General features: G+C 62.7%; 208 protein-coding genes, 4 tRNA genes and 8 pseudogenes (2 of these 220 cut by a window edge). 72 read left to right on the top strand and 148 right to left on the bottom strand.

The features are described 5' to 3' along the window. Positions 1-900, bottom strand: the 5' portion of a protein-coding gene (ilvD, locus tag V1277_RS30445) for a dihydroxy-acid dehydratase (RefSeq protein WP_334419424.1). It extends 825 nt beyond the left edge of the window; 900 of the gene's 1725 nt are visible here — the first part of the coding sequence; the start codon lies at positions 898-900; the stop codon falls past the left edge of the window. A gap of 820 nt (positions 901-1720) precedes the next feature. On the opposite strand from ilvD, the gene V1277_RS30440 reads away from it, so the two are divergent. Beyond that, positions 1721-2218, top strand: coding sequence for a calcium-binding protein (locus tag V1277_RS30440; protein ID WP_334419423.1), 498 nt, complete (start codon positions 1721-1723; stop codon positions 2216-2218). Positions 2219-2300: 82 nt separating this feature from the next. Further along, entirely contained in the window at positions 2301-2678 is a 378-nt protein-coding gene (locus tag V1277_RS30435) for a hypothetical protein (protein WP_334419422.1), read from the top strand. A 242-nt stretch (positions 2679-2920) separates the two neighbouring features. Here V1277_RS30435 and V1277_RS30430 read toward each other — a convergent pair whose 3' ends face one another. The 12 genes from V1277_RS30430 to eno form a co-directional block, all read right to left on the bottom strand. Further along, the gene (locus V1277_RS30430) at positions 2921-3085 is read right to left on the bottom strand and encodes a hypothetical protein (RefSeq protein WP_334419421.1); all 165 of its coding nucleotides are present in this window, start codon (positions 3083-3085) and stop codon (positions 2921-2923) included. Positions 3086-3174: 89 nt separating this feature from the next. Further along, positions 3175-4143, bottom strand: a complete 969-nt coding sequence (locus V1277_RS30425) for a tripartite tricarboxylate transporter substrate binding protein BugD (RefSeq protein WP_334419420.1) — start codon at positions 4141-4143, stop codon at positions 3175-3177. 110 nt (positions 4144-4253) lie between these two features. Beyond that, on the bottom strand, positions 4254-5495 hold the full coding sequence (locus V1277_RS30420) for a threonine synthase (protein ID WP_334420496.1): 1242 nt from the start codon (positions 5493-5495) through the stop codon (positions 4254-4256). A gap of 124 nt (positions 5496-5619) precedes the next feature. Continuing rightward, on the bottom strand, positions 5620-7038 hold the full coding sequence (gene lpdA, locus V1277_RS30415; protein ID WP_334419419.1) for a dihydrolipoyl dehydrogenase: 1419 nt from the start codon (positions 7036-7038) through the stop codon (positions 5620-5622). 140 nt (positions 7039-7178) lie between these two features. Then, the gene (locus V1277_RS30410; protein ID WP_334419418.1) at positions 7179-8531 is read right to left on the bottom strand and encodes a pyruvate dehydrogenase complex dihydrolipoamide acetyltransferase; all 1353 of its coding nucleotides are present in this window, start codon (positions 8529-8531) and stop codon (positions 7179-7181) included. A gap of 2 nt (positions 8532-8533) precedes the next feature. Then, positions 8534-8839 (bottom strand): DUF5076 domain-containing protein, encoded by a 306-nt coding sequence (locus V1277_RS30405; RefSeq protein WP_028345892.1) that lies wholly within the window; start codon positions 8837-8839, stop codon positions 8534-8536. A 4-nt stretch (positions 8840-8843) separates the two neighbouring features. After that, positions 8844-10244, bottom strand: a complete 1401-nt coding sequence (locus tag V1277_RS30400) for a pyruvate dehydrogenase complex E1 component subunit beta (protein ID WP_334419417.1) — start codon at positions 10242-10244, stop codon at positions 8844-8846. A gap of 103 nt (positions 10245-10347) precedes the next feature. Then, positions 10348-11370, bottom strand: coding sequence for a pyruvate dehydrogenase (acetyl-transferring) E1 component subunit alpha (gene pdhA, locus V1277_RS30395; protein WP_334419416.1), 1023 nt, complete (start codon positions 11368-11370; stop codon positions 10348-10350). 215 nt (positions 11371-11585) lie between these two features. Continuing rightward, entirely contained in the window at positions 11586-11903 is a 318-nt protein-coding gene (locus V1277_RS30390; protein ID WP_334375189.1) for an FtsB family cell division protein, read from the bottom strand. Positions 11904-12092: 189 nt separating this feature from the next. Continuing rightward, positions 12093-12647 (bottom strand): NADPH-dependent FMN reductase, encoded by a 555-nt coding sequence (locus V1277_RS30385; protein ID WP_334375188.1) that lies wholly within the window; start codon positions 12645-12647, stop codon positions 12093-12095. 151 nt (positions 12648-12798) lie between these two features. Continuing rightward, the gene (locus tag V1277_RS30380) at positions 12799-13935 is read right to left on the bottom strand and encodes a zinc-binding dehydrogenase (RefSeq protein WP_334419415.1); all 1137 of its coding nucleotides are present in this window, start codon (positions 13933-13935) and stop codon (positions 12799-12801) included. Between the two features lie 46 nt (positions 13936-13981). After that, positions 13982-15265, bottom strand: a complete 1284-nt coding sequence (eno, locus tag V1277_RS30375; RefSeq protein ID WP_334419414.1) for a phosphopyruvate hydratase — start codon at positions 15263-15265, stop codon at positions 13982-13984. Between the two features lie 178 nt (positions 15266-15443). Here eno and V1277_RS30370 point away from each other — a divergent pair, with 178 nt between their 5' ends. The 5 genes from V1277_RS30370 to V1277_RS30350 all read left to right on the top strand — a co-directional run bounded on the left by V1277_RS30370 (position 15444) and on the right by V1277_RS30350 (position 19659). Next, positions 15444-16430, top strand: a complete 987-nt coding sequence (locus V1277_RS30370) for a Vgb family protein (RefSeq protein ID WP_334375185.1) — start codon at positions 15444-15446, stop codon at positions 16428-16430. Continuing rightward, on the top strand, positions 16427-16801 hold the full coding sequence (locus V1277_RS30365; protein ID WP_334419413.1) for a c-type cytochrome: 375 nt from the start codon (positions 16427-16429) through the stop codon (positions 16799-16801). The genes V1277_RS30370 and V1277_RS30365 overlap by 4 nt, the downstream gene beginning before the upstream one ends. Before the next feature lie 55 nt (positions 16802-16856). Further along, positions 16857-17333 carry a preQ(1) synthase gene (queF, locus tag V1277_RS30360; protein ID WP_334419412.1) on the top strand — a complete coding sequence of 159 codons (477 nt, stop codon included), beginning with the start codon at positions 16857-16859 and terminating at the stop codon, positions 17331-17333. Between the two features lie 159 nt (positions 17334-17492). Next, a complete protein-coding gene (locus V1277_RS30355; RefSeq protein WP_334419411.1) occupies positions 17493-19079 on the top strand; it encodes a tetratricopeptide repeat protein in 1587 nt (528 codons plus the stop codon). Between the two features lie 67 nt (positions 19080-19146). Next, entirely contained in the window at positions 19147-19659 is a 513-nt protein-coding gene (locus V1277_RS30350) for a hypothetical protein (protein WP_334419410.1), read from the top strand. A 50-nt stretch (positions 19660-19709) separates the two neighbouring features. On the opposite strand, the gene V1277_RS30345 is transcribed toward V1277_RS30350, so the two are convergent. From V1277_RS30345 to secG, 9 genes are all read right to left on the bottom strand, one after another. Then, positions 19710-20660: an ABC transporter substrate-binding protein gene (locus tag V1277_RS30345; RefSeq protein ID WP_334420494.1), complete on the bottom strand. Its 951-nt coding sequence runs from the start codon at positions 20658-20660 to the stop codon at positions 19710-19712. Positions 20661-20805: 145 nt separating this feature from the next. Continuing rightward, complete coding sequence (locus tag V1277_RS30340) at positions 20806-22566, bottom strand: adenylate/guanylate cyclase domain-containing protein (RefSeq protein ID WP_334419409.1); 1761 nt, start codon at positions 22564-22566, stop codon at positions 20806-20808. Between the two features lie 328 nt (positions 22567-22894). Beyond that, positions 22895-24127, bottom strand: a complete 1233-nt coding sequence (locus tag V1277_RS30335) for an HlyD family secretion protein (protein ID WP_334375179.1) — start codon at positions 24125-24127, stop codon at positions 22895-22897. Next, positions 24120-24587, bottom strand: a complete 468-nt coding sequence (locus V1277_RS30330) for a hypothetical protein (RefSeq protein ID WP_334375178.1) — start codon at positions 24585-24587, stop codon at positions 24120-24122. The genes V1277_RS30335 and V1277_RS30330 overlap by 8 nt, the downstream gene beginning before the upstream one ends. A gap of 178 nt (positions 24588-24765) precedes the next feature. Beyond that, positions 24766-25956 (bottom strand): MFS transporter, encoded by a 1191-nt coding sequence (locus V1277_RS30325; RefSeq protein WP_334419408.1) that lies wholly within the window; start codon positions 25954-25956, stop codon positions 24766-24768. A 13-nt stretch (positions 25957-25969) separates the two neighbouring features. Further along, positions 25970-26821: a 3-deoxy-8-phosphooctulonate synthase gene (gene kdsA, locus V1277_RS30320; protein ID WP_334419407.1), complete on the bottom strand. Its 852-nt coding sequence runs from the start codon at positions 26819-26821 to the stop codon at positions 25970-25972. An 89-nt stretch (positions 26822-26910) separates the two neighbouring features. Next, positions 26911-27237, bottom strand: coding sequence for an NIPSNAP family protein (locus tag V1277_RS30315; RefSeq protein WP_057834587.1), 327 nt, complete (start codon positions 27235-27237; stop codon positions 26911-26913). A 257-nt stretch (positions 27238-27494) separates the two neighbouring features. Then, complete coding sequence (locus V1277_RS30310; protein ID WP_334375175.1) at positions 27495-29126, bottom strand: CTP synthase; 1632 nt, start codon at positions 29124-29126, stop codon at positions 27495-27497. A gap of 167 nt (positions 29127-29293) precedes the next feature. Further along, positions 29294-29671: a preprotein translocase subunit SecG gene (secG, locus tag V1277_RS30305; protein ID WP_334375174.1), complete on the bottom strand. Its 378-nt coding sequence runs from the start codon at positions 29669-29671 to the stop codon at positions 29294-29296. Positions 29672-29897: 226 nt separating this feature from the next. On the opposite strand from secG, the gene V1277_RS30300 reads away from it, so the two are divergent. From V1277_RS30300 to V1277_RS30290, 3 genes are read left to right on the top strand one after another with little or no spacing between them, the layout of a single operon-like run. After that, positions 29898-30464, top strand: a complete 567-nt coding sequence (locus V1277_RS30300; protein WP_334419406.1) for a helix-turn-helix domain-containing protein — start codon at positions 29898-29900, stop codon at positions 30462-30464. Positions 30465-30469: 5 nt separating this feature from the next. After that, positions 30470-30823: a hypothetical protein gene (locus V1277_RS30295; RefSeq protein WP_334375172.1), complete on the top strand. Its 354-nt coding sequence runs from the start codon at positions 30470-30472 to the stop codon at positions 30821-30823. Positions 30824-30844: 21 nt separating this feature from the next. Further along, positions 30845-31378: a GNAT family N-acetyltransferase gene (locus V1277_RS30290; protein WP_334420493.1), complete on the top strand. Its 534-nt coding sequence runs from the start codon at positions 30845-30847 to the stop codon at positions 31376-31378. 1 nt (position 31379) lies between these two features. Here the strand turns inward: V1277_RS30290 and tpiA are convergent, their stop codons facing one another. Then, a complete protein-coding gene (gene tpiA / locus V1277_RS30285; protein ID WP_334419405.1) occupies positions 31380-32132 on the bottom strand; it encodes a triose-phosphate isomerase in 753 nt (250 codons plus the stop codon). Positions 32133-32384: 252 nt separating this feature from the next. Between tpiA and V1277_RS30280 the strand changes: the two genes are divergently transcribed. From V1277_RS30280 to moaC, 4 genes are all read left to right on the top strand, one after another. Then, positions 32385-34286, top strand: a complete 1902-nt coding sequence (locus V1277_RS30280) for a peptidylprolyl isomerase (RefSeq protein WP_334419404.1) — start codon at positions 32385-32387, stop codon at positions 34284-34286. 85 nt (positions 34287-34371) lie between these two features. Continuing rightward, positions 34372-35385: an anthranilate phosphoribosyltransferase gene (gene trpD, locus V1277_RS30275; RefSeq protein ID WP_334419403.1), complete on the top strand. Its 1014-nt coding sequence runs from the start codon at positions 34372-34374 to the stop codon at positions 35383-35385. A gap of 17 nt (positions 35386-35402) precedes the next feature. After that, entirely contained in the window at positions 35403-36224 is an 822-nt protein-coding gene (gene trpC / locus V1277_RS30270; protein ID WP_334419402.1) for an indole-3-glycerol phosphate synthase TrpC, read from the top strand. Between the two features lie 3 nt (positions 36225-36227). Next, positions 36228-36731: a cyclic pyranopterin monophosphate synthase MoaC gene (gene moaC, locus V1277_RS30265; RefSeq protein WP_334419401.1), complete on the top strand. Its 504-nt coding sequence runs from the start codon at positions 36228-36230 to the stop codon at positions 36729-36731. A gap of 94 nt (positions 36732-36825) precedes the next feature. On the opposite strand, the gene V1277_RS30260 is transcribed toward moaC, so the two are convergent. Then, positions 36826-37419 (bottom strand): CGNR zinc finger domain-containing protein, encoded by a 594-nt coding sequence (locus tag V1277_RS30260; protein WP_334419400.1) that lies wholly within the window; start codon positions 37417-37419, stop codon positions 36826-36828. A gap of 134 nt (positions 37420-37553) precedes the next feature. On the opposite strand from V1277_RS30260, the gene V1277_RS30255 reads away from it, so the two are divergent. From V1277_RS30255 to V1277_RS30245, 3 genes are all read left to right on the top strand, one after another. Further along, positions 37554-38978: an amidase gene (locus V1277_RS30255; protein ID WP_334419399.1), complete on the top strand. Its 1425-nt coding sequence runs from the start codon at positions 37554-37556 to the stop codon at positions 38976-38978. Next, entirely contained in the window at positions 38975-40258 is a 1284-nt protein-coding gene (locus V1277_RS30250; protein WP_334419398.1) for an MFS transporter, read from the top strand. The genes V1277_RS30255 and V1277_RS30250 overlap by 4 nt, the downstream gene beginning before the upstream one ends. Before the next feature lie 118 nt (positions 40259-40376). Continuing rightward, complete coding sequence (locus tag V1277_RS30245; protein ID WP_334419397.1) at positions 40377-43106, top strand: bifunctional diguanylate cyclase/phosphodiesterase; 2730 nt, start codon at positions 40377-40379, stop codon at positions 43104-43106. Positions 43107-44173: 1067 nt separating this feature from the next. On the opposite strand, the gene drt3b is transcribed toward V1277_RS30245, so the two are convergent. From drt3b to V1277_RS30230, 3 genes are all read right to left on the bottom strand, one after another. Continuing rightward, complete coding sequence (drt3b, locus tag V1277_RS30240) at positions 44174-46132, bottom strand: antiviral reverse transcriptase Drt3b (RefSeq protein ID WP_334419396.1); 1959 nt, start codon at positions 46130-46132, stop codon at positions 44174-44176. Next, positions 46122-47354, bottom strand: coding sequence for an antiviral reverse transcriptase Drt3a (drt3a, locus tag V1277_RS30235; RefSeq protein ID WP_334419395.1), 1233 nt, complete (start codon positions 47352-47354; stop codon positions 46122-46124). The genes drt3b and drt3a overlap by 11 nt, the downstream gene beginning before the upstream one ends. Positions 47355-47497: 143 nt before the next feature. After that, on the bottom strand, positions 47498-48631 hold the full coding sequence (locus V1277_RS30230; RefSeq protein WP_334419394.1) for a hypothetical protein: 1134 nt from the start codon (positions 48629-48631) through the stop codon (positions 47498-47500). Positions 48632-48807: 176 nt separating this feature from the next. On the opposite strand from V1277_RS30230, the gene V1277_RS30225 reads away from it, so the two are divergent. Next, the gene (locus tag V1277_RS30225; RefSeq protein WP_334419393.1) at positions 48808-49497 is read left to right on the top strand and encodes a DUF4336 domain-containing protein; all 690 of its coding nucleotides are present in this window, start codon (positions 48808-48810) and stop codon (positions 49495-49497) included. Between the two features lie 167 nt (positions 49498-49664). On the opposite strand, the gene V1277_RS30220 is transcribed toward V1277_RS30225, so the two are convergent. Further along, positions 49665-50999, bottom strand: a complete 1335-nt coding sequence (locus tag V1277_RS30220; RefSeq protein ID WP_334419392.1) for a S41 family peptidase — start codon at positions 50997-50999, stop codon at positions 49665-49667. Positions 51000-51198: 199 nt separating this feature from the next. Beyond that, a complete protein-coding gene (locus V1277_RS30215) occupies positions 51199-51501 on the bottom strand; it encodes a hypothetical protein (protein WP_334375155.1) in 303 nt (100 codons plus the stop codon). 128 nt (positions 51502-51629) lie between these two features. Between V1277_RS30215 and V1277_RS30210 the strand changes: the two genes are divergently transcribed. The 5 genes from V1277_RS30210 (at position 51630) to V1277_RS30190 (ending at position 55355) form a co-directional block, all read left to right on the top strand. Next, complete coding sequence (locus tag V1277_RS30210) at positions 51630-52256, top strand: HAD family hydrolase (RefSeq protein WP_334419391.1); 627 nt, start codon at positions 51630-51632, stop codon at positions 52254-52256. 13 nt (positions 52257-52269) lie between these two features. Then, complete coding sequence (locus V1277_RS30205) at positions 52270-53481, top strand: molybdopterin molybdotransferase MoeA (protein WP_334419390.1); 1212 nt, start codon at positions 52270-52272, stop codon at positions 53479-53481. A gap of 207 nt (positions 53482-53688) precedes the next feature. Continuing rightward, positions 53689-54390 (top strand): transcriptional repressor LexA, encoded by a 702-nt coding sequence (lexA, locus tag V1277_RS30200; RefSeq protein WP_057843135.1) that lies wholly within the window; start codon positions 53689-53691, stop codon positions 54388-54390. Positions 54391-54618: 228 nt separating this feature from the next. Then, on the top strand, positions 54619-55041 hold the full coding sequence (locus V1277_RS30195) for a hypothetical protein (protein ID WP_065747201.1): 423 nt from the start codon (positions 54619-54621) through the stop codon (positions 55039-55041). Positions 55042-55127: 86 nt separating this feature from the next. After that, positions 55128-55355 (top strand): hypothetical protein, encoded by a 228-nt coding sequence (locus V1277_RS30190; protein WP_334377149.1) that lies wholly within the window; start codon positions 55128-55130, stop codon positions 55353-55355. A gap of 7 nt (positions 55356-55362) precedes the next feature. On the opposite strand, the gene V1277_RS30185 is transcribed toward V1277_RS30190, so the two are convergent. Then, complete coding sequence (locus tag V1277_RS30185; protein ID WP_334419389.1) at positions 55363-57657, bottom strand: ComEC/Rec2 family competence protein; 2295 nt, start codon at positions 57655-57657, stop codon at positions 55363-55365. Positions 57658-58300: 643 nt separating this feature from the next. On the opposite strand from V1277_RS30185, the gene V1277_RS30180 reads away from it, so the two are divergent. Then, entirely contained in the window at positions 58301-58483 is a 183-nt protein-coding gene (locus V1277_RS30180; RefSeq protein ID WP_065729174.1) for a hypothetical protein, read from the top strand. A gap of 115 nt (positions 58484-58598) precedes the next feature. Continuing rightward, complete coding sequence (gene glnA, locus V1277_RS30175) at positions 58599-60029, top strand: type I glutamate--ammonia ligase (RefSeq protein ID WP_334419388.1); 1431 nt, start codon at positions 58599-58601, stop codon at positions 60027-60029. A 41-nt stretch (positions 60030-60070) separates the two neighbouring features. Here glnA (V1277_RS30175) and V1277_RS30170 read toward each other — a convergent pair whose 3' ends face one another. Then, entirely contained in the window at positions 60071-60463 is a 393-nt protein-coding gene (locus V1277_RS30170) for a YybH family protein (protein ID WP_334419387.1), read from the bottom strand. Positions 60464-60624: 161 nt separating this feature from the next. Next, entirely contained in the window at positions 60625-62307 is a 1683-nt protein-coding gene (locus V1277_RS30165; protein ID WP_334419386.1) for a glutamine--tRNA ligase/YqeY domain fusion protein, read from the bottom strand. Positions 62308-62447: 140 nt separating this feature from the next. Between V1277_RS30165 and gltX the strand changes: the two genes are divergently transcribed. Beyond that, the gene (gene gltX, locus V1277_RS30160; protein WP_334419385.1) at positions 62448-63872 is read left to right on the top strand and encodes a glutamate--tRNA ligase; all 1425 of its coding nucleotides are present in this window, start codon (positions 62448-62450) and stop codon (positions 63870-63872) included. 162 nt (positions 63873-64034) lie between these two features. Continuing rightward, positions 64035-65339: a citrate synthase gene (gltA, locus tag V1277_RS30155; protein WP_334375132.1), complete on the top strand. Its 1305-nt coding sequence runs from the start codon at positions 64035-64037 to the stop codon at positions 65337-65339. 156 nt (positions 65340-65495) lie between these two features. Here the strand turns inward: gltA and lpxB are convergent, their stop codons facing one another. From lpxB to V1277_RS30070, 17 genes and pseudogenes are all read right to left on the bottom strand, one after another. Next, positions 65496-66686, bottom strand: a complete 1191-nt coding sequence (gene lpxB, locus V1277_RS30150) for a lipid-A-disaccharide synthase (protein ID WP_334419384.1) — start codon at positions 66684-66686, stop codon at positions 65496-65498. After that, positions 66683-67540, bottom strand: coding sequence for an LpxI family protein (locus V1277_RS30145; protein ID WP_334419383.1), 858 nt, complete (start codon positions 67538-67540; stop codon positions 66683-66685). The genes lpxB and V1277_RS30145 overlap by 4 nt, the downstream gene beginning before the upstream one ends. 20 nt (positions 67541-67560) lie before the next feature. Beyond that, on the bottom strand, positions 67561-68364 hold the full coding sequence (lpxA, locus tag V1277_RS30140) for an acyl-ACP--UDP-N-acetylglucosamine O-acyltransferase (protein ID WP_334419382.1): 804 nt from the start codon (positions 68362-68364) through the stop codon (positions 67561-67563). Between the two features lie 172 nt (positions 68365-68536). Continuing rightward, a complete protein-coding gene (locus V1277_RS30135) occupies positions 68537-68890 on the bottom strand; it encodes a hypothetical protein (protein WP_334419381.1) in 354 nt (117 codons plus the stop codon). A 254-nt stretch (positions 68891-69144) separates the two neighbouring features. Next, the gene (locus V1277_RS30130; RefSeq protein ID WP_334375126.1) at positions 69145-69780 is read right to left on the bottom strand and encodes a histidine phosphatase family protein; all 636 of its coding nucleotides are present in this window, start codon (positions 69778-69780) and stop codon (positions 69145-69147) included. Positions 69781-69926: 146 nt separating this feature from the next. Next, positions 69927-70386 (bottom strand): annotated as a pseudogene (fabZ, locus tag V1277_RS30125) (3-hydroxyacyl-ACP dehydratase FabZ). After that, positions 70386-71453 carry a UDP-3-O-(3-hydroxymyristoyl)glucosamine N-acyltransferase gene (gene lpxD, locus V1277_RS30120; RefSeq protein WP_334419380.1) on the bottom strand — a complete coding sequence of 356 codons (1068 nt, stop codon included), beginning with the start codon at positions 71451-71453 and terminating at the stop codon, positions 70386-70388. Before lpxD ends, fabZ begins: the two are co-directional and overlap by 1 nt. A 127-nt stretch (positions 71454-71580) precedes the next feature. Further along, positions 71581-74130 carry an outer membrane protein assembly factor BamA gene (bamA, locus tag V1277_RS30115; protein WP_334419379.1) on the bottom strand — a complete coding sequence of 850 codons (2550 nt, stop codon included), beginning with the start codon at positions 74128-74130 and terminating at the stop codon, positions 71581-71583. Between the two features lie 173 nt (positions 74131-74303). Beyond that, the gene (gene rseP, locus V1277_RS30110) at positions 74304-75479 is read right to left on the bottom strand and encodes an RIP metalloprotease RseP (RefSeq protein WP_334419378.1); all 1176 of its coding nucleotides are present in this window, start codon (positions 75477-75479) and stop codon (positions 74304-74306) included. A 43-nt stretch (positions 75480-75522) separates the two neighbouring features. Next, positions 75523-76746, bottom strand: coding sequence for a 1-deoxy-D-xylulose-5-phosphate reductoisomerase (gene dxr, locus V1277_RS30105; RefSeq protein ID WP_065747375.1), 1224 nt, complete (start codon positions 76744-76746; stop codon positions 75523-75525). 4 nt (positions 76747-76750) lie between these two features. Then, positions 76751-77539, bottom strand: coding sequence for a phosphatidate cytidylyltransferase (locus tag V1277_RS30100; protein WP_442894609.1), 789 nt, complete (start codon positions 77537-77539; stop codon positions 76751-76753). Between the two features lie 56 nt (positions 77540-77595). Further along, positions 77596-78351: an isoprenyl transferase gene (locus tag V1277_RS30095; RefSeq protein ID WP_334419376.1), complete on the bottom strand. Its 756-nt coding sequence runs from the start codon at positions 78349-78351 to the stop codon at positions 77596-77598. 42 nt (positions 78352-78393) lie between these two features. Continuing rightward, positions 78394-78957 carry a ribosome recycling factor gene (gene frr / locus V1277_RS30090; protein ID WP_057843034.1) on the bottom strand — a complete coding sequence of 188 codons (564 nt, stop codon included), beginning with the start codon at positions 78955-78957 and terminating at the stop codon, positions 78394-78396. 70 nt (positions 78958-79027) lie between these two features. Then, entirely contained in the window at positions 79028-79744 is a 717-nt protein-coding gene (gene pyrH, locus V1277_RS30085) for a UMP kinase (protein WP_334375120.1), read from the bottom strand. A gap of 70 nt (positions 79745-79814) precedes the next feature. Next, complete coding sequence (gene tsf / locus V1277_RS30080; RefSeq protein ID WP_213250329.1) at positions 79815-80741, bottom strand: translation elongation factor Ts; 927 nt, start codon at positions 80739-80741, stop codon at positions 79815-79817. A gap of 133 nt (positions 80742-80874) precedes the next feature. After that, positions 80875-81873, bottom strand: coding sequence for a 30S ribosomal protein S2 (locus tag V1277_RS30075; RefSeq protein WP_057843031.1), 999 nt, complete (start codon positions 81871-81873; stop codon positions 80875-80877). A gap of 223 nt (positions 81874-82096) precedes the next feature. Next, entirely contained in the window at positions 82097-84502 is a 2406-nt protein-coding gene (locus V1277_RS30070; protein WP_334419375.1) for a caspase family protein, read from the bottom strand. A gap of 264 nt (positions 84503-84766) precedes the next feature. On the opposite strand from V1277_RS30070, the gene V1277_RS30065 reads away from it, so the two are divergent. After that, on the top strand, positions 84767-85234 hold the full coding sequence (locus tag V1277_RS30065; RefSeq protein ID WP_334419374.1) for an aminoacyl-tRNA deacylase: 468 nt from the start codon (positions 84767-84769) through the stop codon (positions 85232-85234). 176 nt (positions 85235-85410) lie between these two features. Here the strand turns inward: V1277_RS30065 and V1277_RS30060 are convergent, their stop codons facing one another. From V1277_RS30060 to dnaE, 6 genes and pseudogenes are all read right to left on the bottom strand, one after another. Continuing rightward, positions 85411-85830 carry a CBS domain-containing protein gene (locus V1277_RS30060; RefSeq protein WP_334375116.1) on the bottom strand — a complete coding sequence of 140 codons (420 nt, stop codon included), beginning with the start codon at positions 85828-85830 and terminating at the stop codon, positions 85411-85413. 194 nt (positions 85831-86024) lie between these two features. After that, positions 86025-87543, bottom strand: a pseudogene (gene adh, locus V1277_RS30055) (aldehyde dehydrogenase). A gap of 138 nt (positions 87544-87681) precedes the next feature. Then, on the bottom strand, positions 87682-88647 hold the full coding sequence (locus V1277_RS30050) for a helix-turn-helix domain-containing protein (RefSeq protein ID WP_442894538.1): 966 nt from the start codon (positions 88645-88647) through the stop codon (positions 87682-87684). Between the two features lie 299 nt (positions 88648-88946). After that, complete coding sequence (locus V1277_RS30045; RefSeq protein ID WP_334419372.1) at positions 88947-89909, bottom strand: FHA domain-containing protein; 963 nt, start codon at positions 89907-89909, stop codon at positions 88947-88949. Continuing rightward, positions 89906-91228 carry a S1C family serine protease gene (locus V1277_RS30040; RefSeq protein ID WP_442894537.1) on the bottom strand — a complete coding sequence of 441 codons (1323 nt, stop codon included), beginning with the start codon at positions 91226-91228 and terminating at the stop codon, positions 89906-89908. The genes V1277_RS30045 and V1277_RS30040 overlap by 4 nt, the downstream gene beginning before the upstream one ends. Before the next feature lie 207 nt (positions 91229-91435). Beyond that, positions 91436-94945 (bottom strand): DNA polymerase III subunit alpha, encoded by a 3510-nt coding sequence (gene dnaE / locus V1277_RS30035; protein WP_334419371.1) that lies wholly within the window; start codon positions 94943-94945, stop codon positions 91436-91438. 596 nt (positions 94946-95541) lie between these two features. Between dnaE and V1277_RS30030 the strand changes: the two genes are divergently transcribed. Continuing rightward, on the top strand, positions 95542-95979 hold the full coding sequence (locus tag V1277_RS30030) for a hypothetical protein (RefSeq protein WP_334419370.1): 438 nt from the start codon (positions 95542-95544) through the stop codon (positions 95977-95979). Here V1277_RS30030 and V1277_RS30025 read toward each other — a convergent pair. Both V1277_RS30025 and V1277_RS30020 read right to left on the bottom strand, forming a co-directional pair. After that, positions 95976-96296: pseudogene (locus V1277_RS30025) on the bottom strand (hypothetical protein); the annotation flags it as partial. The gene V1277_RS30030 and the pseudogene V1277_RS30025 sit on opposite strands and share 4 nt — an antisense overlap. A 527-nt stretch (positions 96297-96823) precedes the next feature. After that, complete coding sequence (locus tag V1277_RS30020) at positions 96824-97570, bottom strand: outer membrane protein (protein ID WP_334419369.1); 747 nt, start codon at positions 97568-97570, stop codon at positions 96824-96826. A gap of 298 nt (positions 97571-97868) precedes the next feature. Between V1277_RS30020 and V1277_RS30015 the strand changes: the two genes are divergently transcribed. Both V1277_RS30015 and V1277_RS30010 read left to right on the top strand, forming a co-directional pair. Continuing rightward, positions 97869-98162 (top strand): DUF3551 domain-containing protein, encoded by a 294-nt coding sequence (locus tag V1277_RS30015; RefSeq protein WP_065729148.1) that lies wholly within the window; start codon positions 97869-97871, stop codon positions 98160-98162. 153 nt (positions 98163-98315) lie between these two features. After that, on the top strand, positions 98316-98579 hold the full coding sequence (locus V1277_RS30010) for a DUF3551 domain-containing protein (RefSeq protein WP_334419368.1): 264 nt from the start codon (positions 98316-98318) through the stop codon (positions 98577-98579). Positions 98580-98585: 6 nt separating this feature from the next. Here V1277_RS30010 and V1277_RS30005 read toward each other — a convergent pair whose 3' ends face one another. The 8 genes from V1277_RS30005 to V1277_RS29970 all read right to left on the bottom strand — a co-directional run bounded on the left by V1277_RS30005 (position 98586) and on the right by V1277_RS29970 (position 107448). Further along, positions 98586-99284, bottom strand: a complete 699-nt coding sequence (locus tag V1277_RS30005; RefSeq protein ID WP_334377147.1) for an ABC transporter ATP-binding protein — start codon at positions 99282-99284, stop codon at positions 98586-98588. A gap of 7 nt (positions 99285-99291) precedes the next feature. After that, entirely contained in the window at positions 99292-100572 is a 1281-nt protein-coding gene (locus V1277_RS30000) for a lipoprotein-releasing ABC transporter permease subunit (RefSeq protein WP_334362958.1), read from the bottom strand. Positions 100573-100641: 69 nt separating this feature from the next. Next, positions 100642-101961 carry a proline--tRNA ligase gene (gene proS, locus V1277_RS29995; protein ID WP_334419367.1) on the bottom strand — a complete coding sequence of 440 codons (1320 nt, stop codon included), beginning with the start codon at positions 101959-101961 and terminating at the stop codon, positions 100642-100644. A 249-nt stretch (positions 101962-102210) separates the two neighbouring features. Continuing rightward, positions 102211-102735: a copper chaperone PCu(A)C gene (locus tag V1277_RS29990; protein ID WP_334419366.1), complete on the bottom strand. Its 525-nt coding sequence runs from the start codon at positions 102733-102735 to the stop codon at positions 102211-102213. Positions 102736-102847: 112 nt separating this feature from the next. Continuing rightward, positions 102848-103354, bottom strand: coding sequence for a TlpA family protein disulfide reductase (locus V1277_RS29985; protein WP_334419365.1), 507 nt, complete (start codon positions 103352-103354; stop codon positions 102848-102850). Next, on the bottom strand, positions 103351-104565 hold the full coding sequence (locus V1277_RS29980; RefSeq protein WP_334419364.1) for a sialidase family protein: 1215 nt from the start codon (positions 104563-104565) through the stop codon (positions 103351-103353). The genes V1277_RS29985 and V1277_RS29980 overlap by 4 nt, the downstream gene beginning before the upstream one ends. 29 nt (positions 104566-104594) lie before the next feature. After that, on the bottom strand, positions 104595-106979 hold the full coding sequence (locus tag V1277_RS29975; protein WP_334419363.1) for a TonB-dependent receptor family protein: 2385 nt from the start codon (positions 106977-106979) through the stop codon (positions 104595-104597). 94 nt (positions 106980-107073) lie between these two features. Continuing rightward, the gene (locus V1277_RS29970) at positions 107074-107448 is read right to left on the bottom strand and encodes a DUF2946 family protein (RefSeq protein ID WP_334419362.1); all 375 of its coding nucleotides are present in this window, start codon (positions 107446-107448) and stop codon (positions 107074-107076) included. A 463-nt stretch (positions 107449-107911) separates the two neighbouring features. Here V1277_RS29970 and V1277_RS29965 point away from each other — a divergent pair, with 463 nt between their 5' ends. The 4 genes from V1277_RS29965 (at position 107912) to V1277_RS29950 (ending at position 112043) form a co-directional block, all read left to right on the top strand. After that, positions 107912-108313 carry a globin gene (locus V1277_RS29965; protein ID WP_334419361.1) on the top strand — a complete coding sequence of 134 codons (402 nt, stop codon included), beginning with the start codon at positions 107912-107914 and terminating at the stop codon, positions 108311-108313. Positions 108314-108466: 153 nt separating this feature from the next. Then, positions 108467-109486, top strand: a complete 1020-nt coding sequence (locus V1277_RS29960) for a sugar ABC transporter substrate-binding protein (RefSeq protein ID WP_334419360.1) — start codon at positions 108467-108469, stop codon at positions 109484-109486. Between the two features lie 6 nt (positions 109487-109492). After that, a complete protein-coding gene (locus V1277_RS29955) occupies positions 109493-110995 on the top strand; it encodes a sugar ABC transporter ATP-binding protein (protein WP_334419359.1) in 1503 nt (500 codons plus the stop codon). 76 nt (positions 110996-111071) lie between these two features. After that, complete coding sequence (locus V1277_RS29950; protein ID WP_442894608.1) at positions 111072-112043, top strand: ABC transporter permease; 972 nt, start codon at positions 111072-111074, stop codon at positions 112041-112043. 35 nt (positions 112044-112078) lie between these two features. Here the strand turns inward: V1277_RS29950 and V1277_RS29945 are convergent, their stop codons facing one another. The 4 genes from V1277_RS29945 to V1277_RS29930 form a co-directional block, all read right to left on the bottom strand. Continuing rightward, positions 112079-112474 (bottom strand): (R)-mandelonitrile lyase, encoded by a 396-nt coding sequence (locus V1277_RS29945; protein WP_334419357.1) that lies wholly within the window; start codon positions 112472-112474, stop codon positions 112079-112081. A 245-nt stretch (positions 112475-112719) separates the two neighbouring features. After that, positions 112720-113340, bottom strand: coding sequence for an Isoquinoline 1-oxidoreductase subunit (locus V1277_RS29940; protein ID WP_442894607.1), 621 nt, complete (start codon positions 113338-113340; stop codon positions 112720-112722). After that, a complete protein-coding gene (locus V1277_RS29935) occupies positions 113340-115523 on the bottom strand; it encodes a xanthine dehydrogenase family protein molybdopterin-binding subunit (protein WP_334419355.1) in 2184 nt (727 codons plus the stop codon). The genes V1277_RS29940 and V1277_RS29935 overlap by 1 nt, the downstream gene beginning before the upstream one ends. Positions 115524-115526: 3 nt before the next feature. After that, positions 115527-115988: a (2Fe-2S)-binding protein gene (locus V1277_RS29930; RefSeq protein WP_275186306.1), complete on the bottom strand. Its 462-nt coding sequence runs from the start codon at positions 115986-115988 to the stop codon at positions 115527-115529. Positions 115989-116248: 260 nt separating this feature from the next. Here V1277_RS29930 and V1277_RS29925 point away from each other — a divergent pair, with 260 nt between their 5' ends. Beyond that, positions 116249-117145 carry a LysR family transcriptional regulator gene (locus V1277_RS29925; protein ID WP_334419354.1) on the top strand — a complete coding sequence of 299 codons (897 nt, stop codon included), beginning with the start codon at positions 116249-116251 and terminating at the stop codon, positions 117143-117145. A gap of 1 nt (position 117146) precedes the next feature. Here V1277_RS29925 and V1277_RS29920 read toward each other — a convergent pair whose 3' ends face one another. The 26 genes and pseudogenes from V1277_RS29920 to V1277_RS29795 form a co-directional block, all read right to left on the bottom strand. Further along, on the bottom strand, positions 117147-117938 hold the full coding sequence (locus V1277_RS29920; protein WP_334419353.1) for a carboxymuconolactone decarboxylase family protein: 792 nt from the start codon (positions 117936-117938) through the stop codon (positions 117147-117149). A 402-nt stretch (positions 117939-118340) separates the two neighbouring features. Next, positions 118341-118823, bottom strand: coding sequence for a hypothetical protein (locus tag V1277_RS29915; RefSeq protein ID WP_334410607.1), 483 nt, complete (start codon positions 118821-118823; stop codon positions 118341-118343). Positions 118824-119090: 267 nt separating this feature from the next. Then, positions 119091-120397, bottom strand: a pseudogene (gene mtnK / locus V1277_RS29910) (S-methyl-5-thioribose kinase). A 141-nt stretch (positions 120398-120538) separates the two neighbouring features. After that, a complete protein-coding gene (locus tag V1277_RS29905) occupies positions 120539-121144 on the bottom strand; it encodes a class I SAM-dependent methyltransferase (RefSeq protein WP_334419352.1) in 606 nt (201 codons plus the stop codon). Positions 121145-121167: 23 nt separating this feature from the next. Then, positions 121168-121869, bottom strand: coding sequence for a hypothetical protein (locus V1277_RS29900; protein WP_334419351.1), 702 nt, complete (start codon positions 121867-121869; stop codon positions 121168-121170). Between the two features lie 92 nt (positions 121870-121961). After that, positions 121962-122237, bottom strand: a complete 276-nt coding sequence (locus V1277_RS29895; protein WP_334419350.1) for a DUF1467 family protein — start codon at positions 122235-122237, stop codon at positions 121962-121964. Between the two features lie 6 nt (positions 122238-122243). Further along, positions 122244-122648 (bottom strand): methylmalonyl-CoA epimerase, encoded by a 405-nt coding sequence (gene mce / locus V1277_RS29890; protein WP_334362976.1) that lies wholly within the window; start codon positions 122646-122648, stop codon positions 122244-122246. Positions 122649-122715: 67 nt separating this feature from the next. Further along, positions 122716-124386 (bottom strand): ribonuclease J, encoded by a 1671-nt coding sequence (locus V1277_RS29885; RefSeq protein ID WP_334419349.1) that lies wholly within the window; start codon positions 124384-124386, stop codon positions 122716-122718. Next, positions 124386-125198 (bottom strand): biotin--[acetyl-CoA-carboxylase] ligase, encoded by an 813-nt coding sequence (locus tag V1277_RS29880; protein ID WP_334419348.1) that lies wholly within the window; start codon positions 125196-125198, stop codon positions 124386-124388. Before V1277_RS29880 ends, V1277_RS29885 begins: the two co-directional genes overlap by 1 nt. A 61-nt stretch (positions 125199-125259) precedes the next feature. Then, positions 125260-126699, bottom strand: coding sequence for an NADH-quinone oxidoreductase subunit NuoN (nuoN, locus tag V1277_RS29875; protein WP_334419347.1), 1440 nt, complete (start codon positions 126697-126699; stop codon positions 125260-125262). A gap of 66 nt (positions 126700-126765) precedes the next feature. Next, a complete protein-coding gene (locus V1277_RS29870; RefSeq protein WP_334419346.1) occupies positions 126766-128277 on the bottom strand; it encodes an NADH-quinone oxidoreductase subunit M in 1512 nt (503 codons plus the stop codon). After that, positions 128277-130349, bottom strand: coding sequence for an NADH-quinone oxidoreductase subunit L (gene nuoL / locus V1277_RS29865; protein WP_334419345.1), 2073 nt, complete (start codon positions 130347-130349; stop codon positions 128277-128279). The genes V1277_RS29870 and nuoL overlap by 1 nt, the downstream gene beginning before the upstream one ends. A gap of 7 nt (positions 130350-130356) precedes the next feature. Next, positions 130357-130665, bottom strand: coding sequence for an NADH-quinone oxidoreductase subunit NuoK (gene nuoK, locus V1277_RS29860; RefSeq protein WP_028345789.1), 309 nt, complete (start codon positions 130663-130665; stop codon positions 130357-130359). After that, the gene (locus V1277_RS29855) at positions 130662-131300 is read right to left on the bottom strand and encodes an NADH-quinone oxidoreductase subunit J (protein ID WP_334375069.1); all 639 of its coding nucleotides are present in this window, start codon (positions 131298-131300) and stop codon (positions 130662-130664) included. The genes nuoK and V1277_RS29855 overlap by 4 nt, the downstream gene beginning before the upstream one ends. A 125-nt stretch (positions 131301-131425) precedes the next feature. Further along, complete coding sequence (gene nuoI, locus V1277_RS29850; protein WP_028345787.1) at positions 131426-131920, bottom strand: NADH-quinone oxidoreductase subunit NuoI; 495 nt, start codon at positions 131918-131920, stop codon at positions 131426-131428. Between the two features lie 7 nt (positions 131921-131927). Then, complete coding sequence (nuoH, locus tag V1277_RS29845) at positions 131928-132998, bottom strand: NADH-quinone oxidoreductase subunit NuoH (protein ID WP_334375068.1); 1071 nt, start codon at positions 132996-132998, stop codon at positions 131928-131930. A 10-nt stretch (positions 132999-133008) separates the two neighbouring features. After that, positions 133009-135087, bottom strand: a complete 2079-nt coding sequence (gene nuoG, locus V1277_RS29840; RefSeq protein ID WP_334419344.1) for an NADH-quinone oxidoreductase subunit NuoG — start codon at positions 135085-135087, stop codon at positions 133009-133011. Positions 135088-135094: 7 nt separating this feature from the next. Beyond that, positions 135095-135583 (bottom strand): hypothetical protein, encoded by a 489-nt coding sequence (locus tag V1277_RS29835; RefSeq protein WP_334419343.1) that lies wholly within the window; start codon positions 135581-135583, stop codon positions 135095-135097. 5 nt (positions 135584-135588) lie between these two features. After that, positions 135589-136914, bottom strand: a complete 1326-nt coding sequence (nuoF, locus tag V1277_RS29830) for an NADH-quinone oxidoreductase subunit NuoF (RefSeq protein WP_334419342.1) — start codon at positions 136912-136914, stop codon at positions 135589-135591. A 118-nt stretch (positions 136915-137032) separates the two neighbouring features. After that, the gene (nuoE, locus tag V1277_RS29825) at positions 137033-137644 is read right to left on the bottom strand and encodes an NADH-quinone oxidoreductase subunit NuoE (protein ID WP_334419341.1); all 612 of its coding nucleotides are present in this window, start codon (positions 137642-137644) and stop codon (positions 137033-137035) included. An 11-nt stretch (positions 137645-137655) separates the two neighbouring features. Beyond that, positions 137656-138615: an FkbM family methyltransferase gene (locus tag V1277_RS29820; RefSeq protein ID WP_334419340.1), complete on the bottom strand. Its 960-nt coding sequence runs from the start codon at positions 138613-138615 to the stop codon at positions 137656-137658. Beyond that, on the bottom strand, positions 138615-139808 hold the full coding sequence (locus V1277_RS29815) for an NADH-quinone oxidoreductase subunit D (protein WP_334375061.1): 1194 nt from the start codon (positions 139806-139808) through the stop codon (positions 138615-138617). Before V1277_RS29815 ends, V1277_RS29820 begins: the two co-directional genes overlap by 1 nt. 2 nt (positions 139809-139810) lie before the next feature. Further along, positions 139811-140422: an NADH-quinone oxidoreductase subunit C gene (locus tag V1277_RS29810; protein ID WP_334375060.1), complete on the bottom strand. Its 612-nt coding sequence runs from the start codon at positions 140420-140422 to the stop codon at positions 139811-139813. A gap of 11 nt (positions 140423-140433) precedes the next feature. Then, complete coding sequence (locus tag V1277_RS29805; RefSeq protein ID WP_028345778.1) at positions 140434-141024, bottom strand: NuoB/complex I 20 kDa subunit family protein; 591 nt, start codon at positions 141022-141024, stop codon at positions 140434-140436. Next, on the bottom strand, positions 141015-141380 hold the full coding sequence (locus V1277_RS29800) for an NADH-quinone oxidoreductase subunit A (protein ID WP_028345777.1): 366 nt from the start codon (positions 141378-141380) through the stop codon (positions 141015-141017). The genes V1277_RS29805 and V1277_RS29800 overlap by 10 nt, the downstream gene beginning before the upstream one ends. Positions 141381-141579: 199 nt before the next feature. Next, positions 141580-142095, bottom strand: coding sequence for a MarR family winged helix-turn-helix transcriptional regulator (locus tag V1277_RS29795; RefSeq protein ID WP_334419339.1), 516 nt, complete (start codon positions 142093-142095; stop codon positions 141580-141582). 185 nt (positions 142096-142280) lie between these two features. Between V1277_RS29795 and V1277_RS29790 the strand changes: the two genes are divergently transcribed. Together V1277_RS29790 and V1277_RS29785 are read left to right on the top strand one after the other, a co-directional pair. Next, positions 142281-143471, top strand: coding sequence for an aromatic ring-hydroxylating dioxygenase subunit alpha (locus V1277_RS29790; protein ID WP_334419338.1), 1191 nt, complete (start codon positions 142281-142283; stop codon positions 143469-143471). Positions 143472-143684: 213 nt separating this feature from the next. Next, complete coding sequence (locus V1277_RS29785; protein WP_028345774.1) at positions 143685-143879, top strand: hypothetical protein; 195 nt, start codon at positions 143685-143687, stop codon at positions 143877-143879. Positions 143880-143973: 94 nt separating this feature from the next. On the opposite strand, the gene V1277_RS29780 is transcribed toward V1277_RS29785, so the two are convergent. After that, positions 143974-144050, bottom strand: a tRNA-Asp gene (locus tag V1277_RS29780). A 311-nt stretch (positions 144051-144361) separates the two neighbouring features. Here V1277_RS29780 and V1277_RS29775 point away from each other — a divergent pair. Together V1277_RS29775 and pepT are read left to right on the top strand one after the other, a co-directional pair. Beyond that, positions 144362-144673 (top strand): annotated as a pseudogene (locus tag V1277_RS29775) (HU family DNA-binding protein); the annotation flags it as partial. Positions 144674-144778: 105 nt separating this feature from the next. Next, the gene (gene pepT, locus V1277_RS29770) at positions 144779-146038 is read left to right on the top strand and encodes a peptidase T (protein ID WP_334419336.1); all 1260 of its coding nucleotides are present in this window, start codon (positions 144779-144781) and stop codon (positions 146036-146038) included. 136 nt (positions 146039-146174) lie between these two features. Here the strand turns inward: pepT and V1277_RS29765 are convergent, their stop codons facing one another. Beyond that, positions 146175-147035, bottom strand: coding sequence for a class I SAM-dependent methyltransferase (locus V1277_RS29765; RefSeq protein WP_334419335.1), 861 nt, complete (start codon positions 147033-147035; stop codon positions 146175-146177). Between the two features lie 876 nt (positions 147036-147911). Here V1277_RS29765 and V1277_RS29760 point away from each other — a divergent pair. Then, positions 147912-148565 (top strand): hypothetical protein, encoded by a 654-nt coding sequence (locus V1277_RS29760; protein WP_334419334.1) that lies wholly within the window; start codon positions 147912-147914, stop codon positions 148563-148565. Positions 148566-148701: 136 nt separating this feature from the next. Here V1277_RS29760 and V1277_RS29755 read toward each other — a convergent pair. The 7 genes and pseudogenes from V1277_RS29755 to V1277_RS29725 form a co-directional block, all read right to left on the bottom strand. Next, positions 148702-148778, bottom strand: a tRNA-Val gene (locus tag V1277_RS29755). A 60-nt stretch (positions 148779-148838) separates the two neighbouring features. Beyond that, positions 148839-149240: a GFA family protein gene (locus V1277_RS29750; RefSeq protein ID WP_334419333.1), complete on the bottom strand. Its 402-nt coding sequence runs from the start codon at positions 149238-149240 to the stop codon at positions 148839-148841. A gap of 127 nt (positions 149241-149367) precedes the next feature. Continuing rightward, on the bottom strand, positions 149368-151794 hold the full coding sequence (gene lon / locus V1277_RS29745) for an endopeptidase La (RefSeq protein WP_334419332.1): 2427 nt from the start codon (positions 151792-151794) through the stop codon (positions 149368-149370). A 324-nt stretch (positions 151795-152118) separates the two neighbouring features. Continuing rightward, positions 152119-153394: pseudogene (gene clpX / locus V1277_RS29740) on the bottom strand (ATP-dependent Clp protease ATP-binding subunit ClpX). A 427-nt stretch (positions 153395-153821) separates the two neighbouring features. Further along, complete coding sequence (locus V1277_RS29735; RefSeq protein ID WP_334375054.1) at positions 153822-154457, bottom strand: ATP-dependent Clp protease proteolytic subunit; 636 nt, start codon at positions 154455-154457, stop codon at positions 153822-153824. A 267-nt stretch (positions 154458-154724) separates the two neighbouring features. Next, positions 154725-156089 carry a trigger factor gene (gene tig / locus V1277_RS29730; RefSeq protein WP_334375053.1) on the bottom strand — a complete coding sequence of 455 codons (1365 nt, stop codon included), beginning with the start codon at positions 156087-156089 and terminating at the stop codon, positions 154725-154727. Between the two features lie 170 nt (positions 156090-156259). Continuing rightward, positions 156260-156344 (bottom strand) — tRNA-Leu (locus V1277_RS29725). Positions 156345-156481: 137 nt separating this feature from the next. On the opposite strand from V1277_RS29725, the gene V1277_RS29720 reads away from it, so the two are divergent. The 4 genes from V1277_RS29720 to V1277_RS29705 all read left to right on the top strand — a co-directional run bounded on the left by V1277_RS29720 (position 156482) and on the right by V1277_RS29705 (position 160397). Next, the gene (locus tag V1277_RS29720) at positions 156482-157810 is read left to right on the top strand and encodes a multicopper oxidase family protein (RefSeq protein ID WP_334419331.1); all 1329 of its coding nucleotides are present in this window, start codon (positions 156482-156484) and stop codon (positions 157808-157810) included. A gap of 10 nt (positions 157811-157820) precedes the next feature. Next, a complete protein-coding gene (locus V1277_RS29715) occupies positions 157821-158108 on the top strand; it encodes a hypothetical protein (RefSeq protein ID WP_334419330.1) in 288 nt (95 codons plus the stop codon). A 32-nt stretch (positions 158109-158140) separates the two neighbouring features. After that, a complete protein-coding gene (locus V1277_RS29710) occupies positions 158141-159412 on the top strand; it encodes an IS701 family transposase (RefSeq protein ID WP_334415441.1) in 1272 nt (423 codons plus the stop codon). A gap of 163 nt (positions 159413-159575) precedes the next feature. Beyond that, positions 159576-160397, top strand: a complete 822-nt coding sequence (locus tag V1277_RS29705; protein WP_334419329.1) for an enolase C-terminal domain-like protein — start codon at positions 159576-159578, stop codon at positions 160395-160397. Here V1277_RS29705 and V1277_RS29700 read toward each other — a convergent pair. Genes V1277_RS29700 through V1277_RS29690 form a run of 3 tightly spaced genes read right to left on the bottom strand, consistent with a single transcriptional unit; the run spans position 160394 to position 162588 of the window. Continuing rightward, positions 160394-160747 carry an addiction module antidote protein gene (locus tag V1277_RS29700; protein ID WP_334419328.1) on the bottom strand — a complete coding sequence of 118 codons (354 nt, stop codon included), beginning with the start codon at positions 160745-160747 and terminating at the stop codon, positions 160394-160396. The two genes, V1277_RS29705 and V1277_RS29700, sit on opposite strands and share 4 nt — an antisense overlap. 1 nt (position 160748) lies before the next feature. Beyond that, the gene (locus V1277_RS29695; RefSeq protein ID WP_334419327.1) at positions 160749-161045 is read right to left on the bottom strand and encodes a type II toxin-antitoxin system RelE/ParE family toxin; all 297 of its coding nucleotides are present in this window, start codon (positions 161043-161045) and stop codon (positions 160749-160751) included. Between the two features lie 43 nt (positions 161046-161088). Further along, positions 161089-162588 carry an NAD(P)H-hydrate dehydratase gene (locus tag V1277_RS29690; RefSeq protein WP_334419326.1) on the bottom strand — a complete coding sequence of 500 codons (1500 nt, stop codon included), beginning with the start codon at positions 162586-162588 and terminating at the stop codon, positions 161089-161091. A 413-nt stretch (positions 162589-163001) separates the two neighbouring features. On the opposite strand from V1277_RS29690, the gene V1277_RS29685 reads away from it, so the two are divergent. From V1277_RS29685 to V1277_RS29675, 3 genes are all read left to right on the top strand, one after another. After that, the gene (locus V1277_RS29685; RefSeq protein WP_027537227.1) at positions 163002-163340 is read left to right on the top strand and encodes a P-II family nitrogen regulator; all 339 of its coding nucleotides are present in this window, start codon (positions 163002-163004) and stop codon (positions 163338-163340) included. 137 nt (positions 163341-163477) lie between these two features. After that, a complete protein-coding gene (gene glnA / locus V1277_RS29680; protein WP_028345760.1) occupies positions 163478-164887 on the top strand; it encodes a type I glutamate--ammonia ligase in 1410 nt (469 codons plus the stop codon). Positions 164888-165130: 243 nt separating this feature from the next. Next, the gene (locus V1277_RS29675; protein WP_334419325.1) at positions 165131-165670 is read left to right on the top strand and encodes a DUF992 domain-containing protein; all 540 of its coding nucleotides are present in this window, start codon (positions 165131-165133) and stop codon (positions 165668-165670) included. A gap of 220 nt (positions 165671-165890) precedes the next feature. Here V1277_RS29675 and V1277_RS29670 read toward each other — a convergent pair whose 3' ends face one another. Further along, the gene (locus V1277_RS29670; RefSeq protein WP_334419324.1) at positions 165891-166628 is read right to left on the bottom strand and encodes a hypothetical protein; all 738 of its coding nucleotides are present in this window, start codon (positions 166626-166628) and stop codon (positions 165891-165893) included. Positions 166629-167525: 897 nt separating this feature from the next. Between V1277_RS29670 and V1277_RS29665 the strand changes: the two genes are divergently transcribed. Further along, positions 167526-168512 (top strand): integrase core domain-containing protein, encoded by a 987-nt coding sequence (locus V1277_RS29665; protein ID WP_334416542.1) that lies wholly within the window; start codon positions 167526-167528, stop codon positions 168510-168512. A gap of 34 nt (positions 168513-168546) precedes the next feature. On the opposite strand, the gene V1277_RS29660 is transcribed toward V1277_RS29665, so the two are convergent. The 4 genes from V1277_RS29660 to V1277_RS29645 form a co-directional block, all read right to left on the bottom strand. Further along, on the bottom strand, positions 168547-170112 hold the full coding sequence (locus tag V1277_RS29660) for a hybrid sensor histidine kinase/response regulator (protein ID WP_334420490.1): 1566 nt from the start codon (positions 170110-170112) through the stop codon (positions 168547-168549). A gap of 10 nt (positions 170113-170122) precedes the next feature. After that, positions 170123-170458: a hypothetical protein gene (locus V1277_RS29655; RefSeq protein WP_334419323.1), complete on the bottom strand. Its 336-nt coding sequence runs from the start codon at positions 170456-170458 to the stop codon at positions 170123-170125. Between the two features lie 126 nt (positions 170459-170584). Continuing rightward, complete coding sequence (locus V1277_RS29650; RefSeq protein WP_334375045.1) at positions 170585-171355, bottom strand: gamma-glutamyl-gamma-aminobutyrate hydrolase family protein; 771 nt, start codon at positions 171353-171355, stop codon at positions 170585-170587. 123 nt (positions 171356-171478) lie between these two features. Next, on the bottom strand, positions 171479-172174 hold the full coding sequence (locus V1277_RS29645) for a hypothetical protein (RefSeq protein WP_334419322.1): 696 nt from the start codon (positions 172172-172174) through the stop codon (positions 171479-171481). A gap of 146 nt (positions 172175-172320) precedes the next feature. Between V1277_RS29645 and V1277_RS29640 the strand changes: the two genes are divergently transcribed. Beyond that, entirely contained in the window at positions 172321-173448 is a 1128-nt protein-coding gene (locus V1277_RS29640; RefSeq protein WP_334419321.1) for an AI-2E family transporter, read from the top strand. Positions 173449-173453: 5 nt separating this feature from the next. On the opposite strand, the gene V1277_RS29635 is transcribed toward V1277_RS29640, so the two are convergent. Next, positions 173454-173756 (bottom strand): antibiotic biosynthesis monooxygenase family protein, encoded by a 303-nt coding sequence (locus V1277_RS29635; RefSeq protein WP_057839131.1) that lies wholly within the window; start codon positions 173754-173756, stop codon positions 173454-173456. A gap of 214 nt (positions 173757-173970) precedes the next feature. On the opposite strand from V1277_RS29635, the gene V1277_RS29630 reads away from it, so the two are divergent. Then, positions 173971-176124 carry a carboxypeptidase regulatory-like domain-containing protein gene (locus tag V1277_RS29630; RefSeq protein WP_334419320.1) on the top strand — a complete coding sequence of 718 codons (2154 nt, stop codon included), beginning with the start codon at positions 173971-173973 and terminating at the stop codon, positions 176122-176124. A gap of 10 nt (positions 176125-176134) precedes the next feature. Here V1277_RS29630 and V1277_RS29625 read toward each other — a convergent pair whose 3' ends face one another. From V1277_RS29625 to V1277_RS29595, 7 genes are all read right to left on the bottom strand, one after another. Beyond that, on the bottom strand, positions 176135-176371 hold the full coding sequence (locus tag V1277_RS29625) for a hypothetical protein (protein ID WP_334420489.1): 237 nt from the start codon (positions 176369-176371) through the stop codon (positions 176135-176137). A 138-nt stretch (positions 176372-176509) separates the two neighbouring features. Then, positions 176510-177481 (bottom strand): Bug family tripartite tricarboxylate transporter substrate binding protein, encoded by a 972-nt coding sequence (locus V1277_RS29620; protein WP_334419319.1) that lies wholly within the window; start codon positions 177479-177481, stop codon positions 176510-176512. Between the two features lie 52 nt (positions 177482-177533). Beyond that, positions 177534-178664 (bottom strand): iron-containing alcohol dehydrogenase, encoded by a 1131-nt coding sequence (locus V1277_RS29615; RefSeq protein ID WP_334419318.1) that lies wholly within the window; start codon positions 178662-178664, stop codon positions 177534-177536. 13 nt (positions 178665-178677) lie between these two features. Beyond that, on the bottom strand, positions 178678-179718 hold the full coding sequence (pdxA, locus tag V1277_RS29610; protein WP_334419317.1) for a 4-hydroxythreonine-4-phosphate dehydrogenase PdxA: 1041 nt from the start codon (positions 179716-179718) through the stop codon (positions 178678-178680). After that, the gene (locus V1277_RS29605; RefSeq protein ID WP_334419316.1) at positions 179715-180827 is read right to left on the bottom strand and encodes a four-carbon acid sugar kinase family protein; all 1113 of its coding nucleotides are present in this window, start codon (positions 180825-180827) and stop codon (positions 179715-179717) included. The genes pdxA and V1277_RS29605 overlap by 4 nt, the downstream gene beginning before the upstream one ends. 2 nt (positions 180828-180829) lie before the next feature. Further along, positions 180830-182293 carry an FAD-binding oxidoreductase gene (locus tag V1277_RS29600; RefSeq protein WP_334419315.1) on the bottom strand — a complete coding sequence of 488 codons (1464 nt, stop codon included), beginning with the start codon at positions 182291-182293 and terminating at the stop codon, positions 180830-180832. 25 nt (positions 182294-182318) lie between these two features. Continuing rightward, positions 182319-183242, bottom strand: a complete 924-nt coding sequence (locus V1277_RS29595) for a dihydrodipicolinate synthase family protein (RefSeq protein WP_334419314.1) — start codon at positions 183240-183242, stop codon at positions 182319-182321. 133 nt (positions 183243-183375) lie between these two features. On the opposite strand from V1277_RS29595, the gene V1277_RS29590 reads away from it, so the two are divergent. Then, positions 183376-184194 carry an IclR family transcriptional regulator gene (locus tag V1277_RS29590; RefSeq protein ID WP_334419313.1) on the top strand — a complete coding sequence of 273 codons (819 nt, stop codon included), beginning with the start codon at positions 183376-183378 and terminating at the stop codon, positions 184192-184194. Positions 184195-184228: 34 nt separating this feature from the next. Here the strand turns inward: V1277_RS29590 and V1277_RS29585 are convergent, their stop codons facing one another. The 4 genes from V1277_RS29585 to V1277_RS29570 all read right to left on the bottom strand — a co-directional run bounded on the left by V1277_RS29585 (position 184229) and on the right by V1277_RS29570 (position 187205). Next, positions 184229-185443 (bottom strand): GGDEF domain-containing protein, encoded by a 1215-nt coding sequence (locus V1277_RS29585; protein ID WP_334419312.1) that lies wholly within the window; start codon positions 185441-185443, stop codon positions 184229-184231. Positions 185444-185679: 236 nt separating this feature from the next. Then, the gene (rpsI, locus tag V1277_RS29580) at positions 185680-186156 is read right to left on the bottom strand and encodes a 30S ribosomal protein S9 (protein ID WP_108513524.1); all 477 of its coding nucleotides are present in this window, start codon (positions 186154-186156) and stop codon (positions 185680-185682) included. 1 nt (position 186157) lies between these two features. Next, positions 186158-186622, bottom strand: a complete 465-nt coding sequence (rplM, locus tag V1277_RS29575; RefSeq protein ID WP_057839142.1) for a 50S ribosomal protein L13 — start codon at positions 186620-186622, stop codon at positions 186158-186160. A 154-nt stretch (positions 186623-186776) separates the two neighbouring features. Then, the gene (locus V1277_RS29570; RefSeq protein WP_213250498.1) at positions 186777-187205 is read right to left on the bottom strand and encodes a PaaI family thioesterase; all 429 of its coding nucleotides are present in this window, start codon (positions 187203-187205) and stop codon (positions 186777-186779) included. 86 nt (positions 187206-187291) lie between these two features. Between V1277_RS29570 and V1277_RS29565 the strand changes: the two genes are divergently transcribed. From V1277_RS29565 to nadC, 8 genes are all read left to right on the top strand, one after another. After that, positions 187292-188116, top strand: a complete 825-nt coding sequence (locus tag V1277_RS29565) for an enoyl-CoA hydratase (RefSeq protein ID WP_334419311.1) — start codon at positions 187292-187294, stop codon at positions 188114-188116. A gap of 108 nt (positions 188117-188224) precedes the next feature. Further along, a complete protein-coding gene (locus V1277_RS29560) occupies positions 188225-188809 on the top strand; it encodes a CoA-binding protein (protein ID WP_334419310.1) in 585 nt (194 codons plus the stop codon). A gap of 153 nt (positions 188810-188962) precedes the next feature. Further along, positions 188963-190243, top strand: coding sequence for an O-acetylhomoserine aminocarboxypropyltransferase (locus tag V1277_RS29555; RefSeq protein ID WP_334419309.1), 1281 nt, complete (start codon positions 188963-188965; stop codon positions 190241-190243). 281 nt (positions 190244-190524) lie between these two features. Then, positions 190525-190950, top strand: coding sequence for a hypothetical protein (locus V1277_RS29550; RefSeq protein ID WP_334419308.1), 426 nt, complete (start codon positions 190525-190527; stop codon positions 190948-190950). Positions 190951-190981: 31 nt separating this feature from the next. Continuing rightward, entirely contained in the window at positions 190982-191938 is a 957-nt protein-coding gene (locus V1277_RS29545; RefSeq protein ID WP_334419307.1) for an NUDIX hydrolase, read from the top strand. Between the two features lie 54 nt (positions 191939-191992). Then, positions 191993-192979 carry a quinolinate synthase NadA gene (nadA, locus tag V1277_RS29540; RefSeq protein ID WP_334419306.1) on the top strand — a complete coding sequence of 329 codons (987 nt, stop codon included), beginning with the start codon at positions 191993-191995 and terminating at the stop codon, positions 192977-192979. Then, positions 192976-194529 (top strand): L-aspartate oxidase, encoded by a 1554-nt coding sequence (locus V1277_RS29535; RefSeq protein ID WP_334419305.1) that lies wholly within the window; start codon positions 192976-192978, stop codon positions 194527-194529. Before nadA ends, V1277_RS29535 begins: the two co-directional genes overlap by 4 nt. Continuing rightward, on the top strand, positions 194526-195395 hold the full coding sequence (gene nadC / locus V1277_RS29530; RefSeq protein WP_334419304.1) for a carboxylating nicotinate-nucleotide diphosphorylase: 870 nt from the start codon (positions 194526-194528) through the stop codon (positions 195393-195395). Before V1277_RS29535 ends, nadC begins: the two co-directional genes overlap by 4 nt. A gap of 10 nt (positions 195396-195405) precedes the next feature. Here the strand turns inward: nadC and V1277_RS29525 are convergent. Both V1277_RS29525 and V1277_RS29520 read right to left on the bottom strand, forming a co-directional pair. After that, a pseudogene (locus tag V1277_RS29525) lies at positions 195406-196218 on the bottom strand (FTR1 family iron permease); the annotation flags it as partial. 150 nt (positions 196219-196368) lie between these two features. After that, positions 196369-197460 (bottom strand): COX15/CtaA family protein, encoded by a 1092-nt coding sequence (locus V1277_RS29520; protein WP_334419303.1) that lies wholly within the window; start codon positions 197458-197460, stop codon positions 196369-196371. A gap of 118 nt (positions 197461-197578) precedes the next feature. Between V1277_RS29520 and V1277_RS29515 the strand changes: the two genes are divergently transcribed. Next, entirely contained in the window at positions 197579-197791 is a 213-nt protein-coding gene (locus V1277_RS29515; RefSeq protein WP_334375021.1) for a DUF2842 domain-containing protein, read from the top strand. Between the two features lie 86 nt (positions 197792-197877). Here V1277_RS29515 and V1277_RS29510 read toward each other — a convergent pair whose 3' ends face one another. Then, a complete protein-coding gene (locus V1277_RS29510; protein ID WP_334419302.1) occupies positions 197878-198930 on the bottom strand; it encodes a polysaccharide deacetylase family protein in 1053 nt (350 codons plus the stop codon). Positions 198931-199060: 130 nt separating this feature from the next. Between V1277_RS29510 and V1277_RS29505 the strand changes: the two genes are divergently transcribed. Continuing rightward, entirely contained in the window at positions 199061-200251 is a 1191-nt protein-coding gene (locus V1277_RS29505) for a GNAT family N-acetyltransferase (protein ID WP_334419301.1), read from the top strand. A gap of 108 nt (positions 200252-200359) precedes the next feature. On the opposite strand, the gene V1277_RS29500 is transcribed toward V1277_RS29505, so the two are convergent. Beyond that, positions 200360-202642, bottom strand: coding sequence for a GumC family protein (locus V1277_RS29500; protein ID WP_334419300.1), 2283 nt, complete (start codon positions 202640-202642; stop codon positions 200360-200362). 283 nt (positions 202643-202925) lie between these two features. On the opposite strand from V1277_RS29500, the gene V1277_RS29495 reads away from it, so the two are divergent. The 3 genes from V1277_RS29495 to V1277_RS29485 all read left to right on the top strand — a co-directional run bounded on the left by V1277_RS29495 (position 202926) and on the right by V1277_RS29485 (position 207182). Further along, complete coding sequence (locus V1277_RS29495; protein WP_334419299.1) at positions 202926-204059, top strand: glycosyltransferase family 4 protein; 1134 nt, start codon at positions 202926-202928, stop codon at positions 204057-204059. Positions 204060-204174: 115 nt separating this feature from the next. Next, the gene (locus V1277_RS29490) at positions 204175-205713 is read left to right on the top strand and encodes an undecaprenyl-phosphate glucose phosphotransferase (RefSeq protein WP_334419298.1); all 1539 of its coding nucleotides are present in this window, start codon (positions 204175-204177) and stop codon (positions 205711-205713) included. 173 nt (positions 205714-205886) lie between these two features. After that, positions 205887-207182: an O-antigen ligase family protein gene (locus tag V1277_RS29485; RefSeq protein ID WP_334419297.1), complete on the top strand. Its 1296-nt coding sequence runs from the start codon at positions 205887-205889 to the stop codon at positions 207180-207182. Between the two features lie 56 nt (positions 207183-207238). Here V1277_RS29485 and V1277_RS29480 read toward each other — a convergent pair whose 3' ends face one another. The 3 genes from V1277_RS29480 to V1277_RS29470 form a co-directional block, all read right to left on the bottom strand. Next, entirely contained in the window at positions 207239-208414 is a 1176-nt protein-coding gene (locus tag V1277_RS29480) for a saccharopine dehydrogenase family protein (RefSeq protein WP_334419296.1), read from the bottom strand. Between the two features lie 197 nt (positions 208415-208611). Further along, a complete protein-coding gene (locus tag V1277_RS29475) occupies positions 208612-209397 on the bottom strand; it encodes a DUF169 domain-containing protein (protein ID WP_334419295.1) in 786 nt (261 codons plus the stop codon). Positions 209398-209469: 72 nt separating this feature from the next. Then, positions 209470-210270: a YdcF family protein gene (locus V1277_RS29470; RefSeq protein ID WP_334419294.1), complete on the bottom strand. Its 801-nt coding sequence runs from the start codon at positions 210268-210270 to the stop codon at positions 209470-209472. Positions 210271-210336: 66 nt separating this feature from the next. Between V1277_RS29470 and V1277_RS29465 the strand changes: the two genes are divergently transcribed. Beyond that, complete coding sequence (locus V1277_RS29465; RefSeq protein WP_334419293.1) at positions 210337-211278, top strand: acetamidase/formamidase family protein; 942 nt, start codon at positions 210337-210339, stop codon at positions 211276-211278. A gap of 19 nt (positions 211279-211297) precedes the next feature. Here V1277_RS29465 and V1277_RS29460 read toward each other — a convergent pair whose 3' ends face one another. Beyond that, positions 211298-211675: a GrlR family regulatory protein gene (locus V1277_RS29460; RefSeq protein WP_334375010.1), complete on the bottom strand. Its 378-nt coding sequence runs from the start codon at positions 211673-211675 to the stop codon at positions 211298-211300. A gap of 261 nt (positions 211676-211936) precedes the next feature. Between V1277_RS29460 and V1277_RS29455 the strand changes: the two genes are divergently transcribed. Then, a complete protein-coding gene (locus tag V1277_RS29455) occupies positions 211937-212137 on the top strand; it encodes a hypothetical protein (protein WP_057845825.1) in 201 nt (66 codons plus the stop codon). Between the two features lie 43 nt (positions 212138-212180). After that, positions 212181-212651 carry a GcrA family cell cycle regulator gene (locus tag V1277_RS29450; RefSeq protein ID WP_334375009.1) on the top strand — a complete coding sequence of 157 codons (471 nt, stop codon included), beginning with the start codon at positions 212181-212183 and terminating at the stop codon, positions 212649-212651. Between the two features lie 74 nt (positions 212652-212725). Here V1277_RS29450 and V1277_RS29445 read toward each other — a convergent pair whose 3' ends face one another. The 4 genes from V1277_RS29445 to V1277_RS29430 form a co-directional block, all read right to left on the bottom strand. Beyond that, the gene (locus V1277_RS29445) at positions 212726-213694 is read right to left on the bottom strand and encodes an SDR family oxidoreductase (protein ID WP_334419292.1); all 969 of its coding nucleotides are present in this window, start codon (positions 213692-213694) and stop codon (positions 212726-212728) included. Positions 213695-213846: 152 nt separating this feature from the next. Continuing rightward, the gene (locus tag V1277_RS29440) at positions 213847-214752 is read right to left on the bottom strand and encodes a dihydrodipicolinate synthase family protein (protein ID WP_334419291.1); all 906 of its coding nucleotides are present in this window, start codon (positions 214750-214752) and stop codon (positions 213847-213849) included. Between the two features lie 316 nt (positions 214753-215068). Next, positions 215069-215737, bottom strand: coding sequence for a hypothetical protein (locus V1277_RS29435; RefSeq protein WP_334419290.1), 669 nt, complete (start codon positions 215735-215737; stop codon positions 215069-215071). A 16-nt stretch (positions 215738-215753) separates the two neighbouring features. After that, complete coding sequence (locus tag V1277_RS29430) at positions 215754-216335, bottom strand: hypothetical protein (RefSeq protein WP_334419289.1); 582 nt, start codon at positions 216333-216335, stop codon at positions 215754-215756. 245 nt (positions 216336-216580) lie between these two features. Between V1277_RS29430 and V1277_RS29425 the strand changes: the two genes are divergently transcribed. Then, on the top strand, positions 216581-216709 hold the full coding sequence (locus tag V1277_RS29425) for a hypothetical protein (RefSeq protein ID WP_334419288.1): 129 nt from the start codon (positions 216581-216583) through the stop codon (positions 216707-216709). A 58-nt stretch (positions 216710-216767) separates the two neighbouring features. Beyond that, positions 216768-216845 (top strand) — tRNA-Pro (locus tag V1277_RS29420). 29 nt (positions 216846-216874) lie between these two features. On the opposite strand, the gene V1277_RS29415 is transcribed toward V1277_RS29420, so the two are convergent. The 6 genes and pseudogenes from V1277_RS29415 to V1277_RS29390 all read right to left on the bottom strand — a co-directional run bounded on the left by V1277_RS29415 (position 216875) and on the right by V1277_RS29390 (position 221453). Next, positions 216875-217426, bottom strand: coding sequence for a MerR family transcriptional regulator (locus V1277_RS29415; protein ID WP_334419287.1), 552 nt, complete (start codon positions 217424-217426; stop codon positions 216875-216877). A 105-nt stretch (positions 217427-217531) separates the two neighbouring features. Beyond that, positions 217532-217861 (bottom strand): integration host factor subunit alpha, encoded by a 330-nt coding sequence (locus tag V1277_RS29410; RefSeq protein WP_065732788.1) that lies wholly within the window; start codon positions 217859-217861, stop codon positions 217532-217534. A 133-nt stretch (positions 217862-217994) separates the two neighbouring features. Then, entirely contained in the window at positions 217995-218972 is a 978-nt protein-coding gene (locus tag V1277_RS29405) for a beta-ketoacyl-ACP synthase III (protein ID WP_334419286.1), read from the bottom strand. Continuing rightward, the gene (plsX, locus tag V1277_RS29400) at positions 218969-220015 is read right to left on the bottom strand and encodes a phosphate acyltransferase PlsX (protein WP_334419285.1); all 1047 of its coding nucleotides are present in this window, start codon (positions 220013-220015) and stop codon (positions 218969-218971) included. Before plsX ends, V1277_RS29405 begins: the two co-directional genes overlap by 4 nt. Positions 220016-220318: 303 nt before the next feature. Continuing rightward, positions 220319-220905 (bottom strand): annotated as a pseudogene (locus V1277_RS29395) (YceD family protein). Continuing rightward, on the bottom strand, positions 220902-221453 hold the full coding sequence (locus tag V1277_RS29390; protein WP_334419284.1) for a ubiquinol-cytochrome C chaperone family protein: 552 nt from the start codon (positions 221451-221453) through the stop codon (positions 220902-220904). Before V1277_RS29390 ends, V1277_RS29395 begins: the two are co-directional and overlap by 4 nt. Positions 221454-221569: 116 nt before the next feature. On the opposite strand from V1277_RS29390, the gene V1277_RS29385 reads away from it, so the two are divergent. Both V1277_RS29385 and V1277_RS29380 read left to right on the top strand, forming a co-directional pair. Beyond that, the gene (locus V1277_RS29385; protein ID WP_442894536.1) at positions 221570-222046 is read left to right on the top strand and encodes an outer membrane protein assembly factor BamE; all 477 of its coding nucleotides are present in this window, start codon (positions 221570-221572) and stop codon (positions 222044-222046) included. A 213-nt stretch (positions 222047-222259) separates the two neighbouring features. Next, on the top strand, positions 222260-223264 hold the full coding sequence (locus V1277_RS29380) for a Bug family tripartite tricarboxylate transporter substrate binding protein (protein ID WP_334419282.1): 1005 nt from the start codon (positions 222260-222262) through the stop codon (positions 223262-223264). A gap of 105 nt (positions 223265-223369) precedes the next feature. On the opposite strand, the gene V1277_RS29375 is transcribed toward V1277_RS29380, so the two are convergent. The 6 genes from V1277_RS29375 to V1277_RS29350 form a co-directional block, all read right to left on the bottom strand. Next, positions 223370-225490: a sodium-translocating pyrophosphatase gene (locus V1277_RS29375; protein ID WP_334419281.1), complete on the bottom strand. Its 2121-nt coding sequence runs from the start codon at positions 225488-225490 to the stop codon at positions 223370-223372. A 326-nt stretch (positions 225491-225816) separates the two neighbouring features. Continuing rightward, positions 225817-226026, bottom strand: coding sequence for a cold-shock protein (locus tag V1277_RS29370; RefSeq protein WP_028345703.1), 210 nt, complete (start codon positions 226024-226026; stop codon positions 225817-225819). Between the two features lie 206 nt (positions 226027-226232). Beyond that, positions 226233-227225 (bottom strand): thiamine-phosphate kinase, encoded by a 993-nt coding sequence (thiL, locus tag V1277_RS29365; RefSeq protein WP_334419280.1) that lies wholly within the window; start codon positions 227223-227225, stop codon positions 226233-226235. Next, entirely contained in the window at positions 227218-227709 is a 492-nt protein-coding gene (nusB, locus tag V1277_RS29360) for a transcription antitermination factor NusB (RefSeq protein ID WP_334420488.1), read from the bottom strand. The genes thiL and nusB overlap by 8 nt, the downstream gene beginning before the upstream one ends. A 2-nt stretch (positions 227710-227711) precedes the next feature. Next, on the bottom strand, positions 227712-228203 hold the full coding sequence (ribH, locus tag V1277_RS29355) for a 6,7-dimethyl-8-ribityllumazine synthase (protein ID WP_213255539.1): 492 nt from the start codon (positions 228201-228203) through the stop codon (positions 227712-227714). A gap of 166 nt (positions 228204-228369) precedes the next feature. Next, positions 228370-228382 carry the 3' portion of a riboflavin synthase gene (locus tag V1277_RS29350; RefSeq protein ID WP_334419279.1) on the bottom strand. 596 nt of this gene lie beyond the right edge of the window, so the window shows 13 of its 609 coding nt (coding positions 597-609); its start codon lies off the right edge, out of view; the stop codon is at positions 228370-228372.

Genomic DNA, 228382 nt, shown 5'->3' with positions numbered 1-228382 from the left:
GACGTCGAATAAGTCAAATTTTATCCCGCATTCATGCGCGATCGCCGGCAGGTGCAGCGCGGCATTGGTCGACCCGCCGGAGGCCGCAACGACGGCGGCGGCGTTTTCCAGCGAGCGGCGGGTGACGATGTCGCGCGGGCGGATGTTGGCTGCGATCAGCTCCAGAATCTTCTCGCCGGCGGCGGCGCAAAACGCGTCGCGAATCTCGTAAGGCGCCGGCGCGCCGGCCGAATAGGGCAACGCCAAGCCAATCGCCTCTGACACGGTCGCCATGGTGTTGGCGGTGAATTGTGCGCCGCACGCCCCGGCCGAGGGGCAAGCTACCCGCTCGATTTCGTCGAGATCGGCATCCGACATTTGACCGACCGAATGCTTCCCGACGGCCTCGAACATGTCCTGCACCGTGACCTGCTGGCCGCGGAAATTGCCCGGCAGAATCGAGCCGCCATAGATGAAGATCGAGGGCACGTTGAGCCTGACCATCGCCATCATCATGCCCGGCAGCGACTTGTCGCAGCCGGCGAGCCCGACCAACGCGTCATAGGCATGGCCGCGGACGGTCAGTTCGACCGAGTCGGCGATGCACTCTCTGGATGGCAGCGACGAGCGCATGCCGTCGTGGCCCATGGCGATACCATCGGTCACGGTGATGGTGCAGAATTCGCGCGGGGTGCCGCCGGCAGCCGCAACGCCCTTCTTGACCGCCTGCGCCTGGCGCATCAGCGAGATATTGCAGGGTGCGGCTTCATTCCAGCAGGACGCGACGCCGACGAAAGGCTGGTGGATCTGCTGGGTGGTCAGCCCCATCGCGTAGAGGTAGGACCGATGAGGGGCACGCTCCGGCCCCTCCGTCACGTGACGGCTCGGCAACCTCTTCTTGATGTCGGTCTTGGCGTCCATCAGCGGAACCTGTTCTCCCAGCCATCTCCCCGTCGGTCTCGGGAGCAATTTCCCGTCGCCTTTGCCCGCTGTGGCCAATCAGCTATGAAAGAAATGGTTTCATGGAGGGGTGTGGCCAAAAAGCGGCGCAAGCAAGAGGCAGGCGGGTGGTTAACCAAATGTTCCCCTGCTGTTGCAGTCACGCAACAATCGTGGCCCGGCGGCAACCATTATTTGAGCTTATCAAATCGCGCACCCGTCGAGGAACCTCGTTCCAGGAGACCACGCTCTAAACCGATCACAACCTGAGGGCGACGGCGAAATGCCGCGCGACCAGCCTCGCCGCGAATCGGACAGCGCAACCCGAATGACATCCACGGGGCTCATCTTCGATTGCCGCCATTGCGCACATCGAAAATTACATTCCGTGCCATGCTTGGCGTTCGAAAGGGATCGCGTCATTTTTGTGCGGCCGGCACCCTTTTCGCCAGTTTTCGTCACGCAATGATGCGGCCCGCGACATGCGCATCGTCGGCGCTTGTCGTTCATATGCGAGAGAGAACAACGCGGTACGCAACTTGTCGCAGATGTTTTGATCGCCGGCTGGAATTGAGGCGTGTGCCAAAGGATCGGCGCACGAGCGCCTTTCGCGTCACCATATTGCCCCTGCGCAGCGCAAATCCGCCGCGCACACGTCCAGCCACGGGCCCGTTTTGCTGTTTCTTCTTCGATGCGGGTGAAGGATCCTGCCTCACGTCCTTCCCGCGCGCATCACGCGAGGCTTTCCCAAAGTCCGTGGTCGTTTCTAGTCCGTGAGGCCTCTGAGTAAGAGGTTCGACTAATGGCACGCTTCAATCTGAACAGGTTCTTCGACGACGGCCGTCTCGATGATTTTTTAGCCCGGTTTACGGGCGGCAGCGCCGACCATGATCATCTGAACGGCACGACGGGCAACAACGTCTTGTACTCCGGTGCCAAGGCGGACTCGGTCGCCGGCATGGCCGGTAACGACACGCTCAACGCCGGCTCCGGCGACGACAAGGTGTGGGGTGGCTCGGGCAACGACAATCTCTCGGGCGGCTCCGGCGGCGATCTCCTGGTCGGCGGCTTCGGCGCTGACCGCATGGATGGCGGCTCCGGCAACGACGTGCTGCTCAGTCGGTCGGACGCCGGCGAGATGGTCGCGGCCCAGGACGGCACGACCCAGATCTTCGCTGAGGAAACCGCAGCGTTCAAGGCGGTCAACGACACCCTCACCGGTGGCAGGGGCGGCGACACCTTCCGCTTCGAAGGCATGGTGAACGCGCAAGGACGAGATCGTCGCCAAGCATGTCAATGATGACGGCACCATCGACTGGGTCGGCGTCACCGGCGAGAACGGCGCCACGCATGATCACTGGGTCGACGGCTTCGGCAATGACGTGATCCGCGACTTCAACCGCGCCCAGGGCGACAAGATCGAAATCTCGGCGCACACCGCCGAGGTCAAGTCGATCGAGCACAAGGACAGCAACGGCGACGGCAGGAACGACTACAGCGTGATCACCGTCATCAGCCAGCAAGGCAATGCCGGCGCGCATGACGAGGATCTGCTCGGCACCATTACCGTCTACGGCAACCTCGTGAAGCAAAGCGATATCGCCGTTACCCAAACCGTGTATGGCGCTTACGAGAAGGCCGGCGAGCTCGGCGGCGCGCACTTCGATCTGGAAGACGACGGCGTGCTGGCCGGTGGCGGCACCGACGGCGGCCACCACAATGAAATGACGGCGATGGCAAACGTGGCTACCTACGCCTAAGCAGCGATCAAGGACAAGGACCACCGCCTCCTCCCGGCCCTTGTTCTGCAGCGTCCGGCGCCGATTAAATCGGAGCCGGGCGCTGGACTGCGTCGGCGTCACTCGCGACGAAGGAAGCAACAGGTCATAGTCCCAGCCGGTAGGTAGCCAGTTCGAAATAGAGCATCCGATCCATGAACGGCTTAGTCGCTGCAGTCAGAATAGATCGGACAAATCAGCACACTTACCAACGCATTTTCGCACTATTTCTTTCCGGGCGCGACCGGCGGAAGGTCAGCATCGCTGGTCACCTCTTTAGTCCCGCCCAATTCACCGCCGGTGAGAATGAATGCCGCAGCAGCCAAAGCGATGACTCCGCCGAGAATGAGTCCGATTGTGCCCTTGGTTCGGTTGTCTTTGTCAGCCATCGTGCGCTCCGTATAAGAGCGTTAACGTCCGCACTACCCGTAGGTTCCTGCCCTCGATCTTGCACATTCGCCCGCGTGCGCATCCGGAGCTAATCCACCTTGACGTTGGCAGCCTTGATCATCGGCCACCATTTTGCGATTTCGGCCTTTTGCCAGGCGCCGAGCGCTTCGGGCGTGAGCTTGTCCTTGGGCGGCATCTGTAAGCCGAGATTTTCAAGCTGCTTGCGCACCGCCGGATCGTTCAGCGCCTCCACCGCCGCCGCATTCAGCTTTGCGATCACGTCCTTCGGCGTGCCCTTTGGAACCCAGAGGCCGGACCACAGCGTCATGTGAAATCCAGGCAGCCCCGCCTCATCCACGGTCGGGATGTCGGACGCGGATTCCACGCGCTTGCTGTCCGTGATGGCATAGGCGCGGATATTGCCCGCGCGTACCTGCCCGATAGAGTTCGAGGTCTGGTCGACGATCATATCGATCTGGCCGGCAACGAGATCGTTCATCGCGGGGCCGGTGCCGCGATAGGGCACATATTGCAGCTTGATGCCGGTGACGTTCTCGAAATAGACCCCGGCGATATGGCTGCCGGAGCCGGCGCCTGCCGTGCCCGCGGTCGCCGGCGTCGGCTGCGTCTTCAGCCACGCCACAAATTCCTTCAGTGAGGTTGCGGGCACCGCCTTCTTGCTGACGATGATCATCGGATTGCTCGGCAGCAGCGCGACCGGCTCAAGGTCGGTTGTGAGGTCGTAGCCGAGCTTGTAGATCGCGCCATTGGCGACGTGGGTGCCGAGATGGCCGAAGCTGATCGTGTAGCCGTCAGGCGGCGAACGCACCGCCCGGCCGACGCCGACCGTACCGGCCGCTCCCGTCACGTTCTCGACCAGCACCTGCTCGCCGAGCGTAACCTTCATGCGCTCGGCGAGAATCCGCGCCATCGCATCCGACGGACCGCCGGCGGAGAACGGCACGATGATGGTGAGGGGACGCGAGGGAAAGCTCTGCGCTGCGGCGAGACTGACGAGAGCGAGCGTTGCAAGTACCGCAAGAACCAACCTTCGCATAACTACCTCCCTATTGCCCACTCCGTCATTGCGAGGAGCGAAGCGACGAAGCAATCCATACTTCCGTCGGAGCGAGATGGATTGCTTCGCTGCGCTCGCAATGACGGCCGCTACAGCTTGGCGTAGTCGATCGGCTGGTGGCGATCGAGCGTGCGCGTGACCGGCGGCAGCGGATATTTAAGCCCTGTCGCGCAATTGAACAGCATGACGCGATCGTTCTTCGTCACGCGGCCGTCGGCAAGGCTTTGCTGATAGGCAGCATACGTCGCCGCCCCTTCCGGACACAACAGCAGGCCCTCCTCACGCGCCACTTCGTTCAGCGCAGCAGAAATCTTCTCGTCCGGGACCGCGATCGCAAATCCCTTGCTCTCGCGGACCGCGCGCAGGATCAGAAAATCTCCGACCGCCTGCGGCACGCGGATGCCGGAGGCAATGGTATGGGCATCCTCCCAGCGCGGGGCATGCTCGGTACCGTTCTCGAAGGCGCGCACCATCGGCGCGCAGCCGGACGCCTGTACCGCCACCATCCGTGGCCGCTTCGCGCCGATGAAGCCGATGGCTTCCAGTTCGGCGAACGCCTTCCACATCCCGATCAGGCCGGTGCCGCCACCGGTCGGGTAGAAGATCACGTCGGGCATCTCCCAGCCGAGCTGTTCGGCGAGCTCAAGGCCCATCGTCTTCTTGCCTTCGATCCGGTAAGGCTCCTTCAGCGTCGAGGTATCGAACCAGCCGGCTTTTGCCTTCCCCTCGCCGACGATCTTGCCGCAATCGTCGATCAGACCGTTGACGCGATAGACGGTGGCGCCCTGCAGCTCGATTTCGCTGACGTTCACCTCCGGCGTGTCGGCCGGGCAGAAGATCGTGGTCTTGATGCCGCAGGAGGTAGCGTAGGCGGCCAGCGCCGCGCCCGCATTGCCGTTGGTCGGCATCGCCATGTGCTTGATACCGAGCGCCTTGCCCATCGACACCGCCATGACCAGGCCTCTAGCCTTGAACGAGCCGGTCGGCAAACGGCCCTCGTCCTTCACGATGATCTCGCCGCCGCCGATTTTTTTCGCAAGCTTCGGCAGCCGGATCAGCGGCGTCGTCACTTCGCCGAGGCTGACGATGTCCGTGACCTTACGCACCGGCAGCAGCTCGCGATAGCGCCACATGTCGGCTGGGCGCTGCGCGAGGGCTTCCTTGGTCAGCGCCTTCTTCACGCCAGCGAGGTCGTAGCGCACCAGTAGCGGCTTGCCGGCCTTGGAGAGGTTGTGGATCTGGTCGGCCTCGTACCGATCGCCTTCCATCGCGCATTCGAGATGGGTCACAAACGTCGGGCGTTCAATGGTCAGATTGTCGTTGTCTTTCACAACTGTTCTTTCTGGTTTGCTTGTCATTGCCGGGCTCGACCCGGCAATCCATCTTCTTCGCAAGACTCTTGTGAAGCGCGATGGATGCGCGGGTCAAGCCCGCGCATGACGGTTAGGGACTAGGCTAGATATTCAGTACGCGGCCGTAGGCATCCAGCACGGCTTCCTTCATCATCTCCGATAACGTCGGATGCGGGAATATGGTGTGCATCAATTCCTCTTCCGTGGTCTCCAGATTCATGGCGACCACGTAACCCTGGATCAACTCGGTCACCTCCGCGCCGATCATGTGGGCGCCGAGCAATTGCCCCGTCTTCTTGTCGAAGATCACCTTGACGAGGCCCTGGTCCTCGCCGAGCGCGATCGCCTTGCCATTGCCGACGAAGGGGAAGCGGCCGACGCGGATCTCGCGGCCGTTTTCTTTGGCCTTGGCCTCGGTCAAACCGACGGAGGCAATCTGCGGGTGGCAATAGGTGCAGCCGGGAATGAGGTTCTTGTCCATCGCGTGCGGATGCAGGCCCTTGATGGCCTCGATGCAGACCACGCCTTCGTGCTCGGCCTTGTGGGCGAGCATCGGGGGACCTGCGACGTCGCCTATGGCGTAGATGCCGGGGACGTTGGTCTTGCCGTAGCCGTCGATCACGACGACACCGCGGTCGGTCTTGACGCCGAGTTTTTCGAGGCCGAGACCTTCGACATTGCCGACCACGCCGACCGCCGAGATCACCCGCTCGAACTCGACCGTCTGCGGCTTCTTGCCGTCGTCGATGGTGCCGACCACGCTGTCGGCCTTCTTCTCGAGCTTCGTCACCTTGGTGTTTGAGAGAATCTTGATGCCCTGCTTCTCGAACCGCTTGCGCGCGAGACCGGCGATCTCCGCGTCCTCGACCGGGAGGATCTGCGGCAGCACCTCTACCACGGTGACGTCGGCGCCCATGGTGTGGAAGAAGGAAGCGAACTCGATGCCGATCGCGCCGGAGCCGACCACCAACAGCGATTTCGGCATGCGCTCCGGCACCATCGCCTCGAAATAGGTCCAGACCAGTTTCTTGTCGGGCTCGAGCCCCGGCAGCACGCGCGGCCGCGCGCCGGTCGCGAGGATAATGTGCTTGGCCTGATAGGCGCCCTCGCCGAGCGCGCCCTTCGGCGCTTCGACGGCGGATTTCTTCACTGTGACCTTCCCGGGCGCGTCGATCGACGCTTCGCCCCAGATCACCGTCACCTTGTTCTTCTTCATCAGGAAGCCGACGCCGTCATTCAGCCGCTTCGAAACGCCGCGCGAGCGTTGCACGACGGCTTTCGGATCGAACGATATTTTCTCCGCGGAGAGGCCGTAATCCTTGGCGTGCTGCATGTAGTGAAAGATCTCGGCCGAGCGCAGCAGCGCCTTGGTCGGGATGCAGCCCCAGTTCAGGCAGATGCCGCCGAGATAGGATTTTTCGATGATGGCGGTCTTGAATCCGAGCTGGGCCGAGCGGATCGCGGTGACGTAGCCGCCGGGGCCGGAGCCGATGATGATGACGTCGAAGGATGTGTCGGCCATGGCTATGTGCTCGTTATCGTCGTGCGACCATCACAGTTCTCAGTCATTGCGAGGAGCCCTTGCGACGAAGCAATCCACCTTGTCGCCGATGAGATGGATTGCTTCGCTGCGCTCGCAATGACGATGCGGCTACCCTCGCCTCACACCATCATCATGACGGGGTTCTCGATCAACTGCTTGAAGGCGCCGATCAGCTCGGCGCCGAGCGCGCCGTCGATCGCCCGGTGATCGCAGGACAGCGTCACGCTCATCATCTGCGCGATCTCGATCTTGCCGGCACGCACCACGGGACGCTCCTCGCTGGTGCCTACCGCAAGGATCGTCGCGTGCGGCGGATTGATCACGGCAGTGAAGTGGTTGATGCCGTACATCCCGAGGTTGGATACCGCCGTAGTGCCGCCCTGGTATTCTTCCGGCTTCAGCTTGCGCGCCCGCGCGCGCGCGGCAAAGTCTTTCATTTCGGACGAAATCGTGGAGAGTGTCTTGGTCTCGGCTTTGCGGATGATCGGCGTGATCAGGCCGCCGGGCATCGCGACCGCGACGCCGATGTCGGAATGCTTGTGCTTGACCATGCCGCCTTCGGTCCAGCTCACGTTGCAGTTCGGAATCTTCTGCAGCGCGACCGCCATCGCCTTGATGACGAAGTCGTTGACCGAGAGCTTGTAGAGCGGCTTCTTCTCCTTGTCCTTGGGGGCTGCGGCGTTGATTTCCTCGCGCGCGACCAGCAGCTTGCCGATGTCGCAGTCCATCGTCAGGTAGAACACCGGCACGGTCTGCACCGAGGCGGTGAGCCGTTGCGCGATGGTGCGGCGCATGCCGTCATGCGGCACGATCTCGTAGGAGCCTTCCTCGAACAGCGCCAAAATCTGCTTGTCGGACATCGACGGCGCAATGCTCGGACCCGCCACAGGCGCGGCGGCCGGGGCTTTCAGGCCCTTGCCGGATTTCGCATCCTCGACGTCGCGCGCAACAACACGGCCATGCGGGCCCGAGCCGTTGATGCGCGAAAGATCAATGCCCGCATCCTTGGCGAGACGGCGCGCGAGCGGCGACGAGAAGATGCGGGCCTGGCCGTTGCCCTTGGCAGCCGCCGCCTGGGGGGCAGGCGCGGGAGCCGCTGCGGGCGCAGGTGTTGGCGCCGGTGCCGCGGCAGCAGGCTTCGGCGCTTCCTTGGGCGCTTCTTTGGGTGCCTCCTTGGGCGCTTCAGCAGCCTTCGGCGCAGGCGCGGCGCCAGCCGCCTTCACGTCCTCGTCATCGCCGGCCAGCACCGCGATCACATCGTTGACGGGGACGTCCTGCGTACCCTCCGGCACCAGAATCTTGGCAATCGTACCCTCGTCGACCGCCTCGACTTCCATCGTCGCCTTGTCGGTCTCGATCTCGGCGATCACGTCGCCGGACTTGACCTTGTCGCCCTCTTTCTTGAGCCACTTGGCAAGGTTGCCCTTTTCCATCGTGGGCGACAGCGCGGGCATCAAAATGTTGATCGGCATCGTCAGTGACCCTGTTGCGACCGGGGCGTGGTGGAGCCCATGTCGGTCGGCCGGTTGATTTCGGCTTCGAACATCTCGACGATGCGCGCGAGCGCCTCGTCCTCGGTGTAGCCACTCTCGCGCGCATAGGCGCGGGCGGCGTGGCGGGCGATATCGACCAGCAAGAGGCCCCACATGTCAGGCTCCTCGAAGGCGCGCTGGAACGCGATCGAGAGCCCACCATCGACGACGAAGGCGCGCAGGACTTCAACGGCGTCCTCGCGGCCGATCACGTCCGGCGGCAGCGGTTGTTCGTTAGGACCGGCCATGGGCTTACCGATAAGAAACGGCTTTGGCGGCCGCGACCACCTCGGCCACGGAAGGCAATGCGAGCTTTTCGAGGTTCGCGGCATAAGGCATCGGCACGTCCTTGCCGGATACGCGCGCGACCGGCGCATCAAGATAATCGAAGGCGTGCTCCATGATGCGGGCTGCAATCTCTGCGCCGACGCCGGACTGCTGCCAGCCCTCTTCCACCGTCACCGCACGGCCGGTCTTCTTTACCGAGTTGACGATCGTCTCGGTGTCCATCGGGCGCAGCGTGCGCAGGTCGATCACCTCGGCCTCGATGCCTTCCTTCGCGAGCTCGTCGGCCGCCTTCAGCGCGTAGGTCATGCCATTCGACCACGAGATCAGCGTTACGTCTTTGCCCGAGCGAACAATACGCGCCTTGCCGATCGGGATCACGTAGTCGTCGAGCTTTGGCACCTCGCCGGTGTGGCCGTACAAGACTTCGTTTTCGAGGAAGATGACGGGGTTGGCATCGCGGATCGCGGCCTTGAGCAGCCCCTTGTAGTCGGCCGCCGAGAACGGCGCGATCACCTTTAGCCCGGGAATTTGCGAGTACCAAGCCGAGTAATCCTGGCTGTGCTGGGCGGCGACGCGGGCGGCGGCGCCGTTCGGGCCGCGGAAGACGATCGAGCAGCCCATCTGGCCGCCCGACATGTACAGCGTCTTGGCCGCGGAGTTGATGATCTGGTCGATCGCCTGCATGGCGAAATTGAACGTCATGAATTCGACGACCGGCTTCAGCCCCGACATCGCAGCCCCAACGCCGACGCCGGCAAAGCCATGCTCGGTGATCGGGGTATCGATCACGCGCCGCGCGCCGAATTCCTGCAAGAGCCCCTGGGTCACCTTGTAGGCGCCCTGATATTCCGCGACCTCTTCGCCCATGATGAAGACGTCGGGGTCGCGCCGCATCTCTTCCGCCATCGCATCGCGCAGCGCCTCGCGAATGGTCTGGGTGATCATCTCGGTGCCGGCGGGGACTTCCGGATCGGGCTCGGCGACCGCGGCCGGCGGCGCGGCAGGTGCCTTCTCGGCCTTGGGCTGCGGCGCCTCCGCTTTGGCTTCGGCGGGGGGCGCGGATTCCGCTGCCTTCGCCGCTTGCGCCGGCGCGCTCGCCTTGCCGAGGTCGGCCGCGCTCTCGCCGTCGGCCAGAATGGTCGCGATCGGCGTGTTGACGGCGACGTCGGCGGTGCCTTCCGGGATCAATATCTTGCCGAGCGTGCCCTCATCGGTCGCCTCGACTTCCATCGTCGCCTTGTCGGTCTCGATCTCGGCGATGACATCGCCCGACTTGATCGTCTCGCCTTCCTTCTTCAGCCACTTCGCAAGATTGCCCTTCTCCATGGTGGGCGACAGCGCAGGCATCAGCACTTGAATGGGCATATCGGCTCCCGAAAATAACTCATCAGTTGGTTCTGCGCTCGTTTGATCTGCAGGTCGCGAGAGCAGCAAACCAGGTCCCACGTTTTACGAACTATGCGTTGAATTACCTGTAGACGTCGGTCCAGAGCTCGGACGGATCGGGCTCGGGATCGCGCTGGGCGAAATCGGCGGATGCGTTGACGATCTCGCGGACCTCGGCGTCGATCGCCTTCAGCTCCTGCTCGCTGACCTTGGCGGCCAGCAGGCGATTGCGCACCTGCTCGATCGGGTCCTGGTCGGTGCGGATCTTCTCGACCTCTTCGCGGGTCCGGTATTTGGCCGGGTCGGACATCGAGTGGCCGCGGTAACGATAGGTCTGCATTTCCAGGATAAACGGCCCCTTGCCGGCGCGGCACCAGGCCACCGCCTCGTCCCCGGCGGCCTTCACCGCGCGCACATCCATGCCGTCGATCTGTTGGCCCGGAATGTTGAAGGAGGCGCCGCGCTTGGAAAAATCGGTCAGGGCCGAGGAGCGCGTCACCGATGTGCCCATGGCGTAGCGGTTGTTCTCGATCACATAGATCACCGGGAGCTTCCACAGCTCCGCCATATTAAAACTCTCGTAGACCTGGCCCTGATTGGACGCGCCGTCGCCGAAATAGGCGACGCTGACGAAATCATTGCCGCGATAGCGATTGGCGAAAGCAAGGCCGGTCCCGAGCGAAACCTGGGCGCCGACGATGCCGTGGCCGCCGTAGAAATTCTTCTCCATGCTGAACATGTGCATGGAGCCGCCTTTGCCCTTGGAGTAGCCGCCGCGGCGGCCGGTGAGTTCGGCCATGACGCCGTTGGCGTCCATCCCGCAGGCCAGCATGTGGCCGTGGTCACGGTATCCGGTTATGACCTGATCGCCCTTCTTCAGGGCCATCTGCATTCCGACCACCACAGCTTCCTGGCCGATATAGAGATGGCAGAAGCCGCCGATCGCACCCATGCCGTAGAGCTGGCCGGCCTTTTCTTCGAAGCGGCGGATCAGGAGCATGTCCCGCAGCGCCGCCAGCTCCTGCGCTTTGGTGAATTCCGGTGGAGACCCGTTTGCCTTCTCCTGCCCTGATTCTTTCGCGACGCTTTTCTTGGGTGCAGCCATGGCAATTCCGGGTGAAAGAGAGACGGATCAGCCCTCTCTATCCCAACTCAAACCGCCGTGAAAGGATTGCGTGCGCTGGAGAAAATATTGCTATACCGCAGTGCAATGTGGGCTGCGACATTTTCGAAATTGATTTCGCGATTTTTTGAAATTTGCGGACCGGTCACGCCAGCATCGCCCCCATGACGGCCGGGTTCGTGACGCCGGTTTGAAAATCAGTTCGACTTGATGGTCCGGACCAGATCGCGCGGATTGGCGTAGTCGAGCTGGAAGCGCGCGCGCTCATCCAGCATGTCGGGATCGACCCGGTCGGACCGCAGCAGCGATACCCGCTGCTCGCCCTCTGCCCGCTCCCGCTTCAGCCGCGCCAATTCCGAAGTCAGGGCAATGATTTCCTGATCAAGCTCCTGGCGCGCATTCAAACCGTATTTGCCGGTGTAAGCGTTGACGCCGAAATAGCCGACCATCATCGCCGCCACCGTATAGAGGGCGAGCCCGGTCAGGATGGATTTCAATCGGGTGCGGGAGACCATGCCGTCAAGATGCGACGGCTGGGTTAATGGAATCCTAAGAACGCGGCCTGACTGGCCCTCCCGTCATTGCGAGCGAAGCGAAGCAATCCATCTCTCCGCCCGTGAGGACAGCTGGATTGCTTCGTCGCTTGCGCTCCTCGCAATGACGGGGCGAGAGCACGCTCCTCGCGACGACGGGGGACAAACCGTTTACCCGTTCTGCTTCTCGATGAAGGCCGCAAACGCGTTGATGTATTGCTGCAGCACCTTCTGCACCGCTTCCTTCACGAGCTCGCCCTTCTCGTTAAAGGCGTCGCCGATGCCGTTGAGGTAGATTTCGGGCTGGCCGAGGATCGGACCGGAAATACCGGGCAGGATGTTCTGCAAATGCTTGGCGGCGTTGACGCCGCCGAGCGCGCCGGGCGAGTTGCTGACGATGCCGGTCGGCTTGCCGAGGAACGAGCTCTTGCCATAGGGGCGCGACCCGACGTCGATCGCGTTCTTCAGGACGCCTGGGATCGAGCGGTTATATTCGGGCGTCACGAACAGCACGCCGTTCGATTTCTGCAGCTTTTCGCGAAACGCCAGCCAGTCAGCCGGCGGTGCTGCTTCCAAATCCTGGTTGAAGAAGGAAATTTCATGCAGCGTAGTCACGTCGAGCTTGAGCGAAGCCGGCGCCAGTTTGGCGAGCGCATTGGCGACCTTGAGCGAAAAGCTCTCCTTGCGAAGAGAGCCGACGATCGTGACGATGGTATGGGTGGCCATTGGATTTCCCTTTTGAAGCAAAAGCGCCAGCGCTCCCTTACGCCAGATCAGCAGAAAGATGCAAGTGCATTAACTTATCTTTACGGCTGCCTCGGCATGCAAAAACAGGCCGCCTGAAAGGCAGCCTGTTCGCGGCGATAGAAGCGCGCGCTCACCCCTTGTTCGGATTGATCAGGAATTTCTCGCCGGTGGAGCGCTTGTTGTAGACGGCGATGTTGGAAAGCTGCAGCGTCTCCTGCAGCGACACTACCTGCGTGTAGTGGCTGGCAAAGGTGGTCTTGAGCTCGGACGCGACACGCTGGCGCAGCCGGCCGATTTCGGCGGGGCCGATCTTTTGCAGGAACGGCGTCAAGAGCCAGCCGCCGACGCCCCAGGTCAGGCCGAAGGTACGGCTGAGCTCGGTCGGACGATTGTCGAGGCTGCCGTAGATATAGACCTGCTTGTACACGTTCGAGCCGTAGCGGCTGTATTCCTTGGCGGTCTTGTTGGCCGCGATTTCCATGCAGGTAAGGATCTGGCTCGCCAGCTTGCCGCCGCCGATGGCGTCGAACGCAATGGTGGCGCCGGTTTCCACCAGGGCATTGGTCAGATCGTCCATGAACGTGTCTGCGGTGGAATCGACGACATATTTGGCGCCGATCTTGTGCAGGATGTCGGCCTGCTCCTTGCTGCGGACGATATTGACGAGGCCGATGCCGTCCTTGATGCAGATCTTGTTGAGCATCTGCCCGAGATTGGAGGCGGCCGCGGTGTGCACCAGCGCCTTGTGGTTCTCGCGCCGCATCGTTTCGGTCATCCCGAGCGCGGTCAAGGGATTGACGAACCATGATGCGCCGTCGGCCGGCGTGGTGCCTGACGGCAGCTCCATGACGTCCCTGACCTTGATGGTGCGATACTGCGTGTACATCGCGCCGCCGATCATCGAGACCGCCTTGCCCATCAGCGCTTTCGCGGCGTCCGAAGATCCGGTCCTGATCACCACGCCGGCACCTTCATTGCCGACGGGGAGCGACTGGTCGAGCCGCGCCGCCATCATCCGCATCGCCGATTCCGGCATCTTCGCGGTGATGACAGGCGCGTCCGCGCTACCGGATTCCTTGGCGGTCGACATGTCGGCCGGACCGATCAAGAGCCCGAGATCGGAGGGATTGATCGGGGTCGCCTCGACACGGACCACGACTTCGTCGTCGGCCGGCTCGGGCGTCGGGACATCGACCAGCGACAATTCGAGTTCGCCGCTCTTCTTGAGCAGCGAACGAAGTTGAAGCCCGCTCTTGCCGTCACTCATCGCCATCCTCCCCCTGGTGTCCGTCCTATCTGGTTGCGCCGATGCGTTACGCCAAGGCCTTCAGCGCCGATTTGCCGGCATATTTCGCCTGATTGCCGAGTTGCTGCTCGATGCGCAGGAGCTGGTTGTACTTGGCGGTGCGGTCGGAGCGGGCCAATGATCCGGTTTTGATCTGGCCGCAATTGGTGGCGACCGCGAGATCGGCGATGGTGGAATCTTCGGTCTCGCCGGAACGGTGCGACATCACGGACGTGTAGCCGTATTTGTGCGCCAGCTCGACGGCGGCAAGCGTCTCGGTAAGCGTGCCGATCTGATTGACCTTGATCAGGATCGAATTGGCGCGGCCGTTCTTGATGCCGTCGGCAAGGCGGGTGACGTTGGTGACGAACAGGTCGTCGCCGACGAGCTGGCACTTCTTGCCGATCAGGTCGGTCAATTCCTTCCAGCCGTCCATGTCATCCTCTGACATGCCGTCCTCGATCGTGACGATCGGATAACGCGAGACGAGATCGGCGAGATATTTTGCCTGCTCGGAACGCGAGCGGGTCTTGTTCTCGCCGCCGTAGACGTAATTGCCGTCCTTGAAGAACTCGGTGGCCGCGCAGTCGAGGCCGAGCATCACGTCGCTGCCCGCCTTGTAGCCGGCCTTGCCGATCGCGCTCACCACGAAATCGAGGGCTGCGTCCGCCGACGGCAGGTTCGGCGCAAAACCGCCCTCGTCGCCGACATTGGTGTTGTGGCCGGCCTTCTTCAGTTCGCTGCGCAGGGTGTGGAAGATTTCCGAGCCGCAGCGCAGCGCCTCGGCGAAGCTCGCGGCGCCCACGGGAAGGATCATGAATTCCTGGAAGTCGATCGGGTTGTCGGCATGCACGCCGCCGTTGATGATGTTCATCATCGGCACCGGCAGCGTCCGCGCCGAGGTGCCGCCGACGTAACGATAGAGCGGCATGTCGAAGGATTCGGCCGCCGCCTTGGCGCAGGCCAGCGAAACGCCGAGGATGGCGTTGGCGCCGAGCCGGCTCTTGTTCGGCGTGCCGTCGAGATCGATCATGATCTGGTCGATGTGGACCTGGTCCTCGACGGCCTGATCGCTGAGTGCCTCGAAGATCTCGCCGTTGACGGCTTCCACCGCCTTCTGCACGCCCTTGCCGAGATAGCGCTGCTTGTCGCCGTCCCGCAGTTCGACCGCCTCATGGGCGCCGGTGGACGCGCCGGAGGGAACAGCCGCGCGGCCGATCGAGCCGTCTTCCAGCACCACATCGACTTCAACGGTGGGATTGCCACGGCTATCGAGAATTTCACGGCCAATGATGTCGACGATGGCGGTCATGTCTTAAACTTTCCTGGAAATGGGTGGTCCGGTTTCGGGGGCGGTCTTACACGGGGAGCAAGCAAATGTGAACGCTTGAGGAATGGCCTTTTCCGGACGGCACCGCCTGGTCAGGATAAACTGCTCCAGGGTTGATATCGGCGTCCAAACCTTCACGTTCACAAGCCGGGGTAACGCAATGAACCGCCGCCAGTTTCTTAAAAACACCACTGCTGGAATTTTCGCCGCCCCCACCCTACTGCGCGCGGCCGCCGCGCAGGAAGGCCCGTTCCGGGTCAAATATTATCCGATCGATGGCGGCGTCGGCCTGCACGATGTCACGCCCGCGCGCGATGGCGCGATCTGGTTCACCGGTCAGCGCAATGGAACGCTGGGGCGATTAGACCCACGGGACGGCGCATTCAAGTTGATCAATCTCGGCAAGGGCGCATCGCCGCACGGCGTCGTGATCGGCCCCGACGGCGCGCCGTGGGTGACCGAGGGCGGACAGAACGCGATTGCGCGCGTCGACCCCGGCGACCACAAGGTGACGCTGTTCCGCCTGCCCGAAAAGGAGGCCTACGCCAACCTCAACACCGGCGTGTTCGACAAGAGTGGCATCTACTGGTTCACCGGCCAGTCCGGCATCTATGGCCGGCTCGATCCGAAATCGGGCGAAATGACCGTGTTCAAGGCGCCGCGCGGCGTCGGTCCTTACGGGATCACGGTCACCCCGAAGGGCGAGATCTGGTACGCCTCGCTCGCCGGCAATCACATTGCAAAGATCGATCTGGCGAGCGGCCAGGCGACCATCGTCGAACCGTCAACGCCAAAGCAGGGCGCGCGGCGGGTGTGGTCGGACTCCAAGAGCCGGATCTGGGTCAGCGAATGGAACAGCGGCCAAGTGTCGGTGCACGATCCGGCCGACGGCTCCTGGAAGGCCTGGAAGCTGCCCGGAAGCAATCCGCGGGCGTATGCCGTCTATGTCGACGACAAGGACAAGGTCTGGCTCACCGATTTCGGCGCCAACGCCATCGTGCGCTTCGATCCCGTAACGGAAAAATTCAACGCGTTCCCGAGCGACAAATCGGGCGCGAACGTGCGCCAGCTCGACGGCCGGCCCGGCGAGACCTGGGGCGCTGAATCCGGCAACGGCCGGCTGGTCGTGATACAGACGGCCGCGTGAGGCTCTTTGTCGTCCTGTCGCTGTTATCCCTTCTTCTGCCCGCTCCCGCCAATGCGGCGGAAGACGGCGCGCGGGCATTCACGCCCTGCCGCGCCTGCCATAGCCTCGATCCCGCGGAGCGCGGCCTGCCCGGCCCCAACCTGTCAGGCGTGATCGGACGCGGCGTGGCGGGTAACGCTGATTTCGATTACTCCCCTGTGCTGCGCAAAGCGCGCGACGACGGGCTGCGCTGGGACCCACAACGCCTCGAGACCTTCCTTGCTGATCCGGCGGGTATGTTTCCAGGATTATGGATGTCGATGCGCGGAATCGAGGACGCCGCGGAACGACAGGCGCTGGTGCGGTTTCTTGGCGACCCAGCCTCACGCTAGCGGTTGACGATTACCCCCGCAGCGTTCATGTCAGCCATCGCAAAGGACGATCACGATGGCCAAGAAATCAGTACAGAAATCATTGCCCAAATCATTGCAGCTCGGCCGCGCCGTGGAATGGCCTGATAGCCCTGAAAAGGCGCAACTCGACCCCGTGCCCAATCCGCAAGCCGGCACCAATTATCTGGTTCGCTTCACCGCACCGGAATTCACCTCGATTTGCCCCGTGACCGGCCAGCCGGATTTCGCGCATCTCGTGATCGACTATGTGCCGGGGCAATGGCTACTGGAATCCAAATCGCTAAAGCTCTATGTCGCGAGCTTTCGCAATCACGGCGCCTTCCATGAGGATTGCACGGTCATGATCGGCAAGCGGATCGCCGCCGAGATCAAGCCGAAATGGCTTCGCATCGGCGGCTACTGGTATCCGCGCGGCGGCATCCCGATCGACGTGTTCTGGCAGACCGGCAAGCTGCCCAAGGACGTGTGGGTGCCCGATCAGGGCGTCGCGCCCTATCGCGGGCGCGGCTAGGCGTTCAGAAGGTGGAACGCAGCGGACCTCCGAGAACGTTTGAGCTCGAGGGCCGAAAGGTCAGTTGCGCTGCCACGATCCACATATCCATTCAAGCACAGGCGCGAAAGTGTATAGTGCATCCATTCTTTTTCCAGATGCGTCAAAGGGAGGAAGGCCATGCGGAAGTCTCTCCTCGGGGTTGCCGTCGCAGCTCTTAGCCTATCGGCATCCCAGCCGCTGCTTGCGCAAGACGATGTGGATCAGCAGCTCGGTCAAGTGCATTTTGAAACCTCTTGCAACGAGGTGGCGCAGCGTCGCTTCGATCGTGCGATGCGCTATCAGCACTCCTATTGGTACGCCAACGCCAAAGAGATCTTTGAGGAGGTCATCAAGGCTGACCCCACATGTGCCATGGGATATTGGGGCATTGCGCTCACGCTGATGGACAACCCGCATGCCGCAATCCCGCGGCCGAATCTCGCGCCCGGCCTTGCCGCTATCACGAAGGCCAAGGAAATCGGGGCCAAGACCGAGCGCGAACGCGACTACATTGATGCCCTTATGGTGATGTACGCGGACTACGACAAAATTCCCCACGTCCAGCGCATGCGCGCCTTGCGGGATGCGCAAGCTAAAGTCGCAGCGAAATATCCTGATGACGACGAGGCTCAGATCGCCTACGCCATCACGCTCAACACGTCGGCGGACCTGAACGACAAGACATACGCCCAGCAGGCCAAGGGCGCCGCAATTCTTGAGCCAATGTCCGTGCGGCTGCCGCAGCATCCGGGCGTAACGCACTACCTGATCCATCTCTACGACTATCCGGCGACCGCACAAAAAGGTCTCGACGCCGCCAACCGGTACGCCAAGATCGCGCCGGCAGCGCCGCACGCCCAGCACATGCCGTCGCACATCTACACCCGCGTCGGATACTGGAAGGAATCGATCGCCTCCAACGTCGCCTCCGTAAAGGCAGCCAAGGCCGAGAAGTCGGTGGGCAATTATCTGCACGCGCAGGACTATATGGTTTACGCCCACCTTCAACTTGCCCAAGATCAGCAGGCGCGCGCCGTCATGAACGACATGGCAAGAGAGACCGACTTCAAGGCCACAGTCGCGGCGGCCGACTACGCGCTGGCGGCGTCGCCAGCTCGTTATGCGATCGAGCGCGGCGACTGGGACGCCGCCTCGCAACTGTCTGTCAGGCCGAGCGGCTTGAACTTCGCGATGGCCATCTCGCACTTCGCCCGCGCGCTCGGCGCCGCGCGCTCTGGCAAGCCGGAGGCCGCGAGGGCCGACGTCCAAAAGCTCGCAGAATTGCGCGACAAGTTGCGCGAAGCCAAGGATAATTATTGGTCGGGGATCGTCGATATCCAGCATCAGGTGGCCGTTGCCTGGGTACTTCACTCCGAGGGCAAATACGACGAAGCGCTCAAGGCCATGAGCGCTGCAGCGGAGGCCGAGGACAAGACCGAAAAGCATGTGATCACGCCAGGCCCGCTGGCGCCGGCGCGCGAGCTTTACGGCTTCATGCTGCTCGATCGCGGCATGGCCAAGGAGGCGCTTGCGGCCTTCGAGGCCACCAAGGCCAAGGAGCCGAACCGTCTCCAAGGCTACGCAGGCGCCGCCAAGGCAGCCGACCGGCTCGATGACAAGGTTGTGGCGCGAGACAACTATCAGCAACTCGTGGCGCTGACGGCGAATGCCGACACGGAACGGCCAGACGTCGTGGCGGCGAAGAAGTATCTCGCCAGCAACTAGTCCAACCAGCGGTGGTGCCATGAAGGCGGTAGGTCGTGTCGCCATTGTAGCAGCGTCGCTGGGAACTGTGCTGGCCGCGATGCTGGCATGGTCTGGTCTGCCACAGAACGCGGCCGCGACTGCGACCGCGCCGGTATGGACCGAGATGGCTTGGCCCTTCCCCAGCGATCCCTTTGGGAAGGGAAAGGCCTTCCGCTGTAAGGCGGCGGATTGCGGCGCCGAGGTGAACATTTATCTGCGTGCCAAGATCGGCTTTTGCAATTGCACGACTGGGATAGCCGATGACGACGATGTGGACCGCATGGGAGATCTTGTTCTCGTCGGCGAGGTCTCGCCGCTCGGCACCAGCCGTCCAATCAGAATTGCGTGGATGGAAGGTCGCAGCCGCGCTTACACGCTCAACGCTCGCAACCCGTCTGGCAAGACGGCGATCTCGGTCGTTTTCAGGGAACGCTGCGACATGATCGCTGCGACCGCTGTGCTCGGCCACAACGAGCCGGCAGCTGTCGAACCCAGCGTGATCGAGTTTCTCAATGGCAGCACTGTGATGCGCTGGGCCGAGATCACGCTTGGCCTCTAATCCGACTGCGAGAACTCGTCGGCAGTTCGCAAAGCGGCCGAATAGATCTCTTACTCAATTACTTCATCAGCGCCGCTGACGAGTGAAGGCGAAAATTCTCGTCCAAGTAACTTGGCGGCCTTAACGTTGATGATGAACTCCACCTTGGTGACAAGCTGGACCGGAAGATCGGAGGGCTTCTCGCCTTTGAGGATGCGCCCGACATACATGCCCGCGCGTCGATGCGATTGCGCAAAGTCTCCCCCATAGCTCATCAAGCCGCCTGCGGCAGGGAAGTCTCGGGATTGGGTAATTGCGGGCACGCGATATTTCATCGCGAGCTCGGCCAGCTCTCTACTGCGAAATGCGAAATAAGGGTCCGAGGTAAAGACGAGCCCACCCGCTTCCTGAGCTGTGGTGGAGAAAATAGGCTCGAACTCCCTTTCATTACTTGCGTTCAACACCTGTAGATGCACTCCCAGGGTTTCGGCAGCCGAGCGTAGCTTCTGCAATTGTGAATTGGCGGTTGGACTTGTGGGGTTGGCGACCACCGCCAATTTTGCTGCGGTCGGCAGTAATTCATGCATCAACTCAAGCCGCTTCGGCGACACGTCGACGCTCAGGCTCGAAACCCCCGTGATATTGACGCCCGGCCGCCGCAAGCTGTCCACGACACCTAACTGAACAGGGTCGCCCCCCATCTCAAAGACGATTGCATTATTCGCGCCGACGGCTTTCACGGCGAGCGCAACCTGCGCGCCGCCGGGCGCGACGACGACGTCGACATTGCGGGCGACCAAGTTGGCAGCCAAGGCAGGCAATTGCGTGTATTGCCCTCCGGCCCACTGATAGAGAATGGTAACATTACGGCCTTCGACAAAGCCGGCTTCGCCAAGTCCTTGGTGAAAAGCTTTGAGTCGACTGGCAAACAGCTCCGGAGATTCCGCGCAAAGATAGCCGATGACCGGCATCGCCCGTTTTTGCGCGTGTAGCGAGGTTGTCCACGTGGCGGCGCCCGCCATCAACGAGAGAAAGTCTCGCCGACTGACGCATCTGCGCCACGCTGTTGCATTGAAGTTGGCACTCTTCATACCATTCACCCAATGGGCGGTCCGTCGGCCGTTGATCCCAGCATATCCCGCGACGCTGACTTAGTCGCGAACGGATTCAGCCAGGCGGCCGCAGCTTGCCGTCGGCTATGGGTGTATCGAAGGAAATTCCGAATACCGGAATAGCCTCGTCAAATCCCTTGATTTGGCGGTCCCCAAGTTCGACCAGGAATCGCTTGCCCCTAACACGTTCGGCGAGTTCGGAGTCTATCAGGATTTCCCGATCTGCGGCAGATGCGCATAGGCGGGCCGCTAGATTTACCACACTGCCGATGGCGGTGTAATCGAACCGGTTCGCGTATCCGATCCGTCCAACCGTTGCTGCCCCACTGGCAAGACCAATCCCGAACCCAACCTGGTAGCCTCGCGATCGCCAGCCGGCGATGAGTCGTTGCACGGTCTTCTGCATCTCAACGGCCAGATCGACAGCCCTTAGTGCCGGTTCTTCAACGGGCACGGGAGCGTTCACGAGAACCATAAGGCCGTCTCCCGAGAAACTGATGAGTGTCGCCTCAAATTGCGTAATGGCTCTGCCAAGCGCCTCATAGTACTCCGACAGCACGTTCATGACTTCCTCGGGTGCAAGTGCTGCGGAAAATGCGGTGAAGCCTCGCAAGTCGCAAAATATAACGACGACCTCTGCGCGGCGCCCGTCCAATACACTGTCGTCGCCCGCTCGATCGACGAGGTCGGCCACCTGCGGTGCGAGAAATCGCTTGAGCTTCGCTATGCGTTCCTGGTGCTCCTGCCCCAGCGCCAACTCGGCAGCCATCTTGTTAAAGCTGTTTGCCAGACGCTGAAACTCGTCGCCGGTCTCGATGGAAATGCGGTGGTCGAAAGACCCAACCCCGATCTTCTCAGTCCCTTCCTCGAGAACCCTTATTGGTTCGGTCATCCGGTGCGCCAGTGCATAGGCAAGCAACGCGGCCAGCATTGTGCCCCCCGCGAGGAGCGCCACGGTTCGCCACAAGACGGCATAGATCGGTGCGTAGGCTTCAGCTAGCGGCTGTTCGACGACGACAGTCCAATCGGGACCCGCAACGGGAGCCGCGACGGCGGCAACCTCATGGCCGTGGACATCTCGGCTTGTCGCGAAGCCGGTCCCCACGGGCCCGATTGCGTCGCGTATGGTGCGAAACGGCTTGGAGGTTGCTTCTTCTGCCCCACGGAGGACGAGGCTGATGTCGGGATGAGCAATGAGCCGACCCGGTCGGTCCAAAACGAACGCGAAGCCGGTCTTTCCCACCTTTATCGCTGAAATCACATCCCAGATCAGCTTGAGATTGACTTCTGCGATAACTACTCCGACCGATGGTCGATTACCAGCAACCGCGACCGTCAGGTGTGGTTCGGAGCCTCGATGGTATCTTACGTCGCTAAACCAGACTTGTCCCGAGCGGGCGCCAATTACCGCGGGATCAGCGGATCGGTCTGTGCGGCTTTCAATTCGATTGAGCCCGATCCGTGAAACATAGAGGCGCTCCAGGCCCCTGTTGTCGATGAGCGCGAGACTGACGATCGCAGGCGCCTGCCGAAACAAGCGTAGCGCCTCGGTCCGCCGTCGCTCGTCGGGCTCGTCGCTCCAGGGAACCTGAACCAACCAGCCGAGCTGGTTTGTGATACCGTAGATGAAATCATGGATTTCGGCTGCGGCAGACGTTGCTTGAACGCCAAGCAACTGATCAAGCCTTGCTCGCTGGTCGCGATAGCCGAACCAGGCTTCGACAACACCGTTAATCGCGAGCGGAATCGCGACGGCCATAAACAGCACGAGCAAGTACTTCTGGAAAAGGCCGCGAAAACGTTCTCGGACAATCATCGCTGGTACCAGTATAAAACAAAGTCAACAACTGCACTTGCTTCGGCGGTCCACCGGCAATCTTTATCACAGACTCCCAAGCATACAGCCGCTCCAAAAGATATGGCCGCGGGCGAGTCCCGTTTTTCTTACATTTTAGGGCTTTCAGATTGTAACGCTAAACGGACAACCAGCTGCGTATGTTTCACTTGCGTCTAGCTAGTCGGTGGTGCCGCGACCGAAGCCGGACAGAAGTCGAGCATTGTACGGGGTGACGATGGTTCGCGCTGCACGCGGCTGAGCAGGGCAGCATCCTCCCGGCAATCGACCAAAAGGTCGGCCGCCTCTCTCAGTGGCCGCTCAGCACCAGCGTCTTGACCGGCAACATCAGCGCCTGAATGCGCAGCAGCATGGCGTGCACGAGACCGGTGGCATCGACGACGTGCAGCGCAAAGCTCTTGAAGCCGCCGACTTGGCCCGAGGCGATCCGCTCGTGGTTGCTGGTATAGGCATTGGCAACGCAACTGCTGCCCGGCGTCACGCCCTCCAGCCCGCCCTGGAAGATCGGCTCCATGTAGACGAGGATCGTGCCCGGGCGCACGACCTGCTGCGCTTCGACCAATTGCTCGCCGCCCCTGAACTGCCCTGCCGCGATGTAGTCCTGGACGTTGGTCACGACCATCGGAATGATCGCCCACGGCTTGGAAATGCAGGTGGCCTCAGCCACCATTCCGACCTTCATGACCTGCGCTTCGATTTGTCCGAACCCTGCCAGAAGCGCGCGTCGTCCCGCGCCCTCCGGAATCAGGACGCCGGCCGACCGTATCATCGGATTGACGATATCGCCCGGCCTGAGCGCGAACTGCTCGACCCGCCCATCGACACCGGCGCGAATAACGGTCCTGTCGAGATCGACCTGCGCTTCGGCTAGAGCGGCCTCCGCGCTTGCCTTCTCCGCCGGGAGAAGCGCGCTCAACCGCGTCATCGCGGATTGTTTGGAAGCGGTCGCGGCGTCGAGCGTGCCCTGCCGGCCCGCGGCGGCCACCTCGAGCTTTTCGATGTCGCGTTGCGGCACGATGCCGGGGTTGCGCTTCTGCAGCTCGCGTTTGGTGTCGAGTTCGTCTGTTGCCTGCTGCAGCGCGCCCTTTGCTTCCTGAAGCTGGCCTTCCGCCTTGAGAATATCGGCCTGCGCCGACAGCATCGCCGCATCCACTTCGGCAATCTTGCGCCGCGCGGTCTGCAGGGACGCTTCCTGCTTGGCGCTGTCGAGCCTGAACAGCACATCGCCCTTCTTGACGGGCGCGCTGACGTCGACCTTCACCTCGGCCACCCGGCCGGTGACTTCGGGAACGATCGGAACGGTCCGGTAGAACAACGTCGCCGAACTGGTCGACGGATGATAGTAGAAGATCATCGTAATCAACGCGACCGTGAGCATCAGACAGGAGATGATGCCCCATCGCAGTTCGAACCACACCGAATAGAGCGTGATCTCGTGACCGAGGCGTTTGCCCTGCCGGTAACGCCGATAGAGATAATCGGGTAAGATGGTCAGCAGCGAGCAGAGGAGCAGCTCAAGCATGGCTGTGCACCTCGCTCTTGGCGCCAGCGGCCTTCTCGATACGGGCCTTGGCGTCATCGGACGCGGCAGCGTGCGTCGCGTCTCCAATAGGCGGCTCGGTCGGGTTCTGTTCGGGCGGAACGCCAGCCATCTTCTCGACCGACCCCGCAATCCTGCGCAGCGGCGTGCTGAAATCCGGCAGGTCGATCATCGCAAGGATCAAGCCCGCCACCCAGAACAGGTGCATGTGCGTGAAAAGCGCCAGCAAACCCAGGACCGCCACGATCTCGAACTGGAGCTTCTGCGACTTGTGCGCCATTCGCTCCGGCAGCGTGTGCAGGCGCAGATAGATGTTACCGACTGCCAGCACGGCGGCAATGAGGATGATGCCGACCACAACCATCAGCACATCGGTATCGCCCGGTGCAGTGATGAAGGACGGCAGATGATGCGGCGCGTTAGGGTGAAGCGGCTCGCTCACACCAGTCCTCCCTCACAACGGGCCAACGCACGGCGTCGGCCGACCACCTCAATCTTGGCACAATGTGGGAACTTGGCAAGCGCCGAACGTGGCCGCGGCGGCGAGTTGATCCCACCTCCATCCTTGAACCGGACGGCCGCTGCGGCCGACCACCGCACACGTCACGCCCTGCGGTGGGCTACACCGCCGCGTCGGCGGGTCGCGTCTGACGCAACAGCTTCGCGCAAATGAAGCCCAGCGCGATCATCACCGCCGCCGCCGTGAGCAAGGTCGGGACCTTGCCGGCATGCTGGATGCCGAAACCGTAGGCGATCGGGCCGACGGTCTGCCCCATGAAGAAAAAGAACGCGTGCAACGACAGCGCGGTCGCGCGCGCCTCTGCCGACAATTCGCTGGCGAATACCTGCAGACTGCCGTGGATCATGTAGAATCCCCAGCCCATGAAGATCAGGCTGAGCGTTTGCAACTTCCATTCCGGCCCCATCGCGACCGCGATGAGCTGGACACCGACCAGCGTCGCTCCTCCGATCATCATCCCATTCACACCAATCTTCGGCAGAAGCCGCGACACGGTCATGGTGTAGAACAGGCCGCCGACCGCAAAGCCCGCGATGACGACACCCGCGATCGACAGCGAGGTTTGTCCGAGCTCGAACAGAAAGGCGGCAATGAACGGAAACAGACCGAGCACGCAGCAGCCTTCGATAAAGACGGCCGAGTAGCAGATGCGCGCGTTCGGGTTGGTGAAAATCGTGCGATAGCCCTGTTTGAGGGCTGACAGGCTGGTCCGAGGCGGATGTGTCAGCGCCGCGCCGCGAAATCCGATCGCAACCACGATCGAGGCCAGCACGACGATCCCACCGAGCACAGCCAGCACGCCGCGCCAGCCGAGGAAATCGCCGATCAGGCCGGACACCGTGGCGCCCAGAAGATTGCCGGTCATGGCGCCAGCCAGCGTACGCCCGATCGCGACCTGACGCTTCTCGGCACCAACGAGATCGCTGGTTAGCCCCAGCGCGATCGGAAACACGCCGCCCGAACCGATGCCGGCCAGAATTCGGCTCGCAAACAACAGCGGGAACGAGGTCGCCATCGCGCCGAGAATGTTGGCGAAGCCGAGCAACGCCAGGCAGACGATCATCAGTCGCGCCTTGCCGAAAATGTCGGCGAAGGCGCCGAGCACCGGCTGGATGATGGCAAAGGTGAAGGCGAAGGCGGCGGCGAAACTCGCGGCTGTGGCGATGCTGACCGAAAAATCCTCGGCCACATGCGGCAACACCGGATCGAGCGCGCGGGCAGACAGGGCTGCCGAAAAGGTCGCGAGCGCAATGATGTTGAGCGCCGGCGGCATGCCGCTGGCGGCGCTCATGGCGCGGCCTGCCTCACTGGCGAGTTCCGCGCTTGGACAGCGCGTCGAACTCCATCAGCGTTTTCACCAGCGCCTCGAACTCGCGCAGCGGCACCATGTTGGGGCCATCCGAGGGCGCGCGATCGGGATCGGGATGGGTCTCGATGAACACGCCGGCGACACCAACCGCGACCGCCGCGCGCGCCAGCACCGGCACGAATTCGCGCTGGCCGCCGGATGAGGTGCCCTTCCCTCCGGGCTGCTGCACCGAATGGGTGGCGTCGAAGATCACCGGCGCGCCTGTTTGCGCCATGATCGGCAGCGCGCGCATGTCGGACACCAGCGTGTTGTAGCCGAACGACGCGCCGCGTTCGGTGACCAGCACATTGGGATTGCCGCCGCCGGTGATCTTGGCAACGACGTTGGTCATTTCCCAAGGCGCGAGGAACTGGCCCTTCTTGACGTTGACGGCCTTGCCGGTCGCCGCGGCAGCAAGCAGGAGATCGGTCTGCCGGCACAGGAACGCGGGGATCTGCAATATGTCGACCGCCTGCGCGGCTTCGGCGCATTGTGCGGGTTCATGCACGTCGGTGATCACGGGAAGACCGAGCGAGGAACGTATCTCGGCGAAGACCGGCAACGCCTGCGTCAGACCGACGCCACGTCCGGCGGAGCCGGAGGTCCGGTTCGCCTTGTCGAAGGAGGACTTGTAGACAAGACCGATTCCGAGGCGGCCGGCGATCTCTTTCAGCGCACCGGCCACTTCAAGCGCGTGGGCGCGGCTCTCCAGTGCGCAAGGTCCGGCAATGATCGAGATCGGCAGGTCGTTGCCGAATTTGACATTGCCGACCGAGACTACCGGGGCTGCTTTGAGATTCGCGTTCAAGGGATTTTCCTTCTGCTGGCGCGGGACCATGCCGGTCCGCGCTTTCAGGATCAACCCCGTTTAATCCCTGAATATCAGGATTGCGGCAGCTATTTTACCGCGGAGAACGCCGTCGGCACCAGGAGCTGGCTGACGATGTTGTCGATGATCTGCCCGTCCTCCTCGCTCTTGGCGCGGCCGGCGATCCAGTCGGGATCGGACTGGAACGCGGTCCATTTCTTCTCGCGGTCGGCAAGCGAGTCCCAGGCGACGAAATAGGTCAGTTCCTGGTTGGAGGTGCCGATCAGCGTCGTATAGAAGCCGGCCTGCTTGATGCCGTGCTTGTCCCACAGTTTCAGCGTCAGCGTATCGAACCGCTTCATCAGCGCCGGCAGGCGGCCCGGCAGGCAGCGATAGACGCGCATTTCCATGATCATCGGCTTGGCTCCCAAGGGTTGTTGTTTTTACGGGAGCGGTTTGTCGCAACAATTGACGCGTTCGTCAAAGGCCACTCCACTTCACCCGCCCCTTGAGGGGGCGGGTCGGCTCACATGGAGCGCAGCGTAATGTGAGACGGGGCGGGGTGACGGTCTCTCCACGTCCGACAGCGTCCATGTTGATAGACCGTCACCCCGCCCCGTCACGCATCTTGCGATGCGTGCCGACCCGCCCCCTCAAGGGGCGGGTGAAGGGACTACACCAACCGGCTCTGCACCACCGCCGCCTGAATGAACGACGCAAACAGGGGATGCGGCTCAAACGGCCGTGACTTCAGTTCGGGATGGAATTGCACGCCGATGAACCAAGGATGGTCCTCGTATTCGACGATTTCAGGCAGCACTCCGTCGGGCGATAGTCCCGAGAAACGCAGGCCGTGCTGTTCGAGGCGGTCTTTGTACGCCGTGTTGACCTCGTAGCGGTGGCGGTGGCGCTCGGAAATCTCGGTGGCGCCGCCATAGACGGCCGAGACGCGGCTGCCGCGCTTGAGCGTCGCGGGGTAAGCGCCCAGCCGCATGGTGCCGCCGAGATCGCCCGACTGCGAGCGCTTCTCCAACTCGTTGCCACGCAGCCATTCCGTCATCAGGCCGACCAGCGGCTCTTTGGTTGGGCCGAACTCGGTGGAGTTGGCTTCCTCGATGCCTACGAGATTGCGGGCGGCTTCGATCACGGCCATCTGCATGCCGAAGCAGATGCCGAAATACGGCACGTCGCGCTCGCGCGCGAACTGTGCGGCGCGGATCTTGCCCTCGGCGCCGCGCTGGCCGAAGCCGCCGGGCACCAAAATGCCGTTGACATGTTCGAGGAACGGCGTTGGGTCTTCGTTCTCGAACACCTCGCTCTCGATCCAGTCGAGATTGACCTTCACCTTGTTGGCGATGCCGCCATGGGAGAGCGCCTCGGTCAGCGATTTGTAGGCGTCCTTCATGCCGGTGTACTTGCCAACGATGGCAATGGTCACCGCGCCTTCCGGGTTACGCACGCGCTCGTTGATGACGTTCCAGCTTTGCAGCGCCGGCGGAATCTTTGGCGCGATGCCGAACGCGGCCAGCACCTCGTCGTCGAGGCCGGCGGCGTGATAGGCCTCAGGGACGGCATAGATGTTGTCGACGTCCCTCGCCTCGATGACGGCGCTTTCGCGCACGTTGCAGAACAGGCCGAGCTTGCGCCGCTCTTCCTTCGGGATTTCGCGGTCGGTACGGCACAACAGGATATCCGGCTGGATGCCGATCGAACGCAGCTCCTTCACCGAGTGCTGGGTCGGTTTTGTCTTCAACTCGCCGGCGCTCGGAATGTAGGGCAGCAGCGTCAAATGAATGTAGACGGCGTGATCGCGCGGCAACTCGTTCTTGAGCTGACGGATCGCCTCGAAGAACGGCAAGCCCTCGATGTCGCCGACGGTGCCGCCGATCTCGACCAGCACGAAGTCGTACTCATCATTACCGGAGAGAACGAATTCCTTGATCGCGTTGGTGACGTGCGGGACGACCTGGATGGTGGCGCCGAGATAGTCGCCGCGGCGTTCCTTGGTGATGATGTCCTGGTAGATGCGCCCGGTGGTGATGTTGTCGGCCTTGGTGGCCGGACGCCCGGTGAAGCGCTCGTAATGGCCGAGATCGAGATCGGTCTCGGCGCCGTCATCGGTCACGAACACTTCGCCGTGCTGATACGGCGACATCGTTCCGGGATCGAGATTGAGATAGGGGTCGAGTTTGCGGAGACGGACCTTGTACCCGCGAGCCTGCAGCAGGGCACCGAGTGCCGCCGAAGCCAGACCCTTTCCGAGCGAAGAAACCACGCCGCCGGTGATGAATATGTACCGCGCCATGGGATTCTACCTTTAAGGCCACTGCCCCGATTCTCCAAAACGAATCGCATGCGCGGGCAAACATTTTGCCGGGCTGTGGGTGACGTGAATTTTAAAGCGATTTCAGAGCATTAATGGGGAGATCTGATGCAGGACGGTAGAGGGCCGCCCTGCATAGCCACCCTGCTTTATTGCGAACGCGGCGCCTGCGGGCCGGACTGGCCCTGCTGCTCATCCACCTTCTTAAGCGTATCGAGCACGCCGCCGGAGGTCGGCGGAGCGACCGGCGTTGCGCCACCCGGCTGGGACTGCGTCGTCGGTGTGCCGAGGATCGAAGCAGGCTTGCGGTCGACGCCGGCGAGCCAGGCCAGCGCCATGCTGGTCACGAAGAAAAGCCCCGCCAGAATGGCGGTCGTCCGCGTCAGGAGATTGGCGGTACCGCGGCTCGACATGAAGCCGGCGCCGCCGCCCATGCCGAGCCCGCCGCCTTCGGATTTCTGCAGCAGCACGGCGCCGATCAGCACGGCGACGATCATGAGGTGAACGACGATAATGACGGTCTGCATCTCAAACCTTCCGTCACAAGCGAAGAGCGCCGGGCTTCGGCTGCACCAAGAGCTTGCGGGTTTTCCTGAAGTTGCGCGGTGTTACACGATCGGACGGGGCATTGTCACCCCCAACCGCCGCCGTGGAGATAATTGCCGCAGGCGCCACGGCAAGGCCGCCCGCGCCTCCCGCCCGATGCTTGCATCCGGTACTTGAGATCGCGGCAATTTCTCTTATAATAGACGAATGGATACTTTAGTAGACGATCTCAGCGCCCGGCTCGCCCACCGCCTGCGACTCGAACGCGATAGCCGTGGCTGGTCGCTGGCGGATCTCGCCGAACGCTCCGGGGTCTCAAAAGCCACCATCAGCAAGATCGAACGCGCCGAGGTCAGCCCGACCGCGGTGGTGCTGGTTCGGCTCGCCAGCGCCTTCGACCTCACCCTCGCCGGCCTGATGCTGCGGGCCGAAGGCCAGGGCGGGCGTCTTTCGCGCGCCGCCGAGCAGCCGGTGTGGCGCGATCCCGAGACTGGCTATTTGCGCCGGCAGGTGTTCAACCGGCCCGATCATCCCATTGAGATTATCAAGGTCGAGATGCCGGCGAAGCAGCGCGTGACGCTGCCCGCCTCATCCTACGCCCACATCCGCCAGGTCCTCTGGGTGTTGTCGGGCTCCCTCGTGCTCATCGATGGCGGCGAACGCCACGAACTTGGACCCGGCGACTGCCTCGGATTCGGTCCGCCGGCGGAAGCGACGTTCGCCAACGAGACCACCGCGCCCTGCACTTACGTCGTTGCCCTTGCCCGGAGCTGACGCCGATGCTGGAGATCGCTTGCAACAACGCCGCGACCCAGCCTGCAAGCACCAACGACCCGATTCCGGCCGGCCACAATGGCGGGCCGCCGCTCGAGGATGAGCACCGGCCTGAATGGGGCGACGGCGGCATCGGCAATTACTTTTACTGGAAGGCGGCGCATCGCGCGGCCTGGCACAACCCCTCGCCCGGCATTGTCGCGTTCCGCATCCGGAAAGCCGAGCGGCTGGGCCTCACCTACGAAGAATACACGCTGGAAATTCTCGAACGCGGGCGACATCTGCAGGTCGAGGATGTCGAGCGGATTGCAGAGATCAAGCGGGCGCGCTCGCGGCGCGCCGCCAATCCTCGAAGCTGAACCTTGCGGAAATTCATCCTGATGTCGGACATCCTGATCAAAGCCTTGAACCCGTCGCCCGAAATTTGCGCGATGCTCGGTGATTTGCTGATCGAAACCGTGGCGAACGGCGGCTCGGTCAGTTTCATGCATCCGCTGTCACAGAAGGCGGCCGAGGCGTTCTGGTCCAACTCGCTCATCGCTGCTGGTCGCGGCGAGCGGATCATTCTTGGCGCTTTTGACGGGGACGGGCTGATCGGGACGGTCACGCTGTTGCTCGACCTTCCGCCGAACCAGCCGCATCGCGCCGAGATCGCGAAGATGATGACGCGCGTCAGTCACCGCCATCGCGGCGTCGCCACAGCGCTGCTGCGCGAGGCCGAGCGATTGGCGATCGCGCGCGGGCGCTGGTTGTTGGTGCTCGACACCGCCGAGGACGAAGGCGCGGCAGGACTCTACGAGCGGATGGGATTCAAGCTAACCGGCGTGATTCCGGACTACGCGTTTAAGCCCCATGGCGGGCTGACGGGCACGCTGATCTACTGGAAGCGGTTGCAGGAAGGCGTACCTGCCTAAGTTAGCAGGCCTCCGCAATCGCCAGAAAGTCCACAGCTTTCAGGCTGGCGCCGCCGACCAGTGCGCCATTGACATCGGCAACCGCCATCAGTTCGGCCGCGTTCGAGGGCTTGACCGATCCGCCATAGAGAATCCGGATCTTGCTGCCTTCCGCCTTAAATCGGCTGGTAAGAACATCGCGGATAAAGCGATGAACTTGTTCGACATCTTTTGGTGTCGGCGTCAGACCGGTGCCGATCGCCCAGACCGGCTCATAGGCCACCACCAGATTGGCTGATGTCGCGCCGTCCGGCAACGAACCGGCGAGTTGCCCGCCGCAGACATCCAGCGTCTGGCCGGCATCGCGTTGCTTCTGGGTCTCGCCGATGCAAACGATCGCCACCAGGCCCGCGCGCCAAGCCGCTTCCGCCTTCTGCCGGACCAATGCGTCGGTCTCGGCATGGTCGGCGCGCCGCTCCGAATGCCCAACGATGATGGCACTGGCGCCGGCATCCGCCAGCATTTCCGCCGAGAGATCGCCGGTATGGGCGCCCGAGGCCTTGGTATGGCAATCCTGCGCCCCGACGGTGAGTTTTGAACCGAGCGCCCTGTCGGCAAAGCCGCCGATCAGGGTGGCCGGAGGGCAGACCAGCAGATCGGCCTTGCCGGCCAACGCACCGGCACCGGCGATCATGGCTTCGAATTCACCTAAGGAAGATTTCAGGCCGTTCATTTTCCAGTTGCCGGCGATCAGCGGCCGGATGGCATCGGTCATGTCGATTGTCCCGCAAATATCAGCGTTCCAGATGCGCTAGCAGAGCCACGCCGCCAGTTCCAGATACCGGTCGGGCGATCCCCGCGGCCATTAACCGCTTCAAATAGCCCGCATGGGCGAGGTTGCGAGGGGGGCGCGGCCACTTTATGATGCGTTTTCAACTCGGTGACGCCTTGTTGCGGAATTCGGTCCCGGATCGAATTCCCTTGGGCACGACCCGGTTCCCCTCTCCTTTAAAAACAAGTTGGACCCATGCTTCGAGGAATTCGGAAAGCCTCATCAAACTGGCTCGGCAAGGTTGTCATGGCCGTCGTGATGGGCGTTTTGATTGTCAGTTTCGCAGTTTGGGGTATTGCCGACATCTTCAAGGGATTTGGCCAGTCGTCGCTCGCCACGATTGGCAAGACCGAGATTTCGACGGAGCAATTCCGCCAGATCTACACGGAAAAGCTGCAGCAGCTCGGCCGCAGTTTCGGCCGTCCGCTGACCCCTGAACAGGCCCGCACCTTCGGGCTCGATCGGCAGGTGCTGCAACAGACCATCGCCGAAGCTGCGCTGGATGAGGAAGCCCGGCGCATGGGGCTTGCCCAGTCGCAGGACGAAGCCATGCGGCAGATCTACAGCGATCCGAATTTTGCGGGATTGGGCGGCAAATTCGATCCCGCTCGCTTCCAGGCCACGATCAGGCAGTTCGGCTATACTGAGCAACGTTATCTGGCGGAACGCCGGCGGGTCGGGCTGCGGCGCCAGATCGTCGGCGCCGTCTCGGCCGGGGCTGAGCCGCCGAAGGTCCTGATCGAGGCGCTCGCCCGCTTCCAGAACGAGCAGCGCTCGATGGAATTCGTCAGGCTCGACGCGGCGCAGGCCGGCACGATCGATCCGCCCTCGCCCGAGGCGCTGGCCGCCTATTTCGAGGATCACAAAACCCAGTTCCGCGCGCCCGAGTATCGCAAACTGTCCTTTGTCGTGATCAGCCCCGAAGAGATCGGCAAGTGGACCGAGGTCTCCGACGAGGATGCGAAGAAGGCCTTCGAGCAGCGCCGCGACCAGCTCGGAACGCCGGAAAAGCGCGAAGTGTCGCAGATGTTTTTTCCCAACGAAGGCGAAGCGCAGGCCGCGCGCAGCCGCATCACGTCGGGAACGTCGTTCGACGACGTCGCCAAGGAGCGCAACCTCAATCTGGCCGACGTCGATCTCGGCCTGATCGCGAAGAACGCGATCATCGACCCGGCGATTGCGGATGCGGCGTTCTCGCTGCAGTCAGGCGAAGTCAGCCAGCCGGTGCAGGGCCGCTTCGGCGTGGCGCTGGTCAAGGTCGGCAAGATCGAGCCAGGTGTGACGCCGACCTATGAAAGCGTCGCAGCGCAGGTGAAGAAGGAAATCGCGACCGAACGCGCGCGCGCCAAGGTCAACGAAATCCAGAACAAGATGGAAGATGAGCGCAGCGGCGGCGCCAATGTGGTCGAGGCTTCGCAGAAGCTCGGCCTCACCGCTGTCACGATCGAGGCCGTCGATCGCTCCGGCCGCACGCCCGACGGCCAGCCGGTGGCGAATATTCCGCGCGGCCTCGACGTGGTTTCGCAGGCCTTCAACAGCGATATCGGCGTCGACAACGAACCGATCCAGTTTGCCGGCGGCTATGTCTGGTACGACGTGCTTGGCATTACGCCCTCGCGCGACCGCCCGCTCGACGAGGTGCGCAGCCAGGTCGAGGCAAAATGGCGCGAAGACCAGATTTCGAGCAGGTTGCGCGCGAAGGCAACCGAGATGGTGCAGAAGGTCGAGCAAGGCGGCACGCTCGCCGCCGAAGCGGCCGCAGTCGGAGCGAAGGTCGAGACCGCGACCGGTTTCCGCCGCGACGCCTCGCTTTCAGGCGTGCCCTCCGCCGCCATCACGGCCGCATTCCGGACGCCCAAGGACGGCGTCGCGCAGACGCCGGGCACCGGTGGCAGCGAGTGGATCGTGTTGCGCGTCACCGACGTGACGGTGCCGCCGGTCGACATGGCCTCCGATGAGCTGAAGAAGTTGAAGGAGACGTTGCAGCGTGGCCTGACCGACGAACAGATCGCGCAATACGTGACCAAGATCGAATCCCAGATTGGCACCTCCATCAACGCGGCCGCCTTCGCGCAGGTGACGGGCGCGAACAATTGAGCATAATAACTCACCTCATCCTGAGGAGCGGCCACTTGGCCGCGTCTCGAAGGATGAGAGCCGGGCCGATTTTGAAAGCCAAGCGATGGACGACCTCAAATCTATCATCGGAAAAGTAGCCACCGGCGCGACGCTGTCGCGTGACGAGGCAGCCTCCGCCTTCGATGCCATGATGTCCGGCGAGGCCACGCCCTCGCAGATGGGCGGGCTGTTGATGGCGCTCAGGGTTCGCGGCGAGACCGTCGACGAGATCACCGGCGCGGTGGCGGCGATGCGCAGCAAGATGCTGCGGGTCAAGGCGCCTGCGGACGCGGTCGACGTCGTCGGCACCGGCGGCGACGGCTCCGGTTCGGTCAACGTCTCGACCTGCGCGGCCTTCATCGTCGCAGGCGCCGGCGTGCCCGTCGCCAAGCATGGCAACCGCGCGCTGTCGTCGCGTTCGGGGGCTGCCGACGTGCTGGCCTCCCTCGGCGTCAAGATCGACCTCACGCCCGACCAGGTCGGCCGCTGTGTGCAGGAGGCCGGCATCGGCTTCATGTTCGCGCCTGCGCATCACCCCGCGATGAAGAATGTCGGCCCGACCCGCGTCGAGCTCGCCACCCGCACGATCTTCAATCTGCTCGGGCCGCTCTCCAATCCGGCCGGCGTCAAGCGCCAGATGGTCGGCGTGTTCTCCAGGCATTGGGTGCAGCCGCTGGCGCAAGTCTTGAAAAACCTCGGCTCTGAATCCGTCTGGGTCGTCCACGGCTCCGACGGGCTCGACGAGATCACCCTCACGGGTGCGAGCTTTGTCGCCAGCCTCGACAACGGCAAGATCACCACCTTCGAGGTGACGCCGGAGGAGGCGGGCCTCACCTGCTGCAATGTCGACGCGCTTAGGGGTGGTGATGCGGACGCCAATGCGCTGGCGCTGCAAGGCGTGCTCAACGGCAAGCCCAGCCCCTATCGCGACGTCGCGCTCCTCAACGCTGCGGCGGCGCTGATCGTGGCCGGCCGTGCCAGGGACTTGAAGGAAGGCGTCGCGATCGGCGCGAAATCGCTCGATAGCGGCGCGGCGGCGGCACGGTTGAAGCACCTGATCGCGGTCTCACGCGGCTGATCCGAGGGGCGCAAGAAATGTCCGATATCCTGAGCAAGATCGAGACTTACAAGCGCGAAGAGATCGCTGCGGCCAAGCGCGCGCATCCGCTTGCCGAGGTCGAGGCTCGCGCCAAAGCGGCCCCGCCACCGCGCGGCTTCGTCCGCGCTGTCAGGGAAAAACTCGCCCGTGGCGACTACGCGCTGATCGCCGAGGTGAAGAAAGCCTCGCCGTCCAAGGGGCTGATCCGCGCCGATTTCGATCCGCCGGCGCTGGCCAAGGCTTACGAGGCCGGCGGCGCAGCGTGCCTGTCGGTACTGACGGACGAGCCCTCGTTCCAGGGCCATCTCGATTTCATGGTGGCGGCGCGCGCGGCAACCAATCTGCCGGTGCTGCGCAAGGACTTCCTGTTCGACACCTATCAGGTGGTGGAAGCCCGCGCCCATGGCGCGGATTGCATCCTGATCATCATGGCTGCGCTCGACGATGCCGCCGCGAGGGATATCGAGGACGCGGCGATTGCACTCGGCATCGATGTGCTGATCGAAATCCACGACCGCGCTGAGCTCGACCGCGCGCTCAAACTTCGTTCGCCGATGATCGGCGTCAACAACCGTAACTTACGGACCTTCGAGACCACGCTTGCGACCAGCGAGGCGCTGGCGCCGCTGATCCCGCGTGATCGCCTGATGGTCGGCGAAAGCGGCATCTTTACGCCTGATGATCTCGCCCGCCTCGAACGCGTCGGCATGTCGACCTTCCTGGTCGGCGAAAGCCTGATGCGGCAGGCCGATGTGACCGCGGCAACGCGCGCATTGCTGGCGCGTTCCGATACGGCCCGCCCCACCGGGACCGGCTAGCAGATGGCGCGGAAGGCTTCCAAAGGCGGCGCCGCCCTCACCCATATCGATGCCGCCGGCGAAGCGCGGATGGTTGACGTCTCTGCGAAGGCAGCGACCGAGCGCACCGCCATCGCCGAGGGGCGTGTCGTCATGGCCAAGGCGACGCTCGATCTGATCGTCTCCGGCAATGCCAAGAAGGGCGACGTGCTGAGCACGGCCCGCATCGCCGGCATCATGGCGGCAAAGCGCACGTCGGAATTGATCCCGCTGTGCCATCCGCTGGCGCTGTCCAAGGTGACGCTCGACATCACGCCTGACAAAAAACTTCCGGGGTGCATCGTCCGCGCCACCGTCAAGGTCACCGGCCCGACGGGCGTCGAGATGGAAGCGCTGACGGCGGTGTCGGTCGCGTGCCTGACGATCTACGACATGATCAAGGCGGTCGAGCGCGGCGTTCGCATCGAAGCCATCCATCTCGTCGAGAAGAGCGGCGGCAAGTCCGGCCATTATCGCGCGGAGCGCTGAACCGGCGACGACCCCGCAATTGTCACTACCTGTGACCATTGCGGTACAGAATGCGCTTCGTGCAGTTTTTGCGAAGCCATCCGCGCAAGACGACCTATTCAGCGTTGCGCTGGCGCTCGCGATAATTCCTCGTCTTCATGCGATTCCCGCACAATGACGACATGCACCATCGCCGGGTGGCAGGCTTCGAACGATCGAAGAACACGCGGCGGCATTCGTCGGAAGCGCACATTTTCAGCCGATCAAGCGTTCCATTTCTGGAGCCGTCGTAGAGCTCCGCAACGACCGATGAGAGGCCTGCCAGCGCATCGTCACGCGCGGCCCTGAGCACCATGCCGCCGTCATCCCTTGCCGTCGCGAGCAGCGGAAACAGTTTGAGCGCTTTGTTCAGCGCGCGGACCGAGTCCCTGTTTTTGCTTCGCTCAGACGGATCACGCTGCAGATAGTCGCGGATCAAGCTCCTGAGTTCAAGCGCGGTTGCGAGCATCGCCGGCGAAACCCTCGCATCGACGAGCAACAGCCCACGTTGCCGCATCCACACTGCGAATTCCCTAGCGTTTGCCAGTTCATCACCTTGCGGATGCTGCACGCCATGATGCGTGAAATGCCTGACGTCGAGCGTATTGGCGAAATCGTAGAGATTGGCCAACTCGTCGGGAACCTTGAACTGTCTGGACAATTTCGACACTGCAACACCAGTAAAGCATATTTACCGGTTGACATCAAGAGACACCGGTATAACGTTTATAGCGGTGTTGGATGTTGGCTGGCGATCAGTCCCTCGCCAGAGATTCCAGGCGCCGCATCGTTGACGGAGGCAGGATGGATATTGGCACCGACGATCTGCACTACCTTGAACTCACGGAGCTTGCGGCATGCATCAGGGCACGCAAAATTTCTCCGGTGGAAGCAACGCGCGCGCAACTCGCTCGCATCGCCGCTTTAGATGGCGAACTCGGCAGCTACGTCCGTGTGATGGCCGATGCTGCGATGGCGCAAGCCGAAGCTGCGCACGCCGAAATCGCAGCGGGCCGGTATCGCGGACCGCTGCACGGTGTTCCGATTGCGGTGAAGGATCTATTCTGGACAAGGAATGTTCCAACCGCTGCCGGCACCCTCGTCCACGGCGATTTCCTGCCGGATGAAGACGCAACTGTGGTGCACCGCCTGAATGAGGCCGGCGCCGTCGTGCTGGGGAAGCACCAACTAACGGAAGGGGCTTATTCCGATCACCATCCATCTGTAACGCCGCCGAAGAATCCGTGGAATCCAGACTATTGGCCGGGCATTTCTTCAAGTGGCTCGGCAGCCGCAACTGCGGCGGGGCTCTGCTATGGCTCGATCGCGTCCGATACCGGCGGTTCGATTCGCTGGCCATGCGCCGCCAACGGTCTCACCGGCTTGAAGCCAAGCTGGGGACGCGTCAGCCGCCACGGCGTGTTCGAATTGGCAGCGACATTGGACCATGTCGGGATCATTGCCCGGAGCGCGACGGATGCCGGCGCAATGCTTGGCATCATCGCCGGACGCGATCATGCCGATCCGACAGCCGTCCTCGACCCTGTGCCCAATTATCTGGCTGCAGCGGAACAGGACGTAAGAGACCTTCGCATTGGCTTCGACGCGAAGTGGAGCAGCGACGGCGTAGACGTTACGACCCAACAGGTGCTGGGCGAGGCGATCAAGACGTTACGTGCGCTTGGCGCTGACATTGTCGACGTGCGGTTTCCCGACGTGAAGCAGGCCGTCGCCGACTGGGTTCCGAATTGCGCGGTGGAGGCAGCGGTCGCACACGATGCAACCTACCCCGCGCGCAAAGATGAATATGGTCCGATCCTCGCCGCCGTCATCGAGGCGGGCCGCGCGCTATCCGCGTCCGACTACCAGAGAATCCTGCTGCGACGGCTGGAATTGCGCGGCCGGATCGCATCGCTGTTCGAGACGATCGATCTGCTGCTCATTCCGGTTCACCCATTCCCACCCTTGACGCTCGCCATGATACGGACGCTCGGCGAGCGGCCGGACCTGATCGCCAGATTGCAGGAATACACCTGCCCGTTCAACATGACCGGTCATCCCACGATCACGCTGCCCGGCGGTTTTTCCGCAACCGGAATGCCGATCGCGTTTCAGCTTGTGGCCGCCGATCTGGATGAAACCACGCTGGTACGCGCCGGCGCAGCATTCCAGAGGGCCACATCCTGGCATCGCCGCCATCCGTCGCTGAGCCCATGGAGGCAACATTGAGTGTCCAGTCAGCGTTGCCCAATTCCCGCATCTTCTACGGCTGGTTTGTGGTGGCTGCCGCTTTTGCCGTGACCTTTGTCGGCTTCGGCTGCGCCTATACATTCAGCGCGTTTCTCGACTCGTTGCAGCGTGATTTCGGCGCCTCGCGCGGTTCGGTGTCGCTGGTATTTTCGTTGGCCGGCTTTCTCTATTTCGGCCTCGGCATCGTCAGCGGTCCCCTCGCCGACCGCTATGGCTCGCGCCGTCTCGCGCTGGCGGGCATGCTGCTGATCGGCCTCGGGCTAGCCGCGGCAAGTGCCGCGCGCAATCTGGTCGAGGTGTACGCAGCCTACGGCCTTGGCGTCGGACTTGGCGTCGGCTGCGCCTATGTCCCGGCGGTCGGCGCGGTGCAGCGCTGGTTCGTGCGGCGGCGGGGCTTTGCCTCTGGTCTCGCCGTGAGCGGGATCGGGATTGGCACGCTGGTGATGCCGGCGCAGGCAACGTTCCTGATCGAGATGCTCGGATGGCGCGGCGCCTATCTTGCGCTCGGCGCATTCGCCGCGATTGTCGGCGGGGGGATGGCGCTCCTCCTCGAGAACGATCCGCGCGACCGGGGCCTCAATCCCGATGGCGATCCACTCCAGCAGGGAGCCATGTTGACTCGGGCCGAAGGTGCGTCGGTGCGCGAGGCGATCCGGTCGCGACGCTTCATCTCGCTATACGCCGCCTGCCTGATCTGCTCGTTCGGCCTGTTCGTGCCGTTCGTGCATCTCGTTCCCTATGCCGGGGACCACGGCGTCCCGGCCACATCCGCCGTGCTGCTGCTCGGCATCATCGGCATCGGCAGCACGGCCGGCCGATTTTTCCTCGGTGGTGTCGCCGACCATATCGGCCGCCAATCCGCCCTGCTCCTGCTCTTCGCGGGCATGGCGATCGCGTTGGCGATCTGGACGATCTCAACGACATTCTGGCCGCTTGCCATTTTTGCATTCGTCTACGGCATGATTTACGGCGCCTGGGTCGCCGTGCTTCCGGCCGTAGTGATGGATTATTTCGGCGGCCGCAACGTCAGCGGCATCATCGGCATTCTCTACACCAGCGTCGCCTTCGGTACCCTGATCGGTCCCAGCGCTGCCGGCTTCGCGTTCGATCTCACCCACGACTATACGCTGCCGATTCTGGCCGGCGTTGCCGCCAACATCCTTGCAGCGATTATCGTCGTGACGACCCGGACGCCCGGGGATGGCCGGAACCCGACCCTCCCCTGTGGTTGTCACAGCCCACACTCGCCACCGAGGTAACCATTCGTTAACCAGACTTCCTAACGTCAACTCCATCTCGGCGCGGTATCGAATCTATGGGCCGGGTTTGGGAGAACGCCGCTTCCGGCAGTTCATTTCCCGGCCGCGATCGCGTTCCATGGTTTCAACCGGCACCAATTCGTTGAGGATCGCGTTCGCCTTTCGCGGCGGCCCGATCCGCTGGTTGATCCTGGGCGGCACGCTTTTGATCGCCACCATCGCGATCGGCGCGACCATGATGGCCGGCAATTTCCGCGAGCGCGCGCTGCGCAATAGCGAACGCGAGCTGGAAAACACCGTGCTGCTGCTCGCCCGCCATTTCGACCAGCAGCTCGAAGATTTTCAGGTCGTTCAGAAGGACCTGATCGCGTTCATGCGTTCCAGCGGGATCGCCACGCTCGAAAACTACAAGCGCCGGATGTCCGGCCATGACATCCATCTCATCCTGAAATCCAAGATCGACGCGCTGTCCTATGTCGGCGGCATCAACATCTTCGACGCCGAAGGCAATCTGATCAATGCGTCGGCCGCCTGGCCGCCGCCGCCGGTCAACTCGGCGGACCGCGCTTTCTTCAGAACATTCAGGTCCGGCCCGCAATCGCCGGAGATGCTGGTCGAGCCGGTCTACAGCCGCATCACCGGCGCCTGGACCACCGTGATCGCGCGCAAAATCACCGGGCCGAACGGCGAATTGCTCGGCGTCATCGGCCGGGGCATCGAACCCGTCCATTTCGAAAAGTTCTTTGCAACCGTAGCGCTCGGCCCCGGCGCCTCCATCGCCATGCACCACAGCGACGGCACGCTGCTGGCCCGCTATCCGCATGTGGCGGAGCTGGTCGGCAAGAACTTCAGGACCGGTCCGGTCGCCCAGCGGCAAGTCTTCGAACTGACCCGCAGCACCTCGCGCCTCACCAGCCCGATCGACGGCGAGGACCGGCTGATCTCGTCGCGCGCGCTGACGAATTTCCCGATCGTGATCATCGCATCGATGACGACATCGGCCGCGTTGGCCGACTGGCGCGAGCAGATCGGAATCCTGATCGCCGTCACCGGGTTTTCCGTGCTGGCGATCGCCGCCCTGCTGCTTCTCGTCGTCCGCAAGCTTTCCTATCAGCACCGCGCATCGAAGCAGCGGCTGACGCTGGAAAAGCAGCGTCTCGACACCGCCGTCAACAACATGACGCAGGGCCTGTTGCTGTTCGATGCCAAGCAGCAGCTCATCATCTGCAACAGGCGATACCTCGAAATGTACGGCTTGTCGGCCGAGGTCGTGAAGCCGGGTTGCAGCTTCCGCGAGGTGATCGCCCATCGCAAGGAGACCGGCTCGTTCGTCGGCGACATCGATCATTACGTCGAGATGGTGCTGCGCGACATCGCGCACCGCAACGCCATGGTGATATCGACCCCTGACGGACGCTCGATCCAGGTCGTCAACGAGCCGGTCGCCGACGGCGGATGGCTGGCAACGCACGAAGACATCACCGAGCGGCGGCGCGCCGAGGAGCGCATCACCCACCTCGCCCTTTACGACGCGCTGACCGACCTGCCGAACCGCACCCTGTTCCACGAACGGCTCAAGCGCGAATTGTCCCACGTGGCGCCGGGCGAGCAACTGGCGGTGCTCTATATCGACATCGACGAATTCAAGAGCGTCAACGATTCGCTCGGCCACATGATCGGCGACGAGCTCCTGAAATCGGTCGCGGCCAGCGTCGCCGCTTGCTCGCAGAGATCCGATTTCGTCGCCCGGCTCGGCGGCGACGAGTTCGCCATCGTGCAGACCGGGATCGATGATATCGACGACGTGATGAAACTCGTCAGCCGCATCTTCGAGGCGATCCGCTCGCCCTACCAATGCCTGGCCCACCAGGTCACCACCGACGCCAGCATCGGCATTGCGCTGGCGCCGCAAGACGGGTCCGATATCGACCAGATCCTGAAGAACGCGGATCTGGCGATGTACGCCGCCAAGGCCGCCGGCCGCCGCACCTATCGCTTCTTCGAACCGGACATGGAAGCCGAGGTCCGCGCCCGCCGCAGCCTGGAAATGGACCTGCGCCAGGCGCTCGTCGACGGCGGCTTCGAAGTCTACTACCAGCCATGTCTGAGCCTGCAGACCAACGCGATCACCGGCTGCGAGGCGCTGGTGCGCTGGCGCCATCCGCAGCGCGGCATGATTTCGCCCGCCGAGTTCGTGCCGCTCGCAGAGGACACCGGCCTGATCAACCAACTCGGCGAATGGGTGCTGACCGCGGCCTGCAAGGAGGCCGCGACCTGGCCCAGCAATGTCAGGCTCGCGGTCAACGTCTCGCCGATTCAATTCAGGAGCGGCACGCTGGCGCTGAAGGTGATGGCGGCGCTCGCCGCATCGGGCCTCGCGGCGAGCCGGCTGGAGCTCGAGATCACCGAAGCCGTGCTGATCAGAGATGACGAGGCCGCGCTCGCCATCCTGCACGACCTCCGCTCCATCGGGGTTCGCATCGCGCTGGACGATTTCGGCACCGGCTATTCCTCGCTGAGCTATCTGCAGCGTTTCCCGTTCGACAAGATCAAGATCGACCGCTGCTTCATCACCGATATCGCCGAGCCGGAAGGCTCGTCCTGCATCGTGGAGGCGGTGGTGAACATCGCCGCCGAACGCCACATGACGACGACGGCCGAAGGCGTCGAGACCGAAGAGCAGCGCGACTTGCTGCGCGAACTCGGCTGTTCGGAAATGCAGGGTTACCTGTTCAGCGCGCCGAAGCCGGCGGCGGAGATCAGGCCGCTGTTGTCGGAGCGCAGGCAAGGCCCCGACGCGGCGCCGAGCCGGCCACCTAAGCGCAAGCCGGTTGCGCGGACGGCGTAGTACGACACTGCTTACCACCGTCATTGCGAGCGGAGCGAAGCAATCCATCGTTCCGCACGCGGGGTGACAATGGATTGCTTCGCTCCGCTCGCAATGACGCTGAGATACACGTTCGCATTCTCGCAACATGATTTGCCCGAGCTGTACTGTATCGCTTCGCCCTAGAACTGAGAGGGCGCAGGGAATGCCGGGTGCTTGCTGCACCCGCGGTCTCGTGTGCAAATGCACTTAAGAAATGCGCACACGAGCATACAGGTACAGCCGGAGCAGCCCGGCATTCCCTGCGCGATGGGTTTACGGCTTATGCCGTGCTCTCCCTGGAGACGAATTCCTCTTGCCTCCATCACCGACAGATTAGCGATTCATCGAACCCGGTCGGGTTTCGAAGAACCTCCGCCGGCTTGACACCAGCCACGGGTGCCAGGACCACACGGTTTTGCCGTACGCAGCTTCCTCTGCCAGAGACTTCAACCAGCCAAGTGCTTGCCGGCCAAAATTCTGGCGGAGGCGTTTAAGCGCCGTACGTCCTGCGCGCTGTGTTCACTCACGGATAACCGCCCTGCGACCACATCCACGCGCCCGACGCTGCCGCGTCCACCGCAACCCGTCCCAACGTTCGTGACGATGGCCAACGCCCCTCTTCTCGGAACGGGATGGCGGGATTTGTAAGCGTGATTTGGGGTTCGCGCGAAGCGGTTTATTTTTTCGCGTGGGACTGGACGGGGCAAATCAGCTTGAAGTTGTTACGGAAAATCGCGTGAACGCGCATACCTAACTAGGCGACCAGTGCGCTCTTCTTCTACGGAAGTACCAGCCGACAATGAATGCACTGTTACCGCCGCCCTTCTACTTCATCGAATTCCGTTCACTGGCGCATCGATTTGGTGCTGCCATATGGAAGGTGAGAGAGCCATTCTCACGCATCAAGTGTGTGTGGGCCAAGCCCACCCGTAAGAAGCTATGCCGCCGGTTAATTACGTTGGACGTCGTCGCCTCGTCGTAGTTACCCAGGTCACCCCAAGTAAATAGCTATCTCGAACGGCCCTCCCAAGATTGAATTACCACACCTAGTAAACGGGCCGCAATTCCTTCTTACGCAGATGGTTGAGCAGATCAATCTGCTTCCAATTCACGAACCAGGGATTTTGCTCAATCTCGGCGATGACAACAAAAGAAAAGTAGGTGCCGACGGAAATGCCAAGCCCCTTATACAACGCTGTCAGAACAGCCTTCCGGAACTCCCTCGTCAAGTAAGGGCACGCTATCAGGTCGAGCATAAAATGTGCATCCTGCGAATTCTTAGCCGGTAGCGCATTTGGAAGGAATTCAACGATCAACTTCTCCTCAATCTCATCGCGGATCGCCGTATCGCTATCGCCGTTGTAAAAAAGCAGTGTAACAATCGAAAAGTAGTCAACGCTCTCATCCTCAAGGATACGTCTGCAAATATCGAATATGTTCATGCGATAAGTTTGAGGAAGCTCACTAGATGCCAACAGAACGTTGAGGCTCTCAATGGGCACATACTCGCTCATTGCTAAATTTTGCAGCGCTGGATTATGAAAAAGCGATTGCACTAGCCTTCGCACAATCTCATGCACCGCTCCCGAGAACTCGAACAGATGCTCCCTAAAGAATCGTATGGAGACGATCGTCGCCCGAGCGACCTGGTACGAAGAAGAGACGGTCGCATGAACAGTAAAAAAGTAATACAAAGAACTTAGTAGGGAATTGAACGACGAGAGATAAGCGCTCTTGCTGAAGTGCTTGGATCGCTTAGCGAGCTTAAACCCTCCGATCAAGCTTTCGATTGTTGTGCAAATCGACCCAATTACATAGGGTGAAATGTCTTCATATCCCGCACCAGCGTTGGTACAAGCGACCTTCATATCATTGACCAACGTTCGCGTTAGTGCATCGGGGTTTCGTATCGCGCCCGCAACGCACGACCGAGTTTCAGCGTCAACCAAGCTTACCTGATCGCGAAAGCGATTTAGTCCGACAGTGGCATCTGCAATGATCTGAGACTTTCTTGTTTGCAGAGGCCGATGGATCGTCAACGTCTTGGCGTCGTTTAGATAGAGGTTAAACAGTTGGAGGGATTCTGAAAGTCCTCGCTGCAACGCATCTAAAACGTCCAAATCATTAGCGAAGATGGCATAGTCATCGATGTATCGACGCACCTCGAAATCTTGCCCCTGTACCAAATCGTACTTTTCTGCGCGTCGCAGGAGACTGACGTCTACCGATTGAAGAATAATTTCAGCAAATAGCCGAGATATCTCAGCACCTACGGGAATTCCATTCGTTTCGTTGTAATTGGAAAATTGCATCAATGAGTCGAACTCATTGGCAAACGAGACAGCAGAGGTATTTTCCTTTCCATGCTGCACGTCCTTGATAGCCCAAGCCATCGTGTGACTATAGATGGACGAAAAACATTTCGATATGTCCGTGAGACGCATCACAGAATAGGTTTTTTCTAATTGTACAAATTCGTCAGAACTAAAAAACTTATAAAATCGGTCGTACCTTGCGTATGCGAAGTAGGACCCAGGGTTCCTCACCGACTGATCATGGAGCAGTAGATCAATTGCAGCGCCCTTGTACTTCTTTTTGTCGGAGGCCTTGGTCGAGTAAAAAAAAGCACTGCCTATTTTAGTGGGGCGACGTATTGAGACATCATCATGCCGGCAAAAATATGGGATCAGATGTCCGTAATTCTGATAGAACAAGCAGGCACGGAACTGTGCCGCGGGGTGAGCCAAGCTGATTTGGCGACTGGAAGTATTCGTGAGCCTAATACGATATCGATAGGGAACCGTATATCGTTCGCTGCTATTAGCGACTATCGAGTCTACAATTCTCTTCAAACCAGATGTCTTGGGAGTTCGACGGAGGTTTGCATGAAACCCGTCATTGGAAAATATTATAGGAACGTCGTCCGGAGAGGTATCGGTCAGCAACGCTCTCCAACTGTTGCTTCGATCGATATTCCCTCGCCTTAAAGTCCATCTATGTTGCATCGCGCCAACACAACGTAAGTCGCGACAATTCATTCGGACGGAAATTGTAAAATACACGGCTAGCAAAGCTCTTAGAAAAACTGAACCGCAAGAAAGACCTGCGCTGGCGGTACGGCATCTTGTACGAAAGCCGGCGCGCTAGCGAGCTGTGCTCCCCGACAAAAATTGATCGTAGGAACGAATCCAATTCGACCAACCCGGTGTTGGAATTAGCCCGCCGATAGTTGCAATACAGTCCAACATTGCGAAGGCGTCCACTAGGTAAGTCTCGCAAGTTATAGTTACCTGTAAGCAACTGCAGCCGTCGCTCTAAAAGTCCAGCGTCACCATCCACAATAAAGCTGGCGACGGCTCGACACACACGCGACTTTAATCGACGGATTTTCTTAGGCGCAATGGTTACGTCGACATCTCGCGAGTACCGTTGATCTACCCGCTTCGTTTCGTGAATTGAGAAATTGTAACCGAGGTAATCAAAATCTCCGACGATCCCTGAGCCATCTGATCGGGACTGTACTGGGATGTCGATGCACTTCGTCTTGTTGCGATTGAAACGGAGGCCAGGAGGAAGCGCCTTTCTTAGCAGGAGCTCGAATTCCGCTCTGCTTTCCCGTGCGGCCGTGACTATGACAATGTCATCAACATAGCGAGCATAGTAGTAGACCTCGGGCAACCGCGAGACGAACCGATCAAATCGCTTTAAGGCATATTCCGACAGTGTAGCACTGAGCTGAATGCCTCGTGGAAGTCCCACGATGTTCCGATTCACCAATTCATAGAGAAAATTTTCTAGGACCAGAACTGCATTTCGCGGAATACGCGGCTCATTCGAAAGTTGACCAAATAGCTCCAAGACATCGATGCTCTCGAAGAATTGCTTTATATCAAATTTGTACAGCCGGTGTGGCACGCCTTCGCTAAGGACCGTATTGAGGCGACGAATGACAGCGTCTCTGTCCGATGGTTGAATCCCAATCGCCTGTCTGATCACCCTGTTCAAGCAACGAAGCGCCACCAAGTGGGGATTGGAGCGGACGCATAGCGCGAGATTTCCGCGAATCTCTATTTGCCGCAGATCAAGATCGGCAAATCCATTCCGAACAACTTTCAAAGCCTCGTCGGCAAGGTGCTCACGATTGATCGCCGCCTGACCGCTCGTGTCTTGCAAGTCCTGAGTCTTGATCGTATCCAGCAATAATGTTCTATCAATTTCTAATAGCAATTCTACGCTCCACAATGACGATGGCGCAAATCTAGATTGCAGGTGCACGAGATTTTTTGCAAGCTGTGGATGTATCGGCCTTTCAGAAATTTGCACAAGTTCGGCCGACAGGCAGGCGCGGTGGTACCCCCGCCCTACGACGTCTACAGCCGCGCCTTCAGCGACAGCGGCACCCGGAAAGTCCTGAAGCCTTCGATGTCGGGAAACCCCTCTGCTGCTTCGCGCGAGGCCAGCGTCAGGACCGCGGCCGGGACTTCGCCGCTGATCAGCCGGTCGATCGCCCCTCGTTGTCCTTCGCTGAACTGAACTTCTGCGGCTCCCGCCGCCATGAACGCGGCGCTGACGCGTCCGCTCGATGCGGACTGTTTCTCCTCGATCGCAATGCTCTTGTTGTTCAGGTCGGACAACGAATTGATCTCCGGACGTGCCAGCACAAGCGCGACCAGATCCGGGTCGTCTGGCGCTACGTATGCCGCTTTGTCGGTATCGCTCACGTCGGCTGGCGCTGCTTCCGGATTGTCGGATTTGTTGGCCGCTTCCCTCCCTGTCCCGATCGCCGTGACGAGATCGGCCAATCCCGTCGCTTCCACAAGCTGCTGCTGTATGGTTCGAGAGGCCGGAGCGGGAGCAACGCCGACCGAGGGAGGCAACGCAGTCGCCTCGGGTGTGGCAGGCGTCGCGGCGATCTCAAGCGTGGCCGGCGGCGGCAGGGTGACCTCGGATTTGACCTCCGACTTCTCCTCCGGCTTGGGAGCCTCCACCTCAGGCTTGGGAGTCTCCGCAGGCTGCGACGCAGCGACGGCGGCTGCCTTACCGGGCTCGGGGCTATCAGGGATTTCCAATTGGCGCTCCGGCGGCTGCCCACCCGCGACGGTCTTTTCGCGAGCCACTGACGCCGTGGCCGCCGGAATGTTCTTCCTGGCTGCTGCGAGAGCGGGAGCGGCGGCCTTTTTGGCGTTCGACGGCCTCGTGCTGGACGCCGCCTTGCTGCCGCGCGGCGCGGTGCGGGAAACGGGTGCGCCCTGCCTCGTCACGCGAGCGGGACTGGCGTGTCTTGCGGCTTCGGCCTCAGCCGGCACCACAACATCAGTCTCGCGAACCGCGCGGTGCCGGGCAGATAATGCCTGATCAGACCAGGCCATGTAGGACTGGCACGCGCGATTGCACGGCAGCCCGTCGATATAAACGACGCCAGGTGAATCCAGCGGATTGGCCTGCAGGGCTCCGCTCGAACAAACCGACAGGATCAGGGCCGGCAAAATCCATCTTCTCGACATGACTGCTCCATTCGAACGCGCATGGTCTTCAACGCGAACTACGAGCGAGTGGAGATGAGAGTTTCAAAAAAGTGGTGTCGTTTGCGGATCGCCACCCGCGCCTTGACGATGCCTTTTCGTCGCCTGGCTAAAACGGGGATCTTGATCCGGGTCGCTATAATTGAGTTAGATCGGTTATGTTGAAGGAATTCGGTCAGAAGATCTGGACTGCGGACGGACCGGACGTTGCAGTAGCTGGATTTCATTACCCCACTCGGATGGCCGCAATCGGTCTATCAGACGGCGGCCTATTCATCTGGTCACCGATACATCTCACGGATGGCCTGCGCGCAGAAGTGGATGCTATCGGTCGAGTACGGCACATCGTTGCGCCAAATTCACTTCATCACTTGTTTCTTCAAGAGTGGAAGCACGCCTACCCCAGCGCCAAGGTCTACGCCCCGCCCGGATTGCGAAGGAAACGCGAGGACATAATATTTGACGCTGATCTCGGAAGCGTGCCCAGCGCGGATTGGATCGGGGAGATCGATCAGGTTCTGATGCACGGCAACCTGATCACTACGGAGGCCGTATTCTTTCATTTCAAGAGCGGCACCGTGCTCTTTACCGATCTGATCCAGCAGATCCCTGCCGACCGGCTCTCCGGCTGGCGAGCTATCGTAGCGAAACTGGACCTGATGACGGGGCCTGAGCCGTCTGTGCCGCGCAAGTTTCGCTTCGCGTTTGCCAACCGCCGCGTCGCGCGAGACTCCCTGCAACACATTCTCGCATGGCCCGCCGAGAAGGTGCTGATGGCCCACGGAACACCAATAGAGCAGGATGCCCGAGCATACCTGCGCCGTGCTTTTGGCTGGTTGATCGCGTGATTCAGCAGCACAAGTGGCGGGAACAACCGAAGTCCCGGATGTCGCGGAGCAATCCATCGCACCGAGCGAAGAAAGGAATGGATTGCTTCGTCGCTTCGCTCCTCGCAATGACGTAGCGGGCATCTTGCCCCAACTTCACGCTTCAATCCGCTCGGCGCAGCCTTCGCTTAATTCGGCACCGCCCGTTTCGCGGCCGTGACTGCATTTGCATTCACGGTGCCGCCGCGCAGCAGGTTGAACGCGGCGTTGAGCGCCTTGTCGTCCTTTTCGTTCGGCGGGACGTAGGCTTGCGAGCCGGTCTGCTCGGCGCCGTCGGCGGCGAGGTGGCCGCGCATCGAGGCTTCGCCTTTCAGCTCGGCGCGGCCCTTGAGTTCATCGGGCACATCCTGCAGCACCTCGACGTCGGGCGCGATGCCCTGGGCCTGGATCGAGCGGCCCGATGGCGTGAAGTAGCGCGCCGTGGTCAGCGCCAGCGCGCCGTTGCCCTGCCCGAGCGGAATGATGGTCTGCACCGAGCCCTTGCCGAAAGTGCGCGTGCCGATCAGCGTGGCGCGCTTGTGGTCGCGCAGCGCGCCGGCCACGATTTCGGACGCCGAAGCCGAGCCGCCGTTGATCAGCACGACCAGCGGCTTGCCCTTGGTGATGTCGCCGCCGCGCGCGGTGAAGCGCTGGGTTTCCTCCGAAGTGCGGCCACGCGTCGAGACCACCTCGCCCCGGTTCATGAAGGTGCTCGACACCGACACCGCCTGGTCGAGCAACCCGCCGGGATTGTTGCGGAGATCGATCACGTAGCCCGCGAGTTTTTCCGGCGGAATTTCCTTCGAGATGCTGGCGATCGCCTTCTTCAAGCCGTCGGTGGTCTGCTCGTTGAAGCGGGTGATCCTGATGTAACCGATGTCGCCGCCGTCGGCCTTGAAGCGGACCGGCCGCACCCGGATGATCTCGCGCACGATGGCGACGTCGATCGGCGCGGCGGCCCCCTTGCGCACGACCTTGAGGCGGATCTTGCTGTTGGCGGGGCCCTTCATCCGGCCTACCGCCTGTTCGAGGGTCATGCCCTGGATGACCTCGTCGTCGATCTGGGTGATCACGTCGCCTGACAGCATGCCGGCCCTGGCCGCGGGCGTATCGTCGATCGGCGTCACCACCTTGACGAGGCCATCTTCCATCGTCACCTCGATGCCGAGCCCACCGAACTCGCCATGGGTGGTCTCCTGCATGTCGCTCCAGCCCTTCTCATTCATGTACCGCGAATGAGGATCGAGCGCTGAAATCATGCCGTTGATGGCGCCTTCCATCAGCTTGGAATCGTCGGGCTTCTCGACATAGCTGGTCTTGATCCGCTCGAACACATTGCCGAACAGATTGAGCTGGGTGTAGGTGTCGGAACGGGCCGCGGCCTTTGCCGCCGCCACCAGATGCGCCCCTTGAGGTCCGATCACGAGAGCGGTCAGACACGCACCCGTCACCGTGCCGAGAAGAAAGGCAAAATTCCTGCGCATCGTGGGGCGTCCCTCTATCTCTACGGACGCCCACACCATCCCTGTGAATCGGCGCCCCTGTCCCAGCCCCGCCAACTCACAATGGCTTTTTGGTCGGATCAAGGCACGCCGACCCGGGGCAATACGGTCGCTTTCAGAGTGTGAATGAAATCATCACGTTAGATGGCGAGTTCATCGTGCCCGGGCTAGCCGGCATCTTCTACTTTGCGGCGCCTTCGGCGGATTTGGCCTTTGACTTCGCTGCCGGCGCCTTGGCCGCCGCTTTCGGCGGTGTGCTGTCGCCGCGCATCGTCCCCCAGGGGTCCGAATTCTTCTGCTGCTCGGGGATGTTGCCGAGCGATCTCCGGTAGGCCCGCTCGGCGTCCTTCTCGGCCGCGATTTGCGAGGGCGTCTTGGGCTTGTCCTCCTCGCCATATCTGGCGGGACCTTGCTGGGCGGCGGCGGATCCGGCCAAAAAAGCGATCACGGCGACAGCGCCCAGGATTCTGCCAACAACTTGCATGCGACTACTCCCTGAAATTGGTCCCAAGCCTTAGCACAGCCGGCGTACGGGCTTAAGCGCCGGATTGGGCTGCGACGCAAATCACCGTGGCCGTTGCCGAGGCCGGTCCGGTTTTGTAAACGACTGCCATGAATTCGCCGCCAGTGCCCCATTCCGTCGATGCCTTGCTGTTCGACCTCGGCCGTGTCGTGCTCGACATCAGTTTCGAAGAGGTAATGACGTGCTGGGCAGGGCATGCGGGCTGCCCGCCTGCCGATCTCGCCGGACGCTTTGTGATGGACGACAGTTTCAAGCACCACGAGACCGGCCGGATCGACGATGCGGCGTTCTTTGCGGGCCTGCGCCAGTCGCTCGGCATCGGCATCACCGACGCGCAGTTCCTGGAAGGCTGGAACGCGATCTTCACCGGCGAGATGCCCGGAATTTCGCCGCTCCTGGCGCGTGCAGCAAAACGCCTGCCGCTCTATGCTTTTTCCAACACCAATCCGGCCCATGTCACGCATTTTTCGCAGGCCTATGCGGATGTGCTCGGCCATTTCCGCGAGATATTCCTGTCCTCCAGCATCGGTTTGCGCAAACCCGACGCCGAAGCCTATGATCATGTGGTAAAAGCGATCGGCGTGCCGGCGTCGCGGATCCTGTTCTTCGACGACTCGGCTGCCAATATCGAAGGTGCGCGGGCGCGCGGCCTTTCTGCCATCCACGTGACATCGACGGATGACGTGGCGAGGGCACTGACCGCACTTGGAATTTGAAGGAGGTCTGCCCGTGGCGTTGATGCCGGTTGCCGATGCGCTTGCCGCGATTCTTGCCGGTGCAGAGGCGCTGCCCGAAGAAATGGCGGCGCTCGATGACGCGTATCACCGCATTCTCGCACGCGACGTCGCCGCGCGGCGGACACAGCCGCCGCAGGCGATGTCGGCGATGGACGGCTATGCGGTGCGCGCGGCTGACGCCGCCGATGTCAGCGCACGGCTGAAGGTGATCGGCGAGGTCGCCGCCGGCCGTCCGTTCGAGCGGAAGGTCGGCCCGGGCGAGGCGGTGCGGATCTTTACCGGCGGCGTGATCCCCGATGGCGCCGACGCCGTCATCATCCAGGAAGACACTGGCGTCGAAGGCGATCATATCACCATCACGGAAGCTGCCGTTCCGGGGCGGCATATCCGCGCCGCGGGCGTTGATTTCCGCGAAGGCGACGTCCTCCTCAAACGCGGGCGCCGCCTCACCGACCGCGACCTCTCACTCGCCGCCGGCATGAACTACCCGGAGCTTGCAGTGCACCGTCGCCCGAAAGTTGCGATGCTGGCGACCGGCGACGAACTGGTGATGCCGGGCGCAAGCCCCAGCCCCGGCCAGATCGTCTATTCCAACGGCTACAGCTTGCGGGCGCTGGCGCGAGCCGAAGGGGCAGAAATCATTGACCTCGGAATCGCCGCCGACACCGTCGCCGCGACCACGGAAGGCATCCGCCGTGCCCGCAAGGCCGATGCCGACATCCTGATCACCATGGGCGGCGCTTCGGTCGGCGACCACGACCTCGTCAAGCGGTCGCTGGAGGCCGAGGCCGTCGCCATCGCGTTCTGGCGGATCGCGATGCGGCCGGGCAAGCCGATGATGCATGGCAGGCTGGAGGCGATGCGGGTGATCGGCCTGCCCGGCAATCCCGTTTCCTCCTATGTCTGCGGCTTCCTGTTCCTGGTGCCGCTGATTCGCGCTCTATCGGGCCGCGATACCATCCATCACCCGCGCGAAAGCGCCCTGCTCGGCCGCGATCTCGCCGCCAACGACCAGCGCGAAGACTATCTTCGCGCCTACCTCGAAACGCGCGACGACGGCACGCTGGTCGCCGTGCCGGTGAACCATCAGGACTCGTCGCTATCAGGGAATCTCGCTGCGGCACGGGCACTTGTGATACGTCCGCCGTTCGCGCCGGCTGCCGCAAAGGGCTCGCCTTGCGAGCTGCTCCGGCTGCCGGAATGACGCCTGAACCGCGCTCCGACAGCACTTTGGGCCGGAACCGCAATGCGTTCACCTGAAATTAAGTGGTTGCGGAACACATATCGAACATATAGTGTCCGTTCATGATTTGTTTCGACTGCTAGTGTCTTTGATTGAGAGTTTGGGGACTCCACGATCTGGGCTCTGAAGATTCGGAACGAGACGACGCCAACCGGGGGATTGCTCGCGATGCTTACGCGCAAACAGTACGAACTTCTGCGTTTCATCAATGAACGGCTGAAAGAGGCCGGCGTGCCGCCCTCCTTCGACGAGATGAAGGACGCGCTCGATCTGCGCTCGAAATCCGGAATCCACCGCCTCATCACGGCATTGGAGGAGCGCGGCTTCATCCGTCGCCTGCCCAACCGCGCCCGCGCCATCGAAGTCATCAAGCTGCCTGAGCTCGCAGCCGCCGCCAACAGCCGCCGCGGCTTCACGCCGAGCGTTATCGAGGGCACGCTCGGCAAGCGCACGGTGAGCGCGCCGGCCGCCGAGGACGACGGCAATCGCCCGGTCGCCGTGCCTGTCATGGGCCGGATTGCCGCCGGTACGCCGATCGAGGCGCTGCAGACCCGCAGCCACACCATCAGCGTACCGCCTGACATGCTCGGCTCCGGTGAACATTACGCGCTCGAAGTGCGCGGCGATTCCATGGTGGACGCCGGCATTCTCGACGGCGACATGGCGCTGATCCAACGCAACGAAACCGCCGACACCGGCGACATCGTCGTGGCGCTGATCGACGAGGAGGAAGCGACGCTGAAGCGCTTCCGCCGCCGCGGCGCCTCGATTGCGCTCGAGCCTGCCAACACCGCTTATGAAGTCCGCATCCTGCCGCCGAACCGGGTCCGGATTCAGGGCAAGCTGATCGGGCTGTACCGCAAATACTGACCCATTATGCCGTCCGGGCCGTGACGGAAAAGAGCCCCGGCCCGTGGCCGGGGTTTTTTGTTGCACGTGTGGAACTAAGGCACGTTAGCGCGTTTGTGAATGTGGCGCAGTGCGCCAGTCGCAGAATTGCCCAGAACAGAGAAAAGGCTCTGCGCCATGTCCACTCTGATAGAGGCCTGTGCCTCCTTCTAGACACGGGTCAGCTATCTCAAACGAGGGAGCCATCCGATGTGTGACTATAGCCTGCATGCTGTGGCTACGCGGCCTGCCGAGGTCGGCGAGACGCTGATCACGACGACATTCCGCGGTACATCGACCCGCGGCTTTGCGTCGGAACGCGAGCCTGCAGTGGCGGTCTGCATGCTTCCCGGCACCGAACTGGCGTTCGCTGAGGACGTCAAATACGACAACCGGTGGATCTGGACTCGAACCACCGACTGGCGGGTCGGCAAGTTCAATCAAATCGACCCCCATATATCCGACCGTCACCATGACGCGATCGAATTTCCCGACGGAAGCCATGTGCTGGTGACGCAGCTTTGCGAAGGCCAGCGCGCGACCGTGCTGCAATTGCCGGTGGTCCAGACCGGTGGCGAACGCGCGCCGAAGGTGACGGAAGCGCCTCCGGCCGAATCGATCGTGACCGGATAAACGCCCACGCGAATACGATCCGCCGGTCCAGGCCGGCGGATCGTGGTGGTACATTTTTCAGAACTCGGCACCGCAGGGGGCAGTCGGTGGTCAACAAGGTTACGTGGCAAAAAGCCGGGCGCGTCACTGAGCCCGGGCGGTACATGTTCAGGTACGGCTGGCTCACCATCACGGCCGAAGATCTCGCAATCTGGCGGCAATTCCCCGACGCATCGTTCACCCTGGTCGCTCTGCCGTCGGCGCCCGACGCGCCCGAGGAATTCCATCTCGGCGCGTTCGAAATACCAGCCAAGCCCACGGTCGACGAGCACTGAAGACCGTCTACTCCTCCGCCTGAAGGTCTGCCTCGGCCGGCGTGGCATCGACGCTGCGCGGTGGCACGACGCGCGGCGCAAGCACCGTGGTGTCGGCCTCGCTCTCGTCGGCTATGGCCGGCGACCACGGGCGGTCGATGCCCCTCGGCTTGACCGCCTCGACGGCAAATCCCTCCCGGCTGCGCCGCAACGTCATCGCGCCCTGCCGCCGCAGTCGTTCGGCGCCGATGACGGAAGCACCGCATGCCGGCGGGGCCTGCCGCAGCGTCACAATGATTGCTGCGCGCTCGCAATCGTCCGAAAACGCCTCGGGTCTGAGCGCCTGCGCGATCAGGGCGCCGCCGGCGGATTGCACCACGCAGCCAAGATCGTCGCATGAGACACCTGACGTGAGCGAGGCGTCGGCCGCGGTTCGCGCGTCCGCATCCGCCGCCAGCCACTCCTTCAAAAGAAAGACGTCCCGAGACCCCTTGGCCGCGTGCATCAAATGTAGCCGGCCATCCTGGCCGCGCACCCCGACATGGCGTCCGTCGGCGGAAATCAGGATATCCGGCTGCGGCACCCTCGCAGCCCACAGCGCCGCTGATAGTACCAGCGCCGCACCCGACCAGCGCAGCGGCGTGCGCAACAGGCCGAGCAGGATGATGCCGAGGCTCGCCGCAATCAGCGGGCCGATGCCGAAGGCCGGCACCCGGCCGACCGCGCCGGGTAACGCCGCGACCCATTGCGTCACCGCAATCATCCAGTCGATGCCGAGGCCCATGATCGCCCAGAACAGTCGATCGAAGCCGAACGGCATCGCGACGAGGCCGAGCAGGCCTGCCGGCATCACCAGCGCGGAGACCACCGGCATCGCCGCGAGGTTGGCGAGCACGCCGTAAGGCGTGACCCGGTGAAAGTGAAAGGCCGCGTAAGGCATGGTCGCAAGCCCCGCTACCAACGAGGCCAGCAACAGCATGGTGACTTCGCGGCCGCCCCACAGCGCCACGCGCGCCGTTGCGGTATGATCCGCCGTCGCCAACAGGCGCGGCATGCCGATCTGCACCAGCGCCACCAGCCCGAGCGTCGCCGCAAACGACATCTGAAAACTCGGATGTACCAGCGCTTCCGGCGCGACCGTGAGCACGATCAGGGCCGCGACCGCGAGCGTGCGAAACGTAATCGCGCGGCGATCGACCATGACGGCGATCAGCACCACGGCCGTCATGAAGAACGATCTTTGCGTCGCGACCTCGGCGCCCGACAGCAGCAAATAGAACGCAGCGGCAACGAGGGCTGCCGCCGCCGACCACTTCTTGATGGGCTGGCCGACCGTGAGCACAGGAAACAACGCCAATAGCGCCCGCACCGCAAAGAACACGACGCCGGCGACGACGGCCATGTGGTAGCCGGAGATCGACAGCACATGGCCGAGACCGGAGATGAACATCGCGTCGTTCACCGGCGGCGAGATCGCATCGCGCCGCCCGGTCAACAGCGCGGTCGCAATCGCGCGCCTGTCGCCTTCCAGCGTGGTCCTGATCCGCGCGTCAATCGTATCGCGCAGGCCTTGCATCACGGCCGAATAGCGCAGGCGGAGCCCGCCCGCGGCGGGCGGCTCGGCGGTCTTGATCGCGCCCATCACGAAGCCGGAGGCGCCGATGCCGGCGAAGAACATGTCGCGGCTGAAATCGTAGCTGCCCGGCCGCACCGGCGAAAGCGGCGGCAACAGCCGCGCCTTCAGCTCGACGAAGCTGCCGACCGGCGGAGCCGTGCCCTTCCTTACCGAGAGCCGTACCCGCTCCAGCTTCGTCGTTCCGCGCGCGCTTTCCATGGTGACGACGCGAAGGACAAAACGGTCGGTGCGCTCGCGAATGTCGCGCGTCTCGACAAAACCCGTCAGCGACACGGAAAACATCGGTCGCGCCAGCACGCCATGCGCAATCCGCGCGGTCTTCCAGGTCGCGACCGCAAAGCCCGCGGCGACGGCCGCGATCATCACCGCGGCGGGAAAGAATTTCTGCCGCCGCAACAGCACCGCCACCGCGCACAGCGCAACTGCCACTATGGCAGCCACCGACAGCACCGGCTCATGATCGGCAGCGAAGTAAAAGGCAATGCCGGTGCCGAATGCCACGGGTACCCACGGCAGCAGGCGCCCGGCGCCGGCTTCCGCGTGCGCCCATGCGCGCAGGGTCTCGATCAGCGGCGGCCAGAACGCGGGGCGCGCCGGCAAGAGTCCGCCGACCGGCGCCGCAGCACGCGGCGGCCAGGTGCCCACATAGCCCCGTTTTCGGCCCGACGTGTCGCCCTGCTCCGCCACCGAGCCTACACCTTACGATCTCGTGGAGACCGCAAGACTACCGGACGCTGTATTGTGGCCGCTAGCGGAACGGATGCAGAAACTTGAGGAAATGCACGCCGGCCGGCGTTACAATCATTTCATGAGACTTGCGGCCTGCCTTCTATTTGCTTTGGCGACGTCAGCATCCGCTGTCGCAGCGGCTGAACAATGCCGCTTCATCGAAGCAAGACCAGAGCGCGAAGCGTGCTATCAGCGCCAGGACGTTGCGCGGGCCGCCCGGCAAAAGGCTAACGAGGACCGGCAGGCACAGCAAAAGCTGTATGAGCCGATGGCCCAGGAGGATGCCCAACTCGCCAAATCCCTGCGCAGCATTTGCCGGGGCTGCTAGGCCGATCCCGAAGCACGCTTAACAACGCCCGTCGCGGCCGACCGCTACTCAAAGCGTAACCGTCCGGCCTGCGTTGTGTTGCCGCTGCTCTTCCCCGGAGCCACTATCCAATTCCGCCGACAACTCACCGGCAGGAACGCGCTCTTGAAAGCGCTCTTGCAAGTGCGCCGCAGCAGGATGCACACTGTGTGCGCGGGATCAGGTGTCAACGTCTACGGTTCTCAGCTCGACTGGAATTCACGGTCGCGCTCAGAATGAGAGGAGCATGACGCCATGCGAGAAACCGAAATCCACGACTATGCGCGGCAGTTACTGGAAGCACATGGCGCGAAGGCCATTGCGGAAGCTGCCCAGAATGCCATCGAACTCGAGGCAAAAGGCGAGGTCGAACTGGCCAGAACCTGGCGGCATATCGAAGACGCGATGAAGATGATGCGCGGTCCCCACCAAAGCTGAGGCTGCCGGCGCGGCAACGCAGAACGTGGGCCAGGAGCCGCCGCAAGTCGCTTCGCCACGGCTGAATGGCATCGCAACGTCCAAGATGCGGCTCTCCATTACAGGAGTTGAAGCCATGTTCCCGAAGTGTGCGACAGCCGAAGATCTCGTGAAGGCGATCAAGGACGAGAAGGTGCAGATGATCGATCTGCGCTTCACCGACTTGCCCGGGGTGTGGCAGCATTTTTCCGTCCCGCCGGGTGCAGCGAGTATCGATGCTCTGAGCGAAGGCATTGGGTTCGACGGATCGTCCATCCGCGGCTTCCAGGAAATTCAGGAAAGCGACATGCTGGTCGTGCCGGACCCGGCCACGGCCTTTCTCGACCCGTATTCGCCGGTATCGACCCTGGTCCTGATCTGCAACATCAGGGACCCCGTGACGGGTCAACCCTATAGTCGTGACGCCCGTTACATCGCCCAGAAGGCCGAAACCAACCTGAAAGGTACCGGCCACGCCGATACGAGTTATTTCGGCCCGGAGGCGGAGTTCTTTGTGTTCGACGAGGTGCGCTACGGACAAGGCATCAATCATGCCTTCCACGAAATCGATTCCAGTGAAGGGAGCTGGAATACCGGCGCGGAGGAAGAGCCGAATCTGGGCCACAAGCCGCGCCCCAAGGAAGGATATTTTCCCGTTCCCCCGACCGACAGCATGCAGGCTCTCCGCACCGAAATGGTGCTGACGATGGAACAGCTAGGCATCCAGATCGAAGCCCATCACCATGAAGTCGCGACCGGCGGCCAGAACGAGATCGACATGCGCTTCACTACGCTGACCCGCATGGCGGACAATCTGATGATCTACAAATACGTGGTGAAGAACACCGCCCGCGAGCACGGCAAGACCGCAACGTTCATGCCGAAGCCGCTGTTCGAGGACAACGCCTCGGGAATGCACGTTCACCAGTCCCTGTGGAAGGGCGAGACCAATCTGTTCTACGACAAAAGCGACTATGCCGAGTTGAGTCAGCTCGGCCGCTTCTACATCGGCGGCCTGTTGACCCACGCCTGGGCGTTGTGTGCGCTTTGCGCCCCCACCACGAACTCCTATCGGCGTCTGGTGCCCGGCTATGAGGCTCCGATCAATCTGGTCTATTCCCAGCGCAATCGCTCAGCCTGCTGCCGGATTCCGATGTATTCGCCGAACCCGCGGGCAAAGCGGGTTGAATTTCGCTCGCCGGATCCCTCCTGCAATCCCTATCTGGCCTTTGCCGCGATGCTGATGGCCGGTCTCGACGGCATCACCAGCCGGATCGATCCAGGCAGCCCGATCGACAAGAACCTTTATGACCTGCCGCCCGCCGAGGCGAAGAACGTGAGGTCGACACCGGGGTCGCTGGATCAGGCGCTTGACGCGCTCGAGCGCGATCACGCCTTCCTGCTCCGTAACGACGTGTTCACCGGCGACGTGATCGAGACCTGGCTCGATTACAAGCGGAAGAAAGAGGTCGATCCAATCCGGCTGCGCCCTCATCCATATGAGTTCCATTTGTATTACGACATCTAGAACGGGATGACGCAGGGACCGTGTCCTGACGCGCAACCGGCCTACTGCTCGATCAGCGGCGTCTTCGACGAGACGTGATGGCTGACGATCTTCCAGTCGCCGTCTTCGCGGACGATCACCCAGGTGATTTTCACCACCAGCGGCTCGGCACCCATCTCGACGGTAAAGGTCGCGGTGCCTGCGACGTTGATCAGGTCGATAGCCGCTTGCGCCGTCCTGACATCGGTGAATTCAACTGACGGCGACTGCCATCTCGGCAGCCCTTCGAAATAGGCCTTAACGCCGTCATTGCCGCGGTAGAACTTCGGGTTCGAGCCGAAGAAGAACGCGTTCTTCGAATAGAGCGAGGCGAGTGCCGCGGCGTCCAGTCTTTTGAACGCCGCCGCCCACCTTCCCATGATGCCGGAGACGATGTCGTCGGTCGCGCTTTGCATCGATGGTCCAATCTGAAATCTTGTAGGGTGGGCAAAGCGACTTGTGCGCCGTAGCTCGAAGAGCGAAGGCGGAAGCGTGCCCACCGAAATATTCTCAGCGACGATGGTGGGCACGGCGCAAGTGCGCCTTTGCCCACCCTACACATTTGTGCAACGCAGCCTCACCCCTTCCCGCCGACTTCCTTGGCAAAGGTGTCGCGCAGGCCGATGGTGCGGTTGAATACCGGCTTGCCCGGCGCGGAATCCTTGTCGCGCACGAAATAGCCCTGCCGCTCGAACTGCATCACCTCGCCCGAATTGTCTGAGGCGACCGATGGCTCGATCCGTGCGTCGGGCAACACTTCCAGCGATTCCAGATTGAGGTCGGCGGCGAAATTCGCGGCACTCGGGCTCGGGTTCGAGAAGAGCTGATTGTAGACGCGGATTTCCGCCGGCACCGAATCCTTGGCCGACAGCCAGTGCATCGTGGCCTTGACCTTGCGGCCGTCAGGGGCGTTGCCGCCCTTGGTGGCGGGATCGTAGGTGCAGCGGAGCTCGACCACTTCGCCCGCGTCATTCTTGATGACGTCGGTGCATTTCACGAAATAGGCGTAGCGCAGCCGCACCTCGTTGCCCGGCGACAGGCGGAAGAATTTTTTGGGCGGGTTCTCCATGAAATCGTCGCGCTCGATATAGAGCTCGCGGCCGAACGAGATTTTGCGCGTGCCCGCGGCCGGATCGTCGGGATGGTTGATGGCCTCGAGCTCCTCGACCTGGCCTTCCGGATAATTCTCGATCACGACTTTCAGCGGCCGCAGCACCGCCATGCGCCGCTGCGCCACCTTGTTGAGATGCTCGCGGATGCAGAATTCCAGCATGCCGACATCGACCACGCTGTTGGCTTTCGCCACCCCGATGCGCTTGACGAATTCCCGCACCGCAGCCGGCGGCACGCCGCGCCGCTTCAAGCCGGCGATCGTCGGCATCCGCGGGTCGTCCCAGCCCGACACATGACCGTCGCGCACGAGCTGCGTCAGCACGCGCTTCGACAGCAGCGTATAGGTCAGGTTGAGACGAGCGAATTCGTACTGCCGCGGCTTTGACGGCACCGGCAGCTTGTCCAGCAGCCATTCATAGAGCGGCCGATGGTCCTCGAATTCCAGCGTGCAGATCGAATGCGTGATGCCTTCGATGGCGTCCGACTGGCCGTGGGCGTAGTCGTAGCTCGGGTAGATCGACCATTTGGTGCCGGTACGCGGATGCTCGGCATGCAGGATGCGGTACAGCACGGGATCGCGCAGGTTGATGTTGCCGGCGGCCATGTCGATCTTGGCCCGCAGCACGCGGCTGCCGTTCGGAAACTCGCCGGCCTTCATGAGCCGGAAGAGGTCGAGGTTTTCCTCGACCGTGCGGTCACGAAACGGCGAGTTCTTGCCGGGTTCCGTGAGCGTGCCACGGTTGATGCGGATTTCTTCCTGCGACTGGTCGTCGACATAGGCATAGCCCGCCTTGATCAGGCCCTCCGCCCAGTCATACAGGCGATCGAAATAGTCGGAGGCGTAATAGAGATCGGTTCCCCAGTCGTAGCCGAGCCAATGCACGTCGGCCTGGATGGAATCGATGTATTCCTGCTCTTCCTTGGTCGGGTTGGTGTCGTCGAAGCGCAGATGACACTTGCCTCCGAATTCCTGCGCGATGCCGAAATTGAGGGCAATCGACTTGGCATGGCCTATATGCAGATAGCCGTTCGGCTCCGGCGGAAATCGGGTCACGATCCGGCTGTGCTTGTCGGAAGAGAGATCGGCCTGGACGATGTCGCGGATGAAATCGCGCCCCGCCTCTGCCGTTACCGGTTCTGTGGTCATCCTGAGTTCCTGTTAGGGATTGGCGAACCTTCTGCCAAATTCGCCCCTGTGAGCCAAGCCCACTTTGCCACCGGCCCGGGCTTTAGTTATGCACCGTTCCTGCTATACACCACCGCCGTTCACCGCTCACGCGCTTGGTAATGACTGATTCCGTCGTCACACGCTTCGCCCCCTCGCCCACCGGCTTCCTCCATATCGGAGGCGCCCGGACCGCGCTGTTCAACTGGCTTTACGCCAAGAAGCGCGGCGGCAAGATGCTGCTGCGGATCGAGGACACCGACCGCGAGCGCTCCACCGAAGCCGCCATTGCCGCCATCCTCGATGGGTTGAAGTGGCTCGAGCTCGATTGGGACGACGACGTCATCTACCAGTTCAGCCGCGCCGCGAGGCATCGCGAAGTGGCCGAGCAACTGCTCGCCAGCGGCAAGGCGTACCGTTGCTACGCCACCGCGGAGGAGCTGACCGCGATGCGCGAGAAGGCGCGCGCGGAGGGCCGCACCCGCCTCTATGACGGGATGTGGCGGGATCGTGATCCGGGAGAAGCGCCCGCCGGCATGAAGCCAACCATTCGCCTGAAGGCCCCGCAGACCGGCGAGACCGTGATCGAGGACCAGGTGCAGGGCCGCGTGGTCTGGCAGAACGAAAACCTCGACGACCTCGTGCTGCTGCGTGGCGACGGCAATCCGACCTACATGCTGGCTGTCGTGGTCGACGACCATGACATGGGCGTGACCCATGTCATCCGCGGCGACGACCATCTGATCAACGCCGCACGCCAGAAGCAGATCTACGACGCGCTCGGATGGGACATCCCGAACATGTCCCATATCCCGCTGATCCATGGCCCCGACGGCTCAAAACTCTCCAAGCGCCATGGCGCGCTCGGTGTCGACGCCTACCGCGCCATGGGATATCTGCCGGCGGCGCTGCGCAATTATCTGGTCCGGCTCGGCTGGAGCCATGGCGACCAGGAGATTTTCTCGACGCAGGAAATGATCGACGCGTTCGACCTGCCCGCGATCGGGCGGTCTGCTGCACGCTTCGATTTCGCCAAGCTGGAAAACCTCAACGGCCACTACATCCGCCACGCCGACGACGGCGCGCTGGTGTCCCAGTTCGAGAGCGTTCTGGACTATGTCCCCGATGGCGCCGAACTGAAAGCGAAGCTCAACGACACCACCCGCGCGCAATTGCTGCGGGCGATGCCGAGCCTGAAAGAACGCGCCAAGACCTTGATCGAGCTGATCTCGGGCGCCTACTTCATCTTTGCCGACCGTCCGCTCCAGATCGAGCCGAAGGCGTCAGCTCTGCTGACGCCGGAAACCCGAGCCCTGATCGGCCAACTCAGCACCGCGCTGGAAACCGTAACCGACTGGCGCGCCGAGACCACCGAATCCGCCATGCGGAATTTCGCGGAGCAGAACAACCTCAAGCTCGGCGCCGTCGCCCAGCCGCTCCGGGTGGCGCTGACCGGACGGACGACTTCGCCGGGTATTTTCGACGTTTTGGCAGTCCTGGGGCGGGAGGAATGTCTGGGTCGGCTAGCTGATCAGGCGGCCGGCTGAAGCCCCTACCTTATGCGGGTTTCCGGCCATCTTGCAGTGCACAGGGCAATAAGCTAACCCATTTGCCGCCGCCTCCAGACAAGCCGGCCTCCTTGCTTGTGCCCCGGAAATGGCACCAGGGTCAGGCGCGGTTTTCGCAACGATTTCATCGGGGACTTCACGATGGACGCAAAATCCAGCAACAAGACTGCAACCCTCACGGTAGGCAACAAGACCTACGATTTCCCGATCCTCAGCGGCACGGTGGGGCCAGATGTCATCGACATCGCCAAGCTCTACGCCCAGGCCGGGATGTTCACCTACGACCCCGGCTTCACCTCCACCGGAAGCTGCCAGTCCAAGATCACCTATATCGACGGCGACGCCGGCGTGCTGGAATACCGCGGCTACCCGATCGAGCAACTCGCCGAACAGGGTGACTTCCTCGAGACCTGCTACCTCCTGCTCTACGGGGAACTTCCGACCAAGGCTCAGAAGCAGGATTTCGACCACCGCGTGATCCATCACACCATGGTTCACGAGCAGATGGCCCGCTTCTTCCAGGGTTTTCGCCGCGACGCTCATCCGATGGCGATCATGGTCGCCGCCGTCGGCGCGCTGGCCGCGTTCTATCACGATAGCACCGACATCAACGATCCGCGGCAGCGCATGATCGCCTCGATGCGGATGATCGCGAAGGTGCCGACGCTGGCCGCGATGGCCTACAAATACACCGTCGGCCAGCCCTTCATGTATCCGAAGAACTCGCTCTCCTTTGCCGAGAACTTCCTGCACATGTGCTTCGCGGTGCCCTGCGAGGAATACAAGATCAATCCGGTGCTGGCTGACGCGCTCGACAAGATCTTCATCCTGCACGCCGACCACGAGCAGAACGCCTCGACCTCGACGGTGCGTATCGCCGGCTCCTCCGGCGCCAACCCGTTCGCCTGTATCGCCGCCGGCATCGCCTGCCTGTGGGGCCCGGCGCATGGCGGCGCCAACGAAGCGGCGCTGGCGATGCTCGCGGAGATTGGTTCCGTCGACAAGATTCCGGAATTCATCGCGAAGGTGAAGGACAAGAACAGCGAAGTCCGCCTGATGGGCTTTGGCCACCGCGTCTACAAGAACTACGATCCGCGCGCCAAGATCATGCAGAAGATGTGTCACGCCGTGCTGGCCGAGACCGGCCACGGCGACGACCCGATGCTGAAGGTGGCGCTGGAATTGGAAAAGATCGCGCTCAACGATCAGTACTTCATCGACCGCAAGCTCTACCCGAACGTCGACTTCTATTCAGGCATCACGCTGAAGGCGATGGGCTTCCCGACCTCGATGTTCACCGTGCTGTTCGCGGTTGCCCGCACCGTCGGCTGGATCAGCCAGTGGAGCGAGATGATCGAGGACCCGCAGCAGAAGATCGGCCGCCCGCGCCAGCTCTATACCGGCGTCGCCCGCCGCGATTACGTGGCGATGGACAAGCGGAAGTAAGCGACGTCGCTTACAAGACAGCTCGGAAAGCCGGATGCGATCGTCGCATCCGGCTTTTTGTTTTGTAGGGTGGGCAAAGCGCAGCGTGCCCACCGTTGGCGAGATGACTTGGGGAGAGATGGTGGGCACGCTTCGCTTTGCCCACCCTACGGCGCCCTACCCCCGCCGCGCCTGCCACATCGTCGCCAGCACGATGTCGGCGGCGCGCACGCTGGGCGGCTGGTTGCCGGTCGACATGATGCCGTCGATCTTGCCGAATGCTTCGAGTTGCTTTCGACGCAGCTCGCTGTCGCCCAACGCCTCGCGCAGCGCGGCTGCGAGCTTTTCCGGCGTGCAGTTCTCCTGCAGGAATTCCGGCACGACATTCTCGCCGATCACGAGATTGGCCAAGATCACCGAGTTTACCTTGATCGCCCGCCGCAAGATCCAGGCTTCCACAGCGCCGGTCCGGTAGGCCGTCACCATCGGCACGCCAGCCAAAGCCAGTTCGAGCGTCACGGTGCCGGATTTGGCGAGCGCTGCGTGCGCGATCCGGAATGCCGCCCGCTTCTCCTGCTCACCGATGACGACCTGGGGCTGCACCGGCCAGCCCTTCACCGCGTCCACGACCGCCTCCTGCAGGTGCGGCATGGTCGGCAGCACCAGTTCGAACGGCGTGCCCTGCTCCTGCAGCAGTCCCACCGCCTGGCCGAATACCGCCATGTGGTGGCGAATTTCGCTGCGGCGGCTTCCCGGAAGCACCAACAGCACCGGCGGCGATTCCGCCCGCCGCTTCGCCTCGTCGGCATCCGGACGCAGCGAGGCCAGTTGCTCGGTCAGGGGATGGCCGACATAAGTGCAAGGCGGCCCGTGCAGCCTGCGATAGGCGTCGGGCTCGAACGGCAGCAGCGCCAGCACGTGATCGACATATTTGCGCATCGCGCGCGCCCGGCCGGGCCGCCACGCCCACACCGAGGGCGACACATAATCGACGATCGGAATCCTGGGATCCTTGGCGCGCACGCGCCTGGCGACGCGATGGGTAAAGTCGGGGCTGTCGATGATGACGAGAATATCCGGCGATGCCTCCGTCACCACGATGGCCGTTTCCTTGATCAGCCCGAGGATCTTCGGCAATTCCTTGACGACTGCGGCCAGCCCGATGATCGAGAGTTCTTCAATCGGAAACAGCGACTCCAGGCCTTCGCGTGCCATTGCGCGGCCGCCGACGCCCTCGAACTGTACCGCATCGCCAAGGCGCTGGCGCAGCACCTTCATCAAGCTGGCGCCGAGGCGATCGCCGGATTCTTCCGTCGCGATCAGAAATATCCTCCGCTCCGTCCCGGCGGTCGCGCGAGGCGGCGTCACGCGGGCAAGCCCTGGACGAACAGGCCGGCGCTATCGGCGGCTTCGATCATGGCTTGCGAGTCCGCGGCAATCGTGTGGCCGGCGATCACGGCAATGCCGGCGAGCCCGGCTTTTGCCACGCCTTCGATGGTTTTTGCACCCACGGTCGGCAGGTCGAAGCGCAAATCCTGCCCGCTCTTCGGCGCCTTCACCAGCACGCCGCGGCCGGATTTGGCGCGAATGCGCCCCGCCTCGCGCAGCCTCGCCACGCGCGCCAGCAGTCCGTCGGTGCCCTCGATATCCTCGACCGCGACCACGTGCCCGTCGATCACGACCACGGCCTGGCCGATGTCGAACGGACCGAGCGCGCCGAGCACCTCCCGCCCCTTGGCAATATCGGCGGCGGCAGCAGCATCCGGCGTGGCACGCGCAATGTTTCCCTCCGGCATCAGAATGTCGGGGGCGACATCCCTGATGCCGACCATCCGGAAACCGTCCTGTTCGAGGATGCGGCCGATCCCCGACAACAGGTGATCGTCGCCGCCGCGAAACGCCGCCCAGACGCGGCCGATGACGCGGATCGTTCCCCAGTCCAGCCTGATTTCCGACAGCGCAGGCCGCAGCAGCGTACCGATGAAGATCAGATCGCGGCAGCCCTCACTACGGAACAGCTTTGTCGCGCGGCCGAGCTGTCCGACCGAGATCCAGTGATGGCGGAAGCGGCCGACGCGATCCGGATCGCAGGCGCCGCGCAGCGCGAAGAGCACTGGCGCCAATCCCCGCGCGGCAAGCGAATCCGCCACCGCGAACGGCATCGCGCCGCCGCCTGCGATGACGCCGACGGGCGATGAAATGTCGGAAGCCGCTGAGATCATGGCTGCGGCGATCCCCGTCATCAAGGTTTGTTGGCGTCGCCGGCGGGAAGGCAGAGCGCGCGATGCTTGCCGTCGCCGATGAAGGCGAGGATTTCGGCGATCGCCGGATCGTCTCCAGCCATCGGCTGCACCGCATTCAGCCGCTCGGCGAAGATGCCGGGACCATGAAACAGCTTCTGGTAGAACGAGCGCACCTTGGCGAGCCGCTCCTTCGTGAACTTGCGGCGCTTCATGCCGATGATGTTCAGCCCTTCGAGGCTGGCATACTGTCCATTGGCGAGCCCGAACGGAATGATGTCGCCGCGGACGCCGCAGACGCCGCCAACCATCACCTGCGGCCCGATCCGCGTGAACTGATGCACGGCAGACAGCCCGCCGATGTAGACGAAATCGCCAATCTCGCAATGACCGCCCAGCGTCGCAGACGTCGCGAAGATAACGTCGCTCCCCACGACGCAATCATGGCCGACGTGGCTGTTGTTCATGAAGTAACCGCGTGCGCCCACCCGCGTGAGGCCACCGCCCTTCTTCGTTCCGATATTCATCGTTACGCCTTCGCGGATGGTGCATCCTTCGCCGACCTCGAGCCGGGTCGGTTCACCGCGATAGCTGAGGTCCTGCGGGGGGCCTCCCAATGCAGCAAACGGGTACATAACACAGCCATCGGCGATGGTCGTATGCCCCGCCACGTTCACATGCGCGATCAACTTGCAATTCGCGCCGATGACGACGTTCGGCCCGATGATGCAATAGGGACCGATTGTCGTCCCCTCGCCGATCACAGCACCATCCTCAACCCGCGCGGTTGGATCGATCGTACCCATCAAGCAGCCCAGCCCATCGATTGCGCGCGAATATCTCGCGTTTTCCGGTGGTTAGCGCGGCATTTCAATGCTGTCTAGTGACGTATGATTACGTCATGTGTCGGGCGCGCAAGGCCTGCAAGATCCATCCGATGCCGTCCGTTCCCCAGCCGAAGGCCGAGACGAGCCCTCGCTATGTCATGCTGCCCGGCAGGAAGCAGCGAATCGAAATCCCGAGCGCGTCCTTCATCGGCCACACCATGGTTCGGCCGGCGCGATTGGGCTCGGTAATCACCGCATCGTCGGGGACGTCGATCCATTGGCCCTCGAGCCGCACGCGGTAATGGCCGTCCTTGGATTCCCAATCGACATCGGAGACAGCAGAGCCATCAGCGTCGGAGCAACATGGCCCCTTTCCGCTCCTGAGGCTGTCGAACCACGACTTGAGCGGGGATTTGGCGTAGCGACCGTCATCGCGGGCTACGGCATGTCCGCCGACAACAATCGCTGCGCCTAGCAGTGCAACACCGACCCAGAGAAATTTCATGCGGCCATCCGGCGACAGATTCCCCACAGCATCTATAAAGCTGCTGGCCGGCTGAAGTTCCCTCAACACGTCATATTTAGGCTGGACCGATCACCCAAAAGTTGATGCACGGTCGAACGGTGTCCTGCTGGTGCGCTTTCCAACGAAAGCCCGCCCGGACTTTGATCCGGAGTAGACACCGGTTCGCGTCAAGAAAACGCGTCAAAACAAGAATCTAAAGCCCGGTTCTGGATTCAATCAGAACCGAAAAGGCTCTAGCTGCCGGTCTGAGCAATCCAATCGCCCGGCTGCACGCGCGCGACCAGGACGGCCGGGCCCGAGCTACTGATCTTGTAGACGAGCGCCTCGCCCTCGCGGATATCGCCAAATTCCTTTCCGAAGGCATCGGCGACGTTGGTCTTGTGCGTCACCACCACATTATTGACGCCGGCTTTCAGAGGCGCATTGACGAGATCGCGGACGGCGCGCCCAATTTTGGCGTTCTTGCCGTCGGGGTTCGCCATCGCCGACGAACTGCCCGCGCCGCTGTCGGTCAGGGCGTCGACGGGAGACACGTCCTTGCCGCTGAGCAGCTTGCCGGTCTCGACCGCGCGGTTTAGCTGGCTTGTGTAGACCTCGCCGATCGGTATGCCAAGTTTTGCGAGCGCAGCCCCAAGGTCGCGCGCCAGCGTGCGGCCCTTCTCGCTCAGTTGGCGCTGTGCGCTCATATCGTCGAATTTGAAGGGGTAAATGTCCTTCTGGCTATCGTCGGTGGCGCCGTGTCGAAACACGATGACGTAGCCACCACCCTTGAGGGAGGTGACAAGACCGTTGAGATCTGCCGCGTAACCTTGCGGCGGCATCAGCAGAAAAATGACCAAACACGAAATGATGGACGCAAACTTGTTCAAGGACGCCTCCGTTAAAAAGCGTGAACCCAAGCCAGGTCTAATCAGCAAATTTCGTCAATCGACCTCGAAAATGGGTTCCACTACCAAGGATTGAACAAAGACATCAGGAAGACGTCAGTTGTGTGGCGGGGTAGATGCAATCAGATTCAATCCGTCAGCATTGCGCCGACGTCGGCTTCCGCAACCACGGCACCATTTACCTTGGCGTCGCCGTGAAACCACCACATCGCCTTGCGGCGGCCGATCGAGCGCATGTGGTACTCGATGGTGTCGCCGGGCATCACCGGCTTGCGGAATTTGCACTTGTCGATGGTGAGGAAATAAACCGCGCGCGGCTTTTCGGTGCCCTCGACCGACTTGATGCCGATCACGCCGGCAGTCTGCGCCCATGGCCTCGATCATCATCACGCCGGGATAGACCGGACGTTCGGGGAAATGGCCGAGAAACGGCGGCTCGTTGAAGGTAACGTTCTTGATGCCGATACCGCTGTAATCGGTCCGGATCTTGATGACCCGATCGATCAGCAGCATTGGATAACGGTGCGGGAGCGTCTTGAGAATCTCGTTGATATCCACGAGCTCAAACCTGACCGGTGCCTCCTCCATCACTCGCGCCCTTCGCCTTTCGGATCGACTGTGCCACCCTGCACCAGCCGCTCCACTGCAATAATCTCCTTGAACCACTGCTTGGTCGGCTTTGCAAAGAAACCACCCCAGCGGCCGTTGGGCGGAATGTCGTCCTTGACCCCGCTCATCGCCGTCACCTGCGCGCCATCGCCGATCTTGAGGTGGTTGTTGATGCCCACCTTGGCGCCCAGTGCGACGTTGTCACCGATCGTCAGGCTGCCCGCGAGCCCGATCTGGGCCGCGAGCAGGCAGTGCCTGCCGATGGTCACATTGTGGCCGATCTGGACCTGATTGTCGATTTTGGTGCCCTCGCCGATTACCGTATCCCGCAGGCTGCCGCGGTCGATGCAGGTGCCGGCGCCGATTTCGACATCGTTCTGGATCAGGACGCGGCCGGCCTGGGGCACCTTCAGATGGCCCTCGGGGCCGAAGAAAATGAAGCCATAACCATCCTGGCCGATGCTGCAGGCGGGATGGATCAGGACGTTGTTGCCGATCAGGGCGAACTGGATCGCCGTGCGCGCGCCTACATTGCAGTCGCGGCCGATTTTGACGTCGGCGCCGATCACCGCGCCGGCACCGATTACGGTGCCAGTGCCGATCTCGACCCGCGGGCCGATCACCGCGAGCGGATCGACGATGACGCCGTCCTCGAGATGGGCGGACGGGTCGATGATCGCCGATGGCGCGATGCCGTCATTGTCGAACCAGGATTGCGGACGGAGCGCATCGGCGTGCCACTCGCGCGCCAGCTTCACGAAGGCGCGGAACGGCTGGGCCGCCCGCAGCACCGCCACATGGGCGGGCACCTGGGCCTCGAAACGCGGGCTGACCAGGCAAGCGCCGGCTTTGGTCGCCTTGAGCTGATCGGCGTATTTGAGATTGTCGAAGAACGCCAGATGCATCGGACCGGCTTCGTCGAGCGAAGCGAGGCCCCTGATCACATCACCGTCCCGCGCAGGGTCGACCAATACCGCTCCTGTCAACGCGGCCAGCTCGGCCAGCGTTGAGGAAGGAGGTTGTTTGAAGAATATCGGCTGCGCCATTTCACCCGTCGCAGTCCGGCCGCCATTCACACCGGAGAGCCGGCCCCGAAGACGCGAAGCCGAACCCTCCTCTTATTCCTTGGTGTTCTCGTCACGTGGACCTTAGTCCATTTCGCTTCAAGACACCTCAGAACGATGTGCCACCGCCAAACTTGAATTCCTGCACGCGGTCAAACTGGCCCTTCGTAAGCGGAACCGCATAGTCGAAGCGCAGCGGACCGAAGGGCGAGGCCCAGATCAAGCCGACACCCACGGAGGTGCGAACCACATTGCCGTTGTCGTGCTGCAATCCCAAACAGGTCCCGGGAGAGGCCCCGGTCGTCGCGGTCGCCTGCGTCGGCGGGACGCAGCCAGGCACATTGACCTCGCCCGTTGCCGCCCATGACGTCGGACCCTTGTAGTCGAACAGTCCGCCGGCATCGGCATAAACCGAGCCCTTGAGCCCAACTTCCTTCGGTAGGAACCAGAACGGCATCTGCAATTCGAACGAAGCGCCCCAGTACTTGGTGCCGCCGAGCGCGTCACGCGTGCCGAACGGGTTCAAATCGCGCGGACCGATACCATTCGGTGCAAAACCGCGCACCAAGTTCGGACCCATCTGGAAGTGATCCAGCATGCGCAGTTCGCTGCCGCCGAACTGGTTGAGAATACCGCCCTGGAGATGGATCAGGCCGACGATATCGGCGACCAGCGGGGTGTAGTACTTCGCGTCGATCGCCGACTTGATGTACTTCACGTCGCCGCCGACGCCAGCGAAGTCCTGCTTCCAGTCGATCAGCAAGCCGTCAGTCGGGTTCTTGTTGTTGTCCAGCGTGTTGTAGTTCAGCGAATAGCCAACCGACGAGGTCAGCGCCTTGCCGCCCTGCAATTCCCTGCGAACCGGCAGCGAAGCTTCGCCGTCGAAATAGCAGCCGAGACCATTGGTCGAAGTCAGATCGATCCCGAGCGCCGGATTCGCCGCCGCAAATGCCGGGCTGGGGTTGAACAGCGGATTCGGCGAACCGTCTGGCAGGGTCTGAATGTTGTTACAATTCCGCAGGGTATCCGGCAGCGAGATTTCCTGCTGATAGATCGAGTAGCGCAATTGCAGCGCGAGATCTTCGCGCAAGGTGAAGCCGAGCCGCGGGCTGAAGCCAAGCGTCTTGGTGCCGTAGGCGATGTAGCTGTTGGCCAATTGCTCGCGGTAAAACAGATCGAGGCCGAGCGCGACACGATAGTCCAGCAAATAGGGATCGACGAACGACAGCGAACCGCCACGCGCGTACTGACCGTAGGTCACGGCAGCCTTCGCATACAGGCCGCGGCCGAGGAAGTTGCGCTCGGAGATGCTGACTTCGGCGAGTGCGCCGTCCGTGGTCGAATAGCCGCCCGACACCGAGAAGTCGCCGGTCGATTTTTCTTCGAGATCGACAATCAGGATCACGCGATCGGTCGACGAGCCGGGCTCGGTCAGGATCTTCACGCTCTTGAAGAAGTCGAGGTTCTTCAGCCGGCGCTCGGCGCGATCGACCAGGGCGCGGTTGTAGGCGTCGCCTTCGGACAGGTCGAACTCGCGGCGGATCACGTAGTCGCGGGTACGGGTGTTGCCGCGGACGTTGATGCGCTCGATATAGGTTCGCGGGCCTTCGTCGACGGCGAACACGATCGAAACGGTGTGCTGCTCGAAATTGCGATCGCCGCGCGGACGCACTACGGCGAAGGCGTAGCCGCGCCGTGAAGCCTCGATCTGCATTTCCTCGACGGATTTCTCCAGCGCCTCGGCATTGTAAACCGAGCCGACGCTGACGCGCGAGAAGCCGCGCATCGAGGCGGCGTCGAGGGTCGGGATGGAGGTCTGGAAATCGACGGAGGCAACGCGATATTGCTGCCCCTCATCGATCTTGAAGGTGACGAGGAAGCCCTTCTTGTCGGGGTCATATTCGGTCAGCGCGGCGACCACCTGCACGTCGGCGTAACCGTTCTTGAGGTAGAAGCGGCGAATCAGATCGCGGTCCGCCTCGACCCGGTCGGGATCGTAGACGTCGGCGCCGCCGAGGAAGCTCAGAAGGTTCGATTCGCGCGTCTTGATAACGTCTTTGAGGCGATAGGACGAATAGGCGACGTTGCCGATGAACTCGATCGACTTGACGCCGGTTTTGCTGCCTTCGGTGATCGTGAAGATCAGGTCGACGCGGTTGTTCGGCTGCTCGATGATTTCCGGAGTGACGCGCACGTCATAGCGGCCGGAGCGCCGGTAGATTTCGGCGATGCGCTGGGCGTCCGACTGAACCATCGGGCGCGAGAAAGTACCGCGCGGCTTGGACTGGATTTCAGCCGAAAGCTGCTCGTCCTTGACCTTCTTGTTGCCTTCGAAGGCGATGCGCCCGATCACGGCGTTTTCGACGACCGTCACGACCAGCCGGCCGCCGACCTGGTTGATTCGCACGTCCTGGAACAGGCCGGTCTCGATCAGCGCTTTCAGGCCATCGTCGATCTGGGCCTGCCCGAGGCGGCCGCCGGGGCCTGGCTTGAAATAGGAGCGAATGGTCTCGACCTCGACACGCCGGTTCCCTTCAACGACGATCGACGCCGCGGTCTGGGCCGCAGCCGGCACAGACACCAACGCGCCCCCCATCGGCGCGGCCACCATGATCAGAGCGGCCAGCAGACCCCCCCGCACTCGCATTCCCAACATCATGCGCAACGCGCCCTCGTCATTGCACTGCCGGCTCGTACCCCTACGAACCGGCAGAATCCCAAAGTTGCATTGCTTGTAGCCAATTTCGACAGGGGGGCAAACCAGACATCGCGATGCGATTCCAATTTCATTCCAAGACGTTGCCAAAGGGCAACGTCATAAAAAAGCCTCTTCTACGATCTGCCGAACAGCCCCTTCAGCCAGGGCACCTGATGGAAGTCGTTATAGAAGGCGAAGACCATCAGCATCAGGACCAAAACCAGCCCGACTCGGAACCCGTATTCCTGGGATTTTTCCGACAATGGACGCCCGCGGAGCACCTCGGCCGTGTAGAACATAAGGTGACCGCCATCGAGCAAGGGCACCGGGAACAAATTCAACAGCCCGATCGAAATGGACAGCACCGCCGCCAGATGCAGCAGCGGAATGATTCCCAAGGTAGCCACCTGCCCTGAAATCTGCGCGATCCGAATCGGTCCGCCGATCTGGTCCGCGCTCGCCCGGCCGGTAAAAATGTTACCGATGTAGGCCAGCGTCTGCTCGATGACGAACCAGGTTTCCTTGATTCCGAGCCAGAATGCGGTCGCCGGATCGACCTTCTCGGTGGTCACCTCGCCCGGCGAGGTCGCACGGGTAATGCCGAGAATCCCGAGCCGCTGGGTATTTCCGAACGGATCCTTCACTTCGCGCAGTTCCGGCGTGCCATTCAACTGCAGCGTGGAATCACCGCGCTTGACGGTGAAGGTCATGGTCTCGCCGGCGCGAACGCTCACGAAGCGCTGCATGTCGGAGAAGCTGCCGATCTTCTTGCCGTCGATGGCGGTGACGACATCGCCGACCTGAAAGCCCGCCCGCTCGGCGGCGCTGCTGGCTTCGATCTTGTCGACGCGTGCCGTCGTGCTCGGCTTGCCAAAGAAGGTGAAGAGACAGGTGAAAATGACGATCGCCAGAATGAAATTCGCGATCGGACCGGCGGCCACGATGGCTGCGCGCGCGCCGACTTTCTTGTGATGGAAACTGCCCGCGCGCTCTTCCTCGCTCATGCGGGCGAGCGATTCGGCCGATGCCGGCGTCGAGGCTTCCGATTCGTCGCCGAAGAACTTCACGTAGCCGCCGAGCGGGATCGCGGAGATCTTCCAGCGGGTGCCGTGACGGTCGTTGAAGCCGGCAAGTTCCGGCCCGAACCCGAGCGAGAACGTCAACACCTTCACGCCCGCCCAGCGGGCGACCAGGAAGTGGCCGAGTTCATGGAAGAACACGACGATGGTCAGAACGAACAAAAAGGGAATGATGTAGCCGATGAGCCCGTGGCCCAACGTACTGAAACTGCTTAAAAAAAACTCTGACATCAGGTTCCCCTCGACAAGAGCCGATGGCTCCGTCCCCAACCCTCTAGGATGCCTTTAAGGCAATTTGAGGCAATAGGGAGGCGGCTCGATTTCGCGCGTTATGGTCAACGGAGATCGCGTCGTCGGCCGAGCTCAAAGGCGCAAGGTTCCCGGCACGAATCCAGTCGTTGATGGTGGCTTCGACGAGGCGCGCGATCGATCCGAATTTGATCTTTCCGGCGATAAACGCCGCCACCGCCACCTCATTGGCGGCGTTGAATACCGTGGTCGCGCCACGTCCTGTACGTAACGCCTCGTAGGCCAGCCGCAAGCCCGGGAACCGCTCGAAGTCCGGCGCCTCGAACGTGAGCTGGCCGATTTTTGCGAGGTCCAGCCTGGCCGACGGGCCAACGATTCGATCGGGCCATCCAAGGCAGTGCGCGATCGGGATGCGCATGTCGGGCGCGCCGAGCTGCGCAACCACAGAGCGATCGGAGAATTCGACCATGCCGTGGATGATCGACTGCGGATGCACGAGGACGTCGATCTCGTCGGCCGAGAGCGCGAACAGATAGGAGGCTTCGATGACTTCGAGGCCCTTGTTCATCATCGAGGCCGAATCAATGGTGATCTTCTGGCCCATGCTCCAGTTCGGATGCTTCAAGGCCTGCTCAAGCGTCGCCTGCTCGATGTCGGCCGGCGCCCAGGTGCGGAACGGGCCACCGGATGCGGTGATGATCACGCGCACCAATTCCTCCCGATTGCCGGAAGAGAGCGCCTGAAACAGCGCGTTGTGTTCGGAATCCGCCGGGAGGATGCAGGCGCCGGCCTTCGCCGCGCGCTGCATGAAGAAATCGCCGGCACACACCAGGCATTCCTTGTTCGCCAAGGCGACGGCGGCGCCGCGGTCGACCGCAGCGAGCGCCGGCTTCAGCCCGGCCGCGCCGCTCACCGCCGCCATCACCCAGTCGGCGGGACGCGCGGCGGCCTCGATGATCGCGCTTTCGCCGGCGCCGCATTCGATATTCGTGCCTGCCAGCGCATCCTTCAGTTCGCCAAGGCGCGCGGGGTCGGCGATCGCAGCGAATCGCACGCCGAATTCCTTTGCGAGCCTGGCCAGCGCTTCGACATTGGAATTCGCAGTCAGCGCCTCGACCTGATAGCGGTCGCGCGCGCCGCGCAGCAGATCCATGGTGCTGTCGCCGATGGAGCCGGTGGCGCCCAGCACCGTGACGGTGCGTGCATCCGACCAAGCGGCCTTGTTGTTACGCAATGGAACTGCGCTCATCGTTTCACCAAACCATAAGACCGCGACCGACGCCATCGGCGCCGGCCCGCAGAAAGCCGAAAAGTGCCGCCACGACAACGGCTGCGACAAACCCGTCCAGACGATCCATTAGTCCGCCGTGGCCGGGAATGATGTGACTTGAGTCCTTTACGCCAAAACGGCGCTTCACGGCGGATTCGAAGAGGTCGCCGAGCTGCGAAACCACCGAAAGGGCCGCCGAAAGCATCAATAGCGGTCCCATCTTACCGAGACCGAAGGCGGCAAATCCGCCTGCCACGGCCAGACTGGCGGCAAACCCGCCGACGGCGCCGGCCCAGGTCTTTTTCGGGCTGACGCGCGGCCACAGTTTCGGTCCGCCAATACCGCGGCCCGCGAAATAACCGCCACTATCGGTCACCCACACGATCAGCAGCACGAACATCAGGGCGGCAAAACCCTTCACGGAATCCAGACGCACCAGCACCGAGGCAATCTCGGCCGCCGCCGCGTACAGAAATCCGGCCGCCGCCCAGTTTCGCCGCTCCGGCGCGATTGACACGACCGCGACAAAGCCGATGCCGAGCACGATCAGGGCGGCATCGAGCCGGCCGATCGCAAAGCAAACCCCGCCGAGCGCAAGCGCGGCCACGCCCGGGACGATCACACGCGTTGCCCCGGCGAGGCCCACGATCGCGAGCCATTCGACGAACAGGCCGACGGCCGCCAGCGTCACCAGCGCGGCCCACAGCAAGCCGCCCGCATAGGCAATGGCGACCGCAAGCGGGATCAGCACCGCGGCGGCGGCGATCCGCATCACGAGATTGCGCGAATCGGGCGCGCTTGCTGCCGCCGGCGAGGGCTCGGGGTCGGTCACGATCCGGTTTTCGCAACCAGACCGCCGAAGCGGCGTTCCCGCCTCGCATATTCGGCAATGGCGCTTTCGAGCGCGGCCTTGTCGAAATCCGGCCAGTGAATCGGCACGAACACAAGTTCGCTATAGGCCGCCTGCCACATCAGGAAGTTCGACAGCCGCTGTTCGCCGCTGGTGCGGATGATCAGGTCGGGATCGGGAATGTCAGGTGCATCGAGATAGCGGCCGAGCGTATCGGCATCGATCGAGGCGGGATCGCGCTTACCCTCCGCGACTTCACGCGCCAGCCGTTGGGCAGCGCCGGCGATTTCCTGGCGCGATCCGTAATTGAACGCGACCACGAGATTGAGCTTGGTGTTGGCTCTCGTCAGTTCCTCGGCCTCGTTCAAGAGCGTGCAGATATCGGGCTCCAGCCCCTCTCGTTCGCCGATCACGCGCACGCGCACGCCGTCGCGGTGCAGCGTCGCCAGATCGTTGCGGATGAAGCGGCGGAGCAATCCGAACAGATCGCCGATTTCGGTCGCCGGCCGCGACCAGTTTTCGGAGCTGAACGAAAAGATCGTCAGATAGAGCACGCCGAGTTCATGTGCGGCGCGAACGACGCGGCGCAGCGCCTCGACGCCGCGGCGGTGGCCTTCGGCGCGCGGCAAGCCGCGCGCTGCCGCCCAGCGCCCATTTCCGTCCATGATGATCGCCACATGCAACGGGACGGAGCGATCCGGTCCTTCCGTAGCGGGGGCGGCGGCGTTCGGCATTATCTGAATTCCAGGGCCATTCTCAACTCTTAAACGTTGCCATCAAACGGTGAGGATTTCCTTTTCCTTCGCCGCCAGCAACTGATCGATTTCCGCAATCGTTCCGTCGGTCGCCTTCTGCACCTCGTTGGCGAGCCGCTCCTGATCGTCTTCGGAAATCTCGTGATTCTTCTCGAGCTTCTTGACGATATCCAGGCCGTCGCGACGGACGTGGCGAACGGCAACCTTGGCGGCCTCGGCGTATTTATGCGCGACCTTCACCAGTTCCTTGCGCCGTTCCTCGTTAAGCTCGGGAATCCGCAGGCGCAGCACCTGCCCTTCGGTCGCGGGCGAGAGGCCGAGATTGGAATCGACGATCGCCTTCTCCACGGCTTTCACCATCGACTTGTCCCACACCTGGACGGAAAGCAGCCGCGGCTCGGGCACGCTGACGGTGGCGAGCTGGTTGAGCGGCATGTGCGAGCCGTAAGCCTCGACCTGCACCGGCTCCAGCATGGACGCCGCCGCGCGGCCGGTCCGCAAGCCACCGAGCTCGTGCTTGAGCGCATGGGTGGCGCCTTGCATGCGGCGCTTCAATTCGTTGATGTCAAAACCGGGCGTGGGCATAACGCTCTCCCCTCCTTGGAAACCAGCCGCTGGCGTCTTGAAGCCGCGGTTCGAAACTGCAACCGGCCTATCAGCCGGCAACCACCGTGCCGTGGCCGGTCCCGCGCAGGATCGCGCCGATCGAACCCGGCTCGGCGATCGAGAATACGATGATAGGCAGTGACGTCTCGCGGGCAAGCGCGAATGCAGTCGCGTCCATCACCTTGTAGTCGCCGGCGATCGCCTGCGAATGCGTCAGCCGATCAAAACGCTTGGCGGACGGGTCCTTTTTGGGGTCGGCGCTGTAAACGCCGTCGACATTTGTGGCTTTGAGCACCGCCTGCGCCCCGATCTCGGCCGCCCGCAACACCGCCGTGGTGTCGGTGGTGAAGAATGGATTGCCGGTTCCACCGCCGAGCAGGACGATTCGTCCATCCGCGAGATATTTGTGCGCTGCAGTGCGGGTGAAGACCTCGGAAATCTCAGGCATTACGAACGCCGACAGGGTCCGCGCCGGCGCCCCCTTGCGCTCGATGGCAGCCTCCAGCGCCAGGCAGTTCATCACGGTGGCGAGCATGCCCATGGTGTCGCCGGTCGGGCGCGAAACGCCGCGCGAGGACACTTCCACGCCGCGAACGATGTTGCCGCCACCGATCACGACGGCCACCTCGACGCCGAGCTTGTGGGCCGCGATCAGGTCGTCGGCGATGCGGTCAACGGTAGGCTGGTCGATGCCGAAGAAATGGCCACCTGCGAGATACTCGCCTGAGAGCTTGATCACGACGCGACGATAGACCGGCTCAGCCATTGCTTACGCTTCCCTCTCCCGCGCAGGCGACTTCCGGCGCATTTGCGCCGGAAGACTGTGACCGCAGCGGTTACTTCTTGCCGCTGGCCGCCGCGACTTCGGCTGCGAAATCGGATTCCTGCTTTTCGATTCCCTCGCCGAGAGCATAGCGCACAAATCCGGCAATCTTCACAGGCGCGCCGATCTTGCCTTCGGCTTCCTTCAGAGCTTGCGCGACCGACTTGCCCTTTTCGTCGTGGATGAACGCCTGCTCCAACAGACAGACTTCCTTGTAATAGGTCTTCAGGCCGGACTCGACGATCTTCTCGATCACGTTTTCCGGCTTGCCCTGCTGGCGATACTTGTCGGCCAGCACGTCCTTTTCGCGCTTCACGATCTCGGGGTCGAGGCCGGACGGATCCAGCGCCTGCGGATTGGTCGCAGCCACATGCATGGCAAGCTGACGTCCGAGATGCGCGAGTTCATCGGTCTTGCCGGTTGATTCAAGCGCGACCAGCACGCCCATCTTGCCGGCGCCATCGATCACGGCGCCATGGATGTAGCTCGACACCACGCCCTTGCCGACCTCAAGCGAGGCGGCACGGCGCAGCGTCATGTTCTCGCCGATGGTGGCGATGGCGTCCGAAATCGCGGTTTCGACGGTGACGCTGCCGACCTTTGCCGCCTTGATCTTCTCGACGTCGGCGCCAACGTCGAGCGCGACCTGCGCGATCATCTTGACGAGACCCTGGAACTGCTCATTGCGGGCGACGAAATCCGTCTCGGAATTGACTTCGACCACGACGCCCTTGACGCCCGAGGTGACCGCGCCGATCAGGCCTTCGGCCGCGACGCGGCCGGCCTTCTTCGCGGCCTTCGAGAGGCCCTTCTTGCGCAGCCAGTCCTGGGCACCCTGCATGTCGCCCGCGGTTTCGGTGAGCGCTGCCTTGCAGTCCATCATGCCTGCGCCAGTCGACTCGCGCAGTTCCTTGACCATTGCCGCAGTGATCGTTGCCATCGTCGAATATCCTTCTTGCCTGTGAGCTGCGGGCGCGGCGCGCGCTTTGCGCCGTGCCGTCGTCAGCTACAGGGAATGCCGTATCTGGGGAGCAGGACCGGCGGCCGGAAGACCCGGCCACGCGGCGAACCAATTATTCCGCTTCCGCGGTCAGCGTCTTGGCCTGGGCGACCCAGGCATCGGCCCGGCTCGGAAGACCAACCTCTTCACCGATCTTGTGCGCGGTGTCGTGGTCGAGTTCGGCAAGCTGCCAGTAATGGAAGATGCCGAGGTCGTTGAGCTTCTTCTCGATCGTACCCGACACGCCGGTGAGCTTCTTGAGGTTGTCGGCGGTGCCGCGCGGACCGGCCAGTCCCTGGAAGCCGGTCGGCTGGGGCGCTGCCGGAACTTCCTCACGGACCGGCTGAACGGCCGCGCCGATATCGATGCCGGAGTCGCCCTGCGCGCGCGAAATGCCGTCGATGGCGGCGCGGGCAATCAGGTCGCAATACAGCGAAATGGCGCGGCCGGCGTCGTCATTGCCCGGCACCACGAAGGTGATGCCCTTGGGGTCCGAGTTGGTGTCGACGATCGCGGCAACGGGAATGTTGAGCCGCTGCGCTTCCTGGATCGCGATGTCTTCCTTGTTGGTGTCGATCACGAAGATCATGTCGGGAAGACCGCCCATGTCCTTGATACCACCGAGCGAGCGGTCGAGCTTGTCGCGCTCGCGCTGCAGCGTCAGCCGCTCCTTCTTGGTGTAGGAGTTGGCCTCGCCCGACGACAGCACCTCATCGAGGTGACGCAGGCGCTTGATCGATCCCGAAATCGTCTTCCAGTTGGTCAGCGTGCCGCCGAGCCAGCGCGAATTGACGAAATACTGCGCCGAGCGCTTGGCCGCCTCGGCAACGCCGTCCTGCGCCTGGCGCTTGGTGCCGACGAACAGGATGCGGCCGCCCTTGGCAACCGTGTCGGAAACCGCCTGCAGCGCGCGATGCAGCATCGGCACGGTCTGGGCGAGGTCGATGATGTGGATGTTGTTGCGGGCACCGAAAATGTAATCCGCCATCTTCGGATTCCAGCGGTGCGATTGGTGGCCAAAGTGGACGCCAGCTTCCAAGAGCTGACGCATGGAAAAATCGGGTAGCGCCATCGTGATAGTTCTCCGGTTGGTTCCTCCGGAAACGTGTGAGCAAACGAGCCTGACTGGCCCGGTTGCCACCGGACGGCCTTGAGAGCCATGTTTCCGTGTGAGATGGCGCGCTATATAGCCGGATTCCAGCCGGAAGCAAGGAAATACGGCCGGTTTTTCGGTCTTCCAGATCCGCGTTTTAGGGCCGCTCCGGCCAGACCCGGGGGATCTGGCCTGCTAACGATCAGCATCGGGCTCCCGGCGGGCACCCCCTGGCCGCGGCCGCCGGAGCCGGCGCCGCACGCGGTGCAGCCATCGGCGGCGGTGCGGCCATACGCGCGGGTGGCGGGGGTGGTGCGGCCATCCTTGGTGGAGGCGGTGGCGGTGCGGCCATCCGCGGCGGCGGCGGTGGGGGTGCGGCCATGCGCGGCGGCGGGGCCGGCGGCGCAGCCGTGCGCGGCGGCGGTGCTGCCGGCGGCGCAGCCATCCTGGGTGGAGGCGACGGTGCGGCCATCCTCGCCGGTGGAGGCGGCGCGGCCATCCTGGGCGGGGGCGATGCCGGAGCTACTCGCGCTGCCGGCGGCGGTGGCGGGGGCCTTGCCACATTCACTGCAGACGGTGGCGTGCCACGCCGCAGCTCAGGTTGCAGTTGAGGTTTTGGCGCAACCGCAGCAGCCGGCCTTGATGGCGCGGCGGCACTGGGCGGCGGCGCAACCGCGGGCTGCCGGCCTGCCCGAGCCGCCGGAGTCGTCGCGCCGATAGGCGGCCGCGCACCGACAGCGCCAGGTGCGGTGGGTGCCGCTGTTCCCAGGCGCGACGCACCCGGCGCTGGCCTTGCGTTGGGATTGACGGCGGCGCTTGGGGGCGTGGGTGGCGCGCCCCTGGCGCCCGGAACCGTCAGGGCGTTGGTCCTCGGCAGGGGTTGTGTCGACGGCAGCGCGGCTGGTGCGTTCGCCGGCACCGCGCCCGGCCGTCCGGTCTGCCCGGCGGCCGGTGCGCCGGGCAAACCGGTCCTCACGGCAGGATTGATCGCGGCACTTGGCGGCACCGGCGCTCTGCCCTGCTGGATCAAGGTGGCCCGTTGCGCCACGGCAGGCGGCAGCGTCGGCGTGGCACTTCCCTGCCCCGGCCTAACCATAGCCGCCGGGGAGCCGGGGCGTCCAGCAGCCCTGTCGCCAAGTCTCGCCGCAGGCAAAGTGGCCTGCGGAGGCCTGTTGATGACGTTGTTGATCACGGTCCGGTTGTGGATGTTGGCAAAGATGATGTTGTTCGGCGGCGGCGCGACATAGCGCGGCGGCCTCACATAGACCGGTATCGGCACAAAGATCGGCTGCGGCAGGATGAACAGCCCGATCGGCGGCGGTGGCGGCTCCAGCACCACGAAATCATCCGGCGGCGGCGGCAGGTAGTAGACCGGCGCCGGTGGCGGCGGGACAAAATCGAACTCGGGATCGTCGAAGGCCAGCACCGGACGATCGACATAGATGAACTCGTCCGGCGGCGGCGGCGGCACGTCGTAATCGATCACATCGAATGTCGGCGGCGGCTCGACCGGCGCAGTGAGAATGACCAGCCGGCGGCGCGCGTCGGCCGCATGAGGCCCGCGCGGGTAGCGTTGCAGATACGACCAATAGGCGTTCGGGGTGTCGGCGCGGTAGGTGCGGCGCCAGGTGATCGCTTCGCGCCGCGCCGCCGCGATCGCCCTCAGCCGCTTTGCCATGGGATCGTCGGGATAGGCGGCGAGAAAATCCTCATAGGCCGGCAGCGTGTCGCGCTCCAGCGCCGCGGCGTAAGCGTCCTGCGCGCCGAGATCACGGATCGGTTTGCTGCGGATGGCGGCGGCCTGATCCGGCGGCGCCGGGGCGGGCGCATCCGGTGAGCGCTCAAAGAACGTGAAGCTAGCGTCGACCTTCTGGCTGTCCCAGGGCACCTGGGCGCCCTTGCTGCCTTCGTTGACGCGAAGCCGCAGGCGATTGAAGACCTCCGGCAGCGGCAATCCACCGGTCCGGATCATCTCGGCCAGCGACTGGGCGTAGATGCCGTACGGTCCCTGCTCGGCAGGCGCTACCGTCCCGGGCGCCGCGTTGAACGCGATCAGCATATGCGGATCAGCCTCGACCAGAGCGAGACCGCTTGCGATCTGTCCCTCGATGAACGGCTGCTGCCGCGCCGCGTCCAGCACGACGATTCCGGCCTTCAACGGTAGCGAAACGAGTTGGCGGATGTAGTCGCCGGTCCGCAACGCCTCGGTCGGAACGTCGGTATCCCGGTTGATCGCCGAATCGACCGGCACGAAATAGTTCTCGCCGGCCAATTGCAGCCCGTAACCGGCCAGATAGACCATCGCGACCGTGTCCGGCCCCGAGCTTTCGGCCTTCTGTATGAAGTCGCGGAAACTCTTGCGCAGCGTGTCGCCATCGAGGTCGCGGGCGCCGATTACGTCGAATCCCGCCGCTTGCAAGGTTTGGGCGATCAGGCCGGCATCGTTGGCCGCGGTTGCCAGCGGCGATTTTGCATAGGCGGCATTGCCGACCACCAGCGCGATGCGCTTTTCCTGCTGTTGCGCAGCGGCGGAGCTCAAATGACCGGCCAGTCCGGACATCGCGACGAGACACACCGAGAGGATCGACAAACTTCTTGCTACCCGCATGGCATCCCACCCTGTCGCCGCCCGCGCTGTATGAGACGCGCGTTAAGCTGAACCTTTCTTGAATAAATGCGCTCTCAGCAAGGCATGCTGCAAGTCAAATCGAGCCCGGATTCCTGCTCCGCCCGGTTCCGGCACGGAGATTCGCATTGTCGCGGCCGCCCGGCGGGCGTATCCTTTCACCCTAATCGTGTTCGCCCGCATCGTGAGGCGACTGCGCGAGTTCCTCCCGGTGTGCGGAATGCCCATGCAATGGAGGAAATCGTCATGACCGTCGCCCCAACCCTGCAGAAATACCTGGATCAAAGCGTCACCTACGACGTGATCCCTCATACCCCCACGAAGTCATCGACGCGCACAGCAGAAGCCTGCCACGTGCCGGGCGATGCGCTGGCCAAGGCCGTCGTGCTGCGCCGTGACGGCGGCTACATGATGGCCGTTCTTCCGGCCTCCCATCACCTGCATCTGTCGACCCTGAAAAGTCAGCTCGGCCACAAGGTCGACCTGGCCAACGAAAAAGAGATCGCGGAGCTGTTTGTCGACTGCGACATTGGAGCGATCCCGCCGGTTGGCGAGTGCTATGGGCTCGACGTCATAGTCGACGACAGCATCGACCCGCGACGGGAAATCTACATGGAGGCCGGCGATCACGCGACGCTGATCCGCATGGACGGCGAGCAATTCGCGCGACTCAACGCCAAGGCCTGGCGCGGCCACTTCAGCACGCACGATTGAGGCCGCTCGATCCTGACGACTGCCCGCGTCGATTTCGACGCGGGCTCTACTCGTTAGAGCGTTTTCAAGCGAAGTGGACACCGGTTCGCGTCAAGAAAACGCGTCAAAACAAGAATCTAGAGCCCGGTTCTGATTCAATCAGAACCGAAAGGCTTTAGCGCGAGGGCTGCCGCGCGTCAGTGATGGGCGGCAACGCTCTTCACGCACCCGGCCAGCAAATCATTGGGCGCCGCACGGCTGACGTCGCCCAGGCTGATCATGCCGACCATTCGCTTGCTCTTATTGATCACCGGCAACCTGCGGACCTGCAGCGTCTCCATGTGATGGACGGCCTTGGCAAGGTCATCGTCCTCGCGGCAGCAATGGATGCCTTCGGTCATTACGTCGCGCGCCTGCGCACGGCTGGGGTCGAACTTGCCGTCCGCAAGCCCTTTGCAGACGATGTCGCGATCGGTGACCATCCCGACCAGGTGGTCGTCCTCTCCGATCGGAATGCAGCCGATGTCATGTTCTCGCATCAGCTTCGCGACTTCGGTGATAGGCGTATCGGGGTTGACCCAGTCGACGCCCTTGTGCATCGCGTCTTTGACTTTCATGGCGGACCTCCGTAACTGCGATTTCAGGTAATACTCCCGTGATGCAGCACAGTTCCCCCTCGACTCGATTATATGACGGTTTCGCGTAGGTCGGCATCGAAAAAGGCAATGACAACTTCTTGAATTCGCGAAACGCATCGTTGCGCGAGGTTGAAGTGCCCCCGCGCAACGCCGTCGCCCAACTCAGAAGGCTGTCAGAAGAAGCCGAGCTTCTTCGGGCTGTAGCTGACCAAGAGGTTCTTGGTCTGCTGATAGTGGTCCAGCATCATCTTGTGGGTCTCGCGGCCGACACCCGATTGCTTGTAACCGCCGAACGCGGCATGCGCCGGATAGGCGTGATAGCAATTGGTCCAGACGCGGCCCGCCTGGATGGCGCGGCCGAAGCGGTAGAGCCGGCTCGCATCGCGGCTCCAGATGCCGGCGCCGAGACCGTAGAGCGTGTCGTTGGCGATCGCGAGCGCTTCGTCGTCATCCTTGAAGGTCGTGACCGAAACGACCGGTCCGAAAATCTCCTCCTGGAAGATGCGCATCTTGTTGTTGCCCTTGAACACCGTCGGCTTGACGTAGAAGCCGCCGGCGAGGTCGCCCGGCAGTTCGTTGCGCGCCCCGCCGGTCAGCACCTGCGCGCCCTCCCCGCGGCCGATATCGATATAGGACAGGATCTTGTGCATCTGCTCGGATGACGCCTGCGCGCCGATCATCGTCGCCGGATCGAGCGGATCGCCCTGGACGATCGCCTCGACGCGTTTCAACGCCCTTTCCATGAAGCGGTCGAAGATCGACTCATGAATCAGCGCACGGCTCGGACAGGTGCAGACCTCGCCCCGGGTTGAACGCGAACATGACGAAGCCTTCGATCGCCTTGTCGAGGAAATCGTCATCCTCGGCGGCGACGTCCTTGAAGAAGATGTTGGGCGACTTGCCGCCGAGCTCGAGGGTAACCGGAATGAGGTTCTGGCTGGCATACTGCATGATCAGCCGGCCCGTCGAGGTCTCGCCGGTGAAGGCGATCTTGGAGATGCGCGGCGAGGACGCCAGCGGCTTGCCAGCCTCGAGGCCGAAGCCGTTGACGATGTTGAGAACGCCCGGCGGCAACAGGTCGCCGATCAACCCTGCCCATATCATGATCGCGGCCGGGGTCTGTTCGGCCGGCTTCAGCACGACGCAGTTTCCGGCAGCCAGCGCCGGCGCCAGCTTCCAGCACGCCATCAGCAGCGGGAAGTTCCAGGGAATGATCTGGCCGACGACGCCGAGCGGCTCGTGGAAATGATAGGCGACGGTATCGTGATCGATTTCGGAAAGGCTGCCTTCCTGGGCGCGGATGGCGCCGGCGAAGTAGCGGAAATGGTCGATGGCGAGCGGAATGTCGGCCGCGGTGGTCTCGCGGATCGGCTTGCCGTTGTCCCAGGTTTCGGCGAGCGCAAGCAGATCGAGGTTTTCCTCCATGCGGTCGGCGATGCGGTTCAGGATCAGGGCGCGTTCGGCGACGCTGGTGCGGCCCCAGGCTTCCTTGGCGGCGTGCGCCGCGTCGAGCGCGTCTTCGACGTCCTGCGCTTCGGAGCGCGCGACCTCGCAAAGCAGCCGGCCGTTGACCGGCGAGAAATTCTCGAAATAGCGGCCCGAGCGCGGCTCGGCCCATTTTCCATTGATGTAGTTCCCGTATCGCCTTTCGAACGGGGCCTTCGCAGTTCGTGAAAATTCGACCTTGTTCATGGCTGTTCCTCGCTATGGCGTCGCTGGATGCGGCGCTCGGGAAAAACCATGGCGAAGGCCGGTTTTGCTGTCTGCCCAGCGAAACCGGATCGCGTGGGCGTGTGTCGCAGAACTGCGACAGTCGAACGGGAGAATCCGTTAGTGAGCGCGATGGAGGTCGAGGCGCCGCAGCTTCCGGTGCAGGGTCGCGCGGCTGATGCCGAGCGCCTCGGCGGCGGCCGAAACGTTACCGCCGCTGCGCGCCAGTGCCCGTTGCACGGCCACCCGCTCGGCCTGGTCGAGATCGCGCGCCGGACTGGACGCGCCGCCGAGCAGGTCCGCCGCCGGCAACGGCTTCTTCAGAAAATCACGCGTCACACCGAGCGCCAGCCGCGCCGAACGCGTTGCACCGATGACGAGGTCGTCGGCATCGACCGCGATCAGCCCGCCGCCGCCGCGATTGATGTCGGGCGCAAACAGGAAGCGGGCGTTCGGAAACGCCAGCCGGAAATTCTCCATCTCGATCCGGCGCGCGGCATCGCCGACCGCCACCGCAATGAGATTGACGAACCCTTCCGTGAGGTCGGCGCGGCAGGAAGACACGTCGAGCGCTGCGGCCAGCCTGCCCTCGTGGTCGTAGATCGGCGCCGACGTGCAGCTCAAAAGCGTGTTGCGCGCGTAGAAGTGCTGGTCGCGATGGACAGTGAGCGCGCGCTGCTCGGCCAGACACGTTCCGATGCCGTTGGTGCCCTCGCACTCTTCGCTCCAGACCGTCCCGGTCCACAAACCCCACGCCCTGAACGTCTCGTCGTCGGACGCGGCGCCGCGCCGGTCGACAGGCACGCCGTTGCGATCAGCCAGCAGAACGCAACAGCCAACGCCGCCAACGGCCAGAAACAGCCGGTCGAGATTGGATTGCGCGGCGCGAACCAGCGGCTCGATCTGCTGGCGCGCCAATTCGAATTCGGACTGGCTCAACCGGCGCGGCAGATTGCATTCGGCGGGGTCGAGGCGATGAAAATTGGACGACCGGCGCCAGGAAGCAACCACAGCCGACGTAGCGGCCGAGCCATGCGCGACCGTCGCCTGCACCTGATCGGCATGGTGTTTGGTGGTCTGCGCCACGTTCAATCCTCCCGCAGGGCAAAGTATTCTGCACGAAGCGGCGGGCGAATTGATCTGGATCAACCGCGTGCGATCTTGACGTCCCCGCTCTCAAGCCGCCAACGGCCGGTCATGCCTGACGCATGCTGGCACAGATTGGCAGCACCTCCCGATAGACTTTAGTCGGCTTGATAAACGGCGGCGCGATGGCCGCGGACCGGACGCTGACTGCCCGGGACGCCTACAGCGTCTGCACATCAACCACGCCCACAACCGCCTTGATCGCACCCGCGATCTGACGCCGCGCCGGCCGCCGGCGGCTACTGAACCGCCTCGTTTGGCCTGGCATGCACGCGATCGCTGTCGAGCCTTGCTTTGAGATTGGCTATCTCGCCAAAGAATACGCTTTGCTCGGTGAGCTGGACCGCACGGAACGCCGGCGGCATGAGCTGGTGCGTGGTGTACTGCCGCCCGTAATCGGAAAAAGCCTCGGACCGCTGCAAGGTCTGGAACGCAATCGCGGTAACGAGCAGTGCGACCACGATGGCACCCTTCAGCTTCAGTCGGGTTCGGCCCACCTCGCGCAAATGCAGGAAGCACATGGCGGCCAGGATCGACCACGTCGCAACGTATTGGTACGTGCTAGCTCCGGGCCAGGTCCACGCAAACGCGAAAATCCGGGCAAACTCGTGGTAAAGCGAGAACGCAAGGCCGCCTGCCAGCGTGATGAGCAGATTGCGCAAGAGGTGCGAGCTGCCGGAAAATACTCGCGACAGCAGCGCCCATATGCCAGCCCATACGAGAACCGTGGCGACGATCCACAGCAGCGGCGTGAGATAGCTCGAAGCCCGCAGCTCGGCCGTCTGACCGAGCCAGATCTGAAGCACGCTCAATGCCAACAGCGAAGCGCCGAGCGTCGCGGCCGCCGCGATCGGCAAGGTCCGCGACTCCAGCGGGGCGACGCGTTCGCGTTCGACCTCATGGTGGATCTCGCGAATGCGCAGATAAGTTTGGCCGATACGAATTGGATGTTTGCCGTCAACGACGATGCGCGCGACCCGGCTACGGCCGCCGTCGAGAAACGTACCGTTGGTGCTACCCAAATCCTCGGCAATGAGTTGCCCGGCCTCGTCGCGAAAGACACGCAGATGCTGTGCGGCGACATAGGGATCGTCGATGATGACGTCGTTGTCATAGCCGCGGCCGATGCGCGCCTCCGGAGCAGCGATCCGGAAACGCGCGGCAATATCGCGATGACGCGACAGTACTTCTACCCAGATCATTTGCTCGATTGCACCGATTGAAGGAAGCGCTTGCCGAGCGCCACAGCGTCGTCATAGCCCACCGCCTGAAGGCTCAATCGCGAGACCAATGCCTCGCTGCCCTGGTCCTGGGTCACGGCGATCAGGGCTACGTCGTAGAGTCCTTCGAATTCACGATAGGCCTGCGCGCACCAGATAACCCTGAGCGGTGGACGGTCCGACGCCGCGGCACCGACAAAATCCTCGTGGCAGCGCTGCGGCGTATACCACTTGCGGAATGGGCCGCCGCCGACAAGCCGCGGCTGGCTCATCTGAGTCAGGAGGGTTGCAAGCTGGAACTGGTTGAGCTCGGTGGCTTTGACATAGGAATGATCAATCTGGATCGCTCCCGTGTTCAGGTCGGGAGCGACATACAGGCCGGTATCGGCCTTGCAGTTGATCGAATTGATGCTGGCGCGCGGCCTGGGCGTGGCGCCCGCATTGGTGTTCGCCCAGCAATTGAACCAGGGCACCACCGTCTCGGGAGCCAGATACGGCCCGAGCGCGGTCGAACGAAACCCCTTCTCGGCAAACGATCTGTAGAGCGCCGACTGCCAGGCGGCGAGTTGTCGGCCGACCTCGGCCCGCAGATCCGGCGGGGTTTTCTGCTCGCGCACCCGCTGTAGCAGCGCCGCCGCATAGCGCGCCGGTACCAGAAAGCTGAGAAGCTGGCCGCCCCTGCGGGTGGCGACGTTGACGCCGACGACCTGTCCCTCGGCGGAAACGGTCGGGCCGCCGCTCATGCCCGGGTTGAGCGCGCCACTGAAGTGCACACGATCATTGTAGGTGCGGTCTACCAAGCCGTTATAGGTGCCTTCGATGATCGTGAATCCGAGATCGAGCGGGTTGCCCATGGAATACAGGCGCTCGCCCTTGGAAGGCGAGCCTTCCATTGCGGCGCCGTCGAAGGTGAAAAATGGAGCGTCACGCTTGGCCAGACGAACGATCGCGAGGTCGTTTGGCAGGTCGACGCCCACCACGCTCAGCTCTCCGCGGCTGCCGTCGGCCGCCGTATATTCGAGCCGATAGGTTTTCGGCTCGAGTACAGCCTGCGAAACCACGTGGTAGTTGGTGATCGCCAGCCCGTCGGCGGACACAAGGAAGCCGGAGCCGATCGACGCCTGCTGTCCCGCATTGGCGACCAGCGTCCGAATCTGCAGCAGTCGCGGTGGCGCCGCGGCGTAGATGCCCTCCGCGATCGAAGATGCGCCCTGCGCCGTCCACGCCGTGCCGCCATCAAGGGCCAGGAACAGCAGCAACCACGTTAGCGCGCGCGCAACCCTGGCAACAGAAACAGCCACGAAGTCCCCCTGGCCATGCCCACACGGCGATGATGCTCTCGCCGTTTAGCCAAAACACCGCGTGGTTGCAATCGTATCTCCACGCGCCCGACAAACGACGGCGCATATTGCGTTAATGGGAGCTGAAGGGTGCAATCCCTTTGATGAATGCCAATCGCGCCTGCTGCGAGTTCGGGGCAGCCGCTGCAGCAGGTCCTTGCCACGACCCTACAGCGTCTGCACATCCACCACGCCGGCAACCGCCTTGATCGCTCCGGCGATCTGCGGCGAGACCTTGAAGCGGCCCGGCAGCTTCATCTCCACCTCGGTCTGCAGATCGAGCATGATGACGAGCGAGACGTCGCCATCGGCGCCGCCCGATGGCGCGGGCGCAGGCTTCGCCGGCAGGCCCTTGGCCGAACCGTTTTGCGCCGATGCTTCCGGCATGTTGAGCCGTCGCGCAATCGAATCCAGCGGTTTGGTGTCGCGAACGAAGATCCGCAGGCCCTTTTGGGTTTTGGCTGCGGCGTCATCCAGCGGCTCGGCATGCAGCACCCGTGCGCGCACGTCTTCGCCCTGCAACTCGGCGCCGAGTTGCAGCAATACGGCCGCCCCCGGCTCCAGCACGTCGCGGTATTGCGCCAGGCCCTCGGAAAACAGCACCGCCTCGAAATGTCCGGTCGGGTCTGACAGGCCCATGATGCCCATCTTGTTGCCGGTCTTGGTGCGGCGCTCCATGCGCGACACCACGGTCGCCGCAACCCTGCCCGCGGTCGCACCGGTCTTCACGGCACGCGAGAATTCCGCCCAGGACTGCACCCGCAGCCGCTTCAACACGGTGGCGTAATCGTCGAGCGGATGGCCGGACAGGAAGAAGCCGACGGCATCATATTCGCGGCGGAGTTTTTCGGCCGGCAACCAGGGCTCGATCTGCGGCAGCATGATGGTCGGCGCGTCGGCAGCATTGCCGAACATGTCATTCTGACCGATCGTTGCGGCTTCGTGGCTGCGCTGACAGGCGGCGAGAATCGCGTCCGCCCCGGCAAAGACACGGGCGCGGTTCGACTCCAGCGTATCGAATGCGCCGGCCGCGGCCAGGCTTTCGATGATGCGTTTGTTGATCGCGCGCGGATTGACGCGGGCGGCGAAGTCCGCAAGCGAGGTGAAGGCGCCCTTCTTGCGCTCCTCCACGATCTGCTCGACCGCCTGCAAACCGACACCCTTCAGCGCCGCCAGCGCATAGTAGATGGTTTTCTCGCCGACCTCGAAGGTGGCGCCCGAACGGTTGATGTTCGGCGCTTCGACCTTGATGCCGAGCCGCTGGGCCTCGGCGCGAAATTCCGAAAGCTTGTCGGTGTTGTTGAGTTCGAGCGTCATCGACGCCGCCAAGAACTCCACCGGGTAATGCGCCTTCATGTAGGCGGTGTGGTAGGACACCAGCGCGTAAGCCGCGGCGTGGCTCTTGTTGAAGCCGTAGTCGGCGAACTTGGCGAGCAGTTCGAAGATCGTGTCCGCCTGCCCCTTCGGCACACCGTTCTTGACGGCACCGGCGACGAAGATCGCGCGCTGCTTCTCCATCTCGGCGCGGATCTTCTTGCCCATCGCGCGGCGCAGCAGGTCGGCGTCGCCGAGCGAATAGCCGGCCATCACCTGCGCGATCTGCATCACCTGTTCCTGATAGATGATGACGCCGAACGTCTCTTTCAGGATCGGCTCCAGAATCGGATGCAGATATTCCGGCTCCTCGTCGCCGTGCTTGCGCGCGCAATAGGTCGGGATGTTGGCCATCGGACCCGGGCGATAGAGCGCCACGAGCGCGATGATGTCCTCGAAGCGGTCGGGGCGCATGTCGATCAGCGCGCGCCGCATGCCCTGGCTTTCCACCTGGAACACGCCGACCACATCGCCCCGCGCCAGCATCTGGTAACTCGGCGCATCGTCGATCGGCAGCGTCGGCAGATCGACATGGATGTTGCGCTGTTTGAGCAGTTTCACCGCGACGTCGAGCACGGTCAGCGTCTTCAGGCCGAGGAAGTCGAACTTCACGAGCCCGGCCGGCTCGACCCATTTCATGTTGAACTGGGTTACCGGCATGTCGGATTTGGGATCGCGATAGAGCGGCACCAGTTCGCTTAAAGGTCGGTCGCCGATCACGATGCCGGCGGCGTGCGTCGAGGCGTGGCGCGTCAGTCCTTCGAGGCGCTGGGCGATGTCAAAGGCGCGCGCGACCACCGGGTCCTCGTCGCGGAACGCCTGCAGCTTGGGTTCACCCTCGATCGCCTGCGCCAGCGTCACCGGCGCGGCGGGATTTTGCGGCACCAGTTTTGTCAGCTTGTCGACCTGGCCGTAAGGCATCTGCAGTACACGGCCGACGTCGCGCAGCACGCCCCTCGCCTGCAGCGTTCCAAAGGTGATGATCTGCGCCACCTGATCGCGGCCATAGCGCTGCTGCACGTAATCGATCACCTCGCCGCGGCGGTCCTGGCAGAAGTCGATGTCGAAGTCCGGCATCGAGACGCGTTCGGGATTGAGGAAGCGCTCGAACAGTAGTCCAAAGCGAATCGGATCGAGGTCGGTGATGGTGAGCGCGTAGGCGACCAGCGAGCCGGCGCCGGAGCCGCGGCCCGGACCGACCGGAATATCGTGGGCCTTGGCCCATTTGATGAAGTCCGAGACGATCAGAAAGTAGCCCGCATAGTTCATGCGGTTGATGACGTCGATCTCGAAGGCGAGCCGCTTCTGGTATTCCTCTTCCGTCGCGCCGGGCGACAGGCCATGAACCTGCAGGCGGCGCGCGAGCCCCGCCTCGGCCTGACGCTTCAGCTCGGCGGCTTCTTCAGTTGCCGCGTCGGAGCCCGAATCGGCACCAACGGTGAAGCGCGGCAGGATAGGTTTTCTCGTCTTTGGCCGGAACGAGCAGCGCTCGGCGATCTCGATCGTGGAAGCCAACGCTTCCGGAATGTCGGCAAACAGCACCGCCATTTCGGCGCGGGTCTTGAAGCGGTGATCAGGGGTGAGCTGCTCGCGGTCGGTCTCGGCGATCAGCTTGCCGCCGGCGATGCACAACAACGCATCATGGGCTTCATAGTCGTCGTTCGACGCGAAATATGGCTCGTTGGTCGCGACCAGCGGCAGGCCCTTGGCGTAAGCGAGATCGATCAGGCCGGCCTCGACGCGGCGCTCCTTGTCGATGCCGTGGCGCTGCAATTCGACATAGAGGCGATCGCCGAACAGGTTCGCCAGCCGGTCGATACGCGCGGCTGCAAGCGCTGTGTGATCGGCGTTGAGCGCCAGCGAAATCGGACCGTCGGGGCCGCCGGTCAGCGCGATCAAATCCTCGGCATCGCCCTCCAGCCATTCGAGCTTGATGTGCGGGGATTGATGGACCGGCGTTTCCAAGAACGCCCGCGAGTTCAGCCGCATCAGGCTGCGGTAACCGCGCTCGCGCGCCGCCAGCAGGACGATTCGCGACGGCGTGGCGGCAAGCGAATTGCGCGCGTTGGGATCCTGGTCGCCAAAATCGACGGCGAGTTCGCAACCGACAATCGGTTGGATGCCGTAGCCGGCCATCTTGTCGGAGAATTCCAGCGCTCCGAACATGTTGTCGGTGTCGGTCAGCGCCAGCGCCGGCTGGCGGTCGGCTTTCGCCAGTTCGCCGAGTTTGGCGATCTTGATGGAGCCCTTCAGCAGCGAATAGGCCGAATGAACGTGGAGATGAACGAATCCGGCACTGGACATGCGCTAAAGGGGCTCTTGCATCGTGATGGGGAGCGATCGCCGGCAGCTCAGGGTGCACCGACTCGCTGCCGCAATGGTGATGCCTCGGCCGGACGGAGTCCACGCGGAACGCGCGCTGAGCGACCGCCATCCGGCTTTTCCCCAGCTCGCCCGCAAGCCGAATCGGGCCGGCTCTCCGCCCCACCTCAAAGCTGCGGAATCACCTGCGCCCACACCGCGATCATCCCGACAAACAGCGTAATCGACGCCAGCGCCGCCGCCTCTTCCACGAACATCCGCAACATGATCCGACTCCCTACGGTTCGAGAACATATGAGGAACATTGTTCCTTTTTTGTTCTAGGAGTCAAGGCCCGGTAGTGGGTCAGTTTGAAGAATGACCCCGATGGTTAACCCCTTGACCGTCGGATGCCGGGGCGCCGCGAGGAATCGTGGTACTCAGCAATTATGCGCGGACATTCGAACTCTTACCCGCTTGTTTTGGTCGCAGCAGTTGCTGGCCTTAGCTTCCTCTTCAGGTCCGCATACGAGGACGCTCTCAAAGCACACATCTTCAAACGATTGTCCGAATGGTTCGGACCGCTGGCGACTGACGTCGTGAGCGGGTTTATTGAAATAGTCCCTGCAATCACCCTCGCAATCGTCATTGTAGTGGGGCTGCATGCGTACATGAAAAGACAATTTGATGCCCGCTTCTCAAACGAAAGCAGCGCAAGGAGGCTTAAATTATCGAAGCTCAAGGGCGCTGGCGTGCAAATCCGCAACGCGAGTCTCTTTCTACAGCACTCATCTGGAAATTTTGACGAATTGCTTACTCAGATGGAGTCATGGGAACGAGAAACCGTTACCGCGATAGCGGCGATAGACCCCGCTGATGCGGAAGCTTTTAGGTGGCTGGACGAGATTCCGGAGCCCAAGATCAAGCTTGTATTCCCGCGTACCCATCACGAAGGGCAGCACATAAAGTCTCACAATGAGCATGATTTCAGGATCAAGAAACTAGACCTTCTTATCGATCGTTATGCTTCGCGCTAGTCTCGCTTCGTTAGAAGCCACCCCTGTGACTTCTCCCTGATCCATTCCAGGGCGTCAGCCTCCTTTTCAAACCCAAAGATCGTATCGACCTCGCCACCGCGCCAGAGAACGCTAACCTGATGGCCCTTCCCGATGGCGTATTGCCGAACCACAAATTGATACTCTGGCTTGTAGTTCGCTAGCTCCCACCGCTCCAACATCGCAACAAGATCATCCATCTCCCAGAGCTTATCAGTGACGCCAGCGGCCATTGCGGGCGTTACCTTGAGTGTCTGATGTATGCGAACGAAGTTGTAACAGAACGTGTGAAGAGCAATCGTAGGATCACGGTCAGGCTTCTGCCTGTCGCAATGTCGATGATCGACTTGGCGAGCTGGTTGGGGTCTCGGGGGCGTTTAGGGGTCATTCTTCCGGCTTTCGATGCCTACGCTTCGTTCCGTCGAAATTGTACCCAAGCGTGCAGCCTGGATTATTTTCGCGGTGCTCAAAATGGGCGGCCATGCCGTTTCGCCCCGTACTATGGGCGCGAATCTTACCGTGGCATTCCGGGCAGCGCATAAGACGGCCCTTATCGAGCCGCAGCGCCTGATCTAACGTGATCAGCTGCCACGCGCCTCTAGTTTTAAGCTCACAGGTCGGCTCACCATGCATGGTCCGAATATGCGGTGGAAATTGTCAACATTCCACCCCGGAACTTTGCCACAATCAAACTGACCCACTACCCAAGGCCCGTCTCACGACGCGTCTTACGACCATTCCGGCTTGGTTAACCGGCGCGCCCGCCCCAACAAAAAAGCCCCGGGGATGCCCCGGGGCTTCGATGTTGGTCGCAGGTCGCGTGCGATCAGTACCTCGCGACGCCCGGACCGCCGAACTTGTAGTTCAGACGGGCGGTGACGAGATCGACGTCCTGACTGATGCGGTCGGTGCCCAAGAAGGCGCCGCCCGGCGTGGTGAAGGTGTAGGTACGGTCCTGCATGAACAGGTGATTGTACTCAACGCCAACCGACCAGTTCGGGGCGAAGGCGTATTCGAGGCCTGCGCCGACCGTGGCGCCCCAGCGGGTGTCATCGCCGGTGACGCCAATGGTCGCGCCTGCAAGGTTGGAGATGCGATACTCGTTCGAGGTCACAGCCGCACCGCCCTTGACGTAGAGCAGGACGTTGTTGACGGCATAACCGACCTGACCCGTGAACAGGCCGAACGCATCGACGTTCGTGTGGTTGCGAGAGCCGGCGAACAGCGTGCTCACGTTGCTGCCCGAGAAGTCGGCCCAGTTGCCCTGGGCTTCAACGCCGAACACCCAGGTGCCAGCCTGCCAGCGATAGCCGATCTGGCCACCGACCGTGCCGCCGGTCGCGTCATGCGAGCCCTCGGGACCAACAGCGAAAGCGGGCGGAACCGAATCCCAGTCGTTGCGGCTCGAACCCCAGCCGCCGTTCGCACCGATGTAGAAACCGGTCCAGTCATACACAGCAGCAACCATCGGGGGCGCCTTGGTGTAAGGACGCGCAGCGAGATCAGCAGCAACAGCCGGCGCAGTCGCGCCGAGCGCGATCAGACTGGCCGTAACAAGCAAAACCTTCTTCATTCTTATTCCCGTTCCTTTTTTGACAGCCCCCAAGGCCGAGGCATGCTCATAACATCGTTGGCTCGAATTGCTGTAACCTCGCTGCAACAGCCCACACCAAACGGCCTCAGTGCGAACGCAAGTTAATGTTGTCTTGCAGGCGTTTTTCGAAACTTTGCGCCGCAGCTCGCCGTAAAAAATTCACATTTTGCTTTACGGCGGTATTGCAGGGCGGATTGGCTTGACGGGATTGCAGAGCTGCGGCTTGTGTCGTCAGAATGGAACGCGAAGCGCCAATGCGCCGTGAAGGAGATTCGAAATGCGTAGAGCGATTCTGGCCGTGCTGACCGCGATCGGATTGGCAGCTATCGGTGCTGCGCCCGCCGAAGCCGTAGGCACACGATATCCCTTCTGCATTCAAGGCACCGAGCAGCCGGGCCTCAGCAATTGCACGTTCACGAGCTACGAGCAGTGCCAGGCGACTGCCTCGGGTCGCTTTCTCACCTGCATCGCCAATCCCTATTATATCGGCGAGAGCGAACCGCCGCCCGCCGCGTATCGCCCGCTGCCCGGCCGCGCGCTGCCGCCCGCTCCCGGTTACGGCAGGTACTGAGCAGCGGCGCCTTTCGCCGCCGAGACATTCCGCACAGGCGAACCTCCGGACGCCCGCACCTACAGCGCGTGAACGTGATTTGACGCCGGACTGCGTCGAATGTCTGCTGGCCATCAGCACACGCGGACCGATGCAGCAGTGAAGGAGATTCTGATGCGCATTCTGGCTTTGGCAATTCTGGCGATCGGCGCAGCATCGGCGGCTGCACCGGCGCAAGCACAGACGTACGATCCCCGCTATCCGGTTTGCCTGCATGTCTATGGCCGGATCAGCTATTACGAATGTGCTTATACGTCGCTGCCCCAATGCAACATGTCGGCGTCGGGCCGCTCGGCGCAATGCATCATCAATCCCTATTTCGCACATGCGCAGGGACCGTCGGCATATCGCAACAAGCGATACCGCAACGTTTACTGAACGCCGTTATTCGAGTTCGACGACCCGGCCGTCGACCAGCGACACCCGCCGGTCCATGCGGCCGGCCAACTCCATGTTGTGGGTGGCAATCAGCATCGCGACCTGCGTCGCCTTCACGAGTTGCATCAGCGCCTTGAAGACGTGATCGGCGGTATGCGGATCGAGATTTCCGGTCGGCTCGTCGGCGAGTAGCGCCCGCGGCGCGTTGGCGACGGCACGCGCAATCGCAACGCGCTGCTGCTCGCCGCCGGAGAGTTCGGCCGGCCGGTGCGAGGTGCGATCGCCGAGGCCGAGATAGGCCAGAATTTCCTGCGAGCGCTTGATCGTCTCGGAGCGTTTGAGGCCGCGGATCATCTGCGGCAGCATGACGTTTTCGAGCGCGGTGAATTCCGGCAACAGCCGATGCGATTGATAGACGAAGCCGATGTCGGAGCGCCGGATCTGGGTGCGGTCGATGTCAGACAATTGCGAGGTCGGCGTGCCCGCGACATAGACCTCACCCTCGTCGGGACTTTCGAGCAGGCCTGCGATGTGCAGCAGCGTCGATTTGCCAGACCCCGACGGTGCCACCAGCGCCACCGACTGCCCCGCCCACAGCGCAAGCTTGGCGCCGTCGAGAATGGTCAGCGTCGCCTCGCCCTGCCTGTACTCGCGTTTTATCTCGTGGAGATAGATAACGGGTACATCTTCCGCCTCCTCGGCCATCTCGCCCTCACTCGTACCGGAGCGCATCGACGGGATCGAGGCGCGCGGCGCGCCAGGACGGGTAGAGCGTCGCCAGGAAGGACAGTGTCAGCGCCATGATCACGACCGCAGTGGTCTCGCCGAAATCGATTTCGGCCGGCAGCCGGGAGAGGAAATAGAGTTCCGGCGAGAACAATTCGGTGTTGGTCATCCAGGACAGGAACTGGCGGATCGATTCGATGTTCAGGCAGATCAGCATGCCGACGAAAAATCCGGTCAGCGTGCCGACCACACCGATCGCAGCGCCCGTGATCAGGAATATCCGCATGATCGAGCCCTGCGAGGCGCCCATGGTGCGCAGGATGGCGATGTCCTGGCCCTTGTCCTTGACCAGCATGATCAGGCCGGAGACGATGTTGAGCGCGGCAACCAGCACGATCATGGTCAGGATCAAAAACATCACGTTGCGCTCGACCTGAAGCGCATTGAAGAAGGTCGAGTTGCGCTGCCGCCAGTCGACCAGGAAGACCGGCCGCCCCGCAGCCTCCGTCACGCTCTTGCGGAACGCATCGATTCGATCGGGATTGCTGGTGAATACCTCGATCGCGGTGACGTCGTCCTTGCGGTTGAAATAGGCCTGCGACTCCGGCAGCGGCATGAACACGAAGCTTGCGTCATATTCCGACATGCCGATCTCGAACACGGCCGCGACCTTGTAAGGCTTGATGCGCGGCGTCGTGCCCATTGGGGTCACCGCGCCCTTGGGCGCAACCAGCGTGATGGTGTCGCCGGCATGCAGCGACAATTGATCGGCGAGCCGGCGTCCGATGATGACGCCCTGCCCCTCGTCAAACCCCTCCATCGTGCCCTGCTTGATGTTCTTGGCGATCGAGGTGAGGTTGTTCAGGTCCGCAGCGCGCATGCCGCGCACCAGCACGCCAGCGGCGTTGAAGGCGGAAGATGCCAGCGCCTGACCGTCCACAACCGGCGCGGCAAGGCGGATGCCATCGACCTGGCTGATGCGCTCGGCGACGTCCTTCCAGTCGGTCAGCGGCGATTCCAAGGGCTGCACCAAGATGTGGCCGTTCAGCCCAAGGATCTTGTCCAGCAGTTCCTTGCGGAAGCCGTTCATCACGGCCATCACGATGATCAGCGTGGCGACGCCGAGCATGATGCCGAGGAACGAAAAGCCGGCGATGACGGAAATGAAGCCTTCCTTGCGACGCGCCCGCAAGTAACGCCCGGACAGCAGCCATTCGAAGGGCGCAAAAGGCGGAGTTCGGGCTGTCTCGTTCATGGTCTCATCCATTACTCGATAATCCCATGATTCGGGCCAAATGTGGCCGTATTGGCCAACATATCAGCCGCGGTGGATATCTTATCCAGCGATCTTCGCCACCACTTCCGCCGGGCTGAGATTCTCCCGCGAGCCATCGCTGCGCCGCTTGATCTCGAGCTTGCCCTCGGCGAGGCCCTTCGGCCCGACCAGAATTTGCCAGGGGATGCCGATCAGGTCGGCGGCGGCGAATTTCGCGCCGGCGCGCTGGTCGGTATCGTCATAGAGCACATCGACGCCCTTGGCCTGAAGCTCGCGATAAAGCTTCTCGCAGGCGCCATCGACGGCTGCGTCCCCCTGCTTCAGGTTCAAAATCACGGCAGTGAACGGTGCCACGGCCTCCGGCCACTTGATGCCGGCATCATCGTGGCAGGCCTCGATGATGGCGCCGACCAGCCGCGAGACCCCGACGCCGTAGGAACCGCCATGGATCGGCACGTCGACACCGTCGGGGCCGGCGACCAGTGCCTTCATCGCATCGGAATATTTGGTGCCGAAATAGAAGATCTGGCCGACCTCGATGCCGCGCGTGTTGACGCGCTTGTCGGCCGACACTTCGCGCTCGTAACGAGCGGCATCGTGGACGTCCTCGGTTGCGGCATAGACCGACGTCCATTGCTTGATGATGCCGGTCAGATCGCCGTCGTAATCGACGTCGTCGGGCGGGATCGGCAGGTTCAGTACGTCGCTGTTGCAGAACACGCCGGACTCGCCGGTTTCCGCCAGCACGATGAATTCGTGGCTGAGGTCGCCGCCGATCGGCCCGGTCTCGGCGCGCATCGGGATCGCCTTCAATCCCATTCGCGCGAAGGTGCGCAGGTAAGCGACGAACATCCGGTTATAGGAACGGCGCGCCGCCGCCTCGTCGATATCGAAGGAATACGCATCCTTCATCAGGAACTCGCGGCCGCGCATCACGCCGAAACGCGGGCGCTGCTCGTCGCGGAACTTCCACTGGATGTGATAGAGATTGAGCGGCAGGTTTCTGTAGGATTTGACGTAGGCGCGAAAGATCTCGGTGATCATTTCCTCATTGGTCGGCCCATACAGCAATTCGCGCTTGTGGCGGTCGCTGATCCGCAGCATCTCCGGGCCGTAGGCGTCGTAGCGTCCGCTCTCGCGCCAGAGGTCGGCGAGCTGCAGCGTCGGCATCAACAGTTCCAGGGCGCCGGCGCGGTCCTGTTCCTTGCGGACGATCTGCTCGATCTTCTTCAGCACCCGGAAGCCGAGCGGCAGCCAGGCGTAAATACCTGCCGCCTCCTGCCGCATCATGCCCGCGCGCAGCATCAGCCGATGCGAGACGATCTCCGCCTCTTTCGGATTCTCTTTCAGGATGGGTAGAAAAAACCGCGACAACCGCATGGGACAACTCGAGGAATCAGTGGGCTACCGGAAGAGGTGCAGTGAAACCGGATCGGCTGCGAAAACACAAGGCCGGAAGCCGCGAAAAAGCCGCTGAAAACGCGGATTTGTAGGTCGTTTTGGCGGTGAATTGTTGGTTTCCCAATCGGTAGGATGGGTAGAGCGCAGCGAAACCCATCAACGCCTGCAATAACCGCGCAGGCGATGGGTTTCGCTTTCGCTCTACCCATCCTACAAATTGCTCGCCGCCTATTTCTTCATGCCGGAATGATCGTGCTTCATGCCCGTGTGGCCTGAATGATCCGCACTCGCCGGCCCCTGCGCACCGACGCCCTGCACGTCGAGCGACAACGTCACCTTTCCCGCTTTCTCGAATTCAAGCGTGACCGGCACCTTGTCGCCCTGCTTGAAGGGCTGCTTGAGATCCATCAGCATCAAATGATAGCCGCCCGGCGCAAGCTTGACGGTCTTGCCCGGCTCGATCGGCAGGCCCTTGTCGAGCGGCCGCATTGTCATGACGCCGTTATTCATCGCCATCTCGTGAATTTCGACCTTGCCGATGTTATCGCCCGAGCCGCCAACGAGTTTGTCCGGCGCGCTGCCTTTGTTCTCGACGGTGAGATATCCACCGGCGATTTTTGCGCCGCTCGGCGTAGCGCGGCTCCAGGCTTGCTTGATGACGAGATCTCCGGCCTTGACTTCCTGAGCATGCGCGGGCGTGCCCAGGAGAGCAAACAGGGCGGCGAAGGCGAAGAATGGCAAGACAGGTTTCATCGGATGTCTTTCGATTTGTGAAGTATGGCCGACACGCAACGGACGGCCGAGGGCCGCCGTTGCATTAACGTGAGAATGCAACGTTCATGTTCACAATAGCGGGATTGCGTCCTTATTTCTTCGTAGCCTTTTGCTGAACCAACCATTTTTCGAGGTCCGGTATTTCCGCCGAACCTTCGATCGTGGTCACGGTTCCATCCCGCCCGATCAGGAGCGTGCGCGGGATATCCCCCTGCCAGGCGGGATCGATCTCGAACCGGAGGCGTTCGACGAAGCCGTCGCTGAAAATCCAGTTCTCCGCCAATCCCAGCCCGGCCTTCTCCAGCATCGCGCGCGTTGGGCCGGGCAGATTCGGGACGAGATCGGCGCTGACCATCACGACGTCGATCTCGGAATGGTCCTTCATGAATTGTCCGAGCAGCGGCAATTCGACCTTGCAAGGACCGCAGGTGACGCCCCAGAAATGCACCAGCGTCGGGCGCCCGGCATGCGAACGCAGCACCTCCTGCCAGCTTCCCCGCACGAACGGCTTGAGCGTGAGCTCGGACGGTGTCTCGGCGCCGGGCGCGGCGCCGAGACACGCAACCAGGAATATGACGGCGAGCAGGAGGCGTTTCATGATCCATCTCCGATCGGCAAAAGGCGATATCCGTCCGCCTTGGTCATCCACGAAAGGTAGGTCTTCTGTCCATCGCTGACCAGCAACGGATGGTCGGACGTATCAGTCGTCGTGGCGATTGCGACCGGCTTTGACCAGCTCTTGCCCTCATCATGCGACGTCATTGCGTTGACCGCGGTCTTCTCGCCATCGAACTCTTTCCAGACCATGGTGGCGCCGCGCGGGCCGGCAAGCACATAGGGCCGCGCGGGATTGCGGTCGGAACGGCCGAGCGGAAGCGGATCGGAAAACGTACGTCCCTCGTCTTGCGAGCGGGCATAGAACAGCCCCTTGCGCGCCTTGCCGTTGGTGTACCACGTCACGTGGTGAGTGCCGGCGGGCGAGATCGAAAGACTTGGCCCATGATGCGGGCACGCGGCAATCTGCCAATCGTCGTTGCTGACGCGGCGAACCTCGCCCGGCGTCGCCGGGTCGGCGAACGTCATGATCGCGTGATCCCGCACACCGCCGTCGAAGATGTTCCTGAACACCACCACGGGACGGCCGGCGCCTGCGAATGCCAGGCCGAGCCGGCAACATTCGCAGGTGTTGTCGGCTGCCAGCCGCGTCTCGGAATAGGTCGCTCCGCCGTCCTTCGATGACGAGAAGAACAGCCCTGCCCCTTCATATTTCCTGCCCTTCTCACGCGCAGGCGCCCGGTTGCGCTTGTCGATCCAGGCCGCAAACACCGAACCATCAGCATCGAGACCGAGCGCGACAAAACGCTGGCTCTCATTGCTCGACGTAATCGGCTGCGGCTCGGCAAAGCTCTGGCCGCCATCGGTCGACCTCGTGGTCAGCACCTGACCATTGAACGCCTTGTCCCGGAAGCGCGAAAACGCCAGTGCAATGCCGCCGTTTTTCTCGATGATGATCTGCGGACGCGCATCCGGCCCCCAATCAAGGTTGAGCTTTTCTTTTGTCACCTGAACCGGCGTCGAAAAGCTGCGCCCTTCATCCTTCGAACTCGCGACCGATATCTGGCCTCCCGCCATCCAGGCGAGCCACAGCGTTCCATCCGGCGCGAAAGCCGGCATGACCTTCGACGCGCAGCGCAAGGCTGTCTCCTCGCACGCCGCTTCCGAGGCATGCTGATGATGACTCATTTGGGCTTGCGCTGCACTTTGGTAAAGCGAGAGGGCGAGCATCGCGAGCAGGCTCATTCGCAGCATGGCTTTACTCCTCCTGCGTTGTTGTCCGGTCATTTGAACGCCAGCTTCATTCCGGCAATGAACGCGCGCGGCGAGCCGGCGTAGATCGAGCCGGTCGTGTTCGCCAATACGCTGGCGGGATTCTGGATGCCTCCTGCCGTCACCGAGTTTGCGATGTTGTTCGCGGAAGCCACATAAGTCCGGTCAAACACGTTCCTGACTTCGACATACATGCTCAACGACTTGAAGTAGTCGGACTTGAGGTCCGTATTGTAGTGCACGTTGAGATTGACCAGTTCGTAGCCGGGCGCCTTCAGGAGGTTGGCGTTGTCCATGTAGAACGAGTCTTTCCACTGGACCTCGACAAACGCCCCGAGGCCTGCAAGCGGACCCCACATTTGATCATAGCCGAGCCGTGCTGTCAGTTCGTGCGGTGAGATGCCGGGAATCTTGTTGCCCGCGCGGTTGAAGCTGAACGTCGCGCCGTTGACGATATTCTCGGTGTATTCTGTATAGACCTCGTCGAGATAGGTGTAGGCGGCCGTGAAACGCCAACCGGGATAGAACTTCCAGTCGGCGGCAAGCTCTACGCCGCGATGTTCCGATCGTGGGGCGTTGAACGTGAAGCTTGCATTGGGTGCGCCGACCTGCGTGGCCTGTGTAACCAGCTCGTTCTTGAAAAATTCGTAGAAGCCGGTCGCGCTGAATTTGAGCGCGTTGTTCGGCGTCCAATCGAACCCGATGTCGTAACCGAGGTTCTGCTGCGTCTTTAGCTGTGTATTGTTGCCGTTCCGGCCGTCAGAGAGGACGAAGAGGTTGCCGACCTGCGGCGTGCCGTATCCGGTGGCCACGCGTGCCCTGAACAGCCACTCGCTGTTCAGCTTGTAGAGCAGCGCCAGTTCGGGCGCGGTGTTCTGAAATTGCCGATCGGCGACTATCGGCACTCCTGGCGTCGCCGTTGGAACATTGGGCGTGTTGTAGGCGTAAGAGGTGTTAATCCCCTTGAGATGAGTGGTTTCCCATCCAATGCCGGCGATAGCCGTCAGATTCGGCGTCAGCTTGAGTTCTTCGCGAGCGCGAACGCCATAGTTCGTGGTGTCGCTCCAGGTATTGCTTTGCAGAAGGCCGAGCCTCGCATTGCCTCCTGGCATGACGTGGCGTGTATCGCTCGACGCCGTCAGCGTGTTGTAGAACGCGCCGAAATACGTCGTCGATTCCATGCCCAGAATCTCGCCGCGCTTGGTCACGTCGCTCATGTAGTTGTACGACGGGAAATCGCCGATCGCGCTGGTCGCTCCCGTCGGCTGGCTGATATTGCGATCGTCGAACACGAACTGGTTGCGCCAGGTCGTCGTATTATCGAAGTCGTGCTCCCATCTACCGCCGACGATGGTGCGGCGATCTTCGCGGCCGAGCCCGGCCTGGATGGCGGTGATCGGAGTCCTTGTGCCGTTGAAGCCGTTGTTGAGGAGGTTAACTGAGGCGCAGCCGGCGATGCCCGCCATATCGCAGCCCTGCTGGAACGGGTTCTGATAATACTGGTTGAGCGACAGCCGGAGCGGCACCCGAGTATCGAGATTGTTGTTGATGAACTTGACCGTGAACCGGTCGTCGGGCGTCGCCTGCAACGTGCCTAAGAAATTCACCGTCTGGGTGTTGAACCAGCTATTCTGGATAAAACCGTCGCCGCGCGCATCGCTGGCGAACAACGAATACTCGAAATTGCCGACCTTCTTGCCTGCGGCGAGATAGTTGTTGAGATAGCCGAAGCTGCCGCCATCGACGCCGTACTCGACCCCGTCGATAGTGCGCCCCGGGCGGGTGCGGAAATTGAGCGCGCCGCCCGTGGCATAGTTGCCAAAGAGTGCTGAAGACGGTCCTCGGATGACATCGATCGCGCCATAGGCCTTGGGATCGATCAGGTCGCTGCGGGAAAGCCCGTCCGGCTGCGTGACCGGAAAGCCGTCGTCGAAGATCACGAGATTGCGGATGCCAAAGCCATTTCGGGCATTGGAACCGCGGATCGAGATGCCGATATCGCGCGGCCCGTTGCCCTGCTTCACCGAGATACCCGGGCTCTCGCGCAGCACGTCGGCCACGGAGAACGACGGCCGGTTGTCGAACTGGCTGCGGTCGATGGTGGTTTCGGTCTGGCCGTTCGGCGCCTGGTAAAGCAGCGCGCGCGCTACGCTCGGGGTAATTCCTGCGGTAAGCGACGCTGAAGGCGCGGGGTTGGCCGAAGGTGGCCTTGCCTGCGTCCGGGCAGACACCCGAACGGCCGGCTTTCGGGCCGCAGGTCTGGCAGTCGTGGCGCGCGGCGCATCGACCGTGACCGCCGGCAACGCCGTTTGGGCGGTCGCATTCGACGGCGTGAGGGATAGCGCACTGCCAAGCACAAGCAGGCTCGCGCTTCCCAAAACACGATGGGGGTACATAAGACATTCCTGACGCCAGCGCTTTGGCCGGCTTGCTCAATTGAACGAACTGGCACGGCCGCAGGCCGCACCGGTTGACGGAGGTCAAGTGAGGTCAGGAAATGGAGGGAGGCGCGCGCGCCTGCGCTTGCGAACCGGCACGGGAAGCGAACCGGTCTGGGGCAAATTCGATCCAGACCACGCGCACATGATCGAGGTCGACCGATATTGCGACCGCAGTCTCCGGCGGGTCGACCGGGGCTCCGGTCTGCAGCACGCTGCAAACCGAACAGCATCCGTCATGGGCGCGGTGGCCGGCCTGATCGGCCTGCCCGGCACCGCCGCCGCCATCGCCGTGGCAGATCACGGCGCCGGCGAGCGGATCGGAAGCTGCAATGCTCGCCGCCCAGCATGCGCCGATGGGTGCAAAAATCTGCACCATCAGGGCAATCAGGACAATTGGCAGAAAATTCTTCAGCCGCCGGCGCATCGCAAACCCATCCGCTTCAGACCTTAATCACTTCAGGAGTCTGAAGTCGAGATCAGGTTCCCGGAACTATGTTGCAGCTTCAAGGAGAGATGCTGGCGAAAAGCGACGCGTTTTGCATCATTAAGAGGGCGCCCTACCCCGATACCAAGCATCGGGCGAATTGCAGCTAAATCCACAACTGCGAGTAGCACATTCCCAATCATTTCGCAGAGTGCTGGAATTTTGAACAAACGTTGCCGAAATTGGTGACAAGACGAAAAAGATGGTCTACCAATTCGGGCTCAGGCTTGCCGACAGGCAAAGCTTGGTGGTCCAAGTCTCGGGAGGAGCCCTGACGCGCACAAGCAGCGTCGCCTCGACAATCAAGATCAAATCTAAATTTTCGAGGAAATTAAGGGTCGACACAATTTTTGAGCAGGGCTTGGTGCCCTGCTCTTTTTTTTCGTTACGATCGCAAACGACAATGACGGCATCGTCAAATCCGATCGAGCGAAGTTTTGAGCTGGCCGCCGAGCGCAGCGAAGATCTGACGCCGCTGGTCTATCGCCGCCTGTTCGAGGCACATCCCGAAGCGCGGACGATGTTTCCGACAGAGGGCAGCGAACTCGTCAAGGGCTCAATGCTGGCCCTGACGATCGAGGCGATGCTGGATTTCGCCGGCCAACGCACCGGCCATTTCCGCCTGATCACGTCAGAGATTTCCTCGCACGATGCCTACGGCACGCCGCGTGAACTGTTCGTCGCCTTCTTCGGCATCATCGCACAGACGCTGCGCGACATCGTCGGGCCAGACTGGTCGGACGAAATCGATGCAGCGTGGCGGAAATTGCTCGGCGAGATCGAGGGCCACGTTGCAGCGCAGTGAACTGACGCGCACCAAAGCTTCCTGAAGCTCATTGAGACGGACGATCAAGTCATCCGGTGGCGCAAACGCGCCGAGTGTGAAAGACTGCCTCGATCCGCGGTGCGTGCAATCGACGCCGACGGCCATAACAAACGACAAGCGAGGGAGCAAACGATGTCCGGAACTGACAAAACGGCAACGACCAGGCGCGACCTTCTTCAGGCCGCAGGCGTGGCTGGCGCAGCCACCGCCCTGCTCGGGGGACTGGGTATTAATCCGGCGCTGGCGGCAGCCGCGCGTTCAGAAAAACCGTTGAAAGCTGCGTTCTCCAATGCAGGTCTGCAGGCGACCTGGTGCGCCCAGGGCAAGCAGGCGGCAGAGTGGTGGGGCAAGCTGTTCAACGTCGAGGTCACCTGGTTCGACGGCCAGCTCGACGCCGTCAAGCAGCGCGCGGCGATCGACAACATGGCATCGCAAAAATGGGATTTCGTGGCCATCCAGGCATTCGGCATCGGCACACTGACCCAGCCCGTGCAGAAGATGATCGATGCCGGCATTCCCGTGATCGACATGGACACGCTGATCGCGCCGCTCGATCAGATCAAGGTTCATTCGTTCCTGGCGCCCGACAATGAATTCATGGGCGCTTCGGTGACCCAGGCGCTGTGCAACGCCATGGGCGGCAAGGGCAAGATCATCATGACGCAGGGCGCCCTCGGCCATACCGGCGCGCAGGGCCGCGCCAAGGGCTTTAACACAGTGGTGAAGCAATTCCCGAACATCGAGGTGCTGGACACCCAGCCCGCGGATTGGGACGTCTCAAAGACGGCGCGGCTGTGGGAGACCTATCTGACAAAGCATCCGCAGATCGACGCGGCCTTCTTCCACAATGACGACATGGCGTTGGCCGCCTACAACATCATGAAGGCGCGCAACCGCACCAACATCCTGATCGGCGGCGTCGACGCCATGCCGCCGGCGATCCAGGCGGTGAGCGAAGGCCGCATGTTCGCGACCGTCCGCAATCCCTCCTGCCGCATCCATGGTGGCGCCATCATTGCCGGCGTCGCCGCGGTAACCGCGGGCGAGAAGAGCGGACAGGGTATTCCAAAGCACGTCATCACCGACGGCCCGGTCGTGACCAAGGCCAATGCCGCCGGCATGCAATGGATGGAGGACCATTTCCTGATCTGAGTCAGCATGCCCGTGGGACTTAAGCCCATCCTCGAACTGCAAGAGATCACGAAGGCCTTCGGCGGCGTCGAAGCCCTTCGTGGTGTCGATTTTGCGCTTTCTCCCGGCGAGGTCCATGGTCTCGTCGGCGAGAACGGCGCGGGCAAAAGCACGCTGATGAAGATCATCGCCGGCGTGCATGCCGATTTTTCCGGCCGCTTTATCCTGGACGGCCGGGAGACCCGCTTCCGCTCGGTGCGCGATGCGCATGCGGCGGGCATCGCGATGGTGCATCAGGAACTGAGCGTGGCGCCAGATCTGTCGGTGGCCGAGAACGTGTTTCTGGGCAACCAGCCGACCAACCGCTTCGGCTTCGTGCAATGGCGGCGGATGGCGCGCGAGGCCGGCGAGCAACTCAAACGTTTCGGCATCGACGTCGATCCGATGTCGCGGCTCGGCGACCTCCCGATCGGCCTGCAGCAACTGATCGAAATCGCCCGCGTGCTGTTTTCCGGCGCCCGCATCATCATCCTCGACGAGCCGACCTCGGCACTGTCGCCGCCGGAAGTGGAGCGCCTCTTCGCGACCCTCAAGCGGCTGCGCGACGAAGGCACCAGCATCGTCTTCATCTCGCATTTCATCGAGGACATCCTGCGCGTCTCCGACGTCGTGACGGTGTTCCGCAACGGCAGGAAGGTCGCCGAGACGAGGGCCGCCGAGACCAACAAGCCCGCGCTGATCGAGGCCATGATCGGCCATGGCCGCGAGGCGCTGGAGGAGACCTACACGCACGACATCATGCTGCCGCCGCCCGCCGAGAGGCCGGTGGTGCTGAATGCGAGCGGGCTGTCGCTCGCCCGCAGCCTGCGCGACGTTTCGTTCGACGTCCGCGCCGGCGAAGTGCTCGGCATCTACGGCTTTATGGGATGCGGCCAGCTCGAGCTGGCGCGGATCCTGTTCGGCAAGCTCAAACCCGACCAGGGCTCGCTGGCGATCGCCGGCGAACAAAAGGCCTTCCGCAGCACGGCCGGCGCGCGTCGCGCCGGCATCGCCTTCGTGCCCGAGAGCCGGCGCGACATGCTGTTTCACCAGGAGCCGGTCTACAAGAACATCTCGATCAGCGTCCTCGACCGCATTTCATCCCTGCTGCTCAAACCGTCGCGCGAACGCGAGATCGCCGCGCGCCAGGTCGACCAGTTGCGGATCCGGCCCGCCGCCGTCGAACTCGATCTCGGCATGCTATCGGGCGGCAATCAGCAGAAGGTCGCGCTGGCGAAGTGGTTGAGCTATCCGCCGCGGCTATTGGTGCTGTGCGAACCGACCCGCGGCATGGATGTCGGCGCCAAGGACGACGTCATCCACATCGTCAGAGATTTGCGCGCCAAGGGGCTTGCCGTCATCGTGCTCTCCACCGAGCCGGAGACGGTGCTGTCGCTCGCCGACCGCATCATCGTGCTCAAGCGCGGCGCGGTGGTGCGCGAATTTTCCAACGAACGGATCAGCAAGGACCGCCTGCTCGAAGCGGCGTGAGGAGACCGACATGACTTCAGGTGAAAGCGTGACAGTCCCCGCTTCCGATCGCAAACGCCCGCACCGGCTCGGCGTGATGCTGCGCTCCCAGATGCGCAACATCGCCCCGTTCCTGACGCTGATCTGCCTGTTCGGCTTCTTCGCCGCCGCCAGCCCCTCGTTTGCGACGCTGGACAATCTCGGCAACATTCTGACCCAGATCTCGGTCACCGGTATCATCGCCGTCGGCCTCACCTTCGTGATCCTCTGCGCCGAAATCGACCTCTCGATCGCCGCCATCGCCAACGTCACCGGCATTGCGGTCGCCTATTTCACGCTGCAGGAATCCTACGTCAACATCGCCAACGTCCCGATGCCCGGATGGGCCGCGATCCTCTTGGCGCTGGCGCTGTGCGCCCTGCTCGGCCTCGTCAACGCCTTCGGGCTGACGGTGATCGGCATCCCCTCCTTCATCATGACGCTGGCGATGATGCAGATCGCGGCCGGCATTTCGGCGCTGTTGGTGCGCGGGCAGATCGCCTACAAGGTCCCTCCGCTGGTCACGACGCTAGGGTCGACATCGATCGGCGGCATTCCCTGGATCGTAATTGTGGCGGCGTTGATGCTGCTCGGCGGCCATCTGGTGCTGACCTACACCCGCTTCGGCCGCTACGTTTACATGGTCGGGGGAAATCGCGAGGCCGCCGAATATTCCGGGCTCAACGTCAAGCTCATCCTCGGCAGCGTCATGGTGATATCAGCCGTCTGCGCCGGCATCGGCGGCATGCTCGGCGTTGCCCATTTCGGCAGCGCGCAGCAGAACGAGTTCGACACCTATCTTTTGGATTCGATCGCCGCCGTCGTGGTCGGCGGCACCAGTCTCTTTGGCGGCCGCGGCGGCATCGGCAACACTATCGTCGGCCTGTTCGTGCTCGGCGTCCTCAACAACGGACTCGATCACGTCAACATCGACAGTTTCCTGAAGATTTTAATCCGCGGCCTGATCCTGCTGGCCGCGCTCGTGATCAACGTCTATGCGCAGCGATTGCGGGAGCGGACGGCGGACTAACACACGAACTGCGCGGCGGTCGCGGCCCGACGAGTTCATCTTCGGTATTGTTCGTCGGTGACATGCTCCATCCAGTCGACGCTCTTGCCATCCCGCAATTCGTTGACCGCGATATGAGTCATCGCCGTGGTCGGCGTCGCGCCATGCCAATGCTTGAGGCCCGGAGCGACCCACACCACGTCGCCGGGCCGCACCTCCTCGACCGGGCCGTTCTCGCCCTGCACCCAGCCAAGCCCCGCCGTGATGATGAGCGTCTGACCGAGCGGATGCGTGTGCCAGGCGGTGCGGGCTCCCGGCTCGAACGTGACGCTTCCCGCGCCGGTGCGCGCGGGATCGGGTGCCTGGAAGAGACGATCGATCCGCACATTGCCCGTGAAATACTTCGCCTCTCCCTTGCGGGACGGTTGCGAGCCGGATCGTGTGATCTGCATGGCTCCAGTCCTTCCTTGTGCGGCAGCCATGGGCTGGACCACGGCGACGCCGGTGAATGTCACGGCCGCAATGCCGCAGCTCGAGCCATGGCTGTGGCGCGACTAGCCGCTATGATCCGCAAGGACCTATAAGCTGGAGCAATAAATGGCGCGCGGGGCTTCGACGACCGATGCGAAACGCGTTTTGATCCAGCCAAGACCCCGCAGGGACATTCCTGGCGGCATACGGAGTTAACACCTCCGCCTCATGACGGCGGGCAATGCGCGCCTGCATCAGCCCAGGCCCGCAGCAGGGCGCCGAACGCGGCCTGCGAGCCCGGCGCTGGCTCGCGGCCCGGGCCGGGCGACCAGCCCCAGCCCACGAGCGAGTCCTCCGCCATGTGGTGAAGGAGCGCGGCCATGTCCTTGCCGCCGTTGCGGTTCGGATCCTTGATCTGCGCGCAGATCTCGCCGAGCGTGCGCCCCTCCCAAGCCATCGACGCCGGGGCGAGGTGCCACTGCGGATGGCCGGGCACGCCGGCGGCATCGAAATTCGCGGCGTGGTGGCAGGCGTTGCAGGTCATGCCGGGCGCGCCGTGCCCGTCGGCCCCGCGCACCACGAGCGGCTGATGCGGCCGCATCGCGTCGCTCTGCAACGGCCGCTCGGTCGCCGGGTGGCAGTTCACACAACGCGGATGCTGCAGCACCTTGCCGGCCTCTTCAAAGAGCGCGATCGAACGCGCCTGTTGATCGGCGATGTTCTGGAAGCTCGGGACGGGGCGCAAGTCCTTCGCTGTAGTCTGCTGGCGGGTGGTCTGCGCGGCCGCGCCCGCGACGAGAACTGTCACGGCGGCCGCCCCCGCCGCGAGGAGAGCCTGTGCGCGCATCATGCGACCGCCCTCACCAATGGCAGGCGGCGCGGCCGCCCGAGGCCGAGCCGTGCCATCGCGTTCGCGACAGCGGGCCCGATCGGCGGCACGCCCGGCTCGCCGACGCCCGTCGGCTTCTCGGTCGAGTTCACGACGCGCACCTCGACCTCTGGCATCTCGTGGATGCGCAGCACGCGATAGGTGTCGAAGTTCGTCGGCACCGGCCGGCCCTCGTCGAGAGCCACCTCGCCGTAGAGTGCCGCTCCGACACCAAAACCGATGCCTCCTTCCATCTGCGCGCGGATCACGTCCGGATTGACCGGCACGCCGCAATCGACGGCGCACCAGACCTTATGCACGCGCGGGCCGTCGTCGCCGGCCGAGACCTCGGCGATCTGGGCGACGTAGCTGTCGAAGCTCTTCACTACCGCGACGCCGCGGGCGCGGCCATTGACCGGGCCGGGGCCGGACCATTGCGCGAGCTCGGCCACGGCGTGCAGCACGCCGGCTTCGCGCGGCGCCTTACCCATCATGGCGAGCCGGCCCGCCACCGGATCCAGCCCTGTCGCCTGCAGGAGTTCGTCGACGAAGCATTCGACCGCATATCCGGTGTGCGTATGGCCGACGGAGCGCCACCACAGGACCGGCACGCCGACATCCGTCGTGTGCAGATCGCAGCGGAAATCGGCGATATCGTAGGGAATTTCCTTCGAGCCCTCGACCGACGTGGCGTCGATGCCGCCCTTTGCCATCACGGCCTCGAAAGGCGAACCCTTCAAGATCGATTGGCTGACGACGGTGTCGGTCCAGGCGACGATCTTGCCATCACGGAGGCCGCCGCGCATGCGGTGCACAATGAGCGGACGGTAGTAGCCGCCGCGGATGTCGTCCTCGCGCGTCCAGACGAGCTTCACCGGCCGGCCAGGGCCGATCGCCTTCGCCACCTCGGCCAATTCCGCCGCCAGATGACTCGTCTGCTGCGCCCGGCGCCCGAAACTGCCGCCGGCGAGCATCGTTTCCAATTCCACCTGCTCCGGCTTGAGCCCAAGCACCGTGGCGATCGCCTGGTGATCGAGCGTCTGCAACTGGCTACCGAAGCGGGCAAGTACGCGCTGTCCATCCCAGCGCAGGAAGCCGTCGAGCGGCTCCATGGGGGCGTGCGCGAGATAGGGGAAAACGTATTCGGCCTCGATGATTCTCTCGGCGCGCGCGAGCGTCGTGATCGCGTCACCATGGGCACCGGCAATGCGGCCGGGCCGGCGCGCCAGCGCACGGTATTCCTCGATGAGCCGGTCGCTGCTGCGCTTCTCGGCGGCCGACTCGTCCCAGCTCATGCGCAATTGTTCGCGCCCCTTGATCGCCGGCCAGGTGCCGTTGGCGTAGACGGCCACGCCGGTCGGTACCTGCTTGACGTCGACCACTCCCTGGACCGCGCGCGCCGCACTCGCATCGAAGGACGCGACCCGGGCGCCGAAGCGCGGCGGGCGCGCCACGACGACGGTGAGCATTCCGGGTTCACGCATGTCGATCGTGAATTGCGCCGTTCCGTTGGATTTCGCGGCACTGTCGAGCTTCTTGACCGAGCCGTCGTCGCGGCCGACCAGCCGGAAGACGGACGGGTCCTTGAGCGGCGGGTCTGCCGGGACCGGCTGGCGTGCGGCTGCCTCGGCGAACTGCCCGAAGCGGCCCTCGCGACCGGTCCCGGCATGGCGCAGCACGCCGCGCTCAACCGTGATCTCGCGCGCCGGAACGCCCCAGCTTTGCGCTGCGGCGGCGACCAGCATGGCGCGCGCGGCCGCGCCCGCCTTGCGCATCTGATCGTACGAATTGGCGATCGCGGTGGAGCCGCCCGTGCCCTGCACGCCGAAGGCCAAATTCTTGTAGAAGTCGGTGTTGGAGGGCGCGTGCTCGGCCCGCACCTTCGACCAGTCGGCGTCGAGTTCCTCGGCGACAAGGGTTGCGAGACCGGTGAAGGGGCCCTGGCCGAACTCGATATGCTTGATCAGTACGGTCACCGTATCGTCCGCGCCGATGCGAATGAAGGCGTTGGGCGCGAAATCAGCGCCGCCGGCAGCGCGACGGAAGGCGTGCGCCGCGCCCGATTGCGCGCGCGCCATCTCGGGCAGATAAAGGCCGATGACGAGGCCGGCGGCGCCCTTGAGCATCGCGCGGCGTGAAAGCGCAGCGTTGTGGATCGTCATGGTTCAGCCCTCCAGCGCGCGGGCGGCGTCGTGGATCGCGGCGCGGATGCGGACGTAGGTGGCGCAGCGGCAGACGTTGCCGTTCATTGCGAGATCGATGTCGCGGTCGCTCGGTTTCTTGACCTGCTTGAGGAGTGCGACGGCGCTCATCACCTGGCCTGACTGGCAGTAGCCGCATTGCGGCACGTCGCGCGCGATCCAGGCCTGCTGTACCGCCTCCGCTTCCCGCCCGGAGACGCCCTCGATGGTGGTCACCTCGCGGGTGCCGAGCGCCGAGATCGGCAGGGTGCAGGAGCGCATTGGCTTGCCATCCACGAACACGGTGCAGGCGCCGCATTGTGCGACACCGCAGCCGAACTTCGTGCCGGCCAGGCCGAGCGCATCACGCAGGACCCAGAGGAGCGGAGCGTCATTATCGACATCGACGCTCTGCATGGTACCGTTGACCTTGATCGCGAGCGCCATTGCTGCCTCCCGGTTTGCTGAGCACTGATTGATGCCGACGGCGGCCTATGCGCCGCCCTACGGGCATCGAATAACTACGCCGCCTCCTGACCGGTTCCCGGACTCCGAACACGATTCACCGGTGAGCAGCATGTCCGATGTGATCGCAGCTTCGGGAAGCATCGCGTGGCGCGATGCCTCTGGCCGCGATGACAATTGGGGGATGGCTCTGCCGCGACTAGCCCCTATAATCTGCAAGGACTTATAAGGTGGTGCAATAAATGCCGCGCGGCAGCTTCGACGACCTTCGCTACCTCATTGCCGTCGCCCGGGAGCAAAGCTTTACAAAGGCGGCGGGAAAGCTCGGCGTGTCGCAGTCGGCTCTCAGCCAGACGATCCGTCAAATTGAAGAGCGTCTGGGGGTTCGGCTTCTCGCCCGCACGACCCGCAGTGTCTCGCTGACCGAAGCGGGCGAGCGGCTGGTGCGGACGGTGGCACCCCGCTTCGAGGAGATTGAAACCGAGCTCGAGGCCTTGAGCGAGCTTCGGGAAAAGCCGGCTGGCACCGTGCGGATCACGGCCGGGGACCACGCAATCAAGTCGGTCCTCTGGCCGAAGCTGCAGAAATTCCTGCCGGATTACCCTGATATCAAGGTCGAAATCGTTATCGACTACGGCCTGACGGATATCGTCGCCGAGCGCCATGATGCCGGCGTGCGCTGGGGCGAGCAGATTGCGAAGGACATGATCGCGGTGCGGATCGGGCCGGACATCCGCTTCGCCGTTGTCGGCACGAAATCCTATTTTGCGAAACGAGCAGTTCCACGAACGCCGCAGGATCTGATCGAGCACAACTGCATCAACCTGCGCCTGCCGACCTATGGCGGCACCTATGCATGGGAATTCGAGAAGGACGGGCGGGAGCTGAAAGTGCGCGTAGAGGGCCAGCTCGTCTTCAACAGCATTTTCCAGGTGCTGGATGCCGCCACTGCCGGGCTTGGACTAGCCTTTGTGCCGGAGGATATCGCGCAGCCTTATCTCGCGAAGGGGCGCCTCAAGCGCGTGCTTGAAGAGTGGTGCCCGCCTTGGTCGGGCTATCACCTCTATTATCCTCACCGCCGTCAGTCTTCACCGGCCTTTGCCTTGCTGGTCGACGCGCTGCGCTACCGGGAAGCCTGAATCAGCGGGGACGTTTCTCGAAGACATCTTTCGCGACCGCCAGCGCCGAGAAGGCGTTGGGCCAACCTGCGTAATAAGCGAGATGCATGATCGCTTCGGAAGCCTGCTCTCGCGTCAGGCCATTATCCATCGCCCGATTGAGATGGTATGGCACCTGCGCGACCTGGCCCGACGCGATCAGCGCGCTCACGGTCACGAGGCTCCGATCACGTGGCGCGAGGTCCGGGCGTAGCCAGAGGTCGCCGAACAGCACATCGGTGGTATGTTGAACGAGTCCCGGAGAGGTAGCGCCGAACTGCTGCCCGACCCGTGAAGCGCGGTCGGCTTCCGCGGCTTCGTTCAGCGGCAAGAGCTGAGGCGACACGGGAGGGAGCTGATCAGGTCCGATTCCGCGCTGGGCAAAGACGTCTCTGGCGGGCCCTACCGCCGCGAAGGCGTTCGCCCAGCCTGAATAAAAGGCCAGATGGGTAATGATCTCGGAAAGCTCGCCTGGCTTGACGCCATTATCGAGCGCCTGATTGAAATAATAAGGCATCGGCAGGGTCAGCTCGCGGGCGATGAGAGCGGCGACCGTGACAATGCTTCGATCGCGCGCGCTGAAACCAGGCCGTTTCCAGACCTCGCCGTAGAGGCGCTCCTGCGTGTACTTCTCAAGCGCCGGAGCAACCCGCCGCACGTCTTCCGGTGACAGCCTCCTGCCCGTGACATTGGGTTGCTGAGCTTGTGCGAATGACGATGCCATCAAGAACACCAATGCGATTGTGGTGCGGAGAAATTTCACGTCGAACTCCATTCATGGGTTTCTATCGCTCGCCTGTGTTCCGCGTGGCGCAGGCGCGGCTGGGCGGAGCGATGAGCGCGAATTTCCCGATAGGTGCGGCGCACCACTGGCTTCAACACGCAGGCTGTCAGACCCGACGTTGGTTCGTGTGCTTGTTATAGGCAGCGCCGAGCCATCCGATTAGGCGGTAGAATGCGCATGGAGCTATTAGCGCGGCTGATTAATCGTTTCGACGACATTCAGCCGCCGGCCCCTGTGACGAGGCTAGCTAGAGCGTTTTCCAGCGAAGTGGACACCGGTTCGCGTCAAGAAAACGCGTCAAAACAAGAATCCAGAGCCCGGTTCTGATTCAATCAGAACCGAAAGGCTCTAGGCGCGCTAGCACCATCGTCGGGACCTGGGATGGCTCGGGCCTTACGCCCCGGCTTTCGTTTCGACCAGGGCCGGAGCTGCGATCTTATCCTTCATTTCCTCGCAGATCTTGCGCACCTCCGCCGTCAACAACGAGCAGCTTTCAATTTGAAGGAAGACGCGTTTGGCTTCCGCGCGGTAGCGCGCCGCGGTTTCCTTCAGTTCTTCGGTAACTGCGAGCGCTTCGCGGGTCATTGCCTCGCACTGCCTGGCCTGCTCGATGAGCTCAACACCAAGGGCCTCGATGTCCTTCGCGGCGGCTTCATATTCGCGGACAACAGCTTCCGCGGACAACTTGCCGATCTCCGTGGCGCCGTCGCTATGCTCCACATAATCCGGCATCCCCAACTCTGGAGCGCGTACCGAAGGCGGCGCGTAGTCGGTCGGCTGGGATTCGCGAACTGACGGCAGTTTGCGAAACTCTTCTTCGATCTCGCGCTCGAGATCGATCGTATCTAAAATCGGCGGTTTCGTTGAACGTGCCATGGCAGCGCTCCCTAAATGAAAATCTGAGCAGACACAAAAAGTCTCTCGAAATACGGCCTAGACGGTTAGCTCTCCGGTTGAGGTGAGCAACCAAATCCCTTGGGTAAGCTTGTTATTTAACCTTGATGTCCGCTTTGGCGGTTAATTCGGGAACCGATCGGGTGAGCGGACTGCCGAATAGTACCTTTGCTAGTCCGTGTCCCGGACGGGGGGCAGCGCGCTGCACTGTATTCGAGGAGCCCTTTCCCTTCAGGTGATCTGAAGCAATTAGGCAAAATCCGGCCACCAATCGCGCACGTCGCGCGCCGCTTTCGTCACAGTGCCGATCGTCGGAAACGAGCCCGCCTCCACCATCATCGCCCGCGCCAGCCGCAGGCTCCGCGCCTCGCACACCGCCCGCCGCTTCGGGTCTTCGATCAATTCGAAATCGATGTTGTGCGCAAGCCCCAGAATACGGCGAATGATTTTTGCCGCCGCGAATCCGACGGTATCCTCAAGCAGCCGCGCCATATAGGCCTGCCGCTCGGCATCCAGACGCTTAGCGCCGGCCTCGCCTTCGAACAGCGTCCGCGGATAGGCATCGCCTGCAGCTTGCGTTCGCCACAGCTCCAGGAACTTGTCGGCGAACTCTGTCCAGACACCCTCGACCGTCTCCAGCACCCAAGCCTCGAACGCGCGGCGTTCGCCAGGCGAACGCTCGTGACCGGCGGACGCGAGATAGCCATCAGCAGATTGGCGATCACGGCGCCGATATCGAAGCCCATCGGCCCATAGAAGGCGAACTCGGGGTCGATCACCTTGGTCTCGCTTTCCGTCACCATGATCGATCCGGTGTGGAGGTCGCCGTGGATCAGGGCTTCCGGCGCGCTCAGGAATTTCAGCTTCAGCCGCGAGATCGCGATGTGGAGGTCGAGGTCTTCGCGGAAGGCCGCGGCGGACGCATCGAGCCAGGGCTGGGTCCAGCGGTTCTGCTCGGCCACGCGGTAGGGATCGGTGAAGATCAGGTCCTCGGTGATCTTGCAGAGCGCATGGTTGCCGGCGAACGCGGCGATCCCCTCCTTCTTCTCGGCGGCTGATACGGCGAGGTCGGAGGACAGGAAGAGCGTCCGGGCCAGGAACGTCGTGACGTCCGCGACGAAGCGCGGATAGGTGGAGCCGGCGACCAACCCCTTGCGCATGATGATGTGCGGCTCGAGCAGCTCCATCACGACAAGCGCGAGCGCCTCGTTGTGGTGCAGCACCGCCGGTACCAAGCTGGGCGCCAGCCGGGCTTGATGCGTCAGCGCCAGATATTCGTAATGCGAGCGCGACAGCGGCAGCGGCCAGCTCTCGCCGACCAGTCGCACATAAGGCAGCGCCTGCTTGACGGCGACGCCGCCGGCTGCCCCTTTGACGATGAACACGAGATTGAGGTTGCCGTCGCCGACTTCGCTGATCAACCAGGCAGCCGGATCGCCGCCGAGGCGGGCCGCGATCGCGGGAAGCCCTGCGAGGTAGTCCCGCAGGTCGGCTTCATGGAGAATTCGATAGTCGCCCTGCCGTGGATCAGCCAATGATCGACGCTGTGAACTCATGCCGGTCTCCCCCATGCCGGCGCGGGAGCTACGGTTCACTCCCGTTTCAGAAAATTTGATCCGGCCTTTTCTTGACCGGATCATAGCCACAAGGTACGGCCGGCGGCCAGCGTCTCTCCCGTCCCGACTTGGCCCAACGTCTCAAATGAGCTGCGCGAGCCAGACGGTATGGCCGTCGCAATCGGGGTCTTCGACGATATGCGAGACCACACGAAACCCGTTCCGGTCGAGCAATGAACGGTATTCGGCCGGGTCGAGGCTCGCATGATACAGTGGCTCACCTCCGAAACTTCCGATCGCCTCGCCATGCGCAGGCCCGCTTGTGAACATCAAGGCTGCGTCAGGCGCAGCATGCGCGCGAAACAACGGAAACATCCGGCGCTGATCGTCGTGGCAGAGGTGAAAGAAACTGTCCCACGCAAGGATGCCGGAAAACCGCCGCTGCAAGGCAAGCTTGCGCATATCGGCAACGATCCATTCCTGCTTCGGGAAACACTTCCGGCAGGCGTCGATCATGGCCGGGGAAGAATCCACGCCCGTGACGTGGTAACCACGCCCGATCAGATATGCGGCCATCGGCTCGGCGGAGCCGCAGCCGAGATCGAGGACCGGGCTGGCGGGCGGCAGCAGCGCCAGAAAATAGTCAAGCCAGGGCTTTTCAAACAGGCCGGTTCGGGCGCGGCTCTCGATCCAGTCCGATGCCTTGCGCTGATAGAGATCGATGATCCGCGATGCTTCCGACACCATTCACAGGCTCACCAACTGGGCGGTCAATATCCTGTCTTGAACGCACCGGAACTAAGGGAGTTTGCTAATCGCAGCGGAGACGAGATCGTTTCAGTTCGCTCACCGTCAAGCATACGATCATAATATTTTGGAAGCCATTTGAGCTTCTGGTCAATTCCTATTGTTATCGGCTCACTTGGAGAGACAATCTCTAAGGTGGCGCGAACCAGTCTTGTACCTGCGCCGAAACGTTCCGCGATGTTGAACGGATGGACTCCCTCGACTGTCTTCGGATCGTTGATGTCACGAAATCGGACGAGCCTGGGAAGACTATCGAGCGGCAACTCGCGCTTGCCTGAGAGGCGCGAGACCTGCTTAACCCCCTCTTCGACCGGACTAGGAAGGCTGCCGCCGCTAAAACCGAAAGCCCGAAGCACGATCCATTCCGGCCCCGACCGCTCGTCTCGGCCTTCCTTGAGGAGTGCGAACAGCGTACCTCGAGACCCGAGGTCGAGCGCAATCGCTTCGCCCCTGACTCCGATGGAGAGTTCGTGTTGGGCGGCTAGCTGCGGCTGCTTGGTGTAGGTCACCTCGCGTACGCCGGATGCGGTCTTCAGCTCACCATCTACCTGTGCTTCGAGCGTCAGGCGATATCGTACCGTCACGCCTGGGTAAACCATGTCGTACCACACGATAGCGGCCAGAGCGACGACAATGAGCACGCCAACGACACCGAGCCACTTCATGCTGATCTGCCTAGTTTGCCAGCCGCCGGACCGCCGACCGATGCAAGCAGCAACATGATTGGAACGACCCTCCGCACCATGATGCTCATTCCCTAGAACGGCAGTCCCATCAGCTTCGACAGCCGTTCGATATTCAGATAGCCCTGGTGATACGCCCACATCCCGATGCCGAAGATCACGCCCGAAACGATCGTGGTCCACATCAGCTTCCAGCCCATCCGCGCCATCACCGGCGCGCCGGGGTCGGTACCGGGCGCGCCCTCGCCGTCCTCGTGCTGGCTGCGGACGCCGAACGGCAGCGTCGTGAACAGCACGACCCACCACAGCACGAAGTAGATCGCGAGCGCGGTGGAGATGTTGTATGCCATTGGGGCTCAGGCCTGTTCGATTTCGACGAGCGCGCCGGAAAAGTCCTTCGGATGGAAAAACAGCACCGGCTTGCCGTGCGCGCCGATCTTGGGCTCGCCGTCGCCGAGCACGCGCGCGCCCTGCGCAATCAAGGTATCGCGCGCGGCGATGATGTCGGGCACGTCATAGCAGATGTGGTGAATGCCGCCGTCGGCATTGCGCTCGACGAATTTGGCGATCGGCGAGGCCTCGCCAAGCGGCTGGATGAACTCGATCTTGGTGTTGGGCAGCGTCACGAACACGGTGATGACGCCATGCTCCGGCAGCGGCACCGCGCCGGAAATTTCTGCGCCGAACGCGCTGCCGTAGATCTTGGCGGCTTTTTCCGCGTCCTTGACTGCGATCGCGACGTGATTGAGCCGGCCCAGCATGATTACTCCACTCCCTGCCTCTAGCGCTCCCGGCGAGGACCAGTGTCCGCCCGAAAGGTCTTTTACCTCAAACCGTTAGAACGTGAACGAGGCAAATCGGCTTCTTACCCCAATTCTCGGCAATGACCGCACGCACAGCGCGCCGCACCGATTCCGCCGTGGCGTCCGCGTCGCGGCGCCGCGCCCGCGGCAGGCCTTCAACAGTCGAGACCACCAGGTCGAACACGATCTCGTCGATTATCTCGCCGGCGGTATTCTTCTCGGGGATGCCGACGAGATCAACCTCGGGATCGTCGGCCAACTCGCCCTTGTCGGTCATGGCAATCGCCACGAAGGCGCAGCCGGCAAAGCCCATCCGACGCCGTTCGACCACAGCGCGGGATTTGGAGTCCTCCAGGATCGCGCCATCCTTGTAGAGCCGCCCGGCCGGCAATTCGTCGATGATGCCGGGATCGCCGGGCCCGAGCTTGACCAGATCACCGTTACGGCAGGTCAATACCTTCGGCACGCCCGCCGCGCGGGCCAGCTTGGCATGCTCCGATAGATGCAGCGCCTCGCCATGGACGGGAATCAGTATCTGCGGGCGCACCCATGAGATCATGTCGCGCAGCTCGTCGCGGCGCGGATGGCCGGAGACGTGGACGAGATCGTTCCGGTCGGTGATGACCTCGATGCCCTGGACTATCAGCCCGTTAATGATGGAGCCGACCGCCTTCTCGTTGCCGGGGATGGTGCGCGAGGAAAAGATCACGCTGTCGCCCTTGTTCAGCGTCACCTGCGGATGGTCGTTGTTGGCGATGCGCGCCAGCGCGGCGCGCGGCTCGCCCTGGCTGCCAGTGCAGAGCGCCAGCACCTTCTCCGGCGGGAAATGGCCGTAATAATCGGCGCCGCGAAAATTCTGCACGCCATCGAGATAGCCGGTCTCGCGGGCGACCTGCACCACGCGCTCCATGGCGCGGCCGACCACGACCACCTCGCGATCGGCGGCCTTGGCGGCATCCGCCACGGCTTTCACGCGCGCGACGTTGGAAGCAAAGGTGGTGACGGCGACCCGGCCCTTGGCGGCGCCGACCAGCTTCTTGATGGTAGCTGCGACCTCGGTTTCCGAGGGCGAGCGCCCGTCCCTTACCGCATTGGTGGAATCGCCGACCAGCGCCAGCACGCCCTCATCGCCAAGCTCGCGCAGGCGGCGCTCGTCGGTCGGCAGCCCGATGATCGGCGTCGGATCGATCTTCCAGTCGCCTGTATGGAGGACGGTGCCGACGGAAGTGTGGATCGCCAGCGCATGCGATTCCGGAATCGAATGCGCGACCGGAATGAACTCGACGGTAAACGGCCCAAGCTCGATGCGGCCGCCCGACGGCACCACCGTCACCGGGATTTTCGGCGGGTTGCGCTCGGCGGCGCATTTGGCCTCGAACAGCGCAGCGCTGAACTTGGTCGCATAGACCTTGCATTGCAGCTTCGGCCAGAGGTCTATGATGGCTCCGAAATGGTCCTCATGGGCGTGCGTCAGCACCAGGCCCATCAGGTTGTTGCGCTCTTTCTCCAGGAAGCGGATATCGGGCATGATCAGGTCGATGCCCGGCAGATGCTCCTCGTCGCCGAAGGAGACGCCGAGATCGACCGCGAGCCAGGACCGCTGGTGGCGGTTGCCGAGCCCGTAAATCGACAGGTTCATGCCGATCTCGCCGACACCGCCAAGCGGCGCAAACGTCAGTTCATCCGGCCGCGCCATCAGGCAGCTCCCACCGACGCTGCCGCGCCGAAATAGACTTCGCCCGCCGTGACGGCCGCGCGCTTGCCGTCGGCGTTGCGAACGATCAGGCAGCCGCTCTCGTCGATGGTGTCGAATGTGCCTTCGACGGTCGCAGTCCCCGTGTTGATTGCGACCCGCTCGCCAAGGCCGAAGGCACGCTCCAGCCAGGCTTTCCGAATGTCGGTAAAGCCGCGGCCGTTGTCCCAGATTCCGCGAAACTCAACCCAGGCGTCCGACAGCGCCGTGAAAAGCTCCTCCGCGCCGACATGGACGCCGAGCGCGGCAAGCGAGATCGCCGGCGTCGGCGTGCCCTCGGGCGCGGCGATGACATTGGTGCCGATGCCGACCACCACGGCGAGACGGTTGCCCGCCACAGCTTCGGCCTCCAGCAGGATGCCGGCGAGCTTCTGCCGCTCCGCCAGCACGTCGTTCGGCCATTTCAAGGTGAATTTCAGGGGATCCGCGCCGGCCCGGCGCATATTGGCTTCGATGCTGAGTTTCTGCAGCGCGCGTTCCAGCGACAGCCCGGCGGCAAAGCCCAGCGTCGCCGCCACGGCCGGCGACACATCCATGACTTCCAGAATGCTGCTGGCGAGGTTGCCACGCGGCGCGCTCCAGGCGCGCTGCCGGCGGCCCCGGCCGGCCGTCTGCTCCGTTGTCACGAACCACATCGGCCCAACTTCGCCGTTACGGGCACGCGCCATGGCTTCGGAGTTGGTCGAACCGATCTGGTCGAAGGCGGCGAGACGGTAGCCCGCCGATGTGGCTTTGGGACCGAGCGAGAACGTCATTTCCTATTTCTGCGCATGATCTTCTCCGAAACCCGGGGCCCGCTTTCTGGGATCATGCACGCTAAAACAGCGACTTCGCCGCCGCCGTGGCGACGCTGACCAGCGGCCCCGGATAGACGAAGAAGAAGATGTTGAAGATACCGGCAACGGCCAGCACCGTGCGCAATTCGATGCGCATCGGTTCGACCTCGCCGGCCGGCTCGTCGAAATACATCAGCTTGATGATGGTGAGATAGTAGAACGCGCCCACCACGCTGGTCAGCACGCCGATGACGGCGAGCGTGAACAGGCCCGCCTTGATCGCGGCCACGAACACGTACCATTTGGCAAAGAAGCCCGCGAGCGGCGGAATGCCGGCCAGCGAGAACAGCAGCATCGCAAAGAAGAACGCCAGCATCGGATTGGTGCGCGACAGCCCTGCGAAATCGCTGATCTGCTCGACCGCCTGCCCGTTGCGCTTCATGGTCAAGATGACGGCGAAGGAGCCGAGCGTCATCGCGACGTAGATCGCGATGTAGACCAGCACGCCCTGCGCGCCCTCCACGGTGCCGGACGCAAGCCCGACCAGCGCAAACCCCATATGGCCGATCGACGAATAGGCCATCAGGCGCTTGATGTTCTTCTGCCCGATCGCGGCAAACGAACCCAGCGCCATCGAGGCAATCGCGACGAAGACGAGTATCTGCTGCCATTGCGGCACGATGCCCGGGAAAGCGGTCAGCGTCACGCGGGTGAACACCGCAAGGGCTGCGACCTTCGGCGCCGAGGCAAAGAACGCCGTGACCGGCGTCGGCGCACCCTCATAGACGTCAGGCGTCCACATATGGAACGGCACGGCGGATACCTTGAAGCAGAGCCCGGCCAGCAGGAACACGAGGCCGAACACGATGCCGACGCTGCCGGTCTTCACCGCCGCCGCAATGCCCGCAAAATCGACTGTGCCGGTGAAGCCGTAGATCAGCGAAGCGCCGTAGAGCAGCATGCCCGAGGACAGCGCGCCGAGCACGAAGTACTTCAGCCCGGCCTCGGTGGACTTGGCGTTGTCGCGGTTGCTTGCTGCGACCACGTAGAGCGCGAGCGACATCAGCTCGAGCCCGAGATAGAGCATGATAAGGTCGGCGGCCGAGATCAGCACCATCATGCCGAGCGTGGAGAGCAGCACCAGGATCGAATATTCGAAAATGCGCCGCGACGGATCGGACAGAAACTCCGTCGACAGGATCAGCGTCACCGCCGAGCCGATGATCGCAAGGATCTTCAGGAAGCGGGCAAAGTCGTCGACGATGAAGCTGCCGCCGAAGGTCGTGAGCTTGCCGGCCGGCAGCGTCAGCTCCAGCACTCCGGTCAGAACGAGCAGCACCACCGCCAAGCCGGTAACCAGTCGGGTCGTCGTCCCCTCGCCGCGATAGGCGCCCAGCATCAACAGCGCCATAGCGCCGACGGCGAGCACCAGCTCCGGCAATACCGGCAGCAACTGATAACCTGCACTCGAAAAGCTCATGGCGTTCTTATCCTTGACGCGCTTTCTTCATGCGAACCGGTTTCCACTTCGCTTGAAAACGCTACGTTATTGCGCGACCAGCGCGGCTGCCTTCACGGCAGTCACGGCGGCGTTGTAGTTGTTGACGAGTTGCTGAACCGAGGCCGCCGACATGTCGAGCACCGGCTTCGGATAGACACCGAACAGGATGGTCAGCGCGACCAGCGGGAACAGCGTCAGGCTTTCGCGCAAGGTCAGGTCCTTGATGCTGGCCAGCGACGGCTTGGTCAGCGCGCCGAACACGACCTTGCGATAGAGCCACAGCGCATAGCCTGCCGACAGGATGACGCCGAGGGTCGCAAAGGTTGCGGTCGGGATCGAGACCTTGAAGGTGCCGAGTAGCGTCATGAACTCGCCGACGAAGCCGCTCGTGCCGGGCAGCCCGACATTGGCCATGGTGAAGACCATGAACACCAGCGCGTAGAGCGGCATCCGATTGACGAGGCCGCCATAGGCCGCGATCTCGCGGGTGTGCATGCGGTCGTAGACGATGCCGACGCACAGGAACAGCGCGCCGGAGACGATGCCGTGCGACACCATCTGGAACACACCGCCGGCCACGCCCTGCGTGGTGCCGGCGAAGATGCCCATGGTGACGAAGCCCATATGGGCGACCGACGAATAGGCGATCAGCTTCTTGATGTCTTCCTGCATCAACGCCACCAGCGAGGTGTAGACGATGGCGATCACCGACAGCGTGAAGATGATCCAGGCGAAATCATGCGACGCTAACGGGAACATCGGCAGCGAGAAGCGCAGGAAGCCGTAGCCGCCCATCTTCAAGAGGATCGCGGCCAGGATCACCGAGCCTGCCGTCGGCGCCTCGACGTGCGCGTCGGGCAACCAGGTGTGCACCGGCCACATCGGCATCTTCACCGCAAACGACGCAAAGAACGCCAGCCACGCCCAGGTCTGCAACGATCGCGGCACCGCGGTTTGCATCAGGGTCGGGATGTCGGTGGTGCCGGCATTCCAGTACAGCGCCATGATCGCGAGCAGCATCAGGACCGAGCCGAGCAGCGTATAAAGGAAGAACTTGAACGACGCGTAGACCCGGCGCGGACCGCCCCAGACGCCGATGATCAGGAACATCGGGATCAGGCCGCCTTCGAAGAACAGATAGAACAGCACGAGGTCGAGCGCCGAAAAGGTGCCGACCATCAGCGTTTCCAGCAGCAGGAACGCCATCATGTATTCGCGCACGCGATTGGTGACCGACTTCCAGCTCGCGATGATGCAGAACGGCATCAACGCGGTGGTCAGGATCACGAACGGCAGCGAGATGCCGTCGACCCCCATGTGATAGCTGATGCCGCTGGCGAGCCAGTTCGCTTTTTCGACGAACTGGAAGTCCGCACTTGCGGCATCGAAGCGCCAGACCAGGATCAGCGACACCGCGAAGGTGACCAGCGTGGTCCACAGCGCGATCCAGCGCGCATTGCGCCGCGCGGCTTCGTCGTCGCCACGGCTGAGATAGACTACCAGCGCGCCCAGCACCGGCAGGAAGGTGACGACGGAAAGAATCGGCCAGGTTGTCATTACTGGCCTCCCAAGCCGAACAAGAACCAGGTGATCAGCCCCGCGACACCGATCAGCATCGCAAAAGCATAGTGATAGAGGTAGCCGGTCTGGATCTTCACCACATTGCGGGTGACATCAAGCACGCGCGCCGAGACACCATCCGGGCCGAAGCCGTCGATGACGAAACCGTCGCCCTTCTTCCACAGGAAGCGGCCGAGCCACTTCGCCGGGCGAACGAAGATGATTTCATAGAGCTCGTCGAAGTACCATTTGTTGAGCAGGAAGTGGTAGAGCATCTGGTGCTGGCTGGCGAGTTCGACCGGCAGATAGGGCCGGCGGATGTAGAACAGCCACGACACCAGGAAGCCCAGCACCATCATCACCGTCGGCAGGAAGGCGATGACGGGCGAGATGTGGTGCATCTCGTCGATGATGTGCGGGTGCATCTTGAGCGAATCGCGGAAGAATTCCTCCACGCCGTGGCCCGCAAACACTTCCTTGAACGGGAAGCCGGCCAGGATCGATCCGGCGGCGAGAAGGCCGATCGGGACCAGCATCCACATCGGCGACTCGTGAGCGGCCTCGTAATGCTGCTGGTCGTGCGGCTCGCCGTGGAATGTCTTGAAGATCAGCCGCCACGAATAGAACGAGGTCAGGCCGGCCGCGACCACCGTCATCGCAAAGCCGTAGAGTGCGAACGGATTATGCGCAACGTAGGCCGACTCGATGATGGCGTCCTTGGAGAAATAGCCGGCGGTGAGCGGGAAGCCGGTCAGCGCCAGCGTGCCGATCACCATCACGCTGTAGGTGTAGGGGATCTTGTCCTTCAGCCCGCCCATGTTGCGGATGTCCTGCTCGTGATGCATCGCGTAGATCACCGAGCCTGACCCTAAGAACAGCAGCGCCTTGAAGAAGGCGTGGGTGAACAGATGGAACATGCCGACTGAATAGGCCCCCGCTCCCATCGCCACGAACATGTAGCCGAGCTGCGAACAGGTCGAATAGGCGACGATGCGCTTGATGTCGTTCTGGACGAGGCCGACGGTCGCCGCAAAGAACGCGGTGGTGGCGCCGAAGAACATCACGACGGCCTGCGCGTTGGGCGCGAGTTCGAACAGCGGCGACAGCCGCGCCACCATGAACACGCCCGCCGTCACCATGGTCGCGGCGTGAATCAGCGCCGAGACCGGGGTCGGACCTTCCATCGCGTCCGGCAGCCAGGTGTGCAGCAGGAACTGGGCTGATTTGCCCATCGCGCCCATGAACAGCAACAGGCAGATCAGCGTCAGCGCATCGGCGTGCCAGCCGAAGAAATCGATAGTCTTGCCCGAGAGCCCCTGCGCGCCCGCGAAGATCGTTTCGAAGTCGGTGGTGTTGAGCAGCATGAACACGGCGAAGATGCCGAGCGCGAAGCCGAAATCGCCGACACGGTTGACCACGAAGGCCTTGATCGCCGCCGCATTCGCCGATGGCTTTTGGTACCAGAATCCGATCAGGAGGTAGCTCGCCAGACCGACGCCCTCCCAGCCGAAGAAAAGCTGGACCAGATTGTCCGCGGTCACCAGCATCAGCATCGCGAAGGTGAACAGCGAGAGATAGGCGAAGAAGCGTGGCCGGTGCGGATCCTCATCCATGTAGCCGATGGAATAGAGGTGCACGAGCGAGGAGACGGTGTTGACCACCACCAGCATCACGGCGGTCAGCGTGTCGACGCGCAGCGCCCACGACACCTGCAGATCGCCGGAATTGATCCAGGGAAACAGCGCGATCCGCGCGTCATGGTGCATGAAGCCGACATCGACCAGCGTCACCCAGGACAGCGCGGCGGAAACGAACAGAAGTCCCGTCGTGATCAGTTCGGCCGCGCGCGAGCCCTGAGCCGGTGGCTCGGAGACGTGATGATCGTCGTGACCATGATCGTCATGGGCCTCCGCGGCGTGCGCATGATCGCCATGGCCTTGAACGTGATGGCTATGGTCGTGATGCTTGACCTCATCGCCGCTCGGGTTGCGCCCATGCGCCCCGAAGATCGCGATCAGGCCGGCCAGAATGGCGCCCAGCAGCGGCAGAAAGACGATTGCCTGAACCATAGCTGAGCTAGCCCTTCATCAGATTGACGTCTTCAACCGCGATCGAACCGCGGTTGCGGAAATAGACCACCAGCACCGCAAGACCGATCGCAGCTTCAGCGGCCGCAACCGTCAGCACCAGGAGCGCGAACACCTGGCCTACGATGTCGCCGAGGAAGGTCGAGAACGCCACCAGGTTGATGTTGACGGCGAGCAGGATCAGCTCGATCGACATCAAAATGACGATGATGTTCTTGCGGTTCAGGAAGATGCCGAGGATCCCGATTGTGAACAGGGTGGCGGCAACCGCGAGATAGTGTCCCAGACCGATGGTCATTTCACCCACTCCGCCGCGTCAGCATCCTGCAGCCCCTGCCCCGACGCCACCTTGCGCACGGCCATCGCGAGCTCCGGCGTGCGCGCGTTCTGCACGTTGATGTCCTGCCGCTTGACCTTCGCCTTGTGGCGCAGCGTCAGCACGATGGCGCCGATCATCGCGACCAGAAGCACCATGCCGGCGATCTGGAAGTAATGGATGTACTTCGTATAGAGCACCAGCCCGAGCGCCTCGGTGTTGCTGATATTGGCAGGGATCGCAGCCGTGATCGATTTCGCGGTATCAGGGTTCATGACCCAGCCGCCGGCAACCAGTAGCAGCTCGGCGAGGAAGATGCCGCCGATCACCAGACCGATCGGCAGATATTCGATGAAGCCCTCGCGCAGCTCGGTGAAGTCGACATCGAGCATCATGATCACGAACAGGAACAGCACCGCGACCGCGCCGACATAGACCACGATCAGCATCATGCCGAGGAATTCGGCGCCCATCAGCACGAACAGGCCGGAGGCGTTGACGAACGCCAGGATCAGATACAGCACCGAGTGCACGGGATTGCGCGACACAATCACCATCACAGCCGAGGCCACGCAGACGCCGGCGAAGAGATAGAAGAACAGCGCTGGAAGGATCATGCGAAGCTTCCTCCCGTCATTCCGGGGCACGCGAAGCGTGAACCCGGAATCTCGAGATTCCGGGTCTGGTCCTTCGGACCATCCCGGAATGACGTGGAGATAATGGAAACGATCATGCCCTCACCTCACCGGTACGGCGCGTCGAGTTCGATGGCTTTCGCAATCTCGCGCTCCCAGCGGTCGCCATTGGCGAGCAGTTTCGCCTTGTCATAATAGAGTTCCTCGCGGGTCTCGGTCGCGAATTCGAAATTCGGTCCCTCGACGATGGCATCGACCGGGCAGGCTTCCTGGCACAGGCCGCAATAGATGCATTTCACCATGTCGATGTCGTAGCGCACCGTGCGGCGGGTGCCGTCGTTGCGGCGCGGGCCGGCCTCGATCGTGATCGCCTGCGCCGGGCAGATCGCCTCGCACAGCTTGCAGGCGATGCAGCGTTCTTCGCCGTTCGGATAGCGGCGCAGCGCATGCTCGCCGCGGAAGCGGGGCGAGATCGGGTTCTTCTCGAACGGATAGTTGATGGTCGGCTTCGGCTTGAAGAAATAGCGCATGGCGAGAAAGAACGCCGATACGAATTCGCTCAAGAGCAGCGCGCGGGCGGTTGCGTTGACGTTGACACTCATGAAGGCCTCACTTCGGCGCAATGCCGGCGAATTGCAGCACCCCGGCCACAATCACCACCATCGCCAGCGACAGCGGCAAAAAAACCTTCCAGCCGAGCCGCATCAGTTGATCGTAGCGGTAGCGCGGCACGATCGCCTTCGCCATCGCGAACAGGAAGAACATGAAGAACAGTTTCAGCGCGAACCAGACCACACCCGGGATCCAAGTGAACGGCGGCAGCGCCACCGGCGGCAGCCAGCCGCCGAGGAACATGATCGTCGCCAACGCGCACATCGTGGTGATCGCGACGTATTCGCCGAGCATGAACAACAGATACGGCGTCGAGCCGTATTCGACCATGAAGCCGGCGACCAGTTCGGATTCCGCTTCCACCAGATCGAACGGCGGGCGGTTGGTCTCGGCCAGCGCCGAGACGTAGAACACCACGAACATCGGGAACAGCGGCCACACATACCAGTTCAGGATGGTGAGCTGCGGCAGCCCGATCAGGCTGGCGAAACCGCGGGCATTCTGCGCTTCCACCACCGCCGAAAGGTTGAGCGAGCCGGCGCACAACAAAACCGTGATGATGACGAAGCCGATCGAGACTTCGTAGGAGACCATCTGCGCCGCGGAGCGCAGCGCCGCCAGGAAGGGGTATTTCGAGTTCGACGACCAGCCGGCCATGATGATGCCGTAGATCGACAGCGACGAGATCGCGAAGATGTAGAGGACGCCGACATTGATATTGGCGATCACCCAGCCGGCATCCATCGGAATGACGGCCCAGGCGGCCAGCGCCAGCACGCAGGACACCAGCGGCGCCAGCAGGAACACGCCCTTGTTGGAGCCGGACGGGATGATCGGCTCCTTCAGCACGAACTTCAAAAGGTCCGCGAAGGATTGCAGCAAGCCCCAGGGACCCACCACGTTGGGGCCGCGGCGGATTTGCACCGCCGCCCAGATCTTGCGGTCGGCGAGCAGGATGTAGGCGATCGCGACCAGAAGCACGACGAGCAAGAGCACGCTCTGCGCGACCATGATGATCAGCGGCCAGAGAAAGCCGGTCCAGAACGAGCTTGCGAACAAATCAGCCATCAGATCACGCTCACTCCGCTGCCGTCAGCATTTTCCCGGACGCCAGCCGGGAACATTCCGCCATCACCGTCGAGGCCCGCGCGATGGGGTTGGTCAGATAGAAATCCTCGACCGAACTCTTGAACGGGGTCTTGTCGGGCTTGCCGCCCTTCTTGCCTGCGAGCGCCTTGACGTCACTGGCCTTGCCGGGCTCGATCTGGTCGATCCGCATCAGATGCGGGAAGGCCTTGAACAGCGCCTGGCGCAGCGCCTGCAGCGAGTCATAGGGTAGCTTCTTGCCGAGTACGTCCGACAGCGCGCGGACGATCGCCCAGTCCTCGCGCGCCTCTCCGGGCGGAAACGCCGCACGGCTGGCGATCTGTGCCCTGCCCTCGGTGTTGACGTAGAGGCCGGACTTTTCCGTATAGGCCGCGCCCGGCAGGATGACGTCGGCGCGGTGCGCACCGCGGTCGCCATGGGTGCCAATATAGACCACGAACGTGCCGTCCGGCACCTTTACCTCATCCGCCCCCAACAGGAACAGCACGTCGAGCGTGCCGAACGTCGTCATCTGCGCCAGGTTGAGGCCACCTGCGCCTGCCGCAAAGCCGATATCGAGCGCGCCCGCGCGCGAGGCGGTATCCTGCAAAACGGCAAAGCCGTTCCAGCCGTCCTTGAGCGCGCCTGTGCCTGCCGCGACCTTGGCCGCCAGCGAAAGCACCGCCGCCCCGTCATGGCGCGCCAGCGAACCGGCGCCGACCAGCACGATCGGGTTCTTGGCGCCCTTCAGCACCTCGACGAAGGAATGCTTGCCGCTGGCGAGTTCGCCAAGCGTATCCGTGCCCGCGCCGAGATAGTCGTAGTCGTAGGTCAGATCGGCCTTGGCGCCGACGAGAGCGACCTTAAGCTGACCCGTGCGCCAGCGCTTGCGGATCCGCGCGTTGAGGACGGCTGCTTCCTTGCGCGGGTTGGAGCCGATGATCAGGAGCGCGTCGGCCTGCTCGATGCCCACAATGGTCGGATTGAAGATGTAGGTCGCCCGTCCCGCCTTGGGGTCGAAGGCGTCGCCGCCCTGCACCGCCAGATTGCTGGAGCCGTATCGGCCCAACAGATCCTTGAACGCAAACATCTCCTCGACTGCGGCAAGGTCACCGGCGATGGCTCCCATCCGCTTACCGTCGCTCATCCTGACCTTGGCGGCGACCGCCGCGAAGGCCTCCTGCCACGACGCGGCGCGAAGCTTGCCGTTCTCGCGGACATAGGGCCGGTCGAGCCGCTGCGTACGCAGGCCGTCGACGACGTGACGGGTCTTGTCGGAAATCCATTCCTCGTTCACCGCCTCGTTGATGCGCGGCAGGATCCGCATCACCTCGCGGCCCCGGGTATCGACGCGGATCGCGGAACCGACGCCATCCATGACGTCCACCGACTGCGTCTTGCCGAGCTCCCACGGACGCGCGGCAAAAGCATACGGCTTCGAAGTCAGCGCGCCCACGGGACAGATATCGACGAGGTTGCCCTGCAGCTCGGAAGTCAGCGCCTGCTCCAGATAGGTCGTGATCTCCATGTCCTCGCCGCGCCCGGTCGCGCCCATTTCCGGCGTGCCGCAGACTTCGGCGGAGAAGCGGACACAGCGCGTGCACTGGATGCAGCGGTTCATCGAGGTCTTGACCAACGCGCCCAGATATTTGTCCTCGACCGCGCGCTTATTCTCGGCAAAGCGCGAGGTGTCGACGCCATAGCCCATCGCCTGGTCCTGCAGATCGCACTCGCCGCCCTGGTCGCAGATCGGGCAATCCAGCGGGTGGTTGATCAGCAAAAACTCCATCACGCCTTCGCGTGCCTTCCTGACCATCGGCGAACGCGTGGAAATTTCCGGCGGCTCGCCCTTGGGGCCGGGCCGGCAATCGCGCACGCCCCAGGCGCAGCTTGCGACCGGCTTCGGGCCGCCCTTGATCTCGACGAGGCACATCCGGCAATTGCCGGCGATCGACAGCCGCTCGTGGTAGCAGAAGCGCGGGATTTCGGCGCCCGCGGCCTCGCACGCCTGCAGCAGCGTGTACTCCGCAGGCACATCGATCTCTTTGCCGTCGATGATGAGTTTGGTCATTGCTGTCTCAAGTCTTTCCCAGCTTGCAGTCTGGCGGTGTAACGCTGGCGGTCTTCAGCGCCGTCTTGATCCATTTCTGGGTCTCGGCGCCATAGGTGGCGAGATAGGCCGGCTGCGCCGCGTTCTTCTCGCACAGGAACGGCAGATGCGGCTTCAGGTCGTAATCGCAGGACGCCAGCCACTCGCGCTTTCCCGCAAACGCGCCGATCGCTTCCTCGCAGGCATAGAGGAAGTACGTGATGAAGCTCTCATACTGGACCTGCTCGTCGCCGCCGGCGGCCTTGATCTTCTCGTAGTCCGGCTGCGCGAATTTCGGATTCTTGAACGCCAGATCGGTGTAGCCCAGATACGCCTGCCGTGCGCTCGCCGCGCGGTTGTTGGTGCGGATTTCGTTGATCTGGAACAGGATCGCAACAAAGCCGAGCAGCGCCACGGCCGCCTGCGCCATCTGCGCCAGCGTCCCGTATCTCTGCCACCAGAAGCTCGGTTGCGACATCGGCATCACTCCGCCGCGACCAGATTCTCGGGATCGCGCACGCCGGCGTCGTCGATGTCGGCCCTGTGCGAATACTGGTCGATGCGCGCCTCGATCTCGTGCCGGAAATGCGCGATCAGGCCCTGGATCGGCCATGCCGCAGCGTCGCCGAGCGCGCAGATCGTGTGGCCTTCGACCTGTTTTGTAACCTCCAGCAGCATGTCGATCTCGCGCTTGTGGGCGCGGCCCTCGGCCATCCGCGTCAAGACGCGCCACATCCAGCCTGTGCCCTCGCGGCATGGCGTACACTGGCCGCAGCTCTCGTGCTTGTAGAAATAGGAGATGCGCGCGATCGCCCGGATCAGGTCGGTGGACTTGTCCATCACGATCACGGCGGCGGTGCCGAGGCCGGAGCGCAGCTTGCCGAGGCTGTCGAAATCCATCGGCGTGTCGATGATCTGCTCGGCCGGCACCATGCGCACCGACGACCCGCCGGGGATCACGGCTTTCAGATTGTCCCAGCCGCCGCGAATGCCGCCGCAATGGCGCTCGATCAGCTCACGGAACGGAATCCCCATCGCCTCTTCGACGTTGCAGGGGCGCTCGACATGACCGGAGACGCAGAACAGCTTTGTGCCGACATTGTTGGGCCGGCCGATCGCCGCGAACCACGCCGCGCCGCGCCTGAGGATGTCGGGCGCAACCGCGATGGACTCGACGTTGTTGACGGTGGTCGGGCAGCCATAGAGACCGACATTGGCCGGGAATGGCGGCTTCAGCCGCGGCTGGCCCTTCTTGCCCTCTAGGCTTTCCAGCAGCGCCGTCTCTTCGCCGCAGATATAGGCGCCAGCGCCATGCGCGACATAGACGTCGAACGGCCAGCCGTTGACGTTGTCCTTGCCGACCAGTTTTGCGTCATAGGCCTGGTCGATCGCGGCCTGCAGGCGCTCCCGCTCGCGGATGAATTCGCCGCGCACATAGATGTAGCAGGCATGCGCGCCCATCGCGTAGCTCGCCAGCAGGCAGCCTTCCACGAGCAGATGCGGATCGTGCCGCATGATCTCACGGTCCTTGCAGGTGCCGGGCTCGGATTCGTCGGCGTTGACCACGAGATAGCTCGGCCGGCCGTCGGTCGATTCCTTCGGCATGAACGACCATTTCAGGCCGGTCGGAAAGCCCGCCCCGCCGCGCCCGCGCAGGCCGGAGGCCTTCATCTCGTTGATGATCCAGTCGCGACCCTTGTCGATGATTGCCTTGGTTCCATCCCAGGCGCCACGGCGGCGCGCACCCTCCAGCCCCCAATCGTGGAGGCCATAAAGGTTCTTGAAGATGCGATCCTTGTCGTCGAGCATGACTTGAAGCTTCCTCAGATCAGCGATTGGACTGCGCGCAGGCGAGCCCCGGCACAGCGTGACTTCTCCATCACGCGGCCCCTCTCCGGCCGGTTTACGGACAATGGTGCGTCACGCCTCATGTGGATTCCTTCAGCGTCGTCGGCCCGCCCACAGGCGCCGAGAACTGACGGTCGATCTGCGGTCCGGGCTTCGGCGGATTGCCCGAGGCAAAGCCGTCCAGCACCTTGCCGAAACTTTCCTTGGTCAGGTCCTCGTAGGTGTCCTTCCAGATCTGCACCATCGGCGCGTTCACGCAGGCGCCCAGGCACTCAACCTCTTCCCAACTGAAATTGCCGTCCTTCGACAGATGGACGGGATCGTGATGGATCCGGCTCTGGCACACCTCGATCAAGTCGCCGGCGCCGCGCAGGCGGCACGGCGTGGTGCCGCATACCTGGACATGGGCCTTCTTGCCGACCGGCTGCAACTGAAACATGGTGTAGAAGGTCGCCACTTCCAGCACGCGGATGTAGGGCATATCGAGCAGGTCGGCGACCACGCGGATCGCTGCCTCCGACACCCATCCCTCATGCTGCTCCTGCGCGCGCCACAGGATCGCGATCACAGCGGAGGCCTGACGGCCCGGCGGATACTTTGCGATTTGCGCCTTGGCCCAGGCGAGATTCTCATCCGTGAACGTGAAGCTCGCGGGCTGCAATTCTTTCGGGGCGAGGCGGCGGACGGACATCGTTCAGTCTCTCATTGCACGCGGCGCGCGGCCTTCGCATTGAGCGCATCGATCCGGGCGAGCCAGAATGCGCTTGCGGTGCCGAACACGTTGTAGCCGACATGGGTTGAAACCTTGATCCGATCCAGAATCGAAAGGTCGGTCACGGTTTCAAGGCGATGGCTGCGCGGATCGTAGACGATCAGCTTCAGCGGGGTTTCATCGAGGATGTAACGCGATACGGTATGCTGGGGATCGTTGCCATGCTCCTCGCACAGCAAGACACTGTCGATCTGCATCAGCCGCGCGCCGCCCTTCATGGCCTCGATCTCGACGCCCTCGACGTCGAGCTTGATTAGGTACTTTCCGCCAGGTGCGATCTTGCCGTCATCCAGCAGGTCATCGAGCGCGATGACCGGCACTTCCTCGCCGTCCGACTGGTCGCCGGCAATGCTGAAGGCCTCATGCTTGGTGCCGGACAGGCGCGCGGTTCCGCGTGCGGCGCCGATCGCGCTTTTCATCACCTCGAAACGGTTACCGTTGATTTTGGCGTTGTTGGCCAGCTTCGGGAAATTCTGCCCTGAGGGCTCGATCGCGATCGCCTTGTGCGAACCGAACGGCTTGCTCGACACCAGGACCGACCAGTAGCCGTAATTGGCGCCGCAATCGAGCAGCGTGTAGTCGACGTCGGCGGAGTCCTTGAACAGCAACTCCAGCTCGTCTTCATAGCTATAGGTGCGGTTGAGCAGCTTGCTCCAGTAGCCGTCGCCATAGGGGAATTCGAAGATGGCATCGGGATTGAGCCTGATCTGGATTCCGCGCTCGGGCAGCGTCTTCCGCAACAAATTGGCGCAGAGATTGTAGCCGCGGTGCGAAAAATTCGACGCCACCTTCGACCCCAGCGCCAGCGCCACCGCAGCCAAACGCTCCCACGCGTTCGCACCCTCGAGTACGCCCGAAGCCCGGTCAAACTGGATGGGCGCCTGCGCCATCACCGATCGACCTCTCCGAACACGATGTCGAGCGAGCCGAGAATGGCCGAGACGTCGGCGAGCAGATGGCCGCGGCAGATGAAATCCATCGCCTGCAGATGGGCAAAGCCCGGCGCGCGGATCTTGCACTTGTAAGGTTTGTTGGTGCCGTCAGAGACCAGGTAGACGCCGAACTCACCTTTCGGCGCCTCGACCGCGGCGTAGACCTCGCCAGCCGGCACGTGCACGCCTTCGGTGTAGAGCTTGAAGTGATGGATCAGCGCTTCCATTGAGCGCTTCATCTCACCGCGTCGCGGTGGTGCGATCTTGTTGTCCTCGACGACGACAGGCCCCTGCCCGTCCGGCGAGTTCAGCTTGGCGATGCACTGCCTCATGATGCGGACCGACTGGCGCATCTCTTCCATGCGGATCAGGTAGCGATCGTAGCAGTCGCCGTTCTTGCCGATCGGAACGTCGAAATCCATCTCGGCATAGCACTCGTAAGGCTGCGCCTTGCGCAGGTCCCAGGCCGCGCCGGAGCCGCGCACCATCACGCCCGAAAAGCCCCACTCCCAGGCCTGCTGCAGCGACACCACGCCGATATCGACGTTGCGCTGCTTGAAGATGCGATTGCCGGTCAAAAGCGTGTCGAGGTCGGCGACGACCTGCAGGAACGGATCGCACCAGGCGTCGATATCATCGATCAGCTTCTGCGGCAGGTCCTGGTGCACGCCGCCGACGCGGAAATAGGCCGCATGCATGCGCGAGCCGGAGGCTCGCTCGTAAAATTGCATCAGCTTTTCGCGCTCTTCAAAACCCCACAGCGGCGGGGTCAGCGCGCCGACGTCCATCGCCTGCGTGGTGACGTTGAGCAGGTGCGACAGGATACGGCCGATCTCGCAGTAGAGCACGCGGATCAATTGCCCGCGGCGCGGCACCGTGATGCCGAGCAGCTTTTCCGCTGCGAGACAGAACGCGTGCTCCTGGTTCATCGGCGCGACGTAATCGAGCCGGTCGAAATAGGGGATCGCCTGGAGGTAAGTCTTGTGCTCGATCAGCTTTTCGGTGCCGCGATGAAGCAAGCCGATATGCGGATCAACACGCTCGACGACTTCGCCGTCGAGTTCCAGCACCAGTCGCAAAACGCCGTGCGCCGCAGGATGCTGCGGTCCAAAGTTGATCGTGAAGTTACGCAGGTTCTGCTGTTCATTCATGGTCAGGCCTTCGGCTCAGCCTTCTCATCGCCCGGAAGCGGATAGTCCGCGCCTTCCCAAGGCGAGAGGAAATCGAATTTGCGGAATTCCTGGTTGAGACGGACGGGCTCATAGAGCACCCGCTTCTCCTGATCGTCGTAGCGGACCTCGACGAACCCGGTGAGCGGAAAGTCCTTGCGCAGCGGATGGCCGTCGAAGCCGTAGTCCGTCAGCAACCGACGCATGTCGGGGTGACCGGTGAAGATCACGCCGTAGAGGTCGTAGGTTTCGCGCTCGAACCAGTCGGCGCCGGGAAACACGTCGATGATGGACGGCACCTGCGTGGTCTCGTCGGCTTCCGCCCGCAGGCGGATGCGCTCGTTCAGCGTCGGCGACAGCAGGTGATAGACCACGTCGAAACGTTTCTCGCGGCTGGGATAGTCCACCGCCGTCACGTCCGTGAAGTTGACAAACCGCAATGAGGGATCGTCGCGCAGATACTTGACGACCTCGACGATCTTGCTCGCCTCGACCGTGACGGTGAGCTGGTTGAACGCGACCGCATGGGCAGTGGCCGCGCCGGGAAGCGCGCTAACAATCGTCTGCCCAAGGGTGTCGAGCTTGCCGTCGTCCATTACCAAAAACCTTAGCGTTCGATGGTCCCGATGCGCCGGATCTTCTTCTGCAGCAGCAATACGCCGTAGAGCAGCGCCTCCGCCGTGGGCGGGCATCCTGGCACGTAGATGTCGATCGGCACGACGCGGTCGCAGCCGCGCACCACCGAGTACGAGTAATGATAGTAGCCGCCGCCATTGGCGCACGACCCCATCGAGATCACGTAGCGCGGCTCGGGCATCTGGTCGTAGACCTTGCGCAGCGCCGGCGCCATCTTGTTGGTCAGCGTACCCGCCACGATCATCACGTCGGATTGGCGCGGCGAGGCGCGCGGCGCAAAGCCGAAGCGCTCGACGTCGTAGCGCGGCATCGACACCTGCATCATCTCGACCGCGCAGCAGGCGAGGCCGAACGTCATCCACATCAACGAGCCGGTGCGCGCCCAGGTGATCAGATCGTCGGCGGCGGCAACGAAGAAACCCTTGTCGGAAAGCTCGTGATTGACCTCGAGGAAGAACGGGTCGTTGGCCCCGACCGGCTTGCCGGTCGAGGGGTCGAGAATGCCCTTCGGCGCCTGCGCGATATCAGGCGAAGAGCCTAAAGCTGTCGGGCTCAATCCCATTCGAGCGCGCCTTTCTTCCACTCATAAGCAAAGCCGACCGTGAGGACGGCGAGAAACACCATCATGGACCAGAAGCCGGTGGCCCCTAACTTGCCGAACGCGACCGCCCACGGGAACAGGAACGCCACTTCCAGGTCGAAGATGATGAAGAGGATCGCAACCAGGTAGAAGCGGACGTCGAACTTCATGCGGGCGTCGTCGAATGCGTTGAATCCGCATTCATAGGCGGAGAGCTTCTCCGGGTCCGGCTGCTGGAACGCGACCAGGAACGGGGCGATCAGGAGCGCCAGGCCGATCAGGCTCGCCACCCCGATAAACACGACAAGTGGCAGGTAATCTTGCAGGATGCCGTTCATCGGCGTTGCCTTTTCCTGCGGATTTCGACCGCAGATTCGTTGATTGGAATTATTCTTGCCTTAGCGCAGCGCAACAGAGGGCGCAAGACAAGCCGGTTTCACGTCTCCGTCCGTCCTTGATGCGCCGGCAGAACCCGAAAAAGTGTTGCGTTCCTGCCTCGCCGACCAACGCGGGTCGGGCCGCATGGTGCCCAAATTCTCACTTCAAATCCTTTTCGTCGGCGAGCATTTGGGCGGCCGTGTCGGTCAGGCGATCGATCTGGTCGAACAGCACCGCCAGCTCTTCCTTGCCGAGCTGTTCCAGCAGGCGCCGGTTACGCTCCTGCGCCCCTGCCACAATTGCATCATGGGCGGCCAGCCCCGCCTTGGTCAGGCAAACCAGCGTCTCACGGTTGTCCCGCGGATTGACCGCCTTGGCGACCAGCTTGCGCGCGACCAGTTCCGCCAGCGCCCGGCTGATCTGGCCCTTGTCCATGCCGACCGCCTCCGCAAGCCGGATAACGCTCATTGGCGGCCGCCGCCCCAGCGAGGCCACCAGGCCGAACTCCACCGAGGACAAGCCCGCCAGCCGCTTATAGCGCAGGATCGCGCCGCGCTTGAGCAGATTGGCCAGCACCATCAGCCGCGACGACATCATCGCGGTGATCGGCGCCAATTCCGCGACGTCGACGGCCGCAGGCGATGGCGCGGTCTGCTTTTCCGGCTTCCGGCTCATTTGAAACCTCTGCCAACAAAGCGCGCCGGTGCCAAGGACCATCGAGAAGGATCACCAGATAAGCCTATCGAATGAGGTCATCGAATAGTTCTATCGAAATCGTTGATATTGTCATCGATCTGCATTTTACTTCCTAGAACAAGCCAAATGACCGCGGCACCAAAGCCGCGGCGGGAGGGAATGGCATGACCATTACGCAGCGGGATCGCGATCTCGGGACTGGCTACGCCATGATGCCGTCGACGACCCGGACGGAGCTCACGGCGGTCGGCCGCGGCACGCCGATGGGCGAATTGCTGCGGCGGTACTGGCACCCGATCGGGCTCGTGTCCGACGCCACCGATATCCCCAGAAAAGTGCGCGTGCTCGGCGAGGACCTGGTGTTGTTTCGCGACCGGCATGCTCGCGTCGGGCTGCTGCATGCCCGCTGCTGCCATCGCGGCACGACGCTCTATTACGGCAAGGTCGAGGAAGACGGTATCCGCTGCTGCTATCACGGCTGGAAGTTCGACACCGAGGGCCATTGCCTCGAACAGCCCTGCGAGCCCGAGGGCGGCCTGTTCAAGGACAAGGTGCGGCAGCCCTGGTATCCGGTCGAGGAACGCTACGGCCTGATCTTCGCCTATCTGGGCCCGGCCGAGAAAAAGCCGGTGCTGCCGCGCTACGAATGCCTGGAGAACATGGACGATGACGAGTTCGTCGAGGCGGACGATTCATCGATCGGCGGCGGCGGTCCCGCCGTGATCCCCTGCAACTGGCTGCAGCATTTCGAGAACGTCGTCGATCCCTATCATGTGCCGGTGCTGCACGGATCGTTCTCGGGCCCGCAATTCACTGAATTGATGGCCTCGATGCCGCAAGTGAAGTTCGAGATGTCGCCGCGCGGCGTCACCGTGCACTCGATCCGGCATCAGGACGACGGCAAGGTGTTTGATCGGGTGACCGAAGCCGCCCTCCCCACCTTGCGCGTCGTGCCCAATCCGCGGGTCGTGCAATTCGCCCGCGTCGAGTCGATCGGCTGGACGATGCCGATCGACGATACGTCCTTCCGCATCTATGTCGCAGGCCGGGTGAAGAATTCAGGCGACATCGGAAGGATGCGCTCCAAATTCAACGGAAAATTCTGGCGGGAGATGACCGAACAGGAGCACCAGCAATTCCCCGGCGACTACGAGGCGCAAGTCGGCCAGGGCAGGGTGACGCTGCATTCGGAAGAGCATTTCGGCCAGAGCGACCGCGGCATCCTGATGATCCGGCGGATGCTGAGCGATCAACTCGCAGCGATCGCCAAGGGGCGCGATCCGATCGGCGTCTCCTTCGATTCAACCGCGCCGCCGGTCGAATTCGAGGCGGGCAATTTCATTCGTGAGTCGTGAGCGGCAGGTTCAGTGCGGCTCCGGTGTGAGCCGCGTTCGATCCGGGCGCGCGGGCAGTGCGTGACTTACATCACAGATATATGGGCAAAAACCCGGCCAAAAACCAGCCGAATGAAACCATTTTGCCGAAACCGCGAAACGATCCTGAAACAGACGGGGCGTACTTCTCTTCCCTCCCAACACAGGACGCCAAAGGCGTCCGGGAGGCATCACATGAACCACTCCTTTCACTCGGCGGATCGCAGTACCCACCTGAAGATCGTGGTTGTCGCACTGGTGGCCGGTATCGCGGTTGCGGCTTTCGGCATCTCGGCTCGGACCGGTTCTGAGTACAGCCAGACTGCCCAGGTCGTAAAAGCGGGCAAGCCGGTCGTCGTCACCAGCTCGAACACCTCGACGGTCCGCTAAACGATAGCGATATCGTTGGAATAAAAATGGCCGCCCTCGGGCGGCCTTTTTGTTTGCGGCAGTCTCGGAGATCAACGTCAAGCCATCGAGAAAATGGCGCGAGAGACGGGACTCGAACCCGCGGCCTCCGCCGTGACAGGGCGGCGCTCTAACCAACTGAGCTACTCCCGCGGATGCCGTAATCAGATCCTGACCCGCGCAGAACCGAGGGCATAAAGGCCCGCTCCCGCTTAGTCAAGGACGTTGCGAATCCCCGCGCCAGACGGGCGTTTCTGCGATTGTGATGCAAATAACGGCCTGTTTTCAGGTAAAACAGCGCAGGCGGCGATTATCCGAATCGTTTAAGGCCTGCTACGTCTGGGTTTCTTGAAATGCTCCCCGCTCCGGTTGTACCGGAACCTCCGGGTTTCAAGTCACCACGAACGCATTTTCCCGGCGCGGACCGGTACCAGCGAACGCGCTCAAAGCCATTCAACCAACGAGGAGGGCCAGACATGGCGAAGAAAGCGGCGGCTCCAGCCACCATCACACTGAAGCATCTGGCAGCAGCTCTCGCCGAGGAACATGATCTGTCGAAAAAGGCCGCCGAGGCGATCCTGACCGACATGGTCGGCAAGATCACAAAACACCTGAAAAAGGGCGAGCGGATCAGGATCGTTGGACTCGGCATCCTCCAGGTCCGCAAGCGTGCCGCCCGCACCGGGCGCAACCCCGCCACTGGCGAACCGATCCAGATCAAGGCCAGCAAAAAGGTCGCGTTCCGCGCAGCCAAGGAACTGAAGGAAGCCGTCTGACCCAACGCTTCGCCCGATCGCACCAGAAGCGCCATTCCGGCGGGGACCCGGAATGGCGCTTTTCTGTTATAGAGCGCTTTCCTTGATCAACTTTTCCGGATCGTCATGCCGCGCTCGCCCACAGCCTTCACCCACGACGTCGCCGAGCGCCTCCTGCGCTATGTCGTGATCGACACCCAATCCGATCCGGCCTCGCCGACCTGCCCTTCGACCGAGAAGCAGAAGAACTTGGGCCGCCTGCTGGCGTCGGAGCTGCAGGCGATGGGGCTCACCGACGCCCATCTCGACGAGCACGGCTATGTCTATGCGACGATCCCGGCCACTACCGACAAGAAGGTCCCGGTGATCTGCTTCTGCTCGCATATGGACACTTCCCCGGACTGCACCGGCGCCAACGTCAAGCCGCAGATCGTGAAGAACTATCGCGGCGGCGACATCGTGCTGCCGGCTGATCCCACCCAGGTGATCCGCTTTGCCGACCATCCTGCCCTCGCCGGCCAGATCGGCCACGACATCATCACGACCGACGGCACCACGCTGCTCGGCGCCGACAACAAGGCCGGCCTCGCCGAGATCATGGATGCGGCGCGATTTCTGATCCAGAACCCGCACATCAAGCACGGCACCATCAAGATCCTGTTTACGCCGGATGAAGAGATCGGCCGCGGCGTCGACAAGGTCGACCTGAAAAAGCTCGGCGCCGACTTCGCCTATACGATGGACGGTGAAAGCGCCGGGCATATCGAGGACGAAACCTTTTCAGCCGATGGCGCCACCGTAACCATCGAAGGCGTCTCGACCCATCCCGGCTTTGCCAAAGGCAAGATGGAGCACGCGATCAAGATCGCAGCCGCCATCATCGACCGCCTGCCCAAGGACACCTGCTCGCCTGAGACGACTGAAGGCAAAGAAGGTTTTCTGCATCCGATCGGCATTTCGGGCGCGCTGGAGAAAGCCACCATCGGCTTCATCGTCCGCGATTTCACCGATGAGGGCCTGCAGCAAAAGGAAGCCCTGCTCGAGAGCATCGTCAAGGACGTGATGAAGGATTATCCGCGCTCGACCTACCGGATGGAGGTCAAGCCGCAATACCGCAACATGAAGCAGGTGATCGACCGTTATCCCCAGACGGTCGAGCACGCCATCGAGGCGATCAAGCGCGCCGGGCTGACGCCGGTGCGAAGCTCGATCCGCGGCGGCACCGACGGCTCACGCCTGTCCTTCATGGGCCTGCCCTGCCCCAACATTTTTGCCGGCGAACACGCGTTCCATTCGCGGCTGGAGTGGGTCAGCCGTCAAGATATGGAGAAGGCCGCCGAAACCATCGTGCATCTGGCGATGATCTGGGAAGAGCGGGCTTCGTAATTTTCGCACTGCTCTCTCCCCGTCATTGCGAGCGAAGCGAAGCAATCCATGCGTCAGCGCACGCGGAAGCATGGATTGCTTCGTCGCTTCGCTCCTCGCAATGACGGTTGTGGCGCGACGAGCGCGCTTACCCGTCCTAAGAGGCCCACGCCGTCACGATCCAGACCGATGCCGGCAGCAGCACCGCGTCGCCCTTCGCGAACGGCGTCAGCGCTTCGCGAATGGAAGCGGCGACGGCCGCGCGAGCTTCTGCCGGCTGGCCGTCCAGCGCACGGCTCACCGGACCGATCTCCAGCGCGCCCTGCACCGCGCCATCGAGGCCGCGGCCGATCCCTGCATCCAGCAACAGCGGACACGCTTCCATTTCGACGCCGGTAAAGCCGGCCGCGTTCAGGATACGGCGCACGCGCTCCTCCGAGGCAAACGCAAATGGCCCGGGGTCTTCCGGCCCAAGCTGCGGCAGCTTTGGCACGTGCTTGTAGGCGGCCGCAAGCGGCGCCATGAAGAACGGATTTTCGCGCGGCTCGCGCCAGCACGCAAACGCCAGCCGCCCCGAAGGCTTCAGCGCTTTCCGCATGTTGGCGAACGACAGTCCGGGGTCGGCAAAGAACATCACGCCGAACCGCGAGGCCAGCACATCGAAGCTGGCAAGCTCGAACGGATAGACGGTGGCATCCGCCAGAACAAAATCGATCGGCAGATCCTTCGGCGCAGCCTGCCGCGCGCGCTCCAGCATCGGGCCGGATACGTCAATGCCGAGCACTTGGCCCGATGGCGCGACCTTTTGCGCGAACGCAATCGCGGTGGCACCACTGCCGCAACCGATATCGATGACGCGGTCTCCCGGCTTCAGCCTGGCCCGGTCGACAACAAGGTCGGCGACCGGCTTGAGCAGCACGTCCTGCGCCGCCTGCCGCTCCGCCCAGCGCTGGCCGGCCGGACCGTTCCAGTAGGCGACCTGGTCGGCGTTTTGGTCGTGGCTTGCCGGTGTATCCATTTGCGCGCTCCTTTTTGAATTTCGACGTCCGTCGCCCCTATGCCGGACCGTTCACGCCGCATCGTTGCCGTATCATTGCCGTGATGCCGCTTCGTTCGTTCATGTACCCCGAGATTTACAGTCATAACTACACTTTCCTGCATTTCCTTCGGAACGATATCCCGCCTTTCGCGTGATCTATTGCCGCAAGGCAACTGACCGGCACTTAGCACCCTGGAGGGATCAAGATGAATGGGATGCGTAAATATGCATTCGGCGCCGCCGCGGCAGCCGCTCTTTTTGTAATTCCAATTTCGGCCTTTTCTCAATCCATTGAGATTGGACCGGGAGGCGTCCGCGTCGATCGAGGAGGTGGGCGATGCGAGCAACTGAGGCTTGCCTGCGAAAACAAGGACGCGCTGGGAGAGCGGGGCGAAGGAAATTGCCGCAGATATCGGGAGGCCTGCGGGCGACCAGTTCGGAGAGATTTGTGCGCCGAACTAAGATATGCTTGCCTCAACAAGGATGAGTTGGGTGAACGCGGCGAAGGAAATTGCCGTCGGTATCGCGAGACCTGTAGAGGTTACTAATTCTTAGTCGCGGGGTGGTGCGACATTGCTCCGCGCCGCCCCGCGCTACACCTGTTAGCGTTTAGATTGCTGGTAATGGCGTCCTCCATTACACATCGTGGTCGGAAGCTCGGTTCGATGTCGATCAGGTCCGTCGTCGCTCAGCGAGCTTCGGCGCTAGCCTGCGCCCTGGAAGCGCTAACGCCGAATTAATCTCATAGGCCTATTATTTCAGGCAGTTCTAGTTGGGTGTCGCGTAAGGGAGCCGTCGCGAGGGACGATCCAGCGACGGCTCCTTTTTCATTTCACTCATTTGAGGTTAGTACACGTGACCACGGCATCGGAAACGCAGAGCCAAACCGAACAACCCGAATCCACCGCACCGAGCAAGCAATCGAGCCGAAAATCGGTCTTGGCGCTAGCGGTGTTCGCTCTTGGAATAAACAGTGCGGCGGCCATCTATACGCTGCCGCCGGACTTTACCCTGCCGGATATCAGCCGTTTGGCCGAATTGCTTCCACATCAGAAAGCTTCCGATCCGATAGCCGATCCGGCTGTTGCCGCATTGAAGGATATTCAGTCGGCTCAGCAGCAACACGTTGTCGCGCTGCAAGAGAACAATATCCTGTTGCAGCAAAACACAGCTCTTCTTCAGCAGGATTCAATTGCGCTTGCTTCTCTGAGACAGAGCGTCGTGGATGAGCACGTCAGTGTGAAGAAATTATCTGCTCAGATAGCGGATGAACATGAAGACGTGAAGAAGATATCTGCTCAGCTTTCCAAGCTTATGGTGAAGATCGACTCGCTGCAAAATGCAATGAAGCCGGAAATAACTTCCTCGATTTCAGCAAGGAACGCTCAAAACCGGCTATCCCGAGTAGTGCGCAAGAAGATGGCTCGGCAGCCTCAACCTATGGGGCCAATTTCGGTTGGAGGAGCGCCCCTAATTCTCCCGGCCACCACGACAACCCCACAAGGCTGAATGAGAAGAGTGTAAGGCCAGTCCGCCTTCGCTCTTCAAGCTCGGCGCGACAGCCTTCGCCCCTGCGGAGGAGCAAACGGTTGCGCCACCGCCGCGAAGCTGGCATGCCCAGCCGAAGCCCCGCAGGGGCGAAGGCTGGTAGGCGGCGAGAGATTCGAACTCCCGACCCTCTCGGTGTAAACGAGATGCTCTAACCAGCTGAGCTAGCCGCCCGTAAGCCGCCTGTTTAGCCTCTCGACCCCCTTTGGTGCAAGGTGGGATATCCGCGCTTCACTAGTCGCCCGGCCGCCCCGGCAACGCTCCAATCTCGTGGATCCACGGCGCGGCGGAGCGGCACCAGATTTGCCGCGCCGGCTTGAGCCGATCGCGCTGGCGGATGCTGCCCCAGCGGATGCCCCAATCGTCCGGTCCGCCGTCTCCGCTGGTGAACAATGGCGAGCCGCAGATTTCGCAAAAGTACTGAAAGCGTGTCCGGCCGTTGTCGCCCTTCTTCGGATAAACCTTCGCCGGCGCGCCGGTCATGCGGACCTGCTCGGCCGAACAGATCACCGTCACCCGGTACGGCGAGCCCGTCAGGTTCTGGCAATCGGTGCAGTGACAGATCGATACTTTTTCCGGGTCGATATCGGCCCGATAGGTCACCCGCCCGCAATGGCATTGCCCGTCGATTTCCATCCCTCATCAACGCCGTCCGCCGGGCTGAGGTTCAAGCCGAGATCCCACCCGCACCAAACAAAAACGGCGCCCGAAGGCGCCGCTTTATCATTTCAGCTCGATGATCATCAGTGGTGACTGATCGAGCTCAGTGGGCCGTCAGGCCACCGGCCGCCTCGTCCGAGGCGTCCTGCTTGACCGGCACCTTGGTGTCCTCTTCCCAGACGATCGGCACTGGGGCGCGGACCAGCGCCTTGGCGACGACGTCATCGAGCCGAGCAACCGGGACGATGTCCATGCCGCCCTTGATCGCATCGGAAATCTCCGTGAGATCCTTGGCGTTGTCCTCGGGGATCAGCACCGTCTTGATGCCGCCGCGGGCGGCCGCGAGCAGCTTCTCTTTCAAACCACCGATCGGCAGCACACGACCACGCAGCGTGATTTCGCCGGTCATCGCGACATCGTGCCGGACCGGAATGCCGGTCATGACCGAGATGATCGCGGTGGCCATCGCCACACCCGCCGACGGTCCGTCCTTCGGGGTTGCGCCCTCCGGCACGTGGACGTGGATGTCGCGCTTGTCGAACAGCGGCGGCTCGACGCCGTAGTTGATCGCCCGCGAGCGGACGTAAGACGCCGCCGCCGAGATCGACTCCTTCATCACGTCGCGCAGGTTGCCCGTGACCGTCATCTTGCCCTTGCCGGGCATCATGACGCCTTCGATCGTCAGCAGCTCGCCGCCGACATCGGTCCAGGCCAGACCCGTGACGATACCGACCTGCGGCTCGCTCTCGATCTCGCCGAAGCGGTACTTCGGCACGCCGAGGAAGTCTTCGAGAGTCTTCTCGGTGACCTTGACCGACTTCTTCTTGGAGATCATCAGCTCCTTCACCGCCTTGCGGGCGAGTGTGGAGAGCTCACGCTCCAGGTTACGCACGCCCGCCTCGCGGGTGTAGCGGCGGATCATCAACAGCAGAGCATCGTCGTCGATGGACCATTCCTTGGAATCGAGGCCATGCTTGGAGATGGCGTTCGGGATCAGGTGCTTGCGCGCGATCTCGACCTTCTCGTTCTCGGTGTAGCCGGCGATCCGGATGATCTCCATGCGGTCCATCAGCGGCCCCGGAATATTGAGCGTATTCGCGGTCGTGATGAACATGACGTTCGACAGATCGTAGTCGACCTCCAGATAGTGGTCGTTGAAGGTCGAGTTCTGCTCGGGGTCGAGGACCTCGAGCAGCGCCGACGACGGATCGCCGCGGAAATCGGCGCCCATCTTGTCGATCTCGTCCAACAGGAATAGCGGATTCGAGGTCTTGGCCTTGCGCATCGACTGGATGATCTTGCCGGGCATCGAGCCGATATAGGTGCGGCGGTGACCGCGGATCTCGGCCTCGTCACGCACGCCGCCGAGCGAGACGCGCACGAATTCGCGGCCGGTGGCTTTTGCGATCGACTTGCCGAGCGAGGTTTTGCCGACGCCGGGAGGCCCGACCAGACACAGGATCGGTCCGGTCAGCTTGTTGGCGCGCGACTGCACGGCGAGATACTCGACGATGCGGTCCTTGACCTTCTCAAGCCCGTAGTGGTCGGAGTCCAGCACGGCCTGGGCCTGCTCGAGGTCCTTCTTGACCTTGGACTTCTTGTTCCACGGAATCGACAACAGCCAGTCGAGATAGTTGCGCACGACGGTGGCTTCCGCGGACATCGGCGACATCTGGCGCAGCTTCTTCAACTCGTGCTGCGCCTTCTCCCGCGCTTCCTTGGAAAGCTTGGTCTTGGCAATCTTCTCTTCCAGATCGGCCAGCTCGTCGCGGCCTTCGTCGTCGCCGAGCTCCTTCTGGATCGCCTTCATCTGCTCGTTCAGGTAATACTCGCGCTGGGTCTTCTCCATCTGGCGCTTGACGCGCGAGCGGATGCGCTTCTCGACCTGCAGCACCGAGATTTCGCTCTCCATCAGGCCCAGCACCTTCTCCAGGCGCTGCGTGACGGACAACGTCTCCAGGATGCCCTGGCGATCGGCGATCTTGACGGCGAGATGCTGAGCGACCTGATCGCTGAGCTTGGCGAAGTCGGTGATCGCCTGAACCACGCCGACGACTTCGGCGGAGATCTTCTTGTTCAGCTTCACATAGCTTTCGAAGTCGGACACGACCGAGCGCGCCAGAGCTTCGGCTTCAACCGAGTTGGCGTCGGTATCGGCGAGCGCGATCGCGGTCGCCTCGTAATATTCGGTGCGGTCGGAATACTTTTGCACGCGCGCGCGCTCGAGCCCTTCGACCAGCACCTTCACGGTGCCGTCGGGAAGCTTCAGGAGTTGCAGCACGCTGGCAAGCGTACCGACCTCGTAGATGGAATCCGAGCTCGGATCGTCGTCGGACGCGTTCTTCTGCGTCGCGAGCAGGATCAGCGCGTCGTTCTTCATCACCTCTTCGAGGGCGCGGATCGATTTCTCACGGCCGACGAACAGCGGCACGATCATGTGCGGAAATACGACGATGTCGCGGAGCGGCAGCACCGGATACGAATGGCTTTCGCCGAGAATGATGGTTGGCCGGGTTTTTGGAGTCGTCATGGCCTATTCCTTCTGTTTTGCCCCCTTGCACGCAGTCCGCATCGCTTGCGCAACCGCCACAAGGTGCTGGGAGTTCCGGGCCGGTCGGCCGCCTTCGCTGCCGCCTCTCACCGGATGATCTTTGCGACGAATCTCGAACGTGATTTCCGCCACCATGGGCATTAGGTGGCTATCGGGCATGGGGGTGTCAAGTCACGGAAAATGACCGCAAATTGCGGATCAGACTCGCGAAAAACGCTTACGCCACAGCGGCCGCCGAAACACCGGCAGCCGCCTTATCCAAAGGGTTATTCAAAGGTATGAGTTCTGGCCAGCGCGACGCTATCAGGCGCTGGCGCTGCTCTCGACGGCCCGGGTCCGAACGGTCCGCATAAATGTAGAGCGGACGGGCAGTTCCCTCGACAACTTCGCGCGAGATCACAACCTCTTCGACACCTTCCAGGCCCGGCAGATCGAACATCGTCTCGAGCAGGATGCTTTCGAGGATCGAACGCAACCCGCGCGCGCCGGTCTTGCGCTCGATCGCCTTGCGGGCGACCGCGCCAAGCGCCTCGTCGGCGAAGGTGAGTTCGATGTTCTCCATTTCGAACAGCCGCTGGTATTGTTTCACCAGCGCGTTCTTCGGATCGGTCAGGATCTTCTTCAGCGAGGTCTCGTCGAGATCCTCCAGCGTCGCGACCACCGGCAGGCGGCCGACGAATTCGGGGATCAGGCCGTACTTCAGCAAGTCTTCCGGTTCGACATGGCGGAAGATTTCGCCGGTGCGGCGGTCTTCGGGCGCCAGCACCTGGGCGGCGAAACCGATCGAGGTCGAACGTCCGCGCGCGGAGATGATCTTCTCAAGGCCTGAGAAGGCGCCGCCGCAGATGAACAGGATGTTGGTGGTGTCGACCTGCAGGAACTCCTGCTGCGGATGCTTGCGGCCGCCCTGCGGAGGCACGGAGGCGACCGTGCCTTCCATGATCTTCAACAGCGCCTGCTGCACGCCCTCGCCCGACACGTCGCGGGTGATCGACGGGTTGTCGGACTTGCGGCTGATCTTGTCGATTTCGTCGATATAGACGATGCCGCGCTGCGCGCGCTCGACATTGTAGTCGGCCGACTGCAACAGCTTCAGGATAATGTTCTCGACGTCCTCGCCGACGTAACCGGCTTCGGTGAGCGTCGTCGCATCCGCCATGGTGAACGGCACGTCGAGAATGCGCGCCAGCGTCTGCGCCAGCAGCGTCTTGCCCGAACCGGTCGGACCGATCAGCAGGATGTTCGACTTCGCGAGTTCGACGTCATTGTGCTTGGTCTGGTGATTGAGGCGCTTGTAGTGGTTGTGAACGGCAACCGAGAGCACCTTCTTGGCATGGCTCTGGCCGATCACATAGTCGTCCAGCACCTTGCAGATTTCCTTCGGCGTCGGGATGCCATCGCGCGACTTCACCAGCGAGGACTTGTTCTCCTCACGAATGATGTCCATGCAGAGTTCGACGCACTCGTCGCAGATGAATACGGTGGGACCCGCGATGAGTTTGCGGACTTCGTGCTGGCTCTTTCCACAGAACGAGCAATATAGCGTGTTCTTGGAGTCGCTCGTGCCAACCTTACTCATTCCTGTCTCCGTCCGCCGTTCGATCCGTTACCCGATCGACCCATTCCGGCACTGCACCGGACCTGAAGGTAGATAGAGCAAATTCCGTACCAGAAAAGACCCTAACTCAATTACCCACCGTGCGAATCACGGCTTCTACAATCCCCCGCGATCTTAACGCATCTCACACAGCCAACCATGCTGACACCCGACTATCAAGAATTCGCTAATCGGGGCCGGTTTGGCTACCCGTGACAATACCGTGATTTGTGGCGTTCGCACGGGGAGAAGTTGACGAAATCGACCGAGCGTTGCGGTATTGCCACGCCGCAAAACCGGCACGAAAGCGGAACTTTCGGCCTACACGGGGGCACAGGCGCGGCTTTCGGCCATATTTGCCGATTCAACCAACCGTTAAGGTCAACGCGGGGTGTCGCTATCCGGTGCCTTACGGGACTTTCACCGACGTCGTCTCTTCGGGACGCTTGTCGATCACCTTGTCGACGATACCAAAGTCGTGCGCCATGTCGGCGGTCAGGAATTTGTCGCGCTCCAGCGCGTCCTCGATCGCCTTGTAGGTCTGGCCGGTGTGCTTCACGTAGATTTCGTTGAGGCGCTTCTTGAGATTCAGAATCTCCTGCGCATGCAGCATGATGTCGGTGGCCTGGCCCTGGAAGCCGCCGGAAGGCTGATGCACCATGATGCGCGAATTGGGCAGCGAGAAGCGCATGTCCTTTTCACCAGCCGCGAGCAGCAGCGAACCCATCGAGGCCGCCTGCCCGGTGCACAGCGTCGACACCGGCGGACGGATGAATTGCATGGTGTCGTAGATCGCAAGCCCCGATGTCACCACGCCGCCGGGCGAGTTGATGTACATCGAGATTTCCTTCTTCGGATTCTCCGCCTCGAGGAACAGAAGCTGCGCGACGACGAGCGTCGACATGCCGTCTTCGACCGGACCGGTCAGGAAGATGATGCGCTCCTTCAGAAGCCGCGAGAAAATGTCGTAGGCGCGTTCGCCGCGGTTGGTCTGCTCGACCACCATCGGAACGAGGTTCATGTAGGTTTCAACGGGATCGCGCATTAATCACCCCAAGGGTTCGGATAGAGAACAAGCGGGACGAACATCCATCGGCAAGGCAGGTATCATTGCCGTGTGCGGACAAACGTCCCGTGATGCAGAACTTCAACTCAACTCACAGATATGAGCCAATTTCCTGGCGACAAGGCCGGGCAATTGCGGAGCCGAATGAGAGAAGTTCAAACTGATTCGCAGCCGCTCTCATAGCGACGGGTGCCGTCACCACGCCGCTATCGCCGTTCATCATTAATGCCGGCCTGACCAAATCGATCAGGCTGCGCTCTTCTCGTCGGCCTCGTCGTCCTTGAACAGGTCCTCGCGCGACACCTTCTTTTCGGTCACGTTGGCGAGTTCGAGGATGAAATCGACCACCTTGTCTTCATAAATCGGCGCACGAAGCTGGGCCAGCGCATTGGCATTGTTACGATAGTAGTCCCAGACCTCCTTCTCGCGGCCGGGCATCGATCGCGCCCGCTCGATCACCGCGCGGCTGACTTCGTCATCGGTCACGGTGATCTTGTTCTTCTCGCCGATCTCCGACAGCACGAGGCCAAGCCGGACGCGGCGGTCGGCGATCTTCTTGTACTCTTCCTTGGCCGCCTCTTCGGTGGTGTCCTCGTCGGCAAAGGTCTTGCCGGAGGATTCCATCTCGGCCTTGATCGAGTTCCACATCAGGTTGAACTCTTCCTCGATCAGTGACGGCGGCGCCTCGAATTTGTGGCTGTCGTCGAGACGGTCGAGCAGCGCGCGCTTGACGCGCTGGCGCGTGGCACCGGCGAACTCGGCGACCAGCCGCTCGCGCGCGGCCTCCTTCAGCTTGTCGAGCGATTCCAGGCCAAGCGTTTTTGCAAACTCGTCGTTGATCTCAGTCTCGCCCGGGGCTTCGATCAGGGTTGCCGTAGTCTCGAACTCGGCCGGCTGGCCGGCGAGCTTCTCGCTGGCGTAATTCTTCGGGAACGACACTTTGAGCGTGCGGGTTTCGCCCGTTCCGATGCCGACGAGTTGTTCCTCAAAACCCGGAATGAACTGTCCGGTGCCGATCACGACCGGAATGCCCTCGCCGGTGCCGCCGTCGAACGGGGTGCCGTTAATGCTGCCCTTGAAGCTGATGGTGACGCGATCGCCGGTTTCGGCCTTGGCGCCCTCGGCCTTCGCGGCATAGGGGCGGTTCTGGTCGGCGATGCGCTTGATCGCCTCGTCGACCTCGGCGTCGGTCACTTCGACCACCGGCTTCTCCACCGAGAAGGTCTTGAAATCGGCGAGCTGGATCGTCGGCACCACCTCGATCGCGACCGTGTAGGTCAGGTCGCTCTTGCCCGCGAGCAATTCCTCGACCTCTTTCTGCTCGGTCGGCAACGTGATCTTGGGCTCGGTCGCAAGGCGGAAACCGCGGTCGGTGAAGATCTGCGTGTTGGTGTCGCGGATGGTCTGGTCGATGGTCTCGGCCATCACCGAGCGGCCATACACCTTCTTCAGATGGCTCACCGGCACCTTGCCGGGGCGGAAGCCATTGAGCTTCACCTTGTCCTTGAGGTCGACCAGCTTGGCATCCGCCTTGGCATCGAGATCCGATGCGGGAACGCTGACCTTGAACTCGTGCTTCAATCCCTCGGCGAGGGTTTCGGTGACCTGCATGGTGTCAATCTTCTTCCGCTTGCGCCGGGCCAAAACAGCCCGGCAGTGTCTAATTTTGTTCGACGCGCAAGCCTTGCAGCCCTGCGCCGGTGGTTCGGCTGACCTTGGCTCCCCCATAGGGGGAAGCAAGCCCTCCAGTATTCGTCATGCAAACGCTTGGATAGAGCGCTTGGTGCGGGCGGAGGGACTCGAACCCCCACAACTTTCGTCACTGGAACCTAAATCCAGCGCGTCTACCAGTTCCGCCACGCCCGCGTGAAAAGCATCCATACCCGGCCGCGATGCCGCGGGCGGCGGGCTTATAACATGAGCCTACACCTCCGCAGCAAAAAAATGGCCCTTTTTGACAGCCCCGGGGCAAGGCGTCACAGCTAGGATAGGCACATCAGAAAATGGTCCACATCGGTCCGATGGCAAGCCCCAAATCAACGTTAGATCGACGCGAACTGGTAGCCGGGCTGGGCGCCGCCGCCCTCACCTCGATATGGCCGGTTTCCGGCGCAGCCCAGGCAAGTCCCCCGCTGACCTTACAGGCCAAGCCGGAGACCCTCGCACTCCGGCCGGGTGGTACGCCCGCGCCGGTCTGGTCGCTGCAAGGACCCGACCTCACTTTCAAGCGTGGCGAGACGGCCGAGATCGCCTTTGCCAATGAGCTGCCGGTGCCGGTCGTCCTCAACTGGCGGGGTATGGACGGCGTTCCGGCTCACGCCCCCCTCACGGCGCGCGCAGCCCTCGCAAGCGGTGGCAAGGCCACCTTGCAGCTTCCCCTGCGCCACGCCGGGACCTTCCTCTGTGACCCCGGGCTGCTTGGCGATCGACAGGCACAACCAACGCGGGCACGGCCGTTGATCGTTCGCGAAACCGAGCCGGTCGCCGTCGACCGCGACGAGGTGCTCCTGATCGAGGACTGGCAGGCAAGGCCCGATGGAACAGCGATCGCGCCGGGAATCGATCCGAAGGACACCGCGCCCCTCCATACGATTAACGGCCAGACTTCGCTCGAACTCTCAGGTCGGACCAACGAACGGATCAGGCTCCGCATCATCAGCGGCTGCCAACGCTCTGTTATGGCTATCAAACTGGAAGGGCTCGACGTCCGGGTCATGGCCATCGACAGCCAGCCATCGGAGCCGTTCCAGGCCCGCAATGGAGCGCTGGTACTAGCGCCGGGCGGACGGGTCGACGCCTTCATCGATTTGACCGCTCCGGCAGGCACGACCCATGCGATCCTGCTGCATGATGGCAAGGAAGCCCGCCCGATCGGCAAACTTATTGTCTCCAGCGAACCGCCGGTCCGCGCCGCACCGTTGCCACCCGCCCCGCCGCTGCCCTCCAACGGCCTGCCCGAGCGCCTCGACCTCAAGGGGGCGACCCGGATCGATGTTGCGCTGGGCGGACCTTCCGGCGATTGGATGACGCCAGCCAATTTTGCCGTGAGCGCCCTGCCCGCCTTCCGCGCCAGGAAAGGCCGCACCGTGGTGCTGGCACTCACCAACCGCGCCGCGGTCGCCACCGTCTTCCACCTCCACGGCCATCACTTCCGCCTGCTGGACCGGCTCGACGACGGCTGGAAGCCGTTCTGGCTGGATACGCTGGCGATCGAGCCCGGCCAGACCCAACGCATCGCCTTTGCCGCCGAACATGCCGGCCGCTGGCTGATCGAATCCGTCGCGACCGACTGGGCGGCACCGCGGCTGGTGCGATGGTACGCAGTCGAATGAGGAGCAAGCCATGAGCAAGCCGATTCCCGCCATCCGCAGCGTCAAGGCGCGAGCGCTCGTCGTACCGCTCGCCCGCCCCGTGAAGAACGCCTTCGGCGTGATCGATGTGGGCCCATTGGTCCTGATCGATGTCGAGACCGATCAGGGCGTTGCAGGCCACTCCTACATTTTCGCCTACAGCAAGCTGACGCTGAAGCCGCTGGTGCACCTGATCGAGGAGATCGGGTGCGAACTCGTAGGCCAGCCGGTCCCTACTGAGTCAGAGGGTCGCGGGCGATCGACTAGAAGAATCAGATAATTGCGAGATTCAAGCTCAGCGTGGAGGCTAAGATGAATCTCGATATCCGGTTTGCGTCCTATGTTGAGGAACTTGCGAGCGCGATGGGTCAGGCGGATCGGGCTCGACCGCTGCGCGACTACTGCACCGGGCTGATCCTGCCGGGCGAGCGCAAGAGCGTAGAGCCGATGGCGGCGCGGACCGATCCAGCGCGTGTCTCTGCGCAACACCAGTCGTTGCTGCACTTTGTCGGTGCTGGCGGTTGGTCGGACGAGAAGGTGCTGGCCAAGATCAGCGAACTGGTGGTTCCGGCAATCACGAAGCACGGGCCGATCGAGGCCTGGATCATCGATGACACCGGCATCCCGAAGAAGGGCCGACATTCGGTTGGGGTGAAGCCGCAGTATTGCGGGCAGCTTGGCAAGGAAGCCAATTGCCAAGTGGCAGTGTCGCTGTCGATTGCGAACCACTTTGCCAGCTTGCCGGTCGGGTATCGGCTCTATTTGCCGAAAGAGTGGGCCGAGGATCGCGCGCGTCGGGATCGGGCCGGGGTGCCTGAGGACATCCGCTTCAAGACCAAACAGCAGATTGCGCTCGAGTTGATCCAACGGGCGCACGCGGCAGGCCTTCCGCTGGGAGTGCTGTTGATGGACCTCGACTACGGCCGTGACTCGCGATTGCGCACGAGCGTGTCTGCCCTGGGATTGAGCTATGTGGCGGGCATTCAGCCGAACGTGTTGATGTGGGCGCCTGGCACCGGTCCGAAGCGGCCCGACAAATCGCTCAACAATAACGGCCGACGCAATGAGCCCGATCTGATCTCGGCCCAAGAAGTGGTGCGTGCTCTACCTGAGCACGCCTGGCGCACGATCCGCTGGCGCGAAGGCTCGGCCGATTGGCTGTCCTCGCGCTTTGCACGGGTGCGCGTACGCGTCGGCTACAATGGTGCAATCCCCGGGCAGGTCGCAGAGGAGTGGCTGCTGATCGAGTGGCCGGAGGGCGAAACAAAGCTCAGCAAATACAAATACTGGCTCTCCACACTGCCGGCAGAGATCAGCTTCCGCCAGCTCGTCGATATCACCAAGATGCGCTGGCGGATCGAGCGCGACTATCAGGAACTCAAGCAGGAGGTCGGGCTTGGGCACTACGAAGGGCGCGGATGGCGTGGCTTCCATCATCACGCAACGCTCTGCATCGCGGCCTATGGGTTCCTGGTCTCCGAGCGAGCCGCGATTCCCCCCTCAGGACCTCGTTCCCCCGCGCTGCTCTCGACGCCTGCATTACCCGACGGTTATCGACCCCGCGGATCCGCCCTTGCGGCCTGAACGCCACATTCCAAACTCGATCGCGACCATGCGTGCACGCTTGATCAAAGCGCTTACAAAGTGGCTCCCGCGATGCCCCTGTTGCGGAGCCCGTGCCGCTCGATATGTCAGAAAGCGCTCGTGACGCAGTAGGACGGTTGCGCCCTACGATCTGATGGCGGCAATGGATGCAAAATTCCGCCTGCTCGGCTGGCAAGGACTTGTCGGCATGGCAGTGTCGGGCCTCGACATGGCCTACTGGGACGCGCTCGGCCAGTTGGCCGGCAAGCCAGTGGTCGAACTACTCGGCGGTTCGCCAAAACCGATCCGGGCCTATGACAGCTATGGCGTGGTCGATCCGGTGGCGGACGAAAGAGCGCTGCGCCGCTCGCTCGAGCAGGGGTTTCGCGGCATCAAGATCAAGGGCGGCGATGGCGATGCCGCCAATGACGAGCGCGTCGTCAAGGGCGTGCGCGCGCTCATCGGCCCCGACATCGCGCTGATGACCGACTTCAACCAGTCGCTCGATCCCGCGGAAGCCGCGCGCCGGATCGCTCGCCTCGCTCGCTACGATTTGCACTGGATCGAAGAACCCGTGCCGCAGGAAAACCTCTCGGGACACGCCAAGGTCCGCGAGACTTCGCCGACGCCGATTCAGGCCGGCGAGAACTGGTGGTTCCCGCGCGGCTTTGCCGAAGCGATCGCGCTAGGTGCCAGCGATTTCATCATGCCGGATCTGATGAAGTGCGGCGGCGTCACCGGCTGGCTGCAGGTCGCCGCCCAAGCCGAGGCCGCCAACATCCCGATGTCGAGCCATCTCTTCGCCGAAGCCAGCGCTCACATGCTGGCGGTGACGCCGACCGCGCACTGGCTCGAATTTTTGGATTTCGCCAGCGTCATCCTCGCCAAGCCTGCCGAGATCGTCGATGGCACGGTCACCGCGCGTGGACCGGGGCTGGGGCTGGAGTGGAACGAGACGGCGGTGGCGAAGTATCTCATCAGTTAGCCAAGGCGACGCGATGAACCGGCGCGGCGGCTCTTGTGTCGGACAGCGAGGGCCGCCTCTTCAGTGACGTGGGGCTTGGCCGTGAGTTCAACCCCCAGCGCCTTCATCACGGCAATTGTCGTCTTCAAGGTTGGGTTGCCTTTTGCGCTGAACGAACGATAGAGCTGTTCGCGTGAAAGTCCGGTCTCCTTGGCGATCTCCGTCATCCCCTTGGCGCGGGCAACGACACCAAGGGCATGAGCGATATAGCCGGCATCCTCGGTCTTGAAGGCCTCCTCCATAAACACGGCGATGGCCTCGTCAGAAAGCAAATCCTCAGCTGGATCATAAGTGGTCAGCTTTTCGCCCATCTCATTCACTCCATTCCGCGGCAAGCCGTTTTGCTGTCCGGATGTCTTTCGTCTGCGTGCTCTTGTCGCCCCCGCAAAGCAGAACAATGATCGTGTTTCCCCGCTGCTGAAAATAGACGCGGTAACCGGGGCCGTGGTGGATACGGAGTTCGCTGACGCCCTCGCCAACCGGCTCAGCATCGCCTGCGTGCCCTTGTGCCAGCCGATCCAACCGCGACGCGATAATCGCGCGGGCTCGGTGATCCCTGAGCCGCAGGCGCCACTTTCGAAACGTCTCTGTCTGCCTCAGCTCAAGCACGCGTAGTTTATAGACTACAAACTTTTAATAATCAATCGTGGGCTTAGTATTCGATCCCGAACTCGTCATAGAGCCGGCGGAATACCGCGGGCAGCACTTCCGAAAGGTCTTCCGCGATCAAGCCCGGCCCTGCTTCGCCCGCGGATTCGCCGTGCATCCAGACGCCGATGCAGGCGGCTTCATAGGCCGGCACGCCTTGCGCCAGCAGCCCCGCGATCATGCCGGCCAACACATCGCCGGCCCCCGCCGTCGCGAGCCAGGGCGGCGCGTTGGAGGCGATGCTGGCGCGCCCGTCCGGCGAAGCCACCACCGTGTCCGGTCCCTTCAGCAGCACCACCGCGCTGGAGCGCTGGGCGGCGTCGCGCACCCGCTCCAGCTTCGAACGGCCGGGGTGCTTGTTGCTGATGTCGCTGAACAGGCGCGGAAACTCGCCCTCATGCGGGGTCAGCACGACCTGCGGATCCTCGCTCGCCCTGATCTGCTCAAACAGCCGCTCCGGCGCTTCGGCAAAACTCGTCAGCGCGTCAGCGTCGAGCACGAGGCCCCGTTTCGTCGAAAGCGCCGTATGGACGAAATCGCGCGTCCGCGCGCCGATGCCGGCGCCCGGCCCGATCACGATGGAATTGAGCCGCCTGTCGCCCACAAGGTCGGCGAATTGGACCACGTTATCGACCGCGCGAACCATCACCGCCGTCAGCGCCGCGGCATTGACGGCGAGCGCATCGCGCGGCGAGGCTACGGTGACGAGGCCGGCCCCTGCCCGCAGCGCGCCACGGGCCGCCAGCCGCGCCGCACCCGTCGACGCCAGTTCCCCCGACAGCACGACGGCGTGGCCACGGGCATATTTATGGCCGTCGATAGAAGGCACCGGAAAGGATTTTTGCCAGCTCTGCGGAACGTTCTCGAACGTCTGCGGCCGGATCTCCTCAAGCACATGCGCATCGATGCCGATCTCGGCGACGCGGACGCGGCCGCAATGCTTGCGCCCGGGCATCAACAGATGCGCCGGTTTGCGGCGGAAGAAGGTGACGGTTTCGACGGCGTCGATCGCCGCGCCCATCATCGCGCCCGTGGTACCGTTGATGCCGCTCGGCAGGTCGACGGCCAGCACCGGCGCGCCGTTGGCGTTGATCGCCTCGATCATCTCGAGCGGATCGCCCTTGACCGGACGATTGAGACCTGCGCCGAACAGCGCGTCGATGATCAGGGCCGGCTTGCCGATCGCCTGTGGGTTGAACGGCAACACCGGATATTTCCAGCCGCGCGCGGCGAGCGCGGCATCCCCCTGCAGGCTGTCGCGCTCGCACAACAGGATGACGGAAACCTCGCGCCCGCGTGCGGCGAGTTCAGCGGCCGCCACAAAGCCGTCGCCGCCATTATTGCCGCGGCCGGCGACCACGACGATCGGCCCCTCCTCGACGAGATTCATCGCAGCCTCCGCCACGGCCTGGCCGGCGCTCATCATCAGCGCGAAGCCGGGCGTTCCGCCGGCGATCGTCAGCCGGTCGGCCCGCTCCGTCTCGGTCGTGGTCAAAACTTCCATGCCGATTCCTCGATCCATCCGCCTTTTCTGGAGGCATATCCCCGTCGCGCCCGTGGCCTGCCTCGCCTCGTCTGCACACGAAATGATCGGTTTGCCTATTTTATAAGCTTCGCTATCATGCTAGCCGCCGGTGAACCTCTTTCACTTGCCTGTTAAAAGTCTGATAACGTTCCGAAATCAGCCGCATTAACAACTTGGCATAGACCCTGCTTTTGAGGAAGCCGGTTGGAAAGCCGAGCTCAGGATGGTCGCAGTCACCGGCAAATTATGAGCAATTCCGGCTTTGCAATCATGCAGCAGTTCCGGCTTTGCCGGATGCAAGGATCAAACCAGACGGCGCCAGGTAAGTTCACCAGGCTGCGACATCGAAGCTATCTGCACTCTGCAATTTGGAAATGCCCGGGAGGCGCTCAGTGAAGAAGATTGAAGCCATCATCAAGCCATTCAAGCTCGACGAGGTGAAAGAGGCGCTTCAGGAAGTCGGACTGCAGGGCATCACGGTCACTGAGGCCAAGGGGTTCGGCCGGCAGAAGGGACACGCCGAGCTCTATCGCGGTGCGGAATACATCGTGGACTTCCTGCCCAAGGTGAAAATCGAGATCGTGATTTCGGACGAGCTGGTCGAGAAGGCGATCGACGCGATCCGCCGCGCCGCCCAGACCGGGCGCATCGGCGACGGCAAGATCTTCGTCTCCAATATCGAGGAAGCGATCCGGATCAGAACCGGAGAATCCGGGCTGGACGCTATCTGAGCCGGGTGCTATCCGAAAGTTTGCGACTGAAAAACAAGAAAAGGGCTGCTTCCGCGGCCTGATTTCGTTCGCGATGCCTTGATCGTCTGCGAAATGTCGCGCTCCGGAAACCGTCCCGTAAGCCAAAAGGGGTATTCATGAAGACCGCTAAAGACGTCCTGAAATCGATCAAGGACAACGACGTAAAATACGTCGACCTGCGCTTCACCGATCCGCGCGGCAAGTGGCAGCACGTGACCTTCGACGTCAGCATGATCGAAGAGGACACCTTTGCCGAAGGTCAGATGTTCGACGGCTCCTCGATCGCCGGCTGGAAGGCGATCAATGAATCCGACATGTGCCTGATGCCCGATCCGGTGACCGCGACGATCGACCCGTTCTTCGCCGAGACCACCATGGTCATCGTGTGCGACGTGCTCGAGCCGACCACGGGGGAGCCCTACAACCGCGACCCTCGCGGCATCGCCAAGAAGGCCGAGGCCATGGTGAAATCGTCGGGCGTCGGCGACACCGTGTTCTTCGGACCGGAAGCCGAGTTCTTCGTGTTCGACGACGTGCGCTACCAGACCACCCCCTACAACACCGGCTTCAAGCTCGATTCCTCGGAACTGCCGATCAATTCGGACACCGAGTATGAGGGCGGCAACCTTGGCCACCGCATCCGCACCAAGGCCGGCTACTTCCCGGTCCCGCCGCAGGACTCGGTGCAGGACATGCGTTCGGAAATGCTCGGCGCGATGGCCAAGATGGGCGTCAAGGTCGAAAAGCATCACCATGAGGTCGCTTCCGCCCAGCACGAGCTCGGCATGAAGTTCGACACCATGACGCTGATGGCCGACCAGATGCAGATCTACAAATACTGCATCCACCAGGTCGCGCACATCTACGGCAAGACCGCCACCTTCATGCCGAAGCCGGTCTACGGCGACAACGGCTCGGGCATGCACTGCCACCAGTCGATCTGGAAGGACGGCAAGCCGGTGTTCGCCGGCAACAAATATGCCGACCTCTCGGAGACCTGCCTCCACTATATCGGCGGCATCATCAAGCACGCCAAGGCGATCAACGCCTTCACCAACCCGTCGACCAACTCCTACAAGCGCCTGGTCCCGGGCTATGAAGCCCCCGTGCTGCTCGCCTACTCCGCGCGCAACCGCTCGGCCTCCTGCCGCATCCCGTATACGGCGAACCCGAAGGCCAAGCGCGTCGAGGTTCGTTTCCCCGACCCGATGGCCAACCCCTATCTCGGCTTCGCCGCAATGCTGATGGCCGGCCTCGACGGCATCAAGAACAAGATCGATCCGGGTCCGGCGATGGACAAGGACCTCTACGACCTGCCGAAGGAAGAGCTGAAGCAGATCCCGACCGTGTGCGGCTCCTTGCGCGAGGCGCTGGAAAATCTCGACAAGGACCGCGCCTTCCTCAAGAACGGCGGCGTGTTCGACGACGACTTCATCGACAGCTTCATCGAGCTGAAGATGACCGAAGTCGAGCGCTTCGAAATGACACCGCACCCGGTCGAGTTCGAGATGTATTATTCGCAGTGATGGCGCGCGGCGCTCGCGCCGCCAGTATCACCGTCCGACAATGCAAAAGGCGCTCCCGAGGGGCGCCTTTTGTTTTTGCGGAGGAAAATCAGGCGCTTCGGCCGCCTCGTTCGCATACTCGTACGCCGCCGCCGCGAATTCCGCTCATATGGAGCTGCAAGCGCTCTAAGGCCGGCAGGAACCTCGCAATGTCGCCGCGCGTTGAGGGGGTCCACCAGAATGCGTCGAAGGAGGACGCCGCCCATGAACAAAGCAACCCTGAATAGAACAACCTTGAATAGTCTCGCGACCACATGCGTCGCTCTCGCACTCGCCCTAGCCATGGCTCCGCCGGCCACGGCTCAGGACACCGGGCGGACGAGGGTCGGCACGCTCACCTGCAACATCGCGCCCGGTGTCGGCATGGTTATCGGGGGCCAGCGGCAATTGAGCTGCGTCTATGCGTCATCGAGAGGCAGGGGGCGCGAGGCTTATGAGGGCACCGTCAGCACGCTCGGCCTTGACATCGGCGCCACGACCGGCGGCCAGTTGGCCTGGGCGATTTTTGCGCCGACCACGCTGCGCCGGGCGGCATTGGCGGGAACCTATACGGGTGCGACCGCCGGCGGCACGGTCGGTGCCGGAGCGAGTGCCAACGTCCTGGTTGGAGGCTCGGACCGCACTGTAATGATGCAGCCGCTATCCGTGCAGGGGCAGACGGGCGTGAATATTGCGGCAGGCGTATCCACAATGGAGCTGCGGCCGGCCGCCGCGCCCGCGCCCGCACGCCGCGCGCCCCAGTGACGACATCATCGCTGGTCAACTAGTCGGCGGCTTGCCGCCGGGATCATTGTCGCAAGATGCGAAAGGCGCCTGCATTCGGGCGCCTTTTGTCTTTGCGGTAGGGTGGGTGGAGCGACTTGTCCGCCGTAGCTCAGCGAACGTAGGCGGAAGCGATACCCATCATCTCAAGTCTCGCGACGAGTATGGGCTTCGCTCTGCCCATCCTAAATCCGTCTCAAAATCATAGTTCGAATTGGCGATTGAGCAGAACAGCTTGGAATTTGTCTACCGTTTCCCAAGCATCGCTGTAAGTGAATGTAATGGTGAGGACATCTTTGTAGATAAACGACCTGTCAAATGATTTGAGCTCCCGGTCCTCAATCTCAACGATATCATGCTTCGACTCGTGATCTTCTCCACGCTTGGGCGAATATCGGTCAAGGATGTAGTCGTTTAGCTCGGCAAGCGAGATACGATCCAGCATCGGCAGAAACAATGGCGTGACATCGATTGCGACCGACCGATCGATCTTGCGACGCTTTGCGATGGCAGCAACGATGGCCGCGAACTCTCGATTATTCTGGTCGCCCAGAGAGACGGCAGCAGAAGCAACAATGCTGACCAGGGCACGCACTGCGTAGATAGCTAGGCAAATTATAGAAATAACAAAAAGGACCGCCATGTATCCAAGAGGATCATGCTTGTCGCCACATGCTGCACGGTCAACCGGAATAATGCTGGCCTGATAAAACATCTGAAAAAATAGCGCGATGTAGAGAGCCAGGAAGCAGTAGGAAAATATCCGATTTCTGATGATGAACATCACAATTGCAGGAGTCAGAAAGCCCCAAATGTCTTGCGGACGATAGTATCCAAAGCATTTGTGCACAATGTAGGCTCCCTCCGCCACCACGAGAGAAGCCAAGACCAGCGCGCTGAGATTTGCGATCAGCGTCGGACGCGATCCAACCAAGTTCATAGAAACACATTCCCGGAGATTTTTGACTTGCTGGATTCATCGGAGGCGAGAGTCGACTTTGCATGTGCCCTCCGCAAGAGCATGGCACAAATTCGACCACCAGTTCGATAGCACATTCGTGCTAATCTGCCGCCAGAGCCACGAACTGATTTGCCTCCAGAGCAAGCGCGATCTCGTGCCGGGGCCGCGACAAATCAACACGACAGGCAAATCACTTCTGATTTTCCGAAATCGTGTCAAGCCCGGAAATCAAAAATATTCCACTTTCGTTCTCACCCAAATCACGCGCATAACTCCGCCCGTCTCACGGCGAGATGAGGGGCGGCTCGCGATCGTCACGAACGTGCGGTGAGATGCGATGGACGCTGAATGCGCAAGACGTAGGCGCGGGAAGCGTACGGCGAAGTCGTGTGGTTCGGGCGCCGCGGTGCTGGCGTTAAGTTGGCGGGAGGTATCCCGCCGGCGACGGAGGCAAAAGAGCCGTTCTCCGGGAAGAGCACGAAGTAAGCCGTAAAGCCATTGCGCAGGGAAGGCCGGGATGCTCCCGCTGTACCTGTATGCTCGTGTGCGTTTTGTTTTGCGCACTTTGCACACGAGACCGCGGGTGCAGCAAGCACCCGGTCTTCCCTGCGCCCTCTATTTGGAAAGGGCGAAGAAGAAGATGCAAACCTCGGGCAGTTCATGTCGCGAGATCGCGAAGTCATACTCAGTTGTCGTCACCCGCGAAAGCGGGTGACCCAGTATTCCAGAGACGTCAGTGATTGAACCGAGAAGCCGCGGCGTACTGGATCCCCGCCTTCGCGGGGGTGACAATGGTGTGTGCGTCGCGACTTCCTCGTCATTGCTGTGCAAGTTCACTAATTCGCTGATTGGATCGCTCCTCTGGAGGACGATCCGATGCGCGATAACAGCTATGACCGGACGATTGAACGCAATTACCTGCAGAAGTGGCGGTTTCTGATCCCGGAATATGAGGCGGTCAAGGCGGGCCGATCGGCGGTGTTCAAGAGTGTTGGGGATTTCTACCGCCATCACGGAACCTGTTCGCAGACCTTCCGCAAGTATTACAACCGCTATCTGCAGAGCGGCGATGAAGCCGACCTGTTGCCGCGTCGTCGTGGGCCCAAATGGCGGGAACGGCGCGAGCCGAACGGGATCGAGGCCGAGATCATCGCTCAGCGCCAACGGGGGATGAACCGCTACGAGATCCATGCCGTCTTGCGTGAGCAGCGCGCCACAGTACCTTCGCCATCGACCATCTACCGGGTGCTGAAGCGCCATCAACTGAACCGCCGCACGCCGGCGATGCGCGAGGAGAAACGCCGCATTATCAAGGACAAGCTCGGGGAGCTCGGCCACGTCGATCTGCATCAATTGCCGCGCGACATGTTCCTCGCGCCACCCCCTGTCACGCCCTACATCATCTGCCTGATCGACAGCTGCTCGCGCCTGGCCTGGGCCGAGGTGCTGACCTCCAAGAAGGCGCTTCCGGTGATGTTCAAGACGCTGAAGATGATCAATACTCTCAACGTCACTTACGGACTGATCTTCGCCGAGATTCTGTCCGACAACGGGGCCGAGTTCGCCTCCCGCAACACCCCTCAGGAGCATCCCTTCGAGGCCATGCTGCTCGAACTCGGCATCAAGCATCGCTACACCAGGCCCTACCGGCCGCAAACCAATGGCAAGGTCGAGCGCTTCTGGCGAACCCTCGAAGAGGACGTCATCGAGGGCGCAACCTTCGACAATCTCGACCACTTCGCCAAAGAGCTGTTCGAGTACCTGATCTACTACAATAACCACAGGCCTCATCAGGCCCTTGCAGGGCTGACCCCGAAGGCCTTTGCAGCCACCAAGACCACCGCGATCCAATCAGCGAATTAGTGAACATCGACAATTGCGAGCCAGCCGTCGTGCCCTACTCCCGCCTCGGCGGATTTTCCTTCAGGAAGCGATCGACGTCCTCCTGCGCCGAATAAGGCAGCGGAATTGGATCGCCCATGTGGTCGATGGCGCGGTCGAGGCAGAGGCGCAGCATGCGCGCCAATTCGGCCTTGCGGTACGGCTTGGCGAGCAACAGCACGCCCTCGCCGAGGCGCTCGCTCGAACCAAAGGCATCGAAGGTGTGGCCGGACGTATAGAGCACCCGGAGCGGCCGGCGCAGCTTGGCGACCTCCTCCGCAAGCTGCCGGCCGTTGATCGCGCCGGGCATGACGATGTCCGTGAAGAGAAGATCGAATGCCACACCGGATTTGACCAGCTCGAGCGCCTGCGCCGCGCTGGCGGCGGCAATGACCGTGTAGCCGAGGCTTTCGAGCCGGCCGACGACATGCGCCCGCACCACGTCGTCATCCTCCACGCAGAGGATGGTTTCCGTTCCGCCGCGCAGTTCGCCTCCGCTGCGCAGTTCGCCGTCCGCCTCCGGCGGTGCATCGCTCGCGGCAAGCGCATCCGAAGGCTCGGTATCGGCCTTGGGCAGAAGGATGCGGAAGCAGGCACCCTTGCCCTCCTCGCTCTCGACCACGACGCTGCCGCCGGATTGCTTTGCAAATCCGAACACCATGCTCAGCCCAAGTCCCGTGCCCACGCCGAACTGCTTGGTCGAAAAGAACGGCTCGAAAATCCTGTCGCGTATCGCGGGTGGAATGCCGGCGCCGGTATCGATCACCTCGATCACGACATAGGCGCCCGCGCCGAGCCCGCCGATGTCGGCGGCATGCTCACCGCGCGTAAGATTTCCCGTCCTGAACAGCAGCCTGCCGCCATCGGGCATGGCGTCCCGGGCGTTGATCGCGAGATTGACGAGGGCGGAGGAGAGCTGGCTGCCGTCGACCAAAGCCGGCCAGACCTGATCGCTCAATGCGGTTTCGATTTGAATCTGTCGTCCGAGCGTCGGCGCCAGCAGTTGCACCACCTCCTCGACCAGCGCATTGACGTCGGTCTCGCGCGGACGCAGCGGCTGTTTGCGGGCAAAGGCCAGCAAGTTGGCCGTAAGCTGGGATGCGCGATCGGCGGCATCGCCGATCATCCGGGCGATCGAGGCGAGCGCCGGATCATGCTTGACGCCGTCGGCCAGGATTTCGATCGTGCCCGTGATCACGGTCAGCACGTTGTTGAAGTCGTGGGCGATGCCGCCGGTCAGTTGCCCGACCGATTCCATCTTCTGCGCCTGGAACAATTGCTCCTCCGCGGCGCGCTTGGCGGTGATGTCCCTGACGAAGGCGTTGATGATGTAACCTTCGCCGCGGCGCAGTGCTGTGAGCGATACTTCGGCGAAAAATTCGCGGCCGTCCTTGTGCAGCAGCGGCGTTTCGTAGCGTCCTCCGACGGTGTCGCCCGCCGCCTCGCTCAGGAAACGGTCGACCCATTGCCGGTGCACGGCGCGCTGCGATTCCGGAAAGACCAGTTCGTCCACGCTCCGGCCGACAGCCTCAGTACGCGTCCATCCCATCAGGGCCTCGGCATGCGGGCTCCAGCCGAGGATGACGCAGCGCTCATCGGTCTGGACAAAGGCGTCGAGCGGAGCCTTCGATAATGGCTTGCGCCATTTCGCTGTCGATCAGCGTCTGGTCAGCGCGTCCCTCCTCCGCTCCGTTGCGTCCATCCGCAAGGCCCGCGACATCGGAAAGCCTGTGCCAAAGCCTCGCCGCAGCAAGAATCGCAAACAGGCCGGTGATTGCAGTGCTCGCCAGCGCGGCGCTGACGATGATCGCCAGCGGCCCCAGCGAGGGAGCGCGCGTCGCCAGGAAATAGGTCACTGCGCTCACGACGCAGGACGTCACGAGGACCAGCAAGATCATCGCCGGCGCGAGACGTCCTGGTTGCGTCATGGCGGCTTTACCAGTGTAGTGATGATGGGTGACTTAACCGACTTCCCGGAGCCGGTCCCATCTTTTCGGCCCCGTAGGATTACGGATCAGGTCGCTCCGGGACGCACCCAGTCGCGGTCTGTCCGGTCAGCTCGCGCGCGTGTGCGCCTTGAGCGCCGCCCCGAACGCCTCGAACAGCTTGCGATTGATCGGGTTGCGCTGCGGGTCATACTCGGCATGCCACTGCACGCCGAGCGCAAAGCTCGGCGCGTCCGCGATCCGGATCGCTTCGATGGTGCCGTCCTCGGCAATGCCTTCGATGACGACGCGCCTCCCCGGTTCGAGGATGCCCTGCCCGTGCAGCGAATTCACCCGGATGGTTTCACAGCCGAGCAGGCTCGCAAAGGTGCCGCCGGGCGTGAGGTGGACGTCGTGGCGGTCGGCGAACACGACCGTGGGGTCGGGGTGGATTTCGCCGTTCTCCAGCCGCGGCATGCGGTGGTTCATGCGGCCGGGGATCTCGCGGATTTCCGGATGCAACGAGCCGCCGAAGGCGACGTTCATCTCCTGCAGGCCGCGGCAGATGCCGAAGATCGGCACGCCGCGGGCAACGCAGGCCTCCGTCAGCGCCAGCGCGACGTCGTCGCGGTGGATGTCGTAGGGCTCGTGCCTCTCGTGCGGCTCGGTCTTGAAGCGCGTCGGATGGACATTGGCCCGCGCCCCGGTCAGCACGATGCCATCGACGACGTCGAGCAGCGCGCCGATGTCGGTAATCTCGGGCGACCCGGCAAACATCAGCGGCAGCGCCCCCGCCACGTCGGTGACCGCGCGCAAATTGCGCTCTCCGACCATCTGGGTCTGAAAACGATTCTCGACGCGATAAGCGTTCCCGATCACACCGACCACGGGCCGTCTCATCGCCAATTTTCCGCTGTCATCGTCTTGTGCAAGGACCTTCTGGGTTGGGCCGCCATTGCAGACGATAATGCCCGCGAGCCGGCGGCGGATCAATATCCGGCAGGGGCTCGCGGGCCTGCCCTGCTATTTTCGCGTGAAAGCCTCCCGGGCGTCGATGCCGTCGGCCCCAGGCAAACCGGCCGCCCGGAGCGCCGCAGCGGCCGAATTGCTGGCATCACCCAGCCACGGCAGTTTCGCCTGAATTCCACGCGTGACCGGCTCGCCCAGCGCGCCGCCGAAATCGACCGGCCAATATCCGTTCGGCACCACCTCAGCCGATATCTCCTGAAGGCGATAGCCTATGCCGAGCACCGCCTCGGCATCGTCGGGTGCTACCCGCCGCGCGGTGCCGGGGTTGGCCGGATCGGTAAAGGTCACGAGCACCGGGATCAACGCGTCCTTTACCGTCACGACGCCGGTCAACCGGCTCATCTCGCTAAAAGAGACCCGCTTGCCGGCCGCCGCCGTATAGGCGCGCAGAGCCACGTAGTTCATGTCGTCGAGGACGAGGTTGTTGTCGACATGCGCGAGCAGCGCGACAAGATTCTTGCCCTGCCCGAGATCGACGAAAATGGCGTCGCCGACGGTGCGGGTCTGACCACGGCGGGTGTAACTGCGATCGGGATGAACGGCCACCACGCCAGATGCCGATCTGCGCCCCTCCGGCGTCTCGACCTCGACCGTCAGGCGATATTTGTGGGCGGGACGGTTGATTCTGATCTGGTCGCCGATCACAAGCGCCGCCAGCAGCGCAATCGGGCCGAACCATTTGAAATTCATCTCATCCTCGCCGGCGCCATATCGGATTCGTCTACCGCTTGGCATACCGGACGCGGCAGCGTCAAACCGGCGCGTGCGCTCCCGCTTGATCCCGGCGGCGTTTTTGGCGAAAGACTGCAGACAACATTCTGCGAGAAGGAATCAACGTGACAGGTCCGGCTGACAATCGCCTTCAGGCCCGCAACGATCTGGCGTGGGCGATATCGGTCGGCGGCATCGGCGTCGTGCTGTTCGCCGCGCTGCTCGTGTTCACCTGGCACTTTGCCGCGACGCTGTTTCTGATCTTTTCCGGCATCCTGCTCGGCGTCACCCTCAACGCCATGAGCAACCTGCTCGGACGCGTGGTGCGGCTGCCGCATGCGCTGCGCCTGACGATGGTCTGCCTGGTGGTCGCGGGCATGCTGTCGGGTATCGTCTTCCTCGGCGGCACCACAATCGCCCAGCAGACGACGACGTTGAGCAACACGCTCAAATCGCAACTCGTCAACGTCAAAGGCTTCCTGGAGCGGAACGGCATCGACACCAGCTTTTTCGATTTCGGCACCCTGTCGTCGACGTCGGATGATGGCACGCCGGCGCCCGCCGCGACGCCGACGCCGCACACGCTTCCCAGCGCCGGCACGATTGCGGCCAGCGGCGGCGCCATCTTCAGCCAGAGCCTGAAACTGATCCTGGGCACCGCCAGCGCAGTCGGAAACTTCTTCATCGTGCTGTTTTTGGGGATTGCCTTCGCGACCCAGCCGAGCGTCTACCGCAATGGACTGCTGTTCATGGCGCCCGTGAAGCATCGCGTGCGTGCGGTTGCGATCGTCGACCGGATCGGCGAGACGCTGGAGCGCTGGTTGATCGCGCAGATCATCACCATGGTTGCGGTGTTCCTGGTAACCTGGATCGGGTTATCGATCATCGGCATCCAGAGCTCGTTCATCCTGGGCATCCAGGCCGGCCTGCTCGCCTTCATCCCGACTGTCGGCGCGATCCTCGGCGGATTGATCGTGGTGCTGGCCAGTCTCGCGTCGGGATGGGTTGCGGGCCTCTCCGCCTTCATCCTGTTCCTCGGCGTGCACGCGCTGGAAAGCTACGTGCTGACACCGATCATTCAGCGGCAGGCGCTGGACATTCCGCCTGCGACGCTGTTTGCGTTCCAGATCCTGCTCGGCGTCGTGTTCGGCATCTGGGGGCTGGCGCTCGCGCTGCCCCTGATGGCGATCGCCAAGGTGATGATCGATCATTTCAAGGCGGAAGCCGCGCCGGTCGCGATTGCGGCCGGCTGATGGCTTCAGTCCGCCGTGGTCAGCACCGTCTCGGTATGCTCGACCTCGGGCGGCGAAGCGAAATACGGGCCGACCAGCGCGCGCCAGGCGGTGAAATCTTCCGAGCCGCGAAAGTCGACGGTGTGGTTTTCCAGCGTCTCCCACTTCGCCACCAGCCGGTACCGCTGCGGCTTCTCGATCGATTTGTGCAGTTCAAACCCCTTGCCGCCCTTGGCGCGCAGGAACAGCGGGCGCGCCTTTGCGACGGCCGCTTCAAAATCCTTCTCGGTGCCCGGCTTGACGTCGATTTGCGCGATTTCGGTGATCATTGGTTACGCCCTCTCGTGAGAATTGGCGTGTCTAACCCAGCCGCCTCAAAAGCAAAAGGCGGATGCATGGATCTTGCTGCGATGCACGGTGGCTCTCAATGCCGCAAGCGTGAGGAAACCGCGCCAGTGACATGCTCCCGCCGCAACCCTGGTCTGGTGTAGGCTTGCGCCAACAACGAGCGACAACAAGCCCATGGTCGCGGGGAGAGAAACGATGAATCTCGGTCGGATCCTGTTCTCCTTCACCCTGGCTGCGGCGGCAAGTGGACTGAGCTTGGGGGCGGCGCCATCGCAAGCGCAGCAGCCTCCGGCGGTCGCCATCGACAATGATGATATCGGCGGCGTGGTACGCGGACCGAACGGCCCGGAGTCCGGCGTCTGGGTGATTGCGGAAACCACCGAGTTGCCGACGAAATTCGCCAAGATCGTCGTCACCGACGACCAGGGCCGTTACGTGATCCCGGACCTGCCGCCGAACGTCAACTACGCGATCTGGGTTCGCGGCTATGGCCTTGTGGATTCACCCAAGCTGCGCGCCAAGCCCGGCGAGCAGGTCAATCTCACGGCAGTCCCGGCGCCGAACGAGGCAGCGGCCGCTCATTATTATTCGGCGATCTACTGGTACACGATGATGAAGATCCCGCCGGCAAAAGATTTCGGCGGCTCCACCGAGATCCCGAAGGAGATCACGCAGGAGATCTGGCGCCAGCGGATGAACAATGTCGACTGCATCGGCTGCCATCAGCTCGGCCAAGAGTCCACGCGTACGATCCCGGCCGCGTTCGGCGAATTCAAATCGGGCAAGGAAGCCTGGATGCGCCGCGTTGCCGCAGGGCAAACAGGCGAATGGATGGTGAACCGGCTCGCGGGGCAAATGGGCGGCGTACCGTTCAAGTACTTCGGCGACTGGACCGACCGGGTCGCCAAGGGCGAACTGCCGAAAGAAAAGCCACCGCGGCCGGCCGGCATCGAGCGCAATATCGTGATCTCGTCGTGGGAATGGGCGACCGAAAAACACTTCGTCCATGACCTGATTTCCTCGGACCGCCGCTACCCGACCGTCAATGCCTACGGCCCGCTGTTCGGAGCGAACGAATACTCATCGGACGACATGCCGATCCTCGATCCCAAAACGCACAAGGTGACGTTCTCAAAGATGCCGGTCGCCGATCCCAATGCGCCGGAATCGTTCGGCCCTCCGCTCCATGGCACGGCCCTGCTCAATCCGGTCAGCCCTTCGGCCTATTGGGGCGACGAGAAGATCTGGAGCCAGCGGACCAATAATCACAACAGCATGTTGGACAAGAAGGGCCGCCTGTGGTTGGCGGCGGCGGTGCGCGGCATCGAAAATCCGGCGTATTGCAAGAAGGGGTCTGATCACCCGTCGGCCAAGGCGTTTCCGATCGAACGCTCGGGCCGGCAAGTGTCGGTATTCGATCCCAAGACTCAGAAGTACAGTTTCGTCGATACCTGCTTCGGCACCCATCATCCGCAATTCGGCTACGACGCCGACGATACGCTGTGGCTCTCGGGGACCGGCCCGGTCGCCGGATGGGTGAACACCAGGCTATGGGACGAGACCGGCGATGCCGTCAAAGCGCAGGGGTGGTCACCATTCGTGCTCGACACCAACGGCAACGGCAAGGTCGACGAATATACCGACCCGGGCAAGCCGGCGGAGGCCGGCAAGGACATGCGGATCGCGGGCTCGGGGCCCTACGCGGTGATGCCGCATCCGACCGACGGCTCGGTCTGGTACACCGTCAACGTGTTCGTCGGCCCACCCGGCTTCATGCGGTTCGATCCCAAGACCAAGCTCTCGGAATTTTACGCGATTCCGAAGGAAGGCATCGGCGTTCGCGGCGGCGATATTGACAAGAACGGCGTGCTCTGGGGCTCGGGCTCGAACGGCAGCCTGATCCGCTTCGATCGCAGCAAGTGCAAGGCGCCGCTGAACGGGCCGGGTGCGACCGGCAATCACTGCCCGGAAGGCTTCGCCTACTTCAAATATCCGGGGCCCGGCTTCGAAGGGTTCGAGAGCTCCAGCGCCGAGGCGAGCTATTACACCTGGGTCGATCACCACAATACGGGCGGCCTCGGCGAGAACATCCCGATCTCGACCGCCAACCTCAACGACGGCTTCGTCGCCTTCAGGGACGGGCAGATGGTGATGCTGCGCATCCCCTATCCGCTCGGCTTTTTTGCCAAGGGCCTCGACGGACGCATTGACGATCCAAACGCGGGCTGGAAAGGCCGTGGTCTCTGGAGTTCAAGCGGCGACCGCACACCCTGGTTGATGGAGGGCGGCAAGGGCTCAAAGCCTCGCGCCGTGCATATTCAGGTGCGCCCCGACCCACTGGCAAAATGAGGAGTAGCGGCTAGCCGAACAGCAGCGCCGTGCCGGCGACCATCAGCGCAAAGCCGATGAACAGGATGGCAGGCCAGCGCATTCTGCGCTGAACGTAACGCCCCTGCGCACGGCGCTCGGTGATGAGCGCCATCTCGAATTCTTCCGAGGTCGAGAACATGCAGCCAAACCCGCCGCGGGTGGAGGCTGCAGCCGCTTCGAGCGACATCAGGGCAGCCTGTGAGTTTTGTCTGCGGGGTAAATCCATACGCAGATGATATGGATGGAATGGTAAACGGGAGGTTACCACACCAACTTCATCCGGAGACCAATTCGAAAGTGTTGAATTAGCCTCCGGACATATCGCCTTGTTCACGCGTAATGTTTCAGGCAGCGCTGAGAAGCGCTACTCCAGCTTGATGTTGGCGGCTTCGATCACCTTCTTCCATCGCGCCGTCTCCGAAGCGATGTAGGCCGCGAACGGTTGGGCCTCAAGCGCAACGGCATCGGCGCCGAGTTCGGCCATCTTCTGCACCGTCTCCGGCTGCTGCATGAAGGCCCGGATCTCCGCCGACAGCCTTTCGACGATCGGTTTCGGCGTGGCGGCCGGAACGAAGAAGCCGTGCCAGGCGACCGCCTCGAAGCCGGGTAGATGCTCGGCGACGGTGGGAAGATTCGGATCGAACGACGCGCGCTTGGGCGTTGCGGCCGCGATCAGCGCGAGCTTGCCGGTCTTCGCCTGCGGCAGGAGCAGCGGCACGTTGTCGAAAGCAAGGTCGATCTGGCCGCTGAGGAGATCGGTCAGCATCGTGCTCGAGCCCTTGTACGGCACATGCACCATCTTGGTGCCGGTCATCTGCTGGAACAACTCGCCGGCCAGGTGCTGCGAGGTGCCGACGCCGGCCGAACCGAACGAGACCTTGTCCGGATTGGCCTTCAGGTAGGCGATCAGGTCCGGCAGGGTCCGCGCCTTGATCTTGTCGGGATTGACGACCAGCACGTTGGGTACGACGCTGATCTGGACGATCGGCTGCAAATCCTTGTCGGGCTGATAGCTGAGCTTCGGACCGTACAGCGACGGATTGATCGCAAGCGCGGATGTGCTCGCCAAGCCCAGGGTCAGCCCGTCGGGTGCCGAGCGCGCCAGCCGGGTCACGCCGACGATGCTGCCGGCGCCGCCGACATTTTCGACCACGAACGGCTTGCCCAGTTTCGCCTGAAGATGATTGGCCACCATGCGCGCGAAGATATCGGCGGTGCCGCCGGCGGCGAAGGGAACGATCACGCTCACCTGCCTGGAAGGATACGCATCCTCTGCCTTCGCTGGTGCCGCCGCCAGCAGCATCGCCGACGCAAGAATAAGCCACATTGATTTCATCTAGGTTTCCTCTGCTTACTGTTATTAATTATCTGCCGCGCACCGCGGCCGGCTAGAACGCCGTCTCGTACATCTTCAAAATCTCGTCACCGCTCAAATCGCGCGGGTTGTTGTCAAGCAGACGGCGGATGGCATGCGCCTCGTCCGCCATGACGGCGAGATCGTCCTTGGGAACACCAAGCGCGGACAACCGCATCTCGATGCCGAGATCGGCGCAGAAACCATAAGCGGCGTCGAACGCAGCCGCGGGAACGTTACGTTCCGGCAGGCCGAGCGCGTGCAGCACGGCGATCGTCTTCGTCGCAGTTGCCGGCATGTTGAACGCCAGCGTGTGCGGGAAGATCACCGCGCAGGCGAGGCCGTGCGCCACATGATGCCGCGTGCCGAGCGGATAGGCCACCGCGTGACCGGCCGTCGTATTCACTGGGCCGAGGCAATAGCCGCCATAAAGCGAGGCCAGCGCAAGGCCAGCACGCGCTTCGCGGTCGCTGCCGTCGGCAACCGCGCGCCGCAGATAGCGTCCGACCAGCCTCGCCCCTTCGATCGCGTAGAGATCGATCGCCGGATGCGCCTTGCGGCTGGTGTAAGCCTCAACGCAATGTGCCAGCGCGTCGACGCCGGTCGCCGCGGTGACATCCTTTGGCACGGTCATCGTGAGGTCAGGATCGACGATGGCGATATCGGCCAGCATGAAGCGGCTCTGGACCGCAAGCTTGTTTCGGCTCGCCGGATCGGTCACGAGCGCGCGGGTGCCGGCTTCGCTGCCGGTCCCCGAGGTGGTCGGAATCTGCATCAGCGCGACGCTGCGGCCGGCAACCTTTTCCGCACCGACGATGTCGGCAAAGGCCGTATCGCCGGTGCAGAGCACGGCGACCAGCTTGGCGAGATCCATCGCGCTACCGCCGCCGAAACCGACGATGAGGTCGGGCGCGGCTTCGCGCGCCATCGCCACTGCCTTTTCGAGGTTGGGCAGATCCGGCTCGGGCTTGACGTCGCCGAATACCTTGACTGCTCGGGGCAACGCCAACTGATCGACGCGCCGCGCGTTGAAGGGGTCCGAAATCACCAAGGGCCGCCGCGCGCCGATCTGCTCGGCGAAGCGAGCCGCGGCCGTGACTGTCCCGCAACCGAACTCGACGGCATTAGGACGAAGGATCTCGATCGCCGTGAAGGAATTGGTCATCTGGACGTTCATCTCATTGTTTTGACGGTGACGACATGCCGCCGGCCAGGCGCTCGGCATAGTCGATGGCCTCGATCAGGCTGTGCTCGTTGGCGATCCCCTTGCCTGCGATGTCGAAGGCCGTGCCGTGATCAACGGATGTGCGGATTATGGGAAGTCCGAGCGTGATGTTGACGCCGGATAGCTCTTGCCAGCGGCCGGTCGCGGGATCGACCTGGAAGCCGAGCAGCTTCACAGGAATGTGCCCCTGGTCGTGATACATCGCGACCGCGGCATCGAACTGACCGGCACGCAGCTTGACGAAGATGGTGTCGCCGGGCACCGGGCCAACGACATCGAGGCCGTCGGCGACCGCCCTGGCGATGGTCGGTGCCGAGACGTCGATATCCTGCCGACCGAACAACCCACCCTCGCCCGCATGCGGATTGAGCGCCGCGATGGCGATCTTCGGGCGCGCGATGCCGAGCCGGTGCAGCGCGTCGTTGGTGAGATCGATCACCTGACGGAGCCGCTCCGGGGTCAACCGTTTCGGCACGTCCTCCAGCGCCACATGGGTCGAGACATGGCTGACGCGCATATTGCCATGGGCGAGCAGCATCACAGAGCCGCGTACGCCGGTGAGATGCGCCAGCATTTCCGTGTGTCCGGGATAGTGGTAGCCCGCCTTGTTGAGCGCCTCCTTATTCAAAGGCGCGGTAACGATGGCCGCGGTCCGCCCGGCCTGCGTCAGCCGCACACCCTGCTCGACCGCCTTGAACGCAAAGCGTCCGCCGTCGGCACTCAGCACGCCCGGACGGATCGGCGCGCCCTCGGCGTCCGCCTGCAGAAAGCAGAGATTGGGCCAGTCGCGGTCTTCAGCGCTCACCTGCGGTATCGCGACGTTGGCACCGAGCGTAGCCTTGGCGCCCTCCAACGCAGCTCCGCTGCCAATGATCAGGAGGCGCAGATCGCCCTTGGCGATCCTGTCCTGCAAGCCAATGCAGGCCTTGACGATGATTTCCGGCCCGATCCCGGCCGGATCGCCCATGGTGATCGCGAGATGGCGAGAGGTCATGTCGGTTTCCCTGTGCTGAGCAATTGATTGGCATGGAGCAGATCGCGCCATAGCTCCCTTGTACCAAACGCTCCGGATTTGGAGATCACGTCAACGCCAGCCCAACGGCCGCCCCGCAGGGTCGAGCGCGGCAGGCCCGGCACGAGGCGGCCTGCGACCTGCAACGCCTGCGCACCGAGCGCGACGCAGAGCGCCTTCAAGGTCTCGCCACCGGCAACGATCAGCGTACCGGGAGGATCAAGTGCTGCAATCAACGCGGTCATTTCACGCGCGATGCGCCGGGCCGCCTCGGGGCGCGAAAGGCCCTCGGAAAGCGAAAACTTCACCAGCGCCACACCGTCATCGGCAAGTTTGCGGTGCACCCGCGCCGCACCTCCGGCCTCGGCCTCGGCAAGGGCGATGGTGGCCTCTCCGCACGCCTCAAGCTGGGACGCGGTGACGATCTGATCGGAGCCGAACAATCCCAGTACCGGCTTTTTCAGATGGCGCGGCGCATCAGCGCGGCGGCCGCGTGCCAAGGCACCGGCCAATCCGCCGCTCCCGCACCACAGGACGGGCGCAGCAAGCTGACGGCCCATCTCGACAACACGATCGAGATCGCGGTCGCTCTCGGCATCGAAGACCTGGACGCCACCATGCGACACCGTGTCGGACCGGCCTTGCCGGGCGTCGATGTTCTCCGCCTTGAGCTGCCCCAGAAGGTTGGCGCCGACCGGATACCAGTCGCCATCCGGCGTGCGGGCGAATTGCTGGCCGTCACACGTGCGCCGTCCCTGGTAGGCGAAGGCCGGTGCGACGACACATGAGGCCCAATCGCCGCTGCGCAGGCAGGCGCCAAGTTCGGCCACCCACGCCCCGCGCAACAGGCTGTCGACCTTCTTGTAGGCGATCGTGCCTTCACAAAGCAGTGGCGCCAGCCGCCCGACGATCTCGACGCTCTCAGCCTTTGCAAGCTCGCGTGTGCCGCTGTCGATCGCAAGGCTCGGCGAACTGCTCGTTGAGAGCGCTTCTGGCCAGGTCACATCGAACGGTCCGCACAGCCCGACGAACTCAGCCGCGGTGTCGAGCGCACCGGTAAGATCGTCGGCAAGAAGGCGGACGCTCGTCATCGTCAGGCCGCTCCAGCGTTGCCAGTCGCGCGACAGGCGCTCGCGAAAATCTTGTCTGGATTCATCAGGCCGTTCGGGTCGAGCAGTTGCTTGATGCCGCGCATCAGTTCGATATCGAGCGGATCAGCAACTCGCGCGAGCCGGCCGCGATTGGTGATGCCGATGCCGTGCTCGGCGCTGATGGCGCCGCCCTGCGCTGCCGTCTCGTCGTCGACGATCTCGTTGATCTGCGCCACCAGCGCGGCGGTCGCGACAGCGTCGCTGCAGCGATCGCGGTCGATCAGGGCGATCACGTGAATATTGCCGTCGCCGATATGACCATGCATCACCACGCGCGCATGGGGAACGGCGGCCATGATCCTGGCTTCGACACCGGCGACGAACGCGGCCTGCCGCTCCAGCGGAACCACGCTGTCGTGCGACACCACGTAGCCGCTGCGCTTGTTGCCTTCGGATACGCTGTGCCGCACTGCCCAGATCGCCTTCGCTTGGGCGAGGCTCGAGGCCAGCACGGCATCCTCGGCAAGACCAGCATCCATCGCGTCTGACAGGACGGCGGCCAATGGCTCGTTGAGATCGATGCCGGCCAGCGTATCGGTCAGTTCGACGATCAGATACCAGGGCGTGGTGAGTTCGAAAGGAATGGTGACGTGCGGCACGGTCGCCGCGATCGCCTCGATCTGACTGCGCGACATGATTTCCAGACTGCTGAGCCGGTCGCCGACGGCGCCGCGCAGCCGCTGCATGATCTGCAGCGCCTGGTCGACGCTCTGCAATTTGAGCAGCGCCAGGGCCGAACTGCGCGGCGGCGCGAACAGCTTCAGCACCGCCGCGGTGACGATGCCGAGCGTGCCTTCCGCGCCGATGAAGAGCTGCTTGAGCGCGTAGCCCGTATTGTCTTTGCGCAGCGCACGTAGGCCGTTGAAGATGCGTCCGTCCGGCAGCACGACTTCCAGCCCGAGCACCAGGTCGCGCATCGGGCCATAGCGCAGCACCGCCGTTCCGCCGGCGTTGGTGGAGATATTGCCGCCGATCTGGCACGAACCCTCGGCGCCAAGACTCAACGGAAAATGACGGTCCACGGCCGAGGCGGCGGCCTGCACTTCGGCTAGGATGCAGCCGGCCTCCACCGTAATCGTATTGGCGAGCGGGCTGACGTCGCGCACCAGCCGCATGCGATCGAGCCGGATCACGACATTGAGTGCGCCATCATCCGGTGTGGCGGCGCCGCACATGCCGGTGTTGCCGCCTTGCGGGACGATCGAAAGCCGCTTGTCGGCGCAATAGCGGACAACCGCCGCAACCTCGGCGGTCGAGCCGGGCTTGACGACCGCAACGGCCTGGCCGCGATAGCGTCCGCGCCAGTCCGTCACATAAGGCTCCTGATCCGGTGCGGAATCGATGACATGATTGTCGCCGACGATCGCCGCCAATCCAGCAAGCACATTTTGGAAAGATCCGGTCATCAGATCATCTCGCTGCCCACTCGCGCTAGACGCGGGCGGCGTCAAACGCGCCAGCGTCGGCAAGGAGCTCTTTCAACTGCGGACCCGGTAGAGATTCCAGCGGCGGCCGTAGGCGTTGCCACCCGGCATGACCGGTGCGCTGCGCAATCAGCGCCTTCAGCGATGCCATCTGCGCAAACCGCGAGACAAGCTCGCGCGCCTTCACGATGCGTGCCTGCGCCGCCGCAAGGCCGGCGTCATCGTCGCTGTCACGGAAGTGCCCATAGACATAGGCAAGATCGCGCGCCACGAGATTGGAGGTCGCGGTGATGCAACCCGCGCCTCCCTTGCGCAGCAGCGGCAACAGCAGCGGATCCGCGCCGGCCAATACCGCAAAACCCGGAAAGCGCTCGACCATGGCGGTCATATTGGCGAAGTCGCCCGAGGAATCCTTGATGCCGACGAAGGTCGCCGGATAGGCCGCACGCAGCCGCTCGATCAGGGCATGCGAGATCGGCTGCATCGACATCTGGGGAATATGGTAGAGCACGATCTTGAGCCGCGCATCGCCAAGTCGCTGCACGACTTCGCTGTAGGATGCATAGACGCCATCATCGGTAACGCCCTTGTAATAGAATGGCGGCAGCATCACCACCGTATCGACGCCGAGCGAGAGCGCGTGGCGTGTCAGCGCAATCGTGTCGGTGAGCGCGGCGACCCCGGTTCCGGGCAGCAGCCGGTTCGGCGCAATGCCGTCCCGCACGACCGCCTCAAGCAGCGCGGTACGCTCGGCAACGGAAAACGAGTTGGCCTCGCCGGTGGTGCCGAGCAACGCGATGCCATCACAGCCCTCGCTCAGGAGATAGCGGCAATGCGCGACGAATCGTGCGTGGTCGGGTGCGAGCTCAACGTCGAGTGGCGTCAGCGACGCGCAGAACACGCCACGAGGATACAGGGATGCTGTCGACAAACTTCCTCCGATCGCCCGAATCCCGTTGTTCGGAATGCGAACATTTGTTATATGCTCTGTACTCTCCTAGAACCGGACCGGCGGCGCCGTCAAGACCCGCCGGCCGTCGTTCTTGCAAGCGGGCATTGACGAGATGGCCAAGACATCCAAGCGTGCACCGACCGCGCCGAACAATCCAAAGAACTACGTCGCATCCGTCGGTAAGGCCTTCGCCGTTCTGCAGAGTTTTTCCAGCGACGCCTTCGAGCTGACGCTGAGCGAGATCGCCGCGCGTGCCAATCTCGATCGCGGAACGGCGTTCCGTCTGATCCAGACGCTTATTGAGCTTGGCTATCTCAATCCCGTTCCGCAGAGCCGTCGGTTCAGGCTCGGCGTCGCCTGTCTCGATCTCGGCTACACGGTGCTGTCAGGGGGCACGCTGCGCGCTCTGGCCGAGCCGTTGCTGCGCGATCTCGTGCCCTCTGTGAGCGACGCAGCGTCGCTCGGCGCGCTGGACGGTGGGGACGTGATCTATCTCGCTCGCGTCGGCACGGGCCTTGACCGGCACAAGATGGACCGCCGGCCAGGCACGCGAATTCCGGCTTACAGCGCCGCACTCGGCCATGTCCTGCTGGCGCATCTGCCGCGGGACGAGCAAATCCACCGGCTGGAATCGCGGCCTCGCATCAAATTGTCGGAGCGAACGCTGACGGAACTCGATGCCCTGCTCGATCGGCTCGACTTGGTCAGGCAGCAGGGTTACGCGATCTCCGACGGCGAAAATGCTTACGGTCTGCGCACGCTGGCAGCGCCGATCTTCGATGCACAAGGTTCGGTGACCGCCGGTTTGAGCGTCACGGTCGATGCGACGCGCATGGACATGGCCGCCTTCCGCGACCAGGCCCTGCCCCAACTGACGCGTGTCGCGGCTGTCGTGCAGGACCTCGCGATCAAATCCGGGTTATCGAACTAATACTTCAGCCCGCCTAGCGCAGCCGCGCTCTTCGCTAGGTCGCCGGCGCCTGGCGTTGCGAAGCTGCGCGCCCCGCGGTCTTGCGCCGCCACTTCTCGAGCGACAGCGGCAGCTCTTCCGCGGCCTCGACACGGTTGCGGCCGCCGCGCTTGGCCTGATAGAGCGCGGTATCTGCTGCCGCCAGCAACACTTCGAGCTCCGTCCCCGCCGGCCCGCCGGCGACGCCGATGCTGACGGTGGTGTCGACCGGCCCCTCCTCGCAGACGATGTTGGACGCCTCGAACGCCTCACGCACGCGCTCGGCCACGATCACGCCCTCTTCCAGCGCGCACGGCAACAACGCCGCGAACTCCTCGCCGCCGATGCGCCCCGACAGATCGCTGATGCGCAAATTGCTGATAACGACCGTGGAGAACAATTTGAGGATCTCGTCGCCCGCCGGATGGCCGAAGCGGTCGTTGACGCTCTTGAAATGGTCGATGTCGAAAATCATCACCGTCACCGGCCGCCCCGCGGCGGCCTCGCGTTCGATCACGCGGTTGCAGGCTTCCGAAAAGCCGCGGCGGTTCAGCATTCCGCTCAAGGGATCGACCGAGGCCGCGGTCTTGTGCACTGTCACGGCGCGGTCGGACACCAGCATGAAGATCACGAAGACGGTGCCGATCGCATACAAGATCAGTTCGATCGAGAATGCCGTCACCCAGATGCTGCCGGCAAACGTCTCGTCATGCGGGCGCAGCAGGCTGCCGAGCAAGATCGGCAGCGCCAGCACGCAACCATGCATTACGGGCACGGCGATCGCGGGCCAGCGCTTGTGCATCGTCCGGCGCCGCTCGCTCCACAATTCGGAAGCCGTCAGCCCCGCGTAGATCGCGACGATCGCCGCACCGACGACCAGCCGCATGGCGGGATTCACGGATGGCAAAGCCAGCACCGTGCCGACCCAGGCGATCGCGCCGAGGAAAAGCCCCGGCAGGTTGGGCTTGCGGCCGTGGAATACGCGCGCGGCGTTCCAGACCATGCCGCAGGCCACGAAACCAAGCGCATGCAGCGCCAGCAACAACGGCTCGCCGAGTTTGACGCCGCCGATGGTCCAGATCGCCACCGACGATGCGCCAAGCAGATAGGCCGTCCCCCACCACTTCAAGGCTGGAATGTTTTCCTGCCTGCCGAACAGCACCAGCATGGCCCCGAGCATGCCTGCGACCATCGTGGCAAATAAATACAGCGTTGAAGTATCGAACGACATGGGCTCACCCGAACGCGTGTGATGCAACTTGTTCGGCGCACACTGAAATGCAATTTCGCGCCATCGCATCAGGGACACTAGGAGGGCCGTGTTCCAATTTCGTGAGTGCGGGTAAGCAAGTTTTCACGAAAATCCGTGGTCACCCATCACTAAATAGTAAGCAAAAAGGGCGCCGATTGGCGCCCTTTTTTCGTCCGGTGAAATGCAGCAATCCGCTGCAAATTTTAGCAAAGCAATTAGCGCTTCGAGAACTGGAACGACTTGCGCGCTTTGGCCCGGCCGTACTTCTTGCGCTCCACGGTGCGGGAGTCGCGGGTCAGGAAGCCGCCCTTCTTCAGTACGCCGCGCAGATCAGGCTCGAAGTTGGTCAGCGCCTTCGAGATGCCGTGACGCACGGCACCCGCCTGGCCCGACAGACCGCCGCCGGCGACCGTGCAGATGACGTCGTACTGGCCGGCACGCGCGGCTGCGACCAGCGGCTGCTGGATCAGCATGCGCAGCACCGGACGGGCGAAGTAAACCTCGACTTCGCGGGTGTTGACCACGATCTTGCCGGCGCCCGGCTTGATCCAGACGCGGGCGACCGCATCCTTGCGCTTGCCGGTGGCGTAGGCGCGGCCGTACTTGTCGACCTTCTTGACGTATTTCGGCGCTTCCGGAGCGGCCGTCTTCAACGACGCCAACTGGTCGAGCGACTGCATGGTATCCGACATCTTATGCGGCCCTCATGTTCTTGCGGTTCATCGAAGCGATATCAACCTTCTCGGGCTGCTGGGCTTCATGCGGATGTTCGGCGCCGGGGTAAACGCGCAGATTGCCCATCTGCACGCGTCCGAGCGGACCGCGCGGGATCATGCGCTCGATGGCCTTCTCGACCACGCGCTCGGGGAAGCGTCCCTCGAGGATCGACTTCGCGGTGCGCTCCTTGATGCCGCCGATGAAGCCGGTGTGCTTGTAGTAGACCTTGTTGTCGCGCTTGCGACCGGTCAGCACGACATGCGCCGCGTTGATGATGATGACGTTGTCACCGCAATCGACATGCGGCGTATAGGTGGGCAGATGTTTGCCGCGCAGGCGCATCGCGACGAGGGTGGCGAGACGGCCGACCACCAGACCCTTGGCGTCGATCAAGACCCATTTCTTCGTCACCTCGGCGGGCTTTGCCGAATAGGTTTTCATGTGAGGAAATCCGTGAAAATGGAAATCGGCGCCAGATGCGCCGAACTGGCGGGTTTCTAGAGAACGGCGCACTGTCAGTCAACGCCAATGTTTGCAAATTACTTCAACAAAAACAATTACATAAAAATATGGTGCAATATTACCTTTCAAAAGTCTATGTGTTTGGAATGGAATAGGTCGCCGTCACATGGGCGATCGGATCGGGCGACGAGCCTGACAGCAGGTTGACCTCGCCAACCGCCAGCCGCTTGCCGAGCTTCAGCAGGCGCGCGGCGGCCAGCACGTCCTGTCCCGGCTGGCCCTTGCGCAGGAAATTAATGTTGAGATTGGTCGTTACCGCCAATCCCACCGGGCCGATCGCCGAGAGCAGCACCACATACATCGCGAAATCGGCCATCGCCATCAGGGTCGGCCCCGACACGGTGCCGCCTGGCCGCAGCATGCGCTCGTCGTAACGCCGCCGCAGCAGGCAGGTCTCGCCATCGGCGCTCTCGATGGTGATATCGCCATCGCTGAAGGCTTGCGGAAATTCCTCGCGGAGGAACTTCTCCAGCTCAGCCACGCTCATTTTCGCTGCCGCCATCCACCCGTGCCCCTCGATTATGACTGCCTGTTACATTACGTTGTCAGCAAAGCCAAAATGAAAATCCTGGAGTGGAAACCTCAGAGATGCCCGCCCAAACCGCCCGCGCACCCACGCCGCAACCTCCGATCCTGCTGCAGGAGAATGTCGGCAGCATCCGAGTGCTCACGCTCAACCGGCCGGCGGCACGCAACAGCCTGTCGGAGGGCCTGATCGCCGAGCTGCACGCTGCGCTGACGGCAATCCACGACGACAACAGCGTCCGCGCCGTCGTCATCGCAGCCAACGGCCCGGCCTTCTCCGCGGGCCACGACATGAAGGAATTGACTGCACGCCGCAGCGATGCCGATCGCGGCCGCGCCTATTTCGGGCAGATCATGAACGCCTGCAGCGCGATGATGCAGGCTGTCGTGCACCTGCCGAAGCCCGTCGTCGCCGCCGTACAGGGCATCGCGACCGCCGCCGGCTGTCAATTGGTGGCGAGCTGCGATCTCGCGGTCGCCTCCGAGGCCGCAGGCTTCGCGACCCCCGGCGTCGATATCGGCCTGTTCTGCTCGACCCCCATGGTGGCGCTGTCGCGCAACGTCCCGCGCAAGCAGGCGATGGAGATGCTGCTCACAGGTGAACCGATCTCGGCGACGACGGCGAAGAATATCGGCCTCATCAACCGAATCGTGGCCGCCGACACCGAGCGCGATGCGGCGATCGCGCTGGCGCAAAAGGTCGCGCTCAAATCCGCCTATACCGTCAAGCTCGGCAAGGAGGCGTTCTATCGCCAGGCCGAAATGAGCCTCGCCGAGGCCTATCGCTATGCGGCCGAAGTGATGACCGAGAACATGATGGCGCGCGACGCCGAGGAAGGCATCGGCGCCTTCATCGAGAAGCGTGAACCGAAGTGGCATGACAAGTGACGACGCAAAGCGTCGTCATTCCGGGATGGTCCGAAGGACCAGACCCGGAATCTCGAGATTCCGGGTTCGATGCTTCGCATCGCCCCGGAATGACTGTGCAGGATTGAAATGAACCACGACGCATACGACGACAATTACATCCGCGGCATCCTCAACTCCGTGAAATCGATCGCGATGGTCGGGGCCTCGCCGGTCAATGTGCGGCCGAGCTACTTCGCGTTCAAATACCTGGCGCAGCGTGGCTATGACATGGTTCCGGTCAACCCCGGTCATGTCGGAAAGCAGCTACTCGGTAAGCCCTTCGTCGCCTCGCTGTCCGATATCGGCCGTCCCGTCGACATGATCGACATCTTCCGCAGCTCCAGCCACATCATGCCTGTCGTTAACGAGGCCCTGACATTGTCGCCGTTGCCAAAAGTGATCTGGATGCAGCTCGGCGCGCGCGACGATGCGGCTGCCGAAAAAGCCGAAGCCGTCGGCATCAAGGTGGTGATGAACCGCTGCCCGAAGATCGAGTATGGTCGGCTGTCGTCGGAAATTTCATGGATGGGCGTCAATTCGCGCACGCTGAGCTCCAAGCGCGCGCCGATCCCGACACAGGGCATGCGGCTGTCGCTGAACCGGATGAGCGTCGGCGGCGGGGCAACGGCAGCATCCGATCGCGCCGCAAAGAACAAAGGCGAGCCGACGTGAAGCAATGAGAAACAATTATTCCGAAGACGCGGCCTGACGAAGCAGGCGCGTTTCCAATCCGCCACATGTGAACGCCTCGCCTTGACGGCGGACGCGGCTGCGATCAGCATCGTCAACGCATTTCAAGCAAGCCAGAGAACAGGACGAAGAAGAATGACCGACCGTCTCCCGGGATTTTCGACCCTTGCCGTGCATGCCGGCGCGCAGCCCGATCCCACCACCGGCGCGCGGGTGACGCCGATCTATCAAACCACGTCCTTCGTATTCAATGATGCCGACCATGCCGCTTCGCTGTTCGGGCTGCAGGCGTTCGGCAACATCTATACCCGCATCGGCAATCCCACGACCGCCGTGCTGGAAGAGCGCATTGCGGCGCTGGAAGGCGGCACCGCAGCGCTTGCGGTTGCCTCGGGACATGCTGCACAAGTCGTCGTGCTGCAGCAATTGCTGATGCCGGGCGACGAATTCATTGCCGCGCGAAAACTCTACGGCGGCTCGATCAACCAGTTCACGCATGCGTTCAAGAGCTTTGGCTGGAACGTGGCGTGGGCCGACCCCGACGATATCGGCAGTTTCGAGCGCGCGGTGACGCCGCGCACCAAGGCCATCTTCATCGAATCGATCGCCAACCCCGCCGGCAGCATCACCGACATCGAGGCGATCGCGGAAGTGGCCCGCAAGGCCGGCGTGCCGCTGATCGTCGACAACACGCTGGCGACGCCCTACCTGATCCGCCCGATCGATCACGGCGCCGACATCGTCGTGCACTCGCTGACGAAATTCTTGGGCGGCCATGGCAATTCGCTCGGCGGCATCATCGTCGATGCCGGCACCTTCGACTGGTCGAAGGACAACAAATATCCGATGCTCAACGAGCCGCGGCCGGAATATCACGGCATCAGGATCCAGGAGACGTTTGGCAATTTCGCCTTCGCGATCGCCTGCCGCGTGCTGGGTCTGCGCGACCTTGGCCCGGCGCTGTCGCCATTCAACGCCTTCATGATCCTGACCGGCATCGAGACGCTGCCGCTGCGCATGCAGAAGCATTGCGAGAATGCCAAGGCGGTCGCGGAATTTCTGGCCGGCCATCCCGCGGTGGCGTCGGTGAACTATGCGGGCCTCGCCAGCGACAGGTACAACAAGCTCGCGCGCAAATACGCGCCGAAGGGCGCCGGTGCCGTATTCACCTTCAGCCTCAGGGGCGGCTACGACGCCGGCGTCAGCCTGGTGTCGAACCTGAAACTGTTCTCGCATCTAGCCAATGTCGGCGACACCCGCTCGCTGGTGATTCACCCGGCCTCGACCACACACAGCCAGCTCGATGACGACGCCAAGGTGAGAAGCGGCGCGGGGCCCGATGTGGTGCGCCTGTCGATCGGCATCGAGGACAAGGAAGATTTGATCGCGGATCTGGAGCAGGCGCTGAGCGCGTGATGCGCTATCGGGTTGCCCCGCAAAAGATCGTCATCCCCGCGAAGGCGGGGATCCAGTACGCCGTGGCCTTTCGGCTGAGTTGCCAGTCTCTGGAATACTGGATCGCCCGCCGGAGCCTGTCATCGGGCGCGCATTCGCGCGACCCGTTGGTGGACGATGACATCCGAGCGGAGTCCAACCAACTTCCAAGGTCGGTAGGCTCCGCAATCACAAGCCTCTCGTTAACGCTCATTCCGGCATAAAGTGGCGGTGACCCGCCCCCGAGCGATTCGGAGCCAACGATGCTGCGCTGGACAATGTCATTGCTGATTGCGGCGTTCGCGATCGGAACCGCTGTCGCCGCCGACGGCCCCGCCGCCACCAAGCGCGCAGCGGTTCGTGCCGCCAGCAATTTGCCGCCAGGCCTACCCCGAGCCCATTACAATTACAGGACCACGGTCGCCCCCACCGCACCGCTCTACGTGCGGCGCGGCCGCCAACTGGTGGTCGTCGCGGAAGACGAGCCGGAGGTTCTGATCAAGCCGGTGGGAGTGGTGCCCTATGTGCCGCTGGTCAGGGGCACGCCATTGCTGCCAGGGTCGTCGACGCTGCCCGGCTATTACGGAACGAGCCATTCCTACAGCTATGACGGCCCTTATTATGGCGGCTCCTATACACCCTACTGGGCTCGCCTGCCCTATGCCTGCGGCGTGTACGGATATTGCTAACGGCGCATCAGCGACGGAGACGGACAACGGAGTGGCAGGGGCATTGAAGAAAGACAGGGCAACAGGTTCTGCCAACGCGGTTACGGCGGATCTGGTCGCCGTCCTCGTCGCCGTCACCGAGGGCGAACCCAAGATCATGACCATCGCCAACGACGGCGCGTTGCCGAGCGGCCCATTCGAATTCGCGCACCGTTCGCTGCAGACGGGATTGCGGGCTTGGGTCGAGGCACAGACCGGCCATCCGCTCGGCTATGTCGAGCAGCTCTACACATTTGCCGATCGTGGGCGCGCCGGAGATGCCAAGTCACCGCATTCGATCTCGATCAGCTATCTGGGCCTGACTCGCGAAGACAAGGTCGGCCAGGGTTTTGAGGCGCACTGGTCCGGCTGGTACGAATATTTCCCATGGGAGGATCGCCGGGCCGGCCTCCCCGCTTCACTGGCGAAGACATTGGCGTCGCGCCTGCGGGCGTGGGCGAAATCCGCTGAGACCACCGGCCTGCAGCGCCAACGCTGGCAGCGCGCCGCCATCACGTTTGGCCTCGAGGATCGCGAATGGAACGAGGAGCTGGTACTGCAGCGCTATGAGCTGCTCTACGAGGCCGGCCTGATACCGGAAGCCGTGCGTGACGGGGCACCGGCCACGACCGTTATTCCCGGCAAACCAATGACCGGGGATCATCGCCGCATTCTTGCCACCGGCATCGCGCGGCTGCGCGCCAAGATCAAATACCGCCCCGTGGTGTTCGAACTGATGCCGGCGGAATTCACCCTGCTGCAACTGCAACGCAGCGTTGAGGCACTTGCAGGCCGGCTGGTGCACAAGCAGAATTTTCGCCGCCTGATCGAGCAGCAGCAACTCGTTGAGGAAACTGGCGCAATCGCCGCCGACACCGTCGGCCGCCCCGCCAAATTGTTCAGGTTCCGCCACGGCGTGCTGGCGGAGCGGGCAATCGCCGGAACCAAGCTTCCCTTATCGCGCACTTGACTTCGATTATGCTCAGGATAAGTATAAGCCAGTATATACTCAGGGAGAGTATAAATGGCCAACCTCAGTTCCTCAGCGCTCGCCCGCACCGCACCGCTTTATGATCGGGTCAAACGGGTTATCCCGCCGCCTGAATGGGCGGTCTTCGCCGAGGACGTCGACGCCATTCTGGCGCTCAAGCGCGAGCGCAACGCCGTCGTCCTGGCGCATAACTATCAGACGCCTGAAATCTTTCACGGTGTCGCCGACATCGTCGGCGACAGCCTGCTGCTGGCGCGCGAAGCCACCAAGGTCAATGCCGACGCTATCGTGCTGGCCGGCGTGCACTTTATGGCCGAGACGGCCAAGCTGTTGAACCCGGAAAAGACCGTGCTGATCCCCGACCTCGCAGCCGGCTGTTCGCTGGCGGATTCCATCACCGCGCAGGATGTCCGGTTGATGCGCCAGCGCTATCCCGGCGTTCCCGTCGTCACCTATGTCAACACCTCGGTCGCGGTGAAGGCGGAATCCGACATCTGCTGCACTTCGGGCAACGCGCTCAAGGTCGTGGAGTCACTCGGCGTGGAGCGGGTGATCATGCTGCCGGATGAGTACCTCGCCCAGAACATCGCCACGCAGACGGATGTGAAGATTATCGCATGGAAAGGCCATTGCGAGGTGCACGAGCTCTTCACGGCCTCCGACGTCCGGCAACTGCGCGAAAATCATCCTGATGTGACCATCCTGGCGCATCCGGAGTGCCCGCCCGAAGTGGTGGCGGAAGCCGATTTCTCCGGCTCGACGGCTGCGATGTCGGATTACGTCGGCAAGCAGCGCCCGCCCCGGGTCGTGCTGCTGACGGAATGCTCGATGAGCGACAACGTTTCCGTGCTCCATCCCGAAGTGGAGTTCATCCGGCCCTGCAATCTCTGTCCGCACATGAAGCGGATCACGCTGAAGAACATCCGCCATGCGCTGGAAACCGGCCGTCATGAGGTGACGATCGATCCCGCGATTGCGAGCCCTGCCCGTCGCGCCGTCGAAAGGATGCTGGCGCTATGAGCACGGAGATTTCAGCGCTTAACCACCGTCCCGTCATCATCGGCGGCGGCGCTGCCGGACTGATGACGGCGCTTCAATTGGCGCCCGAGCCGGTCGTGTTGCTGTCGAAGGCACCGCTCGGCGCGGAAGCCTCGAGCCTGTGGGCGCAAGGCGGATTGGCCGCAGCGATGGGCGACGATGACGACCCTGCCCTGCACCTGGCCGATACGCTGGCCGCTGGCGCGGGCCTGTGCGACGAGGCCATTGCGAGCCGGATCGTTCAGGCCGCGCCTGCCGCCGTCGAGCATCTCGCCAGGCTTGGCGTTGCCTTCGACCGGTGGCCCGACGGTGGGTGGCGGCTTGGCCTCGAAGCTGCCCACGGCCGCAACCGGATCGTGCACGCCACCGGCGACGGCACGGGCCGCGAGATCATGCGCGCGCTGATTGCAGCGGTACGCCGCTGTCCGTCGGTCACGCTGCTGGAGGGCGTCGAGGCGCGCAGTCTGATCGTCGAGGATAACGCCATCAAGGGCGTGCTCGCGGTGAACGCGCAGGGACCGCTGGTGATCGACACGACCCGCGTCGTGCAGGCGACGGGCGGCATCGGTGGACTGTTCCTCGACAGCACGAATCCTGCCGGCTGCTACGGCCAGGGGCTGGCGCTGGCGGCGCGCGCGGGCGCGCTGCTCGCCGATCTCGAATTCATCCAGTTTCACCCGACCGCCTTCGACGGGCCGTCGCGCCCGATGCCGCTGGTGACCGAGGCCGTGCGCGGCGATGGCGCAATCCTGATCGACGATACCGGGCAGCGCTTCATGGCGGATCAGCTAGGTGCCGAACTCGCGCCCCGCGACATCGTCGCGCGCGCGGTCTGGCGCCGTCGCGCGGAAGGGCATCGCGTTTTCCTCGACGCGCGCAAACATCCGGGAGCGGAATTTGCAAAACGCTATCCCGTCATCTCCGCCTTCTGCAAAATGGCCGGGATCGATCCCGCCGCCGATCCGATTCCGGTGAGGCCGGCGGTGCACTACCACATGGGCGGAATCGCCGTTGATAGCGAAGGCCGCAGCAGCGTGGACGGCCTCTGGGCCTGCGGCGAAGTCAGCCGCACCGGACTGCATGGCGCCAACCGGCTCGCCAGCAATTCGCTGATGGAAGCCATCGTCTGTGCGCAATGGGTTGCAGCGAGCGTCACGGGCGCGAGCCACGGCCCGCTGAAAGCGCGCGTGGCCGACGCGCCTGCACCCGCGTCCGACCCTTCGGTCATACGGCCGATCCTGTCGCAAGGCCTCGGCGTGCTCCGAGACCGGCACGGCATAGAGCGCGCGATCCGTAGCCTCCATCCGCTCGCCAACGGCAGAAGTGCGGCAGCCGATCCCGCGCTGGTGGGATTGATGATTGCGGTCGCCGCCTGGCGGCGCGAGGAAAGCCGCGGCGGGCATTTTCGCACCGACTTCCCCGATGTCCTGCCTTCGGCCGTATCCTCATCCATCTCGCTTGCGGACGCACTCGACGCCGCGCGCGACATTGCTGAAACCGGATCTCTGTTTGCCGGGAGTGCCCAGCCGTGACACTAACCCCGCTTCTGCCTGTCGTGTACGAGCCGCTGGTTCGAACCGCCCTGCTCGAAGACTTAGGCCGCGCCGGCGACATCACGGCAGATGCGATCGTTCCGGCGGACAAGCGCGCCTCGCTGGTGCTGCGCGCGCGCCAGCCCGGCGTGGTGGCCGGGCTCGACATCGCGCGCTGTGCATTTCAGCTCGTCAATCCAGCCATCCAACTCGAGGCGGAACACCCTGACGGCAGCGTGGTGGCGCCGGGAGACGTGATCGCCGCGATCGAGGGGCCGGCACGCGGATTGTTGACCGGCGAACGGACGGCGCTGAATTTTCTCTGCCACCTCAGCGGCGTCGCGACCGCAACGGCCTCGCTGGTATCGGTCGCGCAAGGCACCAAGGCGCGCATCGTCTGTACCCGCAAGACGACGCCCGGGCTGCGCGCACTGGAAAAATACGCGGTCCGCGCGGGCGGTGGCAGCAATCACCGTTTTGGCCTCGACGACGCCATTCTGATCAAGGACAACCATATCGCACTGGCCGGCGACATCAGGACCGCGATCGAACGCGCAAAGGCGCATGCCGGCCACCTCGTCAAGATCGAGGTCGAAGTCGATACATTGGCGCAACTCGAACAAGCGCTTGCGATCGGGGTGGATGCGGTCCTGCTCGACAATATGACAGTCGAGGAACTGCGACAGGCGGTTACCATGACCGGCGGCCGGGCGATCACGGAAGCGTCGGGCCGCATCACGGCCGAGACCGCCAAGGCGATCGCCGCGACCGGCGTCGACCTGATTTCGGCCGGCTGGCTGACCCACAGCTCCGCCGCGCTCGATATCGGGCTCGACTATCTCGGACTCAATCGGCAGGCAGCGTAGCTTTGGCGGATCACTCGGCCGCGCGCATTGCCTTGTCCTCGCGCATCAGGCGGTTGTTGCGCTGGACCACCGAATAACTCGCCAGCGCAAACAGGATCACCAGGCCCTGGATCGACAGCGCTTCCATGGAAGGATTCAGGCCGATCGCGGTCAGAAACGCCGAGCCCTTCACGTCGGTGACCGTGATGATCGCCTGTTCCTGGAACTCCTGCACCGCCTCGCCGATGAACTTGATCGCCATCACGAACAGGAACGCCGAGGTGACGATGAACAGCGGCCGCAGCGGAAGCTTTCGCGCAATCAGGTTGACGAAATAGAACAGTACGGCGAGGCCCACCGTCGCCACCGCAAGGCCGGCGAACAGGCCCGCGCTCCAGCCACCCTCGGTCTTCGCCAGCGCATGGATGAACAGCACGGTCTCGGCGCCCTCCCGGAACACCGCGAGGAAAGCCAGCGCGCCGACCGCCCACACGGTGTCCTGCGACAGCGCGCGGTCGGCTTTATGCGCAAGATAATCCTGCCAGCCGCGCGGGTCCTGCTTCACCATCAGCCAGCCGCTGACATAGAGCATCAGGGCGGCGGCGACGAGAATGATGACGCCCTCGAGGATATCGCTGTGGTCGCCGGAGTTCAGCACCGCAAACAGCCAGGCGGCGACGAAGCTGGCGCCGACCGCGGCGAGCGCGCCGCCGTACAGCGCCTGAATGCGGTGGGCGGCACCGGCCTTGGTCAGATAACCCGCGAGTGCTGCGATCACCAGCATGGCTTCGAGCCCCTCGCGGAGCAGGATGACAGCGGCTTGGATGAAAGCTGACGACATGAAACTGAACCTTTGTTTTGGCTCGTTTTATCGTCCAAACGATTCAAGTAAAGCGGTCGCACGCCACCCAAATGCGTCAAGGCCGTCGCACAGCAAGAAACCCCTGCAAATCGGGCACTTCCGGCAATGACAGCAGATTAGAATTGCTCAATTTCAGCCGGGCTGCCCGAGTGGCATCACCAGCTTCTGCTGGTCGCGCTCGGTGCGCCGCGCAACCAGACGCTCTGTCTGCAAAACCGCCAGCGTCAAGACCACGATCGCAACGGCCTGATGCGCCAGCGCGAGATCGATCGGCACCTGATGCAGCAGCGTCAGAATGCCGAGCCCGGCCTGCAGCGCGATCGCCGCCACCAAAGACCAGGCGCCGCCGACCACGGCAACACCGGCCCGTGACCTCACGCTATCGACCGCATGAAGGACCGCCAGTGCCAGCAGTGCGTAGGCGGTCATGCGGTGTTCGAACTGCACAGTGAGCGTGTTGTCGAACAAGTTGCGCCACCACGGCTCCTCGAAGAACAGTCGCGCCGACGACGGAATCAAGGCGCCGTCGATCTCGGGCCAGGTATTGTATACCCGTCCCGCGCGCAGGCCCGCGACCAGCGCGCCGAAATAGAGCTGTAGGAAGGTCAGCCCCAGCAACGCCACAGCGGTTATTTTCAGTCGTGGCGCCGCCGCAGGTTGCGGACGCGCACGCATCCGCCGCAGCGTCCAGACGATCGACGCAAAAATGATCAGAGCGAGCACCAGATGCGTCGCCAGCCGATATTGAGATACCTCGGTCCGTTGGGACAGGCCGGAGGCGACCATCCACCAGCCGACCGCCCCCTGCAGCGCACCGAGGCCGAAGATCAGCCACAACCGCTTTTTCAATTCAGCGCTGAACGCGCCACGCCACAGAAAGTACAGGAACGGCAGCAGGTAGACCGCGCCAATCACGCGCCCGAGCAGGCGATGGCTCCATTCCCACCAGAAGATGGTCTTGAACTCGGCAAGGCTCATGCCGGCGTTGAGTTCGCGGTATTGCGGAATGGCCTTGTAGCCCTCGAACGCCTGCGCCCACTGCGCCTCGTTGAGCGGCGGCAGCGTGCCGGTAACCGGCTTCCACTCCACGATCGACAATCCGGATTCCGTCAGGCGCGTGGCGCCGCCGACCAGCACCATGACCGCAATCAGCGCGGCAACCACGATCAGCCACCATCGGACGGCGCTGGCATGCGGGGCCTGCTGTGCGGAACTAGCGGTCATAAAACCCGTCTGAAAATCCGTCCTGGCTCGCCCCGAAGGCGCGCTTGATTGAATTGGCGCGCCCCTTATAGTCCGCCCCTCCCTGCGCGCAACCCGCCACGAGCCTGATATATCCGACATGACGATACGCACCCGCAAATTCTTTGGAACCCTCGCTTTGCTGGTGCTGGTCGTGGTGTGGTCGCTGTTGGGCATGACCATCGCCCAGACGCCGTGGCTGGCCAGTTCAGGCCTGCTGCAGGCGATCTTCTATGTCGTGGCAGGGCTTGGATGGGTGCTGCCGGCGATGCCGATCGTGAGCTGGATGTCGCGGCCCGATCGCACCGCTTAGAAGATTCTTGTTTTAACGCGTTTTCTTCACGCGAACCGGTATCCACCCCGGATCAAGTCCGGGGCAGGCTTTCGCTTGAAAACGCTCTAGACCCAATTGTCCCGGGTCGGCCTGACCGCGGGAAACATCATCCCTGACAGCAACACCCGCATCGTGCGCAGCGAACCCTGCCGTCCGTCCCAGGCGATCCGGGGCAATGCGTGCAGATTCGTGTATCCTTTGGCCTCGACGACGCCCGGGATCGTCGATACCGCGCTGGCGAAACCTGCCTCCTGCGCCATGACGACGTGCTCCCGGCGCCAGGATTGCCGGTCGCCGAACGGATAGGCGAAATGCCTGACGGGCTGACGCAAGGCGGTCTCCGCTACCGCCTTTCCCATCGTCATTTCGCGCTGCGCGTCCGTCCCTTTCAGGTTGGACAGTGCGGAATAGTTCACCGTAGCGCTGCCGATCGTCACCAGCGGATCGGCGGCGAGCGTGGCCAGATCGTCCCAATCCAGCGAGGCAGCGCGCGACAGCGCCCCGAGATCGACGGAGTAGCGCGTGCAGAGGTCGTGGATCGCGAACGAAAGATCCGGCGGCGGCAGCGTCCGCATCCAGCTCGCCAGAAATTCGAACGTGTCATGCTTCTCGGGCGTGCTGCCCGTCGCGAAACGCCGTTCCTTGCGGTCGATCACCAGGCTGATGCGATCCTCGCGCCCGATCATCTCTTCCAGCGCGAGCCACCAGGCTTCGCCGAGCCCATCCGGAAACGCGGTGGGCAGGTAGACGGTGAAGGGCACGCCCTGCTTCGACAACACCGGATAGGCCTGCGTGATGACATCCTTGCAGCCGCCGTCGAAGGTCAGGCAGGCAAACCGATTGGCCCTTGGCAGCGTGACCGCCCGCCGGCACACCTCGTCCATCGTGATCAGGTCGAAGTTCCAACGCTTCAGTGCCTGGATCGTCCGGTCGAGAAATTGCGGCGTGATTTCGCGCCGCCGATTGGGCTGAAAGGTGCGGGAATCGCGCGGACGCACGCGCTCGAACCGCAAAATGATGCCGGCGCCACCACTCTGCCGCTGCTTCAGCCTGAAATAGCCGCTGAAATAGGCGAGCTCCATCCAGGCCCGCCGCAAAATTCCGATATCCGACGCCAACGTACCGCCCTCAACATGCGGTCGCGCTGCCCCCGCCGCGCCCGCATCGTATTACCCTTTGTTGACATTTCCCTGCGAAGGTCGGCCAAAGCCGAAATTGTAAACAAATTCATATAACACGGGCTCTGCGATGACCATGGCTGCCGCGATCGAAGGCCGAACGGCGGATGCAGATGGGTGGTCGAAGGCGAGCCGCATCGCCGGCATCGACATCGTCCACGACCTCGCCGCAGTCGAAGCTGTCTGGCGCAATCTGGAAGGCGCGCAAGCCTTCTTCACGCCGTATCAGCGCTTCGACTTCCTCAGCCCCTGGCAGCGGCAGGTCGGCGCGCGCGAAGGCCTCGCTCCCTTCATCGTGATTGCCTACGATGCGGAACGCCGTCCGCTGGCGCTGCTTCCGCTCGCGCTCAGGCACGCTTATGGCGCGCGCTGCGCCAGTTTCATGGGCGGCAAGCATTCCACCTTCAATATGGCGCTGTTCGACCGCGACTTCGCTGCAAGCGCAACGCAAGCCGATCTCGAAGGCCTGATCTCGGCGATGTCGCAGCGGTCCGAAGCCGACGTCCTCGCGCTGCATCAGCAACCGATCCGCTGGCGCGATCTACCCAATCCGTTCGCCTTGCTGCCGCATCAACCGTCGGCCAATGATTGCCCGCTATTGGCGATGGAGCCTGGCGCGGCACCCGTCGCGCTGATCAGCAACTCGTTCCGGCGCCGTCTCAAGGGCAAGGAACGCAAGCTGCAGTCCCTGCCCGGCTATCGCAGTTATATTGGGTCGTCAGAGGCCGACATCACCCGGCTGCTCGACTGGTTTTTCCGCGTCAAGCCGCTGCGGATGGCCGAACAGAAGCTGCCGAATGTGTTCGCCGATCCCGGTATCGAGGAATTCGTCCGCAGCGCCTGCACCGCGCCGCTCGCCGGCGGCAGGCACGCCATCGACATCCACGCGCTGGAATGCGACGAGGAAGTGATCGCGATCTTTGCCGGCGTCGCCGACGGGCATCGGTTCTCGATGATGTTCAACACCTACACGATGTCGGCGAATTCGAAGTACAGCCCCGGCTTAATCCTGATGCGCGACATCATCGACCACTATGCCGCACAGGGTTACCGCGCGCTCGACCTCGGAATCGGATCGGACGATTACAAGCGGCTGTTCTGCAAGAGCGACGAGCCAATCTTCGACAGCTTTATCCCACTCAGCCAGCGCGGCAAGCTTGCCGCCAGCGTCATGTCGGGCCTTAACCGCACCAAGCGGCTGGTGAAGCACAATCCGGCGCTGCTGGAGATGGCGCAAAAGCTGCGCAGCGCGTTTAGCTAGATGTTATCATCGTAGGGTGGGCAAAGGCGCATTTGCACCGTGCCCACCATTTCACGGCGTGCTCTTGAATGGTGGGCACGCTTCGCTTTGCCCACCCTACGAATTCGTTCAAGCCGCGACCACGCGTGGTCCCGGCTCCACTGCGTCCGACGACTCGCACGGTTTGCTCAGCATCGTCACCTCAAAGAAGCCGACCGCCTTGAGCTGATCGCACATCAGCGCGCGCGCGTCCTGCGCCATCGACGCTTCGGGCACCACGACCGCGCGCGCCTGCGACGTCAGGAGTTCGGCCGGCAGATCGGACGCGGTGCCGGCATCCAGCAGCACATGATCGTAGACCCGCAGCAACGCGTCGATCGCAAGCGTCAGCCGCGGTGATTGAAGCTGCGCACGGTCGAAGCCGGGGCGTCCCGCGCTGACGAGATGAACGCGCGACAGCCGATCCTTGGTGATGATCTGCGCAAACGAGGCTTCGCCCTGCATCAGTTCGGCAAGCCCCGGCGCCACCGGATCGACCGACGCCGCCGTCATCCTCGGCGAGGACGCCACGAGATCGACGACCACGATCTTTGCCTGCTGCGCCATCAGCCGCGCCAGCGTAAGTGCGGTCAGCGTGATGCTCTCGCTGGATGCCGTGCCGAGCACGGTCACCTTGCGCGCTGCAGCGCCTGCGCCAACCAGCTCGTCAGCCAGTTGCTCGATCTCGCTGTCCCCTGCCATAGTACCCATGGGAGGGGCGTCGGCATGCGGCTCAATCAACGTTGGCTCTGAAACGTGATCCGCTTCAGCGAGGCTCGCCACAGGAAGCTCGGGCGCGATCGCCGGCGCACGCACCGGTTCCGGCGCAGAAGCCAGGACGATTTCGGGTGCGATTTCGGGCGCAATTTCACGCATAACGTCCGGCGAAGCAGCGCCAGGCGTCCGCGGCGCGGTCATGCGCAACAATTCACCGGTCGCGATCGCGCCCGAAGTGAGCAGCAGAGTCGCCAGCGTCGCGATCAAGACGATCGGCAGCTTCTTCGGATAGGCCGGGGTGTTGGAAACGGTGGCGCGGGAGATGATACGACCATCGGCCGGCGCGGCCTCGATATTCTCGCGGGTGTTCGCCTCGCGGTATTTGGCGAGATAGGATTCCAAGAGGTCCCGCTGGGCCTTGGCCTCGCGCTCGAGTGCGCGGAGCTGCACGTCCTGGCCGTTGGTCGAAGAAGCCTGTTTTTTCAACTGATCGAGGCTCGCCGTCAGGCCTTCGACCCGGCCCCCGGCGATGCGGGCGTCGTTCTCCAGCGAGCGGGACACCTTACCCGCCTCCTCGCGCAACTGCCGATCGAGGTCGGCAAGCTGGGCCTTCAATTCCTTGATGCGGGGATGACCGCCGAGCAGCGTCGAGGATTGTTCGGCGAGCTGCGCGCGCAGCGTCACGCGCTGCTCGGATAGCCGGCGCACCAGTTCGGAATTGAGCACCTCGGAAGCCTCGATCGGCTTGCCGCTCTGAAGCATCTCCTTGATCAGCCGCGCCTTGGATTCCGCGTCCGACTTCAGCGCGCGGGCGTTGTTCAACTGCGTGTTGATCTCGCCCATCTGCTGGTTGGACAGCGTGGTGTTGTTGGTGCCCACGAACAGGCTCGACTTGGAGCGGAAATCCTCGACCCGCGATTCTGCCTCGGCCACGCGCTTGCGCAAGTGCTCTATTTCACCCGAGAGCCACTGGCTTGCAGACTTCGCTTGCTGCTGCCGCGCGTCCTGCTGCACCACCAGATAACCTTCCGCGATCGAGTTGGCGACGCGCGCGGCAAGCTCGGGATCACGCGACTGGAATTCGACGACGATGACGCGGGATTTGTCGACCGCATAGGCCGTGAAGCGCTCATAATAGGCCTCCAGCACGCGCTCTTCCGGCGTCAACGAAAACGGATCGCGCCCGATGCCGACCAGGGCCAGCAGCGACTTCAGCGGCGAGATCCCCTGCAGCACCGGATCGAACTCGGGACGCTCGGCAAGCTTGTTCTTATTGATGATCTCGCGGGCCAGATCGCGCGATTGCACCAATTGCACCTGGCTGGTGACGGCCTCGGCGTCGAGCGCACTGCGCTCCTCGTTGCGCTCGCCGTTCGGCCGCAGGAAAACGTTCTCGCGCCCGTCGACGAGGATGCGCGCTTCCGACTTGTAGCGCGGCGTGATCATGTTGACCGCGGCCAGCGAAAGCACCAGCGCCAGCACTGTCGGAACGATGATCCAACTCCGCCTGCGCATCAGCGCCTGACCAAGCGCATGCAGATCGAGATCGCCGGAATCAGATGCGGCAACGGGCTTCGGCGCCGAAGCCACAGGCCTTGCCATCGCCCGCTGCACCACCGGCTTGTCCTTGCCTGCACGCCAGAACGCCAAACGCATCCCACACTCCCGTGGACGCAACTATCGGTCCACTCGACGGGGGCGATTACACTTCATTATGGTTGCCGGTGGGTTAATTTGCCTCGTCTGCGCGCCCGAGCGACGCCTCGCGCGCGCAGTCATTTTTTGTTAACCATCGAAGCCCTTAATCGCGGAATACTTTCCAGGATACCTGTAATGCGCGGCGTGCTCGCCCCTATTCCAGTTCTGATTGCCGCGCTGACGCTTGCGGGCTGCCTGGCCCGGACCGCGCAGGTTCCGGTCGCATCTGAAGGCGGTCTCGATGCCTGTCGTTGACGGTCAGCCACTTCGGATTCTGCACGCAACGCGCGCGCCGGTCGGCGGCATCTTCCGCCATATCCTCGATCTCGCCAACGGCCAGATCGACCGCGGCCATCACGTCGGCATCATCGCCGACAGCCTCACCGGCGGCGAACGCGCCGAGCAGGCGCTGGCGGAAATCGCCCCGCGCCTCAAGCTCGGTGTTCACCGCACCGCCATTCGCCGCGAACCGCTGCCGTCCGATCTTCTGGTGTGGGCCCGGTTCCAGCGCATGATCCGCCAATTGAAGCCGGACGTGCTGCACGGTCACGGCGCCAAGGCCGGCGCCTTTATGCGTATAAGGACCGCTTCCCGCGACAGGATCAGGGTCTACACCCCGCACGGCGGCTCGCTGCACTATCCGCTGTCGACGCTGAAGGGCAACATCTACGCCCGTGTCGAACGCGCGCTGATGAACGATACCGACCTGTTCCTGTTCGAAAGCGCGTTTGCTCGCAACACCTACCAGCGTACCATCGGCACGCCGAAGGGACTGGTGCGATGCGTGTTCAACGGCGTCACCGCCAGTGAATTCGATCCCGTCGTCAAGGCGGAGGACGCCACCGACCTAATCTATGTCGGCGAGTTCCGGCACATCAAGGGTGCCGACCTTCTGATCGATGCGGTAGCGCTGCTACGCGCCGACGGCCGTCCGGTGACGCTGACGCTCGCAGGCGACGGCGAGGAAAGCGAAGGCCTCAAAGCCCAGGTCGAGCGGCTCGACCTCGGTGAGGCCGTGCGCTTCATCGGCCACGTCAAGGCGCGTTACGGCTTCTCCAAGGGCTCGCTGCTGGTGGTTCCCTCTCGCGGAGACTCGATGCCCTATGTCGTGATCGAGGCGGCGGCCGCCGGCATTCCTATGGTCGCCGCCAATGTCGGCGGCATCCCCGAGATTTTCGGCCCGCATGGCGATGCCTTGTTCGCGCCCAGCAACGCAGCCGCCATGGCCGATGCTATCGAAGCTGCGATGAAGGATCCGGCCGCAACGAAGGATCGGGCCAGATCGTTGCGCGAACGAATCTTCCAGCATTTTTCGCAGAAGGCAATGGTCGAGGGCGTTGTTGCCGGCTACCGCGAGGCGTTTGCCAATCGTTAACCGAAAATTACCAACGTAACTGTTTCTTCCGATTTGTCCCGTAAGCCCGTGGTGTGGGGAATTCCGCACCGGCGGGCACGTTGCTGTGTGCCTGCTCAAGAACGGACGTGGACCAGTGGAACCGATTAACGCACGCTCGATGCTCGATGCCGCGGCGACCGCCAGCGCCAATCGTCCGCCGATCGAACGGCGCCGCAGGTTGTCTCCGGCAGCGCTCGCCGTCACCAATCAGAAAGTTGGCCGCGCCTATTCGCCGATCGTGATCGCAGGGGTGGTTCGCGTGATCGATTTCGCGATGCTGAGCGCGATCGGCACTGCGCTCTATTTTGGTTACGTCGTGCCTCTCAGAGGCTTTTCCTGGGAATTTCTCGCGGCGATCTTCGGCGTGGCGGCAACGGCCGTGATCTGCTTCCAGGCCGCCGATATCTATCAGGTGCAGTTATTCCGCGGCCATCTTCGCCAGATGACGCGGATGATTTCATCCTGGGCATTCGTGTTCCTGCTGTTCATCGGTGCATCCTTCATCGTGAAGCTCGGCAGTGAAATTTCGCGGCTGTGGCTCACGGCGTTTTTTGTGAGCGGCCTCGCGGCGCTGGTCACGGAGCGCGTGTTTCTGCGCTCGCTGGTGCGCCGCTGGGCCCGTCAGGGCCGGCTCGATCGACGCACCATCATCGTGGGCGCGGACCAGAACGGCGAAGAGCTCGTGCAGGCGCTCAAGACGCAAGACGATTCCGACATCCATGTGCTCGGCGTGTTCGACGACCGCAACGACGACCGCGCGATGGATACCTGCGCCGGCAGCCCCAAGCTCGGCAAGGTCGACGACATCGTCGAGTTTGCGCGCCGCACCCGCATCGACCTCGTGCTGTTCGCACTGCCGATTTCGGCCGAGACGCGCATTCTCGATATGTTGAAGAAGCTGTGGGTGCTTCCGGTCGATATCCGCCTTTCGGCCCATACCAACAAGCTGCGCTTCCGTCCCCGCTCCTACTCCTATCTCGGCGAGGTGCCTACCCTCGACGTGTTCGAGGCGCCGATCACCGACTGGGACCTGGTGATGAAGTGGCTGTTCGACCACCTCGTCGGCTTCGTGATCCTGGTGCTGGCGCTGCCGGTGATGGGTCTGGTCGCGCTGGCGGTGAAGCTCGATAGCCCGGGGCCGATACTGTTCCGCCAGAAGCGTTTCGGCTTCAACAATGAGCGCATCGACGTTCTCAAGTTCCGTTCGATGTACCACCATCAGGCCGATCCGACCGCCTCCAAGGTCGTGACCAAGAATGACCCGCGCGTCACCCGCGTCGGGCGCTTCATCCGCAAAACCAGCCTCGACGAACTGCCGCAGCTCTTTAACGTCGTGTTCAAGAGCAATCTTTCGCTGGTAGGGCCGCGCCCGCACGCCGTGCAAGGCAAGTTGCAAAGCCGCCTGTTCGACGAAGCCGTTGACGGCTATTTCGCGCGCCACCGCGTCAAGCCCGGCATCACCGGCTGGGCGCAGATCAACGGCTGGCGCGGCGAAGTCGACACCGACGAGAAGATCCAGAAGCGCGTCGAGTTCGACCTGTATTACATCGAGAACTGGTCGGTGCTGTTCGATCTCTACATCCTGCTCAAGACGCCGATCGCACTGATGACCAAGAGCGAGAACGCGTATTGAAGGATCGCTAACCATCATTGCGAGGATCGATAGCGACGAAGCAATCCATCTATCGTCGCTGGGCGCCATGGATTGCTTCCGCCTTCGCTCGTTGAGCTACGGCGGACAAGTCGCTTTGCTCGCAATGACGGAAGCAGCGGTTCGATTGTTCTGTTGAGTTGCGTGAGTGTGTGATGGCGTATGCGGCGACAGCCGGGGATTCGCTCCCATCGATGACGGCCGCGCCCGGCGTGCTCGCGCTGCAGCGCGCGTTGGTTTGGCTGGTGGGTGCGTCCATCGCCATTGTGTTCATCGAGCCGAGCCCCTATGAGCTGGCGACGCTTGCCGCCTCGGTGATCTTCTTCGCAACGGGAGCGCGGATGCGGCTGGTGTTCATGCCGCTGCTGTTGCTTTTATTCCTGCTCAACCTCGGCTACAGCATCAGTGCGGTCGCCGTAATGGATCGGCCCAACGTGCCGAGTTGGATTGCGACCTCCTGGTATATGGCGATCACGGTCATCTTCTTCGCGATGGTGATCTCCGAGGATACCGCGGCACGGCTCGACATGCTCCGGCGCGGTCTCATCGTCGGCGCGATGATTGCGGCGCTCGCCGGCATCGCGGGTTACTTCAATCTCGTTCCCGGTGGTCGAGACCTGCTGACGCTCTATGACCGCGCCCGCGGCACCTTCAAGGACCCGAACGTGTTTGGCGCGTTTCTGGTGCTGCCGGCGCTGCTCGTGCTGCAAAGCGTGGTCACGGACAAATTCGGCAAGGCGTTCCGCAGCGCGATCGTGTTTGGCATTATATCGTTGGCGATTCTCCTGGCGTTCTCACGCGCTGCGTGGGGCATGCTTATCATCACCTCGGGCTTCGTGCTGGCATTGATGGTGCTGACCAGCCGCTCGCAGTCGCAGCGCTCGCGCATCATCGTGATGGCGCTCGTTACGGTGGTGCTGGCGGCCGCCCTGGTCGCGGTGCTGCTGTCGTTCGATTCGATTTCGCAGCTATTCAAGGAGCGCGCCAGCCTGGACCAGAGCTACGACGAAGGCCGCTTCGGCCGGTTCGGCCGGCACATCCTCGGCGCAGAAATGGCGTTGGGCCTGCCATTCGGCATCGGCCCGCTACAGTTCACCCGCTACTTCCCGGAAGACACCCACAATTCGTACCTGAACGCGTTCATGTCGGGCGGTTGGCTGTCCGGCGTCTGCTATCCGGCGCTGGTCTTCGTCACGGTTCTGACGGGCTTCCGGTATGTCTTCGTCCGCGTACCCTGGCAGCCGGCCTATCTGGCAATCTTCGCAGCCTTCCTCGGCACGGTCGGCGAGAGCTTCATCATCGATACCGACCATTGGCGGCACTTCTGGATGATGCTGGGAACGATGTGGGGCATGTTCGTCGCCACCGAACGCTGGAAGGCAGGTGCCGATCCAGCGCAGGCCCGAGAGCGTAGGGTGGGCAAAGGCGCGCAAGCGCCGTGCCCACCATGATCTTGCTCGCTCTTAATGGTGGGCACGCTTTGCTTTGCCCACCCTACGATCCGCTGCTACTTCTCCACCGTAAACGTCAGCCCCGCGTGATCAACCAATCGCTTGATCAGCTTGTGCTGCATCGCTGCACCCGGCGTCCAGAAGCCGGCCGGCACATCGGGCGCATCGCGCAGCAGACAGATCGCGCATTCGGAAATCATCTTCGAGGTCGAACCGTAAGGATCGCAGTCGCCTTTCACGGATGCACGGACTTGGCCTCCGTCAGGAGCGGTCGCCACATAGAGCAAATCGTAAAGGCCATTTTCGCGCTCTTCCTTCGACGGCCCCTCGCCCGGCTTGCGTGCATTGGGGCCGGTCTTTTCGTTGTTCGCAGCCATCACAAGCTTCGCGTTCGCTTCTCCCTGATCACCGGGACCGGTCAATACCATCTCGTCGTAGACGAACTCGCGGCCGTACGGGAATCCCATAAGCATGTTAGAGCGATGAACGTTGCGCGTGTTGATCAAGGCCATCATGAAAGGCGCGGCCCAGGATTGAAGATCTTCTTCGTAAATCGGCTTGTTACTGCGCGGCTGTCGCACGCCGCTAAATCCCGGTGTGAGCGCAAAGGGATCGTTCAGGATGGAGATCAGGCTGAGATCCTTGGCGACAGCATCGAACGTCGCCTTGGCGCTTGCGGCAGTACCGCCAGAGAGCGTGCCGCGCATATCGCGCACCCGACCTTTGACGCGAGAGGCGGGCACGCCTAACACGCGCTTGGCCTCCGTCTGGACGAAGAACGCGCCAAGTTCAAACGGTAGCGAGTCGAAGCCACATGAAAACATGATCCGCGCCCCGCTCGCTTTCGCCTCCGCCTCGTGCGCGTCGATCATTTGCCGCATCCAGATCGGCTCGCCGCAATAGTCGAGATAATCGGTGCCAGTTGCAGCGCAGATGGCGACTAGATCGCTTCCGTACAGCTGATATGGGCCAACACCTGCAATCACCGACTTCGTCTGCTCCACCATCGCCTTCAGTGATGCCACATCACTTGAATCGGCCACGATCAACGGCGTGTCCTTGGGCGCGCCGATCGCGTCACGTACCGCGGCGAGCTTGTCCTTGCTGCGGCCGGCCATCGCCCATTTCAGATTGGCGTCGCCCTTGTAATGCGTCGCGAGATATTCGGCGACGAGTTGGCCGGTGAAGCCGGTGGCGCCGTAGACGACGATGTCGAATTTCGACGAAGACATAGCTGGGATTTCCTACAGAAACGAATTGGCCCCTTTTGTCACTGCGAGCGAAGCGAAGCAATCCAGAAATCGGGCCACGATGGAAGGCTAGATTGCTTCCGCCTTCGCTCCTTGAGCTACGGCGGACGCGGTCGTCGCGGAGTTTATCATCGGGCCGGCGGAGCCGGACCCGTTGGCTCCTCGCAATGACGGCTGGGCTATTTCTTCGGATAGGACACGCCCATCCCGGCGCGAACGTCGGCCTGAATGCCATAGGGCGCGATCGGATAGCGCAGGCCGTTCTTCGCGAGCTGCTTCATGCCTACGATGGCCTTGGCAAGATGCTCCGGCTTGAGCGCGATCAGCATCTCTTCGTCGGGCACGCCGCCATAACGCCGTTCCGCAAAGCACGGCAGCGACAGAGAGGGCTCGCCGGTCTTCAGCGCCCTGCCCCAGGAATCCGCGCAGGCGGTCTCGCCGACCACGCCCCATTCGAATTTCTTGTACCCGGTATATTGCAGGCCGTTGATCAGAATGATCATCTGGCCGGGCGTGGCGTAGACCAGACAAATATCCGGCGGATTGAGCCGGCCGCTGGTGAGCGGGCTCACCGCCATCGCCTGGTACTGGCCGAAGGGCACAACGTCGAGCGCTTCCTGACGCTTGCGTGCATCTTCGGCGGTGCCATGCCAGACGCCGACGTAGTTTTCCCCCGTGAGCCACTTCTCGTCCTGCGGCGCAAGCCCGATCACCGCACGGCATTGCGCGCCGACCAGATCGTCGCCGGTGATACCGACGGTCCAGCCGAGCCGTGAGGCCATGCTGACGATCTGATCGGTGGTATGCACCGCCGAGGGACGCCGGATTTTTGGAATTGCCGTCATCTCCTCGACGCTGGCAAACATCTTGATGCCGATCACGGTCGTCTTCAGCCGTAGCAGGCTGTTCAGGTCGGCCACCATGCCGGCCAAATCGAACGCTTCCGGCGGCGTCTGCTGTTGCATGGCGTCAGCTCCCAAATCGGCGCGCTTAGCCGGCGCCTGTCGTTCGATTGTAGCCCGGCTGGCTGCCCGCTGCTACTTTGCCGGACCCGGCAACAACTCGTCGATTTTGCCGGTGGCGCGGTAAGCGATCAGGCCTATCCATTCGCGCACTGCCACGTCGGTCCGTCCCAGTCCATCGATCGCGATATTGGTGAAGTCAAATACATCGTCACGTCCGCCGACCCGCCAGTCGACGGGATAAGGTTCGACGGCAAATCCCGCCTTCCGGAACAGGCCGATCGATCGCGGCATATGGAAGGCCGAGGTCACCAACAGCCAACGCTCGCCTTCCTTGGGCTCAAGCAGCGCCTTGGAGAATTCCGCGTTCTCCTGCGTGTTGCGGGAACCCCGTTCCATGATCAGCCGCGACTTGTCGATGCCGAGGCTTTCGAAGATGGTGCCAGCGAAATCGGCTTCCCTGGCGTCGTTCGAAATCAGTCTCGCGCTGCCGCCGGAGAAAATAATGCGCGCCTTCGGGTAACGGTGTGCCAGCGCGGCAGCCGCGATCAGGCGGTCGGGCGAGCTGCGCACCACCGGCGTGCCGTGCGCGACGGAAAGATCGGCTTCGATCGATGCGCCGAGCACGATGATGCCATCAGGCGTGCCGCGCGTCCCGTCCCATGGCGGAAAGCGCTGCTCCAGCGGATAGAGCAGCAGGTTCCCGAGCGGCGACAGTCCGCAAATGACGAGCAGCAACACGGCCGCGATCACCAGCTTGCGGCCGAGCGATGCAAAGCGGGTGAACATCAGAATGGCGCCGACGAAGCCTACGCCGATCAGCAGATTCGTCGGCAACAGCAGAAAGCCGAGCGTCTTGGAGAGGACAAAAAACAAGGGAAGCCTCTGATAATGTCTGGTACAGCGTCATACGACGCCATTGCAGCAACCAAAAGCCTCCGCATGCCCCATCATCACCTGCATTCCAGCCCCGAAACCTGCCACTGGGGCTTCTTCGAAGCCAAATTGAAGCCGGTCCTCACCATTGGCAGCGGCGACGAAGTCACCATCGATACCGTGACTGGCGGCCCGGACGTGTTGCCTGATCGCAGCAAGTTTCACGTACCTCCCGAGCTTGCCGACATTCACGCGCGAAGCGAGCGGATGCTGCCGGGCCATATTCTCACCGGCCCGGTCGCCGTGGAAGGGGCCGAGCCCGGCGACGCGCTGGAGGTCGACATTCTCGACGTCCAGCTCCGGCAGGATTGGGGCTACAATCTGATCCGTCCGCTGGCGGGGACGCTACCCGACGATTTTCACGAAACGCGGATCCTGAACATTCCGCTCGACCGCGAGCGGATGGTGGGACGGATGCCGTGGGGGCTCGATCTGCCGCTTAAGCCGTTCTTCGGCGTGATGGGCGTGGCGCCGCCGCCCGCCTGGGGCCGCATCACCTCGCTGATCCCGCGCGCGATGGGCGGCAATCTCGACAACAAGGAGCTGGGCGCCGGCGCCAAGCTGTATCTGCCGGTGTTCGTGCCGGGCGCGCTGTTCTCCTGCGGCGATGGCCACGGCGTGCAGGGCGATGGCGAAGTCTGCGTCACCGCGATCGAGACCGCGCTGCAGGGCCGCTTCCGTCTGACGCTGCGCAAGGACCTGCGGCTCGCTTATCCCCGCGCGGAAACGACCACGCATTACATGACGATGGCGATGGATCCCGATCTCGATCAATGCGTGGTGCGGGCGCTGCGCGACATGATCGTGCTGCTCGGCGAGAAGCGCAATCTGTCGCGCGAGGATGCGTATACCCTCTGCAGCCTCGCCGCCGATCTGCGCGTGACGCAAACCGTGAACGGCTCCAAGGGCATTCACTGCATGATCGCGAAGGCGGTCGTGCACGGCTGATCGGACGAGCTGCGGCTCCTCAAAAAGGAGACAGCAGCTTCAGCCGCGCGTGAAACAATACGCTGGTCTTTCCGACCAACGCGGTCCCCTGCACTTGCGCGCCATCGGCGGCGTACGACCCGCTGAAGCCGCAAGTGACTTCGCGCCCCCCGAACAGCGGCAGGCTGCCTGCTGATTTCGTGTGCTCGTTGGTGATCAGTTCACCGCGCCATTTGCCGCGATCCGCGGTGTATGAACCCGTGTAATAGAAATACGAGTCACCGCCGGCGACCTTGCCGTCGCGCAGCACAATCACGCCGTGCGCGCGGCCATGGCCGCCGTCCGTCATCTCGATCTGGATGGTGTAGAGACCGTTCGTTACCGTCATTGCGCCCTTGCCGCCGTCCCAGGACATCATCGGCATTCCCTGCAGCGCGAAGCAATGGGGAAAATGGCCCGCACGGCTGGATCGTTTCTCGGCACCTCTAACCGCCGTTAAGGCTGCCGCGCGCTGCGCGTCACGGGCGCTTTAGCTAATCCACAAACCCGGATTCGGTATTTAATATGTTTTTTCAATTGGATAGCGAGCTATCCACAAGTCGTTTGACTCATGTGTGCAAAACTAAATAGAGTCGAAATAGTAACTTTTCAGTACAGCGTTTAAAAGTTAGCGTTCCCCATGGCTACAGAAAAAGCCGAAACCGACCGCGTTCCCGTGACCTTGGCGCTCTCGACCATCGCTTATATGGAAAGATTGGTGAGACAGGGCACCCACGGCACTAGTGTTCCCGGCGTTGCAAGGACTCTGATCGAGGAAGGCATTCGGCTCGCCATCAAGGATGGGCTGCTTGCAATCCGCGACAACGGCAAGACGTCCTGACGGGAGCAACGCGGCGGTTTTCACAGAATGTGGAACCGAGAAAATGCTTACGAATGTACCGACCTGGACCACCGATCGCGTCGAACTCCTGAAGAGTCATTTTGAGGCCGGCCTCACCTGTCGCGAGATAGCGGCCAGCATCGGCGTCAGCCGTAACGCCGTAATCGGCAAACTCTCGCGCCTGCAATTGACGCGCGGCCCCGCCCCCGCCGAACCGCGTCCGACCAAAGTTGCCAGGGAGCGTTCGCGGAAGTCCGTTCCCAGGCTGCAGTATCAAGTCCTGCAAGCCGTCTACGAAAACGCGCAGCCGCTACAGGAAGAGCCTATCGTAAGCGAACGCCGCTGCTCGCTATACGAACTCAGCAACGAAAGATGCCGCTGGCCGATCAGCACGCCCGGCGCAGAGGACTTCTGCTTTTGCGGCAATACGCCGGTCGAAGGCATGCCCTATTGCTCGGGCCACACCCGCCTCGCCTACCGCCCGGGTTCGCGTCAGCGCGTCTCGCGCGCGTGAGCGGCGCCAATTGCCGTCAAGACGCGTCCAGAATGTAGAGCATCGGTTCTGATTCCATCAGAACCGATCGTCCGCTACCCGAGCCGCCAGCCGACCTCTTCCGTAAGGCTCTTGTAGAACTCCGGCGTATAGGCCATTTCCGGCGCTTGCCGCACCCGCTCGTCGAGCTTGTGGGCGTCATCGCCGACGAGAATCCGCCAGCGCTCGGCCTTGACGCCGTCGAGGATGATCTTTGCCGCGGCCGCCGCCGTCGTCGGCGCCTCGTCACGGAAAGTGCGGGCGCGATCGAGCGCGATCTTCTGGATGTCGTCGTCCGACATTGGCGCGGTATCGACGCCCATGCCGTTCAGGCGCTGCCGCGTCGCCAGAATTTCGTTCGGGCTCAGTTCTTCGGATTCCGATCCGCTCTGAATCTTGCGCGAATTCGAAACGATTGAAGTGCCGATATGCCCGGGCATTACGACAGAGCATTTGATGTGCGGGGCGTTGAGCCGCAGGTCCGTCATCAACGCTTCGGTGAAGCCTTTCACTGCGAACTTGGCGGCGCTGTAGGCCGTGTGCGGGGCGCCCGGGCCCACGGATGCCCAGAACCCGTTGACACTCGATGTGTTGATGATGTGGGCTTCGTCGGCCTTGATCATAAGCGGCAGAAAAGTGCGGACGCCGAGATAGACGCCGCCCCAGCAGATGTTGAAGGTGCGCTCCCACTGCTCGCGCGTGTTGGTGAACAGGCTGCCGCCGCCACCGATGCCGGCATTGTTGAACAGCAGATGGACCTTGTCGGTTGCCTGCTGTTCGATCAGCTCGTCACGGAAGCGCTGGAAATGTGCCTCGATCGAGACGTCGGCGACATGGGTGGTGACGCGCAGGCCTTGCGGCAGGTTTTCCGCCTCGCACAACCGCTTGGTCTCGGCCATCGCTTCCGGCGAGACGTCGCACATCGCGACATTGCAGCCTTCGGCCACGAGCTGACGCGCGAGCTCGCGGCCCATGCCCGTGCCGCCCCCGGTGATGACGGCAAACTTTCCGGCAAAATCCTTCATCGCGACGCTTACCTCGGTTTCAATTTTTGAGTTGGGCTCTCATGGCATGGACCCCCCCCCGCGGAACGACAGTAACAGGTGGGAGCTGCCGGTAAAGCCGCCCGCGAGACAGGCGGCTCGATTGTCTTACAGGCGTTTTCGCGCAGCGGAATTTACTCCGCTGCCTCGCGCGAGCCACCGAGCGCGCCCAATCCCTCCAGCGCCTTCCGGATCGCGGCCTGCTGTGCGGGCGATGCTTCAGGCATCGGCGCGCGGGAGAATGTCGTCGGCAGCCCCTGCGACGACTGCGCATAGCGCGCGCATGCCGGCAGATTGTCCGAGACGATCGCGTTCCACAACGTCAGCAATTTCTTGTGCAGCTCCAGTGCGCGAGTGTGGTTGCCTGCCTTGACCACATTCCAGAGCTCGACGGAAGCGTGCGGCGCAGCGCTCAGGATCGCCGCGATCGAACCATGCGCGCCGAGCGTATAGGACGGATACATCAGCGCATCGACGGCGCTGTAGATCAGTTTGTCCGGCGCCATCATCATGAGGTCGGCAAACAGTTTCAGATCACCCGCGCTCTGCTTGACGCCGACGACGAGCGGCACCTCGTTCATGATCCGCGTCAGCAGCGCCGGCGAGAGGTACGACCACGGCACCACGTTGTAGATGATGATCGGCATACCGGTTTCATCGGCCATGCGGCGGAAATGGTCGACCATCGCCTGCTCGTCCGGCTTGAACAGGTAGTGCACCGGCGTCACCTGCAGCGCTGCGACATCCATGTCGCGCACCAGTCTGCCGCGCCGGATCGCATCGCGGGTGGAATCGACGATGATGCCGGCGATCACGGGCGCGCGCCCTTTCGCAGCCTCCACCGTCGCCGCCACCAGGTCACGATACTCCTCGTGATCGAGCGTATGCCCCTCACCCGTCGAGCCGCCGGCCGCCATGCCGTGGCTGCCGGCCGCGATCAGCCAGTCGACCTGCGATGCAACGAGTTTGAAATCGATCTCGCCGTCTTTCCGGAACGGCGTCGTCATCGGCGGTATCACGCCTGTGGGGCGTATTGTCATCGGCCTGCCCTCGCGGTTTCCATCCGTTGCATGCGGGCGTATTCCCCGCTTTCGCAAAACCAAGCGTACCCAAGGACGGAACTGCGATCCAGTTGCGGAATTGGCACGGCAGAGTAGCGGAAACGCCGCGTCTAGCGCTTGCGCGTCTCGACCCGCGAACCACATCCCGCGTTCCCGGCGGTCGGCCGGTTGGGACAAGCCTATCGAATGTCGGAGCAGCGCTTCCAACGTCGGCGTCGACGGTCAAATCGGCGACAACGCATTGCGAGCCCATGCAGGGCGCGCTTCACACATTATGGGCTAATCGTCTCGGGTGTCAGCGCTTGCAGATGTCGTGGGTTGCTTGCTCGCCGCGCATGACCTGCATTATTTCGGCCGGTGCAAAACTGCCGAAATCGGCACCCACGAGCGTACCGTAGCGACGGTGGTTCTTGAGCATGAGCAACAAGCGGTCGCTGACATTTTCGATGTCGCGTGCGTCGCTGGCTGATATCGCCGGCTTGCCCGCGGAAGCGCCGGTTTGCTTCGCGTGGGCAAAGAACTTCGTGGTGGCTTCTACTGCCGCTGCGCGGTTATCGGCGTCGCAGAGTTCGCGATCGTCCTGCGCATAAATGCAGCCCGCCAACTCTCCCCATTTGATAGCCACAGAAACTGTCCGGTATTCGGATCTCGAATCTTCTGGCTTGCCAGCCAAGGTGGAAATGTTCGCCTGCATGGTGCCGGCCTTCAGGATGAAATATGCAGCACTTGGCTCCATCTTCATCGCGTCCGGACCGACGTCCACTACGCGGAAAATGCAGCGCCGCACGACCGGCGCGACCTCCGGCCGGCCGAGGCGATTGGCGTCGGCGAACAACGAAACACTGGGCCCTACCGAAACGAAGCTTGACATCGCACTCGATACTTTCGGGGCCCAGATCCACCCGCCGACCGCGAGGAAGCCGCCAACGAAAGCCAGGATGAGGGTGAGCCCCTGACGCAGCATTTTTCAAGCTCCTCCGCTAGGCCCTGGGGCAGTTGTCGGTCGTGCCCGTGTACCGATCGAGCATCGGCTTCATTGCCGCCGAGACTATCCAGCCGAAATCAGCCTTGATGAGGCGGCCATTGCTGGTGTCCTGCATCAGGGCCGCATTGATCGCCCGGTTGCGAGGACTGTTCCAGAGATTCCTGACCGTGGACATCTCGGATTCGCCATATCGCTTGGCGATATTCATCATGTCATCGAACTTCGCGAAATAGCGGTTGATGTAGTCGACGATGTAGGCGCGATTGTTCCGCTCGCAGATGGCGTTCGGATGGGTGACGAGGTAGCAGTTCAGCGCTGCCGTCATCTCTTTCGCGCTGGTGAGATTTCGCCAGTCGACACGATGTTCAGTGGTCGTCAGCTTTGGCAGCAGCTCATCGCGCTCGGGGCTTTCAAGTGCGGGATAACAGGTTTCGCGAATCTTGGCCTGTTTCCATTCGCCCATGCGTTGTCCGCCCGGCAGGTAGTCTCCGGTGTGGCCAAGGACGAAATAGTTGATCAGGTTGATGCCCAGAAAAATGGCGCCCAAAACAAAGACCGCACGCATCAAGAAATTCATTGCTTAACGCCCTGCAACGGTTGTGTCCGGGCATCCATAACACCCAGAGTGTGTCGGGACGTTAATCGCGGATCGATGCGTGGGATGGGGTTAAGGCGAAGTTACCGGCGCGGCGGGCGCCTTTGCAGCTCAGCTTCAACTCGAGCCGGGAATGAGGCCAAAGGGTGCGACTTCCGCTCTTGTTGAACCTCCAGCCTCCGCCAACGACCTACTGACCAGAGGCAGTCAATCCAGAGGAGACCGCCGTGATCCACTGGCACGATACCATGGTCGATAGACCGGAGACGGACGGCGCGGCTTACCTGACCGGCTGGACCATCAGCGGAGCGGCCATTCTCGGAACCGTCCTTGCCGTCTGGCTTTTCGGGATCTAGCTGCGCTCCCGCTCTCGTGCCTTGCGCCGGGCGCTGATCGCAGCTAAGGGAACGGCATCGGAGCGTGGCGCAGCCCGGTTAGCGCACTAGTCTGGGAGACTAGGGGTCGGAGGTTCAAATCCTCTCGCTCCGACCATCATTTCTTCGATTTTTGAGCCCGCCCGCTCAGCCATCCTTCATTGCATTGTCCAGCAATTGCTTGCAGGCGATCAGGTCCTGCAGCACCCGCTCCAGGCGCTCGCGGTCGGCGTCCGACGGCCCCGGCTTGGTCCTCGCAAACGGCAGCAAAATGCCGTCGTCGGTGTCGACGAAGCGGTAGTCGATTTCCTTCTCTTCAGTCTCGTAATCCTCGTCGTCGGCTGCGACGGTCGGGATCTCGCCCTCATCGGGCTCCTGCAGGCTGAGGCCGATCGCTTCTTCGACCGCGCCGAAGGTAACCGCCGAGGTCTGGTCGGCAAGGCCCTGCACCGATTTGATGCCGTGCTCTTTGAGGATCCGCTGCACGCCGCGGATGGTATAGCCCTCGCCATACAGCAGACGGCGGATGCCCTTTAGCAGATCAACATCGTCCGGGCGGTAGTAACGCCGCCCGCCGCTTCGCTTCATCGGCTTGATCTGGGCGAACCGCGTCTCCCAGAACCGCAGCACATGCTGGGGAATATCGAGCTCTTCAGCGACTTCGCTGATGGTGCGGAACGCATCCGGCGCCTTGTCCAAGTGCCAGCTCCTCTCAACTTATCTCGTTGGTGAAGACGCGGTACTCGCCTTGCTACGCGGCCGTGTTTACTCGATCTCGCTAGTCGGTCTTGTTAATCAGTCTTCTTAGTCGGGCTTGCTTTCGCCGTTGCCGGGCGCGTGTCCATTGATCCGCTGTTTCAGAATAGCGGATGGTTTGAACACCATCACACGACGCGGCGAGATCGGCACTTCAGTACCGGTCTTCGGATTACGTCCGATACGCTGACCCTTCTTGCGCACCATGAAGGAGCCGAACGACGACAGTTTCACCGTCTCGCCCTTCTCCAGGCAATCGGTAATTTCTTTCAGAACGAGCTCGACAAATGCTGAAGATTCCGTCCGCGACAGGCCCACCTTCTGGTAGACCGCCTCGCACAAATCGACGCGTGTGACTGTTTTTCCGGTCCCGGTCATCGCCTGCCCCGCACTCTCGGCGAACAAAATTTATTCCCTGAAATTATGAGGTTAGCACGCAATGGTCAACAGCGACCATCATGCAGAAGCATGGAACCGCACTACAATTTTAAACAGCATTTTTGCGCCGCGTCTACCAGCGCACCAGCGCGGAACCCCAGGTGAAGCCGCCGCCCATGGCCTCGAACAGCACCAGATCGCCCTTCTTTACCCGCCCGTCCTTGACGGCAACCGCGAGCGCCAGCGGGATCGACGCAGCCGACGTGTTGCCGTGCAAATCGACGGTCAACACCACCTTCTGCGGCGCAATATGAAGCTTATGCGCCGAAGCATCGATGATTCGCTTGTTGGCCTGATGCGGGATGAACCAGTCGATGTCCTCGGCCGTCGTCCCTGTCGCATTGAAGGCGTCCACGATGACGTCCGTGATCATACCGACCGCGTGCTTGAACACTTCGCGGCCCTCCATCCTGAGATGGCCGACGGTCTGCGTCGTGGACGGGCCGCCGTCCACGAAGAGCTTCGCCTGATGCCGGCCGTCCGAGCGCAGATGAGTCGTGAGCACGCCGCGATCGGAAGGCAAACCCGGCCGATCCTGCGCCTCCAATACGACCGCGCCGGCGCCGTCGCCGAACAGCACGCAGGTGCCGCGGTCGTTCCAGTCGAGAATGCGCGAGAACGTCTCCGCACCGATCACCAGCGCGCGCTTGTAGGCGCCGGAGCGCAGGAAATTGTCGGCGGTGGCGAGCGCGAAGACGAAGCCGGAGCACACCGCCTGCAGATCGAAGGCGGCGCCATGATGGATACCGAGCCCGTTCTGGACTGCAACTGCGGTGGCCGGAAAGGTGTTGTCCGGCGTCGAGGTCGCAAGCACGATCAGGTCGATTGCCTGGGCGTCGAGACCGGCATGTTCCAGCGCCGCGCGCGCGGCGTTGATCGCCAGGTGCGAGGTGAACTCGCCTTCGGCCGCGATGTGGCGCTCCCGAATGCCGGTTCGCTGCACGATCCACTCGTCCGAAGTGTCGATTCGGGCCGCCAGTTCGGCATTGGTCAGCACCTTCTGCGGCAGGTAAGAGCCGCAGCCCAGCACCACCGAACGTTTCGCAGTCACGAGACAGCCTCCTGCGCGGTCGGTGCCAGCGCACTGCCGTCGCTATTCATCATCTGATTGATCTTGGTGAGGAGATCGCAGCGGACCATCTCATAGCCAACATCGACCGCGTAGGCAAAGCCTTCGGCGCTGATTCCGCCATGGCTTTTGACAACGACGCCTTTCAGGCCGAGCAAAACACCGCCATTGGATTTGTTCGGGTCGAGCTTGTCCCGCAACGCCTTGAACGCGCTGCGGGCGAACAGGTAACCGATCCGGGACAGCCAACTGCTCGTCATGGCCTGGCGCAGGAAGTCCGCCATCTGGCGCGCGGTTCCCTCCGCGGCCTTCAGCGCGATGTTGCCGCTAAAGCCTTCCGACACGATCACATCGGCCGCGCCCTGGCCGATCCCATCGCCCTCGACGAAGCCGATATAATTGAGCTGCGACGCGCGCAGCAGCTCGGCCGCCTCGCGGATCTCCTCATGGCCCTTGATCTCCTCGACCCCGATGTTGAGGAGGCCGACAGTCGGCCGCTCCCGGTTCAACAGCACGCTCGCCATTGCACTGCCCATGACCGCGAGCGACACCAAATGATGCGCATCGCCGCCGATGCTGGCGCCGAGATCGAGCACGACGGAATCGCCCCGCGCCGTCGGCCATACGCCAGCAATGGCCGGCCGGTCGATGCCGGGCATGGTGTGCAGATGGAAGCGGGCCATCGCCATCAGCGCGCCGCTATTGCCGGCGGAAACCGCGACATGGGCCTCGCCCTTCTTAACCGCGTCGATCGCCAGCCACATCGACGAGTTCTTGCGGCCGCGCCGCAGCGCCTGGCTCGGCTTGTCGTGCATGCTCACAGTGACGTCGGTGTGGATCACGCGCGACGCCTTTTTCAGCGCCGGGTACTTGGCAAGTTGTTCGTCGATCTGCTTGCTGTCGCCGTAGAGCAGGAATTCGCTGTCGGGATGCCGCTTCAAAGAAATTGCAGCGCCGGGAATGACGACCGATGCGCCGACATCGCCACCCATGGCGTCAAGCGCGATGCGAACCTTTTGCGGCATGAACGTCCCGGAAACCTGATCTCTTGGCGGCCCTCGTAGAGGCCGGCGGCGCACTGGAATGGCACCGTTAGGCGGTGCTCGGCGAAACGCGATACCGCACCTCCGCCGGGCGGCGACAATAGCGTGTCCCCCGCCCCGACACAACCTCTTGACCACCGTCTTTTGGCAAAAGCCAAGCGGTGTGGCCCGAAACCGAGAATAAGAAATATATTCAGATAATTCAATGCCTTATTTGGGAATCCTGGTGAGATACCGCAGCTACCTCAAACCGAATGCGGCCTCATAGACTACTTTAGCCGCCGGCTACTTGCCTTTGGGCTTCCTGGTGCCGGATTTCTTCGGTGCTGCCTTCAATGCCTTGAGCGCCGCGAACGGGTGATCCTCGGGATCGGCGGCTTCAACCATCGGCTCAAATACAGCGCCGGGTTTGCGCGGATATGGATCGACCGCGAGATACAATGCATCGGTGGCAACCCTGCCGAGATCGATCATGCCGTTCTCGATCGGCTCGGGCGGATCGGGCGTTTCCTCGTCGCTCACCTCGGCCTCATCGACCAGCGCGGCCATCTGCGGGATCTGCTCGGGCGGGGTGAATATCAGATCGATCGGCTCGTCGATGTCGTTCTCGATCTCTTCTCCAGCGTCACCACGCAGGTCTGCCCGATCCGCGCCTGCACATGACCGGCCACGTGGAAGCGGCCGCCGCTCTGCGGCGTCACGTCGAAGGAAGCCTGCGCCGATAGCACCTCGCGCAAGCCGCCCGTGTCGGCCACGGCTTTGCGAATGGCCTGATCGGCCTCGATGTCGCGATGCAGGCCCGTCTCGGGGATCTGCGCCACCGCAACGGGAACACGCCACGGGTCGGGCTTCTCTGTGCCAGTTTTGCTCATTGCTGCGCGCCTGCTTTCTCCGGCGAGGGAAACTTGCCCCGGCCGCTCACCAGCGTCGCCTCGTCGAGGCTGTCGAGGCCCGCCATTGCCGCCTCGGCGTAGGCGGCCAGCAGTCGGGCCTTTTCGATGTTCTCGCCATTTAGGATATTCTTGCACATCGCCTGCGCCAGTGCCTCGCGGCCCTCGGTCAGCGCCAGGTCATAGGCCGCGGTCCGACCATAGAAGGCTTCGCCGAAGGCCTGCATGCGCTTCGGCACCGTGAGGTCTCCGACCCCCATCTCGCGCAGATTATCGTCCATATCGTTGCAAAAATGGTCGAATAGCCCCTGCGATAGCGTCGTGCCGCCCTCCACCGACTTCAGCCGCCGCAGGACCAGCCACAAGTGCAGGAGAAGCAGGTCAAAACGGCCGTTAACCGTGTCCGGAACCCCAAAGTCCCGATAAAACAACGGTTCTCGCGCCTGCGTCACGATCATGCCATAGATGGCCTCGATGGTGCCGCGCAGCGGCGTCCGGGGTTTCCTGAAGTGATTGAACGGCCAAAGCATTGTGGGTTCCGCAAGCGAGCCCTCCCGGGCCGCGCATGTTGCAATCAAGCGTGCTGCCCGGTACGTCAACGCACCGCGCGATGCAAGAGGACGGGCGAATTCCTGAGATGACCGAAATGAGCCAGCTAAGCGCCCGCGTGTCCACGCCGCGCCGCCTGACCGCGCGCCGGCGCGGTTTTCGCGCCGCCGCAGCCATTGCACTGGTCTGCGCCGCGCTCGCCGGATGCACCGGCGAACAGTTCCAGAAGGGCTACATCCTGCCGCCCAACGCGCTGGAGCAGATTCCGATCGGCGCCAGCCAGGATCAGGTGCTGATCGTGATGGGAACGCCATCGACGGTCGCGACCTTGAACGGTGAGGTGTTTTATTACATCTCGCAGCGCTCCGAGCGCAAAGTCGCCTTCATGAACCAGCAGGTCGTAGACCAGCGCGTGATCGCGATCTATTTCGACAAGAACCGCCAGGTGACGCGGCTCGCCAATTACGGATTGCAGGACGGCAAGATCTTCGACTTCATCAGCCGCACCACGCCAACGTCGGGTCAGGAGCTCAGCTATCTGACGCCGCTGTTCAAGTTGCTCAGCTTTAACTAGCGCCAATCGGTTCTGATTGAATCAGAACCAAGCTCCGCACTTCTGTCTTTGCGTTGTCGTTGAGCGAACTGCATCCACTTCGCTCGAAAACGTCATAGCGATTTCGCCTGTTCCGCGAGGCGGAAAACCTGTGCCAAGTCGCCCGCTTGCTCTGCATGCGCGCGTTGCCTAGGCTCGCTGCCAATCAATAATGATTCAGCAGGGAGTTAACTTGTGACGATTAGAACTTTTTCTCGCCGCCGTGTGTTGACCGGAGCCGCGGGCATCTCCGCTGCGGCGATCTTGCCGCGCGCGAGTTACGGCTCCGACTGGCGCCCGACCGAGACCGTGCGTCTCATCGTGCCAGCGGCGGCCGGCGGCAGCACCGACGTGATGGGACGGCTGTTGGCCGCACATCTGCAGACCGCCTGGGGCCAGTCCGCGGTCGTGGAAAACCGCTCCGGCGGCGGCGGCACCATCGGCACCGGCGAAGTCGTGCGGGGCAAGGCGGACGGCCATGTCATCCTGGTCGGTAATCCCGGTCCGAATGCGATTGCCTACAGCATCTTCCGCAACATGACCTACAAGGCCGACCAGTTGCAGCCGGTCAGCAACATGATCCGGATTCCGAATATCGTGTCGGCGCATCCGTCGACCGGCATCAAGTCGATCCCCGACCTGATCGCCTACATCAAGGCCAACCCGGATAAGCTCACCTATGCCTCCTCAGGCGTAGGCCAGAGCCCTCACCTCACCGGTGCCTGGTTCCTGCAGCTCACCGGATTGAAGATGGTGCACGTGCCGTTCCGCGGCGCAGGCCCCGCGCTGCAGGCGGCGCTGGCCGGCGATATCCAGATCCTGTTCGACAATCTCTACCCGACGCTGCCGCAGACCGAGGAAGGCAAACTCACCGCGCTCGCCGTCACCACGCCCGAGCGCAGCGCACTCGCCCCGAACGTTCCGACCATGCGCGAAAGCGCTCCGGAGCTTTCGAAGTTCGACGTCTCCTCCTGGTTCGGCATCTTCCTGCCAAAGGCCGCGCCCGCTCCCGCCGTTGAAGCGCTCAACAAGGAGATCAAGGCGATGCTGGCGCGGGATGACGTCAAGAAGACGATCGGGAAGATGGGCGCGACCGCCGACTGGGGAACGCCACAACAGTTTTCCGATTTCGTGCAGGCCGAGACCGCGAAATTCGGCGAGATCATCAAGCGCGAAGGCCTGCAGATGGATGTGAATTAAACTCCGTCGTCATTGCAGTGACGGGGGTGAGATTTCAGCATTTCCCCAAGCAAAAACCCCGCGGCTCGCACCGCGGGGTTTTCGTTTGATCAGCTTGTCGCCGGCTCAGTGCGCCAGGATCGCCAGCAGCAGCAGCGCCACGATGTTGGTGATCTTGATCATCGGGTTGACCGCGGGACCGGCCGTATCCTTGTAGGGATCGCCGACGGTGTCACCGGTCACGGCGGCCTTGTGGGCGTCCGATCCCTTGCCGCCGAAATGGCCATCCTCGATGTACTTCTTGGCGTTGTCCCAGGCGCCACCGCCTGAGGTCATGGAGATCGCGACGAACAGGCCGGTCACGATCACGCCGAGCAGCATGGCGCCGACCGCGGAGAACGCTGCCGACTTGCCGGCTGCGCCGCCACCCGCGATCGCGTAGATCGCGAAGTAGACGAAGATCGGCGACAGCACCGGCAGCAGCGACGGAATGATCATTTCCTTGATCGCAGCCTTGGTTAGCAGGTCGACGGCCTTGCCGTAGTCCGGCTTGTCGGTGCCCTGCATGATGCCCGGCTTCTCGCGGAACTGGCGCCGCACTTCCTCAACGATCGCCCCCGCCGCACGGCCGACCGCGGTCATGCCCATCGCGCCGAACAGATACGGCAGCAGGCCGCCGAACAGCAAACCGACCACCACGTAGGGGTTGTTGAGCGAGAAGTCGGGCAGCACACCCTGGAAGTACGGATGCTTCGCAGGATTGGCGATGAAGAACTTGAGGTCTTCATTGTAGGCTGCGAACAGCACCAGCGCGCCGAGACCGGCCGAGCCGATCGCGTAGCCCTTGGTGACCGCCTTGGTGGTGTTGCCGACCGCATCCAGCGCGTCGGTAGACTTGCGGACCTCCTTCGGAAGGCCCGCCATTTCGGCAATGCCGCCGGCGTTGTCTGTAACCGGACCGAAAGCGTCGAGCGCGACGATCATGCCGGCCAGCGCAAGCATGGTGGTGGTCGCAATTGCGATGCCGAACAGGCCGGCAAGGCCGTAGGTGATGAGAATGCCGGCGATGATGACGATGGCGGGCATCGCCGTCGCTTCCATCGAGATCGCCAGCCCCTGGATCACGTTGGTGCCGTGGCCCGTGACCGAGGACGAGGCGATCGACTTCACCGGGCGATAATCGGTACCGGTATAGTATTCGGTAATCCAGATGATCAGGCCGGTGACGGCGAGACCGACGACGCCGCATTGGAACAGCGCCATGCCCGTGTACTTCACGCCCGCCAGTTCGCCGAAACCGATCAGCCAGTGGATGACGGCTGCGACGCCGAGCAGCGACAGCACGCCGGTCGCGATCAGGCCCTTGTACAGCGCCCCCATGATCGACTGGCTGGCGCCGAGTTTGACGAAGAAGGTGCCGATGATCGAGGTGATGATGCAGATGCCGCCGATGGCGAGCGGCAGGGTCATCATGTTTACGAGCAACGGCGAGGTCGCGAAGAAGATCGCGGCGAGCACCATGGTTGCGACCGCGGTCACCGCATAGGTCTCGAACAGGTCGGCCGCCATGCCGGCGCAGTCGCCGACATTGTCGCCGACGTTGTCGGCGATGGTCGCCGGGTTGCGCGGATCGTCTTCAGGGATTCCGGCTTCGACCTTGCCGACGAGGTCGCCGCCGACGTCGGCGCCCTTGGTGAAGATGCCGCCGCCGAGACGGGCGAAGATCGAGATCAGCGAGGCGCCGAAGCCGAGCGCCACCAGCGCGTCGACGACGACGCGGTCGTTGGCCTTCAGCCCCATGAACTGGGTGAGATAAGCGAAGTAGATGGTGACGCCGAGCAGCGCGAGGCCCGCCACCAGAAGACCGGTGATCGCACCCGCCTTGAAGGCCAGTTCGAGGCCGCCGGCCAGCGAAGTGGTCGCCGCCTGGGCGGTGCGCACGTTGGCGCGAACCGAGACGTTCATGCCGATGAAGCCGGCAGCGCCCGACAGCACCGCGCCGATCAGGAAGCCGATCGCAACCAGCATGCCGAGGAAGTAGGCCAGCAGCGCGAAGATCACGACGCCGACCATGGCGATCGTCATGTATTGGCGGCGCAGATAGGCCTGCGCGCCTTCGGCGACAGCCGCCGCGATTTCCTGCATGCGCGGATTGCCAGCGTCCGATTTCAGAACGGAAGACGTAGCCCAGATGGCGTAGACAATCGAAAGCGCTCCGCAGAGCACAATCACCCACAATGCTGTCATTGAATTTGCCTCAGTTTTTTGTTCGTTCCACCCCCGCGCCGTCACCGCAGTTGCGGCGGACGCACAAAAAGGAGGCCTTCCCTGCCCAGAAGGGCGGCCTCAAATCGGGCGGGACCATGCCAAAATCGTCCCTCCGGCGCAATGTCACGAAGGGCGAAAACCGTCGATTTTTGAAAGGTGTCACCCGGAATACGTCCAGCCAACTGGCGTCCGGAGGCATCGGGTATTCGGCCCGGCCCAAATACAAGAGCCCGCTCAACCCCGGGAGGGATCGAGCGGGCTCACCAGCCATTCCAGTACATCCGTGAAACGACCGCTTCGAGGCCTTACACCAGCGACAGGTTTTCCGCGCTTACCTTGCCCCGCATCTTGTCGGTCTTGAGTTCGAACTGAACCTTCTGACCTTCGGCCAGCCCGCCAAGGCCGGCGCGCTCGACGGCGGAGATGTGCACGAACACATCCTTGCTGCCATCGCTCGGCTCAATGAAACCGAAACCCTTTTGACCGTTGAACCACTTCACTGTTCCCGTAGCCATTTTCTCTTCTCCAAAGCACATAGGCTTTCATTCCGCGCGGCGATCGCACGGATTCAAATCCAATCTCGACGATGTCTCTGGAAAGAAGCCCCGTGGGGCGCGTTCAAAAAGGCACGGCGGTAATCGAATGCGCTACAACCTATAGGTTTTCAGCGAAATTGCAATGGCTGGCGGGAAATAAAGCCCGACGGCATTATGCGACGCCTTCAAAAATGGCTGTAGGATAGCCGTTCCAGCGCGATTTCCTTGCCCTCTTTGTCGACGAACTTCGGAACTGCACTCCCCGCGACGATCGTTCCGATGGAACTAAGCGCAACCCCTGCGCGCTCCGCGGCAGCTTCGAAGGCTTCAACATGCTCTTCCGGAATCGTGCAGAGGATTTCGTAATCGTCGCCACCGACAATCAACGCTTCCAGTCCGACAATGCCGCGCGACACCAACCCCCGCGCTGCTCCGGACAGCGGCACCTGCTCCAGATCGATCACGGCGGATACGCCCGACACGCCGCACAGCTTTGTCAGATCGCCTGCCAACCCATCCGATATGTCCATCGAAGCACTGGCGTATTCGCGAACGATCTCGGCCATCGCCACGCGCGGCTGCGGGACGCGATAGCGTGCGACCAGCATCTCCCGCGCGGCTGTATCGGCGGCGGCATGCACCTTTCCCCCGCGGAGGATGGCCAGCCCCAGCCCGCCGTCTCCGATCGTCCCCGTCACCATCACCTGCTCGCCGGGTTTGGCGCCGCTGCGATGGACCATTTTGCCTGGCGGCACGCGGCCGAATGCGGTCACCGAAACCATCAGCGGCCCCGGCGTCGACACCGTATCGCCGCCGAGCAGCGGACATGCGAACTGCCTGATGTCCTCGCCCAGCGCCGCCGCGAACGGCTTTAGCCAGCCCTCATCCGCGCTGCGGAGCGCCAGCGTCAGCACAAAGCCGGCCGGCGTAGCGCCCTTCGCGGCGAGATCGCTGAGGTTCACCCGCAGCGCCTTGCGCGCGACCGCATCGGGAGGATCATCGGGCAGGAAATGCACGCCCTCGACAATGGCATCCGTCGTCACCGCGATGTCATCGCCGGACGGCTTCAGGGCCGCAGCATCGTCGTCGAGACGGAAGGCGCCGGGGTCGGTTGCAAGCGGCCGGAAATAGCGCGCGATCAGCCAGTCCTCGCCGGACACTGGTTTGCCGCTAGCCACGCGTGAACTCGCCGGCGCGGAACTGGCGCGCGATCTGGTCGAGCACGGCGTTGACCATACCGGTCTCGTCCTTTTCGACAAAGGCATGCGCGACGTCGACATATTCTGAGACGACCACGCGGCCCGGCACGTCCTTGCGATGCTCGAGCTCGTAGGAGCCGGCGCGCAGCACCGCGCGCAGAATCGCGTCGATCCGCTTCAAGGGCCAGCCCTTCTGCAGCGCGTCGTCGATCAGAGGATCGAGCCTCGCCTGATCGCGGACCACGCCCGACACGACGTCGCGGAAGAAGGCGGCTTCCGCCGGCAGGTATTTCTCGCCCTCGACCTCGTTGCCGAGCCAGTGGCTTTCAAACTCGGCGAAAATGTCGTTGATCCCGGCGCCTGCGATGTCCATCTGGTACAGCGCCTGCACGGCGGCGAGCCGCGCCGCGCCACGGCGGTTGGCTTTCTTGTCGGGAGTTTTGGCGGGCTTCTTCTCTGCCATCATCAGGCCTTTGCCAGCCGGCGTTTGATCCGCAGCATCGCCAGCGCCGCGCGTGCGGCGTCGCCGCCCTTGTTCAACTCGCTGGCGCGCGCCCTCGCCCAGGCTTGAGCCTCGGTATTGACGGTAATGATGCCGTTGCCGAGCGGCACCTTTCGCGCGACCGCAAGGTCCATCAGGGCGCGGGAGGATTCGATCGAGACGATCTCGAAATGGATGGTGTCGCCGCGCACCACACAGCCGAGCGCAATCGCCGCGTCATACGGCTTGCCGTTCCTGTCGGCGGCATCGAGCGCGATCGCGATCGCGGCCGGAATTTCCAAGGCGCCTGGCACGGTGATGACGTCATGCGTCACGCCGGCGGCTTTCAGCTCGGCCACGGCACCTTCCAGCAGCGCGTCTTGAATGTCGTCATAGAACCGCGCCTCCACGATCAGCGCGCGCGCGCCTGTGATGTCGGTCTGGTCTTTCAGCGGTGCGCGCCGTGCGTCTGCCATCGTTCAATCCGTTTCACTCTGGTACGGCGCGTTATGTAGTCGCCGCGGGTGGCTAAGCCAAGCACGAACTCGGCACCGTCATTCCGGGGCGATGCGAGCATCGAACCCGGAATCTCGAGATTCCGGGTCTGGTCCTTCGGACCATCCCGGAATGACGGCTGCGCCGTCACTTCATTTCC

It is taken from the genome of Bradyrhizobium sp. AZCC 1588 (assembly GCF_036924735.1).
Lineage (GTDB): Bacteria > Pseudomonadota > Alphaproteobacteria > Rhizobiales > Xanthobacteraceae > Bradyrhizobium.
The sequence above is the reverse complement of the archived record's forward strand: the minus strand, read 5'-3'. Positions and strand labels throughout refer to the sequence as shown.

What these genes read in the sequence shown, in the direction of transcription:
- V1277_RS30440 (WP_334419423.1), top strand. Translation starts at nt 1,721, where the DNA reads ATGGCACGCTTCAATCTGAACAGGTTCTTCGACGACGGCCGTCTCGAT.
- V1277_RS30430 (WP_334419421.1), bottom strand. Translation starts at nt 3,085, where the DNA reads ATGGCTGACAAAGACAACCGAACCAAGGGCACAATCGGACTCATTCTC.
- V1277_RS30425 (WP_334419420.1), bottom strand. Translation starts at nt 4,143, where the DNA reads ATGCGAAGGTTGGTTCTTGCGGTACTTGCAACGCTCGCTCTCGTCAGT.
- lpdA (WP_334419419.1), bottom strand. Translation starts at nt 7,038, where the DNA reads ATGGCCGACACATCCTTCGACGTCATCATCATCGGCTCCGGCCCCGGC.
- V1277_RS30410 (WP_334419418.1), bottom strand. Translation starts at nt 8,531, where the DNA reads ATGCCGATCAACATTTTGATGCCCGCGCTGTCGCCCACGATGGAAAAG.
- V1277_RS30405 (WP_028345892.1), bottom strand. Translation starts at nt 8,839, where the DNA reads ATGGCCGGTCCTAACGAACAACCGCTGCCGCCGGACGTGATCGGCCGC.
- V1277_RS30400 (WP_334419417.1), bottom strand. Translation starts at nt 10,244, where the DNA reads ATGCCCATTCAAGTGCTGATGCCTGCGCTGTCGCCCACCATGGAGAAG.
- pdhA (WP_334419416.1), bottom strand. Translation starts at nt 11,370, where the DNA reads ATGGCTGCACCCAAGAAAAGCGTCGCGAAAGAATCAGGGCAGGAGAAG.
- V1277_RS30390 (WP_334375189.1), bottom strand. Translation starts at nt 11,903, where the DNA reads ATGGTCTCCCGCACCCGATTGAAATCCATCCTGACCGGGCTCGCCCTC.
- V1277_RS30385 (WP_334375188.1), bottom strand. Translation starts at nt 12,647, where the DNA reads ATGGCCACCCATACCATCGTCACGATCGTCGGCTCTCTTCGCAAGGAG.
- V1277_RS30380 (WP_334419415.1), bottom strand. Translation starts at nt 13,935, where the DNA reads ATGAGTGACGGCAAGAGCGGGCTTCAACTTCGTTCGCTGCTCAAGAAG.
- eno (WP_334419414.1), bottom strand. Translation starts at nt 15,265, where the DNA reads ATGACCGCCATCGTCGACATCATTGGCCGTGAAATTCTCGATAGCCGT.
- V1277_RS30370 (WP_334375185.1), top strand. Translation starts at nt 15,444, where the DNA reads ATGAACCGCCGCCAGTTTCTTAAAAACACCACTGCTGGAATTTTCGCC.
- queF (WP_334419412.1), top strand. Translation starts at nt 16,857, where the DNA reads ATGGCCAAGAAATCAGTACAGAAATCATTGCCCAAATCATTGCAGCTC.
- V1277_RS30355 (WP_334419411.1), top strand. Translation starts at nt 17,493, where the DNA reads ATGCGGAAGTCTCTCCTCGGGGTTGCCGTCGCAGCTCTTAGCCTATCG.
- V1277_RS30345 (WP_334420494.1), bottom strand. Translation starts at nt 20,660, where the DNA reads ATGGCGGGCGCCGCCACGTGGACAACCTCGCTACACGCGCAAAAACGG.
- V1277_RS30340 (WP_334419409.1), bottom strand. Translation starts at nt 22,566, where the DNA reads ATGATTGTCCGAGAACGTTTTCGCGGCCTTTTCCAGAAGTACTTGCTC.
- V1277_RS30335 (WP_334375179.1), bottom strand. Translation starts at nt 24,127, where the DNA reads ATGCTTGAGCTGCTCCTCTGCTCGCTGCTGACCATCTTACCCGATTAT.
- V1277_RS30325 (WP_334419408.1), bottom strand. Translation starts at nt 25,956, where the DNA reads ATGAGCGCCGCCAGCGGCATGCCGCCGGCGCTCAACATCATTGCGCTC.
- V1277_RS30315 (WP_057834587.1), bottom strand. Translation starts at nt 27,237, where the DNA reads ATGATCATGGAAATGCGCGTCTATCGCTGCCTGCCGGGCCGCCTGCCG.
- V1277_RS30310 (WP_334375175.1), bottom strand. Translation starts at nt 29,126, where the DNA reads ATGGCGCGGTACATATTCATCACCGGCGGCGTGGTTTCTTCGCTCGGA.
- secG (WP_334375174.1), bottom strand. Translation starts at nt 29,671, where the DNA reads ATGCAGACCGTCATTATCGTCGTTCACCTCATGATCGTCGCCGTGCTG.
- V1277_RS30300 (WP_334419406.1), top strand. Translation starts at nt 29,898, where the DNA reads ATGGATACTTTAGTAGACGATCTCAGCGCCCGGCTCGCCCACCGCCTG.
- V1277_RS30295 (WP_334375172.1), top strand. Translation starts at nt 30,470, where the DNA reads ATGCTGGAGATCGCTTGCAACAACGCCGCGACCCAGCCTGCAAGCACC.
- V1277_RS30290 (WP_334420493.1), top strand. Translation starts at nt 30,845, where the DNA reads ATGTCGGACATCCTGATCAAAGCCTTGAACCCGTCGCCCGAAATTTGC.
- tpiA (WP_334419405.1), bottom strand. Translation starts at nt 32,132, where the DNA reads ATGACCGATGCCATCCGGCCGCTGATCGCCGGCAACTGGAAAATGAAC.
- V1277_RS30280 (WP_334419404.1), top strand. Translation starts at nt 32,385, where the DNA reads ATGCTTCGAGGAATTCGGAAAGCCTCATCAAACTGGCTCGGCAAGGTT.
- trpD (WP_334419403.1), top strand. Translation starts at nt 34,372, where the DNA reads ATGGACGACCTCAAATCTATCATCGGAAAAGTAGCCACCGGCGCGACG.
- trpC (WP_334419402.1), top strand. Translation starts at nt 35,403, where the DNA reads ATGTCCGATATCCTGAGCAAGATCGAGACTTACAAGCGCGAAGAGATC.
- moaC (WP_334419401.1), top strand. Translation starts at nt 36,228, where the DNA reads ATGGCGCGGAAGGCTTCCAAAGGCGGCGCCGCCCTCACCCATATCGAT.
- V1277_RS30255 (WP_334419399.1), top strand. Translation starts at nt 37,554, where the DNA reads ATGGATATTGGCACCGACGATCTGCACTACCTTGAACTCACGGAGCTT.
- V1277_RS30245 (WP_334419397.1), top strand. Translation starts at nt 40,377, where the DNA reads ATGGTTTCAACCGGCACCAATTCGTTGAGGATCGCGTTCGCCTTTCGC.
- drt3b (WP_334419396.1), bottom strand. Translation starts at nt 46,132, where the DNA reads ATGCAACATAGATGGACTTTAAGGCGAGGGAATATCGATCGAAGCAAC.
- V1277_RS30230 (WP_334419394.1), bottom strand. Translation starts at nt 48,631, where the DNA reads ATGTCGAGAAGATGGATTTTGCCGGCCCTGATCCTGTCGGTTTGTTCG.
- V1277_RS30225 (WP_334419393.1), top strand. Translation starts at nt 48,808, where the DNA reads ATGTTGAAGGAATTCGGTCAGAAGATCTGGACTGCGGACGGACCGGAC.
- V1277_RS30220 (WP_334419392.1), bottom strand. Translation starts at nt 50,999, where the DNA reads ATGCGCAGGAATTTTGCCTTTCTTCTCGGCACGGTGACGGGTGCGTGT.
- V1277_RS30215 (WP_334375155.1), bottom strand. Translation starts at nt 51,501, where the DNA reads ATGCAAGTTGTTGGCAGAATCCTGGGCGCTGTCGCCGTGATCGCTTTT.
- V1277_RS30210 (WP_334419391.1), top strand. Translation starts at nt 51,630, where the DNA reads ATGAATTCGCCGCCAGTGCCCCATTCCGTCGATGCCTTGCTGTTCGAC.
- lexA (WP_057843135.1), top strand. Translation starts at nt 53,689, where the DNA reads ATGCTTACGCGCAAACAGTACGAACTTCTGCGTTTCATCAATGAACGG.
- V1277_RS30195 (WP_065747201.1), top strand. Translation starts at nt 54,619, where the DNA reads ATGTGTGACTATAGCCTGCATGCTGTGGCTACGCGGCCTGCCGAGGTC.
- V1277_RS30180 (WP_065729174.1), top strand. Translation starts at nt 58,301, where the DNA reads ATGCGAGAAACCGAAATCCACGACTATGCGCGGCAGTTACTGGAAGCA.
- glnA (WP_334419388.1), top strand. Translation starts at nt 58,599, where the DNA reads ATGTTCCCGAAGTGTGCGACAGCCGAAGATCTCGTGAAGGCGATCAAG.
- V1277_RS30170 (WP_334419387.1), bottom strand. Translation starts at nt 60,463, where the DNA reads ATGCAAAGCGCGACCGACGACATCGTCTCCGGCATCATGGGAAGGTGG.
- V1277_RS30165 (WP_334419386.1), bottom strand. Translation starts at nt 62,307, where the DNA reads ATGACCACAGAACCGGTAACGGCAGAGGCGGGGCGCGATTTCATCCGC.
- gltX (WP_334419385.1), top strand. Translation starts at nt 62,448, where the DNA reads ATGACTGATTCCGTCGTCACACGCTTCGCCCCCTCGCCCACCGGCTTC.
- gltA (WP_334375132.1), top strand. Translation starts at nt 64,035, where the DNA reads ATGGACGCAAAATCCAGCAACAAGACTGCAACCCTCACGGTAGGCAAC.
- V1277_RS30145 (WP_334419383.1), bottom strand. Translation starts at nt 67,540, where the DNA reads ATGATCTCAGCGGCTTCCGACATTTCATCGCCCGTCGGCGTCATCGCA.
- lpxA (WP_334419382.1), bottom strand. Translation starts at nt 68,364, where the DNA reads ATGGGTACGATCGATCCAACCGCGCGGGTTGAGGATGGTGCTGTGATC.
- V1277_RS30135 (WP_334419381.1), bottom strand. Translation starts at nt 68,890, where the DNA reads ATGAAATTTCTCTGGGTCGGTGTTGCACTGCTAGGCGCAGCGATTGTT.
- lpxD (WP_334419380.1), bottom strand. Translation starts at nt 71,453, where the DNA reads ATGGCGCAGCCGATATTCTTCAAACAACCTCCTTCCTCAACGCTGGCC.
- bamA (WP_334419379.1), bottom strand. Translation starts at nt 74,130, where the DNA reads ATGATGTTGGGAATGCGAGTGCGGGGGGGTCTGCTGGCCGCTCTGATC.
- rseP (WP_334419378.1), bottom strand. Translation starts at nt 75,479, where the DNA reads ATGTCAGAGTTTTTTTTAAGCAGTTTCAGTACGTTGGGCCACGGGCTC.
- dxr (WP_065747375.1), bottom strand. Translation starts at nt 76,746, where the DNA reads ATGAGCGCAGTTCCATTGCGTAACAACAAGGCCGCTTGGTCGGATGCA.
- V1277_RS30100 (WP_442894609.1), bottom strand. Translation starts at nt 77,539, where the DNA reads ATGCGGATCGCCGCCGCCGCGGTGCTGATCCCGCTTGCGGTCGCCATT.
- V1277_RS30095 (WP_334419376.1), bottom strand. Translation starts at nt 78,351, where the DNA reads ATGCCGAACGCCGCCGCCCCCGCTACGGAAGGACCGGATCGCTCCGTC.
- frr (WP_057843034.1), bottom strand. Translation starts at nt 78,957, where the DNA reads ATGCCCACGCCCGGTTTTGACATCAACGAATTGAAGCGCCGCATGCAA.
- pyrH (WP_334375120.1), bottom strand. Translation starts at nt 79,744, where the DNA reads ATGGCTGAGCCGGTCTATCGTCGCGTCGTGATCAAGCTCTCAGGCGAG.
- tsf (WP_213250329.1), bottom strand. Translation starts at nt 80,741, where the DNA reads ATGGCAACGATCACTGCGGCAATGGTCAAGGAACTGCGCGAGTCGACT.
- V1277_RS30075 (WP_057843031.1), bottom strand. Translation starts at nt 81,873, where the DNA reads ATGGCGCTACCCGATTTTTCCATGCGTCAGCTCTTGGAAGCTGGCGTC.
- V1277_RS30070 (WP_334419375.1), bottom strand. Translation starts at nt 84,502, where the DNA reads ATGCGGGTAGCAAGAAGTTTGTCGATCCTCTCGGTGTGTCTCGTCGCG.
- V1277_RS30065 (WP_334419374.1), top strand. Translation starts at nt 84,767, where the DNA reads ATGACCGTCGCCCCAACCCTGCAGAAATACCTGGATCAAAGCGTCACC.
- V1277_RS30060 (WP_334375116.1), bottom strand. Translation starts at nt 85,830, where the DNA reads ATGAAAGTCAAAGACGCGATGCACAAGGGCGTCGACTGGGTCAACCCC.
- V1277_RS30045 (WP_334419372.1), bottom strand. Translation starts at nt 89,909, where the DNA reads ATGATCTGGGTAGAAGTACTGTCGCGTCATCGCGATATTGCCGCGCGT.
- dnaE (WP_334419371.1), bottom strand. Translation starts at nt 94,945, where the DNA reads ATGTCCAGTGCCGGATTCGTTCATCTCCACGTTCATTCGGCCTATTCG.
- V1277_RS30020 (WP_334419369.1), bottom strand. Translation starts at nt 97,570, where the DNA reads ATGAAGAAGGTTTTGCTTGTTACGGCCAGTCTGATCGCGCTCGGCGCG.
- V1277_RS30015 (WP_065729148.1), top strand. Translation starts at nt 97,869, where the DNA reads ATGCGTAGAGCGATTCTGGCCGTGCTGACCGCGATCGGATTGGCAGCT.
- V1277_RS30010 (WP_334419368.1), top strand. Translation starts at nt 98,316, where the DNA reads ATGCGCATTCTGGCTTTGGCAATTCTGGCGATCGGCGCAGCATCGGCG.
- V1277_RS30005 (WP_334377147.1), bottom strand. Translation starts at nt 99,284, where the DNA reads ATGGCCGAGGAGGCGGAAGATGTACCCGTTATCTATCTCCACGAGATA.
- V1277_RS30000 (WP_334362958.1), bottom strand. Translation starts at nt 100,572, where the DNA reads ATGGATGAGACCATGAACGAGACAGCCCGAACTCCGCCTTTTGCGCCC.
- proS (WP_334419367.1), bottom strand. Translation starts at nt 101,961, where the DNA reads ATGCGGTTGTCGCGGTTTTTTCTACCCATCCTGAAAGAGAATCCGAAA.
- V1277_RS29990 (WP_334419366.1), bottom strand. Translation starts at nt 102,735, where the DNA reads ATGAAACCTGTCTTGCCATTCTTCGCCTTCGCCGCCCTGTTTGCTCTC.
- V1277_RS29985 (WP_334419365.1), bottom strand. Translation starts at nt 103,354, where the DNA reads ATGAAACGCCTCCTGCTCGCCGTCATATTCCTGGTTGCGTGTCTCGGC.
- V1277_RS29980 (WP_334419364.1), bottom strand. Translation starts at nt 104,565, where the DNA reads ATGCTGCGAATGAGCCTGCTCGCGATGCTCGCCCTCTCGCTTTACCAA.
- V1277_RS29975 (WP_334419363.1), bottom strand. Translation starts at nt 106,979, where the DNA reads ATGTACCCCCATCGTGTTTTGGGAAGCGCGAGCCTGCTTGTGCTTGGC.
- V1277_RS29970 (WP_334419362.1), bottom strand. Translation starts at nt 107,448, where the DNA reads ATGCGCCGGCGGCTGAAGAATTTTCTGCCAATTGTCCTGATTGCCCTG.
- V1277_RS29965 (WP_334419361.1), top strand. Translation starts at nt 107,912, where the DNA reads ATGACGGCATCGTCAAATCCGATCGAGCGAAGTTTTGAGCTGGCCGCC.
- V1277_RS29960 (WP_334419360.1), top strand. Translation starts at nt 108,467, where the DNA reads ATGTCCGGAACTGACAAAACGGCAACGACCAGGCGCGACCTTCTTCAG.
- V1277_RS29955 (WP_334419359.1), top strand. Translation starts at nt 109,493, where the DNA reads ATGCCCGTGGGACTTAAGCCCATCCTCGAACTGCAAGAGATCACGAAG.
- V1277_RS29950 (WP_442894608.1), top strand. Translation starts at nt 111,072, where the DNA reads ATGCTGCGCTCCCAGATGCGCAACATCGCCCCGTTCCTGACGCTGATC.
- V1277_RS29945 (WP_334419357.1), bottom strand. Translation starts at nt 112,474, where the DNA reads ATGCAGATCACACGATCCGGCTCGCAACCGTCCCGCAAGGGAGAGGCG.
- V1277_RS29940 (WP_442894607.1), bottom strand. Translation starts at nt 113,340, where the DNA reads ATGCGCGCACAGGCTCTCCTCGCGGCGGGGGCGGCCGCCGTGACAGTT.
- V1277_RS29935 (WP_334419355.1), bottom strand. Translation starts at nt 115,523, where the DNA reads ATGACGATCCACAACGCTGCGCTTTCACGCCGCGCGATGCTCAAGGGC.
- V1277_RS29930 (WP_275186306.1), bottom strand. Translation starts at nt 115,988, where the DNA reads ATGGCGCTCGCGATCAAGGTCAACGGTACCATGCAGAGCGTCGATGTC.
- V1277_RS29925 (WP_334419354.1), top strand. Translation starts at nt 116,249, where the DNA reads ATGCCGCGCGGCAGCTTCGACGACCTTCGCTACCTCATTGCCGTCGCC.
- V1277_RS29920 (WP_334419353.1), bottom strand. Translation starts at nt 117,938, where the DNA reads ATGGAGTTCGACGTGAAATTTCTCCGCACCACAATCGCATTGGTGTTC.
- V1277_RS29915 (WP_334410607.1), bottom strand. Translation starts at nt 118,823, where the DNA reads ATGGCACGTTCAACGAAACCGCCGATTTTAGATACGATCGATCTCGAG.
- V1277_RS29905 (WP_334419352.1), bottom strand. Translation starts at nt 121,144, where the DNA reads ATGGTGTCGGAAGCATCGCGGATCATCGATCTCTATCAGCGCAAGGCA.
- V1277_RS29900 (WP_334419351.1), bottom strand. Translation starts at nt 121,869, where the DNA reads ATGAAGTGGCTCGGTGTCGTTGGCGTGCTCATTGTCGTCGCTCTGGCC.
- V1277_RS29895 (WP_334419350.1), bottom strand. Translation starts at nt 122,237, where the DNA reads ATGGCATACAACATCTCCACCGCGCTCGCGATCTACTTCGTGCTGTGG.
- mce (WP_334362976.1), bottom strand. Translation starts at nt 122,648, where the DNA reads ATGCTGGGCCGGCTCAATCACGTCGCGATCGCAGTCAAGGACGCGGAA.
- V1277_RS29885 (WP_334419349.1), bottom strand. Translation starts at nt 124,386, where the DNA reads ATGGCGCGGCCGGATGAACTGACGTTTGCGCCGCTTGGCGGTGTCGGC.
- V1277_RS29880 (WP_334419348.1), bottom strand. Translation starts at nt 125,198, where the DNA reads ATGACGTTCTCGCTCGGTCCCAAAGCCACATCGGCGGGCTACCGTCTC.
- nuoN (WP_334419347.1), bottom strand. Translation starts at nt 126,699, where the DNA reads ATGAGCTTTTCGAGTGCAGGTTATCAGTTGCTGCCGGTATTGCCGGAG.
- V1277_RS29870 (WP_334419346.1), bottom strand. Translation starts at nt 128,277, where the DNA reads ATGACAACCTGGCCGATTCTTTCCGTCGTCACCTTCCTGCCGGTGCTG.
- nuoL (WP_334419345.1), bottom strand. Translation starts at nt 130,349, where the DNA reads ATGGTTCAGGCAATCGTCTTTCTGCCGCTGCTGGGCGCCATTCTGGCC.
- nuoK (WP_028345789.1), bottom strand. Translation starts at nt 130,665, where the DNA reads ATGACCATCGGTCTGGGACACTATCTCGCGGTTGCCGCCACCCTGTTC.
- V1277_RS29855 (WP_334375069.1), bottom strand. Translation starts at nt 131,300, where the DNA reads ATGATCCTTCCAGCGCTGTTCTTCTATCTCTTCGCCGGCGTCTGCGTG.
- nuoI (WP_028345787.1), bottom strand. Translation starts at nt 131,920, where the DNA reads ATGAGTGTCAACGTCAACGCAACCGCCCGCGCGCTGCTCTTGAGCGAA.
- nuoH (WP_334375068.1), bottom strand. Translation starts at nt 132,998, where the DNA reads ATGGCTGATTTGTTCGCAAGCTCGTTCTGGACCGGCTTTCTCTGGCCG.
- nuoG (WP_334419344.1), bottom strand. Translation starts at nt 135,087, where the DNA reads ATGACCAAACTCATCATCGACGGCAAAGAGATCGATGTGCCTGCGGAG.
- V1277_RS29835 (WP_334419343.1), bottom strand. Translation starts at nt 135,583, where the DNA reads ATGTCGCAACCGAGCTTCTGGTGGCAGAGATACGGGACGCTGGCGCAG.
- nuoF (WP_334419342.1), bottom strand. Translation starts at nt 136,914, where the DNA reads ATGCTCGACGACAAGGATCGCATCTTCAAGAACCTTTATGGCCTCCAC.
- nuoE (WP_334419341.1), bottom strand. Translation starts at nt 137,644, where the DNA reads ATGTCCGTCCGCCGCCTCGCCCCGAAAGAATTGCAGCCCGCGAGCTTC.
- V1277_RS29820 (WP_334419340.1), bottom strand. Translation starts at nt 138,615, where the DNA reads ATGGCGCAGGCGCCCATCCAGTTTGACCGGGCTTCGGGCGTACTCGAG.
- V1277_RS29815 (WP_334375061.1), bottom strand. Translation starts at nt 139,808, where the DNA reads ATGAATGAACAGCAGAACCTGCGTAACTTCACGATCAACTTTGGACCG.
- V1277_RS29810 (WP_334375060.1), bottom strand. Translation starts at nt 140,422, where the DNA reads ATGGACGACGGCAAGCTCGACACCCTTGGGCAGACGATTGTTAGCGCG.
- V1277_RS29805 (WP_028345778.1), bottom strand. Translation starts at nt 141,024, where the DNA reads ATGGGATTGAGCCCGACAGCTTTAGGCTCTTCGCCTGATATCGCGCAG.
- V1277_RS29800 (WP_028345777.1), bottom strand. Translation starts at nt 141,380, where the DNA reads ATGAACGGCATCCTGCAAGATTACCTGCCACTTGTCGTGTTTATCGGG.
- V1277_RS29795 (WP_334419339.1), bottom strand. Translation starts at nt 142,095, where the DNA reads ATGAGCCGGAAGCCGGAAAAGCAGACCGCGCCATCGCCTGCGGCCGTC.
- V1277_RS29790 (WP_334419338.1), top strand. Translation starts at nt 142,281, where the DNA reads ATGACCATTACGCAGCGGGATCGCGATCTCGGGACTGGCTACGCCATG.
- V1277_RS29785 (WP_028345774.1), top strand. Translation starts at nt 143,685, where the DNA reads ATGAACCACTCCTTTCACTCGGCGGATCGCAGTACCCACCTGAAGATC.
- pepT (WP_334419336.1), top strand. Translation starts at nt 144,779, where the DNA reads ATGCCGCGCTCGCCCACAGCCTTCACCCACGACGTCGCCGAGCGCCTC.
- V1277_RS29765 (WP_334419335.1), bottom strand. Translation starts at nt 147,035, where the DNA reads ATGGATACACCGGCAAGCCACGACCAAAACGCCGACCAGGTCGCCTAC.
- V1277_RS29750 (WP_334419333.1), bottom strand. Translation starts at nt 149,240, where the DNA reads ATGGAAATCGACGGGCAATGCCATTGCGGGCGGGTGACCTATCGGGCC.
- lon (WP_334419332.1), bottom strand. Translation starts at nt 151,794, where the DNA reads ATGACGACTCCAAAAACCCGGCCAACCATCATTCTCGGCGAAAGCCAT.
- V1277_RS29735 (WP_334375054.1), bottom strand. Translation starts at nt 154,457, where the DNA reads ATGCGCGATCCCGTTGAAACCTACATGAACCTCGTTCCGATGGTGGTC.
- tig (WP_334375053.1), bottom strand. Translation starts at nt 156,089, where the DNA reads ATGCAGGTCACCGAAACCCTCGCCGAGGGATTGAAGCACGAGTTCAAG.
- V1277_RS29720 (WP_334419331.1), top strand. Translation starts at nt 156,482, where the DNA reads ATGGTCCACATCGGTCCGATGGCAAGCCCCAAATCAACGTTAGATCGA.
- V1277_RS29715 (WP_334419330.1), top strand. Translation starts at nt 157,821, where the DNA reads ATGAGCAAGCCGATTCCCGCCATCCGCAGCGTCAAGGCGCGAGCGCTC.
- V1277_RS29710 (WP_334415441.1), top strand. Translation starts at nt 158,141, where the DNA reads ATGAATCTCGATATCCGGTTTGCGTCCTATGTTGAGGAACTTGCGAGC.
- V1277_RS29705 (WP_334419329.1), top strand. Translation starts at nt 159,576, where the DNA reads ATGGATGCAAAATTCCGCCTGCTCGGCTGGCAAGGACTTGTCGGCATG.
- V1277_RS29700 (WP_334419328.1), bottom strand. Translation starts at nt 160,747, where the DNA reads ATGGGCGAAAAGCTGACCACTTATGATCCAGCTGAGGATTTGCTTTCT.
- V1277_RS29690 (WP_334419326.1), bottom strand. Translation starts at nt 162,588, where the DNA reads ATGGAAGTTTTGACCACGACCGAGACGGAGCGGGCCGACCGGCTGACG.
- glnA (WP_028345760.1), top strand. Translation starts at nt 163,478, where the DNA reads ATGAAGACCGCTAAAGACGTCCTGAAATCGATCAAGGACAACGACGTA.
- V1277_RS29675 (WP_334419325.1), top strand. Translation starts at nt 165,131, where the DNA reads ATGAACAAAGCAACCCTGAATAGAACAACCTTGAATAGTCTCGCGACC.
- V1277_RS29670 (WP_334419324.1), bottom strand. Translation starts at nt 166,628, where the DNA reads ATGAACTTGGTTGGATCGCGTCCGACGCTGATCGCAAATCTCAGCGCG.
- V1277_RS29665 (WP_334416542.1), top strand. Translation starts at nt 167,526, where the DNA reads ATGCGCGATAACAGCTATGACCGGACGATTGAACGCAATTACCTGCAG.
- V1277_RS29655 (WP_334419323.1), bottom strand. Translation starts at nt 170,458, where the DNA reads ATGACGCAACCAGGACGTCTCGCGCCGGCGATGATCTTGCTGGTCCTC.
- V1277_RS29650 (WP_334375045.1), bottom strand. Translation starts at nt 171,355, where the DNA reads ATGAGACGGCCCGTGGTCGGTGTGATCGGGAACGCTTATCGCGTCGAG.
- V1277_RS29645 (WP_334419322.1), bottom strand. Translation starts at nt 172,174, where the DNA reads ATGAATTTCAAATGGTTCGGCCCGATTGCGCTGCTGGCGGCGCTTGTG.
- V1277_RS29635 (WP_057839131.1), bottom strand. Translation starts at nt 173,756, where the DNA reads ATGATCACCGAAATCGCGCAAATCGACGTCAAGCCGGGCACCGAGAAG.
- V1277_RS29630 (WP_334419320.1), top strand. Translation starts at nt 173,971, where the DNA reads ATGAATCTCGGTCGGATCCTGTTCTCCTTCACCCTGGCTGCGGCGGCA.
- V1277_RS29625 (WP_334420489.1), bottom strand. Translation starts at nt 176,371, where the DNA reads ATGGATTTACCCCGCAGACAAAACTCACAGGCTGCCCTGATGTCGCTC.
- V1277_RS29620 (WP_334419319.1), bottom strand. Translation starts at nt 177,481, where the DNA reads ATGAAATCAATGTGGCTTATTCTTGCGTCGGCGATGCTGCTGGCGGCG.
- V1277_RS29615 (WP_334419318.1), bottom strand. Translation starts at nt 178,664, where the DNA reads ATGACCAATTCCTTCACGGCGATCGAGATCCTTCGTCCTAATGCCGTC.
- pdxA (WP_334419317.1), bottom strand. Translation starts at nt 179,718, where the DNA reads ATGACCTCTCGCCATCTCGCGATCACCATGGGCGATCCGGCCGGGATC.
- V1277_RS29605 (WP_334419316.1), bottom strand. Translation starts at nt 180,827, where the DNA reads ATGACGAGCGTCCGCCTTCTTGCCGACGATCTTACCGGTGCGCTCGAC.
- V1277_RS29600 (WP_334419315.1), bottom strand. Translation starts at nt 182,293, where the DNA reads ATGACCGGATCTTTCCAAAATGTGCTTGCTGGATTGGCGGCGATCGTC.
- V1277_RS29590 (WP_334419313.1), top strand. Translation starts at nt 183,376, where the DNA reads ATGGCCAAGACATCCAAGCGTGCACCGACCGCGCCGAACAATCCAAAG.
- V1277_RS29585 (WP_334419312.1), bottom strand. Translation starts at nt 185,443, where the DNA reads ATGTCGTTCGATACTTCAACGCTGTATTTATTTGCCACGATGGTCGCA.
- rpsI (WP_108513524.1), bottom strand. Translation starts at nt 186,156, where the DNA reads ATGTCGGATACCATGCAGTCGCTCGACCAGTTGGCGTCGTTGAAGACG.
- rplM (WP_057839142.1), bottom strand. Translation starts at nt 186,622, where the DNA reads ATGAAAACCTATTCGGCAAAGCCCGCCGAGGTGACGAAGAAATGGGTC.
- V1277_RS29570 (WP_213250498.1), bottom strand. Translation starts at nt 187,205, where the DNA reads ATGGCGGCAGCGAAAATGAGCGTGGCTGAGCTGGAGAAGTTCCTCCGC.
- V1277_RS29565 (WP_334419311.1), top strand. Translation starts at nt 187,292, where the DNA reads ATGCCCGCCCAAACCGCCCGCGCACCCACGCCGCAACCTCCGATCCTG.
- V1277_RS29560 (WP_334419310.1), top strand. Translation starts at nt 188,225, where the DNA reads ATGAACCACGACGCATACGACGACAATTACATCCGCGGCATCCTCAAC.
- V1277_RS29555 (WP_334419309.1), top strand. Translation starts at nt 188,963, where the DNA reads ATGACCGACCGTCTCCCGGGATTTTCGACCCTTGCCGTGCATGCCGGC.
- V1277_RS29550 (WP_334419308.1), top strand. Translation starts at nt 190,525, where the DNA reads ATGCTGCGCTGGACAATGTCATTGCTGATTGCGGCGTTCGCGATCGGA.
- nadA (WP_334419306.1), top strand. Translation starts at nt 191,993, where the DNA reads ATGGCCAACCTCAGTTCCTCAGCGCTCGCCCGCACCGCACCGCTTTAT.
- V1277_RS29535 (WP_334419305.1), top strand. Translation starts at nt 192,976, where the DNA reads ATGAGCACGGAGATTTCAGCGCTTAACCACCGTCCCGTCATCATCGGC.
- V1277_RS29520 (WP_334419303.1), bottom strand. Translation starts at nt 197,460, where the DNA reads ATGACCGCTAGTTCCGCACAGCAGGCCCCGCATGCCAGCGCCGTCCGA.
- V1277_RS29515 (WP_334375021.1), top strand. Translation starts at nt 197,579, where the DNA reads ATGACGATACGCACCCGCAAATTCTTTGGAACCCTCGCTTTGCTGGTG.
- V1277_RS29505 (WP_334419301.1), top strand. Translation starts at nt 199,061, where the DNA reads ATGACCATGGCTGCCGCGATCGAAGGCCGAACGGCGGATGCAGATGGG.
- V1277_RS29500 (WP_334419300.1), bottom strand. Translation starts at nt 202,642, where the DNA reads ATGCGTTTGGCGTTCTGGCGTGCAGGCAAGGACAAGCCGGTGGTGCAG.
- V1277_RS29495 (WP_334419299.1), top strand. Translation starts at nt 202,926, where the DNA reads ATGCCTGTCGTTGACGGTCAGCCACTTCGGATTCTGCACGCAACGCGC.
- V1277_RS29485 (WP_334419297.1), top strand. Translation starts at nt 205,887, where the DNA reads ATGGCGTATGCGGCGACAGCCGGGGATTCGCTCCCATCGATGACGGCC.
- V1277_RS29480 (WP_334419296.1), bottom strand. Translation starts at nt 208,414, where the DNA reads ATGTCTTCGTCGAAATTCGACATCGTCGTCTACGGCGCCACCGGCTTC.
- V1277_RS29475 (WP_334419295.1), bottom strand. Translation starts at nt 209,397, where the DNA reads ATGCAACAGCAGACGCCGCCGGAAGCGTTCGATTTGGCCGGCATGGTG.
- V1277_RS29465 (WP_334419293.1), top strand. Translation starts at nt 210,337, where the DNA reads ATGCCCCATCATCACCTGCATTCCAGCCCCGAAACCTGCCACTGGGGC.
- V1277_RS29460 (WP_334375010.1), bottom strand. Translation starts at nt 211,675, where the DNA reads ATGATGTCCTGGGACGGCGGCAAGGGCGCAATGACGGTAACGAACGGT.
- V1277_RS29455 (WP_057845825.1), top strand. Translation starts at nt 211,937, where the DNA reads ATGGCTACAGAAAAAGCCGAAACCGACCGCGTTCCCGTGACCTTGGCG.
- V1277_RS29450 (WP_334375009.1), top strand. Translation starts at nt 212,181, where the DNA reads ATGCTTACGAATGTACCGACCTGGACCACCGATCGCGTCGAACTCCTG.
- V1277_RS29445 (WP_334419292.1), bottom strand. Translation starts at nt 213,694, where the DNA reads ATGAAGGATTTTGCCGGAAAGTTTGCCGTCATCACCGGGGGCGGCACG.
- V1277_RS29440 (WP_334419291.1), bottom strand. Translation starts at nt 214,752, where the DNA reads ATGACAATACGCCCCACAGGCGTGATACCGCCGATGACGACGCCGTTC.
- V1277_RS29435 (WP_334419290.1), bottom strand. Translation starts at nt 215,737, where the DNA reads ATGCTGCGTCAGGGGCTCACCCTCATCCTGGCTTTCGTTGGCGGCTTC.
- V1277_RS29430 (WP_334419289.1), bottom strand. Translation starts at nt 216,335, where the DNA reads ATGAATTTCTTGATGCGTGCGGTCTTTGTTTTGGGCGCCATTTTTCTG.
- V1277_RS29410 (WP_065732788.1), bottom strand. Translation starts at nt 217,861, where the DNA reads ATGACCGGGACCGGAAAAACAGTCACACGCGTCGATTTGTGCGAGGCG.
- plsX (WP_334419285.1), bottom strand. Translation starts at nt 220,015, where the DNA reads ATGCCGCAAAAGGTTCGCATCGCGCTTGACGCCATGGGTGGCGATGTC.
- V1277_RS29390 (WP_334419284.1), bottom strand. Translation starts at nt 221,453, where the DNA reads ATGCTTTGGCCGTTCAATCACTTCAGGAAACCCCGGACGCCGCTGCGC.
- V1277_RS29385 (WP_442894536.1), top strand. Translation starts at nt 221,570, where the DNA reads ATGAGCCAGCTAAGCGCCCGCGTGTCCACGCCGCGCCGCCTGACCGCG.
- V1277_RS29375 (WP_334419281.1), bottom strand. Translation starts at nt 225,490, where the DNA reads ATGACAGCATTGTGGGTGATTGTGCTCTGCGGAGCGCTTTCGATTGTC.
- V1277_RS29370 (WP_028345703.1), bottom strand. Translation starts at nt 226,026, where the DNA reads ATGGCTACGGGAACAGTGAAGTGGTTCAACGGTCAAAAGGGTTTCGGT.
- nusB (WP_334420488.1), bottom strand. Translation starts at nt 227,709, where the DNA reads ATGGCAGAGAAGAAGCCCGCCAAAACTCCCGACAAGAAAGCCAACCGC.
- ribH (WP_213255539.1), bottom strand. Translation starts at nt 228,203, where the DNA reads ATGGCAGACGCACGGCGCGCACCGCTGAAAGACCAGACCGACATCACA.